At 71.2% G+C, this 228,417-nt stretch carries 203 protein-coding genes, 1 tRNA gene, 1 pseudogene and 1 riboswitch (2 of these 206 running past the window's edge); of the genes and pseudogenes, 65 read left to right on the top strand and 140 right to left on the bottom strand.

Annotated elements, in window-relative coordinates; translation table 11 throughout:
- The 4 genes from ACWDRB_RS05550 to ACWDRB_RS05535 form a co-directional block, all read right to left on the bottom strand.
- Nucleotides 1-204, bottom strand: the 5' end (the start) of a protein-coding gene (locus ACWDRB_RS05550; protein ID WP_350726412.1) for a ParA family protein. It extends 738 nt beyond the left edge of the window; 204 of the gene's 942 nt are visible here — the first part of the coding sequence; its start codon is at nt 202-204; its stop codon lies beyond the left edge, outside the window.
- Nucleotides 205-322: 118 nt separating this feature from the next.
- Nucleotides 323-1,228: a site-specific tyrosine recombinase XerD gene (locus ACWDRB_RS05545; RefSeq protein WP_355191936.1), complete on the bottom strand. Its 906-nt coding sequence runs from the start codon at nt 1,226-1,228 to the stop codon at nt 323-325.
- A 15-nt stretch (nt 1,229-1,243) separates the two neighbouring features.
- A complete protein-coding gene (locus ACWDRB_RS05540; protein ID WP_350726408.1) occupies nt 1,244-1,846 on the bottom strand; it encodes an NUDIX hydrolase in 603 nt (200 codons plus the stop codon).
- Entirely contained in the window at nt 1,843-3,507 is a 1,665-nt protein-coding gene (locus ACWDRB_RS05535; protein ID WP_350726406.1) for a CTP synthase, read from the bottom strand. Before ACWDRB_RS05535 ends, ACWDRB_RS05540 begins: the two co-directional genes overlap by 4 nt.
- A 110-nt stretch (nt 3,508-3,617) precedes the next feature.
- Here ACWDRB_RS05535 and ACWDRB_RS05530 point away from each other — a divergent pair, with 110 nt between their 5' ends.
- Both ACWDRB_RS05530 and ACWDRB_RS05525 read left to right on the top strand, forming a co-directional pair.
- Complete coding sequence (locus tag ACWDRB_RS05530) at nt 3,618-4,301, top strand: acyltransferase (protein ID WP_449891955.1); 684 nt, start codon at nt 3,618-3,620, stop codon at nt 4,299-4,301.
- A 9-nt stretch (nt 4,302-4,310) separates the two neighbouring features.
- The gene (locus ACWDRB_RS05525; RefSeq protein WP_350726402.1) at nt 4,311-5,441 is read left to right on the top strand and encodes an NAD(P)H-dependent flavin oxidoreductase; all 1,131 of its coding nucleotides are present in this window, start codon (nt 4,311-4,313) and stop codon (nt 5,439-5,441) included.
- Here the strand turns inward: ACWDRB_RS05525 and ACWDRB_RS05520 are convergent.
- Genes ACWDRB_RS05520 through ACWDRB_RS05510 form a run of 3 tightly spaced genes read right to left on the bottom strand, consistent with a single transcriptional unit; the run spans nt 5,386 to nt 9,427 of the window.
- Nucleotides 5,386-6,378, bottom strand: coding sequence for an N-acetylglucosamine kinase (locus ACWDRB_RS05520; RefSeq protein ID WP_449891954.1), 993 nt, complete (start codon nt 6,376-6,378; stop codon nt 5,386-5,388). The two genes, ACWDRB_RS05525 and ACWDRB_RS05520, sit on opposite strands and share 56 nt — an antisense overlap.
- Nucleotides 6,375-7,277: an N-acetylmuramic acid 6-phosphate etherase gene (locus tag ACWDRB_RS05515; protein WP_449891953.1), complete on the bottom strand. Its 903-nt coding sequence runs from the start codon at nt 7,275-7,277 to the stop codon at nt 6,375-6,377. Before ACWDRB_RS05515 ends, ACWDRB_RS05520 begins: the two co-directional genes overlap by 4 nt.
- Before the next feature lie 8 nt (nt 7,278-7,285).
- Entirely contained in the window at nt 7,286-9,427 is a 2,142-nt protein-coding gene (locus ACWDRB_RS05510) for an alpha-N-acetylglucosaminidase TIM-barrel domain-containing protein (protein WP_449891952.1), read from the bottom strand.
- Nucleotides 9,428-9,512: 85 nt separating this feature from the next.
- Between ACWDRB_RS05510 and ACWDRB_RS05505 the strand changes: the two genes are divergently transcribed.
- From ACWDRB_RS05505 to ACWDRB_RS05485, 5 genes are all read left to right on the top strand, one after another.
- Nucleotides 9,513-10,778, top strand: a complete 1,266-nt coding sequence (locus ACWDRB_RS05505) for an ROK family protein (protein ID WP_449891951.1) — start codon at nt 9,513-9,515, stop codon at nt 10,776-10,778.
- A 73-nt stretch (nt 10,779-10,851) separates the two neighbouring features.
- Nucleotides 10,852-12,162, top strand: a complete 1,311-nt coding sequence (locus ACWDRB_RS05500; protein ID WP_397366146.1) for an ABC transporter substrate-binding protein — start codon at nt 10,852-10,854, stop codon at nt 12,160-12,162.
- Nucleotides 12,152-13,114, top strand: coding sequence for a carbohydrate ABC transporter permease (locus ACWDRB_RS05495; protein ID WP_397366145.1), 963 nt, complete (start codon nt 12,152-12,154; stop codon nt 13,112-13,114). Before ACWDRB_RS05500 ends, ACWDRB_RS05495 begins: the two co-directional genes overlap by 11 nt.
- Nucleotides 13,115-13,167: 53 nt before the next feature.
- Nucleotides 13,168-13,932, top strand: a complete 765-nt coding sequence (locus tag ACWDRB_RS05490; RefSeq protein ID WP_350726905.1) for a carbohydrate ABC transporter permease — start codon at nt 13,168-13,170, stop codon at nt 13,930-13,932.
- A gap of 121 nt (nt 13,933-14,053) precedes the next feature.
- On the top strand, nt 14,054-14,812 hold the full coding sequence (locus ACWDRB_RS05485; RefSeq protein ID WP_449891950.1) for a GntR family transcriptional regulator: 759 nt from the start codon (nt 14,054-14,056) through the stop codon (nt 14,810-14,812).
- Here the strand turns inward: ACWDRB_RS05485 and ACWDRB_RS05480 are convergent.
- Nucleotides 14,790-17,147: a GcvT family protein gene (locus ACWDRB_RS05480; protein WP_449891949.1), complete on the bottom strand. Its 2,358-nt coding sequence runs from the start codon at nt 17,145-17,147 to the stop codon at nt 14,790-14,792. The two genes, ACWDRB_RS05485 and ACWDRB_RS05480, sit on opposite strands and share 23 nt — an antisense overlap.
- Nucleotides 17,148-17,217: 70 nt before the next feature.
- Here ACWDRB_RS05480 and ACWDRB_RS05475 point away from each other — a divergent pair, with 70 nt between their 5' ends.
- Together ACWDRB_RS05475 and ACWDRB_RS05470 are read left to right on the top strand one after the other, a co-directional pair.
- Nucleotides 17,218-18,123 (top strand): phosphotransferase, encoded by a 906-nt coding sequence (locus tag ACWDRB_RS05475; protein ID WP_449891948.1) that lies wholly within the window; start codon nt 17,218-17,220, stop codon nt 18,121-18,123.
- Nucleotides 18,124-18,127: 4 nt separating this feature from the next.
- Nucleotides 18,128-18,727: a DUF4126 domain-containing protein gene (locus ACWDRB_RS05470; RefSeq protein ID WP_350726383.1), complete on the top strand. Its 600-nt coding sequence runs from the start codon at nt 18,128-18,130 to the stop codon at nt 18,725-18,727.
- Between the two features lie 7 nt (nt 18,728-18,734).
- Here the strand turns inward: ACWDRB_RS05470 and ACWDRB_RS05465 are convergent, their stop codons facing one another.
- Complete coding sequence (locus ACWDRB_RS05465) at nt 18,735-19,529, bottom strand: alpha/beta fold hydrolase (RefSeq protein ID WP_449891947.1); 795 nt, start codon at nt 19,527-19,529, stop codon at nt 18,735-18,737.
- Nucleotides 19,530-20,294: a glucose 1-dehydrogenase gene (locus ACWDRB_RS05460; protein WP_449891946.1), complete on the bottom strand. Its 765-nt coding sequence runs from the start codon at nt 20,292-20,294 to the stop codon at nt 19,530-19,532.
- A 134-nt stretch (nt 20,295-20,428) separates the two neighbouring features.
- Here ACWDRB_RS05460 and ACWDRB_RS05455 point away from each other — a divergent pair, with 134 nt between their 5' ends.
- On the top strand, nt 20,429-21,034 hold the full coding sequence (locus ACWDRB_RS05455) for a hypothetical protein (protein WP_350726378.1): 606 nt from the start codon (nt 20,429-20,431) through the stop codon (nt 21,032-21,034).
- A gap of 545 nt (nt 21,035-21,579) precedes the next feature.
- Here ACWDRB_RS05455 and ACWDRB_RS05450 read toward each other — a convergent pair.
- From ACWDRB_RS05450 to ACWDRB_RS05440, 3 genes are all read right to left on the bottom strand, one after another.
- Nucleotides 21,580-22,140 (bottom strand): hypothetical protein, encoded by a 561-nt coding sequence (locus ACWDRB_RS05450; protein WP_449891945.1) that lies wholly within the window; start codon nt 22,138-22,140, stop codon nt 21,580-21,582.
- A gap of 240 nt (nt 22,141-22,380) precedes the next feature.
- Nucleotides 22,381-22,710: a hypothetical protein gene (locus tag ACWDRB_RS05445; protein WP_449891944.1), complete on the bottom strand. Its 330-nt coding sequence runs from the start codon at nt 22,708-22,710 to the stop codon at nt 22,381-22,383.
- A 37-nt stretch (nt 22,711-22,747) separates the two neighbouring features.
- Nucleotides 22,748-23,422: a helix-turn-helix domain-containing protein gene (locus ACWDRB_RS05440; protein WP_397366130.1), complete on the bottom strand. Its 675-nt coding sequence runs from the start codon at nt 23,420-23,422 to the stop codon at nt 22,748-22,750.
- Nucleotides 23,423-23,567: 145 nt separating this feature from the next.
- Here ACWDRB_RS05440 and ACWDRB_RS05435 point away from each other — a divergent pair, with 145 nt between their 5' ends.
- The 5 genes from ACWDRB_RS05435 (at nt 23,568) to ACWDRB_RS05415 (ending at nt 29,042) form a co-directional block, all read left to right on the top strand.
- Nucleotides 23,568-24,776 carry a cytochrome P450 gene (locus tag ACWDRB_RS05435; RefSeq protein ID WP_449891943.1) on the top strand — a complete coding sequence of 403 codons (1,209 nt, stop codon included), beginning with the start codon at nt 23,568-23,570 and terminating at the stop codon, nt 24,774-24,776.
- A gap of 5 nt (nt 24,777-24,781) precedes the next feature.
- Nucleotides 24,782-25,720 (top strand): ATP-binding cassette domain-containing protein, encoded by a 939-nt coding sequence (locus ACWDRB_RS05430; RefSeq protein WP_449891942.1) that lies wholly within the window; start codon nt 24,782-24,784, stop codon nt 25,718-25,720.
- A complete protein-coding gene (locus ACWDRB_RS05425) occupies nt 25,717-26,475 on the top strand; it encodes an ABC transporter permease (protein WP_449891941.1) in 759 nt (252 codons plus the stop codon). The genes ACWDRB_RS05430 and ACWDRB_RS05425 overlap by 4 nt, the downstream gene beginning before the upstream one ends.
- A 439-nt stretch (nt 26,476-26,914) precedes the next feature.
- Nucleotides 26,915-27,790: a serine protein kinase RIO gene (locus ACWDRB_RS05420; protein WP_449891939.1), complete on the top strand. Its 876-nt coding sequence runs from the start codon at nt 26,915-26,917 to the stop codon at nt 27,788-27,790.
- Nucleotides 27,791-28,280: 490 nt separating this feature from the next.
- Nucleotides 28,281-29,042: an alpha/beta fold hydrolase gene (locus ACWDRB_RS05415; RefSeq protein WP_449891938.1), complete on the top strand. Its 762-nt coding sequence runs from the start codon at nt 28,281-28,283 to the stop codon at nt 29,040-29,042.
- A gap of 141 nt (nt 29,043-29,183) precedes the next feature.
- Here ACWDRB_RS05415 and uvrB read toward each other — a convergent pair whose 3' ends face one another.
- The 4 genes from uvrB to ACWDRB_RS05395 form a co-directional block, all read right to left on the bottom strand.
- Entirely contained in the window at nt 29,184-31,292 is a 2,109-nt protein-coding gene (gene uvrB / locus ACWDRB_RS05410; RefSeq protein WP_350726360.1) for an excinuclease ABC subunit UvrB, read from the bottom strand.
- Between the two features lie 87 nt (nt 31,293-31,379).
- A complete protein-coding gene (locus tag ACWDRB_RS05405) occupies nt 31,380-32,153 on the bottom strand; it encodes a sporulation protein (RefSeq protein WP_449891937.1) in 774 nt (257 codons plus the stop codon).
- A gap of 9 nt (nt 32,154-32,162) precedes the next feature.
- Entirely contained in the window at nt 32,163-33,398 is a 1,236-nt protein-coding gene (locus tag ACWDRB_RS05400) for an SPFH domain-containing protein (RefSeq protein ID WP_355191881.1), read from the bottom strand.
- A gap of 1 nt (nt 33,399) precedes the next feature.
- Entirely contained in the window at nt 33,400-35,004 is a 1,605-nt protein-coding gene (locus ACWDRB_RS05395; protein ID WP_397366120.1) for an SPFH domain-containing protein, read from the bottom strand.
- 139 nt (nt 35,005-35,143) lie between these two features.
- Between ACWDRB_RS05395 and ACWDRB_RS05390 the strand changes: the two genes are divergently transcribed.
- Nucleotides 35,144-35,641, top strand: a complete 498-nt coding sequence (locus ACWDRB_RS05390; RefSeq protein WP_449891936.1) for an ABC transporter permease — start codon at nt 35,144-35,146, stop codon at nt 35,639-35,641.
- A gap of 14 nt (nt 35,642-35,655) precedes the next feature.
- Nucleotides 35,656-35,889, top strand: a complete 234-nt coding sequence (locus tag ACWDRB_RS05385) for a helix-turn-helix transcriptional regulator (protein WP_355191877.1) — start codon at nt 35,656-35,658, stop codon at nt 35,887-35,889.
- Nucleotides 35,890-35,908: 19 nt separating this feature from the next.
- Here the strand turns inward: ACWDRB_RS05385 and ACWDRB_RS05380 are convergent, their stop codons facing one another.
- On the bottom strand, nt 35,909-36,694 hold the full coding sequence (locus ACWDRB_RS05380; RefSeq protein ID WP_449891935.1) for a class I SAM-dependent methyltransferase: 786 nt from the start codon (nt 36,692-36,694) through the stop codon (nt 35,909-35,911).
- A 137-nt stretch (nt 36,695-36,831) separates the two neighbouring features.
- Between ACWDRB_RS05380 and ACWDRB_RS05375 the strand changes: the two genes are divergently transcribed.
- The 4 genes from ACWDRB_RS05375 (at nt 36,832) to ACWDRB_RS05360 (ending at nt 39,672) form a co-directional block, all read left to right on the top strand.
- Nucleotides 36,832-37,884, top strand: coding sequence for a hypothetical protein (locus ACWDRB_RS05375; RefSeq protein ID WP_449891934.1), 1,053 nt, complete (start codon nt 36,832-36,834; stop codon nt 37,882-37,884).
- Nucleotides 37,884-38,501 carry a hypothetical protein gene (locus ACWDRB_RS05370; RefSeq protein ID WP_350726344.1) on the top strand — a complete coding sequence of 206 codons (618 nt, stop codon included), beginning with the start codon at nt 37,884-37,886 and terminating at the stop codon, nt 38,499-38,501. Before ACWDRB_RS05375 ends, ACWDRB_RS05370 begins: the two co-directional genes overlap by 1 nt.
- A 10-nt stretch (nt 38,502-38,511) precedes the next feature.
- Nucleotides 38,512-39,333: an inositol monophosphatase family protein gene (locus ACWDRB_RS05365; RefSeq protein WP_449891933.1), complete on the top strand. Its 822-nt coding sequence runs from the start codon at nt 38,512-38,514 to the stop codon at nt 39,331-39,333.
- Nucleotides 39,334-39,429: 96 nt separating this feature from the next.
- Nucleotides 39,430-39,672, top strand: a complete 243-nt coding sequence (locus ACWDRB_RS05360; protein ID WP_350726341.1) for a hypothetical protein — start codon at nt 39,430-39,432, stop codon at nt 39,670-39,672.
- Here the strand turns inward: ACWDRB_RS05360 and ACWDRB_RS05355 are convergent, their stop codons facing one another.
- Nucleotides 39,673-40,845, bottom strand: a complete 1,173-nt coding sequence (locus ACWDRB_RS05355; protein WP_449891932.1) for an SLC13 family permease — start codon at nt 40,843-40,845, stop codon at nt 39,673-39,675.
- Between the two features lie 55 nt (nt 40,846-40,900).
- Between ACWDRB_RS05355 and ACWDRB_RS05350 the strand changes: the two genes are divergently transcribed.
- Entirely contained in the window at nt 40,901-46,468 is a 5,568-nt protein-coding gene (locus ACWDRB_RS05350) for a WD40 domain-containing protein (protein WP_449891931.1), read from the top strand.
- 7 nt (nt 46,469-46,475) lie between these two features.
- Here the strand turns inward: ACWDRB_RS05350 and coaE are convergent, their stop codons facing one another.
- Nucleotides 46,476-47,078, bottom strand: a complete 603-nt coding sequence (gene coaE / locus ACWDRB_RS05345) for a dephospho-CoA kinase (RefSeq protein WP_449891930.1) — start codon at nt 47,076-47,078, stop codon at nt 46,476-46,478.
- 32 nt (nt 47,079-47,110) lie between these two features.
- On the opposite strand from coaE, the gene ACWDRB_RS05340 reads away from it, so the two are divergent.
- Entirely contained in the window at nt 47,111-47,716 is a 606-nt protein-coding gene (locus tag ACWDRB_RS05340) for a Clp protease N-terminal domain-containing protein (protein ID WP_449891929.1), read from the top strand.
- On the opposite strand, the gene ACWDRB_RS05335 is transcribed toward ACWDRB_RS05340, so the two are convergent.
- The 5 genes from ACWDRB_RS05335 to polA all read right to left on the bottom strand — a co-directional run bounded on the left by ACWDRB_RS05335 (nt 47,707) and on the right by polA (nt 55,921).
- On the bottom strand, nt 47,707-48,177 hold the full coding sequence (locus ACWDRB_RS05335) for a GNAT family N-acetyltransferase (RefSeq protein WP_449892305.1): 471 nt from the start codon (nt 48,175-48,177) through the stop codon (nt 47,707-47,709). The two genes, ACWDRB_RS05340 and ACWDRB_RS05335, sit on opposite strands and share 10 nt — an antisense overlap.
- A 27-nt stretch (nt 48,178-48,204) precedes the next feature.
- Nucleotides 48,205-49,743 (bottom strand): alpha/beta fold hydrolase, encoded by a 1,539-nt coding sequence (locus ACWDRB_RS05330; protein WP_449891928.1) that lies wholly within the window; start codon nt 49,741-49,743, stop codon nt 48,205-48,207.
- Between the two features lie 653 nt (nt 49,744-50,396).
- Nucleotides 50,397-51,887 carry a 30S ribosomal protein S1 gene (rpsA, locus tag ACWDRB_RS05325; protein ID WP_363963826.1) on the bottom strand — a complete coding sequence of 497 codons (1,491 nt, stop codon included), beginning with the start codon at nt 51,885-51,887 and terminating at the stop codon, nt 50,397-50,399.
- 192 nt (nt 51,888-52,079) lie between these two features.
- Nucleotides 52,080-53,174 carry a polysaccharide deacetylase family protein gene (locus ACWDRB_RS05320; protein WP_397366108.1) on the bottom strand — a complete coding sequence of 365 codons (1,095 nt, stop codon included), beginning with the start codon at nt 53,172-53,174 and terminating at the stop codon, nt 52,080-52,082.
- 56 nt (nt 53,175-53,230) lie between these two features.
- On the bottom strand, nt 53,231-55,921 hold the full coding sequence (polA, locus tag ACWDRB_RS05315) for a DNA polymerase I (RefSeq protein WP_449891927.1): 2,691 nt from the start codon (nt 55,919-55,921) through the stop codon (nt 53,231-53,233).
- Between the two features lie 131 nt (nt 55,922-56,052).
- Between polA and ACWDRB_RS05310 the strand changes: the two genes are divergently transcribed.
- From ACWDRB_RS05310 to ACWDRB_RS05285, 6 genes are all read left to right on the top strand, one after another.
- Nucleotides 56,053-56,397, top strand: coding sequence for a PaaI family thioesterase (locus ACWDRB_RS05310; RefSeq protein WP_192794325.1), 345 nt, complete (start codon nt 56,053-56,055; stop codon nt 56,395-56,397).
- A gap of 385 nt (nt 56,398-56,782) precedes the next feature.
- Nucleotides 56,783-58,069: a branched-chain amino acid ABC transporter permease gene (locus tag ACWDRB_RS05305; RefSeq protein ID WP_449891926.1), complete on the top strand. Its 1,287-nt coding sequence runs from the start codon at nt 56,783-56,785 to the stop codon at nt 58,067-58,069.
- A 16-nt stretch (nt 58,070-58,085) separates the two neighbouring features.
- On the top strand, nt 58,086-59,084 hold the full coding sequence (locus tag ACWDRB_RS05300) for a branched-chain amino acid ABC transporter permease (protein ID WP_355191854.1): 999 nt from the start codon (nt 58,086-58,088) through the stop codon (nt 59,082-59,084).
- On the top strand, nt 59,074-60,012 hold the full coding sequence (locus ACWDRB_RS05295; protein WP_449891925.1) for an ABC transporter ATP-binding protein: 939 nt from the start codon (nt 59,074-59,076) through the stop codon (nt 60,010-60,012). The genes ACWDRB_RS05300 and ACWDRB_RS05295 overlap by 11 nt, the downstream gene beginning before the upstream one ends.
- Complete coding sequence (locus ACWDRB_RS05290; protein ID WP_387831325.1) at nt 60,009-60,800, top strand: ABC transporter ATP-binding protein; 792 nt, start codon at nt 60,009-60,011, stop codon at nt 60,798-60,800. Before ACWDRB_RS05295 ends, ACWDRB_RS05290 begins: the two co-directional genes overlap by 4 nt.
- 87 nt (nt 60,801-60,887) lie before the next feature.
- A complete protein-coding gene (locus tag ACWDRB_RS05285; RefSeq protein WP_355191850.1) occupies nt 60,888-61,262 on the top strand; it encodes a hypothetical protein in 375 nt (124 codons plus the stop codon).
- Nucleotides 61,263-61,316: 54 nt separating this feature from the next.
- Here ACWDRB_RS05285 and ACWDRB_RS05280 read toward each other — a convergent pair whose 3' ends face one another.
- The gene (locus tag ACWDRB_RS05280; RefSeq protein ID WP_449891924.1) at nt 61,317-62,618 is read right to left on the bottom strand and encodes an ABC transporter substrate-binding protein; all 1,302 of its coding nucleotides are present in this window, start codon (nt 62,616-62,618) and stop codon (nt 61,317-61,319) included.
- Nucleotides 62,619-62,806: 188 nt separating this feature from the next.
- Here ACWDRB_RS05280 and ACWDRB_RS05275 point away from each other — a divergent pair, with 188 nt between their 5' ends.
- Entirely contained in the window at nt 62,807-63,649 is an 843-nt protein-coding gene (locus tag ACWDRB_RS05275; protein WP_449891923.1) for a hypothetical protein, read from the top strand.
- 3 nt (nt 63,650-63,652) lie between these two features.
- Here ACWDRB_RS05275 and ACWDRB_RS05270 read toward each other — a convergent pair whose 3' ends face one another.
- From ACWDRB_RS05270 to ACWDRB_RS05260, 3 genes are all read right to left on the bottom strand, one after another.
- Nucleotides 63,653-64,957: an ABC transporter substrate-binding protein gene (locus tag ACWDRB_RS05270; RefSeq protein ID WP_364263982.1), complete on the bottom strand. Its 1,305-nt coding sequence runs from the start codon at nt 64,955-64,957 to the stop codon at nt 63,653-63,655.
- 228 nt (nt 64,958-65,185) lie between these two features.
- Nucleotides 65,186-66,526, bottom strand: a complete 1,341-nt coding sequence (locus tag ACWDRB_RS05265; protein ID WP_449891922.1) for an ABC transporter substrate-binding protein — start codon at nt 66,524-66,526, stop codon at nt 65,186-65,188.
- Between the two features lie 153 nt (nt 66,527-66,679).
- Entirely contained in the window at nt 66,680-67,264 is a 585-nt protein-coding gene (locus ACWDRB_RS05260; protein ID WP_363963804.1) for an ANTAR domain-containing response regulator, read from the bottom strand.
- A 95-nt stretch (nt 67,265-67,359) separates the two neighbouring features.
- On the opposite strand from ACWDRB_RS05260, the gene ACWDRB_RS05255 reads away from it, so the two are divergent.
- Nucleotides 67,360-67,432: transfer RNA gene (locus ACWDRB_RS05255), tRNA-Leu, on the top strand.
- 64 nt (nt 67,433-67,496) lie between these two features.
- Entirely contained in the window at nt 67,497-68,267 is a 771-nt protein-coding gene (locus tag ACWDRB_RS05250) for a helix-turn-helix domain-containing protein (RefSeq protein WP_449891921.1), read from the top strand.
- A 4-nt stretch (nt 68,268-68,271) separates the two neighbouring features.
- Here the strand turns inward: ACWDRB_RS05250 and ACWDRB_RS05245 are convergent, their stop codons facing one another.
- Nucleotides 68,272-69,000 (bottom strand): SDR family oxidoreductase, encoded by a 729-nt coding sequence (locus tag ACWDRB_RS05245; protein ID WP_449891920.1) that lies wholly within the window; start codon nt 68,998-69,000, stop codon nt 68,272-68,274.
- 71 nt (nt 69,001-69,071) lie between these two features.
- On the opposite strand from ACWDRB_RS05245, the gene ACWDRB_RS05240 reads away from it, so the two are divergent.
- From ACWDRB_RS05240 to dapD, 3 genes are read left to right on the top strand one after another with little or no spacing between them, the layout of a single operon-like run.
- Complete coding sequence (locus ACWDRB_RS05240) at nt 69,072-70,076, top strand: LysR family transcriptional regulator (RefSeq protein WP_449891919.1); 1,005 nt, start codon at nt 69,072-69,074, stop codon at nt 70,074-70,076.
- On the top strand, nt 70,000-70,422 hold the full coding sequence (locus tag ACWDRB_RS05235; RefSeq protein WP_350726301.1) for a pyridoxamine 5'-phosphate oxidase family protein: 423 nt from the start codon (nt 70,000-70,002) through the stop codon (nt 70,420-70,422). Before ACWDRB_RS05240 ends, ACWDRB_RS05235 begins: the two co-directional genes overlap by 77 nt.
- A 24-nt stretch (nt 70,423-70,446) precedes the next feature.
- Entirely contained in the window at nt 70,447-71,409 is a 963-nt protein-coding gene (gene dapD / locus ACWDRB_RS05230; RefSeq protein WP_350726299.1) for a 2,3,4,5-tetrahydropyridine-2,6-dicarboxylate N-succinyltransferase, read from the top strand.
- Nucleotides 71,410-71,735: 326 nt separating this feature from the next.
- Here the strand turns inward: dapD and pyk are convergent, their stop codons facing one another.
- The 6 genes from pyk to ACWDRB_RS05200 all read right to left on the bottom strand — a co-directional run bounded on the left by pyk (nt 71,736) and on the right by ACWDRB_RS05200 (nt 78,710).
- Entirely contained in the window at nt 71,736-73,166 is a 1,431-nt protein-coding gene (gene pyk / locus ACWDRB_RS05225) for a pyruvate kinase (RefSeq protein WP_355191838.1), read from the bottom strand.
- Nucleotides 73,167-73,201: 35 nt separating this feature from the next.
- Nucleotides 73,202-73,552: a DUF2784 domain-containing protein gene (locus ACWDRB_RS05220; RefSeq protein ID WP_449891918.1), complete on the bottom strand. Its 351-nt coding sequence runs from the start codon at nt 73,550-73,552 to the stop codon at nt 73,202-73,204.
- Entirely contained in the window at nt 73,549-75,183 is a 1,635-nt protein-coding gene (locus tag ACWDRB_RS05215) for a S8 family peptidase (RefSeq protein ID WP_449892303.1), read from the bottom strand. Before ACWDRB_RS05215 ends, ACWDRB_RS05220 begins: the two co-directional genes overlap by 4 nt.
- Nucleotides 75,184-75,355: 172 nt before the next feature.
- Nucleotides 75,356-76,870 (bottom strand): MDR family MFS transporter, encoded by a 1,515-nt coding sequence (locus tag ACWDRB_RS05210; protein ID WP_449891917.1) that lies wholly within the window; start codon nt 76,868-76,870, stop codon nt 75,356-75,358.
- A gap of 85 nt (nt 76,871-76,955) precedes the next feature.
- Nucleotides 76,956-77,537 (bottom strand): TetR/AcrR family transcriptional regulator, encoded by a 582-nt coding sequence (locus ACWDRB_RS05205; protein ID WP_449891916.1) that lies wholly within the window; start codon nt 77,535-77,537, stop codon nt 76,956-76,958.
- Between the two features lie 111 nt (nt 77,538-77,648).
- Nucleotides 77,649-78,710: an aldo/keto reductase gene (locus ACWDRB_RS05200; protein WP_449891915.1), complete on the bottom strand. Its 1,062-nt coding sequence runs from the start codon at nt 78,708-78,710 to the stop codon at nt 77,649-77,651.
- 93 nt (nt 78,711-78,803) lie between these two features.
- Between ACWDRB_RS05200 and ACWDRB_RS05195 the strand changes: the two genes are divergently transcribed.
- Complete coding sequence (locus ACWDRB_RS05195) at nt 78,804-79,634, top strand: helix-turn-helix domain-containing protein (RefSeq protein ID WP_449891914.1); 831 nt, start codon at nt 78,804-78,806, stop codon at nt 79,632-79,634.
- Nucleotides 79,635-79,674: 40 nt separating this feature from the next.
- Here ACWDRB_RS05195 and ACWDRB_RS05190 read toward each other — a convergent pair whose 3' ends face one another.
- Both ACWDRB_RS05190 and gltB read right to left on the bottom strand, forming a co-directional pair.
- Nucleotides 79,675-81,153, bottom strand: a complete 1,479-nt coding sequence (locus tag ACWDRB_RS05190) for a glutamate synthase subunit beta (RefSeq protein WP_449891913.1) — start codon at nt 81,151-81,153, stop codon at nt 79,675-79,677.
- A 16-nt stretch (nt 81,154-81,169) separates the two neighbouring features.
- Nucleotides 81,170-85,675 (bottom strand): glutamate synthase large subunit, encoded by a 4,506-nt coding sequence (gene gltB / locus ACWDRB_RS05185; protein ID WP_449891912.1) that lies wholly within the window; start codon nt 85,673-85,675, stop codon nt 81,170-81,172.
- Between the two features lie 943 nt (nt 85,676-86,618).
- Here gltB and ACWDRB_RS05180 point away from each other — a divergent pair.
- Nucleotides 86,619-88,163: a bis-aminopropyl spermidine synthase family protein gene (locus tag ACWDRB_RS05180; RefSeq protein ID WP_449891911.1), complete on the top strand. Its 1,545-nt coding sequence runs from the start codon at nt 86,619-86,621 to the stop codon at nt 88,161-88,163.
- A 289-nt stretch (nt 88,164-88,452) separates the two neighbouring features.
- Here ACWDRB_RS05180 and ACWDRB_RS05175 read toward each other — a convergent pair whose 3' ends face one another.
- From ACWDRB_RS05175 to ACWDRB_RS05145, 7 genes are all read right to left on the bottom strand, one after another.
- Nucleotides 88,453-88,614 carry a hypothetical protein gene (locus tag ACWDRB_RS05175; protein ID WP_449891910.1) on the bottom strand — a complete coding sequence of 54 codons (162 nt, stop codon included), beginning with the start codon at nt 88,612-88,614 and terminating at the stop codon, nt 88,453-88,455.
- Nucleotides 88,615-88,873: 259 nt separating this feature from the next.
- Nucleotides 88,874-89,461, bottom strand: a complete 588-nt coding sequence (locus ACWDRB_RS05170) for a hypothetical protein (protein WP_449891909.1) — start codon at nt 89,459-89,461, stop codon at nt 88,874-88,876.
- 166 nt (nt 89,462-89,627) lie between these two features.
- Complete coding sequence (locus ACWDRB_RS05165) at nt 89,628-90,368, bottom strand: hypothetical protein (protein WP_449891908.1); 741 nt, start codon at nt 90,366-90,368, stop codon at nt 89,628-89,630.
- A 1,919-nt stretch (nt 90,369-92,287) separates the two neighbouring features.
- Nucleotides 92,288-92,992 (bottom strand): VIT1/CCC1 transporter family protein, encoded by a 705-nt coding sequence (locus ACWDRB_RS05160; protein ID WP_449891907.1) that lies wholly within the window; start codon nt 92,990-92,992, stop codon nt 92,288-92,290.
- Nucleotides 92,989-94,101: a prolipoprotein diacylglyceryl transferase gene (gene lgt / locus ACWDRB_RS05155; RefSeq protein ID WP_449891906.1), complete on the bottom strand. Its 1,113-nt coding sequence runs from the start codon at nt 94,099-94,101 to the stop codon at nt 92,989-92,991. Before lgt ends, ACWDRB_RS05160 begins: the two co-directional genes overlap by 4 nt.
- A 110-nt stretch (nt 94,102-94,211) precedes the next feature.
- Complete coding sequence (locus ACWDRB_RS05150; protein WP_364263930.1) at nt 94,212-94,970, bottom strand: DsbA family protein; 759 nt, start codon at nt 94,968-94,970, stop codon at nt 94,212-94,214.
- The gene (locus ACWDRB_RS05145; protein ID WP_192792298.1) at nt 94,957-95,442 is read right to left on the bottom strand and encodes a MauE/DoxX family redox-associated membrane protein; all 486 of its coding nucleotides are present in this window, start codon (nt 95,440-95,442) and stop codon (nt 94,957-94,959) included. Before ACWDRB_RS05145 ends, ACWDRB_RS05150 begins: the two co-directional genes overlap by 14 nt.
- Before the next feature lie 217 nt (nt 95,443-95,659).
- On the opposite strand from ACWDRB_RS05145, the gene ACWDRB_RS05140 reads away from it, so the two are divergent.
- On the top strand, nt 95,660-96,187 hold the full coding sequence (locus ACWDRB_RS05140; protein ID WP_449891905.1) for a TetR family transcriptional regulator: 528 nt from the start codon (nt 95,660-95,662) through the stop codon (nt 96,185-96,187).
- Between the two features lie 9 nt (nt 96,188-96,196).
- Here ACWDRB_RS05140 and ACWDRB_RS05135 read toward each other — a convergent pair whose 3' ends face one another.
- From ACWDRB_RS05135 to ACWDRB_RS05085, 11 genes are all read right to left on the bottom strand, one after another.
- Nucleotides 96,197-100,108 carry an endo-alpha-N-acetylgalactosaminidase family protein gene (locus ACWDRB_RS05135; RefSeq protein WP_449891903.1) on the bottom strand — a complete coding sequence of 1,304 codons (3,912 nt, stop codon included), beginning with the start codon at nt 100,106-100,108 and terminating at the stop codon, nt 96,197-96,199.
- A 136-nt stretch (nt 100,109-100,244) separates the two neighbouring features.
- The gene (trpA, locus tag ACWDRB_RS05130; RefSeq protein ID WP_350726265.1) at nt 100,245-101,039 is read right to left on the bottom strand and encodes a tryptophan synthase subunit alpha; all 795 of its coding nucleotides are present in this window, start codon (nt 101,037-101,039) and stop codon (nt 100,245-100,247) included.
- 73 nt (nt 101,040-101,112) lie between these two features.
- Nucleotides 101,113-102,318 (bottom strand): tryptophan synthase subunit beta, encoded by a 1,206-nt coding sequence (gene trpB, locus ACWDRB_RS05125; RefSeq protein ID WP_449892302.1) that lies wholly within the window; start codon nt 102,316-102,318, stop codon nt 101,113-101,115.
- A 38-nt stretch (nt 102,319-102,356) separates the two neighbouring features.
- A complete protein-coding gene (gene trpC, locus ACWDRB_RS05120) occupies nt 102,357-103,196 on the bottom strand; it encodes an indole-3-glycerol phosphate synthase TrpC (protein ID WP_192792295.1) in 840 nt (279 codons plus the stop codon).
- 130 nt (nt 103,197-103,326) lie between these two features.
- Nucleotides 103,327-103,758: a DUF2752 domain-containing protein gene (locus tag ACWDRB_RS05115; protein WP_449891901.1), complete on the bottom strand. Its 432-nt coding sequence runs from the start codon at nt 103,756-103,758 to the stop codon at nt 103,327-103,329.
- 23 nt (nt 103,759-103,781) lie between these two features.
- Nucleotides 103,782-104,345, bottom strand: coding sequence for a CD225/dispanin family protein (locus ACWDRB_RS05110; protein WP_355191799.1), 564 nt, complete (start codon nt 104,343-104,345; stop codon nt 103,782-103,784).
- A 160-nt stretch (nt 104,346-104,505) separates the two neighbouring features.
- Nucleotides 104,506-105,141 carry a DUF4190 domain-containing protein gene (locus ACWDRB_RS05105; RefSeq protein ID WP_449891900.1) on the bottom strand — a complete coding sequence of 212 codons (636 nt, stop codon included), beginning with the start codon at nt 105,139-105,141 and terminating at the stop codon, nt 104,506-104,508.
- 111 nt (nt 105,142-105,252) lie between these two features.
- Nucleotides 105,253-105,843, bottom strand: a complete 591-nt coding sequence (locus tag ACWDRB_RS05100; RefSeq protein WP_449891899.1) for a Trp biosynthesis-associated membrane protein — start codon at nt 105,841-105,843, stop codon at nt 105,253-105,255.
- 8 nt (nt 105,844-105,851) lie between these two features.
- The gene (gene hisI / locus ACWDRB_RS05095; protein WP_350726255.1) at nt 105,852-106,199 is read right to left on the bottom strand and encodes a phosphoribosyl-AMP cyclohydrolase; all 348 of its coding nucleotides are present in this window, start codon (nt 106,197-106,199) and stop codon (nt 105,852-105,854) included.
- Nucleotides 106,200-106,267: 68 nt separating this feature from the next.
- Nucleotides 106,268-108,049: an ABC transporter ATP-binding protein gene (locus ACWDRB_RS05090; RefSeq protein ID WP_449891898.1), complete on the bottom strand. Its 1,782-nt coding sequence runs from the start codon at nt 108,047-108,049 to the stop codon at nt 106,268-106,270.
- Nucleotides 108,046-109,848: an ABC transporter ATP-binding protein gene (locus ACWDRB_RS05085; protein ID WP_449892301.1), complete on the bottom strand. Its 1,803-nt coding sequence runs from the start codon at nt 109,846-109,848 to the stop codon at nt 108,046-108,048. Before ACWDRB_RS05085 ends, ACWDRB_RS05090 begins: the two co-directional genes overlap by 4 nt.
- A gap of 116 nt (nt 109,849-109,964) precedes the next feature.
- On the opposite strand from ACWDRB_RS05085, the gene ACWDRB_RS05080 reads away from it, so the two are divergent.
- The 3 genes from ACWDRB_RS05080 (at nt 109,965) to ACWDRB_RS05070 (ending at nt 112,362) form a co-directional block, all read left to right on the top strand.
- Complete coding sequence (locus ACWDRB_RS05080; RefSeq protein ID WP_350726251.1) at nt 109,965-110,594, top strand: TIGR03085 family metal-binding protein; 630 nt, start codon at nt 109,965-109,967, stop codon at nt 110,592-110,594.
- 128 nt (nt 110,595-110,722) lie between these two features.
- Nucleotides 110,723-110,938: a hypothetical protein gene (locus ACWDRB_RS05075; protein WP_185079467.1), complete on the top strand. Its 216-nt coding sequence runs from the start codon at nt 110,723-110,725 to the stop codon at nt 110,936-110,938.
- A 62-nt stretch (nt 110,939-111,000) separates the two neighbouring features.
- Complete coding sequence (locus tag ACWDRB_RS05070) at nt 111,001-112,362, top strand: glutamine synthetase family protein (RefSeq protein WP_363963756.1); 1,362 nt, start codon at nt 111,001-111,003, stop codon at nt 112,360-112,362.
- A gap of 60 nt (nt 112,363-112,422) precedes the next feature.
- On the opposite strand, the gene hisF is transcribed toward ACWDRB_RS05070, so the two are convergent.
- The 9 genes from hisF to hisD are packed head-to-tail and all read right to left on the bottom strand — an operon-like array spanning nt 112,423 to nt 118,448.
- A complete protein-coding gene (hisF, locus tag ACWDRB_RS05065) occupies nt 112,423-113,184 on the bottom strand; it encodes an imidazole glycerol phosphate synthase subunit HisF (protein WP_355191790.1) in 762 nt (253 codons plus the stop codon).
- A complete protein-coding gene (locus tag ACWDRB_RS05060; RefSeq protein WP_355191788.1) occupies nt 113,181-113,591 on the bottom strand; it encodes a Rid family hydrolase in 411 nt (136 codons plus the stop codon). The genes hisF and ACWDRB_RS05060 overlap by 4 nt, the downstream gene beginning before the upstream one ends.
- Nucleotides 113,592-113,612: 21 nt before the next feature.
- Entirely contained in the window at nt 113,613-114,335 is a 723-nt protein-coding gene (priA, locus tag ACWDRB_RS05055) for a bifunctional 1-(5-phosphoribosyl)-5-((5-phosphoribosylamino)methylideneamino)imidazole-4-carboxamide isomerase/phosphoribosylanthranilate isomerase PriA (protein ID WP_363963752.1), read from the bottom strand.
- Complete coding sequence (locus ACWDRB_RS05050; RefSeq protein ID WP_192792284.1) at nt 114,336-114,665, bottom strand: hypothetical protein; 330 nt, start codon at nt 114,663-114,665, stop codon at nt 114,336-114,338. It abuts the gene before it with no gap.
- Between the two features lie 28 nt (nt 114,666-114,693).
- Nucleotides 114,694-115,332, bottom strand: coding sequence for an imidazole glycerol phosphate synthase subunit HisH (gene hisH / locus ACWDRB_RS05045; protein WP_350726239.1), 639 nt, complete (start codon nt 115,330-115,332; stop codon nt 114,694-114,696).
- Nucleotides 115,323-115,478 carry a hypothetical protein gene (locus tag ACWDRB_RS05040; RefSeq protein WP_350726237.1) on the bottom strand — a complete coding sequence of 52 codons (156 nt, stop codon included), beginning with the start codon at nt 115,476-115,478 and terminating at the stop codon, nt 115,323-115,325. Before ACWDRB_RS05040 ends, hisH begins: the two co-directional genes overlap by 10 nt.
- Complete coding sequence (hisB, locus tag ACWDRB_RS05035; protein WP_350726235.1) at nt 115,475-116,068, bottom strand: imidazoleglycerol-phosphate dehydratase HisB; 594 nt, start codon at nt 116,066-116,068, stop codon at nt 115,475-115,477. The genes ACWDRB_RS05040 and hisB overlap by 4 nt, the downstream gene beginning before the upstream one ends.
- Nucleotides 116,065-117,135 carry a histidinol-phosphate transaminase gene (locus ACWDRB_RS05030; RefSeq protein WP_449891897.1) on the bottom strand — a complete coding sequence of 357 codons (1,071 nt, stop codon included), beginning with the start codon at nt 117,133-117,135 and terminating at the stop codon, nt 116,065-116,067. Before ACWDRB_RS05030 ends, hisB begins: the two co-directional genes overlap by 4 nt.
- Nucleotides 117,132-118,448, bottom strand: coding sequence for a histidinol dehydrogenase (hisD, locus tag ACWDRB_RS05025; RefSeq protein WP_449891896.1), 1,317 nt, complete (start codon nt 118,446-118,448; stop codon nt 117,132-117,134). Before hisD ends, ACWDRB_RS05030 begins: the two co-directional genes overlap by 4 nt.
- A 387-nt stretch (nt 118,449-118,835) precedes the next feature.
- Between hisD and ACWDRB_RS05020 the strand changes: the two genes are divergently transcribed.
- The 3 genes from ACWDRB_RS05020 (at nt 118,836) to ACWDRB_RS05010 (ending at nt 121,685) form a co-directional block, all read left to right on the top strand.
- Nucleotides 118,836-119,030, top strand: coding sequence for a hypothetical protein (locus ACWDRB_RS05020; RefSeq protein WP_350726229.1), 195 nt, complete (start codon nt 118,836-118,838; stop codon nt 119,028-119,030).
- A gap of 48 nt (nt 119,031-119,078) precedes the next feature.
- A complete protein-coding gene (gene ligD, locus ACWDRB_RS05015; protein ID WP_449891895.1) occupies nt 119,079-120,089 on the top strand; it encodes a non-homologous end-joining DNA ligase in 1,011 nt (336 codons plus the stop codon).
- A gap of 114 nt (nt 120,090-120,203) precedes the next feature.
- Complete coding sequence (locus tag ACWDRB_RS05010) at nt 120,204-121,685, top strand: trypsin-like serine peptidase (RefSeq protein ID WP_449891894.1); 1,482 nt, start codon at nt 120,204-120,206, stop codon at nt 121,683-121,685.
- Nucleotides 121,686-121,710: 25 nt separating this feature from the next.
- On the opposite strand, the gene ACWDRB_RS05005 is transcribed toward ACWDRB_RS05010, so the two are convergent.
- Nucleotides 121,711-122,835, bottom strand: coding sequence for an MFS transporter (locus tag ACWDRB_RS05005; protein ID WP_397366068.1), 1,125 nt, complete (start codon nt 122,833-122,835; stop codon nt 121,711-121,713).
- Nucleotides 122,836-122,888: 53 nt separating this feature from the next.
- On the opposite strand from ACWDRB_RS05005, the gene ACWDRB_RS05000 reads away from it, so the two are divergent.
- Complete coding sequence (locus ACWDRB_RS05000; protein WP_449891893.1) at nt 122,889-123,632, top strand: helix-turn-helix domain-containing protein; 744 nt, start codon at nt 122,889-122,891, stop codon at nt 123,630-123,632.
- Between the two features lie 59 nt (nt 123,633-123,691).
- Nucleotides 123,692-124,147, top strand: a complete 456-nt coding sequence (ybaK, locus tag ACWDRB_RS04995; RefSeq protein WP_350729233.1) for a Cys-tRNA(Pro) deacylase — start codon at nt 123,692-123,694, stop codon at nt 124,145-124,147.
- 6 nt (nt 124,148-124,153) lie between these two features.
- Here the strand turns inward: ybaK and ACWDRB_RS04990 are convergent, their stop codons facing one another.
- Nucleotides 124,154-126,382, bottom strand: coding sequence for a transglycosylase domain-containing protein (locus tag ACWDRB_RS04990; protein WP_449891892.1), 2,229 nt, complete (start codon nt 126,380-126,382; stop codon nt 124,154-124,156).
- Between the two features lie 53 nt (nt 126,383-126,435).
- Entirely contained in the window at nt 126,436-127,746 is a 1,311-nt protein-coding gene (gene murA, locus ACWDRB_RS04985) for a UDP-N-acetylglucosamine 1-carboxyvinyltransferase (RefSeq protein WP_363963734.1), read from the bottom strand.
- A gap of 63 nt (nt 127,747-127,809) precedes the next feature.
- On the opposite strand from murA, the gene ACWDRB_RS04980 reads away from it, so the two are divergent.
- On the top strand, nt 127,810-128,331 hold the full coding sequence (locus tag ACWDRB_RS04980) for a hypothetical protein (protein ID WP_355191768.1): 522 nt from the start codon (nt 127,810-127,812) through the stop codon (nt 128,329-128,331).
- Between the two features lie 16 nt (nt 128,332-128,347).
- Here the strand turns inward: ACWDRB_RS04980 and ACWDRB_RS04975 are convergent, their stop codons facing one another.
- Nucleotides 128,348-129,718: an amidase gene (locus tag ACWDRB_RS04975; RefSeq protein ID WP_449891891.1), complete on the bottom strand. Its 1,371-nt coding sequence runs from the start codon at nt 129,716-129,718 to the stop codon at nt 128,348-128,350.
- Nucleotides 129,719-129,803: 85 nt separating this feature from the next.
- Nucleotides 129,804-130,613, bottom strand: a complete 810-nt coding sequence (locus ACWDRB_RS04970) for a CPBP family intramembrane glutamic endopeptidase (RefSeq protein WP_449891890.1) — start codon at nt 130,611-130,613, stop codon at nt 129,804-129,806.
- A gap of 124 nt (nt 130,614-130,737) precedes the next feature.
- Between ACWDRB_RS04970 and ACWDRB_RS04965 the strand changes: the two genes are divergently transcribed.
- The 4 genes from ACWDRB_RS04965 to ACWDRB_RS04950 all read left to right on the top strand — a co-directional run bounded on the left by ACWDRB_RS04965 (nt 130,738) and on the right by ACWDRB_RS04950 (nt 135,383).
- A complete protein-coding gene (locus tag ACWDRB_RS04965) occupies nt 130,738-131,883 on the top strand; it encodes a sensor histidine kinase (protein ID WP_449891889.1) in 1,146 nt (381 codons plus the stop codon).
- 49 nt (nt 131,884-131,932) lie between these two features.
- On the top strand, nt 131,933-132,583 hold the full coding sequence (locus tag ACWDRB_RS04960; protein WP_449891888.1) for a response regulator: 651 nt from the start codon (nt 131,933-131,935) through the stop codon (nt 132,581-132,583).
- A 326-nt stretch (nt 132,584-132,909) separates the two neighbouring features.
- The gene (locus ACWDRB_RS04955) at nt 132,910-134,265 is read left to right on the top strand and encodes an amino acid permease (protein ID WP_449891887.1); all 1,356 of its coding nucleotides are present in this window, start codon (nt 132,910-132,912) and stop codon (nt 134,263-134,265) included.
- Between the two features lie 110 nt (nt 134,266-134,375).
- Complete coding sequence (locus ACWDRB_RS04950; RefSeq protein ID WP_449891886.1) at nt 134,376-135,383, top strand: SGNH/GDSL hydrolase family protein; 1,008 nt, start codon at nt 134,376-134,378, stop codon at nt 135,381-135,383.
- A 7-nt stretch (nt 135,384-135,390) separates the two neighbouring features.
- On the opposite strand, the gene ACWDRB_RS04945 is transcribed toward ACWDRB_RS04950, so the two are convergent.
- Nucleotides 135,391-136,392: a chorismate mutase gene (locus tag ACWDRB_RS04945; protein WP_449891885.1), complete on the bottom strand. Its 1,002-nt coding sequence runs from the start codon at nt 136,390-136,392 to the stop codon at nt 135,391-135,393.
- A 291-nt stretch (nt 136,393-136,683) separates the two neighbouring features.
- On the opposite strand from ACWDRB_RS04945, the gene ACWDRB_RS04940 reads away from it, so the two are divergent.
- The 6 genes from ACWDRB_RS04940 to ACWDRB_RS04915 are packed head-to-tail and all read left to right on the top strand — an operon-like array spanning nt 136,684 to nt 143,320.
- Complete coding sequence (locus ACWDRB_RS04940; RefSeq protein ID WP_449891884.1) at nt 136,684-138,567, top strand: serine/threonine-protein kinase; 1,884 nt, start codon at nt 136,684-136,686, stop codon at nt 138,565-138,567.
- 10 nt (nt 138,568-138,577) lie between these two features.
- On the top strand, nt 138,578-140,137 hold the full coding sequence (locus ACWDRB_RS04935; RefSeq protein WP_449891883.1) for a protein kinase domain-containing protein: 1,560 nt from the start codon (nt 138,578-138,580) through the stop codon (nt 140,135-140,137).
- The gene (locus tag ACWDRB_RS04930) at nt 140,134-140,976 is read left to right on the top strand and encodes an AraC family transcriptional regulator (RefSeq protein WP_363963716.1); all 843 of its coding nucleotides are present in this window, start codon (nt 140,134-140,136) and stop codon (nt 140,974-140,976) included. Before ACWDRB_RS04935 ends, ACWDRB_RS04930 begins: the two co-directional genes overlap by 4 nt.
- Before the next feature lie 11 nt (nt 140,977-140,987).
- Nucleotides 140,988-141,662: an AzlC family ABC transporter permease gene (locus tag ACWDRB_RS04925; protein WP_449891882.1), complete on the top strand. Its 675-nt coding sequence runs from the start codon at nt 140,988-140,990 to the stop codon at nt 141,660-141,662.
- Nucleotides 141,659-141,970, top strand: a complete 312-nt coding sequence (locus ACWDRB_RS04920; RefSeq protein ID WP_350729198.1) for an AzlD domain-containing protein — start codon at nt 141,659-141,661, stop codon at nt 141,968-141,970. Before ACWDRB_RS04925 ends, ACWDRB_RS04920 begins: the two co-directional genes overlap by 4 nt.
- 9 nt (nt 141,971-141,979) lie before the next feature.
- On the top strand, nt 141,980-143,320 hold the full coding sequence (locus tag ACWDRB_RS04915; protein ID WP_449891881.1) for a protein kinase domain-containing protein: 1,341 nt from the start codon (nt 141,980-141,982) through the stop codon (nt 143,318-143,320).
- A 6-nt stretch (nt 143,321-143,326) separates the two neighbouring features.
- On the opposite strand, the gene ACWDRB_RS04910 is transcribed toward ACWDRB_RS04915, so the two are convergent.
- From ACWDRB_RS04910 to ACWDRB_RS04900, 3 genes are read right to left on the bottom strand one after another with little or no spacing between them, the layout of a single operon-like run.
- A complete protein-coding gene (locus tag ACWDRB_RS04910) occupies nt 143,327-144,256 on the bottom strand; it encodes an RluA family pseudouridine synthase (protein ID WP_185073022.1) in 930 nt (309 codons plus the stop codon).
- The gene (lspA, locus tag ACWDRB_RS04905) at nt 144,249-144,776 is read right to left on the bottom strand and encodes a signal peptidase II (RefSeq protein ID WP_350729231.1); all 528 of its coding nucleotides are present in this window, start codon (nt 144,774-144,776) and stop codon (nt 144,249-144,251) included. Before lspA ends, ACWDRB_RS04910 begins: the two co-directional genes overlap by 8 nt.
- 35 nt (nt 144,777-144,811) lie before the next feature.
- Nucleotides 144,812-145,201, bottom strand: coding sequence for a TraR/DksA family transcriptional regulator (locus tag ACWDRB_RS04900; protein ID WP_364832566.1), 390 nt, complete (start codon nt 145,199-145,201; stop codon nt 144,812-144,814).
- 454 nt (nt 145,202-145,655) lie between these two features.
- Between ACWDRB_RS04900 and ileS the strand changes: the two genes are divergently transcribed.
- A complete protein-coding gene (gene ileS, locus ACWDRB_RS04895) occupies nt 145,656-148,802 on the top strand; it encodes an isoleucine--tRNA ligase (RefSeq protein ID WP_449892300.1) in 3,147 nt (1,048 codons plus the stop codon).
- Nucleotides 148,803-149,293: 491 nt separating this feature from the next.
- On the opposite strand, the gene ACWDRB_RS04890 is transcribed toward ileS, so the two are convergent.
- The 22 genes from ACWDRB_RS04890 to mraZ form a co-directional block, all read right to left on the bottom strand.
- Nucleotides 149,294-149,620 carry a DUF1048 domain-containing protein gene (locus ACWDRB_RS04890; RefSeq protein ID WP_449891880.1) on the bottom strand — a complete coding sequence of 109 codons (327 nt, stop codon included), beginning with the start codon at nt 149,618-149,620 and terminating at the stop codon, nt 149,294-149,296.
- Nucleotide 149,621: 1 nt separating this feature from the next.
- Nucleotides 149,622-149,978 carry a DUF1048 domain-containing protein gene (locus ACWDRB_RS04885; protein WP_363963699.1) on the bottom strand — a complete coding sequence of 119 codons (357 nt, stop codon included), beginning with the start codon at nt 149,976-149,978 and terminating at the stop codon, nt 149,622-149,624.
- Nucleotides 149,975-150,301 carry a PadR family transcriptional regulator gene (locus tag ACWDRB_RS04880; RefSeq protein WP_350729188.1) on the bottom strand — a complete coding sequence of 109 codons (327 nt, stop codon included), beginning with the start codon at nt 150,299-150,301 and terminating at the stop codon, nt 149,975-149,977. Before ACWDRB_RS04880 ends, ACWDRB_RS04885 begins: the two co-directional genes overlap by 4 nt.
- A gap of 363 nt (nt 150,302-150,664) precedes the next feature.
- On the bottom strand, nt 150,665-150,964 hold the full coding sequence (locus ACWDRB_RS04875) for a hypothetical protein (RefSeq protein WP_449891878.1): 300 nt from the start codon (nt 150,962-150,964) through the stop codon (nt 150,665-150,667).
- Nucleotides 150,965-151,083: 119 nt separating this feature from the next.
- The gene (locus tag ACWDRB_RS04870; protein ID WP_449891877.1) at nt 151,084-153,111 is read right to left on the bottom strand and encodes a hypothetical protein; all 2,028 of its coding nucleotides are present in this window, start codon (nt 153,109-153,111) and stop codon (nt 151,084-151,086) included.
- Nucleotides 153,112-153,152: 41 nt separating this feature from the next.
- Complete coding sequence (locus ACWDRB_RS04865; RefSeq protein WP_350729183.1) at nt 153,153-154,022, bottom strand: DivIVA domain-containing protein; 870 nt, start codon at nt 154,020-154,022, stop codon at nt 153,153-153,155.
- Nucleotides 154,023-154,128: 106 nt separating this feature from the next.
- Nucleotides 154,129-154,416, bottom strand: a complete 288-nt coding sequence (locus ACWDRB_RS04860) for a YggT family protein (protein ID WP_350729181.1) — start codon at nt 154,414-154,416, stop codon at nt 154,129-154,131.
- Nucleotides 154,417-154,496: 80 nt separating this feature from the next.
- Entirely contained in the window at nt 154,497-154,997 is a 501-nt protein-coding gene (locus ACWDRB_RS04855; RefSeq protein ID WP_350729179.1) for a cell division protein SepF, read from the bottom strand.
- A gap of 139 nt (nt 154,998-155,136) precedes the next feature.
- Nucleotides 155,137-155,829: a YggS family pyridoxal phosphate-dependent enzyme gene (locus ACWDRB_RS04850; RefSeq protein ID WP_363963690.1), complete on the bottom strand. Its 693-nt coding sequence runs from the start codon at nt 155,827-155,829 to the stop codon at nt 155,137-155,139.
- Between the two features lie 96 nt (nt 155,830-155,925).
- The gene (gene ftsZ / locus ACWDRB_RS04845; RefSeq protein WP_449891876.1) at nt 155,926-157,401 is read right to left on the bottom strand and encodes a cell division protein FtsZ; all 1,476 of its coding nucleotides are present in this window, start codon (nt 157,399-157,401) and stop codon (nt 155,926-155,928) included.
- A gap of 324 nt (nt 157,402-157,725) precedes the next feature.
- Complete coding sequence (locus ACWDRB_RS04840; RefSeq protein ID WP_350729174.1) at nt 157,726-158,391, bottom strand: cell division protein FtsQ/DivIB; 666 nt, start codon at nt 158,389-158,391, stop codon at nt 157,726-157,728.
- A 159-nt stretch (nt 158,392-158,550) separates the two neighbouring features.
- Nucleotides 158,551-159,948, bottom strand: coding sequence for a UDP-N-acetylmuramate--L-alanine ligase (murC, locus tag ACWDRB_RS04835; protein ID WP_449891875.1), 1,398 nt, complete (start codon nt 159,946-159,948; stop codon nt 158,551-158,553).
- Entirely contained in the window at nt 159,945-161,021 is a 1,077-nt protein-coding gene (gene murG, locus ACWDRB_RS04830; RefSeq protein ID WP_350729170.1) for an undecaprenyldiphospho-muramoylpentapeptide beta-N-acetylglucosaminyltransferase, read from the bottom strand. Before murG ends, murC begins: the two co-directional genes overlap by 4 nt.
- A 12-nt stretch (nt 161,022-161,033) precedes the next feature.
- Nucleotides 161,034-162,308 (bottom strand): putative lipid II flippase FtsW, encoded by a 1,275-nt coding sequence (gene ftsW, locus ACWDRB_RS04825; RefSeq protein WP_449891874.1) that lies wholly within the window; start codon nt 162,306-162,308, stop codon nt 161,034-161,036.
- Nucleotides 162,292-163,668, bottom strand: coding sequence for a UDP-N-acetylmuramoyl-L-alanine--D-glutamate ligase (gene murD, locus ACWDRB_RS04820; RefSeq protein WP_449891873.1), 1,377 nt, complete (start codon nt 163,666-163,668; stop codon nt 162,292-162,294). The genes ftsW and murD overlap by 17 nt, the downstream gene beginning before the upstream one ends.
- Entirely contained in the window at nt 163,665-164,723 is a 1,059-nt protein-coding gene (mraY, locus tag ACWDRB_RS04815) for a phospho-N-acetylmuramoyl-pentapeptide-transferase (protein ID WP_364251507.1), read from the bottom strand. The genes murD and mraY overlap by 4 nt, the downstream gene beginning before the upstream one ends.
- Nucleotides 164,720-166,546 (bottom strand): UDP-N-acetylmuramoyl-tripeptide--D-alanyl-D-alanine ligase, encoded by a 1,827-nt coding sequence (murF, locus tag ACWDRB_RS04810; protein ID WP_449891872.1) that lies wholly within the window; start codon nt 166,544-166,546, stop codon nt 164,720-164,722. Before murF ends, mraY begins: the two co-directional genes overlap by 4 nt.
- Entirely contained in the window at nt 166,546-168,084 is a 1,539-nt protein-coding gene (locus ACWDRB_RS04805) for a UDP-N-acetylmuramoyl-L-alanyl-D-glutamate--2,6-diaminopimelate ligase (protein ID WP_355191727.1), read from the bottom strand. Before ACWDRB_RS04805 ends, murF begins: the two co-directional genes overlap by 1 nt.
- 40 nt (nt 168,085-168,124) lie before the next feature.
- Entirely contained in the window at nt 168,125-169,855 is a 1,731-nt protein-coding gene (locus tag ACWDRB_RS04800) for a peptidoglycan D,D-transpeptidase FtsI family protein (protein ID WP_449892299.1), read from the bottom strand.
- A 998-nt stretch (nt 169,856-170,853) separates the two neighbouring features.
- Nucleotides 170,854-171,468: a hypothetical protein gene (locus ACWDRB_RS04795; protein WP_350729160.1), complete on the bottom strand. Its 615-nt coding sequence runs from the start codon at nt 171,466-171,468 to the stop codon at nt 170,854-170,856.
- Nucleotides 171,458-172,423, bottom strand: coding sequence for a 16S rRNA (cytosine(1402)-N(4))-methyltransferase RsmH (gene rsmH / locus ACWDRB_RS04790; protein ID WP_449891871.1), 966 nt, complete (start codon nt 172,421-172,423; stop codon nt 171,458-171,460). Before rsmH ends, ACWDRB_RS04795 begins: the two co-directional genes overlap by 11 nt.
- 219 nt (nt 172,424-172,642) lie before the next feature.
- Nucleotides 172,643-173,074, bottom strand: coding sequence for a division/cell wall cluster transcriptional repressor MraZ (gene mraZ / locus ACWDRB_RS04785; protein WP_090930667.1), 432 nt, complete (start codon nt 173,072-173,074; stop codon nt 172,643-172,645).
- 408 nt (nt 173,075-173,482) lie between these two features.
- Between mraZ and ACWDRB_RS04780 the strand changes: the two genes are divergently transcribed.
- From ACWDRB_RS04780 to ACWDRB_RS04770, 3 genes are read left to right on the top strand one after another with little or no spacing between them, the layout of a single operon-like run.
- The gene (locus tag ACWDRB_RS04780; protein ID WP_397366034.1) at nt 173,483-174,523 is read left to right on the top strand and encodes an AAA family ATPase; all 1,041 of its coding nucleotides are present in this window, start codon (nt 173,483-173,485) and stop codon (nt 174,521-174,523) included.
- A complete protein-coding gene (locus ACWDRB_RS04775) occupies nt 174,520-175,782 on the top strand; it encodes a DUF58 domain-containing protein (protein WP_350729155.1) in 1,263 nt (420 codons plus the stop codon). Before ACWDRB_RS04780 ends, ACWDRB_RS04775 begins: the two co-directional genes overlap by 4 nt.
- Nucleotides 175,779-178,208: a transglutaminase family protein gene (locus ACWDRB_RS04770; RefSeq protein WP_449891870.1), complete on the top strand. Its 2,430-nt coding sequence runs from the start codon at nt 175,779-175,781 to the stop codon at nt 178,206-178,208. Before ACWDRB_RS04775 ends, ACWDRB_RS04770 begins: the two co-directional genes overlap by 4 nt.
- Nucleotides 178,209-178,436: 228 nt before the next feature.
- On the opposite strand, the gene ACWDRB_RS04765 is transcribed toward ACWDRB_RS04770, so the two are convergent.
- From ACWDRB_RS04765 to ACWDRB_RS04715, 11 genes are all read right to left on the bottom strand, one after another.
- Nucleotides 178,437-178,844 carry a DUF3040 domain-containing protein gene (locus ACWDRB_RS04765; RefSeq protein WP_350729151.1) on the bottom strand — a complete coding sequence of 136 codons (408 nt, stop codon included), beginning with the start codon at nt 178,842-178,844 and terminating at the stop codon, nt 178,437-178,439.
- Between the two features lie 229 nt (nt 178,845-179,073).
- Nucleotides 179,074-180,315 carry a DNA polymerase IV gene (gene dinB, locus ACWDRB_RS04760; RefSeq protein ID WP_449891869.1) on the bottom strand — a complete coding sequence of 414 codons (1,242 nt, stop codon included), beginning with the start codon at nt 180,313-180,315 and terminating at the stop codon, nt 179,074-179,076.
- Nucleotides 180,316-180,362: 47 nt separating this feature from the next.
- Nucleotides 180,363-181,115 (bottom strand): methyltransferase domain-containing protein, encoded by a 753-nt coding sequence (locus ACWDRB_RS04755; protein ID WP_350729149.1) that lies wholly within the window; start codon nt 181,113-181,115, stop codon nt 180,363-180,365.
- Between the two features lie 226 nt (nt 181,116-181,341).
- Nucleotides 181,342-181,680 carry an MmcQ/YjbR family DNA-binding protein gene (locus ACWDRB_RS04750; RefSeq protein WP_449891868.1) on the bottom strand — a complete coding sequence of 113 codons (339 nt, stop codon included), beginning with the start codon at nt 181,678-181,680 and terminating at the stop codon, nt 181,342-181,344.
- 249 nt (nt 181,681-181,929) lie between these two features.
- On the bottom strand, nt 181,930-182,340 hold the full coding sequence (gene nusB / locus ACWDRB_RS04745; protein ID WP_350729145.1) for a transcription antitermination factor NusB: 411 nt from the start codon (nt 182,338-182,340) through the stop codon (nt 181,930-181,932).
- 1 nt (nt 182,341) lies between these two features.
- Nucleotides 182,342-182,902, bottom strand: coding sequence for an elongation factor P (efp, locus tag ACWDRB_RS04740; protein ID WP_350729143.1), 561 nt, complete (start codon nt 182,900-182,902; stop codon nt 182,342-182,344).
- 26 nt (nt 182,903-182,928) lie between these two features.
- Complete coding sequence (locus ACWDRB_RS04735) at nt 182,929-183,966, bottom strand: M24 family metallopeptidase (RefSeq protein ID WP_449891867.1); 1,038 nt, start codon at nt 183,964-183,966, stop codon at nt 182,929-182,931.
- Between the two features lie 70 nt (nt 183,967-184,036).
- On the bottom strand, nt 184,037-185,701 hold the full coding sequence (locus ACWDRB_RS04730) for a serine/threonine-protein kinase (protein ID WP_449891866.1): 1,665 nt from the start codon (nt 185,699-185,701) through the stop codon (nt 184,037-184,039).
- 124 nt (nt 185,702-185,825) lie between these two features.
- Nucleotides 185,826-187,115, bottom strand: coding sequence for a dicarboxylate/amino acid:cation symporter (locus ACWDRB_RS04725; RefSeq protein ID WP_449891865.1), 1,290 nt, complete (start codon nt 187,113-187,115; stop codon nt 185,826-185,828).
- Between the two features lie 91 nt (nt 187,116-187,206).
- Complete coding sequence (locus ACWDRB_RS04720; protein WP_350729229.1) at nt 187,207-187,269, bottom strand: putative leader peptide; 63 nt, start codon at nt 187,267-187,269, stop codon at nt 187,207-187,209.
- Nucleotides 187,270-187,341: 72 nt separating this feature from the next.
- Nucleotides 187,342-188,382, bottom strand: coding sequence for an LLM class F420-dependent oxidoreductase (locus tag ACWDRB_RS04715; RefSeq protein WP_397366024.1), 1,041 nt, complete (start codon nt 188,380-188,382; stop codon nt 187,342-187,344).
- Between the two features lie 94 nt (nt 188,383-188,476).
- On the opposite strand from ACWDRB_RS04715, the gene ACWDRB_RS04710 reads away from it, so the two are divergent.
- Nucleotides 188,477-189,364, top strand: coding sequence for an endonuclease/exonuclease/phosphatase family protein (locus ACWDRB_RS04710; protein WP_355191706.1), 888 nt, complete (start codon nt 188,477-188,479; stop codon nt 189,362-189,364).
- Here the strand turns inward: ACWDRB_RS04710 and ACWDRB_RS04705 are convergent.
- The 33 genes and pseudogenes from ACWDRB_RS04705 to pyrR all read right to left on the bottom strand — a co-directional run bounded on the left by ACWDRB_RS04705 (nt 189,350) and on the right by pyrR (nt 224,640).
- Complete coding sequence (locus tag ACWDRB_RS04705) at nt 189,350-189,928, bottom strand: nucleotidyltransferase family protein (protein ID WP_355191704.1); 579 nt, start codon at nt 189,926-189,928, stop codon at nt 189,350-189,352. The genes ACWDRB_RS04710 and ACWDRB_RS04705 overlap by 15 nt on opposite strands.
- Nucleotides 189,925-191,016, bottom strand: a complete 1,092-nt coding sequence (locus ACWDRB_RS04700; protein ID WP_363963658.1) for an XdhC/CoxI family protein — start codon at nt 191,014-191,016, stop codon at nt 189,925-189,927. The genes ACWDRB_RS04705 and ACWDRB_RS04700 overlap by 4 nt, the downstream gene beginning before the upstream one ends.
- Complete coding sequence (locus ACWDRB_RS04695) at nt 191,009-192,085, bottom strand: vWA domain-containing protein (protein WP_449891864.1); 1,077 nt, start codon at nt 192,083-192,085, stop codon at nt 191,009-191,011. Before ACWDRB_RS04695 ends, ACWDRB_RS04700 begins: the two co-directional genes overlap by 8 nt.
- The gene (locus tag ACWDRB_RS04690) at nt 192,078-192,944 is read right to left on the bottom strand and encodes an AAA family ATPase (protein ID WP_357728785.1); all 867 of its coding nucleotides are present in this window, start codon (nt 192,942-192,944) and stop codon (nt 192,078-192,080) included. The genes ACWDRB_RS04695 and ACWDRB_RS04690 overlap by 8 nt, the downstream gene beginning before the upstream one ends.
- Nucleotides 192,945-193,039: 95 nt before the next feature.
- Complete coding sequence (locus tag ACWDRB_RS04685; RefSeq protein ID WP_449891863.1) at nt 193,040-193,492, bottom strand: PH domain-containing protein; 453 nt, start codon at nt 193,490-193,492, stop codon at nt 193,040-193,042.
- 403 nt (nt 193,493-193,895) lie between these two features.
- Nucleotides 193,896-194,363 carry a 6,7-dimethyl-8-ribityllumazine synthase gene (gene ribH, locus ACWDRB_RS04680; protein WP_192792225.1) on the bottom strand — a complete coding sequence of 156 codons (468 nt, stop codon included), beginning with the start codon at nt 194,361-194,363 and terminating at the stop codon, nt 193,896-193,898.
- A 67-nt stretch (nt 194,364-194,430) separates the two neighbouring features.
- A complete protein-coding gene (locus ACWDRB_RS04675; protein WP_449891861.1) occupies nt 194,431-195,648 on the bottom strand; it encodes a bifunctional 3,4-dihydroxy-2-butanone-4-phosphate synthase/GTP cyclohydrolase II in 1,218 nt (405 codons plus the stop codon).
- The gene (locus tag ACWDRB_RS04670; protein ID WP_350729123.1) at nt 195,645-196,304 is read right to left on the bottom strand and encodes a nicotinamide mononucleotide transporter family protein; all 660 of its coding nucleotides are present in this window, start codon (nt 196,302-196,304) and stop codon (nt 195,645-195,647) included. The genes ACWDRB_RS04675 and ACWDRB_RS04670 overlap by 4 nt, the downstream gene beginning before the upstream one ends.
- On the bottom strand, nt 196,301-196,891 hold the full coding sequence (locus ACWDRB_RS04665) for a riboflavin synthase (protein ID WP_397366016.1): 591 nt from the start codon (nt 196,889-196,891) through the stop codon (nt 196,301-196,303). Before ACWDRB_RS04665 ends, ACWDRB_RS04670 begins: the two co-directional genes overlap by 4 nt.
- Entirely contained in the window at nt 196,891-198,102 is a 1,212-nt protein-coding gene (ribD, locus tag ACWDRB_RS04660) for a bifunctional diaminohydroxyphosphoribosylaminopyrimidine deaminase/5-amino-6-(5-phosphoribosylamino)uracil reductase RibD (protein WP_449891860.1), read from the bottom strand. The genes ACWDRB_RS04665 and ribD overlap by 1 nt, the downstream gene beginning before the upstream one ends.
- A 111-nt stretch (nt 198,103-198,213) precedes the next feature.
- A riboswitch (FMN riboswitch) is annotated at nt 198,214-198,344 on the bottom strand.
- A gap of 75 nt (nt 198,345-198,419) precedes the next feature.
- Nucleotides 198,420-199,229 (bottom strand): oxygenase MpaB family protein, encoded by an 810-nt coding sequence (locus tag ACWDRB_RS04655; RefSeq protein WP_449891858.1) that lies wholly within the window; start codon nt 199,227-199,229, stop codon nt 198,420-198,422.
- A gap of 30 nt (nt 199,230-199,259) precedes the next feature.
- Nucleotides 199,260-199,922: a ribulose-phosphate 3-epimerase gene (rpe, locus tag ACWDRB_RS04650; protein ID WP_355191686.1), complete on the bottom strand. Its 663-nt coding sequence runs from the start codon at nt 199,920-199,922 to the stop codon at nt 199,260-199,262.
- A gap of 19 nt (nt 199,923-199,941) precedes the next feature.
- A pseudogene (locus tag ACWDRB_RS04645) lies at nt 199,942-201,175 on the bottom strand (RNA-guided endonuclease InsQ/TnpB family protein).
- A gap of 200 nt (nt 201,176-201,375) precedes the next feature.
- Nucleotides 201,376-202,854: an RsmB/NOP family class I SAM-dependent RNA methyltransferase gene (locus ACWDRB_RS04640; RefSeq protein WP_449891857.1), complete on the bottom strand. Its 1,479-nt coding sequence runs from the start codon at nt 202,852-202,854 to the stop codon at nt 201,376-201,378.
- A 42-nt stretch (nt 202,855-202,896) separates the two neighbouring features.
- Entirely contained in the window at nt 202,897-203,823 is a 927-nt protein-coding gene (fmt, locus tag ACWDRB_RS04635) for a methionyl-tRNA formyltransferase (RefSeq protein WP_449891856.1), read from the bottom strand.
- Between the two features lie 4 nt (nt 203,824-203,827).
- Complete coding sequence (gene def, locus ACWDRB_RS04630) at nt 203,828-204,376, bottom strand: peptide deformylase (protein WP_350729109.1); 549 nt, start codon at nt 204,374-204,376, stop codon at nt 203,828-203,830.
- A 28-nt stretch (nt 204,377-204,404) separates the two neighbouring features.
- The gene (locus ACWDRB_RS04625) at nt 204,405-205,739 is read right to left on the bottom strand and encodes a hypothetical protein (RefSeq protein ID WP_449891855.1); all 1,335 of its coding nucleotides are present in this window, start codon (nt 205,737-205,739) and stop codon (nt 204,405-204,407) included.
- Between the two features lie 37 nt (nt 205,740-205,776).
- Nucleotides 205,777-207,210: a hypothetical protein gene (locus tag ACWDRB_RS04620; RefSeq protein ID WP_449891854.1), complete on the bottom strand. Its 1,434-nt coding sequence runs from the start codon at nt 207,208-207,210 to the stop codon at nt 205,777-205,779.
- A gap of 49 nt (nt 207,211-207,259) precedes the next feature.
- A complete protein-coding gene (locus ACWDRB_RS04615; RefSeq protein WP_449891853.1) occupies nt 207,260-209,383 on the bottom strand; it encodes a primosomal protein N' in 2,124 nt (707 codons plus the stop codon).
- 256 nt (nt 209,384-209,639) lie between these two features.
- Nucleotides 209,640-210,827 carry a methionine adenosyltransferase gene (gene metK / locus ACWDRB_RS04610; protein WP_350729101.1) on the bottom strand — a complete coding sequence of 396 codons (1,188 nt, stop codon included), beginning with the start codon at nt 210,825-210,827 and terminating at the stop codon, nt 209,640-209,642.
- Nucleotides 210,828-210,955: 128 nt separating this feature from the next.
- Nucleotides 210,956-211,279, bottom strand: a complete 324-nt coding sequence (locus ACWDRB_RS04605) for a hypothetical protein (protein ID WP_350729099.1) — start codon at nt 211,277-211,279, stop codon at nt 210,956-210,958.
- Between the two features lie 180 nt (nt 211,280-211,459).
- Nucleotides 211,460-212,761, bottom strand: coding sequence for a bifunctional phosphopantothenoylcysteine decarboxylase/phosphopantothenate--cysteine ligase CoaBC (gene coaBC / locus ACWDRB_RS04600; protein ID WP_449891852.1), 1,302 nt, complete (start codon nt 212,759-212,761; stop codon nt 211,460-211,462).
- Nucleotides 212,762-212,769: 8 nt separating this feature from the next.
- The gene (rpoZ, locus tag ACWDRB_RS04595; protein ID WP_043638590.1) at nt 212,770-213,039 is read right to left on the bottom strand and encodes a DNA-directed RNA polymerase subunit omega; all 270 of its coding nucleotides are present in this window, start codon (nt 213,037-213,039) and stop codon (nt 212,770-212,772) included.
- A 5-nt stretch (nt 213,040-213,044) separates the two neighbouring features.
- The gene (gene gmk / locus ACWDRB_RS04590) at nt 213,045-213,638 is read right to left on the bottom strand and encodes a guanylate kinase (protein ID WP_350729095.1); all 594 of its coding nucleotides are present in this window, start codon (nt 213,636-213,638) and stop codon (nt 213,045-213,047) included.
- Between the two features lie 116 nt (nt 213,639-213,754).
- Nucleotides 213,755-214,078: an integration host factor, actinobacterial type gene (gene mihF, locus ACWDRB_RS04585; protein ID WP_020541698.1), complete on the bottom strand. Its 324-nt coding sequence runs from the start codon at nt 214,076-214,078 to the stop codon at nt 213,755-213,757.
- 840 nt (nt 214,079-214,918) lie between these two features.
- Nucleotides 214,919-215,614 (bottom strand): orotidine-5'-phosphate decarboxylase, encoded by a 696-nt coding sequence (gene pyrF / locus ACWDRB_RS04580; RefSeq protein WP_397366291.1) that lies wholly within the window; start codon nt 215,612-215,614, stop codon nt 214,919-214,921.
- Nucleotides 215,615-215,663: 49 nt separating this feature from the next.
- A complete protein-coding gene (locus tag ACWDRB_RS04575; RefSeq protein WP_350729093.1) occupies nt 215,664-216,641 on the bottom strand; it encodes a dihydroorotate dehydrogenase in 978 nt (325 codons plus the stop codon).
- Nucleotides 216,631-217,482, bottom strand: coding sequence for a dihydroorotate dehydrogenase electron transfer subunit (locus ACWDRB_RS04570; RefSeq protein ID WP_350729091.1), 852 nt, complete (start codon nt 217,480-217,482; stop codon nt 216,631-216,633). Before ACWDRB_RS04570 ends, ACWDRB_RS04575 begins: the two co-directional genes overlap by 11 nt.
- A 38-nt stretch (nt 217,483-217,520) precedes the next feature.
- Nucleotides 217,521-220,808: a carbamoyl-phosphate synthase large subunit gene (gene carB, locus ACWDRB_RS04565; RefSeq protein WP_449891851.1), complete on the bottom strand. Its 3,288-nt coding sequence runs from the start codon at nt 220,806-220,808 to the stop codon at nt 217,521-217,523.
- The gene (gene carA, locus ACWDRB_RS04560) at nt 220,795-221,901 is read right to left on the bottom strand and encodes a glutamine-hydrolyzing carbamoyl-phosphate synthase small subunit (protein WP_449891850.1); all 1,107 of its coding nucleotides are present in this window, start codon (nt 221,899-221,901) and stop codon (nt 220,795-220,797) included. The genes carB and carA overlap by 14 nt, the downstream gene beginning before the upstream one ends.
- A complete protein-coding gene (locus ACWDRB_RS04555) occupies nt 221,898-223,184 on the bottom strand; it encodes a dihydroorotase (protein WP_449891849.1) in 1,287 nt (428 codons plus the stop codon). The genes carA and ACWDRB_RS04555 overlap by 4 nt, the downstream gene beginning before the upstream one ends.
- A complete protein-coding gene (locus ACWDRB_RS04550) occupies nt 223,181-224,098 on the bottom strand; it encodes an aspartate carbamoyltransferase catalytic subunit (RefSeq protein WP_350729083.1) in 918 nt (305 codons plus the stop codon). Before ACWDRB_RS04550 ends, ACWDRB_RS04555 begins: the two co-directional genes overlap by 4 nt.
- On the bottom strand, nt 224,095-224,640 hold the full coding sequence (gene pyrR, locus ACWDRB_RS04545) for a bifunctional pyr operon transcriptional regulator/uracil phosphoribosyltransferase PyrR (protein WP_185072969.1): 546 nt from the start codon (nt 224,638-224,640) through the stop codon (nt 224,095-224,097). The genes ACWDRB_RS04550 and pyrR overlap by 4 nt, the downstream gene beginning before the upstream one ends.
- A 205-nt stretch (nt 224,641-224,845) precedes the next feature.
- On the opposite strand from pyrR, the gene ACWDRB_RS04540 reads away from it, so the two are divergent.
- The 3 genes in view from ACWDRB_RS04540 to ACWDRB_RS04530 are tightly spaced (at most 11 nt apart) and all read left to right on the top strand, a layout consistent with a single transcriptional unit that may run on beyond the window.
- Nucleotides 224,846-226,090 (top strand): arginine deiminase, encoded by a 1,245-nt coding sequence (locus ACWDRB_RS04540; RefSeq protein WP_350729082.1) that lies wholly within the window; start codon nt 224,846-224,848, stop codon nt 226,088-226,090.
- A gap of 11 nt (nt 226,091-226,101) precedes the next feature.
- Complete coding sequence (gene arcC / locus ACWDRB_RS04535) at nt 226,102-227,037, top strand: carbamate kinase (protein ID WP_449891848.1); 936 nt, start codon at nt 226,102-226,104, stop codon at nt 227,035-227,037.
- A 10-nt stretch (nt 227,038-227,047) separates the two neighbouring features.
- On the top strand, nt 227,048-228,417 hold the 5' portion of the coding sequence (locus ACWDRB_RS04530) for an amino acid permease (RefSeq protein WP_449891847.1). 55 nt of this gene lie beyond the right edge of the window; 1,370 of the gene's 1,425 nt are visible here — the first part of the coding sequence; the start codon lies at nt 227,048-227,050; its stop codon lies off the right edge, out of view.

The raw sequence follows: 228,417 nt of genomic DNA, 5'->3' as shown, positions 1-228,417 counted from the left end.
CGTCTTGCCGACGCCACCCTTCTGGTTGACCATCGCGACCACGCGCGCCGGGCCGTGCACCGCGGGGGGCACCGGTTCGGGGAACACGGGCCTGGGCCGCTGCGTGGGCCCGAGATTGACGCCGTTGGAAGGCGTGTTGGTCTTCGTGTCGCCCCAGGGGTTGTCGGGGGTCCCCGGGGTCGAACCCTTGGTCGTCACAGTCACCAGCTCGAACCTCCCTGACGATCCCGAACCGGACCGTCCGGACGGACACTATGGGCTCGCCACTTTAGGCGGCAAGGCGGCACGCCGAGGGCTGCCGCACGTCGCAAAAGACTATAGATCACTGCCGGGCACGTGGATGCGCGGCGGCGTAGACCTCGCGAAGTTTGTCGACCGTCACCAGTGTGTAGACCTGTGTGGTCGTCACGGAGGCGTGGCCGAGCAATTCCTGGACCACCCTAACGTCAGCGCCGCCGTCTATCAGATGGGTTGCGAAGGAATGGCGAAGAACGTGGGGACTTATCCCGTCGAGCTCGGCGCGTTCGGCGGCGGCCTGGAGCACTTCCCACGCTCCCTGCCTGGTCAGCCGGCCTCCCCGGGCGTTCAGGAAGACGGCCGGGGTGCCGCGCCCGTGGGCGAGCAGGCCGGGGCGGGCCCGTACGAGGTAGGCGTCGAGCGCGGAGCGGGCGTAGCGGCCCAGGGGGACGACGCGCATGCGCTCGCCCTTGCCGCGCAGGCGCACCTGGTCGTCCTCGAGGTCGTCCACGGCCAGCCCGACGGCCTCGGAGATGCGGGCGCCGGTGCCGTACAGGACCTCGAGCAGGGCCCTGTTGCGCAAGGTCAGGGGCGCGCCGTCGGGGCCGGAGGCGGCGATGAGCCGCTCGACCTCGTCCACGCTGATGGCCTTGGGGAGCCTGCGCGGCTGGCGCGGCGGGCGTACCTCGTGGGCGGGGTCGTGGGCCGTGACGCCTTCGCGCAGAGCGAAACGGTGCAGCCCGCGCACGGCGGAGACGGCGCGGGCGGCCGAGCTGGCGACGAGCGCGGGGTGCTCGCCGTCGCCCTCGCGCAACGCGGCGAGGAAGGCCAGCACGTCGGCCTCCCCCACCTCGTCGAGCTCCGCCCGGCCGCGCGCGTGCAGGTGTTCGACGTATCGCCGCAGGTCACGACGGTAGGACGCGAGCGTGTTGGCAGCCAGGCTCCGCTCTACCGCCAGATGGGCGAGGTAGCTGGAGAGCACCGCCTCCACGAAAGGTCCTTCCGGTCACGCCTCTGGGGCGTCGGCGGGGCGCAACAGGGCGAATCCCTCAACCGAAGCCGCGTACGCGGCGAGGATACCGGCCACGGCCGGGGAATTGTGGATCATTCCCATGAGCGCCTTCTCGACCGCGTCGGGCAGCGGCACCCACTCGACCGGCATGTCGATCTCCTCGTGCCGGTGGACGAAGTCGGTCTCGATCTTGGTCAGGTCGCGGGCGAGGAAGACCCGGATCCGCTCGTCGGTCATGCCCGGGGAGGAGCGCAGGTCGACGAGGGTGTGCCAGGTGTCGGCCCGGTAGCCGGCCTCCTCGGCGAGCTCGCGGGCCGCCCCTTCGACGAGCGATTCGCCTTCGACGTCGCGGATCCCGGCGGGCAGCTCCCACATCAGCATGCGCGTGGGGTGGCGGTACTGCCTGATCATCAGGACCCGCTCCCGGTCGTCGAGCGCGAGCACGGCGACCGAGCCCGGATGCACCACGACGTCGCGCTCGGCCACCTCGTCGCGGGGCATCTTCACCGAGTCCGTGACCACCGTGATGACGTGGCCGCGGAAGCGTTCCTTGGAATCGACGACGTCCCACGCCTCGGGCGTGTCTTCCACTCTCACTGGGTCACCTTCGTGGAAACTCGCGCGTCGGCGTACGTCAGGGCCGCGGAGATGAGGCCCTTGAACATGGGGTTGGCCCGCGTGGGGCGCGAGCGGAACTCGGGGTGGGCCTGGGTGCCGACGAAGAACGGGTGGACGTCGGTGGGCAGCTCGGTGTACTCGACCAGGCGGCCGTCGGGCGACAGGCCGGAGAAGACCAGGCCGACCTTCTCGAGCTGCTCGCGGTAGGCGTTGTTGACCTCGTAGCGGTGGCGGTGGCGCTCGTCGGCCTTGGCCTTGCCGCTGTAGAGCTGCCTGGCCAGGGTGCCCTCGCCGAGCTTGGCGGTGTAGCTGCCGAGCCGCATGGTGCCGCCCATGTCGCGCTCGCCGGCGACGACGTCCTCCTGGTCGGCCATGGTGGAGATGACCGGGTGCTTGGTGTCGGGGTCGAACTCGGCGGAGTTGGCGTCCTCGATGCCGGCCATGTTGCGGGCGGCCTCGATGACCATGCCCTGCATGCCGAGGCAGATGCCGAGCAGCGGGATCTTGCCCTCGCGGGCGTGGCGGATCGCGCCGATCTTGCCCTCGATGCCGCGCACGCCGAACCCGCCGGGGATCAGCACGCCGTCGACGCCGTCGAGCTCGCGCTCGGCGCCCTCGGGGGTCTCGCAGTCGTCGCTCTTGACCCACCGGATGTTGACGCGGGCGTCGTTGGCGAACCCGCCGGCCCGCAGCGCCTCGGTGACCGACAGGTACGCGTCCGGCAGGTCGATGTACTTGCCGACCAGGGCGATCGTGACCTCCTTGGCCGGCCGGTGCACCCGGCGCAGGAGCTCCTCCCACTCCTTCCAGTCGACGTCGCGGAACGGCAGGCCGAGCCGGCGCACCACGTACGCGTCGAGCCCTTCGGAGTGGAGCACCTTGGGGATGTCGTAGATCGAGGCCGCGTCCACGGCGGAGACGACGGCGTCCTCGTCCACGTCGCACATCAGGCTGATCTTGCGCTTGATCGCCGTCTGCACGGGCCGGTCGGAGCGCAGCACGATCGCGTCCGGCTGGATGCCGATGCTGCGCAGCGCCGCCACGCTGTGCTGGGTCGGCTTGGTCTTGAGCTCGCCGGAGGGGCCGATGTACGGCAGCAGCGACACGTGCAGGAAGAACACGTTGTCGCGGCCGACCTCGTGCCTGATCTGGCGGACGGCCTCCAGGAACGGCAGCGACTCGATGTCGCCGACCGTGCCCCCCACCTCGGTGATGACCACGTCCACCTCAGGAGCGGCCATGCCCCTGATCCGGTCCTTGATCTCGTTGGTGATGTGCGGGATCACCTGGACGGTGTCGCCCAGGTATTCGCCCCGCCGCTCCTTGGCGATGACGTTGGAGTAGACCTGGCCGGTCGTCACGTTGGCCGAGCCGTGCAGGTCGGTGTCGAGGAAACGCTCGTAGTGGCCGACGTCGAGGTCGGTCTCGGCGCCGTCGTCGGTGACGAACACCTCGCCGTGCTGGAACGGGTTCATGGTCCCGGGGTCGACATTCAGGTACGGGTCGAGCTTCTGCATGGTGACCCGGAGACCGCGCGCCTTGAGCAGGCGACCGAGGCTGGATGCCGTGAGCCCCTTGCCGAGACTGGAGGCGACACCGCCGGTGACGAACAGATGCTTGGTTTGCGATGCGCTGCGCAAAGGGGCTCCCGTGGCTCGAGGTGTGGTCGAAGTGTCCACGGGCTCTCAGGATATCAAACAACGCCCCCGACATGCCCGAACGGCTTGACCTAGCGGTAACTTTGGTCCCTATGTCATTGGTACGGCGGGCAGTCGGCGCGCTGATTCACCGATCCTACGGGGCGATCCGGCGCGCGGGCGCGATCACTCCTGCCGCTCCGGCCGGCTACCGATTCGGCCGGATCGGCGACGGGGTCAGCATCGCCTTCCCCCCGGGCGCGATCTTCGGCGAGCGGTGGATCGAGATCGGCGACCACACGCTGGTCGGCGAGCGCGTGTCCCTGTCCTGCGGCATGGGCCCCGGGCTGGACCTGGGGCCGGAGTCCATCCTGCGCATCGGCGGCGGCTGCTCGATCGGCCGCGGCTCGCACATCGTGGCCCACCAGTCGATCGACATCGGCGACGACGTCTTCACCGGCCCGTACGTGTACATCACCGACCAGAACCACGTCTACGACGACCCCGACGTGCCGATCGGCCGGCAGTGGCCGCGTAACAGCCCGGTATCGATCGGCTCCGGCTCGTGGATCGGGGCGGGCGCGATCATCCTCCCGGGCACGAGGCTGGGCCGCCAGTGCGTGGTGGCGGGCGGGGCGGTGGTCCGCGGCGAGTTCCCTGACCACAGCGTGGTCGCCGGCGTACCGGCCAAGGTGGTCCGCGGCTACACCTCGGAGCTCGGCTGGCACGCTCCCGGCGGCCTCCTGAAGCACCCGGCCCGCCCCGGGGGATGGACCGAACAAGCTTCTGCCGGTTAGCGTCGAATCATGCGGACCCCCATCTGTGAGCGCCTGGGCATCGAGTTCCCGTTGTTCGCCTTCAGCCACTGCCGCGACGTCGTGGCCGCCGTCACGAACGCGGGCGGTTTCGGGGTCCTGGGTGCGATCGCGTACTCGCCGGAGCAGCTCGACACCGAGCTGACCTGGATCGACGGGCAGGTGGGCGGCCGGCCGTACGGCGTGGACGTGCTCGTGCCCGGCAAGGTCGACGCCTCCGCGCTCGACCGGCAGGCGCACCTCATGGACTTCGTCCCCGACCGGCACCGCGACTTCGTCACCCACCTGCTGTCCAAGTACGGCGTGAGCGCCCCCATGCAGCCGCTGACGGCGGCGGCGGACGAGTTCGGCAGGCGGGTCACGGCGGCCGGGGCGACGGGGCTGATCGACGTGGCGCTCAAGCACCCGATCGGGCTCATCGCCAGCGCCCTGGGGCCGCCTCCGCCCGAGATGGTCGCCAGGGCCAGGGAGGCGGGGGTGCCGGTGGCCGCGCTGGTCGGCACGGTCGAGCACGCCCGCAGGCAGGTGGCGGCGGGCGCGGACCTCATCGTGGCGCAGGGCACCGAGGCGGGCGGGCACACCGGCGACATCTCCACGATGGTGCTGGTCCCGCAGGTCGTGGACGCGGTCGCCCCGGTCCCCGTGCTGGCGGCGGGCGGGATCGCGTCCGGGCGGCAGATGGCGGCGGCCATGGCGCTCGGGGCCGAGGGGGTCTGGTGCGGCTCGGTCTGGCTGACCACGGAGGAGGCGGAGACGTCGCCCGCGGTCAAGCGCAAGTTCCTGGCCGCCTCGTCGCTGGACACGGTCAGGTCCAGGTCCCGTACGGGCAAGCCGGCCCGCCAGCTCAAGTCCGCCTGGACGGAGGAGTGGGACTCCGGCCAGGAGAGCCCCGGGCCGCTCGGCATGCCGCTGCAGCTGCTGGTGGCCGAGGGCGCGATGGCCCGCATCGGGGCGGCGGCGGAGAAGGGCGAGCCGGGGGCGGTGGAGCTGGTCAACTACTTCGTCGGCCAGGTCGTGGGCCAGCTCGACCAGGTGAGACCGGCCCGCGAGGTGGTCTACGACATGATCAGCGAGTTCGGGGAGGCGGTGGAGCGGCTGCGGCTCCTGACCGGCTCCGACTAGCCGCGTAGACGTACAGGTACGGGTGCCGCGGCCGGACCTCGCCGCCCGCCGCGGCCCTGGCCAGCGCGAGCGCGCCGTCGGCGGAGGTGCCGACGGGCGGCGTGAACCGGGCTTGCGGCAGCAGGTCGCGCACGGTGGCCTGGAACGGCTCCATCAGCAGGTCCGCGGCGTCGAAGATCCGGCCGCCCCAGGAGAAGACCGGGTCGAGCCCCGACGCGGCGGCGACGGCGGTCTGGCCGAGCTGCCGCCCCGCCTCGGTCCAGATCCCGCGCGCCACCGGGTCTCCCGCGCGGGCCGCGTCGGCCACGGACGGCGCGAACGACGCCAGGTGGTGCGCCGGCGAGCCCGACTCGTAGACGAGCGCCACCAGGTCCAGGGGGTGGCCGAAGCGGGCCGTCAGGTGTTCGAGCAGGGCGGGCGAGCCGCCGGCCCGGCCGTCGTGGGCGCGCAGGGCGGCCTGGAGGCCCTGCGCGCCGATCCAGGCGCCCCCGCCGTGGTCGCCGAGCAGGTGGCCCCATCCGTCGGACTGGTTCCAGACGCGGTCGAGGTCGGTGCCGAGCGTGATGACGCCGGTCCCGGCGGCGACCACGACTCCGGGCCGGAACCCGAGCGCGCCGACGTGCGTGGTCACCATGTCCCCCGCGACCGCGAGCGTGCCGAGCCCGAACCGCTCCCCCAGCGCCCGCCACAACGCCTCCGGCTCCCTGACCAGCCCCGGCAGCCCGGTCACGCCGACGGCCATCCCGTCCAGCCGCCCGGGGACGCGCGCCGCGTCCCCGACGACCGACGCGATCCGGAGGGCGAGCCGGTCGAGGTCCACCCGCCCCTCGGTACGGGGCACGGGCGCCGAGTCCTCGCCGTACGCGATCTCCCCGCCGCTCTCGATCCGTGTCCTGATGCCTCCGCCGCCGACGTCCACGCCCGCGAAGCCGCTCATCCGGCGTGCCCGCCCAGCGCGGCCACGGCCGCGCGGACGCCCGGATGGGCCGCGAGCGATTCCCGCGCCTGGCCGGGCGTGCAGCCCGTGAGCAGCCGTACGAGCGCCTCCGGGATCCGCCCGTCCGCCTCCGCCAGCGCGGCGGCGCAGGCCGCGGCGTCCTCCCCGGTCGCCTCCACGAGCAGGTTCACCGCCCGCTGCTCCAGCTTGGCGTTGGTGGCGACCAGCCCGACCATGAGGTTCGAGTACGTACGCCCCGACTTGATCATGAGCGCCGTCGAGAACGCGTTGAGCAGCACCTTGGTCGCCGTGCCCGCCTTGAGCCGGGTGGACCCGGTGAGCGCCTCGGGCCCGGTGTCCGCGACAACGAGGATCTCGGCCAGGTCGCGCAGCGGTGCGGCCGGGTTGCAGGTGATCAGCACGGTGCGCGCGCCCGCCGCCCGGGCCGCGCGCAGCGCCCCGGCCACGTACGGGGTGGCCCCGGACGCCGTGATCCCGATCGCCAGGTCGTTCTCGGCGAGCGCCCCGGCGTCGGCGGCTCCGAGCTCCTCGGCGTCCTCCCGGTCCACGGACGAGTCGGTGAGCGCGCCAGGACCTCCGGCGAAGTGCGCCGTGAACAGGCCCCGCGCCACCCCGAACGTCGGCGTGATCTCGGTGGCGTCCAGCACCGCCAGCCGCCCCGACGCGCCGGCGCCGAAGTAGTGCACGCGTCCACCCCGGCCCAGCCGGAGATACGCCTCGTCCACCGCCAGGGAGAGCGCCGTGGCGGCGGCGCGGGCGGCCGCGACCGCCGTGGCGTCCTCGTCCAGCAGCAACCGCAGGACGTCTGCTGACGCCAGCGTGTCGATGTCGGCGGTGCGCGGGTTGCGGCTTTCGGTCGGTGGTGCCACCGGGGGCATCGTGCTCCTCATCGATCGTGTTCGAACGGGCCGGTCCGGCCCGCGTAGGCGGTGAACAGCCGGCGTGACTCCGTGGCGAGGTCGCCCTGGTCCGGCGACACCGGCCCCGGGCCTTCCCGCAGGAAGAGCTCGACGCGTTCGCGGAGCCGTTCCCGCAGCTCCGTCTCGGCGCCGGGGTCGCCGGCGAGCGCGCGTCCGAGACCCCGCGCCCACAGCTCCCAGCGGTCGCGGTAGTAGCCGCCGACCAGTCCCGCCCAGTGCCGGGCCGCGTAGTCGTCCAGCAGCGGGCTGTCCGAGGTGCCCCACACCGTGAGGATGCGGCGGGCGTTGTCCCGCAGGACCGCGCGGTCGTCCGGATCGGCGGCCCACGACACGGCCTTGGCCTCCCAGTGCCGGAAGGTGTATTCGGGGCGGCAGGCCAGCATCCGGTCGAGGTCCTCGAAGACCCGGAGGAACCGGTCGACCTGCGCCGGGCCGCCCGCCGAGTCCAGGACGTCGAGGCAGAGGCGGTCGGCGACCCTGGCCATGTACGCGATGCCGGTCTCCACGAGGTCGTGCCCGAGCGGTCCCGCGGCCAGGCCGGGGTCGCGCTCGGCCACCTCGATCATCCGCTCCCAGGCCCCGGCGAGGACTTCCGGCCGGTACCACAGGAAAGCGGCGACGTCGGCGCGGAGCTCGGCCGGGTCGCGCTCGTACGAGGGCGCCGCGGTGATGACGCCTTCGAACGCCTGGGGGAGGATCGGCAGGCCCCGGGTGTCGTAGACGGTCTCCAGGAGCCCGTGCCAGGCCGCCCGCAGCTCTGCCGTCCACCGGGTGCCGTAGCGCCCGGTCACGAAGGCGTCGAGCCAGGCGTCGAGGTCGGGGACCTCGTTCCAGATCTGGTCGGCGACGAGCTCGAAGAAGACCGGGTTGTTGCGGGTGGCCTCCATGGACAGGCCGAGGCCGGCGGGCGGGCTCGGCGCCGCCAGGGCCGCGTCGATCCCGGCGGGCACGCCGCGCAGGCCGGCGCCCGGGTCGGTGCGGCCGCCGAAGTTCAGCAGCGCGCACCAGAGCCAGGGCTTCCCGGAGAACCCCTGGAAGCGGCCCCACAGCGGGTCGTGCTCCGCCCAGAGGTCCGCGACGAGCATCCGGCCGTCCGGGATCGCGTCGAGGAAGGCGTTGACGCGGTCCTCGGTCCAGAACTCCCGCTGGTAGGAGAACGGCCAGGCCTGCATGAGCCAGACCGCGTCCGGGTCGGCGGCCTGGAGGCCGGCCAGCGTCGCCGCCGCCACGGCCCCGGGGAAGGCCGGGTCGGCGTCGATGGGGATCATCTCGATGAACGGGTCGGCGGCGTACAGGTGATCGGTGCCGAAGAGCTTGATCTGCGCGCGGGCGATCTCGGCGCCGATCCGCTCGTACAGCGGGTCGGCCGGGTCGAGGACCCAGGTCTCGAACCCCTGCCAGAGGCGGCGACCGGCCCGCGCCGTCGACGCGAGCTCGGGCGGGACGTGTCCCGTGAAGGCCGGCAGGACGGGGGTCATGCCGAAGGCGCGCTCGCGGTCGAGGATGCGCGCGCCGAGCTCGCGGTGGCTCTCGATCCAGGACGACGAGAGCGGGCCGGCGAAGGTGTCCAGGCAACCCATGAACTGGAACGGCAGGTAGCCCGGCCCGCCCAGGAAGCCGCGGATCTGCCGGTCGTCGAGACCGAGCGCGGAGTAGGCGGCGTGCAGCGCAGCCTCGTGACCGGTGACGGCCAGCGGCATGGTGATGCCGTGCAGGGCCATCCAGTCGATCTCGCGTTCCCAGTCGGCCCAGTTCCAGTAGGGCATCGTGTAGCTGAAGGTGCAGAAGTTGAAGTAGTAGCCCTCCCGCACCCGCGCCGCGCCCTGGCGCGGCGGGGCGTCGGGCAGGGACGTCAGCCCCAGGGGCAGCACCGTGTCCCAGCCCACGGACGTGCCGCAGCGCTCCCGGAGATAGTGGTGGAGCGCGACCGAGGCGCTCACCCCGTCCGTCGCGGCGATGGCGAGCACGCCGCCCGCCGCCTCGTAGGCGTATTCGCGCCCGCCGCCGTCGCGGGCGGCGAACCGTACCGACTCGGCCACGGGCCCCAGCACGCGGCGGGCCAGACCGCGGACGGTTTCCGCCCAGGGCGGGCCCTCACCGGACAACACTGCAGCTCACACCCCTCGACGAATTAGTTCCGTACGGTCCATAATTAATTGCTAGCGTACCGGCAACCGATCGCAGGGAGAGAGCATGGAGCAGGTCGTCGCCGCCGGCACGCAGTTCATGCGCGAGGTCAACGCCGCCGCCGTCCTGCGCAAGCTGCGGGCCGCGCCGCCGAAGGAGGCCAGCATGAGCGTGTCCGTGCTGGCCAAGTCGGTGGGGCTCTCCCGCCAGGCGGTCACCCGCTCGCTCAACGCGCTGGTCGCCGAAGGGCTCGTCGAGTTCGGTCCCCTTGACCGCGACTCCACCCGGGCGGGCCGGCCGGCGCAGCTCGTACGGTTCCGCGCGGAGGCCGGCCACGTGCTGGGCCTGTCGATCAGCCCGCAGGACGTGCGCGTGGCGCTGGCGGACCTGGCCGGCACGGTCGTGGCCTCCGACGCGCAGCAGCTCGGCACCGGACCCGGCGGTGAGCAGGTGGTGGAGACGCTCCTGGCCACGGTGGAGCGGACGCTGCGCGCGACGGGCGTCACGACCGGCGACCTCTGGTTCGCCTCGGTGGGCACCCCCGGCATCGTCGACCCGGCGGCCGGGGTCATCAAGCTCATCCCGAGCATGCCCGGCCTGGCCGGCGACCTCCTCGTACGCCGGCTGACGGAGGCGCTCGGCTGCCCCGTCTACCTGGACAACGACGTCAAGCTGGCCACGCAGGGCGAGCGGTGGCGGGACGCGGAGCGGCGCGAGGACTCCCTGGTGATGATCCACTGGGGCGAGCGGGTCGGCGCCGGTATCGTGCTGAACGGCGAGCTCTACCGCGGCGCCTCCAATGACGCCGGCGACGTGGGCTTCCTCGACCTGTTCACCGAGGGCCCCTCGACACCCCGCCATCCGCAGGGCCATCCGCAGGGGCTGGGCCCGTTCGAGGACCGGGTCGGCGGCGCGGAGATCGTGCGCCAGGCCACGGCCGCGGCCGGACGCGCCGCCGACGGCGCTCTCGTGGCCCGGATCGAGGCCGCGGGAGAGCACGCGCTCGAGGCCGTGCTGGACGCCGTCGCCGGCGGCGAGCCGGCGGCGCTGGAGGCGATCGACGTGGTGGCCCGCCGCTTCGCCAAGGGGATCACCGTGATCCGGGCGATCCTCAACCCGCGGCTCGTCGTCATCGGCGGGCCGCTGGCCAGATGCGGCGAGCCGCTGCTCGCGGCGCTCCGGCGGCACCTTTCCGGCGAGCCGCTGGACCAGCCGGCGCTGGAGGTCTCGGCGCTCCAGGAGGACGCCGTCGTCCACGGGGCGCTGCTGCACTCGCTGGACGAGATCGAACGGACCAGATTCGGCCTGGTGCGACCAGGCTCCGCCGGATGAGAGCCGGCCGCCATGAGGGCCGTTGAAGACACGACGGACGCCACCCACCCGATTGAGGAGAGAGGTCACACGCATGACGAGACCAGCCCGGCGCGCGGCGGTCGCGGCGCTCAGCGTCACGACGGCGTTCGCGCTGACGGCCTGTGCGGGCACCAGCAGTTCGGGGGGTAATACGGCGACGAAGGTCAACGTATCGACCACCGTTCCGAACGACCCGGTGACCCTGACCCTGGCCTACACCAACGACCCGCCCACCAAGGCGCTCATCGACGGCTTCACCAAGAAGCACCCCAACGTCACCGTCAAGCCCCAGATGACGCCGTTCAACGACTACATCAAGTCCATCAAACTGGCGATGTCGTCCGACTCGGCGCCGGACATCGCCCAGTACAACCCGGGCGCGATGAACTCCCTGGTCCCGGCCGGTCTCATCCTCGACCTGAGCCCGTGGTCCAAGGCGTACGGCTGGACCACCAAGTTCCCGCCGGCCAGCCTCGAGGTCCTCAGCTCCGACAAGTCGGCCAAGCAGTTCGGGACCGGCAACCTGTACGCCGTGCCCGGCGGGCTCTCGGTGCTCGGCGTCTTCTACAACAAGAAGATCGTGAAGGAGGCGCCGAAGACGCTGGCCGACTTCGAGGCCGCGATGCAGAAGGCCAAGGACGCCGGCCAGACCCCGCTGAGCAACGGCGCACTCCAGGTCGGCGGGTTCCACCTGTGGAACGCGCTGCTCAACGTGACCGGCGACGTCAACGACTACCGGTCGTGGGTGTACGGCAAGCCGGGCGCGACGATCGAGAACCCGGCCGCGACGAAGGCCACCCAGACGCTGACCGACTGGGCGAAGAAGGGATACATCTCCGCCGGGGCCAGCGCCACGGGCGACGCCGACGCGCTGGCGAGCTTCGCCAAGGGCGGCAGCGCGTTCCTGATCACCGGCAACTGGGCGGCCTCCACCCTGGAGACCGAGATGAAGGACGACGTGGGCTTCTTCCTCATGCCCACGGCCTCGGGCGAGCCCGCGAAGGTCGCCTCGGGAGCCAGCGTCGCGTACGCCATCTCGTCGAAGTCGAAGAACCCGAACGTCGCCGCGGCCTTCCTCGACTACCTCGGCTCGCCGGAGGCGGCGAAGATCGAGTTCGACGGCGGGTTCATGCCGGTCGACACCAAGGCCGAGCTGGGCGCGACAGGGCTGCGCGGCGACATCGCGGGCGTCTTCGCGCCCGTGGCGCAGGGCAACGGGATCGTCCCGTTCCCCGACTTCGCCTCCCCCGGCATGATCGACAAGCTCACTCCCGGCATCCAGGGCCTGATCAGCGACAAGATGGCCCCCGACGCCTTCCTGAAGTCGCTGCAGGAGTCGTGGGACGCCCATCATGGCTCGTGAGCTGAGCCCGGCCGTCTCCCCGCCGCGGGCCGCTCCGGCCCGCGGCGGGGGGCGGGCGGCCGCCGGCGACACCCCGCCCCGGCGGCGGCTGGGGCGACGGGCGCGCGGCTGGCTGTACGTGCTGCCCGCGCTCGCCGTGTACCTGGGCTTCGCCATCTGGCCGGCGCTGAACACGCTTCGCCTGTCGCTCCTGACCTGGGACGGCATCCTGCCGCCGGTCTGGGCTGGTTTCTCCAACTACGTCAAGATTTTTCGTGATTCAGCGCTGTACGAGGCCATCCTGCACAGCCTCGCGCTGATCGTCTTCTTCTCGGTCATCCCCATCGGCGTCGGGCTGCTCATGACGGCGCTCCTGATGGGCAAGGTGCGCCGGGGCATGACGTTCTTCCGGATCGTCTTCTTCCTCCCCCAGGTGCTGCCGCTCGTCGCCGTCGGCATCACCTGGCGCTGGCTCTACGGCGAGTCCGGCGTGGTCAACCAGTTCCTCGACCTGGTGGGGCTGGGGTCGATCACCCGCGCCTGGCTGGGCGACTACGGCCTGGCGCTGATCGCGCTCGGCCTCATCGGCACGTGGGTGATGAGCGGGTTGTGCATGATGCTCTTCCTGGCCGGCGCCCAGAAGATCGACCCGTCCCTGTACGAGGCGGCCAAGCTCGACGGCGCTGGGGCGCTCCGGCAGTTCCGGCACGTCACCGTGCCCGGGGTGCGCAGGGAGATCACGGTCGCCGGCGTCATCACCACGATCGCCGCGCTGGCCAGCTTCGACCTCGTCTTCGTCACCACGAACGGCGGCCCGGCGGGGCAGACCAACGTGCCCGGCCTGCTCGTCTACCGGCTGGCCTTCAACGAGGGCGACATCGGCGGCGCCAGCGCGCTCGCGGTCGTGCTGACCGTGATCGTGGTCGCCGTCGTCAGCGCCGTCCGATACTTCACCAGGGATGATCAGAGTTGAGAACGCTCGGCGGAGTCAGTGTCCGGTACGGAGTGCTCGTCCTGCTGGCGGTGATGGTGCTGGTGCCCTTCGCCGGCATCGTCCTGGCCGCCCTGCACCCCTCGGGCGCGCAGCTCGACGGGCTGAGCATCCCGGACAGGTGGTCGTGGGAGACCTTCGCGCTCGCCTGGGAGCGCGGCAACTTCACCAACCTCATGCGTTCGAGCGTGCTGATCGCGGTCGTCGTGGTGCCGCTCGCGGTGGCGATGGCCACGCTCGCCGGGTACGGGCTGGCGATCCTCAAGGTGTGGGGGCACCGGACGTTGTCGTTCGGGTTCGTGATGGGGCTCACGCTGCCGATCGAGGTCATCGTGGTGGCGCTCTACTTCAACCTGCGCGAGGTCGGCCTCACCAACTCCTACGTCGGCGTCATCCTGGCCGAGGCGGCGCTGTTCATGCCGTTCGGGGTGTACTGGATGCAGACCCACTTCTCGAACGTGCCCGAGGAGCTCGTCGAGGCGGCGCGCATCGACGGCGCCCGGGACCTCGTGGTGCTGGCTCGGGTGCTGCTGCCCATCTCGTGGCCCGCGGTCACCACGCTGTCGGTCCTCTACTTCATGTGGTCGTGGAACCAGTTCATGCTGGTGCTGGTCATGATGCAGGATCCGGACCGGCGCACCGCGCCGAGCGGGCTGGGGCTCTTCGTCGGCCAGTACACGACGGACATCCCGTTGCTGGCGGCGGCCTGCCTGATCGTCATCGCCCCGATCGTCGTCGTGTACCTCGTCTTCCAGCGCAGCTTCGTCAACGGCATCACCCAGGGCGCCATCAAGGGCTGACCCCCTTCGGCCGCCGGCCGCATCCCACCCCACCGACCGCGCCCAAGGGACCCCGGCCCCGGATGGTGGGCAAGTGGCCCACATTTGGCATTCACGCCGAAACCCATGTCAAGATGCGCGTGTGGTCGGGACACCGCCGGAGCTGGAGCGTGGCACGGGAGTCCCCGCGCACGTGCAGATCGAGCGGTGGCTGCTCGAGTCGATCTCCAGCGGCGAGATGGAGCCGGGCGACCGGCTGCCCGGCGAGCGGGAGCTGGCCGGGCGGCTGGGCGTGAGCAGGATGACGCTCAGGCAGGCGCTGGCCACCCTGGAGCGCGACGGCGTGCTGATCAGGGTGCCCGGCAGGTCGGGCGGCGCGTTCGTGGCCGAGCCGCGCATCGAGTGCGACCTGACGGGGCTGGCCGGGTTCACCGAGCAGATGCGGCGGGCCCATCTGCGGGCCGAGGCGCGGGTCCTGGCGGCGGTGACCGTGCCCGCCCCACGGTCGGTGGCCGCGGCGCTGGAGGTGGAGGAGGGCTCGCCGGTGCACGAGGTGGCCAGGGTGCGCTCGGCCGGGCTGTCGCCGGTGGCGCTGGAGCGCTCCTGGTTCCCGCCCCTGCCCGGCTTCCTCGACCAGGACCTCACCGGCTCCCTCTACGTTCTGCTGGCCGCCCGCTACGACCTGGAGCCGCGTACGGCGGTCGAGCACCTGGCCCCGGTGATCGCCCGATCTGCCGAGGCCGCCGAGCTGGGCATCGCCCCCGGCGCGCCGCTCATGCTCATCGAGCGCACCGCCTACGCGGGCGACGGCACGCCGGTGGAGTTCGCCCGGGACCTGTTCCGCCCCGACCGGGTCCGGATCTCGGTACGCAGCGGCGTCACGGAACCAAGGGGGTCCTGACCACGACGCCCGGCACCCAGGCGCCCTCGACCTCGATCTCGACCTTGGCGCCTGGGCCGACCGGCAGGTAGGCGTAGGCGATCGACTCCTTCGCGGTGTAGCCGTACCCGCCCGAGGTGACCCGGGCCACGACCTGCCCGTCCAGCCGTACGGGCTCGTTGCCGAGCGCGACGGCTCTCGGGTCGCGCAGCGTCACGCACCGCAGCCGCCGCTCGGGCGCCGGGTCCAGGGCGTCCTTGCCGAGGAAGTCCTTGTCCGTCTTGACGCAGAACCCCAGCCCCGCCTCGTATGGCGTCGTCTCGGGCCCGATGTCCGCGCCCCACACCCGGTAGCCCTTCTCCAGCCGCAGGCTGTCGATGGCCCGGTAGCCGCCGGCCACCAGCCCGTACGGTTCCCCCGCCCGCCACAGCTCCTGCCACAGCCCCAGTCCGTACTCGGTGGAGCAGTACAGCTCCCAGCCCATCTCCCCCACGAACGTGACCCGCAGCGCCAGCACCGGCACGTCCCCCACGGTGATCTCCCGCGACGACATGAACGGGAAGTCCATCGGGTCCGGCGTGAGCCCGGCGATGATCTCGGGGGCGCGTGGGCCCCACAGGGCGAAGCACGCGTACTGGCCGGTGACGTCGGCGATCCTGGCCGTCGCGCCGGTGCGCGCGGCCTGCTTGCGCAGCCAGCCCAGGTCGTGCGAGCCGAACGCGGTGCCGGTGACGATCAGGAACTCCTGCTCGCCCCGCCTGGTCACGGTGAAGTCGCACTCGATGCCGCCGCGCCGGTTGAGCGCCTGGGTGTAGGTGACGGCGCCGACCTCGCGGGCGACCCGGTTGTCGCACACCCATTCCAGCAGGTCCGCCGCGTCCGGGCCGGAGACCTCGATCTTCGCGAACGAGCTCTCGTCGAACAGGCCCGCCGTGGTGCGCGTGGCACGGTGCTCGACGCCGATCGCGGGCGACCAGAGCCGCCCGGCCCACCCGCCGGGCCGCTCCCCCTCGTCCGTCGCGTTCGCGTCGTAGTAGTTGACCCGTTCCCAGCCGGACTTCTCGCCGAAGGCGGCGCCGTGGGCGGCGTGCCAGCCGTACGCGGGCGAGAGCCGCAGGGGCCGCCCCGCCGAGCGCTCGTGGCCCGGGTAGCGGATGTCGTAGTACGTCTCGTAGTTCTCGACGGCCCGCTTGATCGTGTACGACGGCGAGCGGTACTGGCGGCCGAAGCGGCGGATGTCCATGTGCCAGAGGTCCATGCTGGGCTCGCCCTCGACGATCCACTCGGCCATCACCTTGCCGATGCCGCCCGCGCCCGCGATGCCGTGCGCGCAGAACCCGGCCGCCACGAAGAACCCGCCGACCTCCGTCTCCCCCAGGCAGAACTCGTTGTCGGGGGTGAACGCCTCGGGGCCGTTGATCAGCTTGCGGATGCCGACGTCGGCCATCGCAGGCACCCGAATCCGGGAATTATCCGAAATTTCCTCAAATCTCGGCCAATCTTCGGACAGGAGGCGGCCGTTGAAGTCCGCGGGGACGGCGTCGAAGGAGTTCGGGCCGGCCGTCCAGGGCGCGCAGGTGCGCTCGTACCCGCCCATGACCAGCCCCTGCACCTCCTGCCGGTAGTAGACGAGCAGGTCGGGGTCGCGCAACGTGGGCAGCCCCGTGTGGTCGTGGCAGGCGTCGGTCACCACGTACTGGTGCGACATCGGCACGATCGGGATCCGCGCCCCGGCCATGCGGCCGATCTCGGCCGCGAACATGCCGCCGCAGTTGACCACGATCTCGCAGTCGATGTCCCCCTGGTCGGTGCGCACGCCGGTGACGCGGCCGTTCGCCGTCGTGACACCGAGCACCCTGGTGTGGGTACGGATGACCGCCCCGCCCTCGCGGGCCCGCTGGGCCAGGGCGTAACAGAGCTGCGAGGGGTCGATCTGCCCGTCCGTGGGCAGGTACGCGGCGCCCACGACGCCCTCGGGGTCCATGAGGGGGAACAGCTCGACGGCCTCGGCCACCGAGATCTCCTCCAGCGGCAGCCCGAACGTCCGCGCCCAGCCGATCTGCCGGCGGATCTCCGCCATCCGCTCGGGCGTGGAGGCCAGCTTGATGCCGCCGCACTCCGTCCATCCGGCGTCGAGGGTGCGGTAGAGCTCGACGGAGTACTGGTTCATGCGGGTCAGGGTGGGATCGGCGCGCAGCTGGCCGACCAGGCCCGCCGAGTGGAAGGTGGAGCCGCTGGTGAGCTCGTCCCGCTCCAGCAGGACGACGTCGCGTTCGCCGAGTTGGGTGAGGTGGTAGGCGACGGACGCGCCGCCCACCCCGCCACCGATGATCACGATGCGGGCCGAGTCGCTCATGCTGGCGAGGCTAACCTTCGGACCGGTAAAAGGTCTAGACCGTTTAGCGCCGTCCGTCCTAGCATCGAGCATGGCCGTGCCCGAGGTGCTCGATCGCATTCCTCTGCTGTCCGGCGTGCCGCGCTCCGTCGAGGAGTTGCCCGGAGGGCTGACCAACCACAACTACAAGGTCACGACCCCGGGCGGGTCGTACGTGGCGCGCGTGTGGGCCAGCGACTCCTCGCTGCTGGGGATCGACAGGGACGCCGAGCACGCGTGCTCGCTGGCCGCCGCCGCGGCCGGGGTGGGGGCGCCGGTGCACGCGTACCTGCCCGAGCTGGGGGTGCTGGTGGTGGGGTTCCTGCCGGGGCGGACGTTCACCGAGGCCGACCTCCGCGACCCGGCGAACCTGCCCCGGGTGGCGCAGGCGTGCCGTCGCCTGCACGCGGGGCCGCGGTTCGTACGGGACTTCGACATGTTCGAGATCCAGCGGCACTATCTGGGGATCGTGCGGGAGCGGGGCTACCGGCTTCCCGCGGACTACCTCGGCTTCATGCCCGCCGTCGAAGACATCCGGAAATGTCTGCGAATAAGGGCGGAAGGCACCGTCCCCTGCAACAACGACCTCCTGCCCGGCAACATCCTCGACGACGGGCAACGCCTCTGGCTGATCGACTACGAGTACGCCGGCAACAACGACGCCTGCTTCGAGCTCGGCAACATCTGGAGCGAGTCCGACCTGCCGCTCGGCCACCTGGAGGAGCTCGTCACCGCGTACTACGGCCGCCGCCTGCGCCACAAGATCGCCCGCGCCCGGCTGCTCGGCCTCATGTCCAAGTACGGCTGGACGCTCTGGGCCTCCATCCAGGACGGCGCGAACGAGAGCATCGACTTCGACTTCTGGTCGTGGGGCATGGAGAAGTACGAGCGGGCGGTGGCCGAATTCGCCGGATCTGACCTTGCGCACCTCATGGACGAGGCCGCGCGGGCAGACTAGGGGCATGTTCGCCGCACTGACCGGTCTCGGCCTGTCCACGGCCGCCGGGCTGAACGCCTACATCCCGCTCCTCGTCGTGGGCGTCCTGGCCAACTTCACGGACGCCGTGAAGCTCCCCGACGGCTACTCCTGGCTGTCCAACTGGGGCGTGCTCGCGGTGATCGCCGTCCTGCTGGTGGCCGAGTTCGTCCTGGACAAGGTGCCCGCCGTCGACAGCGTCAACGACACCATCCAGACCGTGGTGCGCCCGGCGTCGGGCGGCGTGGTCTTCTCGGCCACGCAGGCGGCGGCCGAGGTGGACCACTCCACCTGGATGGCCGAGCACCCGTGGGCCGGCTGGCTGCTGGGCATCGTGATGGCGCTGGCCGTGCACGCGGTAAAGGCCACCGCCCGGCCCGTGATCAACGCCGGGACGGCCGGGGTGGGCGCCCCGGTGGTGAGCACGGCGGAGGACGCGGGCTCGCTCGGCATGAGCCTGGTCGCCGTCTTCGCCCCCGTGCTGGTGATCGTCGCGCTGCTGGTGATGGCCGTGCTCGCGTGGTGGCTGATCAGGAAGGTACGGCGCATGCGCGCGCGCAGGAGAGCGGCCCGCGGCCTGCCCTGACCCGAGGTTATTCCTGGGCTTGCAGCCACTCCTCCACGAGATCCACGAACTCGGCCGGGCGCTCCTCGTGCAGCCGGTGACTGGCGCCCTCCCAGCACACGACCCTGGACGCCGGGTCCTTGAGCAGCCCCGACTCCCAGCTCGCCCGTTCCGGATCCGCCCAGATCGACAGCACCGGGCAGCGCCGGCGGGCCAGGTAGTCGTCGCTGGCCGGGCGCACCCCGATGGCGTCCGGGGCCGTGAACATGGCCTCGAACGCCTGGACCAGCACGTGCGGCGGCATGCCGTACAGCCTGCGCTTGTGCCAGCGCCTGATGACGGCGGGCGTGCCGGCGTTCGTGCACCACTCGTCGATCTTCTCGGCGGCGGCGTGCGGGTGTTCGCCGCGCAGGCCTTCGATCATCTTGGGGAAGCGCCGGGCGACCCGGTCGGTCATGCCGTAGCCGGGGTCGACGGCGACGAGCCCGCGTACCAGCTCGGGGTGTTCGACGGCGAGGATGGAGACCACCTGGCCGCCCATCGAGTGCCCGACGGCGACCACCTGCGGGATGCCCCGGCTTTCGAGGAGGGCACGCAGGTCGCCGGCCATCTCGCGCGGCGTGTTGCCGCTCTCGGGGACGGACGAGTAGCCGTGGCCGCGCAGGTCCACGGCGATCACCCGGTGGTTGGCCGCCAGCGCGTCGATGTGCCAGGACCACTGGTGGGAGTCGGTGCCCCACCCGTGGACGAGCAGCAGCGGAGGCCCGTCGCCGTCCTCCGTGTAGAAGAGCCTGATATTTCCGCCGACATCCGCGTATGGCATCTATTGACCCCCACCCTCCAGTCGGGACAGCAGCGCGCTCTCCCCTGCCGTCCACCCGCCGTCCACGGCCAGCTCCGCGCCCGTCACGTACGAGGCGGCGTCGGACAGCAGGAACGCGATGGCCTCCGCCACCTCCTCCGGCTCGCCCCAGCGCCCGGCGGCGGCCAGCGGGAAGGTCCCGTCCCCCGACACGGCCCCGAGCGGCTGCGTCATCGGGGTGACGATCATTCCGGGATGTACGGAGTTGACCCGGATGCGGTCCTTGCCGAACTCCAAGGCGGCGATCTTGGTCAGCCCGCGCACGCCCCATTTGGACGCGCCGTAGCCGCCCGTGCCGGGCAGGGCGGTGAGGCCCGCGACGGACGAGAGGTTCACGACGGCGCCGCCGCCGGACTCGCGCATGGCCTTGACCACCGATTTGAGGCCCAGGAAGACGCCGACCAGGTTCACCTGGAGCACGCGTTCGAAGGCCTCCAGCGACTGCTGCTCGATCGACTGCGTGAGGGCGATGCCCGCGTTGTTCACCAGCCCGTCGAGCCTGCCGTACGCCTCCAGGGTGGCGGCGACCACGTCGGTCCACTGGTCCTGACTTGTCACATCGTGGGGGAGAAATCGGGCACCCAGCTCCTTGGCGGTGGCCGTACCCTCCTCCACCAGCACATCGGTGATCACGACCTGAGCCCCGGCCGCGACGCAGCGCCGCGCGGTGGCCGCCCCCATCCCCCGGGCGCCACCGGTGATGATCACAACCTTGCCGTCGAGCACGTCACCCCGCCCTTCCAGCCGCTCTCCGAGAACTGAAGCACAGCCCCACCGTTCTGATCAAGTGCTTGCTTGGTTTCTCGGCCGCGCCGATCCCGCCCCGGCCGACTATCCTTCAATGCAGAGACCCACAGGAGGTGGCGGAGATCGGCGAGCTGCTTGTCGTCCTACTGGTGATCCTGGCGTTCTTCCTGCTGCTGGGCGGCGTGGGCGTCTTCCTCCTGGTCAAGCTGGGCAAGAAGGCCGCGGTCAAGGCCAAACAGGCCACGACCCGGCTCAGCACCCACGTCAACGCCATGGGCACGGGCGACGCCGCCGAGGTCGAACGCCTCCGCCTCGACCTGCGCCGCGAGGTCTCCCTCACCCGCCAGGCCGTCGACCACGCCCAGCGCCTGGGCTGGGGCCTCGGCGACCTCCCCCGGCTCATGGCCGACCTCACCGCGCAGGCGGACGTCCACGACGGCCAGCTCGGCATGTACGCCCAGCAGCGCCGCATGTCCCCGTACGTCGACCACGCCACCCTCGACCGGCTCAGGGAGCACCAGGCCAAGCTGACGGCGATGTGCGCCCGCATCCGCGCCGACCTCCTGGGCGACCAGGTGCACCACACGGCCGCCGGCATCGCCGACCTCGGCTCCCGCACCGACCTCGAGATCGAGGCCCGCCGCCACGCCCCCGACCCGCTGGACCAGATCGACGATCTCTACCGCCGCTCGATGGAGGAACGCAAAGACCGCCCCTGACGACTACTCCACGTGGCAAGATGAGCGCGCCGCGTGAAGTGTCCAGGAGGGCGACTGGTGACTGCGGATCTTCCTGAGTGGTTCTATCCCGGCCCTCCCGGCGGCTGGACCGCCGACATGCTCGATCACCTTCCCCCTGATGCGCCCCGGCACGTCGAATCGATCGATGGGTCGCTCATCTTCAGGCCGCCGCAGACCGGCTTCCATATGCTCACGCTCCGACTGTTCGAGCGATTGCTTCATCCGCCGCAGGAACTCATGGTCGTGCGCGAAATGACGGTGACCCTAGGACTTCGCCAGCGGCCAGAGCCGGATATCCTCCTGGTCAAAAGGTCAGCTTTCAGCACGAAAGGCACTTCGTTCAAGCCCGAACGGCGATCAAGGCCTACGTCCCCACCGGCATTCACCGCAAACGACTGCAGACCCACATCGGATTCGACGTCGACATCGATCTCACCTTGGAATCGCCACCGGTTTAGCGGTCAGTCCGCTCACGGCAACCGAAGGCGGCGAACAACCCGTCCGCACGACCAAGGGGTGGCGGCTCAGGCGTCGCCCCACTCCCGGTATATGAACGCCGCGAGCTCCGCCTCCGTGGCGCCGCCGTTGGCCAGGGCCTTGGTGGCCTGGGCCTGGGCTCGGGTGGGGAGCCGGCCCTCGATGAGGATGGGCAGCGACAGCCGCCGCAGCAGCACCTCGGACTCCGAGACCCCGGACGTCCGGCGCGTGACGGCCACGTTCACCCGCAGCCCGTGCTCGTTGCCGGGCGGGACGGCGGGGCGGTCTATCTCGATGGCGGAGTAGCGGAAACCGTTGGCCAGGTCGCAGGGGGCGCATCCGGCCGGGCCCCTGCTGAGCCGATCGCCGCACTCGGGGCAGGTCAGGCGGTCGTAGGCGGCGTCCACCACGCGCCACGGGTGCTTGTCGGGCTCGTCGGTGACCATCTCGGCGATGAGGCGCTCGTCCGGCGGCCGGGCGGTGCCGAACTCCTGTTCCAGGAACGCGCGCCAGCCCTCTTCCACGATCTCGTCGACCAGCCCGGCGCACCGGGCGCAGCCGGGGGCTCCGGCGGGCTCCCAGTGGTCGCATTCCGGGCAGCGTCGCATGCCCGCACCGTACAAGCCCGGCCGGATCCATCGCACCGCGCTTTTTGGCGAGATGACCCACGAGTTCGGTACCGCAGTACCTCGGCTTTCCTCCCGCCTCGAACCGCGCGCAGCACGTCGGATCCGTGCACGACCGGACGGGCCCGGTGCCGCGCCAGGCCTCCGGCCGCTCACCGCGGCCCGGCAGCTCACCACGGCCCGACAGCTCACCGCGGCCCAGCAGCTCATCGGCCCGGCAGCTCAGCCGGTCGTGGCGTAGCGCAGCAGGACGTTGCCGGAGCCGTCGAGGCGGCGGACCTCCGCGACGGTGAACCCGTCGACCGGTTGGGGGAAGATCGGCGTCCCCTCGCCGAGCGCCTTCGCTCCGACGACCAGGTGCAGCTCGTCGACGAGCCCGGCGCGGAGCAGGGCGTTCCACGTGATCCGGCTGCCGAAGGTGCTCTCATGGACCGGCACGGCGCACGTAGCCGCTTCCAGCTCGCACTGGAGCTGTCCCGAAGGCACTGATGTCCGCAGGTGGACGGCGGTGACGGGCTTGGCCGCGTCCGGCCCGGACGCAACGGCGCCCACCGGGTGAGCTCACCCGGCAGATCGTCCGCTGGGACGATCACGACAGGAGGTCGCGCCAGCGCCGGCCCGACTCCAGCGTGTCCAGGCCGATCCGCTCCAGGTATGCACCGCCCTTGGCCAGCCGGCGTCCCACGGGCGTGTCGAGGCCGAACGTCTCCCCCGCCGCCTTCGCCAGCTCCGCCGCCTCCAGCGTCTGCCGCGAGCTGGTCACGATCGACTGGTACCAGGAATTGTCGTCGACCGTGTAGATGTCGCGACGCCGCCGCGGATCGCGCTCGCGCCCGATCAGCCCCTGCTGGATCAGGTAGCCCACCGCCATGGAGACCGAGGCGGGGCTGACCTTCAGCCTGCGCGTCAGCTCGGCCGCGGTGAGTCGGCCGTCCTCGCTCAGCCACAGGCCGACGAGCACGCGCGCCATCATCTTCGGCAGCCCCATCCGGACCGCCATCTCGATGACCTCGTCCCCCAGCTCGCCGTCCGGCGGCCCGGCCGCGAACCGGAGAGCCGGCGTGCCGCGCCGCGCCCGCCGCTCCGTCGCCCGGTGCGCCTGCTCGGGCCGGTAACCGCCGGGGCCGCCGTTGCGGCCGACCTCCCGGCTGATCGTCGAGGTCGGCCGGTCCAGCCGCCTGGCGATCTCGGCGTAGGAACGCCCTTCGGCGAGGCCGGCCGCGATGCGCTGGCGGTCCCGCTGGGTCAACCTGCCTTGTGACATGACGCCATTGTTGCGTTCGCCGCCACTCAGTGCAACGAATCATTGCGTTCGAGCCCAGCGTCATTGCATCAATTTGCCCGCCCTCACCTGCAAATACGGATTCCATTGATTACAGCCCTTTTGAATGCAACGTAGCTTTCAGAGCATGTCGAACACGTACTATCGCGATGAGACGGCCAGTCCTTCCCTCGACCGCGCACCCGCCTGCCCCTTCGATCCCGCCCCCGAGGTCACCGCGCTGCGTGCCGAGCAGCCGATCGCCCGGCTGGCCGCGCCCGAGGGCGCCCCCGGCGTCTGGCTGGTCACCGGTTACGGGCTGGTCCGCCAGATCCTCGCCGACCCGCGTTTCAGCTCCCGCTACGAGACCCACTACTACCCGCAGATGGGCGGGTACCTGCCGCCCGCCCCCGCCGGCGACCTGACCGGCATGGACGCGCCCCAGCACACCCGCTTCCGCAAGCTGCTGGCGGGCAAGTTCACCGTCCGCAGGATGAACCTGCTCACCGAGCGGGTCACCGAGATCACCCGTGAGCGACTCGACGCGATGGAGCGGCAGGGGCCGCCCGCCGACCTCGTCGAGGTCTTCGCCCAGCCCGTCCCCGCGCTGATGATCTGCGAGCTGCTCGGCGTGCCGTACGACGACCGCGAGCAGTTCCAGACCGCCACGCGGACCCTCTCGGACGACGTAGAGCCCGAGGCGCAGTACAACGCCTTCATCGAGCTCGGCGACTACCTGCGGACGCTCGCGCTCGCCAAGCGCGCGAACCCGACCGACGACCTGCTCAGCGACCTGGCCACGGCCGGCGACCTGACCGACGAGGAGCTCGGCGGCGTGGCCGCCTTCCTGCTCGGCGCCGGCCTCGACACCACCGCCAACATGCTCGCGCTCGGCACCTTCGCCCTGCTGCGCGACCCGGCCCAGCTCGCCGCCCTGCGCAGCGACCCCGGCCTGGCCGCCGGTGCCGTGGAGGAGCTGCTGCGTCACCTGTCCATCGCCGCCATGGGCATGCGCGGCGTGCTGGAGGACCTCGAGCTCGGCGGCAGGCAGCTCAAGGCCGGCGACACGGTCATCATCGCGTTCAACGCCGCCAACAGGGACCCGGCCAAGTTCTCCGACCCCGACGTGCTCGACCTGCGCCGTTCGGCCACCGGGCACCTGGCCTTCGGCCACGGCGTCCACCAGTGCCTCGGCCAGCAGCTCGCCCGCGTCGAGATGCGCGTCGCCTTCCCCGCGCTGCTCACCCGGTTCCCGACGCTGCGGCTCGCCGTACCGGCGGAAGAGGTGCCGCTGCGCACCGACCCCTCGCAGATCTACGGCGTGCGCAGCCTGCCCGTCACCTGGGACCGAGGGTGACGACTGTGCGGACCATCGAACCTGCCATCTCGGTGGCGGGACTGCGCAAGTCGTACGGCTCGCACCGCGTACTGGACGGCATCGACCTCACCATCCCGCAGGGCACGATCTTCTCCCTGCTCGGCCCCAACGGCGCGGGCAAGACCACCATGGTGCAGATCCTGTCCACCCTGATCAGGGCCGACGCCGGCGAGATCCGGGTGGCCGGGCATGACCTGGCCGGAGAGCCCGACAAGGTGCGCGCCGCGATCGGCGTCACCGGCCAGTTCTCCGCCGTCGACAGCTTCCTCACCGGGGAGGAGAACCTGCGGCTCATGGCCGACCTGCTCCACCTCGGCCGCTCCAGGGGCCGCGAACGGGCCCGCGAACTGCTGGAGCGCTTCGACCTCACCGAGGCCGCGCGCAAGCCGGCGGTCTCCTACTCGGGCGGCATGCGGCGCCGGCTCGACCTCGCCATGACCATGGTCGGCACACCCAGGCTGATCTTCCTCGACGAGCCGACCACCGGCCTGGACCCGCGCAGCCGCCGCACCATGTGGCAGATCGTCAGGGACCTGGTCGAGCAGGACGGCGTGACCGTCTTCCTGACCACGCAGTACCTGGAGGAGGCCGACGAGCTCGCCGACCGCATCGCGCTGCTGAGCCAGGGCGAGCTGGTGGCCGAGGGCACCCCGGAGGAGCTCAAGCGGCTGGTCCCCGGCGGCCACATCGTCGTGCGCTTCGCCGACGCCGACGGCTACCGCAGGGCCGCCCCGCACGTCGGCGCCACCTCGCGCAACGACGCGGCGCTCACCGTCCAGATCCCCGACTCCGGCGGTGTCAGGACGCTGAAGAAGCTCCTGGAGTGGCTGGACACCCAGGCCATCGACGTCGCCGAGCTGTCGGTGCGCACGCCCGACCTGGACGACGTCTTCCTCTCCCTGACCAAGGAGCCCTCCCGATGAGAGCGATCACCGACTCGGCGACGATGCTGCGCCGCCAGGTCACGCACATCTGGCGCTACCCCTCGCTGATCTTCACGTTCGCCGCCGTCCCCGTGGTGTTCCTGCTGCTGTTCGTGTTCGTCTTGGGCGGCACCATGGGCGCGGGCATCGGCGGAGGCCGCGCCGCCTATGTCGGCTACCTCGCCCCCGGCATCATGATCACGACGATCGCCGGTGCCGCGCAGGGGACCGCGATCTCGGTGGCCACCGACATGACCGAGGGCATCATCGCCAGGTTCAAGACCATGGCCATCGCCCGCGTCTCGGTGCTCACCGGGCACGTGCTCGGGGCGATGGTGCAGACGTTCATCGCGATCGCGGCGGTGACCCTGGTGGCCGTGCTGATCGGCTTCCGCCCGTCGGCCTCCGCGCTGGACTGGCTCGGCGTGGTCGGCGTGCTGGCCATGTTCACCTTCGCCATCACCTGGCTGTCGGTCGCGCTCGCGCTGGTCTCCAAGAGCGTCACCACGGCCAGCAACCTGCCGATGCCGCTGATGCTGCTGCCGTTCCTCGGCAGCGGTTTCGTACCGACCGAGTCGATGCCGGCCGGGTTGCGCTGGTTCGCGGAGCACCAGCCGTTCACCCCCGTCATCGAGACGCTGCGGGCGCTGCTGGCCGGTCGCCCGGCCGCCGCCAGCTTCGCGGAGGCGGCTGCCTGGAGCGCGGTCATCGCCCTGGCCGGATATCTGTGGGCACGCAGGCTCTACAACCGCTGAGGTCCGCCCACAGGCATGCACGCCGACCTCGCTGTCACTCCGGCTGATCGATGGGGGCGGCTCCCAGCTCCAGGTGGCGGTCCGCATCGGGGTGCGGGTGGCGGTTCGCATCTGGGTGCGTCCGATGGTGCCGCCGACCCGGGTGGCGGGACTTGTCGGCCGTCCACGACGGCCCGCGCGCCGTCCCGTCGGTGACAAGGGTGGCGGCGGGGGCGTCATTTAATCGGTTGCGAGGGCGGTACGTGGACCGGGATACTCGGGACCGAGTTGATCGCTTGGCAGCGGCTTGACGATGATCGCCGCGCTGTGCCGCGAAGGGAGGGTGAGACCGTGATGATGACTGTTCGCGTGCCGTTTTCCGCGTCCTCAGACCTTCCCACCGCGCACTCGCTGACCTGATCGACGAGCCGGTGGGCCTCACACCTGGAGCAATCCCACCGTGCCCAAGCACTCGCAGCACCGCACCCGTGGCAAGTACGCCCTCGACGCCGACGACCTCGAATGGCTGGAGAGCAGTCCCGAGACCGACGACGGGCCGCCCGAGGGTGACCGCTGGTCCACCTGGGACCAGAGCACTCCCACGGAGAAGGGGCCCAAGCCGTACCCCGGCTGGCTCGTCACCGAGCTGGCCGCCGTCGACACCGAGCACGGCGTGCTCAAGACCGGCAAGGAAGCCGACGTCCATCTGATCTCGCGGGGGGTGCCCGGCACGGACCGGGTCTGCCTGCTGGCCGCCAAGCGCTACCGCTCCTCCGAGCACCGGCTGTTCCACCGCGACTCCGGCTACATGGAGGGCCGCAGGACCCGCGAGAGCCGCATGAACCGCGCCATGGCCAACCGCACCGCGTTCGGCAAGCAGGTGATCGCCGCCCAGTGGGCGGTCGCCGAGTTCGGGGCGTTGTGCCGGCTGTGGGAGCTCGGGGTTCCCGTGCCGTACCCGGTGCAGATCGTGGAGACGGAGATCCTGCAGGAGTTCATCGGGACCCGGGACGGGTACGCGGCGCCGCGGCTGGCGCAGGTGTCCGACGACCTGGACGGGCTGTGGGAGCAGCTCGTGGCGGCCATGGTCACGCTGGCCAGGGAGGGGCTGGCCCATGGGGACCTGTCGCCGTACAACCTGCTGGTCCATGACGGCAGGCTGGTGATCATCGACCTGCCGCAGATCGTGGACGTGATCGCCCACCCGACCGGCCCCTCGTTCCTGGACCGGGACGCCCACAACGTCGCCACCTGGTTCGCCGCCAAGGGCGTCCCGGCCGCCGACCCGGACTCCCTCGCCGCACTCCTCCGCAAAGAGGCCGGTCTGTCCCTGTGATCGCTCCGGCTCTCGTCCCGCAGCCCGACCTCCTGCACCGCGCCGCCGCGCGGATGGCACCGCAGGACGGCCGGATGGCGCCGCCGGATGGCCGCGAGGTGACGCAGGACGGCTGGACGGCGACGCATGAACTGCCGGATGGGGGGCGGGGCGGGGCGGCTGGAGGGTGCCGTGGACGCGGGGTCGCGGTCCCTCGGGTGCCAGGGTGGAGGTGGCAGCTCCCGGGGGATGGGTTACGGCGCCATACGCGGGTGCGGAGTGGCGCGCCGCCGCCAGCCGATGGGGCGCGGGATACCGCGGGCCTGTCGCTGGACCGCAGGGCTGCACACCACCGCAAGCCGCCGGATCGCGGAATGCCGCGTGGCAGGCGCCGGGGCGTGTGGGTTGTGTGTGTTGTCGGTGGCGGGGGTGACGTGCGGGGGCATCGGGTGCCGATCGTTTACGCAGGTCGTAGGTATATTGGCCCCGATATACGACGAGGAGGGCCGTCATGCACGATGCCGTCGTCCACCCCAGCGGCGCTCGCATCCGCTGGGTAGAGCTGCCGGGTGCGGAGCCGTCGCGGGTCTACGTCCACGGTCTCGGTGCGACCTCGGCCCCCTACTACGCCGAGGTCGCCGCACACCCCCTCCTGCCGCAACACCGTTCCCTGCTGATCGACCTGCTCGGGTTCGGGATCAGCGACCGTCCCCGGGACTTCGCCTACACGCTCGAGACCCATGCCGACGCCCTGGCCGAGGCGTTGCGCAAGGCGGGGGTCGCCGGGGCGTCGGTGATCGCCCACAGCATGGGCGGCGCGGTGGCGATCGTCCTCGCCTCGCGTCATCCGGAGCTGATCGCCAATCTGGTGCTCGTGGACGCCGACCTCGACCCCTATCCCCCGGCTTCCGTGCGGCCGGGTGGCAGCGGCATCGCGAGCTACACGGAGGAGGCGTTCGTGTCGCACGGGTGGAAGGAGGTGCGCGAGCGCGTGGGGCCGCACCGGTGGTCCGCCATGCGGCTGGCGGACCTGCGCGGGCTCCACCGTACGGCCGTCAGCCTGAGCGCGGGCACCACGCCCACCATGCGCCGGCTCCTGCAGGACCTCCCGATCCCCCGCGCCTTCCTGCACCCGGAGGGTGAGCCGCCGGAGGACGCCGACAGCCTGCGGGCCAGCGGCGTCCGGGTGGTCGGCATTCCCGAGTCGGGGGACAGCATCATGCTCGACAACCCCGAGGTCTTCGCCCGCACCCTGGCGGATTTCCTCCCCTAGCCCGACGCCCAACGCCCGACGGCCCTAGCCCGACGCCCAGCGCCCGGCGGGCGGCCGAAGTCGCGCGCCCGGCAGGCGGCCGATGGCATGCGTACGAAAGGCGCCTCTTCCTCCGTACGAGGAGGAGGCGCCTTACGGGCGTTACTTGATGCCAGCCTCGCGCATGTCGCGGAGCTCGCGCTTGAGCTCCTTGATCTCGTCGCGCAACCGAGCCGCCACCTCGAACTGCAGGTCGGCCGCCGACTGGTGCATCTGCTCGGTCAGCGACTCGATCAGCGACTCCATCTGCGCCCGCGGCATCTCGCCGGCGATGGCCTTGGCGTGCTGACCGGCCTGCCGCGCGCCGAAGCCGGGCACCGGGGCCTTGCCGCGCGACTGCTGCCGACCGCCGCCCAGGAGCCGGTCGGTGTCGGCGTCCTCGCGCTGCAGGGAGTCGAGGATGTCGGCGATCTTCTTGCGCAGCGGCTGCGGGTCGATGCCGTTGGCCTCGTTGTAGGCCATCTGCTTGGCCCGCCGCCGATTCGTCTCGTCGATCGCCCGCTCCATGGACGGCGTGATCTTGTCGGCGTACATGTGGACCTGGCCGGACACGTTACGGGCGGCGCGGCCGATGGTCTGGATCAGCGACGTCTCCGAGCGCAGGAAGCCCTCCTTGTCGGCGTCGAGGATGGCCACCAGCGACACCTCGGGCAGGTCGAGGCCCTCACGCAGCAGGTTGATGCCGACGAGCACGTCGAACTCGCCCGTGCGCAGCTCCCGCAGCAGCTCGATGCGCCGCAGCGTGTCGACCTCGCTGTGCAGGTAGCGCACGCGGATGCCGAGCTCCAGGAGGTAGTCGGTGAGGTCTTCGGACATCTTCTTCGTCAGCGTGGTGACCAGCACGCGCTCGTCGCGCTCGGCCCGCTGGCGGATCTCGTGGACCAGGTCGTCGATCTGGCCCTTGGTCGGCTTGACCACGATCTCGGGGTCGACCAGGCCGGTCGGGCGGATGACCTGCTCGACGACCTCGCCCTTGGCCCGCCCCAGCTCGTAGGGCCCCGGCGTGGCCGACAGGTAGACGGTCTGGCCGATGCGCTCCAGGAACTCCTCCCACTTCAGCGGCCGGTTGTCGAGCGCCGACGGCAGCCGGAACCCGTGCTCGACCAGCGTGCGCTTGCGGGAGGCGTCGCCTTCGTACATGGCGCCGATCTGCGGCACGGTCTGGTGGGACTCGTCGAGGACCAGCAGGAAGTCCTCGGGGAAGTAGTCGAGCAGCGTGTTGGGCGCGCTGCCGGCCTCGCGCCCGTCCATGTGACGCGAGTAGTTTTCGATGCCGGAGCAGGTGCCGATCTGCCGCATCATCTCGATGTCGTACGTCGTGCGCATCCGCAGCCGCTGCGCCTCCAGCAGCTTGCCCTGGCGCTCCAGCTCCTCCAGCCGCGCGGCCAGCTCCGCCTCGATGCCCCCCACGGCGGCGGCCATGCGCTGCTCGCCCGCGACGTAGTGGGAGGCGGGGAAGATGTAGAGCTCCTCGTCCTCCGTGATGACCTCGCCGGTCAGCGGGTGCATGGTCGAGAGCTTCTCGATCTCGTCGCCGAACATCTCGATGCGCACGGCCAGCTCTTCGTACTTCGGGATGATCTCGATCGTGTCGCCCCGGACCCGGAACGTGCCCCGGGTGAAGGCCAGGTCGTTGCGCGTGTACTGCATGTCGACCAGGCGGCGCAGGAGCTGGTCGCGGTCGACGTCCATGCCGACGCGGAGCCTGGCCATGCGGTCGACGTATTCCTGCGGCGTGCCCAGGCCGTAGATGCACGACACGGAGGCGACCACGATGGTGTCGCGGCGGGTGAGCAGCGAGTTGGTCGCCGAGTGGCGCAGCCGCTCGACCTCGTCGTTGATCGAGGAGTCCTTCTCGATGTACGTGTCGCTCTGCGGGACGTACGCCTCAGGCTGGTAATAATCGTAATAAGAAACGAAATATTCGACCGCGTTGTTGGGCAGCATCTCCCGCAGCTCGTTGGCGAACTGCGCGGCGAGGGTCTTGTTGGGCTGCATGACCAGCGCGGGCCGCTGCAGCCGCTCGATCAGCCAGGCGATGGTGGCGGTCTTGCCGGTGCCGGTGGCACCCAGCAGCACGTTGTCCTTCTCTCCGGCCTTGACGCGGCGCTCCAGCTCGGCGATGGCCGTGGGCTGGTCGCCGGAGGGAGTCATCTCGGTGACGACCTCGAAAGGCGCCACCTTCCGCTGCAAATCTGTGACCGGTCGCATGTTGCCACTGTAGGCGTCCCGACCGACAGAAACGGTTACACCCCCTCCGGCCGCCGCCGGGGTCCCCGGCGGCGGCCGCGTACCCGATCAGAACCAGCCGCGGTGGCGGGCCATCTGCTCCAGACCGCGCTGCAGCGCCCCGTCCGCCGAGTGCGCCGGGTCGTCGTAACGCACGGTGAAGCGGTTGTACGCGTCGTGGCTCGAGGTCAGGAAGCCGCCCCGCTTGTCGGCCTCCAGGATGACGTCCATCTGCCGCGCCCCGGCGATGAACGTCAGTTCGAGCTCGTTGAAGTGGCGCCGCCACTGCCCGCCCGCGTAGTACTCGATCTCCTGGAAGAACGGCATCGTCGAGCCGTACAGCGTGCCGCGCTCCAGGTCGGCCTTCTTGAACTGGAAGCCCAGCCGGTCGAGCGCGGCGATGACGTGGTCCTGCGCGGGCAGCGGGCTCACGTACAGCGGGTCGAGGTCGCCCTTGTCGAGCGCGCCCGCCAGCGCCAGCTCCGTCTGGACGCCCAGCTTCATGCCGTGCAGCGGATGCCCGGCGATGGCGCTGATCGGCGTCTCCCAGGGGACCTGGATCTCGAAGGGCTGCTGGTGCTGCGCGCCCGCGGCGAGCTGGAACGTCCCGGCGACCTGCTGGCGCAGGAAGCTGTAGGTCGTCTTGTACTCGTTGTCGCCCGACTCGACCTCGACCACCGCGGTCAGGTCGATGTGGATGCCCTCGACCTTGTAGTCGGAGTTGCCGCCACGGAAGTGGACGACGCCGCGCAGGATCTCGCCGGGACGCACGCCCGTGTTGGTCAACACCGTGTCTACCTCGACGCCCGCACCGAACGCGGCCATCAATTTGCGGAACACCATGGGGTTCTCCTAAGCGGAAGGTGTCTGGCCGTTCACTTGACCCGTGCCCGAGATGCGGGGGAGCAACTGGGCAAGGAGGAGGGTGGAGAGCGCGGAGTCCGACTGGCCCTGCTGGGTGCGTACGACCAGCGGCTGGGGGGCGTTCTCCGCGAGTTTGGCGCCCACGTCGAGGCGCCTGCGGGCCAGCTCGTACTGCAGCACGGCCCGGTTGTCCCGGTACGACTCGGCCAGCCGGCGCAACGCCTTGGCCTCGTTCTCGGCGGCGGTCAGCTCGGCCCGGCCGCGCGCCTCGATCTCCCATGTCACGCGCTGCGCCTCGGTCTCCTGCTCCTCCAGCATGCGCGCCACGTCCTTGCGCGCCGTGTTGTGGGCGGCCTTGACCTCGACGACGCGGGCGTCACGGGTCTTCTTGGAGCGCTCGATCTCCATCAGCAGGGTGTCGATGCGGCGCTTGCGGGTCAGCTCCCACTCGCGCTCGTAGGCCGAGAGCTCCTTGGCCACCTTCTCGCGGGTGGCCAGGTGCTGCTGGTACTGGTCGGGCAGCTGGACGTCGGGGATGTTGGCGCCCGTGATGCGCACGCCGTACCGGCCGAGCTGGCGGTTGAGCGCGTCCTGCATGTCGCCGACGTCGGAGCCGCGCAGGTCGTACGCGCGCTCGGTGTTGACGCGGCGGCTGCGCTGCCTGATCGCGTCCTGCACCGCGCTGGAGAGCACCAGGTCGAAGTTGCCCGCGCCGATCGTGCGGACGAACGCGACGGGGTCCACGATGCGGAACTTGAGGAAGAACTCGATCGACTTCAGCGGCACGTTCTCGGCCGTGGGGCAGGCCACGATCGGCGCCGAGTACGGGATCTCCGTGGAGGTGTCGACGACCGCGTCCACCCGGTCCCACGGCAGCCACAGGTAGTGGCGGCCCGGCGGGAGGGTGCCGGTGATGGCGCCCCAGCGGCTGCGTACGCCGGTGGTGCCCTCCTCGATCTCGATGATCGCCTTGCGCCACATCGTGACCATGGCCACGACCAGGAAGAACAGCGCCAGCAGCGCGGCGATCAGGGTGAGGTCGGTCAGGACCGCCATCCCGGCGAAGTACAGCCCCAGGAACACCAGCGCCATCCAGGCGAAGCCGCGCCGGTCCTTGGGGATCACGACGGGGACGAGCTGGCCCTGCTCGCCGCCGCGCAGGAGCTGGCGGATGTCGCCCCAGGAGGCCAGCGACTCCTTGATCTTCGAGAATTCGCGGCTCATCTCAGATCTCCCCCTTCCCGGGCAGCAGGCGTTCGACGGTGCGCTCCAGTTCCGCGTCGGGCTCCGGCGCCGCCTGGGGCTCGGTCACGTCGGCGGTGGCCTTCTTGAGCAGGGCGGCGATCTCGGCCTCGCGGCTCTGCACGCGGGAACCGATCTCGTCGAGCCTGGACCGGATGGCGGCCATGTCCTCGGCCGAGAACAGCGCCGCGTCCTTGCCGCCCACCAACTGCTGGGCCAGGGCCAGGAAGTCGATGTCGGTCTGCTCGCCCACCTGCACGACCTGCGGCAGCCTGGTGGCGACGGACTCCAGCTTGTTCAGCAGGTCCTGCTGGAAGCGGTAGTCGAGGATCTCGGGCGCCTCCGCGGCCGACAGCGCCCTGATGTCCAGCGCCTGCGCCTCCAGGAGCGCGGCGTTGGCGTTGGCCGTGGACTCGGCCTCGACCAGGCGCTGCCTGGCCTGCGCGGTGGCCTGGTGGCTGGCGCGTTCGAGGGCGGTGTCCATGCGGGCCTGGTAACCGGCGATCTCCGCCTGGATGGCGCTCAGCGTCTCCTGCAGCCCGGCCAGCTCCTTGACCAGGTCGCCCTCGTTCTGCTCCTTGCGCAACTGCAGCTCGTACTCGTAGGTGTAGGCCTCCTTGGCGACCCGGACCATCTCGGGGGCGGCCAGGTCCATCCGGTATTCCTGGCTGGACGGCTCGGCGTGCGTGATGTTCACGTCGGTGAGCCGTACGGCGGGCAGGAACTGCTGGTTGAGGCTCTCCAGCATGCCCAGCGTGCTCTCGCCCACCAGGTCGTAGATCTCCTCGGCCCGCTGGGCGTAGATGAGGGAGCGGGTGACCTCGCTGATGGCGTTCTGGAGCTTGGACTGGAAGCCGCTGACCGAGCCGAGCACGAAGATGAACTCCGCCGGGTTCTCGATCCTGAACTGCAGGAACAGGTCCACGCTGGCCTTGACGCCCTGCTGCGTCGGCGCCTCGCTGATCGGCGCGTTGAACGGGTACTCGCGGGTGGTGTTGACGATGTAGCTGACCCGCTTCCACGGGTTGAACAGCGTCACCCGGCCCGGGTCCGCGATGTGCACCAGCTTGCCGAACTGGGTGATCAGGGCCTTGCAGCCCTCGGGCACCATCACCACGCTGCGCCGCCACCACAGGAACGCGGCCGCCAGGACCAGCACCACCCAGTAGTGCGGGCCGAAGAACAGATCGGTGTTCGGGATGACGTTGCCGAGCGCGCCGATCAGGCCGAGCACCACCAGGATGCCCAGCGGCACGATCACCTTCGCGGTGCTCCCCTTGGGGATCACCACCGGGGAGATGACGTGCATGCCGTTCTCGGTGAAGCTGCGGTTGACGATCTCGCCGGCCTCGTTCAGCGAGGCCGACCTGGCCTCGATGGCCGTGCCGATCGACGCGCCGCCGTCGCGGGCCGCGGCGAAGTCGTGGGGGTTCAGCGCGAAACCCCGGGCCTGGCCCGCGAACTGCCCCGCCTGGTCGACGACCTGGCCCATGGCCTGCCCCATCGCCTGCCGCATGTCACCCCCTTGGGCAACCGCTTGGGCTATGCCCTGACCTGCCTGGATCAGTGCCTCTCTGGGTCGTGACATCGAACCTTCCTTTTCCGCTACAGGCGAATCCGACCGTATCGGGTGCGACTTACTGTTCGCTTGCAATGGATGTCATATGTCTATTGCGTCCCGTAGCAGGTGTGCTATCTATGTAGTAGCCCTACTACCTGGAGAATTGATGGATGCGGCAAGAGAGCTCGCAGGCGGTCTCGACCTGGGCCAGACCGCCGCCGTCATCGAGGTCCACGGCCTGCACATGGCGTACGGGCACAAGGAGGTCCTCCGGGGCGTCGACCCGCTCGGTGCGATCATCGGTTCCCTGGTCGGCAGCCCGCAGGGCGCGGGGGCGCTGTCCATGATCGCCATCGGCGGTCTCACCGCCATTTCGGGGATCTTCTACCCGATCACGGCGCTCGCCGGGTGGCTGCAGGGCCTCGCCCACGTCTTCCCGCTCTACTGGCTCGGCCTGGGCATGCGCTCGGCGCTGCTGCCCGACTCGGCCGCCGCCGCGGAGATCGGCAGCTCGTGGCGGCCGGTGGAGACCACGCTCGTGCTGCTCGCCTGGGCCGTGGCGGGGCTGGTGCTGGCTCCCCCGATCCTGCGCCGGGTGGCCAGGCGCGAGTCGGGCTCGCTGATGGAGGCCCGCCGTCACCAGGCGATGCAGCGGCTGACCTGAGAAGATATGCGCTGATGAGCGAGACCGTCTACAACCGCATCGCGCTGCTGCGCGCAGAGCGGAACGTGACCCGCAGGCAGCTGGCCGACGCCCTGGGGGTCCACTACCAGACCGTCGGCTACCTGGAACGGGGGGAATACAGCCCGAGCCTCTTCCTGGCGCTGCGGATCGCCGAATACTTCGAGGTGCCGGTGGAGGTGGTCTTCTCGACCAGCCCGTTCCCCCGGATCGGGGAGCGGACCGCCTGACCGCGGCCGGGGCGCGCGGTCAGGCGGTCGCCACGGCCAGGAGATGGCCGCTGACCCCCAGGAGCGACGGCTCCGACTCCAGCCTGCGGGCGGCGTCGAGCAGCAGCTCGCGCCGCTCGTCGTCGTCCAGCCAGTCGTCCACGTCGCCGTACAGCCAGAAGGCGCCCTCCAGGCCGTACCGGTCCGGCCGCGGCAGCCCGGCGTCGGCGAACTCGTCCAGGATCTCCTCGAGCCCGTGGAGGTAACCGCGGAACCCGCGCGGCCTGGGCGAGATCATCACCCCCGTCTCCAGGCCCCGGTAGTCGGCCGTCCGGTACTCCTCGTTTACGAAGCCGCCGCGGTATACGCCGTCGTGCACGCTCGCGTACCGGCTGATGAAGGCCGCCACCACGGAGCCGCCCGGGCGCACCGCGCGCTTGGCCTCGGCCAGGGCGCGGACGCGGTCGGCCCGTTCGGGCAGGTGGTAGAGCGGGCCGAGCAGCAGCGCCGCGTCGGCCCGGCCGGAGGGGACGGGCAGGTCGCGGGCGTCGCCCAGGCGGGCGCTCACCCCGGGCAGCGCGGACGCCTCCTGTACGTGCAGCGGCACCGGGTCGATCAGCTCGACCTCGTAACCGTCGGCGGCCAGCCACTCGGCGTGCGCGCCGGTGCCCCCGCCCACGTCGAGCACCCGCGCGGGCGCCGGCGGCAGGACGCGGCGCAGCACGTCACGCGTGCGCCAGTACTCCAGCCGGTTGCGCCCCCGCCGCAGCCTGGTCAGCTCGCCGCCCTGCTCGTAGTAGCCCATCACCTCGGGATCCATGATCATGCGAGCCGATGCTACCCACGGGAGCCGTTCGGGTTCGAGGCAATAAAGCTCCCTGGCTCTGGGTGTACTGGTGGTCGCTTGGCGCGGTCGTTACCATGACCTCGGGACTGAATGATCGTCGAACGGCGGGGCGAGCGATGACACGGTTCGTGGCGGCGGTGAAGCAGGTCGCCCCATGGGCTGCGCAGAACGCCGACGGGGCCATCGCGCTGGTGCTCGCGATCGTGATCGGCGTCGTGGGCGTCCTGCCCAACGAGATCGTGCCCGACGAGGTGCAGTCCCAGCTGGTCAACGCCGCGACCCTGGTCATCATGGCGCTGGTGGCCACCGCGCTGCTGCGCGACCGCGCGCGCCAGGCCCCGGTCGAGGAGACGATCACCTCGGGCGCGCTGGCCGAGCTGCCCGCGCGCCTGGCCCGCCTGCAGGAGATCGAGTCGCTGGTCGGCAGCACCCGCAAGGCCCTCGACGCGCTCCAGCTCGTACGGGTGCTGGGCAGCAGCCAGGAGATCGCCCAGTCCCACGCGGAGGCACGCAAGGACACCCACCGGTGGAGCTTCAAGGGCGGCACCGGCACCTACCTGCGCGCGGTCACCCTGCCCGAGTGCGTCGCGGCGGCCCGCAGGGACAAGCGCCACCTCACGGTCAGGGTCGAGGTGATCGACCCGTCCAACCTGGAGGTGTGCGAGACGTACGCCCACTACCGCCGCTCGCTGTCGGACGCCCCCGACGGCACCGGCGAGACGTGGACGACCGACCGGGCCAGGAAGGAGTCGTACGCGACGATCCTGGCCGCCTTCTGGCACCGCCAGCGCTACGGCCTGCTCGACATCGCGGTGGGCCTGTCCTCGACGATGACCACGTTCCGCTGGGACGTGTCGGCCACCCGCCTGATCATGACGGTCGAGGACCCCAACAAGGCGATGACCGCGCTGGCCGGCACGTTCTACTACGAGAACTGCGACACCGAGCTGCGGCTCAGCTTCGAGCAGGCGCGGCGGGTGCCGCTGGAGATGTACAAGAAGGTGCCGTTGAGCGACGAGCCCACCATCGAGGAGGTTCAGGAGCTGTTCGAACGCGTCGGGATCCCGCTGCCCAAGGCGTACAACGGCCGTGACGTCGTCGACATCGCCCGCAAGGCGTTGCGGGCGATGGACCCCTACGGTGAGCCGCATGATCGAGCTGGTGCGTGATGAGCCATCACGGCGTCCACCAGCGGGTCATCGGGGGCGAGGCCAGGGCCTGGGCGCTGGAGACGCTCTCGTCCGGCGGCCTGACGGCGGTGCGCCACCCGCTCGGGTTCGTGTGCCTGCCGCTGGAGCGCGACGGCGGCGAAGGGGTGTGCGTCCACCTGTGGTCCGACTCGTTCGCGCACGCCGAGAGCACCACCTCGCAGATCCACTGCCACAGCTGGGACCTGGTCAGCCACGTCCTCTACGGCCAGGTGCGCAACGTGCACGCGGTGGTCACCGACGCCGGCCGGGACGCCACGCACCGGGTCTTCGAGGTGGTCAGCGGGGCCGACGGCGACCGCATCTCGCCCACCGGGCGCACCGTGCGGCACGCGACGGGCCTGGTGGAGGTGTTCGGCCCCGGCGACACGTACACGCTGGCCGCCGATCGCTTCCACAGCAGCGTCGTGCCGGAGGGCGGCGAGGCGGCCACGATCGCGCTGGGGCGGGGCCGGCCCGGCAGCCGCGACCTGTCGCTCGGCCCGCTGGGCGGCGGGCCGCACCACGTGGCCAGGCAGCCGCTGGACGCCCGCGAGACCGAGCTGGCCGTACGTCTGATCACCGCTCACCTGACCTGAGAGGCATCCGATGGACCTGGATCACGCCCGCACGGTCGCCGTCGAAGCCGCCGAGGCCGCGGGGGCGCTGCTCCGGGAAGGCATGAGCGGCGTGGTCGGCGTCCGGGCCAAGGGCGAGGCGGGCGACGTGGTGACCGACCTCGACCTGGCCTCGGAGAAGCTGCTGCTGGAGCGCATCCTGACGGCGTACCCGTCGCACACGGTGATCGCCGAGGAGTCGGGGCTGGTGGGGGCCGCGGGCGGCGAGTGGACGTGGCTGGTCGACCCGCTCGACGGCACCAACAACGTGGCGATCGGCCTGCCCGCCTACGTGGTGGGCGTGGCGCTGTGCCGGGGCGGGCGTCCCGTGCTGGGCGTGGTGCACGATCCCGTCTCCGACCAGACGTGGTCGGCCGTCCGCGGGCGGGGGGCGCTGTCCGCTCCGGCGGGATCGTCCTCGGGGGTACGCCTCGCGCCCCCGTACGCGCCGAGCCCGCACGGGCCGCTGCTGGCCTGGACCCAGGGATACGGCGTGACCAGGGACGACGCGACCGCACGCGCGCTGCGCACGGCGCTGGAGCTCAACGCGCGGCGGGTGCTGCAGCTGTGGGCGCCGCTGCTGGCGTGGGCGATGCTGGCGCGCGGCGACATCGACGGCATCGTGGGCTACCGGGCCGAGGCGGTCGACCTGCCCGCGGGGGCGCTGCTCGCCCGGGAGGCCGGCATCGAGATCAGGGCGCTGGACGGCGGCCCGTTCGAGGAGTGCATCGACGGCACGGCCGACGACCGCAGCTTCGTCGCCGCCCATCCCCGGGCCGTCCCCGGGCTGCTCGCCCTCCTCGGGCCCGAATGAGGAAAAGTCCGCAGAACATGTGTGTCCTTCGCCGATGAGTTCCGCTCCCGTTCGAGGTCTATTGAGAGAGAACGGAACAAGGGAGAGGGGCTCGACATGATGACCACGACCGAGCTGGCGCAGGTGCTCTTCGCGACCGCTCTGCAGCCGTCCGACCGGCTGTCCCCGTTCCAGATCCGCGAGGCCGTGGACGAGCGGCTGTGCCGGTGCGGCGGCGACGCAGCCCGGTGCGCGGCGTACGTGGCGCAGGAGGCGGGCGACCACCCCGAGACGTACGTCGTGCGGATGCGCTGGGCGCTGGACGCGGTCGCCGGCGCCTACGCGCTGGCCGCCGCCTGATCAGCTGAACCGCACCAGGGTCCACACGGTGGCGAGCAGCCCGGCCACGGCCAGGCCCGTGCCGGTCAGCAGGAAGCGGCGCATCGGGACCTTGACCTCGTGGCGGCGGCACGACTCGAACCACAGCAGCGTGGCCAGCGACGCCCATGGCGTGATGACCGGGGCCACGTTGGTGCCGGCCAGCAGGGCCAGCAGCTGGTCCTGGTCGGCGGCCGGGATGACGGTCTCGACGGCCTTGTAGGCGGGCAGGTTGTTGATGGTGTTGGAGAGCCCGGCCCCGACGGCGGCCGTGCGGTAGGGGTCGCCCTCCGTGCCGACCATCCAGGTCATCAGGTCGGACAGGCCGTGCCTGCTGAGCGTGGGAACCACCAGGAACAGCCCCGTCACGAAGATCACGAGCTGAAACGGGACGAGGCTCCAGGTCAGGCGGTCGCGGGCGCGTACCAGGAAGGCCGCCACGACGATCGCGGCCGCCGCGGTGGCGGCGATGGCCACGTGCGTCTTGAGCAGCAGCATCGCGATGAACAGCAGGCAGCCGGCCGCCGCGGCGCCGAACAGCACGCGGTCGGCCACCGGCTCCAGCAGCGGCGGGGTGTAGCGCAGGTCGCGCCGCTCGCCGCGGCGCCAGTAGAACACCCACAGGAACACCATCGTCACCGCGATCGAGGCGAGCTGCGGGGCCCACATGCGCGCGGCGAACTCCTGGGCGTCCAGGCCGATCTTCTCCATGCCCAGGAGGTTGGTCAGGTTGGAGACGGGGAGCAGCAGGCTCGCGGTGTTGGCCAGCCAGATCGTGGTCATGGCCAGGGGGAGGGCGGCGATGCGGGCCCTGGGGGCGAGGGCGAGCATGACGGGGGTGAGCAGGACCGCCGTCGTGTCCAGATTCAGAAATATCGTGATAAATGACGCGAAGGCGGTGCAAAGAAAGAAAAGGGCGGCGTAGTTGCCGCGTCCGAGCACCGCCATCCTCGCCGCGATGGCGTCGAAGACCTGGGCTTCCTTGGTGAGCTCGGCCAGCACGATGATCGCGACCAGGAAGATCAGCAGGGGCCCGATCTCATCCAGGCTGGCGAGCGCGTCCTCCCAGGGCAGCAACCCGGTCGGCACGAACGCTATGCCGAGACCGAGCAGCCCGATCCTGACCCGGTCGAGCACTCCAAGACGCCGCCACACCCGTAGATGATCCCACAAGCTGAAAACCCGCGGCCGCACAGGGGATACTGAGCTCATGGCGCGTGACGGCAGGCCGACCGAGATCTTCGTCAGCTACTCCCCGGCCGACACGGCGTGGGCCACCTGGATAGCCTGGGAGCTCGAGGCGGCCGGCTACAAGACCATGATCCAGGAGTGGGACTTCGTACCGGGCACCAACTTCATCGACTTCATGGACCGCGGGGTCAGCGAAGCGCAGGTGGTCGTGGCCGTGCTCTCGCGCAACTACCTGACCTCCCGCTACGGCCGGATGGAGTGGCAGGCCGCGCTGCGGGCCGACCCCGACAACCCCTCCAACAAGCTCGTCACGATCAGGCTGGAGGACGTCCGGCTCGAGGGCCTGCTGTCCACGATCACCTGGGTCGACCTGCTGGGCGTCACCGACCCCGGGCAGGCCAGGGCGCTGCTGCTGGGCCGGGTGCGGGAGGCGATGGCGGGCCGGGCCAAGCCGGCGGCGGCGCCTGCGTTCCCCGACGGCTCCAGGGTGCCGGTGCCCGTCCCGACGCTGCCGCCGCCGGGCGACCGGGCCAGGGCCCGGCGCACGCCGGTGGCGGCGCCGAAGTTCCCCCCGACGGTGAGCGCCGACCGGGCGCGCGAGTCGATCAGCGTGCTGCACATCGGCGGCCCCAGGTTCGGCCGGGCGCTGCCCGATCCGGGCGAGCCGTTCACGCCCGAGGACATGCAGGCGCGCATCTGGGCGGACCTGACCGCCATGTACGACCGGGGCATGCCGCGTCCCGACCTCATGCTGGTCACCGGCGATCTGACCGAGTCGGGCAGTCTGGGGCAGTTCGGGCAGGCGACGCGGTTCGTGACCGATTTGCGGCTGCTGATCGGGCTGGAGCAGCACCGGCTGATCCTGCTGCCCGGGCCGCGTGACGTGACCAAGGCCGCCGCCAGCGCGTACTTCATGACCTGCGAGGCCGACGACGTGAGCCCGCAGCCGCCCTACTGGCCCAAGTGGCGGCACTTCGCCGGGCTGTTCGGCGAGGTGTACCAGGGGCTGGACGACCGGGTGTTCGACGGCGGGCAGCCGTGGACGCTGTTCGAGGTGCCCGATCTGAAGGTGGTCGTGGCGGGGCTCAACTCGACGATGGCGATGAGCCACCTCGAACGCGACGCGTACGCGCAGCTCGGGGAGGCGCAGGCGGCCTGGTTCGCCGAGCGGCTGCGGCCGTACGAGGAGGGCGCGTGGCTGCGGCTGGGCGCGATCGGGCATCCGCCGGGCGAGCTGCGGGACGCGCCCACGTTCGAGCGCCTGCTGACCCACCGGCTCAACCTGCTCTTCCACGGCGGGTCCGCCCACCGGGCCGAGGGCGTGATCGCCGCGCCGCGCTCCGGGCGGCACCAGGTGGTCGAGATCACCCCTGACGGCCTGCGGATCTGGCTGCCCGACGCGGGCGAGCCCGAGCCGGTCCCGTACCGGTGGAAGGCCGTGCGGGCCACCTTCACCGGCGAGAGCCCGGCCCCCGAGCCGCCCGCGCCCAAGCCGGACGAGCGCGCGCCGAGCCCGGTCGAGCTGCTGCTCGACCGGATCGCCGAGGTCTGCGAGGCCAGGCACGAGCGGGCCAGGATCCGCCGGTTCGACGCGCACCTCGTGGTCACCCACCCGGAGGACGGTTTCGTCCGCCAGGCGATGATCGGCGCGCACGTCGGCGAGCTGACCGAGAGCACCGCCGACGGCTTCGTCCGCCAGGCGCACGCCACCGGCCTGGCCGCCGAACTGGTCTACCAGGGCCCGCCCGCCTCCCGGGCGGTCCGCGACGACCTGATGCGCAAGGGGGTGCGGCTGCGCACCTTCACCGAGTTCCAGGGGCTGCTCGACCTGACCGGCTACGTCGCCGAGCAGACGGCCAGGCTGATGGCCGACCGCCGCTACCCGCCCGACCTGTACGTGCCGCAGCGCTACCGCGAGCTCGACCGCCAGGGCGGCCAGATCAAGCACGGCCTGACCGACGAGCTGATGCGGTTGCTGGCCACCGACCACGGCAGGTTCCTGCTGCTGCTCGGCGACTTCGGCCACGGCAAGACGTTCGCGCTGCGCGAGCTGGCCCGGCGCATCCCGGTCGAGCTGCCGCACCTGACGCCGATCCTGATCGAACTGCGCGCCCTGGACAAGGCGCACTCCGTGGACGCGCTGGTGGCGGCCCATCTGGCCGGGCACGGCGAGGAGTTCATCGATCTCAAGGCGTTCCGCTACCTGCTCAGGCAGGGGCGCATCGTGCTGCTGTTCGACGGGTTCGACGAGCTGGTGACCCGGCTGACGTTCGACCGGGCGGCCGATCACCTGGCCACGCTGCTGGCGGCGGCCGAGGACAAGGCCAAGATCGTGGTCGCCAGCCGTACGCAGCACTTCAAGTCGCACAGCCAGGTGCTGACCTCGCTCGGCGAGATGGTGGGGGTGCTGCCGCAGCGGCGGGTGCTCAGCGTGGAGGACTTCACGCACGACCAGATCCGCTCCTACCTGGCCAACCGGTTCGACGACGGCGACGAGGCCGGCGCGCGCATGTCGCTGATGGGCGAGATCAAGGACCTGCTGGCGCTGGCCCAGAACCCGCGCATGCTGACCTTCATCGCCGACCTCGACGCCGACCGGCTGCGTACGGTGGCGGGCGCCCGCCACACGATCAGCCCCGCGCTGCTGTACGACGAGATCCTCAGCTCCTGGCTGGCCTTCGAGGAGCGGCGGGCCAGGATCCCCGGCTCGGCCACGGCGTTGACCGTCGACGAGCTGTGGCAGGCGGTGACGGCGCTGGCGATGCGGCTGTGGGACACCGGCGAGTCGCTGCTGGGCGTGGACGAGCTGACCGAGATCGGCGAGACGCTCACGGATCTGTCCGACGGGCAGCTGTCGGCGGCGCACGCGGCCTACCGGATGGGGTCGGGCAGCCTGCTGGTGCGGACCGAGGACGGGATGTTCGGGTTCATCCACGCGTCCGTGATGGAGTGGCTGATCGCCCGCCACATCGCCCTCGACAACTTCGCGCTGCTGTCGCGCCGGCCGCTGTCGGCGCTGACCGTGGAGTTCCTGTGCGACCTGGCCGACGTACGGGCCCTGCACGCGTGGGCGGCCGACCCGCCGGGCGACGACGTGTCCAGGGCGAACGCGGTCAAGATCTCGGCCAGGCTGCGCACCCCGGCCCGGGCCGACCTGCGCGGCGCGAACCTCAAGGGCGAGGACCTGTCGGCCAGGGACCTGAGCGACGTCGACCTCACCGGCGCCGACCTGTCCGAGGCCACCCTGGCGGGCACCAACCTGTCCAGGGCCACCCTGCGCGAGGCCAGGCTGACCGGGGCGCGGCTCGACGGCGCCGCGCTGACCGGGGCCGACCTGACCGGCGCCGACCTGTCGGGGGCGCGGCTGGCGCGGGTGGACCTGAGCGACGCGGCGGTCGAGGGCGCCCGCTGGCACCGGGCCTCGCTGATCAACGTGACCGGCACGCTGCCCCACCTGCCCGGCGCGGCGGTGGTGCCGGGCCGGCCGGTGGAGGTCGAGTTCGCCCCGGCCGGCATCGGCGTCCCGTACGGCTACCACTTCCAGACCAGCCGCCTGCCCGAGCCCATCGCCTACAGCCCCGACGGCTCCACGATCGCGATCGGCAACGAGGACGGCGGCGTGCTGCTCTGCGTCGGCGGTGCCCCCGTGCGCACGCTGCAGGGGCACCGGGGCCGCGTCTACGCGGTCACGTTCGCCCGCACCCGCGACCTGCTGGCCACGGGCGCGAGCGACGGAGCCGTCCTGCTCTGGGACTCCCTCACCGGCGAGTGCCTGCACGCGCTCAAGGGCCACGCCGACGGCGTCTGGCCGGTACGCCTCAGCCCGGCCGGCGATCTGGTGGCGGCCGGGGGCGGCGACGGCATCGTACGCGTGTGGGAGACGGCCACCGGGCGGCTCGCGCACGCGCTCGAAGGGCACCAGGCGCCGATCTACACGGCGTCGTTCGGCCACTCGGTGCTGGTGACGGGCGACGCGGCCGGTGTCGTACGCGTCTGGGACCTGACGTCCGGGCAGGTGAAGGAGACGCTCGACGGCCATCGCGGCAGCGTCTACCGCGCCGTGCACAGCTCGGACCGCCGCCTGCTGGCCACCGGCGACGAGGCGGGCACCGTCAGGCTGTGGGACACCGCCACGTGGCGGCCGCTGCACGTGCTGGGCGGGCACGCGGGCAGCATCTACTGTGTGGCGTTCTCGCCGGACGGCTCGCTGCTGGCCACCGGCGACACGGCGGGAGCCGTACGCCTGTGGGAGCCGTCGGGCGAGTCCCGTGGCGTGCACACCACGCACGCGGCGGCCGTCTACCAGGTGACCTTCAGCCCCGACGGGCAGGCGCTGGCCAGCGGCGACTCGGGCGGCGTGCTCCGGCTGCAGCCGGTCGGCGGCGGCCAGCGGGTCGAGCTGACGGGCCACCGGAGCTCGGTCTGGCCGTTCGCGTTCCGGCCCGACGGCCAGCAGATCGCCACCAGCAGCAACGACGGCACCGTGCGCCTGTGGGACCCGGGCTCGGGCAAGTGCCAGCGGGTGCTGCGCGGCCACGGGCGGCGCATCTCGTCCGTCAGGTTCAGCGCCGACGGCTCGATGCTGGCGACCAGCGGCAACGACGGCGTCGTACGCGTGTGGGAGCCGCGTACGGGACGGCGGCTGCGGGAGTTCACCGGCACGGCCGACCGGCTCATCTCGGCCCTGTTCTCCCCGGCCGGGCCCGTGCTGGCCACCTCCAGCAACGACGGCGGCGTGCACTTCTGGAACGCCGTCACCGGCGACTACGAGCGCGAGCTGAGCGCCGAGACCGACCACGTCTGGGCCGAGGCGTTCAGCCCTGACGGCCTCCTGCTGGCCACGGCCAACGACGACGACAGCGTCAAGATCTGGTACCGCCCGACCGGACGGCTGGCGGGCCACCTGTCCGACCACCGCGGGCGGGTGCGCTCGATCGCGTTCAGCCCCGACGGCGAGTACGTGGCCACGGGCTGCGACGACCGGCTCGTGCGCCTGTGGCACGTGGCCTCCGGCGGCCGGGTCGCCACGCTCAAGGGCCACACCGACCGGGTCTACTCGGTGGTCTTCTCCCCCGACGGCCGCCACCTGGCCAGCGCCGGCAACGACGGCCGGGCCATGGTGTGGGAGCTGCGCCCGGGACAGCCGTGGCAGCCGCGGCTGGTGCACGAGCTCTGGCACGAGGGGCGGCTGTGGAGCCTGGCGTTCGACGCGACGGGCGAGCGCCTGGCCACGGGCGGCGACGACCTGGTGGTGCGGGTCTGGGACACCGCGACCGGGCGGCCGCGGCACACGCTGGCCGGGCACGCCCGCCGGGTGTGGTCGGTGGCCTTCAGCCCGGTCACCGACCTGCTGGCCAGCGCGGGCGACGACGGCGTGGTGATCCTCTGGGAGGGCGGCGAGCGGCGGGCCACCCTGCTCGGGCTGGCCGAGGGGTGGGCGGCGCTGGCGCCCGACGGGCGCTACAAGGTCCACGGCGAGCCGGCCGGGCAGTTCTGGCACGTGATCGGGATGTCCCGGTTCGAGCTGGGTGAGCTCGACCCCTACCTGCCGGGCGTGCGGCAGGTGCCGCTCGACTCGCCCTTCTGAGCACGGGTCAGCCGCGGCCCGCGCGCCTCGTCAGCTCCTCCCAGACCTCGTCCACCCGGGTGTCCAGCTCGACCAGCGAGCCCTCGTTGGGGATCACGATGTCGGCCACCGCCAGCCGGTCCTCGCGGGAGGCCTGGGCGGCGATGCGGGACTTGGCGTCGGCCTCCGGCATGCCCCGGTGCTCTGCCAGGCGCCGGATGCGGGTCCCGTCGGCCGCGTCGACGACGATGACCACGTCGTACATGGGGGCCAGGTGGTTCTCCGCCAGCAGCGGCACGTCGTAGACGGTGATCGCGTCGTCGGCCGCCCGGCTCTGCAGCTCCGCCACCCGCTCCCCCACCAGCGGGTGGACGATCGCGTTGAGCGCGGCGAGCCGCTCGGGGTCGGCGAAGACGATGGAGCCGAGCTTCTCCCTGTCGAGCGAGCCGTCGGGGCGCAGCACGCCCTCCCCGAACGCGGCCACCACCCTGGCCAGCCCCGGCGTGTCCGGCTCGACCACCTCGCGGGCGATCCTGTCGGCGTCGATCACGACGGCGCCCTTGGCCGCCAGCCGCTTCGACACCTCGCTCTTGCCCGATCCGATACCGCCTGTGAGCCCAGTCTTCAACACGGGAAAAAGCCTACGGGGTCATCATCGTAGACATGAAGACGACGATCGTACGGGCCGCGCACGAGCAGGCCGCGGCCGTCGGGGACGACTGGGTGGGGCCGCAACACGTCGTGCTCGCCCTGCTGGCCGGCGAGTCCCTGGCCGCGCGGGTGCTGGCCGAGGCGGGGCTGGACCGCGCGCACGCGCTCGAATGCCTGCCGCACCACGCCAGGCCCGCGCACGGGGCGGGCGGCTTCGCCAACCCCGCCTTCTACAAGCTGTACGGCTTGAAGCGCTCCCCACGGATGAATCCGGGAGATTCCAGCCGTCCCAACCGTGCGGCTATGCGCATGGCCACGACGCTGTTGCTTGGCGGTTCACCTCCCGGCCCCGCTTTCGCGGGTTTCCACGCCCCAGCTCGCGATCCCGTTCTGGGTGACGCGAGCTCCGCCCTTCCGGCGGTGAGTAGGTACTGCCCTGGCCTCACTCGTGAGCTTGATTGTCACTCACATGCTCGACCGCGACTCACCATACCCGGGCTGAGTGCCCTGCCGCAGCTTGTTCCCGTCCATGCACGCTCCCGCCCTGGCGGGCTCGGAGTGGCGCTGGGGGTGGAACTGGGTGGACGACGACCTGGGCCGCGTCATGATCACGGCTGAGGAAGGGATCGATCTGGCCGCATACGCAGGTGGATCAGCGTCAGATGATCGTCCATCCGCTCCCGGCTCGTCTCCCGGTAGCCCAGACGGCGGTAGAGCTTGAGGTTGACCCCTGACAGGTGCCCCGTGAACAGGTCGAACGCCTCCGCCTCCGGCACCGCCTCGTGCAGGGCCGTCAGCAGCGCCGTGCCGATGCCCCGGCCCTGGCGGTCGGGCGCCACGACCAGGCGGCCGACCAGGCAGGTCGTGCCGGACACCTGCCCGCGCACCGCGCCGATCACGCGGCCGGCGTCGAGCGCCTTGAGCACGACGGCGCCCTCGATGACCTTGCGGATCTGCTCCAGCGACTCGATGAGCGGCGGGATGTACGGGTCGCCGTACAGCTGGGCCTCGCTCACGTAGGCCGCCCGCTGCAAGGTGAGGATCTCGCCCGCGTCCGCCGTGGTCGCCCGTTCGATCAGCACGCGCAGCACCCTACCGTCCGCTCCTCACGGATACATGCCCGCCGTGAGCTCGCCGGGGCACTCGGTGCCCTCCTGCGGCAGCGTCCCGTTGACGAGGTAGTCGTGCACGTGCGTGCGCAGGCAGGTGGCGCGGAGCCTGCTGACCCCTTGGAGCAGGTACGCGTCGGGCCCGTCGCCGTGCGACAGCACGACCGCCCCGGGGATGTGCCCCACGGGCCGGGCACCGGTGTCCAGCCGGCCGATCCCGACCAGGACCGTGGGGCCGTGACGGGGGTCCGGCACGTTCGGGGGCCAGCTCGGGGCGCCCTTGCGCGGCATGCCGAGGCATCGCGCGACCTCGTACCGGCCGCTCACCCATCCCACGCGCGGCGCCACCTCGCGCAGATGCGTCTCCATCGTGAGGAAGCGCCGGTAGGCGGGCACGGCGGGCATGAAGTCGTGGCACCACATGGCTCCCGACACGGTCGCGGGCGGCGCCGACGCGCTCACGGCGTCCGGCTTGGCTGCCTCGGAGGCCTGCTTGGCTGCCTCGGCGTCCGGCTTGATCGCCTCGGAGGCCTGCTTGGTCGCCTCGGACGCCCGCTTGGTCGCCTCGGAGGCCAACGCCGCCAGCCTGGTCGCGTCGCCCTCCCTGGCCTCGGACATGGCCCGGGCCAGCTCCGGCCAGCGCCCCGGCGCCAGCCCGGCGTGGACGGCCACCGCGAGGCGCCGGGAGTTCACCGTACGCCCGGGGCCCGCGTGCAGGGGCGTGCGGCGGGTCAGGGCGTCGTAGACCTCCACGGCGTCGGTGTCGGCGTCGCCGAGCGGGCACCCCAGGTGCCTGCGGCACCAGTCGCGGAAGGAGAACAGCTGCCGCTCGGCCGCCCGTGCCCGGTCGGCCAGCCGCTGCGCCAGGTCGGGCTCGGTGTGGTCGGGCCCGCCTTCGAGGTACATCCTCCCGGTCCGGTGCGGGAACAGCTCCATGTACGCCTGCCCGTACACGGCCCCGTAGGAGGAGCCGAAGTACCGCAGCCGGGGCTCCCCCAGCTCGGCGCGCAGGGCGTCGAGGTCGTGGGCGACCTGCCAGGACGTGAGCCCGTCGTAGGCGGGTCCGGCGGCGGCCCGGCAACTCCGGTCGTAGGCGGCGTTGTCGCGGGCGTAGGCGCGCCACCCGGCCCGTCCGGGGGCGAGGACGAGGCGCAGCGGGTCGGGCTGCGCCACCGCGCACTGAACGGCGGCCGCGCTCCCCCGGTCGCCGATCCCGCGCGGCTCGACCAGCACCACGTCGAACCACCTGGTCAGCTCGCTCACACCCTCCGGCCGGGCGCGCACGGCCTGGACGGTGGAGGCCGGGCCGGTGTTCACCACCAGGAAGCCGCGGCTGTGCTGCGGGTCCTGCGCGGGCATCCTCGCCAGGTCGATCTCGGTACGGGGGCCGTGCGGCCTGGCCCAGTCGACGGGCACGGACAGCTTGGCGCACTGCAACCCGTCGCCGCAGTCCTGCCACTGGGGAACGGCCGCGCCCTTCACCGCCGGCGAAGCGGCGGCCGCGGCCGCCAGCGCGGCTGCGGCAAGGATGATCACCCGCTGAACCATGCCCAACGCGTCGCCCCTGGGAATCGATCGTGGTGTCAACAGCGCAGGTCAGTCTGTCAGCGCCGATCGCCGCGGGCGGCGGGCTCGCCAACACCCAAGGTAAAATCTGCGACCCCCTCAACACCTCGCCCGAAACCCCCACGCCACACCCCCACGAGCCTCACCCATGACGCTGCCGGCCGACGGCACCGCATCGCACCACGCGCCCACCGTCGGCACCGCACACCAACAGCACGGCTGTGACGCCCCCGTGCGGGCCTCTGTGGCACGGTGCGAGCGGAGCGCCACGGTCCCGGTGTTCATCCACCGCCCTGGGTGCCGCGACGCGCACAGTGGCACTCACGGTGTCTCTCGCCCGGCGCCCAGATGCCCAGCGCCTCCCGCCCCGGCCCCGGAGGCCGGGCGCACGGACAGGCAGGCGCACGGACAAGCGGGCCCACCGGACAGCCGGGCGCGCGGAAGGCGGAATCCCCAACAGCGGGAGGTCGTGGTGCCGGGGGTGCGCGATGGCGAGGAGCGGGCACTGGGGCGGCGGCCGTCCCAAACCCCCCGGCGGTGGGGGCAGGCGTGCGGAAGGCCCCGCACCGCGAACGGTACGGGGCCTTCCGGAGTTAAGGCTGTGCCTCAGCCGGACCCGAAGGTCAGCTCTGGCCGCCCGCGAGCTTCTCGCGCAGAGCCGCGAGCGCCTCGTCCGAGGCGAGCGCGCCGCTGGCCGGAGCCGACGACGAGGAGGAGGAGCCGCCGGCCGGAGCCTGCGTCTCGCCGCTGTAGGACGAGGGAGCGGCCTCGCCGGCCTCCGCCTCGGCCTTGCGGGCCTCCTCGATCTGCTTCCGGTGAGCCTCGAAACGCGTCTGGGCCTCGGCGTACTGCCGCTCCCACTCCTCACGCTGCTTGTCGAAGCCCTCGAGCCACTCCCCGGTCTCCGGGTCGAAGCCCTCGGGGTAGATGTAGTTGCCCTGGTCGTCGTACGTGGCCGCCATGCCGTACAGGGTCGGGTCGAACTCGACCTCGGTCCCGACGCCCTCGTTGGCCTGCTTCAGCGAGAGGCTGATGCGGCGACGGTCGAGGTCGATGTCGATGATCTTGACAAAGATCTCGTCGCCGACCTGGACGACCTGCTCCGGGATCTCCACGTGGCGCTCGGCCAGCTCGGAGATGTGGACCAGGCCCTCGATGCCCTCCTCGACCCGGACGAACGCGCCGAACGGCACCAGCTTGGTGACGCGGCCCGGCACGACCTGGCCGATCTGGTGGGTGCGGGCGAACTGCTGCCACGGGTCTTCCTGGGTCGCCTTGAGCGACAGGGAGACGCGCTCGCGCTCCATGTCGACGTCGAGGACCTCGACCGTGACCTCCTGGCCGACCTCGACAACCTCGGAGGGGTGGTCGATGTGCTTCCAGGACAGCTCGGACACGTGGACCAGACCGTCGACCCCACCGAGGTCGACGAAGGCGCCGAAGTTGACGATCGAGGAGACGACGCCCTTGCGGACCTGACCCTTCTGGAGGGTGTTGAGGAACGTCTGGCGAACCTCGGACTGCGTCTGCTCGAGCCAGGCGCGGCGCGACAGAACCACGTTGTTGCGGTTCTTGTCGAGCTCGATGATCTTGGCTTCGAGCTCGCGGCCGACGTACGGCTGCAGGTCGCGGACGCGGCGCATCTCCACGAGGGACGCCGGCAGGAAGCCACGCAGGCCGATGTCGAGGATGAGACCACCCTTGACGACCTCGATGACGGTGCCGGTGACGATGCCGTCCTCGTCCTTGATCTTCTCGATCGTGCCCCAGGCGCGCTCGTACTGCGCGCGCTTCTTGGACAGGATCAGGCGGCCCTCTTTGTCCTCCTTCTGAAGGACCAGGGCTTCGACGTGCTCTCCAACTTCCACGACGTCAGCTGGGTCGACATCGTGCTTGATGGAAAGCTCGCGCGAGGGGATGACACCCTCGGTCTTGTAGCCGATATCGAGAAGAACCTCGTCTCGATCGACCTTGACGACGGTGCCCTCGACGATGTCGCCGTCGTTGAAGTACTTGATGGTCTCGTCGATCGCCGCGAGGAAGGCTTCCTCGGACCCGATGTCGTTGACCGCTACCTGCGGGGTGCTCGAGGTGGCCTCAGTGCTGGACGTCATGTGTGGAATTGCTCCGAACGCGGACAGGATGTCGATGTGGCGGATGCGCGGCAGGCCCTCTTCCGCATCAAGCCGAGGAATTACGACATCGACGTGACCGAGCGCGAGCCCGCTCCGTCTGAGGCGCGCGCGAGCCCACAGCGCAGCGATCAGCATATGAGACCATCGCCACGGGGTCAATCCGGGGAGCAATCAATACGCGTTGACCTGCAGTCCGCGCTTGGCGTCGATTTTACCTCGCAGTTTCTCCGGTATGGAGATGCGGGCCGGGTCGCCGTCGGAGACATAGCGCTCGCCGGGGTGCTTGTTCAGCCATTCCAGCCAGTACTGCGAGCACCACTTGCGGCACTCGCCCTTCTTGCCGTTGCTCTGGATGCGCTGGATGGCTCCCCGGTCGAATTTTTTCGCGTAGGGCGAAAGCGACGGCTCCGCGCCGGCGAGGAACACGCCGGCGAAATCATACCGGGTGCCGTCCCAAGACCCGGTACGGGCGAGCTTCTTCGGCCGGGGCATCGACCCGAACGGCAGGGCCATCGTCCGCGACTCCGGCACGCCGAGCTTCTTGAGCAGGCGTTCGAGCCGGACGATCTGCTCGCGGACCTTCTTCTTGCGCATCACGCGCAGGTTGGGGTGGTTCCAGGTGTGGTTGGCCACCTCGTACCCGTGGTCGACCAGCCACTTGACGGCGACCGCCTGGGACTCCCGGTCGGTCAGCCCGAACGGCTCCCTGTTGATCCAGAAGGTGGCGACCGGCCGGAACCCCGGGTATTTCCCGGCCACCTCCTGGAGGACGGCCACGGCCGTGCCGGCCTTGGGGTTGCCGTTCGCGTCGAGCGCGAAGTGGCTCGGGTGCCCGTCGTCGAACGTCAGCACGACCGGGAACTTCCCCGCCGGCACCTTGATGTCGCCGGTGACGAAGTCTCTGGCGGTGATCGGCACGTAGCCCTGCTTGGCCAGCTTCTCCAGCTCTTTCCTGAGCTGGTCGGGCGTCCTGTCGATCGAGGCCAGCCGCTTGGGGAGGATCCGGTGGTACATCAGGACCGGCACCAGCCCGGCCTCGTTGGCGTGCACCTGCCGGGCGAACTCGGGTGTGGCCACGACCCCGGGCGGCTCGCCCACCGGCGTCTGGCTCGGCGGTGCGACGCTGCCCTGGACCTTGGCCACGTCTTTCGGCTTGGCGTGCGGGCGCTGCTCGGACGGTAAGAGGCTCAGGCCGACGACGGCCACCGTTACCACCACCACGTTGGCGATGCCGATGGTCCGCGTGAGGGACGCTGAAATCCGCACAGAGCTCCTCGCCGCCTGGTGAAATTTCCTCCAGGTTAGTCGAAAAAGATGATCAGTCAGTGCCCGGCGTCCTCCCACGTACGCCCGACGCCGACGGAGACCTCCAGCGGGACGCGCAGGTGGTAGGCGGCGTTCATCTGGTCGCGCACGAGTTGCTTGAGCTGCTCCAGCTCCCCTGGCGCGACCTCGAAGACCAGCTCGTCGTGGACCTGCAGCAGCATCCTGGAGGCCAGCTTCTCCTCGCGGACGGCCTGGTGGACGTTGAGCATGGCGACCTTGATGATGTCGGCGGCCGAGCCCTGGATGGGGGCGTTGAGCGCCATCCGCTCGGCCATCTCGCGGCGCTGGCGGTTGTCGCTGGTGAGGTCGGGCAGGTAGCGGCGGCGACCCATGATCGTCTCGGTGTAGCCGTCGGTGCGCGCCTGCTGGACGATGGCCTGCAGGAAGTCGCGCACGCCGCCGAACTCGGTGAAGTATTCCTCCTTCAGCGCCCGCGCCTCCGCGACCGGGATGTTGAGCTGGCCGGACAGCCCGAAGTCGGACAGGCCGTAGGCCAGGCCGTAGTTCATGGCCTTGATGCGGGCCCGCAGCTCGCCGTCGATCTGCTCGGGCGGCAGGTTGAACACGCGCGCGGCGGTGGCCTGGTGGAAGTCGTGGCCCGACTCGAACGCCGCGATCAGCGACTCGTCGCCCGACAGGTGGGCCATGATGCGCAGCTCGATCTGGCTGTAGTCGGCCGTCAGCAGCGTCTCGTAGCCCTCGCCGACCACGAAGCCCTGCCGGATGCGGCGGCCCTCGGCGGTGCGGATCGGGATGTTCTGCAGGTTGGGCTTCTCGGAGGACAGGCGGCCGGTGGCGGCGATGATCTGGTTGAACGTGGTGTGGATGCGCCCGTCGTCGGAGATCTCCTTGATCAGGCCCTCGACGGTGGTGCGCAGCTTCTGCTGGTCGCGGTGGCGCAGCATGATCGTCGGCAGCTCGTGCTCGGTCTGCGTGGCCAGCCAGGCGAGCTGGTCGGCGTCGGTGCTGTAGCCGGTCTTGATCTTCTTCGTCTTGGGGAGGTTGAGCCGGACGAAGAGGATCTCCTGCAGCTGCTTGGGCGAGCCCAGGTTGAACTGCTCGCCGACGGAGCGGTGGGCCTCCTCCACGGCGTGCTTGACCGCGGCCCCGAACTCGGCCTCCAGGCCCGTGAAGTATTGGCCGTCGACGGCGATGCCCGCCCGCTCCAGCTCGGCCAGCACGGTCAGCAGGGGCAGCTCGACGTCGGCCAGGAGCTGGGTGCCGCCGCGCCCGGCCAGGAAGGTCTCCAGGGAGTCGGCCAGCTCTCGCACGGCGTGGGCGCGCAGCGCGAGGTCCTTGGCCGGGGCGTCCTCGTCGTCGCCGAACAGCGCGGCCTGCCCGTTGGACTCCTCCTCGGCCCGCAGGTCGCGGTGGAGGTAGCGCCTGGCGAGGTCCTCGAGCGCGAACGTGCGCTGCCCCGGCATCGCCAGGTAGGCCGCCAGCGCGGTGTCGCAGCTCAGGCCGCGCAGGTCCAGGCCCTGCGCCCAGAGCGCCAGGATGGGCCCCTTGGCGTCGTGGACGGCCTTGGGGCGGCTCTCGTCGCCCAGCCAGGCCCGCAGGGCCGCCTCGTCGGCCTCGGTGAGCTTGACGGGGTCGATGTGGGCGGCGGTGCCGTCGGGCGAGGCGACGGCGATGGCGTCGATGCGGCCGGTGCCGCTGCCGTAGGCGCCCTTGAAGGCCAGCCCGGCCCGGCCCGCGGGCATCGCCGACAGCCAGCCGGCCACCCGATCGGGGCCGAGCAGCACGGTCTCGACCTCGAAGCCCTGCTCGGGCTCCTGCTCGCCGCTGCCGAGCACCTTGAAGACGCGCTCGCGCAGCTCGCCGCGGATCTGCAGGGAGTCGAACAGCTTGTTGATCTCCTCGCGGTCCCACGCGCCCTGCGTGAGGTCGCCGAGGTCGACGTCGAGCGAGACGTCGCGCAGCAGCTCGGTGAGGCGCCGGTTCATCAGCACCTGGGCGACGTGCTCGCGCAGCTTGTCGCCGACCTTGCCCTTGACCTCGTCGACCCGGTCGACCAGCGCGGTCAGCGAGCCGAACTCGCGCACCCACTTGGCGGCGGTCTTCTCGCCCACGCTCGGGATGCTCAGGAGGTTGTCGCTGGGGTCGCCGCGCAGGGCGGCGAAGTCGGGGTACTGCTCCGGCGTCAGGCCGTACTTCTCGACCACGGCATCCGGGGTGAACCTGGTCATGTCGCTGATGCCGCGCCGGGTCATCAGGACGGTGACGTGCTCGTCGACCAGCTGCAGCGCGTCGCGGTCGCCGGTGACGATCAGCACGTCCATGCCCTCCCCGGCCGCGCGGGTGGCGAGCGTGGCGATGAGGTCGTCGGCCTCGAAGCCCGCCTTGGACAGGTGCGGGATGCGCAGGATGTCGAGCAGCTCGTAGATGAGCTGCATCTGACCGCGGAAGTCCTCCGGCGTCTCGCTCCGGTTGGCCTTGTACTCGGAGTAGGCCTCGTGGCGGAACGTCGGCTCCGACCTGTCGAAGGCCACCGCCACGTGGGTCGGCTGCTCGTCGCGCAGGACGTTGGTCAGCATCGAGGTGAACCCGTAGACCGCCTCGGTGTGCTGACCATCGGTGGTCATCAGGTTGGCGTCCTTGAGCGCGTAAAAAGCGCGGTAGGCCAGGGAATGCCCGTCAAGCAGCAACAGGCGCGGGCGGCTGGGGGTCACTTCACTCTTCGGCACACACGCAGCCTAGTCTGCGTCTGCGACAGAAAACCTGAGCTCGGAAGAGTGGAGACGTCCCTTTGACGCAGACCAACCCCCTGGACTTCTCGGTGCTCGGCGCCGTGCACGAGGGCACGCTGGCCGACCGCATGGGCATCGAGTTCCTCGAGGCCGGCCCCGAGCGGGTCGTGGGCCGCATGCCGGTCGCGGGCAACACCCAGCCCTACGGTCTGCTGCACGGCGGGGCCTCGGCGGTGCTGGCCGAGACGCTGGGCTCGGTGGCCGCCGCCATCCACGCGGGCCCCGAACGCATCGCCGTGGGCATCGAGATCAACGCCACCCACCACCGCTCGGCGACCGCCGGGCACGTCACAGGCGTGGCGACCAGGCTGCACGGCGGCCGGACGCTGGCGACGTACGGCATCGAGATCACCGACGAGCAGGGAAAACTCGTGTGCACCTCTCGTCTCACGTGCATGTTGCGCGACAGGTGAAACTCCTGTCCCTTTGCGCGCCGCGCCCGTAGGTCGATACGGTGGTCCGAACGCGAGCCCGCGGGGTGGCCCAGTAGAAAACGTGTGCGGCCGGGGAAGCCCTACACGGTCCCAAAGGCCGCCCGCGCGGGCTCGTCCACGTTTACGGCGATCGTTACGGATTCGTTCGCCGACCCGCCAGGCGTCTACTGCGATTTAGCCCCTGACCTGGCTTGTTGTTTGCTCACATCAGCGACACACACATGTCACTAATTGGTGACGAACGATACTGAACCGGGCGTCACCAGAATAAGCTCCCGCCACAGCATCCCAGTTGTGCCTGCGATGCGCGCGTGTCGAGATGGAGGGGTTACAACCCCGCCTTGACCTACTTGAGGGAGCACCATTGCGCAGAGCCGTGATCGCGTTCACGGCCTTCCTGGGTGGACTCGTCTTCCTGCTGGCCAGCCCCGCTCACGCGGGGCCCGCCGATTGCCAGGGACTGAGGGGAACACTCAAACTCCAAGGCCAGCCAGTGAACGGCGCCAAAATCGCCGTGACCACCGAGAGCGGACAACCCGTTAAGGAGGTCACGAGCAACGCACAAGGCACTTGGGACGTTCCGGTCGACAAGCCCGGTAAGTACAAGGTCACCTTGGATGTCAGCAGTCTTCCGCAGAACGCGGAGGTGCGCGGCGGCAACAATGTCCGCACGCCGACCGTCTTCGAGGGCAACTGCTCGACCGTCCTGTTCGCCCTCCAGGCCAAGGGCGCTCCCGGGCAGCAGCAGGAGAGCGGCGGCGAGAGCTCGTTCTGGACGACGGCCGCGCAGCTGACCTTCGAGGGCCTGAACCTCGGCCTGATCATCGCCCTGGCGGCGCTCGGTCTGTCGCTCATCTACGGCACGACCGGCCTGACCAACTTCGCCCACGGCGAGCTGGTCACGCTCGGCGCGATCCTCGCCTACGCGTTCAACGTGGGCTTCGGGCTGCATATCATCCCGGCCGCCATCATCGCGGTCGTGGTCGGCGGCATGCTCGGTTACCTACAGGACCGCCTGTTCTGGGGCCAGCTGCGCAGGCGCGGCACCGGCACCATCGCCATGATGATCATCTCGATCGGCGTGGCGCTCTTCCTGCGGTACGTGTTCCTGATCTTCTTCGGCGGCCAGAACGAGGCCTTCGCCCAGTACACGGCCCAGCCCGGCATCCAGGTCGGCCCCATCACGGCCGCGCCCAAGAACTTCGTCGCCATGGGCATCGAGCTCGCGGTCCTGATCATCGTCGGCCTGGCCCTGATGCGCACCCGCACCGGCAAGGCGGCCCGCGCCGTGGCCGACAACCCCGCGCTCGCGGCCTCGTCCGGCATCAACGTCGACCAGGTCATCCGGATCATCTGGACCACGGGCGGCGCCATCGCCGCGCTGGCGGGCATCATGCTCGGCCTGTCGCAGAGCCTCAAATACACCATGGGCCAGGACATCCTGCTGCTCATCTTCGCCGGTGTGACGCTCGGCGGGCTCGGCACCGCGTTCGGCGCGCTGGTCGGCTCCTTGGTGGTGGGCCTGTTCATCCAGGTCTCCACCCTGTGGGTGCCGCCGGAGCTCAAGAGCGTCGGCGCGCTGGGCGTACTCATCATCGTGCTCCTCGTCCGGCCACAGGGCATCCTGGGCCGCCGCGAGCGGATCGGCTGATCGGGGGAGGATCAGAATGGACTGGATCACGATCATCAGCACCACCCTCAAGTCCGCCATCGGCGTGGACACGGTGCTGTACGCCCTCGCGGCCATCGGCATCAACATCCACTTCGGCTACACGGGCCTGCTCAACTTCGGTCAGGCCGCGTTCATGGGCGTGGCCGGCTACGGCCTGGCGGTCACCGTCACCGTCATGGGCCTGCCGTTCTGGATCGGCATCATCGTCGGCCTCGCCGCCGCCGTGCTGCTGGCGATCCTCATGGGCATCCCGACGCTGCAGCTGCGCGCCGACTATCTGGCCATCGTCACCATCGCGGCGGCCGAGATCATCAGGCTCGTCTTCCGCTCGGTGGCCTTCAAGTCGGTCTTCGGCGGCTCCGACGGCCAGCGCGGCTTCTCCGACGGCTTCTACGCCCTCAACCCGTTCTCCGAGGGGGACTACGGCTTCAACCTCGGCCCGGTGCCGATCTTCTTCAACAACCGGGTCCTGTGGGTGATGGTCGTCGGCTGGGCGCTGATCGCCATCTGCTGCGGCATCGTCTACCTGCTCATGAAGAGCCCGTGGGGCCGCGTGCTCAAGGCCATCCGCGAGGACGAGGACGCCGTGCGCAGCCTCGGCAAGAGCGTCTTCTCGTACAAGATGCAGTCGCTCATCCTGGGCGGCGTCATCGGCTCGCTCGGCGGCTTCATCTACGGCCTGGCCTTCGCCTCCGTGCAGCCGGACGTCTTCGGCACCGAGACGACCTTCTACGTCTACACCATGGTCATCCTCGGCGGCGCGGCCCGGGTGCTCGGCCCGGTCGTCGGCTCGATGATCTTCTGGGTGCTGCTGGTCTTCATCTACGGTGTGCTCACCGAGGCGGTCGGCGCCGGGTACATCACCTTCATGGACACCAACCAGGTGGGCGCTTTCCGCTACATCATCGTGGGTCTTGGCCTCATCCTGTTGCTCGTCTTCCGGCCACAGGGCGTCTTCGGTGACAAGAGGGAGATAGCAATCGATGCACGCTGAAACCACTACCACCGAGCGCAAGGCGGCCGCCCTGGCGGCGTTCAAGGACCTGGCGCGCGATCCCGGCGTGCCCAAGCCCGACCCCATCCTCGTGGTGGACAACGTCGTGCGCCGCTTCGGCGGCCTGACCGCGGTCGAGGTCGGCCACGTCGAGATCCAGCGCGGTTCCATCACCGCGCTGATCGGCCCCAACGGCGCCGGCAAGACCACGTTCTTCAACCAGCTCACCGGGTTCGACACGGCCGACTCCGGCTCGTGGACGTTCAACGGGAAGTCCATGAACGGCGTGCCCGCGCACAAGGTGGCCCGCGCCGGCATGGTGCGCACGTTCCAGCTCACCAAGGCGCTGTCCCGGCTGACGGTCATGGAGAACATGCGCCTGGGCGCCCAGCAGCAGAAGGGGGAGAGCTTCTTCCGCGCGCTCATCCCGAGCCTGTGGCGCGGCCAGGAGGACGAGATCACGGTACGGGCCGAGGACCTGCTGGAGCGGTTCAAGCTCGACGCCAAGCGCGAGGACTTCGCCGGATCCCTGTCGGGCGGCCAGCGCAAGCTGCTGGAGATGGCCCGCGCGCTCATGGTCCAGCCCGAGCTGGTCATGCTCGACGAGCCCATGGCCGGGGTCAACCCGGCGCTGACGCAGTCGCTGCTCGGCCACGTCAAGGACCTGCGCGAGCAGGGCATGACGGTGCTGTTCGTGGAGCACGACATGGACATGGTCCGCGACATCAGCGACTGGGTGATCGTCATGGCGCAGGGCGCGGTCATCGCCGAGGGCCCGCCCTCGACGATCATGTCCGACGAGCGCGTGATCGACGCCTACCTGGGCGCCCACCACGACGCGCCGCTCTCGGAGACCGAGCTGGAGGCCCAGCTTCACGAGGCCGAGGCGGCGCTGGAGGCCGAGATCGAAGAGGAGACGCAGAAGTGACCGTCCCTGAGCCGGCCCAGTCGAAGGCGGCCGTCACCGACCGCGGCGACCACCTGGCAGGCGCCGAGGACGCCGTGCTGAGGTGCGACGAGCTGATCGCCGGCTACCTGCCGGGCGTCAACATCCTCAACGGCTCCGACCTCTACGTCAAAGAGGGCGAGCTGATCGGCATCATCGGCCCCAACGGCGCCGGCAAGTCGACCCTGCTCAAGGCCATGTTCGGGCTGGTCACCATCCGCAGCGGCACCGTGCTGCTCAAGGGTGAGGACATCACGAACATGAAGGCGCACTCGCTGGTCGCCCGCGGCGTCGGCTACGTGCCGCAGACCAACAACGTCTTCCCCAGCCTCACCATCGAGGAGAACCTCGAGATGGGCGCCTTCCAGGTGCCGGGGAAGTTCAAGGAGCGCTTCGAGTTCGTGGCCGAGCTGTTCCCCGCGCTCAAGGAGCGGCGCAAGCAGCGCGCCGGCTCCCTGTCCGGCGGTGAGCGGCAGATGGTCGCGATGGCCAGGGCCCTCATGACGGAGCCGTCCGTGCTCCTGCTCGACGAGCCGTCGGCGGGCCTGTCTCCGAAGCTGCAGGACCTGGTGTTCATCCAGGCCCAGCAGATCAACAAGGCGGGCGTGACGGTGATCATGGTGGAGCAGAACGCGCGGCGCTGCCTGCAGATCTGCCACCGCGGCTACGTCCTCGACCAGGGCCGCAACGCCTACACCGGCACCGGGCGGCAGCTCGCCAACGACCCCAAGGTCATCGAGCTGTACCTCGGCACGCTGGCCAAGGCGTAAGACGATCGAGAACGGCGAAGGGGCTCCCATGGGCCCCTTCGCCGTTCTTTAATGTGCGTTGTGAAACGTTTAGCGACAGTCGCGCTCATGCTTCCCGTCCTGCTCGTCGGCTGCCAGGGCAACGCCTCGTCCGCGTCCAAATACAGCACCGGCGGCGATCCCACCGACAGCCCCTGCGCCCGCGTGGTCTCGGCCATCGGGTACGCCAACCTCATGCTGAAGCCGAAGGGTCAGGAGGACCGGCAATATTTCGAGGACGCCGTGATCGGCCGCCTGGCGGAGCTGCGCGGGATCACGCTGGAGTTCGGCGACCGGCTGCCCGACTCGCTGAAGGGCGCCGTACAGACGATCAAGACCACGACCGCCGGGCTGTCCAGGAACGACGTGCCCCGGGAGCGGCAGGTGGCGCTGCTCAAGCAGTACCGCGTGGCCGCCGACCAGATCGTGGCGGGCTGCAAGTAACGACGAGAAGGGCCCGGCCATGACGGCCGGGCCCTTCCGTGTGAGGCGGCGTTACTAGCCGGCGATGTTGCCGGTGCGGTACTCGAGTGCCTTGGTGGCGTACTTGTTGTTGGCGCCGTACTGGTAGATGCCGATGGTGGCCACGGACGGGTCACCGGCCTCGTTGAACTCGACCGGGCCGCTGACGCCCTCGTAGTCGATGTCCTTGCCGGCCTTCAGCAGGTCCACGCACTCCTTGAAGCTCTTGCACTTCTCGCCGCCCTTGCTCACCTCGGCGAGCTTGGCCGCGATGTCCGTGCCGGCGTCGCTCTTGGCGGCCTCGGCGGCCAGCGCGATCAGGTTGGCGGCGTCGTAGGACTCGGGGGCGTAGCTGAAGTCCTGGAGCTTGGGGTCGACGGCCAGGAGCTTCTTCTCGAACTCCTCGGGGGCCGCGGCACCCGGGATCGTGCCCTTGACGCCGTCGAGCGTGCCCTTGGGCATCTTCACGTAGTTCGTGTTGGACGTGTTGCCGTCCACCATGTACCACTTGTGTTTGCTGGCGGGCAGGCCCTGCTTGACCAGCTCGGCCACGACCTTCGCGGTCTCCTCGAACCCGATCAGCACGATGCCCTTGGGGTTCTTGGCCTTGATCTTGGCCACGTCGGCGGAGAAGTCGGCCGCCTTCGGGTCGTAGTCGACGCGCTCGACGACCTCGCCACCGCCGTCGGTGACGGTCTTCTGGACCTGGTCGGCCAGACCCGTGCCGTAGGAGTCCTGCATGGCCAGGATGCCCACCGTGTCGTTGCCGTCGGCCACCACGAGGTCACCCAGCACGCGCCCCTGCAGCTTGTCGGGCGGCGAGGTACGGAAGTACAGGCCCTTGTCGTTGATCGTGGTGAACTTGTCCGAGGTGTTGGCCGGCGAGAAGTGCACCACGCCCGCACCCGTGATCTTGTCGATCACCGACTCCGAAACCGACGACGACGCGGCGCCGATGATGGCGTCGGCCTTCTGCGCCAGCAGCTTGTCCACCGACTGCGAGGCGATGTTGGTGGTGGTGTCACCCGAGTCGGTGTCGTACTTGGTGATCGGCTTGCCGAGCACGCCACCGGCCTCGTTGATCTCCTTGACGGCGGCGTCGACTCCCGCGATCTCGGGCGGGCCGAGGAAGGCCAGCGAACCGGTCTGGGGCAGCAGGGTGCCGATGGTGAGAGTGCCATCGCCCTTCGCCGCGGCGGGCGCCGACGACGACGGCGCGGCGGCAGACTCTGACGTCTGCGTGGCGGTGTTGCCGCCGCCACCGCCGCAGGCTGTCAGGGCGAGGCTGGTGGCAGCCACGACAGCCAGCGCCCGCCCCACGGGAGCAATGCGGATCATGAAGTGTCTCCTTCATTTCCAGGCCGGGATCGGTCAGCACCGCCGAGCGTTCCCGAACGAATGCAGGAAACGTATAAAACTGCTGCGTGCTCCAACCAGATGCACTGGGGAACTGTCGGCACTTGGATGCGGAGTCGTAATCAGTCCTCAACTTACGGACCTGGGCAAGCGCGCTTAATCTGCATCGAGTGAAGCGCTTTACGGTTCCCCTCGCCATGGTGCTCCTCCTCGCCGGTTGCGCCGCCTCCGAACGGCCTTCGCCGCCGCCCGCGACGCCCCCGGCGGGCGTGTCCGTCTCACTGGCGCAATGGCGTTCGGACGAGCCCGTGCACGCGCTGGAAGTGGCCGTCCGCAATACCACGGACACACCGGTCTATTTCGCCGACGTCCAGCTGGTCACGCCGTCATTCAGAACCCTGCCGGCGCAACGGACCGACGCCACCCTCAAGAAGACCGAGCGGACGGACCTGCGCATCACGTACGGGCCCGCCAACTGCCTCCCCCAGGGGCTGCCCGAGGTCCAGCCGGCCACGGTCGTGGCGCACGTCAGCACCGGCTCCGAGCAGCCGCGCAAGGTGGTCTTCAACGTCCCCCACCCCGACCCGCTGCTGGCCAGGCTGCTGCGCGACGAGTGCTCGGAGTTCCTGATCAAGGAGGCGGCGGACATCGAGTTCGGCCCCGAGTGGAAGGACGCCGACAAGGCCATGCGGGGCAACCTGGTGATCACCCGGCGCGGGAACGGCGCCGTCACCGTCAACGACATGGGCGGGACCACCCACTTCATCGTCACGCCCGAGCACCGGCCCCTGGGCGTGCTGGCCGCCGGTCGGCAGCGGCTGGAGGTGCCGATCGCGCTCACCCCCGGCCGCTGCGACCCCCACGCGTTCGCCGAGGCCAAGAAGGCCTTCCTGTTCCCCGTGCGGGCCAGCATCGACGGGGGTCAGGAGCGCGTGGTCATCGTGGTGCCGCCCAAGCCGCTGCAGGACCGCCTCATCCCCTGGGCGATGAAGACGTGCGGCCTGGGCGGCTGAGGGTCAGCCCTCGATCTTGCCGGTGCGGTACTCCAGCGCCTTGCCGGGGTACTTGTTGTCGTCCCCGTACTGGTAGACGCCGATCGTGGCCACCGCCGGGTCACCGGCGTCGTTGAACTCGACCGGGCCGCTGAGGCCGTCGTAGTCGATGTCCTTGCCGGCCTTGAGCAGGTCGACGCACTCCTTGAAGCTCTTGCACTTCTCGCCGCCCTTGCTCACCTCGGGCAGCTTGGCGGCGATGGACGCGCCGGAGTCGTCCTTGGCCGCCTCGGCGGCGAGGGCGATCAGGTTCGCCGCGTCGTACGACTCGGCCGCGTACGTGAAGTCGCTCAGCTTGGGGCTGAGCTCGACGAGCTTCTTCCTGAACTCCTCGGGCGCCTCGGCGCCCGGGATGGTGCCCTTGACGCCCTTGAGCGTGCCCTTGGGCATCTTCTGGTAGTTGGTGTTCGACATGTTGCCGTCCACCATGTACCACTTGTACTTGTCCGTCGTCAGGCCCTGCTTGACCAGCTCGGCCACGACCTTGGCGCCCTCCTCGAAGCCGATCAGCACGATCGCCTTCGGGTTCTTCGCCTTGATCTTGGCCACGTCGGCGGAGAAGTCGGCCGCCTTCGGGTCGTAGTCGACCCGCTCCACGACGCTGGCGCCGGCCTCCTCGGCGGTCTTGGTGACCTGGTCGGCCAGGCCGGAGCCGTAGGAGTCCTGCATGGCCAGGATGCCGATGGTGTCGTTGCCGTCGGCGGCGATCAGGTCGCCGAGCACGCGACCCTGGAGCTTGTCCGGCGGCGCCGTACGGAAGTACAGGCCCTTGTCGCTGATCGTGGTGAACTTGTCGGAGGTGTTGGCCGGCGAGAACTGCACCACGCCCGCACCCGTGATCTTGTCGATGATCGACTCCGACACCGACGACGACGCGGCGCCGATGATGGCGTCGGCCTTCTGGGCCAGCAGCTTGTCCACCGACTGCGAGGCGATGTTCGTGCTCGTGTCACCCGAGTCCGTGTGGACCTTGGTGATCGGCTTGCCGAGCACGCCGCCGGCCTCGTTGATCTCCTTGACGGCCTGGTCCACGCCGGCGAACTCGGGCGGGCCGAGGAACGCGAGCGAGCCCGTCTGCGGCAGCACGGTGCCGAGGGTCAGCGTGCCGTCGCCCTTCGCCGCGGGCGCCGAGGAGGCCGCCGTGGACGGGGCCGCCGACTCGGACTGCTTCGCGGCCGTGTCGCCGCCGCCACCGCCACAGGCCGTCAGAGCCAGGCTCGCCGCGGCCGCGACGGCCAGCACGCGCCCCGTTGGAGCAATGCGGATCATAAAAGAGACTCCCCCTATCTCAACGAAGGAACGATCACCTTCGCTGGGTTTTCCGAGCTCAGCATGCCTGTTCGAACAGGTGATGGGGAGTTCTTACGCGGCTTTTATGCGGATTCGTAATGTCACAAACACTGATGGTAATGATGTGTTTCGTGTGAGTTACGGTCCTGTCAGACACGACACACCCCAGATCCGGAAATTTCCGGATCTGGGGTGTCATGGGCGCTCTCAGCCCGCGATGTTGCCCTGGCGATATTCGACCGCCTTCGCCGCGTCGAACTTGTTGTCCGCCCCGTACTGGTAGACCCCGATCGTCGCCACCGACGGGTCGCCCACCTCGTTGAAGTCGACCGGCCCGCTGACACCCTCGTAGTCGATGTCCTTACCGGCCTTCAGCAGGTCCACGCACTCCTTGAAACCGGTGCACTTCTCGCCGGACTTGCTCACGGCCACCAGGTTCGCCGCGATGGCCGCCCCCGAGTCGTCCTTGGCCACCTCGGCCGCCAGCGCGATCAGCATCACCGCGTCGTACGACTCCGCCGCGTACGTGAACTCGGTCAGCTTGGGATTGACCGCCAGCAGCTTCTTCTGGAACGCCTCGGGCGCAGCCGCGCCGGGCAGCGTGCCCTTGACGTCCTTGAGCGTGCCCTTCGGAGCCCTGACGAAGTTGGTGTTCGACATGTTGCCGTCCACCATGTACCACTTGTGCCTGTCCGCCGTCAGGCCCTGCTTGACCAGCTCCGCCACGACCTTCGCGGTCTCCTCGAACCCGATCAGCACGATGCCCTTCGGATTCTTCGCCTTGATCCTCGCCACGTCCGCGGAGAAGTCGGCCGCCTTCGGGTCGTAGTCCACCCGCTCCACGACCTCGCCACCGCCATCGGTGATCGTCTTCTGCACCTGATCCGCCAGACCCGTGCCGTACGAGTCCTGCATGGCCAGGATGCCCACCGTGTCGTTGCCGTCGCCCACCACCAGGTCACCCAGCACCCGGCCCTGCAGCTTGTCCGGCGGCGCCGTACGGAAATAGAGCCCCCGGTCGTTGATCGTGGTGAACTTGTCCGACGTGTTCGCCGGCGAGAACTGCACGACCCCCGCCCGGGTGATCTTGTCGATGATCGACTCCGACACCGACGACGACGCCGCACCCACGATCGCGTCCACCTTCTGCGTCAGCAGCTTGTCGGCCGACTGCGAGGCGATGTTCGTGGTGGTGTCACCCGAGTCCGTGTCGTACTTGGTGACCGGCTTGCCGAGCACCCCGCCCGCCTCGTTCACCTCCTTGAGCGCCAGGTTCGCACCCGTGAACATGGGCGGGCCCAGATACGCGAGCGAACCCGTCTGCGGCAGCACCGTGCCGATCGTCAGCGTGCCGTCCCCCTTCTTCGCGGCCCCGGCCGAGGAGGACGAAGCCGAGGCGGACCCGGCGGGGGCGGCGGACGTGCCTCCGCCCGAACACGCGACCAGCACCAGACACGCCGCCGCGACGGCGACCGGCAAGCGGGCGGCGACGAGCACGGGTACGCGGATCGCTGTGGCGGCGACCGGCGCGCGGGAAATACGGATCATCGAAAGCGTCTCCGTTCGAGATGAGCGGACCTTCCGTCCGCCCATCAGTTACGCGCCGGGACACCTCCCACGAAAAGCACTCGAAGCCGGTTGGATGCCCACTCGTGACCACACCACAACCCACCGGCCCAAAAGACTTGATATAGGCCTTTTTCAGCCCCGCTCGGCCGCGTCATCTATAACGATCTGAGCAACCTCACGCATGCTCAACCGCCGATCCATCGACGCCTTCTGGATCCACCTGAACGCCTGCGGCTCACTCCAGCCGTGCTGCGTCATCAGCTGACCCTTGGCCCGCTCCACCAGCTTCCTGGTCTCCAGCCGCTCCGACAGGCTCGACACCTCGGACGCCAGCGCCACCATCTCCTCGTGCCTGCTGACCGCCATCTCGATCGCCGGCACCAGATCCGCCTTCGTGAACGGCTTGACCAGATAGGCCATCGCCCCCGCGTCCCTGGCCCGCTCGACCAGGTCACGCTGGGAGAACGCGGTCAGGATCAGGCACGGGGCGATCCGCTCGGCCGCGATCCGCTCGGCCGCCGAGATGCCGTCGAGCACGGGCATCTTCACGTCCAGGATCACGAGGTCCGGCCTCAGCTCGGCGGCCAGCCGGATCGCCTGCTCACCGTCCCCGGCCTCGCCCACGACGACGTAGCCGTCCTCCTGGAGCATCTCCTTGAGGTCGAGGCGGATCAGGGCCTCGTCTTCCGCGATCACTACTCGCCGCTGCGTACTCACGAGCAGAAGAGTACCGATGTCCGGTACATTAGAGCCACGCTGGCGGTCGGCAGGCGATCTAGCTCGGCGCTAGGATGCACCATAAATCCGGAAATGCCCCGGTATTCCAACGGCAGAGAAGATGGCCTCAAAATCCATTCAGTGTGGGTTCGAATCCCACCCGGGGCACTGACCAACCGCTCGGTTCTCTCCGCCGGGCGGTTTTGTCGTGCCTGGATGCAACACTCTCCGCATGTACGATCTCGCCATCCGTGACGAAGCGCTCCGTTTGCTCGCATCAGGGCTCAGCATTGGCGAGGCGAGCCGCCAGACTGGCCTCGCTCGGACCACCATCAGCCGGTGGCGCAATCGGCCTACCCTCGACTCCCCCATGACCGGCACGTGCCCCCGCTGCGCGTCGCAGCCCCATCCTCCCTCTCCTGCAGGCAGTTATGCCTACCTGCTGGGCCTCTATCTCGGCGACGGCTGCATCTGCTGGGTCGGCGACCGGGGCAAGCACGTGTGGGCCTTGCGGATCATGTGCGCGGACAGCTGGCCTGGCCTCGTCCAGGAATGTATCGAGGCGCTCCAAGCCGTCCGCCCGACCAACAAGGTGCGCGTGGTGCAGAGGCAAGGGTGCAGCGACGTGAACTCCTACTCCAAGCACTGGCCGCATCTGTTCCCGCAGCACGGCCCCGGCAAGAAGCACAACCGTGCGATCGTGCTCGACCCGTGGCAGCAGGAGATCGTCACGGCGCATCCCGGGCAGTTCGTGCGAGGCCTCATGCATTCAGACGGCTACCGAGGGATGAATCGCGTCCGCCGCGTCCTCCCCAGCGGCGTCCGCTGGTACGAGTATCCGCGTTACCTGTTCAAGAACGAGTCCCTCGACATTCTGGCACTCTGCGGTGACGCGCTGGATCTGCTCGGGGTCGCCTGGCGCTTCAACAAACGCAACGAGCTCTCGGTCGCCCGCAGGGAGGCGGTGGAGCTGCTTGACCTTCACGTCGGCCCGAAATACTGACCGGTCACCAGGGCATGACCCCGGCGTCGTCGTAGAAGCCGCCGGTCGGGCCGTCGGGGCCGAGGGTGGCCAGCCGGATGACGACGGCGGCCCCGTCCGCAGCCGTGCGGGTGGGTTTGTACGGCAGGTCCTTGGTGAGGTCGGTGGCGCAGGCGCCCGGGGCGGCGGCGTTGACGAGGATGCCTTCCTCGCGCAGTTCCTTGGCGTACTGGACGGTCAGGGAGTTGAGCGCGGTCTTGGACACGGGATAGGTGGCCGAGGGCGGCAGGGCGGACATGTAGTGGCCGGGGTCGGTGTGGTGGGCGAGGGAGCCGACGCCGCTGGAGACGTTCACGATGCGGGCCGCCGGTGAGCGTCTGAGCAGGGGGAGCATGGCGTTGGTGACCATGAGGACGCCGACGACGTTCGTCTCGAGCACCTCCTGGAGGGTTCGCGGGGACATCGCGCTGGGCGGGTCGCCCATGGGGCCCGCGATGCCGGCGTTGTTGACCAGCACGTCGAGGCGGGTCAGCGTGGCGGCGGCGGCGTCGATCGTGGCCGGGTCGGTGACGTCCAGCAGGACGGGGCGCACGTCGCCGCCCTCGGCGCGGAGCCGGGCGGCGGCCTCCTCCCCGCGCGCCCGGTCGCGGGAGCCGAGCAGCACCGTCATGCCCGTGCGCGCGAGTCCGGCGGCGACCTCGTATCCGATGCCCTTGTTCGCCCCGGTCACCAGGGCGGTGGTCTTGTCGGTCATGTCGGGAAGCACATCATCGCCAGCGGTTCGGGGGCCAACACCGGGTGGGTCATGGGCCATACCCTGAGGGTATGGAAACGCGCGAGCTGGCCTATTTCGCCGCCGTCGCGGAGGAGCTGCACTTCGGGCGGGCGGCCGAGCGGCTGGGCATGGCGCAGCCGCCGTTGTCGAGGGCGATCCAGAAGCTGGAGCGGCGGCTCGGGGTGACGTTGTTCGACCGGTCGGGACGGCGGATCTCGCTGACTCCGGCGGGCGAGGTGCTGGCCAGGGAAGCGGCCAAGGTCCTCGACGCGGTGGCCGCCGCGACCGTGCGCACGCAGCGGGCGGGGCGCGCCGTGCCCCGGCTGGTGGTGGCGATGAAGGCGGGCGGCGACGGCGGCCTGCTGCCGGAGATCCTCGCCGCCTATCGCGCCCATCCGGACGCCGTCGAGGTGGATCTGGTCCTGTGCGCGGTGACGGAGCGGGCGCGGATGCTGCGTGACGGCACGGCCGACGTGGCGTTCCTGCACAGCCCGTACGAGGATCTGACGGGTTTCGACAGCGAGCCGCTCCGGGAGGAGGGCAGCGTGGCGATCGTGCAGCCCGGGCACCGGCTGGCGGGGCGGCCTTTCGTGCGCCTGGCCGAGTTGGAGGAGGACCCGACTCCGTGCTGGCCGGGTCAGCGTCCGGAGCTGCACGATCCGTCCATGTTGATGCAACTGGTGGCGTTGGGGCGGTTGATCGCGGTGGTGCCGGAGTCGGTGCGGGATCATCTGCGGCGGGATCTGGTGTGTGTTCCGGTGCTCGGCGGCGCTCCGACGACGGTGGTGCTGGCCTGGCCGGAGGGGGTCCGGTCGCGGGCGCTGGCGGGGTTCGTGCACACGGCGACGACGGTCGCGGCCCGGAATCTGGCCGCCGCAGATGGGGATCACCTGGGCAAAACCGCGATCGAAGAGCTTTCGGGATCGCTCCCATCGGGAATATCGGTCTCAAGATCGATGAAGACGGGGGTGGGGCGGCATGCCGTTGAGCGTGGCGGCGAGGGAGGCGTTCCTGGCGGAGCCGCACATCGCGAGCCTGGCGGTGGAGACGGGTGACGGGCGCGCGCCGCTGATCGTGCCCGTCTGGTACGACTACGTCCCCGGCGGTGAGATCCGCTTCCTGACGGACGGCGGCTCGCGCAAGGCCAAGCTGATCGCGAAGGCGACCAGGTTCTCGATGCTGGTGCAGCGGGTCAGCCCGACCTACCGGTACGTGTCCGTCGAGGGGCCCGTCGTGCGCTCCGGGCCCACAACGCTGGAGGACCTGACACGCATCTCCTCCCGCTACCTGCCGCCCGACGCGGTGGAGGGATACGTGCAGGGCTCGGACCTGCACGTGCTCATGACGTTCCGGATGCGACCCGAGCATTGGCTCTCCGCCGACCTGGGCGCTCTCGGCTGACCCGGAAACGGTATTTTTGGGCCCGTGACTGCTATCGATCCCACCTCGACCGGCGCGTTCGGCGTCGGCCTCGCGACCATCGCCGCCGACGGCACCGTACTCGACACCTGGTTCCCCGCCCCCGAGCTGGGCGACGCGCCCGCGACGGGCACCGAGCGGCTCTCCGCCGGCGAGGCCGGTGAGCTGGCCGAGCTGACGGGTCCCGACGCGGCGCGGGGCGTGGAGGTGGTGGCGGTGCGCACCGGCATCGCCAAGCTCTCCGAGGCGCCCGTGGACGCCCACGACGTCTACCTGCGGCTGCACCTGCTGTCCGCGCGCCTGGTCAGGCCGCACGGGGTCAACCTCGACGGCGTCTTCGGCCTGCTCGCCAACGTCGCGTGGACCAATTTCGGTCCCTGCCCGGTGCCGGACTTCGAGCGGACGCGCCTGCGGCTGCGGGCGAGGGGCGCGGTGACGGTGTACGGGGTGGACAAGTTCCCGCGGATGGTGGACTACGTGCTGCCTTCCGGCGTGCGGATCGCCGACGCGGACCGGGTGCGCCTGGGCGCCCACCTGGCGAGCGGCACCACGGTCATGCACGAGGGCTTCGTCAACTTCAACGCCGGCACCCTGGGCGCCTCCATGGTCGAGGGCCGCATCTCGGCCGGCGTGGTCGTCGGCGACGGCTCCGACGTGGGCGGCGGCGCCTCGATCATGGGGACGCTGTCCGGCGGCGGCAAGCAGGTCATCTCGATCGGCGAGCGCTGCCTGCTCGGCGCCAACGCGGGCATCGGCATCTCGCTGGGGGACGACTGCGTGGTGGAGGCCGGGCTGTACGTGACGGCGGGCACGAAGGTCGCGCTCCCGGACGGCACGGTGGTGAAGGCCGCCGAGCTGTCGGGCTCGAACGGGGTCCTGCTGCGCCGCAACTCGCAGTCGGGCGCGGTGGAGGCGGTGCCGCGCACGGGCGGCGGCATCGAGCTGAACGCCGCCCTGCACGCCAACTGACCCCCTGACCGCCCCTACGGGCGGCGCCCGGCCACCGGCGCCGCCCGCGCTGGGGCCGCATGGTGGTGGGGCCGCATGGTGGTGGGGCCGTCCGTCAGGCGGGAGCAGGCGCCCCATGTCCTTGGCTCGCGGTCAAGCCGGAGCGCGCAGGCACCGTGAGCGCGCCGCACCTCGCCTGGCGCGCCGGTCAAGCGAAACCCATGGAGATGGCCCACGGCGCGCCGTTGCGGCGGCGCGCCGGTGAGGCGGGTAAGCGTCTCCCTGGAGGGCCCTCAGCCACGGTCGGCGGGTGGCGCCGACCGTGCGCAGCCGTGAAAACTGAAGGTTCAGTGCGTGTGGGAGACGGCCGAACCGACGGTGTGGACGCGCAGGGCGTTGGTGGAGCCCGGGGTGCCGGGAGGCGAGCCGGCCACGATGACCACCTTGTCCCCCTTCTCCAGCCGCCCGGACGACAGCAGCGAAGCCTCCACCTGCCGCACCATGTCATCGGTGTGGTGCACGAACGGCACGTGGAACGTCTCCACCCCCCACGTCAACGACAGCTGCCCCCGCACGTGCGGCGACGACGTGAAGGCCAGCAGCGGGATCGGCGAGCGGTAGCGGGCCAGGCGGCGCGCCGTCTCCCCCGACATCGTGAACGCCACCAGCGCCTTGGCCCCCACGATGGCCCCCACCTCGGCCGCCGCCCGCGCGATGGCGCCGCCGGTGGTCTCCGGCATGCGCTCCAGCGTGTGCGTGGCGTGCAGGGACGTCTCCTCGGCGGCGCAGGCGATGCGGTCCATCGTGGAGACGGACTCGATCGGGTAGTTGCCGACCGACGTCTCGCCCGACAGCATGACCGCGTCGGCGCCGTCCATGACCGCGTAGGCCACGTCGGAGGCCTCGGCCCGGGTGGGGCGCGGGGCGTTCATCATCGAGTCGAGCATCTGGGTGGCGACGATGACCGGGTGGGCCTTCTCGCGGCACAGCTCGATGATGCGCCGCTGCACGATCGGCACCTGCTCCAACGGCAGCTCGACGCCCAGGTCGCCGCGGGCGACCATGATGCCGTCGAAGGCCTCGACGATCTCGGGGAGGCGGTCGACGGCCTGCGGCTTCTCGATCTTGGCGAGCAGCGGCAGGCGTACGGCCTCCTGCTCCATGATGTTGCGCACCACGTCGGCGTCGGACGGGCGGCGGACGAAGGACAGGGCGATCATGTCGAAGCCGGTGCGCAGCGCCCAGCGCAGGTCGGCCTCGTCCTTGTCGGTCAGGGCGGGGGCGCTGACGTTGACGCCGGGCAGGTTGAGGCCCTTGTTGTCGGAGATCATGCCGCCGATGACGACACGGGTGGTGATGCGCTCACCGTCGACGCGGGTGGCCTCGAGCACGAGGCGGCCGTCGTCGACGAGGATCGTGTCACCGGGGCGCACGTCGTTCGGCAGCCCCTTGTAGGTGGTGGAGACCTGCTCGCGGTCGCCCGGGACGTCTTCGGTGGTGATGGTGAAGACGTCGCCGAAGCCCAGCCTGACGGGGCCCTCCTCGAACGTGCCAACGCGGATCTTGGGGCCCTGCAGGTCGGCGAGCATGCCTACGCCGCGGCCGAGGTCGGCCGCCACCTCCCTGACCCGGTCGTAGACCTCTCTGTGCATGTCATGAGTGCCATGGCTGAGGTTGAACCGTGCCACGTCCATGCCTGCGGCGATCAGCTCGCGGAGGCGTTCTTTGGAGGAGGTGGCGGGGCCTAGGGTGCAGACGATTTTCGCGCGACGAGTCACGAGTCCTACCTTAATTGGTACAGACCACTTGGCAGTCACTGACGACGGAGAACGTAGCCTACGTAAGAGAACAGAACGAGAACGGCGACCCCCAGACGTACCAAGTTCGTGTACTGCTCCGGGTAGATCACGCCCTCGATGTAGTTGTCGATGAATCCACCGCGGGGCAGCTCGGGCAGCCCCGCGTTCCGGCGTCCCCAGTCCTCGATCGCGGTGAGCGGGCACTCGACGCCGGTCACGAGCGAGAGCAGGCCCCAGCCGACCACGGCCAGGTGCGCCCAGATCGTACGCCGCCAGCGCCACGCGAGGAACCCGCCCACGGCCAGGTAGGCCAGGAACGCGAAGTGCACCATCATCGCGGCGTCCGCGATGATGCGATACATCATGGTTCGACGGTAGCCGCTTTCCATGCGTCCACGACACCGTGCCCGAAGAAGCCGTTGTCCGCCTGGTCTCCCTCGCAGACCTGCGTGACGTCCTGGCCGTAGGCTTTGTACACATATTGGCGGGGCGTGGGGCAGGCCTTGGGGATGGCGGTCTTGTACAGCAGGTCCTCGACGGTGGCCGGGGCCAGTTCGAGGCCGCCCTTGCCGGGTTTGCCGAAGCGGCTGATGAGGATGGCGGCGACTCCCGTGGCGTGCGGGGCGGCCATGGAGGTGCCGTCGAGGTACTGGTAGTAGGCGCAGGTGCCGCCCTTGCAGTCCTTGACGACGTCGACGCCCTTGGGCTCGCCCTTCGCGTCGATCCGCCCGGCGGCCCGCAGCACGTGCTCGGGCGCGGCGCCCAGGATCGAGCGGGTGGCCTTGGCGCCCGTGCCGTCCAGCGCGTCGCCGCCGGGCGCGGACACGTCGGCCTGCTCGACGCCGTAGTCGCTGTAGATCGCCTTGCGGCCGGAGGGGCCGAGCCCGGCGACGGAGATGACGCCGGAGGACTCGGCGGGCACGTTGACGCAGGAGTTGTCGACCTGGCGCTCCTTCTTCTCGCCCACCGGGTAGCCGGGGCTCTCCTTGTCGACCTTGGGGTGGCCGAGGTCGGTGGAGCCGTTGCCGAGGGCGGAGATGAGGGTGACGCCGCGCTGGCGGGCGTAGTCGAGTGCCCGCTGCATGCCGGTGATGATGGCCGCCTGTTCGAGCTGTTGCTTCCTGGAGTCGGCCTTGTTGTTCGTGCAGTTGAACAGCCAGGGGTCGACGTAGTAGCTCATGTTCACGACGTCCACGCCGATGTCGCCGGCGTAGGTGAGCGCGTCGAGGCTGGGCTTGAGGAAGAAGAAGCCGGAGTCCTGGCCGGCTCTGATGTTCACGATCTGCACGCCGGGGGCGACGCCGGCGATGCCGATGCCGTTGATCGGGGCGGCGATCGTGCTGGCGACGTGGGTGCCGTGGCCGTCGTCGTCCTCGTCCACGGGGTCCTTGCAGCTGCTGACCTCGCAGGGGCCGTCGAGCGTCTCGCCGTCCTCGTCCTTGGGCTTGTCGGTGACGAAGTTGCGGCTGAGCTCGCGGTTGAAGTTGGGGGCGATGTCGGGGTGCTTGCCGTCCACGCCGGTGTCGATGACGCCGACCAGCACCTGCCTGCTGCCGGGCACCTTGGCGTTGGCGCGGTCGGCGCCGATCATCCGCATGTCCCACTGGCGGCCGGCGAGCGGCTCTCCCGAGCCGCTCTTGGTGAACGACCGCGCGTCGGGGAAGGCCGCCGTCCGGCCCTTGGCTCCTCCGGTACGGCGGGTGGCGGCGCGGGCGGCGCCGGCTTCGGCGAAGCCGATGCTGCGGTCCGGGGAAACCCCGACGACGGATCCGTCGGCGCCCACGTTTTCGGCGAACCTGCCGCCGCCGCCCGTGGCCGTCAGGTAGCCGAGTTTGGCGTCGTTCGCGAGCGTGGTGCCGCCGGCGCTTTCGACGGCCTGCTGCGCCTGTTGTTGCCCGCCTTGGGTGTAGAAGACGAGGTATTCGGGGCCTCGGGGGGTGGCGGCGCGGGGCGGGACCTGCGATGCGCCGGGCGAGCAGGCGGCCATCGCGACCACGGTGGCCAACGCTGTCAAGCCAGACGCGACCCGCCGCATTGTTCCCCCATCCACCCAGTGCCCCAGATTCTGCATCTTCCCGACGCTTACCAGGTGATGCAACTAATTGACGAAATTTCAGCCTAAAGGTAGCTAAGCGGACCCCGGGTACGGGATCCGCTCAGCCCTGGGCTCAGGCCCGTACGCCGGGCTCCGGGGCGGGTTCCTGCGCGACCGGCTCGGACGGGGCCTGGTCGGCCAGGCGTACGTTCCTCAGGAACGCCAGCAGCAACGCGGCGGCCAGCAGGATCGGCCCCACCCACGCGAACACCCCGCTGATGGCGTCGGAGAAGGCGAGCTGCGTGGCGTGCCGCGCGGCCTCGGGCAGCGCCTGGATGGCCTCGGGCGTGAGCGAGGCCTGTCCCAGCGCGAGCCTGCCGCTGAAGACGCCGCCCAGCACCGCCACGCCCACCGCGCCGCCGACGCCCCGGGCGAACGTGACGGCCGAGGTCGCCGCGCCCCGGTCCGCCGCCGCGGTGGTGGTCTGCACGACCAGCAGCACGTTCTGCATGACCATGCCGAGCCCGGCCCCGAAGAGCGCCATGTACGCGCCGGAGACGAACCCGCTGGTCCCGAGGTCCATGGTGGAGAACAGGAGCCCGGCGACCCCGGCGAGCGCCGTCCCCGTGACCATGAACCACTTGAACCGGCCGAACCGGTGCACGAGCTGCCCCGTCAGCGTCGACGAGACGACCATCCCGGCCATCATCGGGAGCAGCAGCAGCCCCGAGTCCGCCGCGCTCGCCCCAGTGGCCAGCTGCAGGAACACGGGCAGGAACGTGGCCGCGCCGAGCATCGCGGTGGCCATGAGCACGACGGACGCCACCGGGATCGTGAACGTCCGGTCGCGGAACAGCCGCAGCGGCAGCACCGGCTCGGCCGCCGTCCGCTCCACCAGCACGAACAGCACGGCCAGCAGCACCGCGCCGCCGCCGAGCCCGATGACGACCGGCGAGGACCAGGCGTAGAGGGTGCCGCCCCAGGAGGCGAACAGCGTCAGGCAGGTCAGCAGCCCGGAGATGAGCACGGCGCCGAGCCAGTCGATGCGGTGCGGGGAGACGCGCTTGGGCAGCTTCAGCACGGCGAACGCCACGGCCAGCGCCACCACACCGAGCGGCAGGTTGATATAGAAGATCCAGCGCCAGGAGACGTGCTGGGTGAGGTAGCCGCCGAGGATCGGCCCCGCGATCGAGGCCAGCGTGAAGACCGCGCCGAAGATGCCCTGGTACCTGGCCCGTTCGCGGGGCGTGACCAGGTCGCCGACGATGGTCATGGTCAGCACCATGAGACCGCCCGCCCCGATGCCCTGGAAGGCCCGGAAGGCGATGAGCTGGCCCATCGACTGCGCGAGCCCGCACAGGGCCGAGCCGAGGACGAACAGGACGATGGCCGACAGGTAGAGGTTCTTGCGGCCGTACATGTCGCTGAGCTTGCCGTAGAGGGGCGTGGCGATGCCGGAGGTCAGCGCGAACGCGGTGACCAGCCACGACAGGCTCTCCAGGCCGTTCAGCTCGCCCACGATGGTCGGCATGGCGGTCGCCACGACGGTCTGGTCGACGGCGGCCAGGAACATGGTGAGCATGAGTGAGCCCATGCTCACCCAGAGTGAGCGCCGAGGTGCGGCCTCGGGCGTGGTTGTGGATAGCATTGGTCGTCTCCTTGCTTCTTTCGCGAGGGCAGGAGTGATCCGCGGCGATCGGGGGTGCCACCCCGGTCGCCGCTTTCCTATGGGGTCAGAGTCCGTTCTCCAGCAGCGTGAACGCCTCTTCGAGCAGGTCCTCCACCGAGCCGCCGTCGGCCGTCGCCTCCTGGATCGCCGAGATGGCGGCGCCGAACGACGCGACGATGAGCAGCCTGGCGTGGATGGGGCCGGTGACGCCCGGACGGCTCCTGACGGCGTCGAAGATCGTGTCCATGATCTTCGTCTCGTCCGCGACCCTGGACTTGGCGGCCAGTTCGGGGTGGCGCTTGCGCAGCTCCATGAACGGCTGCATGTCCGTCCAGATCCGCTGGCTCCGGACGGCGAAGGTCCGCATCACCGTTTTCAGCGACTGGAAGGCGGGCTCGTCGGCGGGCCTTTCCGCGAGCATGCCGACGAGCTCCTCGGGGTGCCAGAGCGGCTCCATGACGAGCGCCTCCTCCTTGGAGGCGAAGTAGTTGAAGAAGGTGCGCGGCGAGATGTCGGCCGCCGCGCTGATCGCCTCCACGGTCGCGGCCTCGATCCCCTCGTCGAGCGCGATCTTCACCGCGGCGACCCTGATGGCCTGCCGCTTCTCGGCCCGCCGACGGTCTCGACGCTGCTGCGGACTCTCCATGTCTTGCACTGTACGCAACTCTTGCACACTCTGCAAGACTTGCAGAGTATGCAATTCCCTGGACATGCCGAAGGCGCCCGCCGTACGGGCGGGCGCCTCGGGACACGGGGGTCAGCGGGTGAGGTCGAGCTTGACGCCGCCCAGCATGACCTGGCGCGGCATCGGCCGGGCCAGGAACTCGTGCGGGAACCCGAGATCCACCCGGCCGGCCTCCTCCAGCGCGGCCAGCTGGCCGTCGCCGAAGCGCACGTCCAGCGCTCCCAGGTTGTCCTCCAGCTGCGCCGTCGTGCGCGCTCCCACGATGGGCGCCGTGACGCCGGGGTTGAGCGTCGTCCAGGCCAGCGCGACCTGCGACGGCTTGACCCCGAGCTCGCCGGCAACCTGCTTGACCACGTCGGCGATGTCCAGGGCGCGCTCGGTCAGCGACCCGTTGGCCGCTGCCACGTTCTTGCGCGTGCCGGACGGGTCGGCGGAGACCTCCTGGGCGAGGTCGTCCCGGCCGTACTTGCCGGTCAGCACCCCGCCGGCCAGCGGCGACCACGGGACGACGCCGAGCCCCATCTCCCGCGCCATCGGGATGAGGTCCCGCTCGACGGTCCGCTCGACCAGGCTGTACTCGATCTGGAGGGCGATCAGCGGCGCCCACCCGCGCAGGTCGGCGATGGCCTGCATGCGCGACACCTGCCAGGCGGGCGCGTCGGAGATGCCCACGTAGAGCACCTTGCCCGCCCTGACCAGGTCGTCCATGGCCCGCAGGATCTCCTCCACCGGGGTGGTGAAGTCCCAGGCGTGCAGGTAGAGCAGGTCGATGAAGTCGGTGTTCAACCGGCGCAGGCTCGCCTCGACCGACTGCACCATGCTCTTGCGGTGGTTGCCGCCGGAGTTCGGGTCGCCGGGCCGCCTGGCCATGGTGTACTTCGTGGCCAGCACCAGCTCCTCGCGCCGCCCCGACGCGAACTCGCCGACCAGCGTCTCCGCGGTGCCCTCCGTGTACTGGCTGGCGGTGTCGATGAAGTTGCCGCCCCGGTCCACGTACGTGTCGAAGATCCGCCGCGACTCGTCCTTGTCCGAGCCCCAGCCCCAGTCCGTGCCGAACGTCATGGTCCCCAGCGCGAGCGGCGAGACGCGCAGTCCCGAGCGGCCGAGCAGGCGGTAGGTGTCAAGAGTCGTCATGCCATCCAGGCTGCTCGGGCCCGGATCCGGAGGGAAGGGAAGGCCCTTCCTGGGACGGGCCTTCCCAGGCAGGCGGGTCGTAGGATCCAAGGGATGAACACCGTGGACCAGACCCGCGAGCTCGCCGCCTTCCTGCGCACCCGCCGCGAGCGCCTGGATCCGGGCGACGTCGCCCTACCCGCCCGTCGCGCCCCGCGGCGCACGCCGGGCCTGCGCAGGGAGGAGGTCGCCGAGCTCGCGGGCGTCAGCGTCGACTACGTGATCCGCCTGGAGCAGGGCCGCGGGCTGCGTCCGTCGGCCGAGGTGCTGGAGGCGCTGGCAGACGCGCTGCGGCTGAGCGAGGACGAGCGGGCCTACCTGTTCGAGCTGGCCCGCCAGCGCCCCAACCGGCAGGCGCCCACGGCGGAGGAGGCGGGCCCGCTGGCGCGGCTGGTGCTCGACCTGTCGCCGCTGCCCGCCATGCTGCTCAACCACCGCTTCGACATCCTCGCGTGGAACCCGGAGATGGCGGGGCTGATGCTGGACTTCGGCACGCTGCCGCCGGCGCGGCGCAACAGCCTGTGGCTGTGCATGCTCCACCCGGGCCTGCGCGACTTCTTCCGCGACAGGGAGCGCACGCTGCGCGAGGGCATCGCCGACCTGCGGGCCTCGTGGGCGGCCCATCCCGATGACAAGGCGCTGACGGAGCTGGTCGACGAGCTCACCGCCGGCAGCGAGGAGGTCGCCCGCCTGTGGGCGCTGCGCGACGTCCGGGTCAACGGCCGGGGCCAGAAGCGGCTGCGGCACGCCGTCAAGGGCCCGCTGACCGTCGACTACGAGGTGCTGGCCCCGATCCAGGCCCCCGGCCAGCGGCTGGTCATCTACCGCGCCGCCGACGCCGGCTCGCAGCGCGTCCTCGACGCCATCGCCCGCGAATGCGCGTGAAAAAGCCGGGACCGCGCTGAGCGATCCCGGCCTCTTTGAGTTACACCAGCGGCCGCGCGGTCGGCAGGATCGGGTACGGCAGCGCCGTCTCCCCGGTCAGATACCGGTCCACGCCCGAGGCGGCGGCCCGCCCCTCGGCGATGGCCCACACGATGAGCGACTGCCCGCGGCCCATGTCGCCGGCCACGAAGACGCCGTCCACCTTGGACATGTACGTCTTGTCACGCGAGACGTTGCCCCGCGCGTCGTAGAAGCCGTCACCGCCGACCTCGGCCAGGTCCTGCAGCAGCGAGCCCTTCTCCGGGCCGAGGAAGCCCATCGACAGCGTCACCAGCTCGGCCGGGATCTCGCGCTCGGTGCCCGGGACCGGCTTGAACCCGCCCTGCGGCCCCTCGACCTCGACCAGCCGCAGCGCCCGCACGTTGCCGTCGGCGTCACCGACGAACTCGGTCGTGGAGACCGCGTAGACCCGCTCTCCCCCGCCGTCGGCCAGCTCCTCGTGGGCGCTCTCCATCTTGAACAGGATCGGGAACGTCGGCCACGGCTGGCTGCCGGGCCTGTTCGCCGGCGGCTGCGGCATGATCTCGAGCTGGGTGACGGACGCGGCGCCCTGCCGGATCGCCGTGCCGATGCAGTCGGCGCCGGTGTCACCGCCGCCGATCACCACGACGTGCTTGCCCTCGGCCGAGACGGGCGCGGTCTCGAAGTCGCCCTCCTGGACCTTGTTGGACAGCGGCAGGTACTCCATCGCCTGGTAGACGCCCTTGAGCTCGCGCCCGGTCACCGACAGGTCGCGCCACTGGGTGGCCCCGCCCGACAGCACCACGGCGTCGAACTGCTCGCGCAGCTCGGCGGCGGTGATGTCGACGCCGACGTTCACGCCGGTGCGGAACTCGGTGCCCTCGGCCCGCATCTGCTCCAGGCGGCGCTCGATGTGCCGCTTCTCCATCTTGAACTCGGGGATGCCGTACCGCAGCAGGCCGCCGATCCGGTCGGCCCGCTCGAACACGACCACGTCATGCCCGGCCCTGGTGAGCTGCTGCGCGGCGGCCAGGCCCGCAGGGCCCGAGCCGACGACCGCCACCCGCTTGCCGGTCTTGACGGCCGGGGGCTGCGGGGTCACCCAGCCCTCGGCGAACGCCCGGTCGATGATCTCGACCTCGACCCGCTTGATCGCCACGGGGTCGGAGTTGATGCCGAGCACGCACGCCGCCTCGCACGGGGCCGGGCAGAGCCGGCCCGTGAACTCGGGGAAGTTGTTCGTGGCGTGCAGCCGCTCGATCGCCTCGCGCCAGTCGGTGCGGTAGACGAGGTCGTTCCACTCGGGGATGAGGTTCCCGAGCGGGCAGCCGTTGTGGCAGAACGGGATGCCGCAGTCCATGCAGCGGGCCGCCTGCTTGGTCAGCTTCTCCTGCGAGAAGTCCTGGTAGACCTCGCGCCAGTCGCTGATGCGGACGTCCACGGGGCGGCGCGCCGGCAGCTCCCGGTCGTGCGTGAGAAAACCCTTCGGGTCAGCCATTCGGTTACGCCTCCCTTTAGCTTTGAACCGCGGCCGCCATGACGGCCTCGTCGATGTCCCTGCCTTCGATGCGGGCGGCCTCGGCGGCGGCCAGCACCCGCTTGTAGTCGGTCGGCATGATCTTGCCGAACCGGCCCAGCGCCGCGTTCCAGTCGGCCAGCAGCTCCTTGGCGACCGGCGAGCCGGTCTCCGCGAAGTGCTTCTCGACGGTCTCCTTGAGGAACTCGCCGTCCTCCTCGGTGAGCGTCTCGATGGCGACCATCTCGCGGTTGACCCGCTCCGACCTGAGGTCGAGCAGGTAGGCGATGCCCCCCGACATGCCGGCCGCGAAGTTGCGCCCGGTCGGGCCGAGGACGACGGCCCGGCCGCCGGTCATGTACTCGCAGCCGTGGTCGCCCACGCCCTCGACGACCGCCGTGGCGCCGGAGTTACGCACGCAGAACCGCTCGCCCACGACGCCGCGGATGAACACCTCGCCGGACGTGGCGCCGTACAGGGCGACGTTGCCGGAGATGATGTGGCCGTCGAGCGGGGCCTCCTCGTGCGGCCGGACGGTGATCCGCCCGCCGGACAGGCCCTTGCCGAGGTAGTCGTTGGCGTCGCCGGTCAGCCTCAGCGTGACCCCGCGCGGCACGAACGCGCCGAGCGAGTTGCCCGCCGAGCCGGTGAACGAGATGTCGATCGTGTTGTCGGGCAGGCCCTGGCCGCCGTACCGCTTGGTCACCTGGTAGCCGAGCATGGTGCCGACCGTGCGGTTGACGTTGCGGATGGGCAGCTCCAGCGTGACCGGGGTGCCCTCGTTGAGCGCGCCCTCGGCGAGCTGGATCAGCGTGTTGTCCAGCGCGTGCTGCAGACCGTGGTCCTGCTCGACGACCCTGCGCAACACGGTGCCCGTGGGCAGCTCGGGCCGGTGCAGGATCGGCGCCAGGTCGAGGCCGCTGGCCTTCCAGTGGTCCTCGGCCGCCGACATGTCGAGCATCTCGACGTGCCCGATCGCCTCGTCGAGCGTGCGGAAGCCCAGCTCGGCCAGGTATTCGCGGATCTCCTCGGCGATGAACTCGAAGAAGTTGACCACGAACTCCGGCTTGCCGCTGAAGCGCTTGCGCAGCTCCGGGTTCTGCGTGGCGACACCCACGGGGCAGGTGTCGAGGTGGCAGACCCGCATCATGACGCAGCCGCTGACGACGAGGGGCGCGGTGGCGAAGCCGTACTCCTCGGCGCCGAGGAGCGCGGCGATGACGACGTCGCGGCCGGTCTTGAGCTGGCCGTCGACCTGGACGACGATGCGGTCGCGCAGGTCGTTCAGCAGGAGCGTCTGCTGGGTCTCGGCCAGGCCGAGCTCCCACGGCGCGCCCGCGTGCTTGAGCGACGTGAGCGGCGAGGCGCCGGTGCCGCCGTCGTGCCCGGAGATGAGCACCACGTCGGCGTGCGCCTTCGACACACCCGCGGCGACCGTGCCGACGCCGACCTCGGCGACCAGCTTCACGTGGACCCTGGCCTCCGGGTTGGAGTTCTTCAGGTCGTGGATGAGCTGGGCCAGGTCCTCGATCGAGTAGATGTCGTGGTGCGGCGGCGGCGAGATGAGGCCGACGCCCGGCGTGGAGTGCCTGGTCTTGGCGATCCACGGGTAGACCTTGTGGCCGGGCAGCTGGCCGCCCTCGCCGGGCTTGGCGCCCTGGGCCATCTTGATCTGCAGGTCGGCCGCGTTCACCAGGTATTCGCTGGTGACGCCGAACCGGCCGGAGGCGACCTGCTTGATCGCGGACCTGCGGGTGGCGTCGTAGAGCCGCTCGGGGTCCTCGCCGCCCTCGCCGGTGTTGGACTTGCCGCCGAGCCGGTTCATCGCGATGGCGAGCGTCTCGTGCGCCTCCATGGAGATGGAGCCGTACGACATCGCGCCCGTCGAGAACCGCTTGACGATCTCCGAGGCCGGCTCGACCTCCTCGATCGGGATCGGGGCGCCCTTGCGCAGCTTGAACAGGCCGCGCAGGGTCATCAGCCGCTCCGCCTGGGAGTCCACGAGGTTCGTGTACTCCTTGAAGATCTCGTAGCGGCGGGTCCTGGTGGCGTGCTGCAGCTTGAAGACGGTCTCGGGGTTGAACAGGTGCGGCTCGCCCTCGCGCCGCCACTGGTACTCGCCGCCGACCTGGAGCCTGCGGTGGGCGTTCTCCGCGCGCGGGTAGGCGTGGCGGTGCCGCTGCGCGACCTCCTCGGCCAGCACGTCGAAGCCGACGCCGCCCAGGCGGGAGGTGGTGCCGGTGAAGCAGGAGTCGATGACCTGCTGGCTCAGGCCGAGCGCCTCGAAGATCTGCGCGCCGGTGTAGGAGGCCACCGTGGACACGCCCATCTTGGACATGACCTTGATGACGCCCTTGCCGTACGCCTTGATCAGGTTGCGCACGGCCTTGCGCTTGTCCATCTGGAGGGCGCCGGTGTCGACCAGGTCCTCGATGGTCTCGATCGCGAGGTACGGGTTGATCGCGCCGGCGCCGTACCCGATGAGCAGCGCCATGTGGTGGCACTCTCGGGCCTCGGCGGTCTCGACCACGAGCCCGATCTTGGTGCGGGTCTTCTCCTGGATCAGGTGGTGGTGCACCGCGCCGGTCAGCAGCAGCGCCGGGATCGGCGCCAGCGTCTCCGACGAGCCGCGGTCGGACAGCACGATGATCCGCGCGCCGCCCGCGATCGCCTGGGACGCCTCGGCCCTGATCTCCTCCAGGCGGCTCAGCAGCGCCTCGCCGCCGCCGGCGACCTCGTACAGGCCGCTGATGACATACGGGTGGAAGCCCGGCAGGTCGTGCTCGTCGTTGATGTGGATGATCTTGGCGAGCTCGTCGTTGTCGATCACCGGGTATGGCAGCACGAGCTGGCGGCACGACGACGGACCCGGGTCGAGCAGGTTGCCCTCGGGACCGATGGTGCTGGCCAGCGACGTGACCAGCTCTTCACGGATGGCGTCCAGCGGCGGGTTCGTGACCTGCGCGAACAGCTGCGTGAAGTAGTCGAACAGGAGCCGCGGCTTCTCGCTCAGCACGGCCACGGGCGTGTCGGTGCCCATGGAGCCGATCGGCTCCTGGCCCGCCTTGGCCATCGGCGACAGGATGATGCGCAGCTCTTCCTCGGTGTAGCCGAAGGTCTGCTGCCGCTTGACGAGCGCCTCGTGCGTGGGGATCTCCCGCTGCCGCGCGGGCAGCTCCTCGAAGCGGACGAGCCCCGCGTGCAGCCAGTCCTCGTACGGGAGCTCGGCGGCCAGCTCGGCCTTGATCTCGTCGTCCTCGATGATCTTGCCGCGGGCGGTGTCGATGAGGAACATGCGGCCCGGCTGCAGGCGGCCCTTCCTGACCACGTCCTCGGGCTTGAAGTCCAGCACGCCGGCCTCGGAGGCCAGCACGACCAGGCCGTCGGCGGTCACCCAGAAGCGTCCGGGGCGCAGGCCGTTGCGGTCGAGCACGGCGCCGGCCAGCGTGCCGTCGGTGAACGTGATCGACGCGGGGCCGTCCCAGGCCTCCATCATCGAGGAGTGGAACTCGTAGAAGGCCCGGCGCGCGGGATCCATCTCGGTGTGGTTCTCCCACGCCTCCGGGATCATCATCAGCACGGCGTGGGGCAGGCTCCGGCCGCCGATGTGCAGGAGCTCCAGGGCCTCGTCGAAGCTGGCGGTGTCGCTGCCATCTGGGTCGCAGATGGGGAAAAGTCGTGAAATATCGCCCGGGATGTGGGCGGACTCCAGCATCGCCTCGCGGGCCCGCATCCAGTTGCGGTTGCCCTTGACCGTGTTGATCTCGCCGTTGTGGGCGATGTAGCGGTACGGGTGGGCGAGCGGCCAGCTCGGGAACGTGTTGGTGGAGAAGCGCGAGTGCACCAGCGCGATCGCCGTCTCGTAACGCTCGTCGCTCAGGTCGGGGAAGAAGGGCTCGACCTGGTCGGGCGTGAGCATGCCCTTGTAGACGATCGTCCTGGCGGACAACGAGGGGAAGTAGACGTCCGCCTCGTGCTCGGCCCTCTTGCGCAGGCAGAACGCCAGCCGGTCGAGCTCCAGCCCCTCCCGGCCCTCAGGGTCGGTCACGAACAGCTGGGCGAAGTGCGGCATGACGGCCCTGGCGCTGGGCCCGGGCAGCTCGCGGTCGACCGGCAGCTCGCGCCAGCCGAGCACGGTGAGGCCCTCCTCGGCCGCGATCTCCTCGATCAGGCCGGTGGCGATGCCTCTGGCCTGCTCGGCGAACGGCAGGAAGGCGATGCCGGTCGCGTACGCGCCGGCCGGGGGAAGCGCGAACGGCACGCTCGCGCGGTAGAACCCATCGGGAATCTGCGTCAGGATCCCGGCTCCGTCGCCGGTGTCCGGCTCGCTACCCTTGGCCCCCCGATGATCAAGATTGCACAGAGCCGTCAACGCCTTGACCACGATCCCGTGCCCACGGCGTCCAGCGACGTCGGCAACCATGGCGACACCGCAGGCATCATGCTCGTTGGCGGGGTGGTACAGGCCCTGGGGCTCGGGGAACCCGAGGTGGGCAGCAGGCATTTAATCCCTCCCGTCGTCATCGTCTGTCTCTAACTGCGCTACAGGCGGGGACGACGTTGGCCCTGCTGCATATCGTGGGTAGAGGTTACCGCACGCTGCCGGAATGGTGCCCGGCACGTCCGCATTGCGAACATTGGGGCCTATCCCAGCATCCGAACTCCCTATCCCAAACCCCGGACGTAGGCAAAGAAATTCCCGCTACACGTCCACGATTTACGGCATGGGGAGCGATTCGTCCCCACTCCACCCCCCGCCCAAACCCCAACCCGACCAATCCGCCCGCACACCACCCCGCCCACCTCCAGATTTCACCCCCGCGCCGCCCCGATCACCCGCCCACCTCACCCACCCGCCACCACGACCACTCCACCACCCCACCCAAGCCCTGCCACACTCCCCCCACTGCTCACCCGACACACGGACGGGTGGCCGGGCCGGGGACACCGACGCCTCGCACGGACGCGCGCTCGGGCTGTCCACCCTCGCACCTCGATAGGGTTGCCCTCGTGACTCCTCCGCTCCTCGAAGGGAGCGGCTTCTCGCCAAGCCGCCTGCGCAGCGTCGCGAAGCTCGATCGACGCGCCGACATCGACATCGCCGTCGATATCGACGTGCGCACAGTGGGAGCGACGAGAACACACATGGGAGATACCGGCAGCCCCGTGCACAAGCACCGTCACCATCACCCCCCGACCCACGTCCAGGATCGATCCGCTCAATCTCGATCCAGACGTGCCGACGACGTCACACCCGGTCCGATCGATCACGCCGTACGCCTGCTCACCGGTGGGGCACAGCAGGAACGCGGACGATCCGTGCACCACCACCTCCCACCCTCAGTAACGAGACCATCACGCTATCGGCATGCGCCGACAAAATCTGGAGGGAGGGAGCGCGGACTCCTCCGCCGGCCGAGGCAGGCAGCGGAGTCCGCGCGGATCTGATGGAGCGTGACGGGGTGGAGCGCCTGCTCGCGGAGGCAGGGCCGGACAGCAGGCGGTTGCGGCACGCCCTGACCCTCCTGTGCGACGCCCAATGGTGGACGCTGGCCGACCTGGTCAGGGAGACCGCCACCTCCAGGCGTACCGTCGAGGCCCTCCTGCGCGAGCTCCCCCTGGAGCGGAAGGGCGACGCGTTCCGGATCCCGCTGACCCACACCAACGACTACCAGGACCTCCTCGCGCTGGCCCCGCCGCCGGAGGATCCGGTGGCCCACCTGCTCCCCCACTACGCTTCCGAGCTCGCCCGCCTCAAAGACCTCGTGGCCCGGGCTCCGCGCGCCCGCCACGTGCTCGACCATGTCTCGGCCACCCCCGAAACGATCCTGAGGCGGGCGCTGCTGCTCGGCGCCCGCTTCTGGCTCCCCGGCACGCGCCTGCTGTGCGTCGGCGACCACGACCTGACCTCGCTGGCTGTCAAGCTGATCCATCCGGAGACCGACGTCACGGTGGTCGACATCGACGAGCGCATCCTGGCGTACATCGACGCCCAGCGCCTGGGGGTCCGCACCCGCTGGGCCGACCTGCGCCTCGGCCTGCCCGCGTCCGCCCGGGACCACGACCTCGCGCTCACCGACCCGCCGTACACGCCGGAGGGCACGGGCCTGTTCGTGGCGCGCGCCGCTGAGGCGCTGACGGACAACGGCCGCATCCTGCTCGCGTACGGCGCCAGCGAACGTACCCCGATGCTGGCCTTCAAGGTCCAGCAGGCCCTGGCGGACCTCAACCTCGCCTACGAAGCCATCTATCCCGACTTCAACCGATATTTCGGGGCAGAAGCCATCGGCTCGGCCGCCGACATGTACATCCTCCGCCCCACCACCAAGACGCGCCCGGCCGTGACGTCCCGCCTGAGCCGCCAAACCACCACTATCTACACCCAAGGCCCACAATCGGTCGAAAGCGCCCATAACGCCCTCTCAGCCCCGCAGGAGGCCATCCAGGGCTTCGACCCCGACCTGCTGGTGGGCGAGTGGCCCAAGGATCTCACCGAGCCCCGGGTCCGGCTCTCGACCTGGCTCTCCAAGCCGTACGCCGCCACCCTGGACCGCGTGGCCGTGACCCTGCCCCCGGGCCTGGAGGCCGCCCTCCCCCGCATCCTCCTGGCGACCCGCGCCTCCCACGTACGCGTCGTGGGCGCCGACCTCCCGCCGCTGCCTGACGTGCTGTCCACCGTCTACAAGCTGAGCGCCGGCGGCGACGTCCTGGACGCCGTACGCCTGCCACAACCGCCCGGCGACGCGGCCTCGGTACTGCGCAGGATCCTGGACAACGGGCACGCCAAGCTGGCCAACACATGGCGCGAGGCCCTCATCGCGGTGGCCCGTACCCAAGGCTCGACCCTGACCAAAAACGAGGCCCGCACTCTCATCGCCGAAGCCGCCCCCTGGTCGGAAGCCCTAACCCCCCTGGACGCCCCCCTCCACCGCCTGTCCGCCCTCCCCGAAGCAGTCACCACAACCATCTCCGCCCTGACCACAACCACCTGAACCCACCCCGAAAACCCCGCCCTCCGAGGGGTCCGGACGTCCAGTCACTGCCAAAGCCAGGCCGATGCGCCACGGCCAAGTCCAGCCGAGGCCGGGTCCAGTTAGGCGGAGTCCAGCCAGGCGGAGTCCAGTGGAGGTCGAGGCCAGCAGCAGGCCGATGCCACAAGTCGCCCTGATCGCCGCCGCAGTCGCGGGTCCCGGTCACCATCGCGGGTGGCCGTCGCCGCTCCGGTCACCATCCCGGGACGCGGGTTGCGGTCGCTGTCCCAGTCACCGTGGCGGGTCACCGTCACGGTCGCCTGTAGCGATCGCCGTCCTGATCATCGTGGCGGTCCCCATCGCAGTCGCTGGTCCTGGCCACCGTCGCGGGCTGCCGCCGTGTCGCCGGCCCGGCCACCGTCGCGGTCCTGGTCATCGTCGCGGTCCTGGTCATCGTCGCGGTCCTGGTCATCGTCGCGGTCCTGGTCATCGTCGCGCTCGCGGATCGCCGACGCAGTCCCGGCCCCGGTCGCCGTTGCGAGTCATGGGCCCGGCCACGGTCGCGGTCTCGGGTCCCGGCCACCATCGCAGTCGCGAGACCTGGTCACCGTCGCACTCAGGGGTCGCCATCGCAGTCGCGGCCTCCGCCCCTCTCAGGGATTGCCATCGAGGGGCGGCCGCTGCCCCGAGTCGCCGATTCGCTGTCGAGGGGCGGGTGGGTGGCGGTGGCTTCAGGTTGCGGCGACGATGCGGCCCTGGACCACGCGCCCCAAACCGTCCAGTGCCACGAGGGCGGCCACCAGGTCCTGGGCGGGCGCCGATCCTCCGGCCCAGCTCACGGTCACGTAGTGGCCCATCGCCCGCGCCTGGGCACGGCTGCCGACCGGCTCGAACGCGATGTCCTGCCGTACGAACCCGTCCTTGCCCAGCGCTGACACCAGCGCGTCAGCCGCCCGCCCGTCGCTCAGGTTGAAGATGACGAACTGGCCCGCCACCGCACCCCCCTTGTACGTGGCCTGGAGCACCTGCGTGCAGCCCGTGGCCGAGACCCCCCAGAGAACCTCGTCACAGTCGCTGAACTGCTGCGTGGCGTCCAGACGCATGGCGCCCAGGGTCTGGGTGGCCGGGGTGAAGACCTCGTTCAGGGTGAGAGGCGCGGTGTCGTTCTGGCGTTTGTCGATGGCGGAATAGAAGGCGGAGGTGGGCTCGGCGTGGAAGCCGGCGGGCCTGGGATCCTCGCGCCGCAGCCACAGCCAACCGGCCACCGCGACGACCGCCACGACGGCGAGCCCCAAGGGGATGACAACACGACGCGACATCAGCAGGCCACCTCCGCAATCGCGACGACATCCCGAGGCCTCAGGCGGCCGCCCTCCACCATCACGGCAACTCCCCCAGGCCTCAGCCGACCGCCCTCAGCGATCGTGATGACGTCGCGGGAGTGGTGCCAGGGGCGGGTGTTGTTCGGGGGTAGGTGGTTCTGCATCAAGAGGACGGTCCGGTGATCGTGACGACGCGGCGGTAGACGGCCTTCTCCGCGCCGCGCAGCGCCAGAGTGAGTGAGACGAAGTCGTCCTTGGGGCCGGGATCCGCGCCGTCGGTCTTCCCCAGCCACACCAGGCCGACGTAGTGGCCGAGGGCGTAGCCGCCCGCCTCGGAGTAGCCGCCGGCGGGGAAGGCGGCCTTGGCAGATTCCAGGGGACGCGTCCAACCGCCCCGGTAGAGCGTCTTCAAGGACTCCACCAGGTCGGCGGCCGACTTGCCGTCCTTGAGGTTGATCAGCGTGTACTGGCCGATGTACCGGCCGTCGGAGCTCGCGTAGAGGCCGCGGGCGACTTGGGTGCATCCGGCGTCCGACACCAGTTCGAGGAGGTTCGCGCCCCACAGCGCCGCCGAGCAGTCGGCATCGAGTTTCTTGGTGACCAGCTTGAGCTTGAGTTTCTTGGACACGGCGAGCTCGCTCTGCCCGAACACCTCCTTCTCGGTCAGGGCCCGCTGGTCCTTGGCCCTGTCCGTGACGGGGTCGAACAGCTTGGGCGAACCCCACCCTCGGAAGACGTGCGGGAGTGCCGTGTCCGGCGCGATCATGGAGGAGCCGGCCTGCCGCTGCGGGGTGTAGCCGCCGATGGAGTTGATGGCGACCACCAGCCCGGCCCCGCCCGCCAGCACGCCGACGATCGTGGCGATGATGACGATCAGCCGCTGGTGCTTGGGCTGCAAGCCCATGTGGGTGAGCAGCGGGAGCTGCCAGTCAGAAGGCGGCGGACGCCGTCGCGTACGCGAGAACTTCCCCGGCCGCCCGTCACCATCGGCCTTCCCGTCGCGAGTCTCGGAAGTCGCAAATCCACCGTCGGCCCCGAAGTCCAATGGACCGTCGTCGGCCCCGAGCACTGACCAACCGCCATCGGCGCCGGCCACCAATCGGCCGCCTTCGGCACCTGCTGCCGAGCGGCCACCTTCCGCCCCAGCCACGGAGCGACCGCCGTCGGCCTCAGCCGCCGAGCGACCGCCTTGGGCCTCGACCGCCGAACGACGACCGCGCCCTCCGGATGCCGAACGACCTCCATCGGTCTCAGCCGCTGAACGTCGGCCGCCGGATCTGCGGGGTCGGGTCCCCTCGGTGACGGACCGCATACCGCTGACCGCCCAGTCACCGCCGACCGCATCGGCCGCGGGCTCGTCGCCGCCGGCCGCCCAGTTTCCAAGGTCGCCGTCGGCCGCCCAGTTTCCGCGGTCGCCGCCGCTCGCCGACTGGTCATCCGCGCCGTGGCTCGCCTTCGCCCGCCTGCGCCCGGAACGCCTTTCACCGCTCTTACCGGACGGCAACCGCCCGCCGCCGGTCGCCTCGGCCAACAGCTGGCCATCGTCGCCCTGGCCTCCGGCAGTCCAGCCACCGCCGCCGGCTCCAGCCCCGCCAGCACCCACCCCGCCAGCGGCACCAGGACCAGTGCCATGCCCGGCAGCGGCACCGGCGCTGGGCCTACCCTCGTCGCCAGCGTGCCGGCCACCTGCACCCGGCGTCGGCTGGCCGTCGCCGCTCGGCTGCCAGCCACCGTCCGCGCCTGCCGCCGGCCAGCCGCCAACTGCTTGGCCTCCACCGTCCGGGTCTACGGACGGCCGGGCGTGACCGGCCCGCCCCGAGTCGGCCGCGCCCGCCGACCGGCGCCCACCGGCACGGCGGCTGCCTCGCCCCTCCGACGCGGGCCGACCGCCACCGCCGGTACGGCCGGTGTCATCCGAGCCTGATGCCCGGCGACCCCCGGCACCGCCAGTGTCCTGCGCCTCTCGAGCGGGCCAGCTGCCACTGGCGTCCTGGACATCCCGAGCAGGCCAACTACCACTCGCGTCCCGCAGGTTCCGCGCAGGCCAACTGCCGCCCGCGTCCTGCACGTCACGGGCCGGCCAGGTACCACCAGCGTCTGGAACATCCCGTGCCGACCGACTACCGCCGGCGTCCTGCACATCACGCGCCGGCCAGCTACCGCCGGCATCTGGAACATCACGCGCCGGCCAACTGCCACCGGCGTCTTGAACGTCTCGCGCGGGCCAACTGCCACCAGCCTGGCCGGCGCCATCCGAACCCGACGCCCGACGACCACCAGCACGGCCGGCATCCCGCGCAGGCCAACTCCCGCTCGTGTCCTGCACATCACGGGCCGGCCAGCTACCACCCGCGTCCTGCACCTCTCGCGCGGGCCAACTGGCACCAGCCGGGCCGGCACCATCGGCACCCGACGCCCGGCGACCACCAGCATGACCGGCATCCTGCACATCCCGCGCGGGCCAGCTACCGCCGGCGTCCTGGACATCCCGAGCAGGCCAACTGCCACCAGCCTGGCCGGCGCCATCCGAACCCGACGCCCGACGACCACCAGCACGGCCGCCATCCCGCGCAGGCCAACTCCCGCTCGTGTCCTGCACATCACGGGCCGGCCAACTACCACCCGCGTCCTGCACATCACGCGCAGGCCAACTGCCGCCGGCCCGGCCGGCGGCGGCGTTCGGGTCTGGGGTCGGCTGGCCGGAGGCGGGGGTGGGATTGTCCTGGTCTCTGCCGGGCGAGCGGCCGCCGCGGGTGCGGCCCGTGCCGTCCTGGCCGGAGGAGGATCTGCCGTGACCGCCCGAACCGGCTCTCCTGCGGGCCATCACAGGCCCGCCGCCCCGATCAGGTTGCCGAGGCCGAACGTGACCGCCGCGGCGATCACGCCCACCACGAGCTGGCGCAGCCCTGAGAACCACCAGCTGCGCGCCGTCACCGCCGAGACCAGCGCGCCCGCCGCGAAGAGGGCGACGCAGGACACCGCGGCCGACAGCGCCAGGTCCCTGGCACCGAGCAGGTACGGCAGCAGGGGCAGCACCGCCCCCAAGCTGAACGACAGGAACGACGACACCGCGGCCACCACCGGTGAGGGAAGGTCGCCGGGGGCGACGCCCAGTTCGTTCTGGGCGTGGACCTCCAGCGCGCGGTCCGGGTTGCGGGAGATCTGCCTGGACACCTCGGCGGCCAGGCCGGGCTCCACGCCCTTGTCGACGAACGTCTGTGCCAGCTCCGCCTGCTCGTCGTCAGGGTGGCGGGCGAGCTCGCGCCGTTCCACGGCGATCTCGGCCTGGGCCAGCTCGCGCTGGCTGGCGACCGAGACGTACTCGCCGCCCGCCATGGACAGCGCGCCGGCGGCGAGCCCGGCGACGCCTCCGAGGGCGATGACCTTCGTGTTGGTCGTCCCGCCCGCGACACCCGCGATGAGCGCGAAGTTCGACACCAGGCCGTCCATCGCGCCGAACACCGAGGGCCGCAACCAGCCTCCGGTGACGTCGCGATGCTGGTGGTGGATCTCCGCGCGACCACTCATCGCGAGTTCTTCTCCTTCGTCACGACTTCGGCGTCAGATGCCTCTACCCCGTCGGCGGGGGTCACATCATCCGCCGGCGGCGGGGCATCCTTCGCTCCGTCGTCCTCGGCCTGCTCGGCCTGCTCAGGCTTCTCGGCCTTTTCGGCTGCCGGCGCCGGAGCGTCCGTGACTTCTGTGACTTCTGTGGCTTCCGCGTCCGTGGTCTTGTCGGTCTCCGGAGCCGGGTCGTCCGTGGCTTCGGGGTCCTTGGACGTATCGGCCGATGGTCGAGGGCTCGGAGCGTCCTCTCCGTCGTCGGCCGAGGTGGGCTCCTGCGTGTCCTCGGAGTCGGCGTCCGCCTGGTCGGCGGGGTGAGCCGGGTCGGCCGGGGCCACGATCTCCACGCTGTCCCGGTTCCTGGACAGCCAGAAGTACGCCAGCGCCGCCACGAACAGCACGATCGACGTCCACTGGTTGATCCGCAGCCCGAGGAACGTCACCGCGTGGTCCACGCCGCCGACCGGGTCGATGCGCAGCCCTTCGATCCAGAAGCGGCCCAGCGTGTAGCCGGCGACGTAGAGGGCGAACAGCCGCCCGTGGCGCAGGGCGAAGCGCCGGCCCGCGAAGAGGAGCACGAAACCGAGCGCCACGTCCCACAGCGACTCGTACAGGAAGGTCGGGTGGTAGAGCACCCCCGGCTCGCCCCCGTGGTCGGCGTCGATCTCCAGGCCCCACGGCAGCGTGGTCGGCGAGCCGTAGAGCTCCTGGTTGAACCAGTTGCCCCAGCGGCCGATGGCCTGGGCGAAGGCGATGCCGGGCGCGACCGTGTCGGCGACGGCGCTCATGGAGATGCCGCGTTTGCGCACGGCGAACCAGACGCCGAGCGCGCCGAGAGAGATCGCGCCCCAGATGCCGAGGCCGCCCTCCCAGATGAACAGCGCCTGGATGGGCTCCTTGATCGCGCGGCTGCCGAAGTAGGTCTGCCAGTCGGTGATGACGTGGTAGAGCCGGCCGCCGATCAGGCCGAAGATGACCGCGGGGACCGCGATGTCGACGATCGTCCCCTTCTGGCCACCGCGGGCCTGCCAGCGCCGCTCGCTCAGCCAGACGGCGACGATGACGCCGAGCACGATGCATAGCGCATAAGCCCGGATCGGGATGATTCCGAGATACCAGACCCCCTGGGAAGGGCTGGGAATCGAGGCAAGGGGCATGTCACGTGAGGGTAGCGGAAGAGAGGCTACTTGGCCGCCTTCGTAATCGCTTCGCGCAGATCTTGCGGGCTGAAGAGTACGGGATTGTCGATTTCCTTGCCGTTCAGTTTCACCGTCGGCGTATGGTCGATCTTCTGCGCATCGATGATCTTCTTGCTGTACGAGAGCTGCGCGTCGGCGTGCTTCTGCGTGGTGACGCACTGGTCGAAGTCCGGCGCGGTCACCCCGGCCTGCTTGCCCCAGTTCTTCAGCTGGTCGACCGTGAAGCCGGCCTCGGTCTCGGACGGCTGGTTCTGGTAGAGCAGGTCATGGAAGGCGACCCACTGCTTGCCGTCGGCGACACATCGGGCGGCACTGCCCGCGCGTACGGAGTTGGACTTGGTCGGCTCCTGGGAGAAGATCGTGATCGGGTGGTAGACGACCTTGGCCTTGCCCTCGGCGGCGAGGTTCTTGAAGGTCTGGCCGCTGACCCGCTCGAGCTCCTTGCAGGCGGGACACTGGAAGTCCTCGTAGATGTCGACCACGGGCGCGGCGACGCCCTGGTTGGCCATCACGACCGAGCCGTCGGGCTGCACCGTGACCGACGCGAGCGCTCCGGCGGCCTGCTCGGACTGCGAGTTGCTGGCCGCGTACCACCAGCCGAGCCCGACGGCGGCCACCGCGACCGCCCCGGCGGTCACGTACGTGGCGATGCGCCGGCGCCTTTCCCGTAGGCGTGCCTCGGCCTGCTGTTCCCTGATCTTCTCGCGCGCGCTCTTCGTCTTGGTGCGCTCAGCCTTGCTCATCGTCGTCATCCCCTTCAATACGATTGTCGCCCCCCAGTCCAAGGGCGCCGTCGAGCGCGAAACGGCCCGGCGGGAAACGCACCGCCCAGGCGCCGAGCAGCACGAGCCCGAAGTCGCGCAGGATGTCGAGCAAGTACGTCGGCTCCTCCCCTACCCCCAGCTGGCCGCCGCCACCGAAGCAGCCGCAGTCGATCCGCAGACCGTGCGCCCAGGCCCAGGCGATGCCGAACACGAAGGCGAACATGAGCAGCCCGGCGATCACCGCGGCCACCCTGGTCAGCAGACCGACGACCAGCAGCAGGCCGACGACGATCTCCAGGATCGGCAGGGCGTAGCCCACCGTGACGGCGATCGATTCGGGCAGCAGCTGGTAAGCCTTGACCGCCACGACGGAGTCGGCCGGGTTGCCGATCTTGAGCCCACCCGCCGCGATCAGCACCCCGCCCAGCACCAGCCGGGCGACGGTCGTCACCCAGGGTATCGCCGAGAACTCTCTGCGTGACGATAGTGACGCGTCCACACGCCATCTCCTCTTTCTCTGCGCCGGGATGGGCACAGTATCGGGAATCCATATGACCACGCGGCGGATAAGCACCGGCTAAGCCGTGTTTCTTGCGGGAATTACGCAGTCAAGTAAAAATTTACTCATGCAAGTAACGGTCACGGGCTCCGCAAGACGAGCGCAGATCGTGACGGCGACCATCGCGACGATCGCCGAGCTCGGCTACCATCAGGCGTCGTTCGCCCGGATCGCCCGATCTGCCGGGCTCAGCAGCACGCGCCTGATCTCGTACCACTTCGCGGGCAAGGACGAGCTGATCGCTCAGGTGATCGCGACGATCCAGGGGCGGCTTGCGGCGTTCATGGCCGAGCGGGTGAGCACACAGCGCACGGCCGGCGCGGCGCTGGAGACGTACATCCGCTCCCTGGCGGAGTACGTCAGCGAGCACCGCGCCGAGATGCGCGCGGCCACGGAGATCCTCCTCAACTTCCGCCCCGAGGCCACCGGCCTGTCGGCTCTGTCCCACCTCGAGCGGTTACTGGTCTGGGGGCAGGAGAGCGGCGAGTTCGGGGCGTTCAACGTGCGGGTGACCGCGATGGCGGTCCAGCGAGCGCTGGACGGGCTCCCGTTCCTGCTGGAGGCCGACCCCGACGCCGACCCGGACGAGTACGCCGACGGGCTGGCCGCGCTGTTCGCCAGGGCGGTCCGGGCATGAGGGGCCCGCTCAGCCGCACGCGAACCTGGCCTCGCCCCAGTCGGCGTGGTCGTTGCCGTTCCCGTCGCCGCCGTCCCCGGCCACCAGGTCCACGTAACGGGCTCCGGTCAGGTCGGCGCTCAGCTCGTACGCCGCGTCGGCGGCCCGCAGGACCGGGCTGCGCGCCTTCTCCACCCCGTCCGCCACCACGGCGAACTGCACGGACCCCCGCGTGGCCTGCACGTCGTCGACCCCCACGAACGCCGTGAACCCCGTGCACGCGCCGCCCAGGTGGAAGCGAACCCTGGCCGGCGCGTGCGTGCCGAGCCCCTTGGCGAACGTCCGCCCGCCGATGACGATCGGCCCGCCGTCGGCCTCGCCGGTGTCGCCGTTGGACCGGTCGCGCTCCACCGGCCCCCAGCCGTTGTCCGCGGTGACCCACTCCAGGTCGCTGGCGTAGGCGTCCTCCGCGGGCGGCCGGGGCGGCGTGCGCACGGTCGCGGACGCGGTGAGCCGCTTCGCCACGCCGCCCACGGAGTAGCCGGCCGCGGCCCCGAGCTCGTAGCTCCCGAAGGCGTCCGCGGGCGGGGTGACCTGCCAGGTCGTGGTCAACTTGGCGCCCGGCTCCACGACGCCGGTCCCGTCGCCGGTGACCGTCCATCCGTCCGGTACGTCCAGCGTCACCCGCACGTCCTGCGCCGGCGCGTCCTCGAGGTTCGTGAACGTGGTGACGACCTCGTTGGCCCTCCCCTGCTCGAAGACGCCGGCGGGCGCCACCTCCAGCGACCCGCACGCCTGCGCGTCCGGCGCCGCGCCGAGGTCGGTCACGGAGAAGTCGTCGAGGACGAAGTCGGCCCCGGCCTGCTCGGCCTTGAGCGAGCGCAGCCCGACCCACACATCCCCGCACCCCGCCACCACCCGCTCCCTGAACGTCCCCGTGGTCCGCCGCTCGGGGATGGGCGTGCGCCGCGTCTCGACGCCGGCGCCGCCCTTGTCGTAGCCGGTCACCCACTGGTACGCGTCCGCCTGCGCGCTCTGGTAGGCGAAGAACACCTCGTACGCGTGCCCCGGCTCGAACCGGGCGGTCCACGGCAACGTGCGGTAGATGAGCCCCTGGCGCTCCTCGTGCGCCTTCAGCGACCAGTCGCCGTTCAGCACGTCGTCGATCGTCTTGCCGTTCCACCCGGCCTGCGTGTACGGCTCGTGCCGCTCGGACAGGTGCGTGCGCGCGTCGAACGACCCGCCCGCGTCCCCCTTCACGAACGGCCCCCAGCCGGGCTCGTTCGACTCGAACGTCTCCACGTCACCGGCCGGCTCCCGCTCGAACAGCCGTACGTCGTCCACCCGCACGTCCCCGTCCGCGGCGGCGGCCGTGATGCGCAGCGTGGCCGACGTGCCGGGCGCGGTGAAGGTCACCTTGACCCGCTGGAAGAAGGTGTCGTGCTTCTCGTCGGAGGCTATGTAGTTCCTGGCCGTGGACCGGCTGACGGTCACCGCCTGCCCGGCGACCTCCAGGGTGGTCTCGCGGGTCCTGCCCGGCTCGACCTCGACGAAGGCGGAGGCGGTGTAGGTGCGGCCGGGCCGCAGGCCCGTCAGCCGCTGCTCCAGCCGCGCCCGCGCCCCGCCGCCGAGCAACGCCACCCGCTGGCCCAGGTCGCTCTCGCGGACGCTCACGGGGCCCGTGACGGTCCATCCGGCGAGCCGGTCGCCGTTGAAGCCGGGGTCGCGCACGCCGCCGCCCTGCCCCCAGTCCGGGTCCGGCTGCCGGGGCGCCTTGCCGGGGTAGAGCACGTACGGCACGCCCGCCTCCGCCCGCAACGTGATCTTCCCGTGCTCCGGGGTGACCGTGCCGACGGCCACGCGGCCCTGGCCGGTGAGCCGGTAGACGGTCATCGGCCGGTCGGCGTCCCAGGTCGTGACCCCTCCCGCCGGGTTGTAGTGGTAGTACCTGCCCTGCCACGGCAGCAGGTAGGTGCCCCCGTCGAGCACCTTGTGCCCGCCGGCGAACAGTTCGCGCCTCCCGTCCCGGTACGTGCCGCGCACGCCGCCGGAGAAGACGATCTCGTCCGCGTTCCAGTCCATGATCTTGTAGTGCTGCAGGAACTTGACCGGCAGGTTGTGCTCCCAGATGTTGCGGTAGAACGCGGTGAAGTCGTTCTTCGCCTGCCAGCCCTCGAACTCGACGATGCGGGCGTTGCCGAGGATCGGGTGGGCGTTCCAGACGTCCTTCTCGTCGTTGCGGATGAACCGGATGATCTGGGAGTTCAGCCCCTTGTTGGTGACCCCGCCGTAGTTGAGGTCGTTGGCCCAGTGGGACCACAGGGACGCGCGTTCGAGCTTGTCCGACCACTCCGTGGTCACCTGCCAGCCCTGCTCGCGCAGCTCGGCCAGCGTCCGGTCGGCGACCCAGCCGAACGGCCTGAACACGTCCACGTACAGCACCGCGAGGTTGCGGTCGGTCTCGGCGCGCAGCTGCGCGAAGCGCCCGGCCAGGGTGCCTCTGGTGAGGTCGCCGCGCTGGTCGATCAGGTACGCCTGGTCGAGCCAGTTCCAGCCCTTGGCGGCCTTGTCGACGAGCTGCTCGCTGAAATTCCTGGCCTCGGGGTAGGACTCGGTGGCGTTGACGTGCACGCCGAACGTGGCGTTCCAGCCCTTGCCGGCCTTGAGCAGCGTGTTCAGGTCCTTCAGCCCGCCCGCGCGCCGGTTGTAGTTGCCGCCGTAGTCGGGGTGCGCCGCGTCGTGGCCCTCCGACTGGTACCCCTTGAGCAGCGCGAGCTGCCCGAGGCCGTCGGTGGCCAGCGAGATGCGCTTGACGTCGTCCAGGGTGCGCAGGAACGGGTGCGTGGCCTGGCTGGAGAAGTTGAACGGGATGTGCGTGACCACGCGGTCCCTGGTCCGCTCGGCGCCGGCCGCCTTGACGGCGATGGCCCTGAACGCCACCGCGCCGTCCTGCCAGTCGAGCGTCCCGTCGCCGTTGGCGTCGGGCGTGACCACGACCTTGGCCCAGGGCGGCTCCTCGGCGAACGGCGAGCCGGTCGCGCGGTGCGTCCACTGGCCGCTCCACACGCCCACGGTGACGGTGCCGCCGGCGTCCTTCCTGGCCTGGTGCCAGAGCCTGGCGGCGTCCCGGTCGGTGACGCCCGAGGGGCGGTCGTAGGTGGAGTTCGTCTCGATCCCGGCGGCCAGCCGGTCGGTGTTCACGATCGCGTACGTGGCCCCGACCGGGCCGTCGTCGGGCGCGGTGCCCGGCGTGATCTGGGCGAAGACGTCGGCGGTGCGGGTGGAGTTGGGGTCCAGCCGAGTGAACGCGGTCGCCGCGCCCGGCTGCGCGCTCGACACCGACACCAGGTCATGGCCGGGCAGGTCGATGGTGTTGACGCGGAACGCCTCGGTGTCGGCCACCGAGTCGATCCGGAACGTCGTCACCCGGCCCTTGACGCCGATGCTCGCCCCGAGTGCGACGCCGCCGAGATCGGGGAAGGTCAGCCGGTAGCGGGCGGTCGCGCCGTCGTTCCCGGTCAGTGCCACGGTGGCGGCTCGCGCCTGGCCGTTGAGGACGACGGCGGGCACGCCCGTGCTGCCGCCGAGCGTGGCGCCGCCGGCCCGGTCGGTATAGCTCAGGACGCGCGGGAAGTCCGGGTCGAGCTCAACGCGCAGCGCCGCGGACGAGATCGCGATCGGCCGGGCCACCCGCGCGGGCCTGGGCGGCTCGTTCTGCGCGGTGGGGCTGGGCGGGGGCGTCCCGGTGGGCGGCGTCTCCGGGGACGGCAACTCGTACGTCGGGGCGGGCTCGGGGCCTGCGGACGCCGGTTCGGGGCCTGCCGACACCGGGGCAGGACCGACGGACGCCGGGACGAGATCGGCGGACGCCGGGGCGGTCATGGCCGTGACCGCGAGTGCGAGTGCGAGTGCCGCTGCGAACGTGAGGGGGCTGGGACGCATCGGTGTCCTTTCGGGGTCGTGCGTCACACCGCTTCGGGGCCCCGATCATCACCCGCCCCGGACCGCACGCCAAGGACCTACGCGCCAAATCCTTGCAGCAATCCCGAAATTTCGTCACATAGGCGGTAAAGCGCCCTTACCGGCGGACCCCCTGGGCCATGTCCCTGGCCAGGGCTCCGATGGAGGCCCGGCCCTCGGCCTCGTCGGACGCGTCGAGGATGCGGCGGATGAACGCCGACCCCACGATCACCCCGTCGGCGTAGGTCGCCACCTCGGCCGCCTGCGCGCCCGTGCCCACGCCGAGGCCCACGCACACCGGCAGGTCCGTGTGCGCCCGGGTCCGCTCGACCAGGCCCTCGGCGGCGACGTTGACGCTCTCCCTGGCGCCGGTGACGCCCATCAGCGAGGCCGCGTACACGAAGCCCGTGCAGCAGTCGACGACGGCCTTGATGCGCTGCTCGGTCGAGCTCGGCGCCACCAGGAACACCGTGTCGATGCCCGCGGACGCGGACGCCGCCCGCCACGGCTCCGACTCCTCGGGCGTCAGGTCGGGCGTGATCGTGCCCACGCCGCCCGCGTTGGCGAGGTCGCGGGCGAACCGCTCGGCGCCGTACTTGTCGATGGGGTTCCAGTAGGTCATGACGAGCGTGGCGGCACCGGTGGCGGCGACGCCCTCGACCGTGCGCAGCACGTCGGCGATGCGCGTGCCGTTGACCAGCGAGCGGTGCACCGCGTCCTGGATCGTCGGCCCGTCCATGAGCGGGTCGGAGTAGGGCAGGCCGATCTCGATGACGTCGCAGCCGGCCTCGACCAGGGCCGCTGCCGCGGCGACGTCGCCGCCCTTGGAGGGGAAGCCCGCGGGCAGGTAGCCGACGAGCGCGGCCCGGTTGTCCGCCTTCGCCTTGGCGAAAACCGTCTGAAGAGTCGTCATGTCTGTCCGTTTCGAAGGTCGAGTCCCACCAGTTATCCCCCGGCGCGGGACCCCACGCCGGGGTGGCGGCTCGTCAGAGGTTGAAGTATTTCATCGCCGTGCCCATGTCTTTGTCGCCGCGGCCGGAGAGGTTGACCAGGATGGTCGCCTCGGGGCCGAGCTCGCGGCCCAGCTCCAGCGCGCCCGCCAGGGCGTGGGAGGACTCGATGGCCGGGATGATGCCCTCGGTCCTGGCCAGCAGCGAGAACGCGGCCATCGCCGCGTCGTCGGTGACGCCGTGGTAGGTGGCACGGCCCGAGTCCTTCAGCCAGGCGTGCTCGGGGCCGACGCCCGGGTAGTCGAGCCCGGCCGAGATCGAGTGGGACTCGATGGTCTGGCCCTCGTCGTCCTGCAGCACGTACGTGCGCGAGCCGTGCAGCACGCCGATCGAGCCGGCGGTGAGCGTGAGCGCGTGCTCGCCGGACTCCAGGCCGCGCCCGGCGGCCTCGTAGCCGTGCAGCTGGACGCCCTCGTCACCGAGGAAGGCGTGGAAGATGCCGATCGCGTTGCTGCCGCCGCCGACCGCCGCGCACACCGCGTCGGGCAGGCCGCCGGTCAGCTCCTGGATCTGGCGGCGGGCCTCGACGCCGATGATGCGCGCGAAGTCGCGGACGATCTCGGGGAACGGGTGCGGCCCCGCGATCGTGCCGAACAGGTAGTGGGTGGAGTCGACGTTGGTCACCCAGTCGCGGAACGCCTCGTTGATGGCGTCCTTCAGCGTCTGGGAGCCGTTGATCACCGGCACCACGGTGGCGCCGAGCAGCTTCATCCTGGCGACGTTGAGCGCCTGGCGCTCGCAGTCGACCGCGCCCATGTAGATCACGCACTCCAGGCCGAGCAGGGCGGCCGCGGTGGCGGTGGCCACGCCGTGCTGGCCCGCGCCGGTCTCGGCGATCACGCGCTTCTTGCCCAGCCGCTTGGTCAGCAGGGCCTGGCCGAGCACGTTGTTGATCTTGTGAGCGCCGGTGTGGGTGAGGTCCTCACGCTTGAGCACGATCCTGGCGCCGCCGGCGTGCTCGCTGAAGCGCGGCACGTCGGTCAGCGTGGTCGGCCGGCCCGCGTACGTGCGCAGCAGATGGTCGAACTCCCGCAGGAACTCCGGGTCGTTCTTGGCCTTCTCGTAGACCGCGGCCACCTCGTCGAGCGCCGGGATGAGCGCCTCGGGGACGAACCGGCCGCCGAAGATGCCGAACTTGCCGTGCACGTCTGGGTCGTCGCCGAGCGGGCCGTTGCCCGTCAGGTCGGCGGCGGTCAGGATGGAGCCTTCGTGTGCCACTGCTATCCCTCTGCTGAGTGGTCGGGGCGCGTCGCTGGATGGGCGCCGGCGGTCACCAGGGCCTCCACTGCCTTGCGCGGGTCCTTGCCGGTGACCAGGCTCTCCCCGACCAGGACGGCGTCGGCGCCGGCCCTGGCATAGGCGAGCAGGTCGTGCGGGCCGCGCACGCCCGACTCGGCAATCTTGATCACATTATCGGGGATCTTGGGCGCCAGCTTCGTGAAGACCTCGCGATCGACTTCGAGTGTCTTGAGGTTGCGCGCGTTGATCCCGATGACCCGGGCACCGGCGGCGACCGCCCGCTCGAGCTCCTCCTCGGTGTGCACCTCGACCAGCGGGGTGAGCCCGATCGACTCGGCCCGCTCGATCAGCGACACCAGCGCCTCCTGCTCCAGGCAGACGACCATCAGCAGCGCCAGGTCGGCACCGTGGGCCCGGGCCTCCCAGAGCTGGTAGGAGGTCAGGATGAAGTCTTTGCGCAGGATCGGGATGTCGACCCGGGCGCGAACCGCCGCCAGGTCTTCGAGGCTGCCGCCGAACTTGCGCCGCTCGGTCAGCACGCTGATGACGTGGGCGCCGCCCTCTTCGTAGTCGGCCGCCAGCGCGGCCGGGTCGGCGATGGCGGCCAGCGCGCCCTTGGACGGGCTCGACCGCTTGACCTCGGCGATCACCGAGATCCTGTCGCCCCCGAGCGCGGCCATGGCGTCTCTGGGCGCGTGGGCCCGCTCGGCCCGCCGCTTGAGCTCGTCAATGGACACGGCCTGCTGACGTGCGGCGAGGTCGGCGCGCACCCCGTCGAGGATGTCGTCGAGGACACTCGGCCCTTCCGTCCGCTCACTCACGCGCTTGAGGTCCCTCCGGTCGACTGTGGGGGCGGCGGAGAGTTCGCGTCGCGTCCGCTCTCTGCCTTGTCCTGCGATGGTATCGGCCCGCACGGGGTCACCTCACCACAGGCCCCCCGGCTGGGAGTCCCTACGGAGCGAGGAACGCCCCGAACGGCAGGTTACGGACGACCCAGTAGACCACGACGATGGCGAGGAACGCCCACAGCCACGCCGGATGGGCGAGCGTGGTGCGTCTCGGCCTGCCCTGCCAGGCGCGTACGACCCATCTCCCCCACCAGAACAGCAGGAACGGCATCATGGCCACGGCGAGAGGGTTCATCCCGAGCGCGGTGGCCGGGTCGAGATGGGCGAGCGCGTGGATGGTCCGCAGCGTGCCGCAGCCCGGGCAGTAGAGGTGGGTGAGCCACAGGAACGGGCAGGTCGGGTAGTGGCCCGGCTGATTGGGGTCCACCATCCCGACGAACGCGAACACGGCGCCCGTCGCGCCCGCAACACCGAGCGGCGCGAGCAGGCCCTTGAGGCGTGCCGCGCCGCGCCGCTCGGTTGTTGCGATGCTCATGCTCTCAGTATCCGCCTTCCGGCTCAGTAGCTCGAGCTCGGGACACTGGCGGCCAGGAGGACGAACACCACCACGTAGAAGAGGATGACCAGCACCCACCAGATGATGCCCGCGATCAACGACCGCTTCCACCAGGTCTTGGCCTCCTCGCTCGCCAGCGCGGCACCCTGGAAGTCGCCGATCTGCCACTTCGAGTTGACCTGCGAAGACTTGACGATCGACACGATGCCCAGGGGAAGGCAGCAGAACAGGGTGGTCAGGATGGCCGCGACCAGGTGGTTGTCCGGCGGGTTCCCACCGGCCGGGGGCTGCTGGCCGTAACCGCCGCCGTAGCCACCGCCGCTCGGGGGCTGCTGGCCGTAGCCGCCACCGCTGGGGGGCTGCTGGCCGTAGCCACCGCCGCCGCTCGGGGGCTGCTGGCCGTAACCACCGCCGTAGCCGCCGCCACTCGGGGGCTGCTGGCCGTAGCCACCGCCGCCGCTCGGAGGCTGCTGGCCGTAGCCGCCACCGCTCGGGGGCTGCTGGCCATAACCGCCGCCGGGCGGCTGCGAGCCGTAGCCGCCGTCGCCCTGATTGCCGTAACTCATGAAGGACCTCTCATGTTGTCATCCGTGGCAAGTTGCGCGCGGCAGCCTAGCGAGGATACGCCCCCTACGTGGAAGAACGTCCATTTTGCGGACAATTCGTAATCGGACCGCAAGCGGCTCGTCACGGTCCGGCCACACTCGCGGAGGGTTACCGACCGGTTCAGTAGTCGTACGAGGACGACGTGGCGGCGGCGCTGAGCCCGATCATCGACAGGATGAGCCCGCCGAAGATGAGCCAGCACAGCACCCAGATCACGACGGTGATGTAGGACGTGACCAGACCGCCGACGGCCATGCCCGAGCCCTCCTCGCCGGTCTTCTTGATCCGGTTGAGGGCGATGTGGCCGAGGATCACGCCCGGGATGCTGGTGATCCCGCAGAAGATCAGGCCGATGATGCCCAGGACGAGCGAGGCCACCGCCATGCCGTTGGTCGACCTGGGCTGCTGGGGCGGCGCGCCGTAGCCATAGCCCTGCTGGCCGTAACCCTGCTGGCCGTAGCTGGGGGGCTGCTGGCCGTAGCCGCCGGCGCTCGGGGGCTGCTGGCCGTAGCCGAGCGGCTCCTGCGGATAGCTGGGCGGCTGCTCCCCGTACCCGCCCTGGCCGTACCCGCCCGAGCTCGGGGGCTGCTGCCCGTAACCGCCACCCCCGGTCGGGGGCTGCTGACCGTAACCACCCCCGTAGCTGGGCGGCTGCTGGCCGTAACCGCCGCCCCCGCTGGGGGGCTGCTGACCGTACCCACCGCCGGGCTGCTGCGCGCCGTAGCCGCCGCCGCTGCCCTGATCCCCGTAGCTCATGCGCCTGGCTCCTAAGTGTTCGTGGCGAGTTGCAACGGCAGCTTATTGAGGAAACGTTTGCCAAGCAGACAGAGGTTCAGAACAGTAAAGAAATCGTCATAGCGCGGAGAGTCAGCGGGAGTCGGTGGGGTCGTCGCCGCGGTCGAGCGCGTCCCACAGCGCCCGGTCGTCCTTGACCTCGGCGCGGGCCTTGCCGGCGCCCCCATTGGCGCCCCCATTGGCGCCCGTCTCAGCGCCCCTGTCGTAGCGCGCCGACATGCCCGCCCACCTGCCGCCGCGCACGATCGCGACGATCCCGCCGGCGATCACCAGGACCGCTCCGGCGGCCGTGACCGCCGGCCAGAGCGGGGCGACCTCCCAGGGGAATTCGGCGGCGCCGCGCAGGACGTTCTGCTCGCGCAGCAAGCCGGTGACCGTGTCGCCGCCGAGCGCCGTCCACGTCCCGGCCGCCGCGCCCGCCCCGCACAGGGCGACCAGCGCCCCGACGACGCGGCGCCCCGCGCCCTTGGTGGCCAGCACGGCCACCACCCCGGCCAGCGCGGCCAGGGCGACGGGGGTCAGGACGGGGCTGAGCTCGGCTCCGGTGGGCGCGGCCACGCCCGGCTCCAGGATCCGCACCCAGGCCCGGCTCGCGCCGAACAGCACGAGCACGCATCCGAGGACGGTCGCCCCCAGCCAGCTCCACAGCTCTCTGTGCCCCATGCGGCCTGCTATCCGAGCGGGATCTCGAGCTGGTCGGCGTCGAAGCACGTGCGGTCTCCGGTGTGGCACGCGCCGTCGACCTGGTCGACCTTGACGAGGACGGCGTCGCCGTCGCAGTCGAGGGCCACCGCCTTGACGTGCTGGACGTGGCCGGAGGTGCCGCCCTTGACCCAGAGCTCGGCGCGGCTGCGGGACCAGTAGGTGGCCCGGCCGGTGGTGAGCGTCCGATGCAGCGCCTCGTCGTTCATCCAGGCCAGCATGAGCACCTCGCCGGTGTCGTACTGCTGGGCGATGGCGGCGACCAGGCCGTCGGCGTCGCGCTTCAACCGCGCGGCGATCTTGGGGTCAAGGGACATGCGTCCATTCAACCAGCCTGCCCGCGTGCCCGGTCTATCGGGCACGCGGGCAGGGACGTCACGTCCGGTCAGGAGCGGGCCGCGGAGATCCACGACGCGTGCAGGTCGGCGTACACGCCCGGCTCCCCCACCAGCTCGGCGTGCGGGCCGCGCTGCACCAGGCGGCCCGCGTCGAAGACCAGGACCTCGTCGGCGTTCTCCGCCGTCGACAGGCGGTGCGCGATCGAGACGGCCGTACGGCCCCGCGTCACGCCCTCCAGCGCCCGCGCCAGCCGTACCTCCGTGGCCGGGTCCACCGCCGAGGTGGCCTCGTCGAGCAGGAGCAGGTCGGGGTCGGCCAGGTACGCCCGCGCCAGGGCGACGAGCTGCCGCTCGCCCGCGGAGAGTGACTCGCCGCGCTGGCCCACGGGGGTGTCCAACCCGGCGGGCAGGCCCTCCAGCCAGTCGGCCAGGCCCAGCTCGGTCATCGCGAGCCGGATCTCCTCGGTGGTGGCCGAGGGCTTGCCGTAGCGGACGTTCTCCTCCAGCGTCCCGTCGAACAGGAAGCCGTCCTGCGGCACCATGACGATCCGCTCGCGCAGCGAGGAGAAGCGGACGTCGCGCAGGTCGTGGCCGTCCACCGTGACGCGGCCCGCGGCCGGGTCCATGAGGCGGGTCAGGAGCTTGGCGAACGTGGTCTTGCCCGACCCCGTCTCCCCCACCACCGCGACCCGCGAGCGCGGCGGGATGTCCACCGTGACCTCGCGCAGCACGGGCACGCCGCCGGGATAGGAGAAGTGCACGTTCTCGAAGGCGACCGAGATGGGGCCGCGGGGCAGCGTCACGCCCTGGTCGCCGGGGTCGGCCACGTCGGCCGGCGTGTCGAGCACGCCCAGGATGCGGCGCCAGCCGGCGATGGCGTTCTGGGCCTCGTTCAGCACCTCGGTGGCCGTCTGCAGCGGCGAGACGAACAGGGTCACCAGGAACAGGAACGCCACCAGCTGCCCCTGCGTGATGTCGCCCGACAGGCCGAGCCGCACGCCGAGCAGCACGATCGCGCCGATGGCGACGGCGGCCACGATCTCGGTCAGGGGGAAGACGAAGCCGACGATGGTCTGCGCCCTGATCTGGGCGCGGCGGTTGGCGTTCACGGCGGTGTCGATGCGCTCGGCGGTGCGGCGCTCGGAGGCGTACGCCCTGATGACGGTGGCCCCGACGACGGACTCGCTGACCGCCGCCAGCATGTCGCCGGTGCGCTCGCGCACGATCGTGTACGCCCGCGACAGCAGCCGCTGGAAGCGCGGCAGCGCGATCATCAGCGGGATGAAGCACGCCCAGACGAGCAGGGTGAGCTGCCAGGAGTAGACGAACATGAGCACGGTCGCCACGAACAGCTGCCCGAACGCCACGATGATCATCAGCCCGCCCCACTGCATGAACGCGCTGATCTGGTCGATGTCGTTGGTGACGCGCGAGACCAGGGAGCCGCGCCGCTCGGTGTTCTGGGTGAGCACCGACAGGTCGTGCACGTGGCGGAAGCCGCGCACGCGCAGGGTCGCCAGGGACGACTCGGTGGCCTTGTAGAGGCGGACGTTCATGATGTACGCGGCCAGGGCCGTGAGCAGCACCGCGGCCGCGCAGATAAGAACAGCCTTGGTGATGTACGGAAGGTCCGGCGAGCCGCCCTTGAGCCCCGTGTCGATCGTCTGCTGGACCGCGATCGGCACGATGATCTTGCCGATGGTCGCGATGACGGCCAGCGCCAGCGTGCCCGCCAGCCCCTTGCGGAACTCGGGCGTGAGCGAGAGCCCATGCCGGATCGTGGCCAGCGCGGAACGTTCAGAGTTGCCCTGGATGCTCTGCGCCGTCATGCGCTGACCCCTTCTTCCTCTTCTGCCTGCAGGTCGATGGCGGCGCGCTCGGCTTCCTCGCGCTCGTAGGCGGTCACCAGGTTGCGGTAGCCCTCGCAGCGCTCCAGCAGCTCCTCGTGCGAGCCCCGGTCCACGACCCGGCCGTGGTCGAGGAAGACCACCTCGTCTGCCAGGGCGATCGTGGCCATCCGGTAGGCGACGACCACGACGGTCGAGGACTCGGCCGCGTCCCGCAGCCCGTACAGGATCCTGGCCTCGACCTGCGGGTCCACGCTGGAGGTGGCGTCGTCGAGGATGAGCAGGCGGGGCCGGCGCACGACCGCGCGGGCCAGCGCGAGGCGCTGGCGCTGGCCGCCGGACAGCGTCGCGCCGCGCTCGCCGACCCGCGTGTCGAGCCCGTCGGCGAGCCTGGCCACGAACCCGTCGGCCTGGGCCAGCCGCAGGGCGGCCCACACGTCCTCGTCGCCCGCCTCCAGCCCGAGCGCGATGTTGCCGCGCACGCTGTCGTCGAACAGGAACGTCTGCTGCGGCACCAGCGCCACCGACTCGGCGATGCCGCCGTAGGCCAGCTCGCGCAGGTCCACGCCGTCGAGCAGCACCTGTCCCGTGCCGGGGTCCACGAGCCGGACGAGCAGCTGCACGAGCGTGGACTTGCCCGAGCCGGTGGGCCCGACCAGCGCGACGGTACGGCCGGCGGGCACGTCGAAGGTGACGTCGTGGAGCACCTGGGCCTCGCCGTAGGCGTACGAGACGCCGGAGATCTCCAGCGCGGCGGGGGTGGAGGCGGTCGTGGCGGCGGTCGTGGCGGCGACGCCGCCGTACTCCATGGAGCCGGTGGCCTCCAGCACGGCCTGCACCCGCTGCCAGCCGACGACGCTGCGCGGCAGCTCGGCCAGCACCCAGCCGAGCGCCCTGATCGGGAAGGACAGCAGCGTGAACAGGTACGCCACCTGCACCAGGTCGCCGGAGTCGATCGCACCGGCGGACAGCCGCGCCGCGCCGACGGCGAGCACCGCGAGCACGCCGATCGTGGGCAGCGCCTCCAGCAGCGGGTCGAACAGCCCGCGCACGCGCCCGACCGCGATGTTGGCGTCGCGCAGCTCGTGGGCGCGCCGCCGGAACCGGTCGGTCTCCAGCTCCTCCCGGCCGAGCGTCTTGACGACGAGCGCGCCGTCGAAGCTCTCGTGCGCGATCTCGCTGACCTCGGCGCGCAGCTGCTGCGCGCGGGTGGCCAGCGGGCTGAGCTTGCGCTGATAAATCAGGTTAAGTACGGCGATCGCCGGAAAAATCAAGAAACCCACCAGCGCGAGCACGAGATCCGTGAACAGCATCGCGATCGCCGCGGTGAACAGCATGACGATCACGCCCACGGCCATCGGCAGCGGCGCGAGCGGCGCCCAGGCGGCCTCGGCGTCGGCGCTGGCGTTCGACAGGAGCTGCCCGGTCGGGTGCCGGTGGTGCCAGGACAGCGGCAGCCTCAGGTACTGCTTGGTCACGTCCCTGCGCGACCTGGCCTGCATGCGGTACTGCATGACCCCCGCCAGGATGCGGCGCCCGGCCACGCCGACCGACTTGAGCAGCGCCGTCCCGACGATGAGGAGCGCTCCCGTCCAGAGCGCCCCCGAAGCGATGCGGCCCGACCCGAAGGCCGGCAGCACCACGTTCTGCGTCGCCCAGCCCAGCGCCCACGCGGACGCGACGGTCATGCCGCCGTAGAGCGCGCTGGCCACTACCGCCAGCGCGAACACCGCCTTCTCCGTCTGAATGGCCACCCCAAGGACACGCAGCCCTTGACGCATCACGGCCGAGGTGACCTTGGTCGCCACGCGGCACGTTCCCCTTCCAATCCGACATATCTGCTTAAGTCACTATCACTTCAGATATGCACGTTATTCCCACCGGTAGGGTTGACCACGTGACGTACGCTCGCGACGAACGCTCCGCGCTCTGCGACCTGTTCGACCGCCTCGGCCCCGACGCCCCCACGCTCTGCACGGGCTGGACGACCTATGACCTGGCCGCCCACCTCGCGCTGCGCGAGCGCAGGCCCGACGCGATGGGCGGCATCGCGCTCAAGCCCCTCGCCGGCTACACCGCCTCGGTGCAGAACGGCCTCAAGGCCAAGCACCCCTTCCCCGAGCTGGTCGGCCTGGTGCGCGAGCCGGGCGGCGTCTACGGGCTGCTGCCCTTCCTCGACGACGCCGTCAACACGCTGGAGTTCTTCGTCCACCACGAGGACGTCCGCCGCGCCCAGCCGTCATGGGAGCCCCGCGAGCTGTCCGACGACCTCGAACGGCTCATCTGGAAGCGGGTCGCCAGCGGGGCCCGGCTGATGCTGCGCAAGGCGCCGGTCGGCGTGGTGCTGCACCGGCTCGGCGGCGGCGTGGCGCTGGGCGGCCCCCGCGGAGGCGCGCGGGTCGAGGTCACCGGCCGGGCGGCCGAGCTGCTCATGTTCTGCTTCGGGCGGCAGCGGCACACCAGGGTGGAGCTGACCGGCGACCCGGAGGACGTCGAACGACTGCGCGACGCCTCCCTCGGCGTCTGAGCGATCCGGACGACCTATCACGGAAATCCCGGTGAACAAGGGGTTCACGCCAGACCTTCTGCGCTTACCATTGGCTCAGTAAGGAAGCCCCCCGGTTAGGATCATGTACATCTTCACAGAAGATGCCGATGATCGCCCAGATCCGGGTATATACGGCTGGGAATGGACTGCAGGAGGCCCCCATGCAGGTCAAGAAGGTGATCACCTACGTGGCTGTCGCGTTCGTGGTGTTCTACCTGTTCACCAAGCCGACCCAGGCTGCGGCGGCGGTCAACGGAGTGTTTGAAGGAATCCTTCACGGAGCAGACCAATTGGCTGTGTTCTTCACAAATGTTCTGACCTGACGCGAGGCTTCTGTCTGCGCCAGATGCTTCCCCGCGCTGCCGGATCGTGTTACGCAGGCAGGATGAGAGATCGCCCGAGCGGCACAAAGATCAATCAGCTCGATCCCAACGCGCGGCGGATCCTCGAGCGAACCGAGCTCGAGGGAATCGAGCTGATCCGTTTTCTGTACGCCGACCACGGTGGCGTGATCCGGGGCAAGGCCGCGTCCCGGTCGAGGTTGGCGGAACGGCTCAGCACGGGCATCGGGCACACGGTGGCCATGATGGCGATGAACATGCTCGACCAGCTCCAGGAGGTCGAGCACATGGGTCCGGTGGGCGAGGTACGCATTGTCCCCGACCCGGCCACCTACGTCCCGTTGCCCCATGCGCCGGGCGCGGCGGCGATGCTGTCCGACCTGCGCCTGCCGGACGGCTCGCCGTGGGGGGCCTGCGCGCGCACCTTCCTCAAGGAGGCCATCGCCGAGCTCGCCACCGAGGGCTACACGCTGGTCGCGGCGTTCGAGCCGGAGTTCACGCTCGGCCGCCGCCTGCCCGACCCGGCCGGCGGCCCCGACCGGCTGGTCCCGCTCGACGACTCGCTCTGCTACGCCAACGCCGGGTTCGACACGGCCCACGACTACACGATCAAGCTCATCCACGCCCTGGAGACGCAGGGGCTGCGGGTCGAGCACTACCATCCCGAGCTGGGGCCCGGCCAGCAGGAGCTGTCCGTGCGCCACGCGCCCGCGCTGCGCGCCGCCGACAACCACGTCCTCTACCGCGAGACCGTGCGCGGCACGGCGATGCGCATGCAGATGTGGGCCACGCTGGCCCCCAAGCCGCTGGCCGACCAGGCGGGCAACGGCGCGCACCTGCATCTGTCCCTGTGGAGCGACAACCGTAACGTCTTCGCCGAGGACGGCGAGGTGCGCGACGGGTTCATCGGCGGCCTGATGGCCCACCTGCCCGGCCTGACGGCGCTCACGTGCGGGAGCGTCAACAGCTTCCGGCGGCTGGCGCCCCGCACGTGGGCGAGCGCGTACGCCGTCCACGGGCCCGACAACCGTGAGGCCGCGGTCCGCGTGTGCTCCCCGCTCGGCGAGAGCGGCGAGCCCAACCTGGAGCTCAAACCCTCCGACTCCTCCGCCAACCCCTACCTGGCGCTCGGGGCCGTCATCCACGCCGGCCTGGACGGCATCCGGCGCAAGCTGGACCCGGGGCCCGCCGTGGACGTGGACCCGGACACCCGGCCCGGCCAGTACACCCGCCTGCCGGCGTCGCTGGACGAGGCGCTGGACGCGCTGGAGGCCGACGAGGTGCTCATGGAGGCGCTGGGGCCGCTGCGGCGCAGCGCGTACCTGGCGGTCAAGCGCTCGGAGGCGGCGGCGTTCGCCGCGAAGGACGTCGCGTACGAGCTGTTCCACCACCTGCGGGTCTTCTGACGGACGCGCGCAGGCGGGCCTCGCGACCCGCCCGCACGCGGTGACACCCGCCCCGGCGGGCTAGCGGACCGGGTGGCCCGCCATCCGGAGCGTGTCCTTGACCTCGGAGATCTTGAGCGTGCCGAAGTGGAACACCGACGCCGCGAGCACGGCGTCGGCGCCCGCCGCCACCGCCGGAGGGAAGTCCTCCAGCCGGCCGGCGCCGCCGCTGGCGATCACCGGCACCCGCACCGCGGCGCGGACCGCACGCAGCATCTCCAGGTCGTAGCCGTCGAGCGTGCCGTCACCGTCCATCGAGTTGAGCAGGATCTCCCCCACTCCGAGCTCCTCGCCGCGGGCCGCCCACTCCACCGCGTCGATCCCGGTGCCGCGGCGACCGCCGTGCGTGGTCACCTCGAACCCGCTGGGGGTGCCGGGCGCGCGGCGGGCGTCCACGGACAGCACGACGCACTGGGCGCCGAAGCGCCGGGACGCCTCCGTGAGCAGCTCGGGCCGGGCGATGGCCGCCGTGTTGAGCGACACCTTGTCGGCCCCGGCCCGCAGCAGGCGGTTGACGTCCTCGACCGAACGCACGCCGCCGCCGACGGTGAGCGGGATGAACACCTGCTCGGCGGTCCTGCGCACCACGTCGAGCATGGTCTCCCGCTCGCCGGACGACGCGGTGATGTCGAGGAAGGTCAGCTCGTCGGCGCCCTCCTCGTCATAGCGCCTGGCCAGCTCGACCGGGTCGCCCGCGTCGCGGAGGTTCTCGAAGTTGATGCCCTTGACCACGCGGCCGGCGTCCACGTCGAGACAGGGAATGACTCTTACGGCTACGGTCATGCTCGGTGTGCCTCGATTTCGATCTCGACCAGCATTCTCGGGTCGACCAGCCCGGCCACCCTCACTCCGGTGCAGGCGGGGCGCACCTTGCCGAAGACCTCGCCGATGGCCTGCCCGACGAGGTCGAAGTGGCGCTGCTCCACCACATAGTAACGGACCATGACCACGTCCTCGCTGGTCAGACCGCCCATCAGGACGGCCTCCAGCGCGATGTCGATCGCGGTCAGGCTCTGTCTGTAGGCGTCGCCGACATGGCGCACCTCTCCGTCGACCGTGGCGGTGCAGCCGGACACGATCACCCGGTCACCCGCCACGACGGCACGGGCATAGCCGTACCGCTCCTCCCAGATACCGCCGGAAAACACCCTGCGACCGGTGCTTTCCATACCAAAGATGCTGACGCTCATCTCGCCCCCTCCCGGCAAGAGCTACACACGTACTGCGGCTAGCGCGTTTTCCAGTGTGAACGCGTGAGCGTAGAGGGCCTTGCCCACGATGGCGCCCTCCAGCCCGTCGGGGACGAGGGACGCGAGCGCGACCAGGTCGTCGATGGAGGAGACGCCGCCGCTGGCCACGACCGGCCGGCCGGTGCGGGCCAGGATCCGGCGGTAGAGGTCGAGGTTGGGGCCCTTCAGCATGCCGTCCTTGGTCACGTCGGTGACGACGTAACGGGGGCAGCCGTCGGCCTCGAGGCGGTCGAGGACCTCCCACAGGTCACCGGCGTCCTCGGTCCAGCCGCGGGCGGCCAGCGTGGTGCCGCGCACGTCGAGCCCGACCGCGATCTTGTCGCCGTGCTCGGCGATGACCTTCCGGCACCACTCGGGATTCTCCAGGGCGGCGGTGCCGATGTTGACCCGGCGGCAGCCGGTGGCCAGCGCGGCGGCCAGGGAGTCGTCGTCGCGGATGCCGCCGGACAGCTCCACGTTCACGTCGAGCCGGCCGATGACGTCGGCGAGCAACTCCCGGTTGGTGCCCCGGCCGAACGCGGCGTCCAGGTCGACCAGATGGATCCACTCGGCGCCCGCCTCCTGCCAGGCCAGCGCGGCGGCCAGCGGCTCCCCGTAGCCGGTCTCGGTCCCGGCCTCGCCCTGCACCAGGCGTACGGCCTGGCCGTCGACGACGTCCACGGCGGGCAGCAATACGAGCGACATTCAGATCCTCCGGTCGAAAGCGAGGGTCACGACAACGGGTACCAGCAGCAGCGAGAAGACCAGGACGGCGAGGCTGAGCGGGAGCGAGCCCCACACCAGCCACACGATGGCCTGGACGAACAGGAAGCCCAGCGCGACCACGATGTTCTGGGCGCGGTGGCGGCGGGCGATCAGGCCGCCCTGGCGGTAGAACCGCACCGGGCGCGGGGTCAGCCGGGCCAGGAGGGCGCGGCGGCGGGCCCGGCGCGCCTGCCGCTCCTCGTTGGCCCGGATCGCGCGCGCCCGCTCCGCCTCCCGCTCGGCCCTGCGGCGCGCGCGTTCCTTGCTCATGAGAGCCTGGATCGGGTGATCGGCGCGCTCACAGCGTGCCGAGCCAGTTCTTCAGCAGTACGGCTCCGGCGTCGCCGGACTTCTCGGGGTGGAACTGGGTGGCCTTGAGCGGGCCGTTCTCGACGGCGGCCACGAACGGGACGCCGTGCTCGGCCCAGGTGACCAGCGGCTCGGCGAACCCCTCGCCGGCGTGCAGCTCCCACTCGCGCACCCCGTACGAGTGCACGAAGTAGAAGCGGGTCGCGGCGTCGAGCCCGGCGAACAGCACGCTGTCGGCGGGCGCCTTGACCGTGTTCCACCCCATGTGGGGCAGCACGGGCGCCTCCAGCCGCTCCACCGTGCCCGGCCACTCGGCGCAGCCCTCGGTCTCCACGCCGTGCTCGACGCCCCGGGCGAACAGGATCTGCATGCCCACGCAGATGCCCAGCACCGGACGCCCGCCGGACAGGCGCCGCCCGATGATCCGCTCGCCGCGCACGCTCTTGAGCCCGGTCATGCACGCCTCGAACGCGCCGACGCCCGGCACCACCAGCCCGTCGGCGTCCATGGCGGCGTCGAAGTCGGACGTGACGGTCACGTCGGCGCCGACCCTGGCCAGCGCCCGCTCGGCCGAGCGCAGGTTGCCCGACCCGTAGTCGAGCACCACGACCTTCTTGCCTACCACCACAGCACCCCCGCCGTGATCGCCATCGCCGCGCCCAGCGCGCAGACGGCCGCACCGATCTTCAGCCCCTGCTTGGCCAGCGAGAACACGCCGCCGATCAGGAACAGCCCGATGAACACCATCGCGATGGCGATGGTGTTCTCGGTCATAGGACGCCCTTGGTGCTCGGCACGCCCGTGGCGCGCGGGTCGAGCTCGGATGCCTCGCGCAGCGCCCTGGCCAGGGCCTTGAACTGGGCCTCCACGATGTGGTGGGCGTTGCGGCCGTAGGGCACGTGGACGTGCAGGCAGATCGCGGCCTGCGCGACGAGCGACTCCAGGATGTGGCGGGTCATCGTCGTGTCGTACTCGGGGCCGATCATCGGCGCCATGCCCTCGGGCTCGGAGTGCACGAGATAGGGGCGTCCGGACAGGTCGACGGTGACCTGGGCGAGCGACTCGTCCAGCGGGCACGACGCGCTGCCGAACCTCCTGATGCCCGACTTGTCGCCCAGCGCCTCGCGGAACGCCGCGCCCAGCGCGAGCGCGGTGTCCTCGATCGTGTGGTGGGAGTCGATGTGCAGGTCGCCCTCGGTCTTGACCGTCAGGTCGAACAGCCCGTGCTTGCCCAGCTGGGCCAGCATGTGGTCGAAGAAGCCGACCCCGGTGGCCACCTCGACCCGGCCGGTGCCGTCGAGGCCGACCTCCACCAGGACCGAGGTCTCCTTCGTAACGCGCTCGACGCGGCCTACGCGGCTCACAAGACTCCTTCCAGGGCGGCGCGGAAGGCCGCCATCTCCTCACCGGTGCCGATCGACACCCGCAGCCATTGTGGCGGGCCCACCTCGCGGATGAGCACCCCGCGCTCCAGCAGCCCCTCCCACACCTTGCGCCGGTCGGGGAAGCGCCCGAACAGCACGAAGTTGGCGTCGGAGTCGGCCACGGCCAGGCCCTTGGAGCGCAGCCACGCGACCGTGTCGTCGCGCTCGCGCCGCAGCGCGTCGACCGTGCCCAGCAGCTCGGCACGGTGCCGCAGCGCCACGCGCGCCGCCGTCTGGGTGAGCGTGGACAGGTGGTACGGCAGGCGCACCAGCAGCAGCGCCTCCACCACGGCCGGGTGGGCGGCGAGGTAGCCGAGCCGGGTGCCCGCCATGGCGAACGCCTTGGACATCGTCCTGGTGACGATCAGCCTGGGGTGCTCGGGCAGCAGGGTCAGCGCCGACGGCGTGCCCTCGCGGGCGAACTCCGCGTAGGCCTCGTCGACCACGACCATGCCCCGGGCGGCGGCCAGGACGGCCTTGATGGTCTCGAGCGGCTGGGCGGTGCCGGTCGGGTTGTTGGGCGAGGCCAGGAACACGATGTCGGGCTGGTGCTCCTCGATCGCCGCCGTCGCCTTGCCGGGGTCGATCGAGAAGTCGTCCTCGCGGCTGGCCGAGATCCACTCGGTGCTGGTGCCGCTGGTGATGATCGGGTGCATCGAGTACGAGGGCTCGAACCCGATGGCCGTGCGGCCGTGGCCGCCGAAGGCCTGCAGGATCTGCTGGAGCACCTCGTTGGAGCCGTTGGCGGCCCACACCTGCTCGGTGGTCAGGCCGTGGCCGAGGTAGCCGGCCAGGTCGGCGCGCAGGGCCGTGGCGTCCCTGTCGGGGTAGCGGTTGAGCTCTCCCGCGCTCTCCCGGACCGCCTCGGCCAGGTCGGCGACCAGCTCGGGCGAGGGCGGGTAGGGGTTTTCGTTGGTGTTGAGCCTGACGGGGACGTCGATCTGGGGCGCGCCGTACGGCGACTTACCCCGGAGGTCGTCTCGGATGGGCAGGTCGTCGAGGTTCACGCGGTCTCCGTGGGAATCTGCCAGTCGAATCGGGCGCGGATCGCGGCGCCGTGGGCCGGAAGGTCCTCGGCGTCCGCCAGGACCGACACGTGGGCCGCCGCGTCGGCGAGGGCGTCGCGGGTGTAGTCGACGACGTGGATGCCGCGCAGGAACGACTGCACCGACAGGCCGCTGGAGTGGCAGGCGCAGCCGCCCGTGGGCAGCACGTGGTTGGACCCGGCGAGGTAGTCGCCGAGCGACACGGGAGCGTACGGGCCCACGAAGATGGCCCCGGCGTTCCGGATTCTTCCGGCTATTTCCGCGGCGTTCGCGGTGTGGATCTCCAGGTGCTCGGCGGCGTACGCGTCCACGACCTTGATGCCGTCGTCGATCGAGCCGACCAGCACGATGCCCGACTGCCTGCCGCCCAGCGCCTCGGCGATGCGCTCGGAGTGCCTGGTCGCCGACACCTGGCCCGGCAGCTCCTTCTCGACCGCGTCGGCCAGCTCGACGCTGGTGGTGACCAGCACGGCGGCGGCGATCGGGTCGTGCTCGGCCTGGCTGATCAGGTCGGCGGCCACGTGGACCGGGTCGGCCGTCTCGTCGGCCAGGACGGCGATCTCGGTCGGGCCCGCCTCGGAGTCGATGCCGATGCGCCCCTTGAGCAGCCGCTTGGCCGCCGCCACCCAGATGTTGCCCGGACCGGTCACCATCGTGGCGGGCGGGCACTCCTCCGTGCCGTAGGCGAACATGGCCACCGCCTGCGCCCCGCCCACCGAGTAGACCTCGTCCACGCCGAGCAGCGCGCACGCGGCCAGGATGGTGGGGTGCGGCAGCCCGCCGTACTCCTTCTGCGGCGGGCTGGTCACGGCCAGCGAGCCGACGCCGGCCTCCTGCGCCGGGACGACGTTCATGACCACGCTGGAGGGGTAGACCGCGCGGCCGCCGGGGACGTAGAGGCCCACCCGGTCGACCGGCACCCACCGCTCGGTCACCGTGCCGCCGGGCACGACCTGGGTGGTGACGTCGGTGCGCCGCTGGTCGCGGTGGACCAGCCTGGCCCGCCTGATCGATTCCTCCAGCGCCGCCCTGACCTCGGGGGCGAGCTCGCGCAGGGCCTGGTCGATGGCCTCGGCGGAGACGCGGGCAGAGGCGATCTCGACGCCGTCGAACCTGGCGGTCAGCTCCCGTACGGCTGCCGCCCCGCGATGGCGCACGTCGTCGCAGATGGGCCGCACCTTCTCCAGGGCGGCCTCGACGTCGAGCTCGGCGCGGGGCAGCACGTCGCGCAGGTTCTCCGGAAGAGAACCACGCATGTCAATACGGGAAATCACCATCACAGTCTACGGAGTCCGGCCCCTTAATCAGGTTCTGTCCACCATCCGGGACGGCGTGCCGCCCCTCACCCGGCGGTGCGGAGGGCGGCCGCGGGCGACGCTCGCCGACGTCGCAGCCCGCGGCCGCCACAGCCCCGGACCGGGCCCGCCGGGGCATCGCCGTGGCCGTCGCGGGGGCATGGCCACGGCCGGGAAAGCCGAGAGCCGTCACCCCTGCCCGCCCCGAACCCCCCGATAACGCCGAACGCCCAAAAAGGCGCCAATTTCTCTTTACCCAAAGGTCGAGCGCCCATGTCCCGGAAAAGCCATCACCCCGCCCGACAAGGCCAGGTGCGTACTTTCCCATTACGTGTCCATTCTGTCCGCACCCCTACAGTTACCGGGGTGGGACAGTGGCGAGCCCCCGGCGGCATCCTGGTCGAGGCGATCATCTTGGACGATCGCCCGCTGCTGCGTGTCTCGCACCGGGTCAACGGCACGACGTACCTGCAGGGCTACTGCGCCACCGTCGCCGAGCTCACCGCCCACGGCGTGGACCTGGCCGAGCTCGTCGAGGACACCGCGCTTGACCATCTGTAGACCCCGGCCCACCACTGTCGATCAGCCCTCCGGGGTACGGCCTGCACCATGGTGCGGCTGCCGGCCTACGCGCCCATGCTGGCGCAGCTCGGCACCCTGACCTCCGTCCAGGGTGCGGACTGGGCCGTGGAGATGAAATGGGACGGCGTGCGCGCGCTCGCCTACCTCCAGGGCGGCGCCGTCCGCCTGATGTCGCGCAACGCCAAGGACATCACCCCCGCCTACCCCGAGCTCCAGCTCATGGCCGGCGCCACCGGCGGACACCCGGCCGTGATCGACGGGGAGATCGTGGCGTTCGACGAGACCGGGCGGCCCAGCTTCGAGGCGCTGCAGCCCCGGATGCACCAGCGCAACCCGGCGGCGGTGGCCGAACTGGCCAGGTCGGTGCCGGTGACGTTCATGGCGTTCGACATCCTGCACCTCGACGAGGACAGCACCGTCTCCCGCCCCTACAGCGCCCGCAGGGAACTGCTCGAGACCACGTTCACGCCCGGCTACCGCTGGGAGGTGCCCGTGTGGTTCGCCGACCACGCCGGGCTCGCGTTCGACTCCTCCCGGCAGCTCGGGCTCGAAGGGGTCGTGTGCAAGCGGATGGGCTCGCCGTACCGGCCCGGCCGGCGCAGCAGCGACTGGACGAAGGTCAAGAACGTCCGCACCGCCGAGGTCGTGATCGGCGGCTGGAAGCCGGGGGGCGGGCGGCGTTCGGGGATGATCGGGTCGCTGCTGCTGGGTGCCTTCGACCAGCGGGGGCGGCTGCGGTTCGTGGGGCACGTCGGGACCGGGTTCACCGAGGTCATGCTGCGCGACCTGGGCGAACGCCTGGCGTCCCTGGAACGCGCCGGCCCGCCGTTCGACGAGCCGGTGCCGCGCGAGCACGCCAGGGACGCGCGCTGGGTGGAGCCGCGCCTGGTCGGGGAGGTGCAGTACGCCGAGGTCACCGGTGACAGCCGCCTGCGCCACCCGTCGTGGCGCGGGCTGCGGCCCGATCGCGAGCCGTCGGAGACCAGTACCGCCGACTTCCTGCCCCCCGGCCGCACCGGCGACGCCGCGGCCGGCTGAAGCCCGGCTGAGCCCCGGGAAGCTATGGCGACACGGAGCGCCTAACTACGCTTCGTCTGTATTTCGTAACCTAGAGTGATCGAGACGTTGCCGATTTCACTCAAAGGGGACACCGTGCCGAAGGTCCTGGTCACCACGCTCACCACGCTGGCCGGCGTCGCGCTCGCGGTGCCCGCGACCGCCGGGCAGCAGCCCCCTTTGACGCCCGTCCAGGACCGCGCCTGGGGCGCCGCGTCGTCCCCGCTGATGCGCCCCGCCCGCGCCGTGCGTTACTGGACCGCGAGCAAGCAAGCCCAGGCCAACGCCACGGAGCTGCCCAAGAGCCTGAAAGCACGGGCCCAGGGCGTCATGGAGCTCCCGAAGAGCCTGGAGGCGCTGGGTCAGCTGCGCAGCGTGCCGGAGGGCAAACGGATCACCCCGGGCGGGGACGCCAACGGCTACGCCCCCATGCCCCGCCCCTACACCGCCGCCACCCAGAGCCGCGTCACCGGCCGGCTGTTCTACGTCAACTCCAGCGGGCTGGACGACTCCTGCAGCGCGTCCGTCGTGCGCTCGGCGGTCGGGCTGCTCATCGTCACCGCCGCCCACTGCGTGTACAGCGTGCCGCTGGGAGCGTCGGCCGGCCAGTGGCACACGAACTTCGCGTTCGTGCCCGCGTACGACGGGCAGGCCGCCGACGTGCGGGGCCGCGAGCCGTACGGGCGGTGGGGCGCCCGGCGGGCGTGGAAGCCCGACCCCTACACCGGCATGAGCGGCGGCGACTGGAACTCGCACTACGACATCGCCCTCATCGAGGTCGGCAGGAAGAGCCGCACGCTCCAGGACGCCGTCGGCGCCTTCACCCCGATCCGCAACCAGGGCGGCGCGTACACCGTCGCCACGACGGGCTACCCCGGCGTGGCCGGCAGGAAGCCGTACGACGGCCAGGAACAGCTCTGGTGCCTGGCCAAGACCGAGCCGGCCGGCGGCATCGCCGACACCGGCACCCTCTTCGCCTCCCGCATCACCGCCACGTCGGCCGGCGGACGCATGGAGACGCGCAACTGCCACCTGTTCAAGGGCCACAGCGGCGGCCCGTGGCTGCTCAGAGACACCGACGACCTGATGGGCGTGCTGTCGGCGGGCACGGAGGACGGCGGCGCGGACGGCTACTCCGTCGCGAACGCCCTCAACACCGAGAGCTACGGCGCGATCATCAAGCAGGCCGACCCGCAGGGGGTGTACGACGCGCTGTCCATCAGCACCTCCGGCCCGCGCCGCGCGGTCAGGCGCGGCGGCGGCACCGCGAACGTCAGGGCCACCGTGACCATGCGCGGGCTGATGGGCGCCGCCCAGGTGCCCGTCACGTTCAACCTCCCGGCCGGTACGAGCCTGTCCTCGGTGAACGGCGCCTCGTGCAAGCGCTCGGGCAGGCAGGCCACCTGCACGATCGCCGCCATCCACCCCGAGCGCCCGGTCCAGCTCACGGCCCGCGTCCGCGTGACCCGCCGGGCCGCCCGCTACCCGCGCGTCACCGCGCACGTGGACTCGAGCCGCCTCGACACGAACCAGGTCGACAACACCAGCACCGTCGCCCTGTCCACCTACCGCCGCTGACCGGCGCGTCCCGGGCCGCGGGAGGTCAGGCGGCGGGCTCCAGCACCGGCTCCTTCAGCGTCCTGGCCAGCAGCCAGGCCAGGGCCGGGAAGACGATCAGGCACGCCAGCGCCGTCCGCAACGTGGTGGCCTCGGCGAGCGCGCCCACCAGCGGGCTGGCCAGGCCGCCCACGCTCACCGCGAGCCCCAGGGTCACGCCGCCGGCCGTGCCCACCCGGGTGGGCAGGAAGTCCTGGCCCAGCGTGACATGCAGCGAGAACGGCGCATACAGGGCGATCGACGAGGCCGCGACGAAGACGTACGCGACAGGTCCCGGCGCCAGCACCACCCCCGCTACCGCCGGGACCGCCAGCGCGTAGGCCAGGCGCATCGTCCGCATCCGCCCCCACCGGGCGGCCAGCCTGCCACCCAGCACGGTCCCGACCGCCCCGCCCGCGAAGAGCACGAACAGCGCCACCGCGCCCGCCGCCCCGCCGCCCATGTAGAGGGCCACGAAGGCGCTCAGCCCGACGTACACGACCGAGCGGAAGACGATCACCAGCGTCAGCCTGACGAACGACGGCCAGTCGTCCCGGCCGGACACCGGGGCCGCGGCCCGCGCCGCCGGCCCTCCCCCGGCCAGCGCCCGGACCGCCGGGAGCGTCGCCACCGCCCCCAGCACCGCCGGCGCGGCCAGGAACGGCGAGGCGCCCAGCCCCCACCCCGCCAGCAACGGCGTCACCAGCACGGGAGCCGACGCGAACCCCAGCGTCCCGCCCAGCGAGAACCAGCTCATCCGCACGTGACTGCCCTCGCTCGCGATCCTGGCCAGCCGCGCGGACTCCGGATGGTAGGCCGCCACGCCGAGGCCGGACAGCGCCACGGCCAGCCAGGTCAGCACGTAAGAGTCCGTCACCCCGCCGAGCGCCACCCCGGCGCCCGCGACGAGTGTGCTCACCGGGATCAGCCACGGCATCCGCCACTTGTCCGTCAGCACCCCGAACACCGGCTGCACGACCGACGACAGCAGCGTCGCGGCCAGCACGATGCCGGACACGGCGACGTACCCGTAGCCGCGGCCGGCCACCAGGAAGGGCACGAGCGCGGGGACGGCACCCTGGTAGAAGTCCACGGCCGCGTGGCCGGCGGCGAGCATGGGGGTCCTGTTCACCCCCCGATCCTTTCCCGATGGCGGCTGGCCCGCTTCCGATAAAATGCCAATTCATGACGGCAATCCGCCATCTGCCCGAAGCGCCGACGGGGCGACGGCCGTTGGCCCCCGGTGCGGGCATCGACGCGCACCGGCACGACACCCACCAGATCGTCTACGCCTGCCGCGGCGTGCTCTCGGTCACCACCGGCGCGGGCACCTGGGTCGCCCCGGCCAACCGCGCAATCTGGATCCCGGCCGGCACCGTCCACGAACACCGCGCCCACGGCGACACCGACCTGCGCCTGGTGGGCCTCGCCGACAACCCCCTCGGCCTCGGCCACCCCACCGTCCTCGTCGTCGGCCCCCTGCTCCGCGAGCTGATCATCACCTACACCTCCGACGAGCGCTCCCCACCGGACGGCGGGGAGCGCGAGAGGTTGTGGGCCGTGCTCGTCGACCAGCTCAAGCGCGCCCCCGAGCAGCGGCTGCACCTGCCCACCGCCCGCGACCCCAGGCTGACCGCCGTCTGCGCGATCCTGCGCCGCGACCCCGCCGACAGCAGGACGCTGGCGCAGCTGGCCGTCCAGGCCGGCACCAGCGACCGTACGCTGGCCAGGCTGTGCCGGCGCGAGCTGGGCATGAGCTTCCCGCAGTGGCGCACCCAGCTCCGCCTGCACCACGCGCTGCTCCTGCTGGCCGACGGCGTCGCCGTGACCGCCGTCGCCCACCGGTGCGGGTGGGCCTCCGCGAGCGCGTTCATCGACGTGTTCGGGCGGGCGTTCGGGTACACCCCGGGCAAGGCCTTTACATTGTAGATTCGCTACAATGTGATCCTGTGAGCAAATCGAAAGGCAAGGGCGGGACCCCGGCCACCATGGCGCTGACCAAGGCCAAGGCCGAGTTCACGCTCCACCCGTACGAGCACGACGCCTCGGCCCAGGCCTACGGCGAGGAGGCCGCGGACGCGCTCGGCGTCCCGTACGAGCGGATCTTCAAGACGCTGGTGGCCGAGGTGGAGAGCGGGCTGGCGGTGGCGGTCGTGCCCGTGTCGGGCAAGCTCGACCTCAAGGCCCTGGCCGGCGCTCTCAACAGCAAGCGGGCCGCCATGGCCGACGCCGCCAAGGTGGAGCGCGTCACCGGCTACGTCGTGGGCGGCATCAGCCCCCTGGGCCAGCGTAAGCAGCTTCCGACGGTGGTCGACTCCTCGGCGCTCGACTTCGAGACGATCTACTTCTCGGCCGGGAAGCGCGGCCTCCAGATCGAGACCGCGCCCGACAACCTCATCACGCTCACCAGGGCCGTCACCGCCCCCATCGGCAAGTCCTCCTGACCGCGCTCATCGCCGCCGCCCGGGCTCCGAGCTCTCCAGGGGCGACTGGCCGACGAGCCATTCGAAGAGCCGCCGGCGCCCCCAGAAGAAGGGGTGGTCGCGGCGTCCCCGGCCGCCCTCCGCCTCGCGCCTCTTCCGCTCCTCCTCGGCGAGCGCCTGCTCCAGCCCCGGCGTGTTGCCGCCGCCGAAGCGGGCCATGTCCGGCCCGGAGAAGCCCTTGGGCTCGACGTCCCGCAGCGCTGACTCCATCGACTCCACCCAGATCGGCCCGGGCAGCGACGCCCCCTGCACCGCTCCGTAGTAGTCGTCCCCGATCTGCACCCCCTGCAACGGGAAGCGGTACGACCCGCGGATGTCCCCCACGCTGACCGCCGCCGCCAGCGCCGGCGTGTAACCGGCGAACCAGGCCGAGGTGTAGCCGTTGTTGGTGCCCGTCTTGCCGGCGGCCGGCCGCCCGATGCTCTGGCCCTGCATGGTGCCCTTGGAGAAGACGCCCTCCAGCACGTAGTTGACCGCGTCCGCGACCTCCTCCTCGATGGCGCGCTCGCACGCGGGCGGCACGTGGGTGCGCCGCCCGTCCCTGCCGACGATCTCGACGATCGCCAGCGGCCGGCAGTAGATCCCCCTGGCCCCGAACGCCGCGAACGCCGCCGCCACCGTCACCGGGTCCATCTCGTTCACGCCCAGCGTGAACGTGGGCACCTCCTTCAGCGGCTCCCCGTCCGCCCTGGCGATCCCGAGCGCCTTGGCCGTCCGCACCACGTTGCAGAGCCCGACCTTGCGCTCCAGCATCATGTAGAAGATGTTCACCGACTTCCAGGTGCCGGTCTCGATGCTGTGCGGGCCGCCGGAGCCCTCGCCGGTGGCGTTGAGTATGCGGGTGTCCGGGTCGTTCACGGCGTGGCCCGCGCAGTCGCGGTAACCCTGCCCGGGCACGAGTTCGCCCGGGGTGTTGAAGCCGTCGCCGAACCGCCACCCCTGCTGGAGCGCCGTGGCCAGCGTGAACACCTTGAACGTCGACCCGGCCTGGAACCCCTGACCGCCTCCGTGCGCCACGTCCGCGGCCAGGTTGAAGGTGGTCTTGGGGCCGTTCTTCCGGTTGCCGGGGTTGCGGCCGAAGCGTTTGCTGGCCGCTATCGCCCTGATCCGCCCGGTTCGCGGCTCGACCATGGCCTCGGCGGCCACCTCGGTGTCCTCCGGCCAGACGTGGCGGCGGATGGCCTGCTCGGCGGCGCTCTGCGCGATCGGGTCGAGGCTGGTCCTGATCGTCAGGCCGCCCCTGGCCATCCTGGTCCGCCGCTCGGCCTCGGTGTTGCCGAAGACGGGGTTCGACAGCAGCTCGCGCTGGACGTAGAGGCAGTAGAAGGGATAGGCGCTCTGCTCGCACCCGCCGGGCTCGGGCCTGAGCTTGATGGCCAGCGGCGCGGCCTTGGCGCTCGCCGCCTCCTGCGGGCTGATCAGCTTCAGCCCGGCCATGCGGTCGAGCACGAGGTCCCGCCGCGTCTTCAGGCGCTCACGATGGTCCCGGCCGAGCGAGGGGTCGGTCGAGTACGGCATGCGCACCGCGCCGGCCAGCGTGGCCGCCTGGCCCAGGGTCAGCCGGGAGGCCGACGTGGAGAAGAAGCGCCTGGCCGCCGCCTCCACGCCGTGGGCTCCGGCGCCGAAGTAGGCGATGTTGAGGTAGCGCTCCAGGATCTCGTCCTTGCGGTACTTCTTCTCCAGCGCCAGCGCGAGCCGCAGCTCGGTGATCTTGCGGGCCAGGTTCGGGGCGCGGGCGCGGTCGCGCTCGGCCTCGGTGCGGGCGGCCTCGATCAGGATGTTCTTGACGAGCTGCTGCGTCAGGGACGAGCCGCCCTGCTTGATGCCGCCGGCCTGCGTGTTGGTGAGCAGCGCCCGGAACGTGCCCCGGATGTCGAGGCCGCCGTGCTCGTAGAAGCGGGCGTCCTCGATCGCCACGATCGCCTTGCGCATCACCGGGGCCACGGCGCTCAGCTGCACGGCCGTCCGGTTGGCCTCGTAGAACTGGGCGAACGTCCTGCCGTCCTTGTCCAGCAGTCTGGTCACCTGGTCCAGGGGCTCTTCACGCGGGGCGGGAGGCAGGTCGACGAAGGTGCTCGCGACGTTCTTGGCGGCGATGCCGCCCCCGCTCACCACGGGCGCGGCCAGTGCCGCGGTCAGCACCCCTCCGAGCGCCCCCGCCAGCCCGAGCGCGCCGACGGATCTGAGTACGGTCACGTCACATGATCTGCGACGTCCGGATCCGCGCCAAACGCCCGCTTGTCACCTGTTTACCGTTGCCTGCGGATGTGCAGACCGAGCGAGGCGAACTGTTCGAACGGCCGGTGGTAACCGCGTTCGATGTGGTGCACGCCGCGCAGCGTGGACGGCCCGTCGGCGACGGCGGCCGCCAGCACGGCCGAGAACCCCGCCCGGATGTCGGGCAGCGTCACGTCGGCGCCCTTGAGCTTGGACACGCCGCGCACGACGGCCGAGTGCCTGGCGTTGGTGTCGTGGTACCGGCAGGCCGGCCCGCCCAGGCACTGGTCGAACACCTCGATCTCGCAGCCCATCTTCTGCAGCGCGGGCACGTACACCAGGCGGTTCTCGAAGACCGTCTCGTGCAGCACCGACATGCCCTGGCTCTGCGTGAACAGCACCATGAGCGGCGTCTGCCAGTCCGTCATGAACCCGGGGTGGGTGTCGGTCTGCACGGCCGCCGAGCGCAGCCCCTCGGGCGGCGCGGTGGCGCACAGGTACTCGTCGTTGATGTCGAACTGGGCGCCCATCCTGGCCAGCGTGGTGATCGCGGTGACCAGGCGGTCCTGCGGGCAGCCGTGCACCCGCACCTCTCCCCCGGTGACCAGGCCGGCCGCCAGGTACGAGAACGCCTCGATGCGGTCGCCGGTCAGCCAGGTGGAGGCGCCGCGCAGCCGTTCGACGCCCTCAATGACGATCCTGCGGTCGGGGGAGAGCTCGATCCTGGCTCCCATCCGCTGCAGGAACAGCGCCAGCTCCACCACCTCGGGCTCCATCGCGGCGTTCTTCAGCACCGTCTTGCCCTCGGCCAGGACCGCCGACATCAGCACCGTCTCCGTGGCGCCGACGCTCGGGTACGGCAGCTCGATCCGGGTGCCGTGGAGCCGGCCGGCCTTGGCGAAGATGCCGGTGTCGCCCACCTCCACCTCGGCGCCCATCGCGCGCAGGGCCTCCACGTGGAAGTTGACCGGCCGCCGCCCGATCGGGTCGCCTCCCACCAGCGGGACGAACGCCTCCCCCGCCAGGTGCAGGAGCGGGCCGAGCATGAGGATGGGGATGCGGTTCAGGCCGGTGAACGCGTCGGGCACCCTCGGCTCGATGGCCTGTCCCCGCGCGATCCTGATCTCCGTGCGGGAGATCTCGACATGGATGCCCAGCGCCCGCAGCATGGCGGCGGTGATCTCCACCTCGCCCACCTCCGGGGCGTTGTGGATGCTGCTCTCCCCGCCGCCCAGCATGGCGGCGACCATGTGCTTGGAGACTCCGTTCTTGGAGCCGCGTACTTCGACGTCCCCCCGGAGCGGGCCGGAGGGTTCTATCAACCAGACCTCTTCTGCAATCACGAGGCGAGCCTAGCCGGGGGATACCATCGAGCTGATTCGGACACACATGTAAGGGGGAGTGGCGTGACGAGGGAAGTGCGCGCTTTCGCGGTAACTGTCCTCGCACTTGCCACTCTCGGAGCGGCTGCCGGGCTGGTCTGGTCAGGGATCACGCCACGCGCGCCGTACCAGGTCACCGATCAGGGGACGGTGCTGGCCGACCCGTCCACGCAGGCGCTGATCGCGGCCGACGGGTGGTTCGCGGTGATCACCGGCGGGCTGGGGCTGCTGTGCGGCGGGGTCGCGTGGTTCGCGGCGCGGCGGTGGATGCTGCCGGTGCTGCTCGGGCTCTGCGCGGGCGGCGTCCTGGGGGCGATGTTGACGCTGTGGGTCGGGTCCACGTTCACGATCGGGGCGGTCGTCATCGAGGCCGCCGCCACGCCCGGGGTGAAGGTCGTCCCGGGCGCGCTGAAGCTGACGGCCTCCGGCGTGCTGGTGTCCTGGCCGCTGCTGGCGGTGGGGCTGTTCGGGTTCCTGGAGGGCATGCACGGGTACCGCGAGTCGCCACTGCGCCACCCGTACGGCGACCCGCCAGAACCCCTCTGACCCGCTCGTGCGGCGGCTACAGCGGTGGGCGGCGCTCGCCGTGCCGGGTCGCCTGCTCGAACGCGCGGGCCACGCGCAGGACCCTGGCGTCCTCGAACGGCCGGCCCACGATCTGCACCCCCACCGGAAGCCCGTCCGCCGTGAACCCGGCCGGCACGGACGCGGCCGGCGCATGCAGCACGCTGATCCAGTACGCGGAGCGCATCCAGGCGAGGTAGTCGGGCATCGGCTCCCCGTTGATCTCGCCGACGTGGGGCTGCTCGACCGGGAACGGCGGCACCTGGCTGACGGGCGCGATCAGCACGTCGTAGGTGTCGAAGAACGCGGCCATCCGCTGGTAGAGGCGGCTGCGGCCCCGCTCGGCCCGGGCCAGGTCGGCGCCGGTGACCTTGCGGCCCTGCTCGACGTTCCACGCGGTGTTGGGGCCGAGCCCGGTCAGGTCGCCGAAGGACAGCGCGTAGTTCCACGCCCGGTAGGTCCGGAACGCGTCCTCGGCCTCCGACAGGTCCAGCTCGACCTGCTCGACCAGGGCTCCCAGCCGCTCGAACACCTCCGGCGCCGTCGCGGTGACCGCCGCCGTCCTCGCGTCCACCGGCAGGCCGCCCAGGTCCGGGCTCCACGCCACGCGCAGCCCCCGCACGCCCTCCTCCGGCTCGGGGGCGAAGACCTCCTTGATCGAGTACGGGGAGCGCCGGTCGAACCCGGCGATCGCCCCGAACATCAGCGTCACGTCCTCGACCGTCCTGGCCATCGGCCCCTGCACGGACAGCGTGTACCAGGCGTTGGTGTCGGACGGGTCGGGGACGCGGCCCGGGGTCGGGCGCAGGCCGACGACGTTGCAGAAGGAGGCCGGGTTGCGCAGCGAGCCCCCCATGTCGGACCCGTCGGCCAGCGGGACCATGCCGGTGGCCAGGGCCGCGGCCGCGCCCCCGCTGCTGCCTCCGGCGGACCTGGACAGGTCGTAGGGGTTTCTCGTGGCGCCGAACACCTCGTTGACGGTGTGGGAGCCGGTGCCGAACTCCGGCGTGTTCGTCTTGCCCATGGTGATGGCCCCGGCGGCGCGCAGTCGCCGGACGATCAGGTCGTCCTGAGCCGGGACGTTGTCGGCGAAGAGCGGCGATCCGTACGTGGTGCGGATGCCGGCCGTGTCGACGAGGTCCTTGTGCGCGACGGGCAGGCCGTGCAGCGGACCGGCCGGCTCCCGCGCGTCGGCCGCCTTGGCCGCGTCGAGCGCCTGCTCGGCGACCAGGGTCACGATGGCGTTGACGCGCGGGTTGACCTGCTCGATGCGGTCGAGGTGGGCTTGGACGACCTCGACGGCGCTCACCTGCCTGGTCCTGATCAGGTGCGCCAGCTCGGTCGCGGTCGAGTAGTGCAGTTCGCTCACCCTTGGATCCTCCCCCACGGGCCGCGGCCCGACGACAGCGAGGGTTGCCCACCCCGGCCGCGACCGCTCGTCGGATCACCACCGCTCAGGAACTCTCCCGCACCAGCCCCCGTTTCAGTGGCGCGGTGTGGCCGTCCCTCCGTCTGGCCAGGATGAGCAGGCCGGTGACGGCGAGCGCGCAGGCCACGATGACGAGCTGCACGCCGTACTGGATGTCCTGGGTCGGGAGCACGATGTTGCCGGTATGGAAGCCGGTGTGCACGCCGACCGCCATCCACACCGCTCCGGTGCGCGCCCGCGCCGCCGCGCAGGCGAAGCCGATGCCGATCGCCTGGAGCACGTAGAGCAGGCGCTCGGCGGTCGTGTCCGCCGGGCTCCGGGAGAGGATGTGCAGCGCGCCGAAGCACACGGACACCACGATCAGCACGGCCCTCGGGGACAGCCGGCCCGACAGCGTGTCGAACAGGTGCCCCCGCCACAGCAGCTCCTCGGGGAACGCCTGGCCGAGCAGGACTATGGCGACGTAGAGCGGCAGGTAGGGGAGCTGGGCGCGCATCACGTCCCACGGCAGCCAGGTGGCCACGCCGAGCGCCACCGACAGAGCGTTGGAAGCGATCACCGCGGCCGCGCCGGCCAGCACGCCCGCCAGCAGGTGCGGCACGGCCCGCCATGACCTCGTGAGCCCCACGCCCCGCCACGACTGGCGGCCGAGGAAGCGGCGGATCAGGTAGACGAGCCCGAGCGAGGCCAGCGTGACTCCGATGACGCCCACCGGCTGATAGAGGGGGTCGCCCCGGTCGAAGAGCAGCATCGCGGGAAGGGAGCCGCCGTACACCTGCGCGAACATCGCGACGACGGCGATCAGCACGGCCCAGACGGGATGAGTGGCTTTCATGGACCGTCACGCTAGGCAGCCCTGCGCCGCCGCACATCGGCCCGCGGTCTGAACCCGCCATGACCTTCGTCATGGGTCCTCAAGGAGGATCACAACGCGCTCGCGGGAAACTATGGTCGAAGCCATGCAGCGTCCTCTGGCCCGGCTGCGCGTCCCCGACCGGCCCGTCCTGTTCACCGTCGTGTTCTGGGTGGTGCTCGCCGCCACCGGGGCCGTCGCGTACGCGGCCGAGCCCTCGACGCCGCCGTGGGCCGTGCCCTTCGGCGTCAACCTGGCGCTCGTGGCCGTGCTCTGGCTGCTGCTGCCCTGGCGGCGCTGCGAAGGGTGGCGGCGGCCTCTTCCGGTGGCGTTCCTGCTGGCGACGTTCGCCCTGGGACTCACGGGCTCGGCCGAGATCCACCAGTTGCTGACGCTCCTGGCGATCGCCAACGTGGCGTTCGTCCACGGCATGCGGACCGCGGCCGTCATCGTCGGCTGCCTGATGGGCGGGCTCTTCGTCACGACCGCGGTGGCCCACGGCATTCCGGAGGCCACCGTGCAGACGGTGGTCACCGTCGTCTTCGCCGCGTTCGTGCTGGGCATGACGTCGGCCGTGCTGGAGGCGAGGCGCAGGCGGGAGGAGGCGCGGCGGCTGCTGGCCCGGGTCAGGGAGCTGACGGTCGCCCAGGAGCGGGCGCGGATGGGCGCCGAGATGCACGACTCCATCGGCCACCACCTGACGGTGATCAAGCTGAGCCTGGAGAACGCCGAGCGGTTCCGCTCGCGCCGCCCAGAGGCCGCCTGGGACGAGGTGCGCCAGGCGAAGGGGCTGACCGTGGAGGCGCTGGCCGACGCCCGCCGATGGGTCCGCGCGCTGCGCCCGCTCGCGCTCGAGGGCCGCGTCGGCAGCGCGGCGCTGGAGCGGCTGGCGGCGTCGTTCGACGGCACGGGGCTGGCGGTGTCCTTCGAGGTGGCGGGCGGCGAGGTGCCCCTGGAGCCCGATGTGGAGCTGGTGCTCTACCGCGTGCTGCAGGAAGGGCTCACCAACGCGGTCCGGCACGCCGGGGCCCGCCACGTCGACGGCACGCTCACCTTCTCCGGCGAGGCCGTCGTCCTGGCGGTCGCCGACGACGGCAAGGGCCGCGACCGCGAGGGACGTGGCGGGTTCGGCCTGAGCTCGCTCGCCGAGCGCGCCCGCGCCGTGGGCGGCACCCTGGTCGCGGGCGACCGGCCGGGCGGCGGCTTCGAGGTACGGGCGGAGCTGCCCGTCCGGGCGAAGGTGGCGACGTGAGGGCGTTCAGGGTGCCGCTGGAGCTGCTCGTCCCTGTGAAGGTGGCGACGTGAGGGCGATCAAGGTGCTGCTGGTCGACGACCAGGAGCTGATGCGGCAGGGCCTGCGCAAGATGCTGGAGATCGAGGACGGCATCGAGGTGGCGGGCGAGGCCGCCGACGGCGAGGAGGCGCTGCTGGTGGCCGCCGAGTGCCGCCCGGACGTGGCGCTGGTGGATGCCAGGATGCCCAGGATGGACGGCGTCGAGCTCATCTCCCGCCTGTCGGCCCGGCAGCCCGGGGTGGCGTCGATCGTGCTCAGCACCTTCGACGAGGACGACTACATCTTCGGCGCGCTGCGCGGCGGCGCCGTCGGCTACCTGCTCAAGGACTGCACGCCGGAGGAGCTGATCGACTCCGTCCGCCGCGCCGGCCGCGGGGAGACGGTGCTCGCCTCACCGGTGGCCGCCCGCCTGGTCGCCGAGCTCCGGCGCACCCCGCCCGCGCCGCCCCCGCCAGCCCCGCCTCGGGACCGGTTGTCGGCCCGGGAGGCGCAGGTGGCCGCGCTGATCGCCGCGGGGGCCTCCAACCGCGAGATCGCGGCCCGGCTGCGCATCACCGAGGGCACGGTGAAGAACCACGTCTCCAGCCTCCTCCGCAAATACGCCCTCCGCGACCGCACCCGCCTCGCCCTCCACCTCAAGGACCTCCCACCCTCCTGACCTCCGCCACCCCATCACGCATGGGCCCGAACCGCGGACGACCACCATCCCACCCCAGGCGGATCCCAGCCCCTCCCGGAGACCGCTACGACCGCTGTCACGCCCCCAAGCGGATCGCACCCCCACCGGACACCACGACAGCCGCCGTCACGCTCCCAGACGGATCCCGGCCCCTCTCGGGTGGGGTTGTGCGCTCCGGCTCCAGCGGTCCGGACCGACATCCTGATGCCCGCGCCCGGCCCTCGTCCGGACCGGCGCGCCGGGACCCCCGTGGCCGGCAGCACCGATATCGTCGTATTCACTGTACGTAGTTGAGGAGACACTCGGTGCGCACGCAGACGGACGAAGGCTACCGGCACGCGCTCGGCAACCGCCAGGTCCAGATGATCGCGATCGGCGGGGCGATCGGGGTCGGCCTGTTCCTCGGTTCGGGCGGCCGGCTGGCCGCCGCGGGGCCCGCCCTGGTGATCTCGTACGCCACCGCCGGGGCGGCCGCGTTCTTCGTCATGCGGGCGCTCGGCGAGCTCGTGCTCTACCGCCCGGTGGCGGGGTCGTTCGTCGAGTACGCGGGCGAGTTCATCGGCCCGTGGGCGGCGTTCGCCAGCGGCTGGATGTACTGGATCAACTGGGCGTTCACCGGCATCGCCGAGCTGACCGCCATCGCCGCCTACATCCATTACTGGGCTCCGGCGTTCCCGCAGTGGCTGACGGCGCTCATCGCCCTGGGCTTCGTGCTGTCGGTCAACCTGGTGTCGGTCCGGCTGTTCGGCGAGCTGGAGTTCTGGTTCGCCATGCTGAAGGTGCTGGCGATCACGATCTTCCTGGTGGTCGGCCTGGTCCTGGTGGTCTTCGCGGTCGGCCAGGCGACCCCGCACAACCTCGTCTCCCACGGCGGCTTCTTCCCCAAGGGCTTCCCGATGGTGCTGATGAGCCTGCAGTCGGTGGTGTTCGCGTACGCGTCGATCGAGCTGGTCGGCATCACGGCGGGTGAGACGGCCAGGCCGCACCAGGTCATGCCGAAGGCGATCAACGGCGTGGTGTGGCGCATCGCGATCTTCTACGTGGGCTCGGTGGCGCTGCTGGCGATGGTCCTGCCGTGGACCGCGTACCACGCGGACACCTCGCCGTTCGTGACGGTCTTCGCGGGCCTCGGCGTCCCGTGGGCCGCCGACGCGATGAACCTCGTCGTGATCACCGCCGCGCTCTCGTCCTGCAACTCCGGCCTGTACGCCACGGGCCGCATCCTGCGCTCGATGGCCATGAAGCAGGAGGCGCCCGGGTTCACGGGCACGCTCAGCTCCAGGTTCGTCCCGATGGGCGGCATCCTGTTCACGGCGGCCATGTTCCTGGCCGGGGTGGCGCTGTTCTACTTCCTGCCCGAGCGAGCCTTCAACATCGCCACCGCCGTCGCCTCCCTGGGCGTGATCACGACCTGGGGCGTGCTCGTCTGGTGCCAGATGCGGCTGCGCCGGTCGGGCCACCTGTCGGTGTTCCCGATGCCCGGCGCGCCGTACACGAACTGGCTCACGCTGGCGTTCCTGGTGCTCGTCGTCCTGCTGATGCCCTTCGCCGACCCCGACCAGCGGGTGGCGTTCTTCCTCATCCCGGCGCTGGCCGCGGCCATCGCCCTCGGCTGGCGGGTGGTCAGCCGCCGCCGGATCGTCAACGGCGGCCGCCCCTGACTGAGTACTCTCGATGTGCCGGCACAGAGCCGCCGCACACGGGGGAGGCCGCACTGGACGAGGCGACACGACAGACGCCGAGGTGGACAAAGCGGGCGATAGTCCAGACCGTGGCGGCCGCCGCCGTCGGCGCCGCACTTGCCGTGGCATGCGCGCCCTTGGGCGTCTTACCGAGGCTGGCCTGTGCCGTGCTCGGCGCGGGCTGCCCGGCCGATCAGGAGCCGAACGGGAGGCTGCCGCAGGCCACCCGCCTGACGCCCGTGCAGGTGGCGCAGGGCGGCATGTACGTCGCGCTGGGCGACTCCTACTCCTCCGGCGAGGGCGTCTGGGACCTGGACCACGAGCCGATCAACGACGGCGCCGACCGCTGCCACCGGGCGACGGGCTCGTACGTGCCGCTGGTGGCGCAGACCTACCGCTTCGGGGGCGGCACCGCCTTCTACGCCTGCAGCGGCGCCACCACCACCCAGATCCTGTCGGGCCAGTACGGCCAGAAGCCCCAGATCACCCGGGTCGGCCCGAACGCCAGCCTGGTGACGCTGAGCATCGGCGGCAACGACGCCGGGTTCACGAAGGTGCTCACGGGCTGCATCGTCAAGCTGCCGTGGTCGTCGGCGTGCGTGGAGCAGGACGCCGCCGTCGCCCGCCGCATCGACGAGCTGCGCCCCAGCCTGACCAAGGTGCTGCGCGAGGTGCGGACGCGGGCGCCGAACGCCCGCATCATCGTCCTCGGCTACCCCAGGCCCTTCCCCAAGGACCCCGTGGCGACCGTCGACAACATGAGCGCCGAGGACCAGACCTGGCTGAACGGGATGACGCGCCGGCTCAACGACACGGTGGCCTCGGTGGTGTCCGACTTCGACCGCACGATCGCGGCGTTCGGCGTGCCGGGGAGCGTGGAGTACGTGGACGCGTACGAGGCGTTCACGGGACACGAGGTGGGCCGGCCGCAGCCGTACCTGAACGGGCTGAGCGTGAACATGGACGAACTCAAGGTCAACGCCCGCAGCTACCACCCGACGGGCGACGGCTACCGCCGCTTCGCCGAGCTCATCACCAAGCAGATCGCCGCCGGGCCGGGCCGCCCCATGAACAACGTCCGCCTCGACGCCCCCTGACGCCCGCTCACTCGGCCGAACGCTCCTCGGCCAGGTGGAGGCCCGCCTCGATGACGGCGTTCATGATGGGCGCGAGCCGGGCCTCCCCCAGCGACGGGGCGCGCAGCGCCATCCGCGACACGAGCGCGCGCTCCCGGGCCATGTCGCGCCCCGCGAACCCGCCGACCGGCTTGATCCGCTGCACGATGCCCGCCAGCGCCGCCCGCCGTTCGAGCAGCGTGGCCAGCGCCGCGTCCACCCGGTCGATCGCCTCGCGGCACTCCGGCAGCGTGGCGGGCGCCTCGGGCCGCACCAGGGCGCCCACGACCGTCACGGCCTCCTCGGCCGCGCGCAACACCGTCGCCGGGGAGAGCTCCTGACGGGCCTCGGCGAGGCTCCCGGGGCCCACGAACTCCAGCGCCCCGCTCCTGGAGGGCTCAGCCGTCCGGGCTCCCACATAGGTCCCGAGCTTGGCCGGCCCACCAACCGGCCCACCAACCGATGGGGTGCCCCGTTCGGCCGAGTCCACGACGAGCCCGTCGGCGCCCGCCGCCACCGCCGCCGCGGACAGCGCCGCGTCCCGCGAGACGTCGGCGAGCACGGGACGCCCCGAGACCGCGCGGGCCGCCCGCATCAGCCCCAGGTCCAGCCGGCCGCCCTCGCACAGGAGCACCCGCCCGTCCCCCTCCCGCGCGCAGTAGTCGGCCAGCTCCAGCCACTCCTCCAGCGAGGCGGCGGGCCGCCGCTCCACGACCACCGGCAGCCCGAGGCCGGCCGCCGAGCGCACCAGCGGGATGTCGCGCGTCCACGACGAACCCACCACGACCGCGTCCGCCCGCTCGGCGATGGCCGGCAGATCTGCGGCCGAGTACGGCTCCACCAGCGTGGCGTGCTCGCCCAGCACCTCGTACGCGTCGGCCTCCCCGCGGTGCGCCCGCAGGTCGACCCGGCCGCCGATCACCACGGCGGGCCCTTCGCCCACGAGCGTTCCGCCCACCGCCACGGCGCGCCGTTCCAAGGTCGATGACATCCTCGACTCCCCCAATTCGGGCCGGCCCCTGCGCAGCCGGCGGGAAAACCAAAAAGGCAGAGACGGGTCGTCTCTGCCTCGTGCCGGCTCCAGGTGGTCGCTAGCTGACGACCGGCTCTCCCGGAGCCGGCTCGATAAAGGCGTAGCGACAAGTCATGTCTGAAACACTACACCCATGGCTTCACCTGCTGGACGGTGCCACTCACATGACGGACTGTCCTTCAGGCGAGTCGCCGTTGATCCCTCTCTATGGGAGTATTTCTTGGCCTAGAGGAGGGTTTGAGGCCGTTGATGTCGGATCGCAAGCAGGAGGGACGCCGCATCGCCGGCCGCTACCAACTGCAGGAACCCATCGGCAGGGGCGGGATGGGTATCGTCTGGCGCGCGTACGACGAGCTCCTGGACCGCACGGTCGCGGTCAAGGAGGTCAGGTACGCGGCCGCCCTGGGCGAGGAAGTGCAGCTGCTGAACCGGCGCACCATGCGCGAGGCGAGGGCGGCGGCGAGGTTCGAGCATCCCAACGTGATCGTCGTTCACGACGTGATCGAGGAGGATGACCGGCCCTGGATCGTCATGCAGCTCGTCCAGTCGCGCTCGCTGGGCGCCGTGATCAAGCAGGACGGGCCGCTGGCACCCAAGCGGGTGGCCGAGATCGGCCTGGCCGTGCTGGACGCGCTGCACCGCGCCCACGAGGCCGGCGTGCTGCACCGCGACGTCAAACCCGAGAACGTGCTGCTGGCCGACGACGGCCGGGTCGTGCTCACCGACTTCGGCATCGCCACGCTGGAGACCGAGACGCAGCTCACCGTGACCGGGCTGGCCGGGACGCCGGCGTTCATCGCGCCCGAGCGGCTCAAGGGGCTACCCGCGCGGCGCGAGTCGGACCTGTGGTCGTTAGGGGCTACGCTGTACACGGCCGTGGAGGGCCGCTCCCCGCACGAGCGGGGGATGGCCCTGGCGACCATGCACGCCGTGCTGACCGACGAGCCCGATCCGGCTCCGCACACGGGCCCGCTCACCGACGTGATCCTGGGCCTGCTGAACAAGGAGCCGGTCCAGCGGCTCACGTACGAGGAAGCGCAGCGGATGCTGCGGCAGGTCATCGCCCAGGCGAGCCCGCCGCCGACCGCGCAGTTCCCCGCGGCGCAGACGATCCGCGTGCCGCGGCCCACCACGCCGCCACCGCCGCGCAAAGCCCCCGCCCCGGCCGAGCCGCCGTCGCAGAACGAGGCCTCCGCGCAGGGCAAGGCCGCCGTCCAGAACAGGTTCCGCGCCCTGGGCAAGCTGCGCCAGGCGCCGCCCGTCGAGGACGACACCCCGACCGACCCCAACCTGATCGCCTCCGCCGCTCCGGCCCCGTCGCCCGCCGTCCCCGAGACCGGGTCGCGGATCACGCCGTCGCCGACCGCGGCCCCGGCCGCCGCCACCGCCGAGTCCACGATGGACGCGGCCAGGACGGACCAGCGCCGGGCCGGGCCGGTCATCGCGGCGGCCGTGGCCGTCGTGCTCGTGGCCGTGATCGGCGGCTACCTCGGGCTGAGCTCGGCCCCCGACGAGCGCGACACGAAGAAGGGCTCGTCCCAGGCCACGGTCCCCACGGGCACCGCCTCGCAGGCGTCGCCCAGCGCGTCCACGTCGGGCTCCGCCGAGCCCAGTGCGTCCCAGCCGCCGTCACCGACGGCCACGACCCCGGCTCCCACTCCCGAGAAGGAGAAGGAGAACGCGCTGCCGGCCGGCTGGAAGATGTACAAGGACAAGAAGCTCGGCTTCTCCGTCGGCCTGCCCAAGGGCTGGGACGTGCTGACCCGCGACGGCAACCAGGTCAAATTCCGGGGCCCGGGCGCGGCCTCCAACGCGTACCTGATGATCGAGGACGGCGGGAAGTCCAGCAAGGACCCGTACAAGGACTGGAAGAAGCAGGAGCCGGTCCTCAAGAGACCCTTCGGCGGCTACAAGAAGCTCGACATCAAGCGGGTCGAGGGCTTCCAGAAGGCCGCCGCGGACTGGGACTTCACCTGGAACACCAACACCGGCAAGACGCGCGTGCGCAACCGGGGCTTCATCACCGACAACGGGCGGGGATACGCGATCTACTGGCACACGCTGAAGAGCCACTGGAAGGCCGACTACGACTTCTTTGAAGGGTTCTGCGCCACCTTCAAACCGGCCAAGTAGGCTTCACGGCGTGGAAAGGCAGGTCGGCAACCGGTATCGCCTCATCGAGCCGCTCGGCGAGGGCGGCATGGGCGTGGTCTGGCGTGCCTACGACGAGCTGCTCGACCGTACGGTGGCGATCAAGGAGGTCCGCTACACGGGCGTCGGCGACGCCAAGCGGGCCGAGCTCAACAGCCGGACCATCCGGGAGGCCAGGGCGGCCGGCCGCCTCGACCACCCGTCGGTGATCGTCATCCACGACGTCGTCGAGGAGGACGGCCGCCCGTGGATCGTGATGCAGCTCGTGCGCTCGCGCTCGCTGGCCGAGGTGGTGCGCGAGCGCGGGCCGCTCACGGTGGGGCAGGTCGCGGTGATCGGCGGGCGGGTGCTCGACGCGCTGCGCGCCGCGCACGCCACCGGGGTGCTCCACCGTGACGTGAAGCCCGAGAACGTGCTGCTGGCCGACGACGGCCGGGTGGTGCTGACCGACTTCGGCATCGCCTCGCTGGAGGCCGAGGCGGGGCTGACGGCGACCGGCGGGCTGGTGGGCACGCCCGCGTACATGCCGCCCGAGCGCCTCAACGGCGAGCCCGCGCGCCCCGAGTCGGACCTGTGGTCGCTGGGGGCGACCCTGTACGCGGCCGTCGAGGGCGAGCCGCCGTTCAAGCGCGACTCGTGGGCCGCGACGGTCGCGGCGGTGCTGCGCGACGCGCCGGAGCCGCCGGCGCGGGCCGGCGCGCTGCAGCCGGTCATCATGGGGCTGCTGCGCAGGAGCCCGGACGAGCGCCTGCCCGCCGCGGAGGCCGCGAGGCTGCTGTACGAGGCCGCCACGGGCCCCTCACCCCACCCGACGCCCCCCGGGGCATGGCGACCGACGGCCGGCGGCGCGAACACGGCCGAGGGCCCCACGCTCTCGACGCGGCCCAGGCGCGGCAGGGCGCTGTGGATCGGCCTGCCCGCCGCCGTGGCGGTGCTGGGCGCGGGCGGCTTCCTGGTCTCCAACCACTGGACGAGCACCGCCGCGACCCCGAGCCCCACACCGACGGGTCCCGCCCCCACCCCCACCGCCGAGCCGTCGAGCACTCCCACAGCCACGCCCGAGCCCACGCGTACGCCCACCACGACGACGCAGCCGGTGCCCGCGGGGTGGCGCGCGTTCAGGAGCGCGCAGGGCCGCTTCGGGGTCGCCGTCCCGGAGGGGTGGCGGGCCGTGAAGCACTCCACCAGGGACAGCATCACCTTCAAGGGCCCCGACAGCCCCGGCGCGATGATCGTGGAGTGGACCGTCCCCGACTTCGCCTGGACGGACCCGGCGAAGCAGTGGGCCAGCCTGGAGAAGGAGATCCGGGCGAAGGGCGAGTTCGAGGGATACAGCCGGATCGGCATCGTCTCGACCACCTACCTCGGCCGCAAGGCCGCCGACTGGGAGTTCACCAGGATCCGCGACGGGCAGCGGATCCACGTGATCAACCGCGGCTTCCGCACCGCCGACGGCCGCCCGTACGCCCTCTACTGGGAGACCACCGACGCCCGCTGGGCCTCGGACCGGCGCTACTTCGAGACGTTCGCGAAGACCTTCAGACCTCAATGAAAGAGCAGGCGCACTTCTGGCGGCATCCGGCGGTGCCGGGCACCGACCTGCTCAAGGCCCGCTACGTCACCCACCGCTTCACCCGGCACGTGCACGACGGCTACGCCATCGGCGTGATCGTCAGGGGTGTGGAGGAGTTCGACTACCGCGGCACCCTGCACCGGGCGGGCGCGGGCGAGGTGGTGCTGGTCAACCCCGAGTCGGTGCACACCGGCCAGGCGGGCACGCCGGACGGCTGGTCGTACCGCATGCTCTACCCGTCGATCGACACGCTGGCGGGGATCGCCGCCGAGCTGGGCGTGCCGTACGCGACGCCGCACTTCCCCAGGCAGGTCGTGCGTGACGAGGAGGTGGCGCTGCTGCTCGGCCGGGCTCACCAGGCGGCCGAGCGCGGCGACGCGCTGGCCGCCTCCACGCTGAGCCGCACGCTGTTCGCGCGGCTGGTGACCCGCCACGCCACGCCCAGACCGGCGGCGATCCTGCCCGCCGAGGGCCGGCGGGCCGTGCGGGACGCGCTCGACCTGCTGCACGGCAGCCTCGTCGACCCTCCGACGCTGGACGACCTGGCCGACGCGGTGGGCGCGCGGCCGTTCGCGCTGCTGCGGGCGTTCAAGGCCGAGACGGGCCTGCCGCCGCACGCCTACCTCACCTCGCTGCGGGTGCGCCAGGCGCGCCGCCTCCTGCAGTCCGGGGTACGCCCGGCGCAGGTGGCCGCCGAGGTGGGCTTCACGGACCAGGCCCACCTCAACCGGCATTTCAAGCGCATCGTGGGCGTGCCGCCCGCGGCGTACCAGCGTGCTGCAGGAACGTACAAGACCGGCGGTTCCCCCACCTCCTAGCCTCTTGCGGCATGGAACAGACAACTCACCGTTCCGCCGCCGTGCGGGACGGCCTCGGCGTGGGCGTGGCCGTGGGGCTGTCGGGGATCGCCTTCGGCGCCGCCGCGATCACCGCGGGCCTGAGCGTGCCGCAGGCGTGCGTGCTGAGCCTGCTGGCCTTCACCGGTGCCTCGCAGTTCGCGCTGACCGGCGCGGTGGGCGCGGGCGGCGACCTGGTGACCGCCACCCTGGGCGCGCTGCTGCTGGGCGGCCGCAACACGCTCTACGGCCTGCGCCTGGCCGACCTGCTCCGGGTACGCTGGCAGCACCGACTCCTGGGCAGGCTGCTGGCCGCGCAAGGGGTGATCGACGAGACGACGGCCGTCACGCTGGCCCAGCCGACCCCGGAGGCGGCCCGTACGGGCTTCGTCACCACGTTCGCCAGCCTCTACCTCACCTGGAACCTGACCACCCTGGCGGGCGCCTACGGCGCGTCGTTCCTGGGCGACCCCGGCGTGCTGGGGCTGGACGTGGTGGGCCCGGCGGCGTTCCTGGCCATCCTGTGGCCGCGCCTGACGGCCAGCGCCGAGCTGCGCCGGCTGGCCGGCGCGGCGGCGGCGATCGCCCTGTGCGCCACCCCGTTCCTGCCGCCCGGCGTGCCCGTGCTGCTGTCGGCGGCCGCCGTGCTGGTGGTGATGGCGCGATGACGCTGTGGTGGGCCATCGCCGCGGTCTGCGCGGGCTGTTACGTGCTCAAGCTGGCCGGACTGGCGGCGCCGCGCCGGGTGCTGGAGCATCCGGCGATCCGCAGGTTCGCCGAACTGGTGCCGGTGGCGCTGCTGGCGGCCCTGATCGCGGTGCAGGTGTTCACGGAGGAGGGCGGGCTGAGCTTCGACCCGGCGCGCACGGCCGGGCTGGGCGCCGCGGTCGTCGGGCTGCTGCTGCGGGCGCCGTTCCTGGTCATCCTGGCCGCGGCGGCCCTCGTCACCGCGCTTGTCCGGTTCTTTCTTGGGTAGTCGCCGTGCATGTCCGATGCAACAGAGATGGTCGGTGGGCGTTACCGGCTGCTCAGGACGATCGGCCGGGGCGGGATGGGCACGGTGTGGCAGGCTCATGACGAGGTGCTGGGCCGGGACGTGGCGGTCAAGGAGATCCTGCCGCCGCCCGACCTGACGGATCCCGAGCGCGAGGTCTTCGCCGTACGCACGTTCAGGGAGGCCAGGGCCGCCGGCCGGGTGGCGCATCCGGGTGTGGCCACCGTGTACGACGTCCTGGAGGAGAACGGTCACCCGTGGATCGTCATGCAGCTCGTCGACTCCCGCACCTTGGGCGAGCTGATCCGCGAGGACGGCCCCATGTCCCCGCCGGCGGCCGCGGACATCGGGCTGCAGCTCCTCGAGGCGCTGCGCGCGGCGCACGCGGCGGGCGTGCTGCACCGGGACGTCAAACCGGACAACGTGCTGCTGGCCGAGGACGGCCGGGCGGTGCTCACCGACTTCGGCATCGCCACGACGGAGGACGAGGCTCCCGTGACGAGCACGGGCGAGCTGCTCGGCACCCCCGCGTTCATGGCGCCGGAACGCGCGGCGGGCAGCCAGGCCATGCCCTCCTCCGACCTGTGGTCGCTGGGCGTGACGCTCTACATGGCCGTCGAGGGGCACTCGCCCTTCCAGCGGGACAACCCCCTGGCCACGCTGGGCGCGGTCCTGCACGCCGAGCCGGAGCCGCTGGCCCGCGCGGGCATGCTCGGTCCCGTACTGCTCGGGCTGCTGCGCAAGAACCCGGCCGAGCGCATGTCGCTGGAGGAGGCCGAGCAGCGGCTGGCCGCGATCCTGACCGGCGGCGCCCCCGAGCGGACGGGCCCCGTCACCGAGCCGGGCCCGGCCGGGCCCGGCGCGATCAAGCCAAGTGCGACCGGGCCGGGCGGGGCTTCCCCGCGGCGGCGGCGCAGGCTGCCGCTGGCCGTGATCGCGGGAGGCGCGCTGGTCGTCGCGGCGGTCACGGGCGGCGCTGCCTGGTGGTCCGGCCGGACGCGGGACCTGCCCCGGAGCCCGGGCCCCGCCCCCGCCGTCGTGACCGCCGGGCCCTCCACCGACGATCCGACCACCGGCGCTCCGCAGCTCGCCCCGACGCCCTCCACACCCGAAAGCTCCCCGCCGGCCGTCGAGGACCGGCACAGGACGCCTACCGGCGAGCGGAAGGACCCCACCCGGGAGCCCACGCCGACCGGTGAGCGGAAGAACCCCGACCGGACGCCGACGCCGAGCGCGAGCGGCAAGAAGGACCGGGACAACACCACCCCTTCCCGGACCCCGGACTCGGTCGAGCCGTCGGAGCCGGGCGGCGAGGACGCCGACCAGCCGTAGGGGCGGTCAGGATTCGGCGCGGACGATGTCCAGCGCCTTCTGCAGGTCCTGCGGATAGTCCGTGCTGAACGACATCCAGTCGCCCGTGGTGGGGTGCTCGAACCCGAGCGCCACCGCGTGCAGCCACTGGCGCGTGACCCCCAGCCGGGCCGCCAGCGTCGGATCCGCCCCGTAGAGCAGGTCCCCGACGCAGGGGTGCCGCAGCGCCGCCATGTGCACCCTGATCTGGTGCGTGCGCCCGGTCTCCAGCTTGATGTCCAGCAGCGAGGCCGCGCGGAACGCCTCGACGGTGTCGTAGTGGGTGACCGACGGCTTCCCCCCGGCCACCACCGCGAAACGCCCGTCCCCGGACGGGTGGCGGTCGATGGGCGCGTCCACCGTGCCCCTGAACGGGTCGGGATGCCCCTGCACCAGCGCGTGGTAGCGCTTGTCGACCGTGCGCTCCTTGAAGGCCCGCTTGAGCCGCGAGTACGCGACCTCGCTCTTGGCCACCACCATCGCCCCCGTGGTGTTGGCGTCGAGGCGGTGCACGATGCCCTGGCGCTCGGCGGCCCCGCTGGTGGCGATCGTGTGACCGGCCCCGAGCAGCCCGCCGATCACGGTCGGCCCCGTCCAGCCGACGGTCGGGTGGGCGGCCACGCCGATCGGCTTGTTGATCACGATGACGTCGTCGTCCTCGTACACGACCGTCATGCCCGGCACCGGCTCGGCGACCGGCATCGGCGTGGTGACCGGCGGCGGCATCGTCACGTCGAGCCACGCGCCCGCGTGCACGCGGTCGGACTTGGCCGGCTGCCGCCCGTCCACCAGCACCTCGCCCGCGCCGATCAGCTCGGCCGCGCGGGTGCGGGAGAAGCCAAACAGCCGCGAGAGCGCGGCGTCGAGCCGCTCGCCCTCCAGCCCGTCGGGTACGGGCAGGCTCCGCTGCTCACTCACCCTTCTCGGCCCCCTTGGTCTCCGGGGTCTCCCGGGACCCGTCGATCTGCACGTTGCGCCAGGCCAGCAGCACCGCCAGGATGCCGCCGCAGACGATGGCCGAGTCGGCGATGTTGAACACGGGGAAGTAGTCGATGACGGGGAAATGCCCGGGGAGCACCTCGATGAAGTCGACGACGTGCCCCTGCAGCTGCGTGGAGCGCCCGATCCCCGAGGGATAGCGCAGCAGCCGGTCGGTGAGGTTGCCGAGCGCGCCGCCGAGCAGCAGCCCCAGCGTGACCGCCCAGGCCCGGCTGCCGAGCTTGCGGGCGGTGCGCACGATGGCGACGACCACGCCCGCGGCGATGAAGGTGAAGACGAAGGTCATTCCGGTGCCGAGGCTGAACGCGGCACCGGAATTGAAGATCACCCGGAACTGCAGCACGTCCTGGAGGACGACGAGCGGCGCCTGACCCTCGAGCGTGCGAAGCACCACCGTCTTGGTGATGAGGTCGGCCGCGTAGACCACGGCCGCCAGCACGACGAGGACGGCGACCAGACGCCCGCGGGGGCGGCCTACCGGCGCTCCTCCTTCTGCTTGCAGGCCACGCACAGCGTCGCCCTCGGGAACGCCTGAAGGCGTTCCTTGCCGATCGGCTTGTGGCACGATTCGCACACTCCATAGGTCCCGGCGTCGATCCTGGCGATCGCACGTTCGTTCTGCGCGACCAGATCGCGCGCATTCAGGGTAAGGGCGATCTCGCGTTCGCGCTCGTACGTCTTCGCGCCGGCGTCCGCCTGGTCGTCGCCCGCCCCCTGAGTGACGTCTCCAGAGGCTATCTCCGTCTCGTGGCGGTGGATGTCCGCGTTGAGCTGGTCGATCTCGCTCTGGAGCATGCCGCGTACCTCGGCCAGCTCCTCTTCCGACCACATCGAAGGTGTAGCGGTCTGCGTGACTGCCGCCATGGCTGCCTCCATTGCTGATCAAGGCCGTAAATGGTGCGGGCAGCTTAGGGATCCACATAACGGAACGGCAAACGACCCGCCGGACGGTTTACCTCCCCCGTACTATCCCGCCTCGCGCATTAAACTCCTCCACAGGGGCGTCCATTCCCGCAACTTTGTCGGTTGCGTACCGACGGCCCCTCGGGCGGCTCGCCCTGGGAAACCAGGAAGCCTTCGGCCCCACTCTGCGTTATGGTTTGAGACTGCAAGGCGTTGATGGGGCCCGACTGTGAGGGATATCACCCCGGAGCCGCCGGAAGAACGGCTCGCGAGAGCTCATTAGACCCGGCCGCAGATCAAACGAAGAGGGCCTCGCCCGCGTGCGGGGTCAAGAAGGGTGGTACCGCGGGGCCGCATGGCTTCGTCCCTTCACGCTCGCCCTACCGGCCGATCAAGCGTGGAGGTCACACCCGAAATGTCTTCGCCATCTTTCCGCTCTCTTCCCGCGCAGGTCGACCTGCCCGCGCTCGAGCGCGAGGTCCTCGACCGCTGGCGGGACGGGAAGATCTTCGAGCGCTCCGTGGAGCAGAACTCCGGAAACCCGGCCTGGGTCTTCTACGAGGGCCCGCCCACCGCGAACGGCCTGCCCGGCGTGCACCACGTCGAGGCGCGGGTGTTCAAGGACCTGTTCCCGCGCTACAAGTCCATGCGCGGATTCAGCGTCCCGCGTAAGGCCGGATGGGACTGCCACGGCCTGCCCGTCGAGGTCGGCGTGGAGCGCGAGCTGGGGCTGACCGGCAAGAAGGACATCGAGGAATACGGCATCGCCGAGTTCAACGCCAAGTGCCGCGAGTCGGTGCTGCGCCACGTCGACGCCTTCGAGCAGCTGACCGAGCGCATGGGCTACTGGATCGACCTGTCCCAGGCGTACCGGACCATGGACCCGTCCTACATCGAGTCGGTCTGGTGGTCGCTGAAGGTCATCTGGGACAAGGGGCTGCTGTTCCGCGACTTCCGCATCACGCCGTACTGCCCGCGCTGCGGCACCGGGCTGTCCGACCACGAGCTGGGCCAGCCCGGCGGCTACGAGACCGTCTCCAGCCCGTCGGTCTACGTCCGCATGCCGGTGACCGCCGGGCCGCTGGCCGAGCTGGGCGCCGCGCTCCTGGTGTGGACGACCACGCCGTGGACCCTCGTGTCCAACACGGCCGTCGCCGTGCACCCCGACGTGACGTACGTCGCGGCCCGCACCGCGGACGGCGAGGTCCTGGTGGTCGCCGAGCCGCTGCTGTCGGTCCTCGGCGAGGGCGCGACCGAGGTGGCCCGCTACACGGGCCGCGAGCTGGAGCACACCGCGTACTCCCGCCCGTTCGACCTGGTCGACATCCCCGGCGCCCACTACGTCGTGCTCGGCGAGTACGTCACGGTCGAGGACGGCACCGGCCTGGTCCACCAGGCCCCGGCCTTCGGCGCCGACGACATGGCCGTGATCAGGCAGTACGACATGCCCGTCGTCAACCCGATCGGCCCCGACGGCCGCTTCCTCGACGACGTGCCCATGGTCGGCGGCCGGTTCTTCAAGGACGCCGACGAGGAGCTGACCGAGGACCTGCGCGCCCGCGAGCTGCTCTACCGCGGCGGCCACTTCGAGCACAGCTACCCGCACTGCTGGCGCTGCCACACCCCGCTGCTCTACTACGCGCTCCCGTCCTGGTACATCCGCACCACCGCGGTCAAGGACAAAATGCTGTCCGAGAACGCCGGCACCAACTGGTACCCCGAGACGATCAAGTGGGGCCGGTTCGGCGAGTGGCTGCGCAACAACGTCGACTGGTCGCTGTCGCGTTCGCGCTACTGGGGCACGCCGCTGCCGCTGTGGGTGTGCTCGGCGGACGAGTCCCACGTGACGTGCGTCGGCTCGCTGGAGGAGCTGGGCGGGCTGGCGGGGCAGGACATCTCGGCGCTCGACCCGCACCGCCCGTTCGTGGACGACGTGACCTTCGACTGCCCGTCGTGCGGCGCCCTCGCGCGCCGCGTGCCGGACGTCATCGACGCCTGGTACGACTCCGGCTCCATGCCGTTCGCCCAGTGGGGCGAGCGCGGCAAGCCGGAGGGCGTCTACCCGGCGCAGTTCATCTGCGAGGCCACCGACCAGACGCGCGGCTGGTTCTACTCGCTGATGGCCGTCGGCACGCTGGTCTTCGGCCAGTCCTCCTACGAGAACGTGCTCTGCCTCGGCCTCATCCTGGCCGAGGACGGCCGCAAGATGAGCAAGCACCTGGGCAACATCCTCGAGCCGATCCCGCTCATGGACCAGCACGGGGCCGACGCGCTGCGGTGGTTCATGGCCTGCTCGGGCTCGCCGTGGGCGTCGCGCCGGGTGGGGCACAACACCCTCGAGGAGATCGTCCGCAAGGTCCTGCTGACGCTCTGGAACACCTCGTCGTTCTTCACCCTCTACGCCAACGCCGAGTCCTGGTCGCCGGCCATGCTCGCGCAGGCCACGCCCGCGGCCGAGCGCCCGCTGCTCGACCGCTGGGTGCTGGCCGAGCTGCACAGGACGGTGGCCGACGTCACGGCGTCGCTGGACGAGTACGACACCCAGCGCGCCGGGCGCCGGCTGGCGGACTTCCTCGACGACCTGTCCAACTGGTACGTGCGCCGCTCGCGCCGCCGGTTCTGGCAGGGGTCGCCGGAGGCGTTCGCGACGCTCTACGAGTGCCTGGAGACGGTGACGCGGCTGATGGCCCCCGTCACGCCGTTCATCACCGACTACCTCTGGGACGTCCTGCGCTCCTCCGACGCGCCCTCCTCGGTGCACCTGGCCGACTGGCCGGAGGTGCGCGAGGACCTGCTGGACCCGGTGCTGTCCGACCAGATGGCCCTCGTACGCCGCCTGGTGGAGCTGGGCCGCTCGGCCCGCGCCTCGTCGGGCGTCAAGACCCGCCAGCCGCTCCGCCGCGCCCTGGTGGGGGCACACGGCTGGCCGTCGCTGCCCGGCGAGCTCCGGGGCCTGGTGGCGGACGAGCTGAACGTCCACACCCTCGAAGACATGTCCGGATTTAGCGCCGATCTCGTGACTTACTCGGTCAAGCCCAACTTCCGGGCCCTGGGCAAGCGCTTCGGCTCCCAGACCAAGCTCGTCGCGGCCGCCGTGGCCGCCGCCGACGCCACCCGCGTGGCCCGGGCCCTCCGCTCGGGATCCACGGTCATGGTGGAGGCGGACGAGCTGGGCGAGATCATGCTCGGCCCGGACGACGTGATCGTCAACGAGCAGCCCCGCTCGGGCTGGGCGGTGGAGACGGGCGCCATCGGCACCGGCACGGGCGAGACGGTGGCCCTGGACCTGGAGCTCACCGACGAGCTGCGCCGCGCCGGTCTCCTGCGCGAGGTCATCCGCCTGGTCCAGGACGCCCGCAAGTCGACCGGCCTGTCGATCACGGACCGCATCGACCTGTGGTGGACCACGTCCTCCCCCGAGCTCGCCGCGGCCCTGCGCACCGAGGGGCATGTGGTGGCGGAGGAGGTCCTGGCGACGACGGTCACGGAGGGCACGGCGACGGACCTCCCGTCCCACACGGACGAGGACCTGTCCCTGACCTTCCACCTCCGCCGCGCCTGACACGCACTACGGCGGTGGGGCGCACCCTCACAACCCGCCCCACCGCCACCCACCCCTGTGCTGCAACGCCCCTCCCCCTGACACCCACCCCCGATGAGCCGCCTCCTCACGGCCCACCGCCCTCCCCCGAAGCACGCCCCCGGCGCTGTCCGCGCGGGACCCGCAGCCGGGGCGTCGTTGCGCAGGATTGCACCGTGGTTGCCGGGGATCTTCGCGTGATCTTGATGTTCGGATTGCGCTCGACCACCTGAGTGAGGCCGGTCGACGACGATGTCGCCGCTGGGCGAGTTCACCCGGCAGGTCGCCGGCGGCCTCGCCGATTCGGGGTATCCGCCGGAGTTCATTGATGGCCCCGCAGGCGCCGGTGGAGATATCGACGGGCCGCGCCGGTGAGCGGGCTGATGAGGGGCCGGCGTTCAGATCGAAGATGATCGAGGCCGCGCTGGAGGCACCGACCGAGCAGCTCGTGTTCAAGGCCGGGTCGACGGATACTACTTCTCGGCCGTGCCGGATTCCCCGCTGATGGACTCCTGATAGATGTCCGCGAAGGTGCGCGAGTCCTTGACCAGGTCGTCGCAGAAGGCGGCGACGTCGTTGCCGATGAGTTCCAGGACTCCCTTGCCGGCCGCGACACCCTCCTCGAAGAAATCGACGATCCCTGAGAGCAGGGGACCCTCAAGCAAGTCGATCGGTCCGACCTTGAAGAAGTACCTCTGCATCTCCTTGTAGACGATCTGGTAGTCCGGCGGGAGCGCCTTGACCCGCGCCATGTGCGCCCGCCACTGCTTCTTGCCCTCGATGATGTCCTGGATGCCCACGTCAGCCTCCTAGCCGGCCCAGTTTCCTTGCGACGTTCCTGTTCAACTGCTCGCGCCACCTGTCGCGATAGCTCCGAGCCCCTTTTCCGCCTGCCAGCGCCGCGCAGAAGCCCCCGATGTCGTCCCCCAGCACCTCGTGAATGCTCCGCCCATCGGCCGCCGTCTCTTCGAGCAGCCCCAGAGCACCGTCGAGAATCGGCATCAGGTTTCGACCTGTGAAGTCCCCGTAGGGAAAAAGATGACCCTTGATCTCTTCCCACGCCGCCCGGTAGTCGGCCGGCAATGCCTCGGCCCGAGCTTCGAACGCCTTCCATTCCCTGGTGAGATCGCTGCCTGTCATGGTCTCCCAGAAGTTCATCTCCCGCCCTCCTTGAGCTTGTCGATCCGCGATGTGATGTACTCCCATTTCGCCCAGAACGTCGCGAGTTCTTCGCGCCCCGCGTCGTTGAGCTCATAGAACTTGCGCGGCGGGCCCAGCCCGGACGGTCGTTTCGTCACCTGGACGAGCCCGTTCTTCTCCAGTCGCAACAGAATGGTGTAAACCGTCCCCTCGACGACGTCGGCGAAGCCCAGCTCGTTCAGCCGACGCGTGATGGCGTACCCGTAGGTCTCCTCGCTGCCGATGATCTCCAGCACGCAGCCCTCAAGCGTGCCCTTCAGCATCTCTGTCAGGCCGTCCATCGTGGGTCCTCTTCCGCCTTTCCCTTGGTACTCGGTGCTACCGAGTACCAGTACACGGTACCACGGAGTAGTGGACCAATGCCGTACAAACGACGAGCACGGACCACGGAGGCGACTCGAATCATCGGCGCCGCACTTACACGAGTGCTCGACCCCGCCGATGACCTTCCGGGAGCGCCTTGCAGGAGAAGGCGTCGGCGCAGGTGAGGGCGGTTTGCGCCGAAGGCGGTACGGACCGGCCAAGTTCGCGAAGGCGTCAGCGCGGCCGCGCCACGCCGAGGAGGAACTCCAACGTCCGACACGCCGCCCGGGGATGATCGGATGGGCTGCCGCCGGCAGCGGCGTCAAGAAGACCGCGCCGCTCTACAGCGGCACCATCAAGCCGTCGATGCCCGCGTGGCCGCAGGATTCGCGCCGGGCAAGGGTGAAACCCTGCTCCTGGACCCCGACGGCTGCGGCCCAGGAGGAATCCTGGAACGACCCCACGCTGAGCAGGATCACACCGCTTACCCGTCGTCGCGCAAGCTCGGCGACGTGCTCCCGGTCGACCTCCACATCGCCGTTGGACGTCGCCACGTTCACGCTCAGCTGGTGCCGGCGAGCCGCGTCGGTGAGCTGCTGGGTCAGTCCCGCGAAGGAGGACGGCGTGATCTCAGGCAACACCAGCCCGACCGAGTCGGTGCTGTCCGTCTTCCTGGCTCGCGCCGGTCACCGAGATCACGTCGAGCACCCGTTGCCGAGTAGCCGGTCCGACCTGACCAGGAACGTCGTTCAGCGGGCTCTCAGCTCACCGTCTCGCGGTCGTGCTGGCACACCGAGCAGCTCGTCAGTCCGGCCGCCTCCGCTGCGGCGAGCGTCATCGTCTCCACGCCCGACTCCCCCGCGCCCCTGATCAACGGGCACGCGGTGCTGTGGTAGCGGCGGGTGCCGATGATGACCTTCACCGTGCCGGAACGCTCGTCCTTGCCCTCAGCGCCGCCCGAGGAGCCGGTGGACTTGTCAGCGGCCTTGGCCGAGCCGGAGGCCTCAGGCTTGGTGGTCTTGGCGGTCGCAGCCGGGGTGCCGGGCTTGGGCGTCGAGCCGCTCCCCTCGCCCTTGAGGACGTCGGGCTTGGTGGAAGTGGCGTCGTCCTTGGAGCCCGAGCTGGCGGATCCGGGCGTCGAACCCGTCGCCGTGCCGGACTTCGCCCCCGAACCGGCGGGCCCGCCGGTGCCGGAGGTCCCGGGCTTCGGGCCAGCGCCGCCGGACGTGCCCGCCTTGGCCGGGCCACTCGCCGCAGAGGGCCGCCCAGACGCGGACGGGCGGTCAGAGGCAGATGGCCGATCCGAGGCCGACGGGCGGTCGGGGCCGGACTTTTCCGTTGTCGAAGGCTTGGTGGCCGGGCTCGGGCCGGAAGGGCGTCCGGCGCTCGCGCCGGGGCCTGGGGGCAGCGGGCCCTTGGGCTTGGCCTCCGACTCGGCGGAGGACGCGGGCCGCTCCGGCACCGTCGCGCTCTCTCCCGCCGTGGCAGGCGTCTTGGCGGCCCCAGAAGGACGCTGTGACGGCCCGGAGGCCCCACCCGAGGGCCCAGGGCGGACCGGCGTCCCGGAAGAGGTCACGCGCGGCTGCGGTGCCGTGGCGGGCCCCGCGGAATCGTCCTCGTCGGTCGCCTTCGAAGAGGGCCCACCGGCGGGCTGTCCCGGCCGGGCACCGGTCGATCCCGGCTTCGCGCCGGACGACGGACCACCGGTCGATCCCGGCTTCGACGACGGGCCGCCGGTCTGCCCCGGCTTGTCGCCAGGCCGGCCGGGCTGGGTGCCGGGCTGCTCGGGCGAGCCGGTGGACTGGCCGGGCTGGCCGGGCTGGGTGCCGGACGGACGGGGTGCGTCCGTGGGACGGCCGGGCTTGGGGCCGGGCTGTTCCGGCGAGCCGGTGCGCTGCGAAGGCTTGGCCGCGGGTGCTCCGGCCTTGCCGGGGGCTCCCGTGGCGGGACCTTCCGGAGTGGCGGAGGGCGAGCCGGGCCTGCGCGCGGAAGGCGGCGGCCGGAAATATGAAGTCTCCGCGTCCGCCTGATCGTCATCCGATTCGGCGGCGGAGGAGGTGGACGGGCGGCCGAACCACGCGGTGGCGCCTTCCTCGCGGGAGGCGGGCTCCGGGTCGGGGGTGGAAGCCTTCGCGGCAGGCTTCGGCGGGGCGACCGGCGGACGTACGTCGCGGGTCTCCGCGGAGTCTTCCGCCCGGCTCGCCGCCGTGACGGCGGTGCCGGGGGCGACGACGGGCTCGGGGTCGGCGGCAGGCGGCAGCTGCCGTCCGCCGAGCGCGGCGTCAGGCAGGCACGCCGTGCAGGGCGTGAAGCCCTCCTCGCGTGCCTCCTCGTACGTGAGCTCCTCGGTGTCCCGGCCGCTCAGTTGTCGGCAGCCGGACACGTGGTAGCGCTTGCGTCCGGGGATCACCAACACGATCGCATCCGGCGAGATGCCGCTCGCCGCGGGGCGGCGGGGTGCGGCGGCGGGAACGGTCGCCGTCCGCTGCGGCGTCTGCGGATGCGGATGGGGTCGCGGTGGGGCCTGGTGACCCATGGGGCCGGTCTGACTGTACGGCGTGCCGGGGCCCGGCGGCATGAGCCCTTTCGGGGGGGTGGCCGGCGCAGCGACCTGCCCACCACCGGGAAAAAGCTCGTTTCGCCGCAGGAACGCCCCGATCACGAGGAACAGCGCGGACAGCACGCTGACCACGATGGACCACATGATCAGGAACGGCTTAGCCAGTACGAAGCCCGCGATCAGCAACACGACCGCCGCGAGCACCAAACCAGCACTGATAAGGATCACAGGGGGCTCTTTCGAGTTACAGGTCCTAGTGACCCGCTACTTTACCGGCGGTCGTTGTGGGGACCGTCACCGCCGGGGAAGACACCCTGGGGAGCCTCGCCGCCGAACGGGCTGGGACCACCGGGAAGCGGCGGCTGGCCCTGCGACACGGCGTGCGACATCGCGGGGGCCTGACCCGCCGGACCACCGGACATCACCGGGAACCCACCGCTGCCCTCAGCGGAGACGTTGAGCTCGGCGAGCTGGTTTTCCAGGTAGAGCTTGAGCCTGCTGCGGTATTCGCGCTCGAAGCTGCGCAGCTCCTCGACCTTGCGCTCGAGCTCGTCGCGGGTCTGCACCAGCGAGCCCATCGCCTGGCGGTGGCGCTCCTGCGCGTCGCGCTCGAGCGTCTCGGCGCGGGCGCGGGCGTCGCCGATGACCTGCTCGGCCTGGCGGCGTGCCTTGGTGAGGATCTCGTCGGCCTCGCGGCGGGCGCGGGTGACCGTCTCGTCCGCCTCCCGGCGGGCGTCGGAGATCGCCTGGTCGGCGGTCTGCTGGGCGAGGGCGAGCACGCGGGCCGCCGTGTCCATGTTGTCCTCGGCGGGAGGCATGTTCATGACGGGGACCGGCTGCTGCACAGGCGGCGGCTCGGGGGCGCGCATGGGCTCCGGCTGGGGCGGCGGAGCCATCATCTCGGGCTTGGGCTGCTCCTGGACCGGGGCGGAGGCCATGGGCATGTTCATGCCGCCCGGCACCTTCCCCCGCAGGCACTCGGCCAGCTTGGCGCGGAGCTCTTCGTTCTCTTGGATCAGACGGTCGAGCTCAGCCTCCACCTCGTCGAGGAAGGCGTCGACCTCTTCCTCGTCGTAGCCCGGCCGCAGCCGGGTGGTACTGAACTGCTTGTTCCGCACATCAGCGGGCGTCAGCGGCATTTTTTGGTCTCCTTGGCGCGCTTTGGAGTCTGTCCGGAGGGACGGTAACCCGAATCACTTCAGCGCGGACACGAGTTGGATCACGACCTGCGCCACACCGCCCCCGTCATCGCAGCATCCCCACGATCTGGATCAGCAGCAGCACGGCGATGAACAGGACAGTGAAGCTTAGGTCAAAGGCCACCGTACCCAACCGGAGCGGGGGAATGAAACGGCGGAGGAACTTGAGAGGTGGGTCGGTTGCGGTGTAAGTGGCTTCGGCCAGCACCAGGACGATGCCGGAGGGGCGCCACTGACGGGCGAAAGCCTGCACCGTCTCGAAGATCATTCTGCCGATGAGCAGCACCAGGTAGAGAGACAGGACTACGACCAAGATCTGGCTTACGATCCCCACGGCCCGGCCGCGCCTCCACTCCCGATGTGCCCTCCCGGTCTCGGCGAGACCCGGTTGGGTGCGATAGACATACAGAGACTCTAACTCTGATTGAAGAACCCGCGTTCCGCGATTCGGGCCTTGTCCTCGGCGGTCACCTCGACATTGGCAGGGGACAACAGGAACACCTTGTTGGTAACACGTTCAATGCTGCCATGTAGGCCAAAGACCAGACCTGCCGCGAAATCGACTAGACGCTTGGCGTCGCTGTCAACCATCTCCGTCAGGTTCATGATGACCGGGGTGCCGTCTCGGAAGTGCTCTCCGATGGTACGCGCCTCGTTGTACGTCCGGGGGTGGAGTGTCGTGATGCGGGCCAGATCGGTCGTGCGGCGCTCCAGGATCGTCGTGGCGGGCCTGGGCGCGGGCACCCCCGCCTCGGGCTCCTCGTCGCGCTCCTGGACCGCTACGGGCCGCTCGTCGCCGGGCCGCTGCACCTCGTCCTCGTAGGCGTAGTCGTCCGGGTAGGTTTCGTACCTCTCGTAGCGGTCGTCCTCCACGAGACCGAGGTAGACCGCCATCTTGCGCATCGCGCCGGCCATCGCTACGTCGTCCTCCTGCTCACGGTCGCACTCGCTCGAGCCCGACACCGGATCCCGAGGCGGTAGCCGTACCCCCTTGGAGCTCACCGCTGATCGACCTCTACTTGATCATGGGCCTGAAGACCCACTTGAGGGGACATTACCTGACGAAGGGCTTGCGACGACCGAGCAACGCCGTACCGACCCGCACGTGTGTCGCGCCGTACGCGATGGCTTCGGCGAGGTCCTCGCTCATACCGGCCGAAATCATCGTGGCGCGCGGGTGCTGCTCCTCCAGGCGCGTGGCCACGTCACGCAACCTGGCGAACGCCTTGGCGGGCTCCTCCCCCAGCGGCGCCACGGCCATGATGCCGCCCAGCCACAGCCCCTCGGCCAGCGCCACCTCGTCGGCCAGCTCCAGCACGTCCGCGGCGCGGGCACCGCCCCTTTCGGGGTCGTCGTCGAGCGCGACCTGGATGAGACAGCCGACCCTGCGGCCCTGGCGGACCGCCTCCTTGCTGATCGCCTCCACCAGCCGGAGCCGGTCGACGGAGTGGATCACGTCGGCGTACGCGACGACCGAGCGGACCTTGTTCGTCTGGAGCTGGCCGACGAAATGCCAGGTCAGCGGCAGGTCCGCAAGCTCGTGCGCCTTGGGCGCGGCCTCCTGGTCCCGGTTCTCGCCGACGTCGCGCACGCCCAGCTCGGCCAGAATGCGCACGTCCTCGGCCGGGCGGGTCTTGGTGACGGCGATCAGCGTGACCTCGCCCCGGTCACGACCCACCGCGCGGCAGGCCGCCGCGATGCGCGTGTCGACCTCGGCGAGCCCGGCCGCGATCTCGTCCCTTCTCACGTGGCCCTCCCTTTCACTACACGCCCGTGCGGTACGCCTCGCGCACGACGGCGCCGCTCCCGGATCCCTGCCGGGGAGCGGCGTCAGGCTACCGGGCTATTTGAGGAAGTCGGGGACGTCGAGCTCCTCTTCCTGTTCCTCGAAGACCACCCGAGGACGTTTGGCGGGCTCCGACATGCGGGAGGTGATGGGCGTGGGCGGGTTGGCGGGCTCGGGCGTGGGCCGGGGGATGGAGACGGGGCCGGACGGCTCGTCGGCCGGCGGCTCGTCGTCGACGGACCCGGGGATCTGCGCCGACTCCACCGGGCGCACCGGCTCCGGGCGCGGCGGCTCGGGACGGGGCTCCGGGCGGGGATCCGCCCTGAACTCCGCGCGCGGCTCCGGCCGGGGGTCGGCCCTGAACTCGGCCCGCGGCTCCGGACGGAACTCGGCGCGCGGCTCGGGCCGGAAGTCCGTACGCGGCTCCGGACGTGCCTCAGCGCGCGGCTCAGGGCGCAGCCCGGGCTGCTCCGATTTCACACTGGGGGACGCGACGCTCGGCCGCACAGGGGACGACACGGGCGGCGCGGCCGGCGGGGCGGCGGGACGGCTCGCCGGGCGGGGCAGCGGCTTCTCCACCGGAGGCGGCACGTCGTCGAACCCGGCCGCGATCACCGTCACGCGGACCTCGTCGCCGAGCGCGTCGTCGATGACCGTACCGAAGATGATGTTGGCGTCCGGCGCGGCCGCCATGGACACGAGCTGCGCGGCCTCGTTGATCTCGAACAGACCGAGGTCGGAGCCGCCCGCGATCGACAGCAGCACGCCGTGGGCGCCGTCGATGCTGGCCTCCAGCAGCGGGCTGGAGACCGCCATCTCGGCCGCGGCCACCGAACGGTCGTCGCCGCGGGCGTGGCCGATGCCCATGAGGGCGGAACCGGCGCCCGACATGACCGACTTGACGTCGGCGAAGTCGAGGTTGATCAGACCAGGGGTGGTGATCAGGTCGGTGATGCCCTGGACACCGGACAGCAGCACCTGGTCCGCCGCCTTGAACGCGTCGAGCACGCTCACCTGCCGGTCGGAGATCGACAGCAGACGGTCGTTGGGGATCACGATCAGCGTGTCGACCTCGTCGCGCAGCGTCTCGATGCCGGCCTCGGCCTGCATGGCCCTGCGCCGTCCCTCGAAGCTGAACGGCCTGGTCACGACACCGATGGTGAGCGCGCCGAGCGACCGGGCGATGTTGGCCACGACGGGCGCGCCGCCCGTGCCGGTGCCACCACCCTCGCCGGCCGTGACGAAGACCATGTCGGCCCCCTTGAGGACCTCCTCGATCTCCTCGCGGTGGTCCTCGGCCGCCTTACGCCCCACGTCGGGGTTGGCGCCCGCGCCCAGTCCGCGCGTGAGCTCACGGCCCACGTCGAGTTTCACATCGGCGTCACTCATCAGCAGCGCCTGGGCGTCGGTGTTTATCGCGATGAACTCGACGCCCTTGAGTCCCTCCTCGATCATCCGGTTGACGGCGTTGACTCCGCCGCCGCCGATGCCGACGACCTTGATGACCGCGAGGTAGTTCTGCGGTGCTGCCACGACGAGGGGCCTTTCCGCTCGTTGACTTGCCATTTCGGTGCGGATTGTCTCCGCTTTTTGTCACTTCGGGTAACTCTCAACCTCAGGTTGAGATTTAGATTTATGTCAACCTGAGGATTGATACGGACAGTAGGAGTCCCCTACCTGGCGGGTCAACTAACCGCGCCGCAAGCACGTCCGGCGTGTCGCGGGCTGTCCGTTTCGCTCCGAAGTCGCGCCTGGTCGGGGGCTCCTGGCCCGACGTACGACTTAAGGCTCTCACGCCGCGACCCCCACCTCGCACAAGCTGGGCGATGCCGTTGCCGCGCACTTGCCCAGTCTTGATCACTTCAGCGTCACCACGTCCGGAGAGCTGACGTCGTACACCGTGGCTTTTTCTCGTTTGAGCAGTGATGTAAGAATGCGCGCCTTCTCCTTGGGACGGTCGGCGCCGCCCCAGATGACGGTGCGCCCGTCGGACAGCAGCAGGGTCACGCCCTCGGCCGTGCCCGCGCGGACCTCCCGGACCTTGGGCGCCAGCACGCCCGGGACCGCCTGAATGACCTGCAGCGCCGCCATCATGGCCGGGTCGCCGACGGCGGGGTTGTCGACCTTGAGCACCGGCAGCATGGGCGGTGCCGCGGACTTGACCTCGATCACCACGCCCTGCTTGTCGACGATCGCCACCTTGCCGCCCGCGGGGATCGCGGCGACGGGCTCGCGCTCGACCACTTCGATCTTGAGCGTGCCCGGCCAGATCCGGTCCACCTTCGCCTTGGCGAGCTGTCTGATGCCGAGCACGCGGGTCTCGACGTCGGCGAGGTTGACGGTGGCGAGGGGATGGAGGTCCGGCACGCCGGCCTGCTGTTTGATGCGCTCGCTCGGCACTGTGAGATTTCCCACGATCTCGATCGAGCGCACGCCCAGCACGGGTGAGAAGAACACCAGCCAGGCGGCCGTGCCCACCACTCCCGCCGTCAGCAGCCCCAGGAACGCGGTCCTCGCCTTCATCGCCCTCCCCATGTCGGCCCCCGGGGTTTCGGCCCCCGAGCGTCGGCACAGAACCTACGCCGACACGCCCCACGGCACCGCGCGCCACGCCCAAACGCCCCCCAACGGGACGCACCGCGCTCCCTTCGGTGCTCGCGCGCCGTCAGTCCGCAGGGGGTGTCAGGAGAGGCGGGCCACGATCTGGGGGCCGAGCTCCGTGACGTCGCCCGCGCCCATGGTGAGCACGATGTCGCCGGGCCGCGCCCGTTCGGCCACCATCGCGGGCACCAGGGCCCGGTCGGGCGCGTACGCGACCCGCTCCGGAGGCAGTGGCACCTTCCCGGCCACCATCGCGCCCGAGACGCCCGGCTCGGGATCCTCGCGGGCCCCGTAGACGTCGAGCACGATGGCCTCGTCGGCCAGCGCGAGCGCCGCGCCGAACTCGTCGGCGAAGAACCGGGTGCGCGAGTAGAGGTGCGGCTGGAAGATCGCGATGACCCGGCCGTGGCCGGAGTAGGAGGCGACCACGTCGCGGGCGGCCTTCAGGTCGGCGGTGAGCTCGGTCGGGTGGTGCGCGTAGCTGTCGAAGACCGCGATGCCGCCGGCCTCGCCCTTGGCCTCGAAGCGCCGCTTGGCCCCCGTGAAGGCCCCCAGCCCCTCTCTGATCTCCTCGAAGGGCAGCCCCAGCTCGTCGGCCACGGCGATCACCGCGGTGGCGTTGAGCGCGTTGTGCGCCCCGGGGACGGCCAGCCGGACCTCGCCCCTGCCCTCGATGCCGAAGACCGTGCCGAACCCGTCGGGCCTGATCCCGCTCACGCGGTAGTCCTCGCCCTCGGCCCCGTACGTCTTGACCCGCAACCCCCGCTCGCGCGCCCGGAGCGCCAGCTCGGCAGCGCCCGGGTCGTCGGCGCACGCGATCAGCAGCGAGCCCACCCGCTCGGCGAACCGGGCGAAGCTGGCGTGCACGGCCCCCGGGTCGCCGTAGTTGTCGAGGTGGTCGGCCTCGACGTTGGTCACCACGGCGATGTCGGGCGCGAGCATGAGGAAGGAGCCGTCGCTCTCGTCGGCCTCGGCCACGAACACCTGGCCCTGCCCCTCGTCGGCGCCGAGCCCGGTGGTGACGAGCTGCCCGCCCACGCAGTAGGACGGGTCGGCGCCGCACTTCTGCAGGGCCACGGTCAGCATCGAGCTGGTGGTGGTCTTGCCGTGGGTGCCCGCGATGGCCACGGCGGTGCGCCCGGCCATGACGGAGGCCAGCGCGGCGGCCCGCGGGATGATCCGCAGCCCCTGCTTGAGCGCCTCGCCCAGCTCGGGGTTGGAGTCGCGGATGGCGGTGGAGACGACCACGGTGTCGACGTCCTTGATGTGCGAGGCGGCGTGGCCGATGTGGACCGTGGCGCCCAGCTCGCGCAGCTCGGTGATCAGCTCGGAGCTGCGCGCGTCGCTGCCGGACACCCGTACGCCGCGCTTGAGGAGGATGCGGGCGATGCCCGACATGCCCGCGCCGCCGATGCCGATGAAGTGCACCCGCCCCAGATCCGCTACGGCAATGGGATCGACCAGCTTGACGAGACTCATCGGGCTATCTCCAACACTTTCCGGGCAAGCATGATATCGGCGTCCTTCCGGCCAAGTCTGGAGGCGGCCTCCGACATGGCCGCGACCCGCTCGGGGTCACGGAGGATGGGCAGCACGTTGTGGATGATCCATTCGGGTGTCAGTTGGGCGTCGTCGACCATCAGGCCGCCGCCGCCCCGGGCGATGCGCCCGGCGTTGATGGCCTGCTCGCCGTTGCCGTGCGGCAGCGGCACGTACGCGGCCGGCAGCCCCACCGCGGTCAGCTCCGCGCACGACAGCGCGCCGGCGCGGCACAGCGCGAAGTCGGCGGCCGCGTAGGCGACGTCCATGCGGTCGACGTAGGGCAGCAGCACGTACTGCGGGTCGCCCGGCGGCGGCTCGCGGTCGACGGTGTTGTTCGGGCCGAGCACGTGGAGCACCTGCACGCCCGCGCTGCGCAGCACGGGCGCGGCGGCGAGCGCGGCCTGGTTGAGCGACCTGGCGCCCTGCGAGCCACCGAAGACCAGCAGCGTCGGCCGGTCGTTCTCCAGCCCGAACCAGGAGCGCGCCTTGTCGCCCGCCGACAGCCGGTCGAGCGTGACGATCTCGCGGCGCAGCGGGGTGCCGATGTATTCGGCCTTGGGCATCGCGGCCTCGGGGAAGCCGGTGAAGACGTGCTCGGTGAGCCGGGCGCCCAGCCGGTTGGCCAGGCCGGGGCGCGGATTGGCCTCGTGCACGACGATCGGCACGCCGCGCCGCTTGGCCGCCAGGTAGGCGGGGGTCGCGACGTAGCCGCCGAAGCCCACGAGGACGTCGGCCTGGACCCGGTCGAGTATGCCGGCCGCGGCGTTGATCGCCCCGGCCAGCCGGCCCGGCACGGTGAGCAGGCTCGGAGTGATCGCCCTTGGCAGCGGCACGGCCGGCACCAGCGCCAGCTCGTAGCCCCTGGCGGGCACCAGCCTCGTCTCCAAACCGCGCTCGGTGCCCATGCAGGTGATGCCGACGCTCCGGTCAAGATGGCGCAGCGCGTCCGCAAGGGCGAGCGCGGGCTCGATGTGCCCGGCCGTCCCACCACCGGCGAGGACCACCCTCATCTCGGTCACTCCCTAACGTGTCGCTCGGCCTTTGGTCGTACCCCCCAGGCCAAGCCAGCTTAGGGCCCGGGCGGCCGGTCCGGGGCCACGAGCTTTCAAGGCCTCCCTCGCGCCGGGCTCGCGTTTGGCGAACGACAGCAGCATGCCGAGCGCGGCGAGCGTGGGCAGCAACGAGGAGCCGCCGTACGAGACCAGCGGCAGGGGGATGCCGGTGATCGGCAGGACGCCGAGCACGGCGCCCATGTTGACGGTCGCCTGCCCGACGATCCAGGCCACCATGGCGGCGGCGGCGAGCCTGGTGAAGGCGTCGTTGACGCGGACGGCGACGCGCAGCCCGGCATACCCGAGCAGCCCGAACAGCGCCACCACCATCAGCGTGCCCATCAGCCCGAGCTCCTCGCCGAGGATGGCGAAGATGAAGTCGCTCTCGCCGTGGGGCAGCCAGTTCCACTTCTGCCGGCTGCTGCCGAGCCCGAGCCCGAACCAGCTGCCCGAGCCCATCGCGATCTGACCCTGCACGGCCTGGTATCCGTCGCCCTGCGCGTCGGCCCACGGGTTGAGATAGGCCCCGATGCGCGCCATCCGGTACGGCTCCACCTTGATCATGATGACCGCGGCGAGCACCGCCAGCGACAGGATGCCGCCGAACAGCTTGATCGGCGCCCCCACCACCCACAGCAGCGCCAGGAAGATCATGAACAGCACCAGCGTGGTGCCCAGGTCGCGGCCCAGCATGACCATGACGGCCAGGATCGCGGTGCCGGGCATGAGCGGGATCAGCAGTTGCCGCCACTCGATGCGGCCCTGCCGCGCCCGCCTGGACAGCAGGTCGGCCCCCCACAGCACGAGCCCGAGCTTGGCCGGCTCGGACGGCTGGAGGGTGAACGGGCCGATGTAGATCCACCGCTGCGCGCCCAGCTCGGACGAGCCGATGAACAGCACCATGACCAGCGCCAGGATCGACAGCGCCATCATGGGATAGCCGGCCCAGCGGAAGAACTTGGCCGGCAACCGTGAGCAGGCCCACATCACCGGCAGGCCCACCGCGGCCGACAGCGACTGCTTGAAGAACCACGAGAACGGGCTGCCGGTCTTCTGCAGCGCCTCGACGCTGGAGGCCGACAGCACCATCATCAGGCCGAGCGCGAGCAGCAGCGCGCTGCACATGATGATCAGGTAGTACGTCGTCAGCGGCTTGTCGAGCAGCTCCTTCAGCGACCCGAGCTGCTCCCGCGCCCAGCCGCCCGGCCCCTCGACGGCGCGCGGCTCCTCAGCGCTCGCGCTCACGTCGCAGCCTCAGCTCGCGTACGGCGCGCGCGAAGGCCTCCCCCCGCGCCGGGTAGTTGGCGAACATGTCCAGCGAGGCCCCCGCCGGGGAGAGCAGCACGGTGTCCCCGGGCGAGGCCAGCCGGGCGGCTTCGGTGACGACTCTTTCCATCGCACCAGTGTCCCGATCAGCGATGTCCACGACGGGGACATTCGGCGCGTGTCGCGCGATGGCTTCGGCGATCCTGTCCCGATCTGCCCCGAGCAGCACCGCTCCGCGCAGTCTGGGGGCCGCCTGGCGCACCAGGTCGTCGACGTCCGCGCCCTTGAGCTGCCCGCCCGCGACCCACACGATCGAGGGGTACGAGGCCAGCGCCGCGGCGGCGGCGTGCGGGTTGGTCGCCTTGGAGTCGTCGATGTAGTCGACCTCGCCGACCCGGTCGACGTGGGCGAGGCGGTGGGGGTCGGGCACGAAGTCGCGCAGCCCCTGGCGCACCGCCTCCGACGGCACGCCGAGCGAGCGGGCCAGGGCGGCGGCGGCCAGCGCGTTGGCCACGTTGTGCGGCGCGAAGGGCCGTACGTCCTCCAGCGTCGCCAGCTCCTCGGCCGCCTCCACGGGATCGGCCACGAACGCCCGGTCGACCAGCAGGTCCTCCACGACGCCGATCTCGCCGCGCCTGGGCACCCGCAGCGTGAACCCGACCGCCCCCGGATAGGGCGCGGCCAGCCTCGTGGCCTCGGGATCGTCGGCGTTGTAGATCACGTGCGCGGCCCGCTCGAAGATGCGGCCCTTGGCGGCGGCGTACTCCTCCATGGAGCCGTGCCAGTCGAGGTGGTCGGGGGCCACGTTGAGGATGGCCGCGGCGTGCGGGGCCAGCGTGCTGGACCAGTGGAGCTGGAAGCTGGACAGCTCGACGGCCAGCGCGTCGTACGGCTCGGCGACGGCCCGCACCACGGGGACGCCCACGTTCCCGACGGCCAGGGCCTTGTGCCCGGCGGCCAGCAGGATCGAGGTCAGCATGCGCACCGCGGTGGTCTTGCCGTTGGTGCCGGTCAGCGCGAGCCACGGGGCCGCCTGCGCCGGACGCAGCCGCCAGGCCAGCTCCACCTCCCCCACGACCTCGACGCCCGCTTCGAGCGCGGCGGCGATCAGCGGGTGGTGCGGCGCCCAGCCGGTGGTGACCAGGCGGGTCACGCCCTCCGGGATCTCCATGGCGCCGAAGCGGGTCTCCACGCCGGCCGCGGCCAGCTCGGCGGCGGCGGCGAGCTGGCTCTCGCCCTCCACCGCCTCCACGACCACGACGCGCTCGCCGCGCTCGGCCAGCACCCGCGCCACGGCGGTGCCGGACACGCCGAGCCCGGCCACGCACGTGACACTCATGGCTTGGGCATCCACTCGACGTAGAACAGCCCGAGCCCGAGGGCCGAGCAGAGCATCGCGACCAGCCAGAACCTGACCACGATCGTGGTCTCGGCCCAGCCCTTCAGCTCGAAGTGATGCTGCAACGGCGCCATCCTGAACACCCGTTTCCCGGTCATCTTGAAGAACCCGACCTGGATGATGACCGACAGGGTGATGATCACGCACAGACCGGCCAGGATGATCAGCAGGAGCTGGGTGCGGGTGGCGATGGCCAGACCGGCCAGCACGCCGCCCAGGGCCAGCGAGCCGGTGTCGCCCATGAAGATGCGGGCGGGCGGCGCGTTCCACCACAGGAACCCGATCAGCGCCCCGAGCACGGCCGCGGCAACCACGGCCAGGTCGAGCGGGTCGCGCACCCAGTAGCAGTTGGGGCCGAGCTGGTCGATGCAGTTGTTGCGCAGCTGCCAGTTGCCGATCAGCACGTACGCGGCCAGCACGACGCCGGTCGCGCCACTGGCCAGGCCGTCGAGGCCGTCGGTGAGGTTCACCGCGTTGGAGAACCCGACGATCATGAAGAGCACCCAGATGGTGAACCCGACGATGCCGATCGACGGGCCGATGTCCCGCAGGAACGACACCCGGGTCTCGGCGGGGGTGATGCCGTAGATGTTCGGCTGGCGGACCACCAGGAACGCGAAGACCGCGCCGACGACGAGCTGGCCGAGCGCCTTGGCGCCGCTGCGGAGGCCGAGGCTGCGCTGCTTGTAGATCTTGATGAAGTCGTCGAGGAACCCGACCGCGCCGAGCCCCGTCATCAGGAACAGCACCAGCATGCCCGACACGGTGGGCGGGGCGAAGGTGGCCAGGTGGGAGGCGCCGTAGGCGAGCAGCGAGGCCAGCACGAACACGATGCCGCCCATCGTGGGGGTGCCCCGCTTGCCGAGGTGGGCCTGCACGCCGTCCTCACGGATCTCCTGGCCGTAGCCGCGCCGCGACAACAGCCGGATCGCCAGCGGGGTGCCCAGCATCGAGAGGATCAGGCCCACCGCACCGGCGATGATGATTTCGGTCACTGAGCGGCACCTCCGAGCACGAGCTCGGCCGTCCGTTCCAGACCCATGGCTCTCGGTCCCTTCACCAGCACCGCGTCACCCGGCCGCAGCCATCCGGCCAGCTCGGCCGCGGCCGCCTCGGCATCGGGCACGTGCACAATTCGCATCGCCTGCGCAGGATACGCGGCCCCGCCACCGGGTGGCGCCCCGGCCACCGGCCCGCCCGGGTGAGGCCCGCCCGCGGGCGGCCCGGCGGGAACGCCGCCGAAGGGAGCCGCGCCCATGGGAGGCCCGCCCACCGGCGGCTGTCCGGGCACAGGTCCACCCGCCGGAGGCGCCTGCCACCCCTGCGGCGGCACGCCACCGGCGTCCGGCGCCTGCCAGCCGGGCTGCGGGGCCCCCTGCTCGGGGGACGGCCCGTACCAGCCTTGGTCCTGAGCGGGTCCATGCCAGCCCTGGTCCTGGGCGGGTCCGTGCCAGCCCTGGTCGGGGGAAGGCCCGTGCCAGCCCTGAGGCGCTTCCTGGTGGGGGACGGGCGCCTGCGGGACCCCGGCCGCGGCGTGGGCCGCCGCCTGGGCGTCCAGGGCCGCCTGAGCGGCCGCCTGCGCCTCCGCCGCGGCGGAGGAGGCCCCTTCCAGCACCGGGCCCGCGTCGGGGCCGGCCACGATGAGCCCGGCCAGGCCGGAGCCGCCGGCCAGCCGGCCCAGCTCCGCGTTGAGCACGGGGCCCTCCTCACCCAGCTCGCGCAGCGCCGCGATGACGGCGAAGCGCCGCCGTCCCCGGCCCAGCACCTCGAACGCCGCGAACGCCGCCCGCATCGAGTCGGGATTGGCGTTGTACGCGTCGTTGACGACCGTCACCCCGTCGGCCCGGTCCGTGACCTCCATCCGCCACCGGCTGAGCGGCGTGGCCTGCGACAGCTCGGCGGCGATGGTCGCCACCGGCAGGCCCAGCTCGTAACCGGCCGCGGCGGCGGCCAGGGCGTTCTCGACGGCGTGCTCCCCGTACAGCTGGAGCGACACGGGCGCGGACCCCGAGGGCGTGCGCAGCGTGAAGGAGGCCCGCCCGCGGGCGTCGACCGTGACGCCCTCGGCCCGGATGGAGGCGGACTCGCCCCGGCCGAAGAACGTGACCCGCGCGTCCGTGCGCGAGGCCATGGCCCGCACCAGCGGGTCGTCGGCGTTCAGGACGGCCACGCCGGTGCGCGGCAGCGCCTCGACCAGCTCGCCCTTGGCCTTGGCGATGGCCTCCTTGCCGCCGAAGACGCCGAGGTGCGCGGTGCCGACGTTGAGCACCACGCCGATCTCCGGCGGCGCGATGCGGGTCAGGTCCTTGATGTGGCCGATGTTGCGCGCGGCCAGCTCCAGCACCATGAAGCGGGTGTCGAGGTCGGCCCGCAGCACGGTCAGCGGGTGTCCGAGCTCGTTGTTGAAGCTGCCGACGGGGGCGATCGTGGGCCCGACGCGGGCGGTGAGCCGCGCCAGCAGGTCCTTGGTGCTGGTCTTGCCCGCCGAGCCGGTCACGCCGATCACGGTGACCTTGGGCAGCGCGGCCGCCTGGGCGGTGGCCAGCTCGGCCAGCGCGGCGGCGGCGTCGGGCACGATCACCGCGGGTCCCTCGACCGGCCTGGTGGCCAGCACGGCGACGGCTCCGGCCCTGATCGCCTGCGCGGCGTAGTCGTGGCCGTCGACGCGCGCGCCCTTGATGGCCACGAACAGCGATCCCGGTTCTACGGCCCGCGAGTCGATCACGACGGGCCCGCGGACGACCGCGCGGGGATCGGCCATGCCCGTCAGGGCGCCCGAGGTTATCTCGGCGATCCTGGCCAGAGGCAAGGGGATCATCAGTGCTTCCTGCTTTCCGTGCTTTCCTCGCGTGCGGCGATCGCCTCCGCGACCACCTCACGGTCGTCGAAGGGGATCACTTCGCCTGAAATGTACTGACCCTGCTCATGACCCTTGCCGGCCACGACGATCACGTCGCCTTGCCCGGCCCGGGCGATCGCCAGGCCGATGGCGGCCGCGCGGTCGGGCTCAATGATCACATGAGCGCGGTCGTGCTGCGGAACGCGGAGCGCTCCCTCCATCATCGTCACGAGAATGGCCAACGGATCCTCCGAGCGCGGATTGTCGCTCGTGAAAATGGCCACATCCGCCAGCTGGGCGGCGAGCTCGCCCATGACGGGCCGTTTGCCCTTGTCGCGGTCGCCGCCGCAGCCGAGCACGATCGTCAGCGTGCCCGCCGTGACGGACCGCAGCGAGCGCAGCACCGACTCCACGGCGCCGGGTTTGTGGGAGTAGTCCACGACGGCCTGGAACTCGTCGCCCGCGGCCGTGATCCGCTGCATGCGCCCCGGAACCCCGGTGAGCGTGCCCACGCCGTGCACGGCGGTGTGCAGCGGCACCCCGGCCTCGACGAGCGTGACGATGGAGCCGAGCGCGTTGGCGACGTTGAACGGCCCCGGCAGCGCGATCTGCGCGTCCGCCTCGACCCCGCCGGGCCCCACGACCCTGAACGCGCTGCCGTCGGCGCCCAGCCGGGCGTCCAGCGCCCGCCACTCGGCCTCCGGGTCGCCCAGCGCCGAGTACGTGGTCATCGGCACCTTCGCCAGGTCGAGCAGCTCCCGCCCGTAGCGGTCGTCGATGTTGGTCACGCCGACCCGGCTCAGCTCCGGCTGGAACAGCCGCACCTTGGTCGCGAAGTAGTCCTCGAAGTCCTTGTGGAAGTCGAGGTGGTCCTGGGAGAGGTTGGTGAACAGGGCGACGTCGTAGAAGATCCCGTCGACCCGGCCGAGCGCCAGGGCGTGGCTGGAGACCTCCATGACGGCCGCGCTGACGCCTTCCTCGCGCATCAGGGCGAACAGGCCGTGCAGCTGCGGCGCCTCGGGCGTGGTGAGCGTGGGCTGGAAGCGCGCCTCGCCGGCGCGGATCTCGACGCCGCCCACCAGGCCGGCCCGGTGCCCGGCCGCCCGCAGGCCGGCCTCGATCATGAACGTGGTGGTGGACTTGCCGCTGGTGCCGGTGACTCCGAGGATCTGGATGTCGTGGGCCGGCTGCCCGTACACCCAGGAGGAGATCTGCCCGAGCAGGGCGCGCGGGTCGGGCACGATCAGCACCGGCAGCCCGGTCGCGACGGCCTCGTCGCGGCCGGCGCGGTCGGTGAGCACCGCCACCGCTCCCTTCGCCATCGCCTCGGCGGCGAAGGCGGCTCCGTGGGCCTGTTTGCCGGGCAACGCCACGTAGAGATCTCCGCGACTGACGTCGCGGGAGTCGATGGTGACGCCGGTCAGGGCGGCATGAGGCGACCGCGACGTGCCTGAGTCGGCGTCGAGCATGGTCGCGAGCCCGGTCAGCGGGCGGGGCGGGCTGGTCGTAGGACGCATAGACGACGGGGGACGCACGGCGAGAGCGTACCTTCCCTGGTCACTGTCCCGCGCGCATCCGCACCGGCGGCGCGGCGGAGCCTGTGGGAGGAATCTTCTTGCTCTTGATGGCGAACGTCATCACATCCTTGAACACGGGGGCCGCCAACTGCCCGCCGAAGTGGCCGTTCTTCGGGTTCTGCAGCACCGACAGCACCACCAGCCGGGGCTTGTCGGCGGGCGCGAACCCGACGAACGAGGCCGTGTAGCCCTCGTACCGGCCGAGCTTCGCATCGTAGCGGTTGGCCGTGCCCGTCTTGCCCGCCACCCGGTAGCCGGGGATGGCCGCGAGCTCTCCCGTGCCCTCCGCGCTCACCGCGGTCTCCAGCATCGTCGTGATCTCCTTCGCCGTCGTCGCGCTCACCACTCTGGTCTGCTTACCTGCGGGAGCGGGAACGAACCTGCCGGACGTGTCCGTCGTGCCGGCCACGATCCGCGGCTCGATCTTGACGCCGCCGTTGGCGATGGTCTGGTAGACGCTGGCCATCTGCAGCGCGGTCACCGAAACGCCCTGCCCGTAGGCGACGGTACAGCTCTGGCTGCCCGACCAGTTCTTGTAGTCGGGCAGCAGCCCGGCCTCCGCGCTCGGCACGCCGCCACCCGGCCGCGTGCCGAACCCGAACGCCTTCAGCATCCGGAAGAGGCTCTCGCTGCCGACCTTGCGCGCGGCCATGATCGTGGCCACGTTGCTGGACTCGGCCACGGCCTGGCGGAACGTCATCGACTCGGCCTTGTGCGGGTGCGCGTCGCGCAGCACCTGGTCGGCGCACTTGATCCGGTCGGGGACCTGGAACACCGTGTCGGGCGTCACCGCGCCGGCCTCGATCGCGGCGGCGGCCGTGATCACCTTGTTGGTGCTGCCGGGCTCGAACACGTCGGCGGCGGCCTTGTTGACGTACGCGGACGCGGGGGCCTTGCGCCAGTTGTTCAGGTCGAGCTCGGGGGCGTTGGCCATGGCGATGATCTGGGCGCTCTGCACGTCCATGACGATCACGGTGCCGCTGTCGGCGCCGGCCTTCTCGACCTGCTCGGCGATCGACTCCTGGGCGGCCCACTGGATGTCGCGGTCGATCGTCAGCCGCACGTCCTGGCCGTTGACGGGGGCGGTGTGCTGGCTGCTGGTCATCGGGATGCGCAGGCCGTCGCGGCCCGTCTCGACGCGCTGCTCGCCGTCCTGGCCGGCCAGCAGGGTGTTCCTGGCCTGCTCGATGCCGCCCAGCCCGGCGCCCTCGTCGCCGACGAACCCGATGAGGCTGCCCGCCAGGTCGCCCGCCGGGTAGAGCCTGCGGTAGGTCTTCTTCGCCGCCAGCGCGGGCACGCCGGCCTGCTGCAGGCGGGTGGCCACGACCGGGTCGACGTCCGTGGCCAGGCGCTGGTAGCGGGTGTTGGTCCTGGCCAGCTTGGCGGAGATCTCCTGCTCGCTCTTGCCGAGCTGCTGGGCCAGGAGGGCGGCCCACTTGGCCCGGGTCTGGGGGGTGACCTTGGACGGGTCGATGGACAGCTCGCGCGCCTCGACGGTGATGGCCAGGCCGTGGCCGTTGACGTCGGTGATCGAGCCGCGCTCGGCGGGGATCTGCTCGGTGTGCGTGCGCTGGCCCACCGCCGCAGCCTCGTACACCTTGGAGTCGAGGCCCTGCATCTGGATCAGCCGCCCGGCGAAGATCGACAGCACGAACGTCATGCCGATCAGGCCGATGTTGATGCGCCTGCGCGGGTTGCCGAGCCGCAGCACCAGCGGCGGCCTGGGCGGGCGCGGCGGCGGACGGCGCGGCCCTCTGGGCGGGGGCACCTCCCCGCCGCGGCGCGCCGCCACCCGCTCGCTGCCCCGGGCCGCCTCCGGCCTGGCGGCCTGCGGCCTCGGGCCGCCCGCCTGGGGACGCCGCAGCGCGCCGTCCTCCCTGGCCCGGCTCCGGAGGTCGTCCTCCTGCCGGCCGCGGCGCGGCGCGTCGTCCTCCTGCCGGCCGCGGGCTCGCTCGTCGCCTCCCTGGACGCGCCCGCGGAGCCGGTCGGCCTCGTCGCGCCCCTGGGGAGCGCGCCCTCTGGGCCGGTCGCCCTCGTCACGGCCCCGCCCCGCGCTGTTCCTCGGGCGGTCGTCGTCATCGCGGCTGCGCCCCGCGCCACTCCTGGAGCGGTCGTCCTCATCGCGGCCGCGTCCCGCGCCACCCCTCGGGCGGTCGTCCTCATCGCGGCCCCGCCCTGTACCGCTCCGGGGGCGGTCGTCCTCGTCGCGCGGGCGCCTGCGGGTGCCGTCCGCGGCGTCGCCGCGCGAGCGGCCGCGCCCCGAACCGCCCGAGCCGCCCGAACGGCCGCGGTCCGGGCCGCTCTGGCGGGTGCCGTCGCGGCGGGCACGGTCGGGGCCGCTCTGGCGGCCGCCGCCGGAGCGGGGACGGCCGGTCTCACCCGGGTCGGCGCGGTCGGCGTCGTCGCGGCGGGAACGGCCGCGCGGTTCGTCGCCGGACTCGCGCGGCGGACGGCCCCGTGGCGGGTCGCCCGGGCCGAACGGCAGGTCGAGCGGGTCCGGCGGGCGCTTGCGCGGCTGGCGTGGCGGGTTCTCCGGCGACGCCGGGCGGCCCGACCCGTCGGAACGGCCCCCGTCAGAACGTGCGGAGCCGCCCTGCCGCCCCGCCCGTCCCGGACCTCCCGGCGTACGACGAGCGGCGCCGGGCCCTCCTTGAGAGCCGGCGCCGCCAGCGCCGCGGCCGGGTCCCTGCCCCCTGCCGCCTGAGTTGCTCACCGTTCCCTGTCCGCCTGACCGCTCTGGCCGTCGGTGCCCGCGCCGCTCCAGCTGTCGACGTTGTCCCAGTTGCGGTGCTCGCCCTGGTTCTCGGCCATCGTGGCGAGGACGTCGGGCTGCGTCTTGAGCTGGTATTCCAGCTCGATCTTCTCCTTCTCCTGACGCGCCACCGCGATCTCGTCGCGCAGGTCGGCGTCGGTGATGGCGTCCTTGGCCAGCATGGTGTTGAGCAGCAGCAGGCTCACCAGGCCGCCGCAGAGCAGCCCGACGACGAGCAGCACGAACGGCGCGCGCTGGCTGCGCGCGGGCCGGCGCCGCGCCATCGGCCGCCTGATCTGCGCGCTCACCGAGGCGATCCGCTTGCCGGCGGTGCCTGCGCCCGTACGGGTGCCCGGACGCACGCGGGTGGCGCCGTCGGCGCGCTCCCGCTCGGCGCCGGGCCGCTTGCCGTCGAGGTCGAGGCGTGCCCGCTCGGCCGCCGACAGCTTGCTCTCGACGTCAGGACGGGGCCGCGGCTTGGACTGGTGCGGCGCCCCGAGCCGGCGCGTGCCCGTCTTGGGGGTCGCGCGGCGGACAGGCGCTCCCCGGCCGGTCTCCTGCTCAGTCGTCAACACGGATCCTCTCTGCCGCCCGTAGCCGGGCCGAGGCCGCCCGCGGGTTGCGGGCGAGCTCTTCTTCGCTTGGGAGCTCGGCTCCCCTCGTCAGGAGGCGGAACCTCGGCTGGTGAGCCGGCAGGGGGACGGGCAGCCCGGGGGGGCTGGTGTCCCTGGTTCGCGCCGTAAGGGCCTGCTTGGTGAGCCGGTCCTCGAGCGAGTGGTACGAGAGCACGACGACTCGCCCACCCAGCGCCAGCGCGTCGAGTGCCGCGGGCAACGCCGCCTCCAGGGCGGACAGCTCCGCGTTCACCTCGATGCGCAGCGCTTGGAAAGTCCTCTTGGCGGGGTTTCCCCCGGTGCGCCGGGTCGCGGCGGGAATCGCCTCACGCACGATGTCCGCAAGCCGCTTAGTCGAGGTTATGGCCTCTTTGGCCCGTTCCTTGATGATCAGGCCCGCGACACGCGGAGCGAATCGTTCTTCTCCGTAATCGCGCAGGATGCGGATCAGCTCCGGGGCGGAGTAGGTGTTGACCACCAGCTCCGCCGTCAGCTCCTGGTCGGTGTCCATCCGCATGTCGAGCGGCGCGTCGTAGGAATAGGCGAACCCGCGCTCCGCCTCGTCGAGCTGCGGCGAGGAGACGCCCAGGTCGAACAGGGCTCCGTTGACCGTGGTGCGCCCCGCGCGGGCGAGCACCTCGGCCAGGTCACCGGAGGAGGCGTGGACCAGGGTGGTCCGGTCCGCGTACGGGCTCAGCCGGCGGGTCGAGAAGTCGATCGCGAAAGGGTCGCGGTCGATCCCGATCAGATGAAGTGAAGGATAGGCGGCGAGCAGGGCCTCCGAGTGGCCACCGAGGCCGAGGTTGGCGTCGACGACGACCGGCTCGCTGCCGGTCAGCGAAGGCCCGAGCAGCTCCAGAACGCGCTCGAGCATCACCGGAACGTGACCGCCCGTGCCAGCGTTGTCCTGCATCTCCAACCCCCCTCTCGCGCCCTTGCCCGCGGATGACGCGTATAGATCGATCGTCGGCCACCTCTGAGTCCCCACCCGGCGCCGCCCGGCCAGGTCCCCATCCGCACCCTCTTCGTGGACGCCTGTCATCTGACACCGGGGAAGGTGCATCAGCTGACCGGCAGTGGTTGCGGGTGGAGACCTCGCCGAACGACAACACCGACGGATCGACCGTGGTCACTACAAGATCCCTGGCAGCACCTCCTCCGACAGATCGGCGAACGCCTGCTCCTGCGCGCTGAGATAGGTGTCCCAGGCCTGCGCGTCCCAGATCTCCAGCCGGGTGTTGGCCCCGATGACGACGCAGTCACGCTCCAAACCCGCGTACTGACGCAGGCTCTGCGGGATCGTGATACGCCCTTGCTTGTCTGGCTTCTCGTCGGACGCACTGGCGAAGAAGACGCGGCTGTAGTCGCGCACCGCCTTGGCGGTGACCGGGGCGGTGCTGAGAGCCTCGGTAATGCGCTGGAACTCCTCCACGGGAAAAACGTAGAGGCATCGCTCCTGGCCTTTGGTGATCACAAGACCCTCCGCCAGCTCCTCACGGTACTTAGCCGGCAGGAACAGCCGTCCCTTGTCGTCCAGACGCGGTTGATGGGTGCCGAGGAACACCGGCCCCACCTCCCGTGCCTCGTGAAGCGCTCAGCGCTGGTGCACCGGGCCCTCCACTGCGCACCACCATACTCCACTTCTCCCCACCGTCAACTGATTCGAACCGTCTTCATCATCGGTTTCCGTTGCGTTACCGCAGGTCAGAGCGATGGAGCGGGGTGGAGGGGGGTGACCGGGCGGTCAACCCTCATGGGCGTGTCGAGGGTTCAAAAGGCCGCGGAAATAGGGGCTCGGCTCGTTCGGGAAGCCCGCTGTGGAGGAAAGTGGAGCGCCCGGTGGGGTGTCGTGTCACGGGATTCGTACTGCTATGCGACAAGAACAGGAACATCACCGGTGTTCCCTGGAATATCCACAAATGTCGCCCGAGAACCCACAGCGTCGTAGGGTCGTACACACAATGGAAAAGGAATGGCATGGCTCCCGCAAAGGCACCCTACGGGACAGCCGTCGCACTTCTCTCATGGAGGCCCGGTGGCAGTAACCCATGATGTCCCTCCCCAGCTCGACGAGCTGGTCTCCACCGCGCATCGGATTCGGAACGCCATCGAATCGGTGATCGAGGGCAAGGGCGACGCCGTCCGCATCATGCTCACCGTCCTGCTCGCGGAGGGCCACCTCCTGATCGAGGACGTTCCAGGGGTCGGCAAGACCATGCTGGCCAAGGCGCTGGCGCGCTCCATCGACTGTCCGGTGCGCCGCGTGCAGTTCACTCCCGACCTGCTGCCCAGTGACATCACCGGGGTCAGCGCGTACAACCAGCAGACCCGGGAGTTCGAGTTCAAGCCCGGCCCGGTGTTCGCGAACATCGTGGTCGGCGACGAGATCAACCGCGCCTCTCCGAAGACGCAGTCCGCGCTGCTGGAGTGCATGGAAGAGCAGCAGGTGACGGTGGACGGCGAGACGTACCAGCTGGACACGCCGTTCATGGTGATCGCCACCCAGAACCCCATCGAGATGGAAGGCACCTATCCCCTTCCCGAGGCGCAGCGCGACCGGTTCACCGCGCGCATCGCGATGGGCTACCCCGAGCCGCACGCCGAGCTGGAGATGCTCGACGTGCACGGTCAGACCTCGCCGCTGGACAAGCTGGAGCCGGTGGCGACGACGGCCGAGGTGCGCGCCCTCATCGAGGCCGTACGCGGCGTCTACGTCTCGCAGGCGGTCAAGAAGTACGCCATCGACCTCGTCGTGGCCACCCGCCACTCCCCCGACCTGCGGCTGGGCGCATCGCCCCGATCCACACTGCAGCTCGTACGGGCCGCCAGGGCGCACGCCGCGCTGGCCGGTCGCGACTACGTCATCCCCGACGACCTGCAGGACCTGGCCATCCCCGTGCTGGCGCACCGGCTGCTGCCCAGCGTCGAGGCCCAGGGCCAGCGCCGCCTGCCGGAGCAGGTGGTGACCGATCTGATCAGGCGCGTACCGGTGCCGGAGGCCAGGGCGTCGTGAGGGCCGGACTGCGGGCGCTGACCTCCAGGGGCAGGTCGTTCCTCGCCTCCGGCATCGCGGCGCTGCTGATGGCCGTCATCCTGGGCGAGAACGACCTGTTCAGGATCGGCGTCCTGGTGACGGCGCTGCCGCTGCTGGCGGCCATGGTGGTGGCGCGCACGCGCTACCGGCTGAGCTGCGCCAGGCGCCTCGACCCGCCGCGGGCGGAGGTCGGCGGCGAGGCCACCGTGACCCTGCGGCTGGAGAACGTCACCAGGCTCCCGACCGGGCTGCTGCTCATCGAGGACACCGTTCCTTATGCGCTGGGCGTGCGGCCCCGGTTCGTGCTGGACCGGGTCGAGTCGCGGGGCGTGCGGGAGATCGACTACCGGGTGCGCTCGGACCTGCGCGGCCGTTACACGATCGGCCCGCTGTCGGTCCGCATCGCCGACCCGTTCGGGCTCGTCGAGCTGACCCGCTCGTTCACGATCAGCGACACGCTCGTGGTGACGCCGCACGTCGCGGCGCTGCCCCACGTGCGGCTGTCGGGTGAGTGGACGGGCGGCGGCGACAGCCGTACCAGGAGCGTGGCCGCGGCCGGCGACGACGACGTGGCGCCACGCGAATACCGGCAGGGCGACGACCTGCGCCGGGTGCACTGGCGCTCGACGGCCCGCCGCGGCGAGCTGATGGTGCGCCGCGAGGAGCAGCAGTGGCAGAGCCGCGGCGCGCTCCTGCTGGACACCCGCAGGTACGCGCACCGCGGCGAGGGCCCGCGCTCGTCGTTCGAGGTGGCGGTCTCGGCCGCGGCCTCGATCGGCGTGCACCTGGCCCGCGAGGGCCTCGGCCTGCGACTGGTGACCGACCAGGGCGCCGAGCACCTGACCGACACCGGACTGAGCTGGTCGCTGCTCGACACCCTCGCCGTGGTGCGCCACAGCCCGGCCCGCTCCCTGGAGATGGGCGTCTCGGCCCTGCGCCAGGGCGGGGGCGACGGGCTGATCGTGGCCGTGCTCGGCGACCTCGACCCGGAGGAGGCGAGAGAGCTGGCCAGGCTGAGGCACAGCGGCATCACCGCGGTGGCGGTGATGCTCGACGTGAGCACGTGGGACGGCGGGGACCGCGCGGCCGCCGAGAACCACCAGGCCGTGCAGACGGTCCTGGCCGGGTACGGCTGGCGCATCGTGCGCCTGCCCGCGGGCACCTCGATCGCCTCCGTCTGGCAGAACGCCGCCAACCGCGACAGATACGCGCTCAACCCCGCGGGAGGCGCGGCATGAGGCTGACCGTCGCCTCCGGTGTGGCCGCGTTCGCCGCGGCGTTCCTGCTCTACCCGCTCTTCCAGGGCGGCTCCTGGTTCTGGTCGTCGCTGGGCGCCGTGCTCGCCGTGATGGCCGCGGGCCTGCTGAGCAGCCGCCTGTCGCTGCCCGCGTGGGCGGCGCCGCTGGTCGCGCTGCTCGCGGTGTGGGTCTACCTGACCGCGGCGTTCGCCTCCGCCAAGGCGTGGGCGCTGGTGGTGCCGACCCGCGGGTCGGTGGTGGAACTGGGCAGGCTGCTGGGGGTCGGCTGGGCCGACATCCAGCGCTTCGCCGCTCCCGTGCCGGAGACCGAGGGCATCACGCTGCTGACCGCCGGCGGCGTGGCGCTGATCGCGATCGCCGTCGACCTGCTGGCCGCGCGGCTGCGCAAGGCGGCGCTGGCCGGGCTGCCGCTGCTGGCGCTGGCCACCGTGCCGGCGACGATCCTGCCCGACCCGATCAGCTGGCCGGCGTTCATCCTGGCCGCGCTCGGGTTCATCGGCCTGCTGATCGCCGACGGGCGCGAGCGGGTGGGCCACTGGGGCAGGGCGGTGCTGGTACGGCGGACGACCCGCGCCACGTCCTCCCGGCCCGAGGCCCGCACCTCGGCGGACACCAGCGGGCTGCGGCTGTCGGGCAAGCGCATCGGGTTCGCCGCGATCGTGCTGGCGGTGCTGGTGCCCGCCCTGCTGCCGGCCATGGAGCCGGTGTCGTTCTTCACGTTCGGCGTGGGCGGCAGCGGCTCGGGCCGGGGCAACTCGATCAGCATCCCCAACCCCATCGCGAACCTGAAGGGCCAGCTGGAGCTGCCGGAACGGCGCGTGGTCCTCACCTACGCCAACAACGACGACAAACCCCGCTATCTGCGGATCTTCGCGCTCGACACGTTCGACGGCCAGCAGTTCGGCATGACGGAGCCCAAGGGTGCCCCGCAGAACAGGACGGACAACGGCCCCCTCCCGGCGCCGCCCGGTCTCGGTCCCCAGCCGAAGGTCAAGACCGTGACCACGGACATCCGGATCAGCGACGAGATCACGAAGCTGCAGTTCCTGCCGCTGCCGTACCCGCCGCGACAGATCCAGATCGACGGCGACTGGCGGGCGGACGTGGACACGCTCATGGTCTTCTCCACCCGCGACGAGGCCGCCGGCGTCGAGTACGAGGTGACCACGAGCGAGCCGGAGCCCACGCCGGACCTGCTCGATTCGCTCGGCGGGACCCGGCCCAGCGTCGATCCCCGCTTCCTGAGGCTGCCGGACAACCTCCCGCCCGAGATCGCCGAGCTGGCGACCACGCTGACCGCGAACGCCAAGACGGACTACGAGGCGGCGGTGAAGCTGCAGCAGTTCTTCACCGGCGGCGACTTCACCTACAGCCTCAGCACGCAGGGGCACGGCAACTCGGCGCTGCGGGACTTCCTGCTGCGCGATCGTGCGGGCTACTGCGAGCAGTTCGCCGCATCGATGGCGGTGCTGGCCAGGCTGGTGGGCATCCCGTCGCGGGTGGCCATCGGCTATACGGGCGGCACGAAGGTCGGCGACCGGTGGCAGGTCGGCACGAACGACTCCCACTCCTGGCCCGAGCTGTATTTCGAGGGTGTGGGCTGGCTGCCGTTCGAGCCGACTCCCGCGGGCTCGGCCGGCCAGGGCAGCGCGCGGGTGCCCGAGTACACCCAGCCCCGGCCGGAGGCGACCGGGGAGGCGTCGACGCCGACGCCGGGTTCGACGAGTTCGTCCGCTGACGAGCCGGTCGACCCGCAGGCCCGGCGCAACCCTCGCGAACTGGACCGCGAGGGCGTGGTCGCCACCGGCGGGCTGCCGACGGACGACTCGATGCCGCTGATCGGCCAGATCGGCATCGGCGCGGCGGCGCTGCTGCTGGTGCTGCTGATCCCCGCGGGCCTGCGTCTGATCACCAGGAACCGGCGCGTGCGCACCCTGGGCTGGAAGGTCTCGGAGCCGTCAGACGATCTGACGGCCCGGATCGCGTCGAAGTCGGGGGGCGGCCATCCGTCGGTCGCCGCCGCGTGGGCGGAGCTGGACGACGTGCTGTACGACTACGGCATGGCCCGCCAGCTCAGCGAGACCCCGCGGGCGCTGGCACGGCGGCTGACCCAGCAGTACGAGTTCGACGCCGACTCGGCGGCGGCCATCACGGCCATCGCGTCCGCGGTGGAGCGGGTGCTGTTCGCCAGGGATCCGGGACAGATCGGGCCGCTGCGCAAGGACCTGCGTCAGGTGCGCCAGGCGCTGGCGGCCACGGTGTCACGCGGGCGCCGGCTGCGGGCGGTGCTGCTGCCGCCGTCCACGCTGCGGCGGCTGCGGGGGCTGGGCGAGCGCCTGCTCGACGGGTTCGACCTGCTGGAGAACATCAGGCTGCGGCGGACGTCCGCCCAGAAGGGCTCCTGACCGACCGACGCGACCGGCCGTTCCCCTCGTCGAGGGGGACGGCCGGTTTCGTTTTCGGCAGCGGGAACGCCGGCGCCTGGCCGGGCTCACCTTGGGGGCAGGGGACGGGCGGCCACCGGTTGCGCCGTCGCGCGCCTGGGCGGACGAGCGCACGACGGGACCCGGAAGGGCCGCCTCCCACACGAGGGCCGCCCGGACGCGTGTCCGGGCGGCTCCGCAGGTCAGCGGTCAGCGCTCATCGTTGCGGCGGCGCCAGCGCTCTTCCATGCGCTCCATGAACGTCCCCCGGCGCGGCCGACGGGCTTGCTTGCCCGGAGGAGGGGCCGAGCCCGAGGCGGGCGCGGAGTCACCGAACCCGTTCATGCGTTTCCAACTGGACAGGCCCCACAGACACGCGGCGAGCATGACCACGAAACCGCCGACGCCGAGAGGGATCAGGGCACTGCCACTCATCACCACGCCGACCATCATGATGACGACGCCGAGAGCAAAGCCGATGGAGGCCTTGATCAGACGACGCTTGTAATGGCTGCGCGGGTCACTGATCCTTACGGTGTTGGCCCACTTCGGGTCCTCGGCGTAGAGGGCCTGCTCGATCTGGTCGAGCAAGCGCTGCTCGTGCTCAGAGAGCGGCACGGCGCCTCCCAAGGACAGCCCCAGGACGGGGAAGACGGCAACGGACGACACGGGGTGTCCGAACCTCGCGGTCGGTTATCCCCAGAATACGAGGCTGTAGACGTAGGCGAAAGCAAACGTCCAACGCAGACCAAACCGGAGGTGTCGTCATGGCTCCATTGTGGCCCATCTCGCCCCCCTTCCCCCAAAATCGCGACACCGATACCCCATAAAAATCCGGACATCTGCGTCATGTCTCTACATCATCAAGCTTGCCACGTACGAGCGATGCTGGGAGCACCGCATCGGGACCGAATCGCCGGATCGCCTTGTCCATGGCCTGTTCGGCCTCGCGCCAGCCGGTCTCCCGCTCTCCGATGCCGAGTTGGTGGGTGGCCTCGCCCGCGGGGCGCAGGTTTTCCATCCTCACGCCGACCAGGCGCAGCCGCACGCGCTGGAGGCCGGCCGCCTCGAACAGCTCGCAGGCTGTGGCATAGATCACCTGGGCCACGTCGGTCGGCTCGCGCAGTGTGCGCGAGCGGTTGATCGTCGTGAAATCAGCGCGGCGGAGCTTCACACTTACAGTCCTTCCCACGTGTCCGCCCTTACGCATCCTGGCGGCCACCCGCTCGGAAAGACGCAGCAACTCCCGCTTGATCACCTCGGGATCGTCCACGTCGGCCGCGAACGTCTCCTCGTTGCCGATGCTCTTGTCGGGCACGTGGGCGCTCACCGCCCGCTCGTCACGGCCCCAGGCCAGCGCCGCCAGGTGGCCGCCCACGGCCTGCCCGAGCTCGCGCTGGAGGGTGGCGGGCGGCACCCTGGCCAGGTCGCCGACCGTGCGGATGCCGAGGCGTACGAGAGACTGCTCGGTGCGCTCGCCGACGCCCCACAGCGCCGAGACCGGCAGCGGGTGGAGGAAGTCGACGACCTGGTCGGCGGGCACCACCAGCAGCCCGTCGGGCTTGCACTGCTTGCTGGCCAGCTTCGCCACGAACTTGCTGCTCGCCACGCCGACCGAGCACGTGATGCCGTAACGGTCGAGGACCTGCTCCCTGATCATGGCGGCGATGACGGCGGGCGGGCCGAGCCGGCGCCTGGCGCCCCCGACGTCGAGGAACGCCTCGTCGGAAGCGATGGGCTCGACCATCGGGGTGATCGTGTGGAAGATCTCCATGACGCCCTTGGAGACCTCGGAGTATTTGCCGTGGCTGGGCGGGATGATCGTGGCCTGCGGGCAGAGCCGGCGCGCCCTGCTCATCGGCATGGCGGAGTGCACGCCGTGGGCCCTGGCCTCGTACGTGGCGCTGAGCACGACGCCGCGCCCCGCGGGCGAGCCCACGATCACCGGGCGGCCGCGCAGCTCGGGACGCTCGAGCAGCTCGACGCTGGCGAAGAAGGCGTCCATGTCGACGTGCAGGATCGGGCAGCCGCTGTCGTCGGCCCCGGTGCGTGGAGCGGGGCCGATGCCGGTGATCTGCTTGCGAGACACGCCGCCGATTCTATCCGAACATGCGTTCTATACCCAGTGCCGGCGCCTCATGACCTGTGCGCGAGCACGTGCAGCTGAGTAGCGATGTCGCGCAGCACGGGGTGGGTGGCGGCGACCTGCTCGAGGGCGACGAGCGCCTCGGCGGCGCCGGGCTCCCCGTCGACGAGCCTGCTCGGGACCAGGTCGGCGAAGACGCGCACGCCGTGGACGGCGCCGACGGCGAACCCGGTCGCGGCCAGCAGCTCGGAGAGCGTCTCGGCGCCGAAGCGCCTCGGGGTGGGGTCGCGGTCGCCCCAGGTGCCCCGCGGGTCGTCGAGAACGGCCCGCGCCTCGTCGAACTGCCCCGCGAGCGCCCGGTGGATCGCGCTGCCGACGGGGTTGGCGGTCAGCACGCTCACCGCGCCGCCCCTGCGCAGCACGCCCGCGACGGCGGTCAGCGCGCTGATCGGGTCTTCGACGTATTCGAGCACGCTGTGGCAGAGCACCAGGTCGGCGCTGTCGCGGCTGAGCAGCTCGCCCAGGTCGGCGGCGTCGCCCTGCAGGGACCGCACGCGCACGCCCTTCTCCTTGGCGCGGCGCTCGAGCGCGGCCAGCGAGTCGGGGCTCGGATCCACGACGGTCACGGCGTGACCCAGCGCCGCCAGCGGCACGGCGAACCCGCCGGTGCCGCCCCCGGCATCGACGATGTCGAGCCCCTCCCGGCCGGTCGCCGCCGTCCGTTCGGCCAGCGCGGACCGCAACGCGTCCCAGACGACGGCGGTCCGCACCGCCGGGGTCCTCGTGACGCCTTCAGCACGCAACGTCGGCTCGCCTCCCTCTCCCCTCGCGACGGCCCGCGCTCCGGGCCCTCGCGATCGCGCACATCGTGAACTGCGCTTCTTCGCGGTCGGGCCCCAGCCTACGCCGTGCGCCGGTCCCCCGCTCGCCGTCACCGGCACCGCCCGCTCCCGGGTCGCGCACGCCGCCCGGGCGGGTCGCCGTCGATGCCGGGGTAGCGGGGTCAGGTGGCGGGGTCAGGTGGCGGGGTCAGGCGTCGAAGCCGGCGGCCGGCCGCTTGGGCGCCCGCAGCCGCCAGGCGTCGGTCAGCAGCTCGCCCATCTCCTCGGCGTCCACGGCCCCGAGCCGCACCAGCACGGCGGCGGACCCGTCGTAGTGCGGGGTCGCGAAGAACGCGGCCGGTTCGGCCGCGATCAGCCCCGCCTTCTCCTCCTCGGAGCCCACCGGCAGCACCAGCACGTCGCCCTCCTCACGCACCCGGGCGAACCACTTGCCGCGGACGTAGAAGGCGGGCGTGCCGTACATGGTCTTCTCGACGGTCCCGGGCAGCGCCAGGGCGAGCCGGCGTACGTCGTCCTCGGTCACCATGCCCACACGATACGCACCGCCGGACGAGCGGCAAGGGGCGCGTCGCGGCTGGTGACGCGCCACTTGTCCGCACGCCCCCTGGCCACACGTCAGGCTTGCGCGCATAGGCGCCCGGCCGTGTGACAACGCACGGCCCTCGTCTCGGCGAGCCGTGCGGGCAGGCGTCGTGTTGTGTCTTCGGACCCTGTGTTTTGGAAGGTACGCCTTATTTCTTTGGAACGTACCCCGAACTCCCCCTTTTGACGGTGTCTAAAGGGTGAGGCTTGGCTTGAGCTGCTTGAAGCGGGCCAGCAGCCCGTTCACGAACTGCGGCGACTCGTCCGTGGACAGCTCAGCCGCCAGGTGCACCCACTCGCTGATCACCACGCCCTCGGGCACGCCGGGCATCCAGAGCAGCTCGTACGTGCCCCCGCGCAGCAGGTTGCGGTCGACGGCGGGCATCCGGTCGAGGGTCCAGCCCTCGGCGTAGGTGGTGATCAGCTCGTCGATGCGCGCGTGGTGTCTGGCGACGCCCTCGACGATGGTCGAGGTGTATTCGTTCACCGGGGGCTCCTGCCGCTCCACGCGTTCGGCGAGGATCTTCAGCGGATCCTCGCTGCGCAGCTCGGCCTCGAAGAGGATGTCAAGCGCCCGCCGGCGTGCTTTGCCGCGTGCCGACACCTCAGGCCCGGCCGAGGTAATCGCCGCTGCGGGTGTCGACCTTGACCTTCTCGCCGGTGGTGATGAACAGCGGCACCTTGATCTCGGCGCCGGTCTCCAGCGTGGCGGGCTTGGTGCCGCCGGTGGAGCGGTCGCCCTGCAGGCCGGGCTCGGTTTCGGCGATGGTCAGCTCGACCGCGGCGGGCAGGTCGACGTAGAGGGCCGAGCCCTCGTTGAACGCGACCGTGGCCAGAGTGTTCTCCAGCATGTAGTTGGCGGCGGTGCCGACGGTGTTGTTGGGCACGTTGACCATGTCGTAGGTCTCGGTGTCCATGAACACGAAGTCGTCGCCGTCCTTGTACGAGTACTGCATCTCGCGCTTGTCGACGTTGGCCACGTCGACCTTCACGCCGGCGTTGAAGGTCTTGTCGACGACCTTGCCGGAGAGGACGTTCTTGAGCTTGGTGCGCACGAACGCGCCACCCTTGCCCGGCTTGACGTGCTGGAACTCGACCACGGCCCAGAGCTCACCGCCCTCGAGCTTCAGCACCATGCCGTTCTTGAGGTCGTTGGTCGTCGCCACTCGTTCTTCTCCCGCGTGCGGCCGCTCTAAAGGACGAGCAGCTCCTTGGTCGTCTTCGTGAAAAGTTCCGGCCCGCCCTCACGTGTCACCAGGGTGTCCTCGATGCGAACCCCGCCCCGGCCCGGGAGATAGACCCCGGGCTCGACGGTGATCGGAACTCGATCCTCTAGTCTACCGGTCCGCGAGGGGCCGAGGAACGGCTCCTCATGGATCTCCAGGCCGACTCCGTGTCCCAGCCCGTGCCGGAAGCGGCGCCCGTACCCCGCGTCCTCGATGACGGTACGGGCCGCCGCGTCCACCTCCCTGGCCCCCGCGCCCGGCGCGAGCGCGTGCCTGCCGGCCCGCTGCGCCTCGGCGACCAGGTCGTAGATCTCGCGCTGCCAGTCCGTCGGCGGGCCCAGGCAGACCGTCCTGGTCATGTCGGCGTGGTAGCCCTGGTAGCGGGCGCCGAAGTCGATGGTGACCAGGTCGCCGGCGCGCAGCTCCCTGCCGGAGGGGGCGTGGTGCGGGATCGCGCCGTTCTCGCCTGCGGCCACGATCGTGTCGAACGCGGGCTTGTCGGCGCCCAGCTCGGTCATGCGGTTGTCGAGGAGGCGGGCGAGGTCGCGCTCGGTGATCCCCGGGACGATTTTCCCTGAAATATCGGCAAATGCCTGGTCGGTGATCTCGCAGGCCGTACGGAGGAGCTCCAGCTCGCCGTCGTCCTTGACCGCCCGCAGCAGCTCCACCACCGGCTCCAGCGGCACCAGCCCCCCGCCCAGGCGCCGGTACGTGGCCACGCTCATCCACGCCGCCTCGATCCCGGCCCCCGGCTCCGCCAGCGCGCTCTCCACGTCGTACGCCTCGATCGACGGCACGTCCAGCGTGCGGGCCACCTCGATGTAGCGGTTGTCGGTGGCCAGCAGCGCGGTGCCGCCGGCCCTGACCAGGACGGCGGCGTTCGAGCTGACCAGCCCGGTGAGGTAGCGGACGTTCACGGGCGAGGTGACGAGCAGGGCGGTCACCTCACGGGCGGGCAGCAACCCGGCGAGCCGGGCCCGGCGTGCCACGTAGTCGACGCTCATGGCGCCAATGTACGTGTTCCGCCCCTGACGTCACTATCGCCCGCCACCCGGCCGAGCCCGCCTTGAGCTCCTAGTCGTCGGGCAGCCGCCAGTCGTTCAGGACCTGAGCCGCCGGCCCGGACCCGCCCATGTCGCCCTTCTCCTGCGCCCGCCTCAGGTCGTGGTAAACGCCGGCGACCTGGTCGATCCCCGCGTCGATGCGGCCCTCCTCGAACTTCCTGGCGGCCTTCCTGATCTTGTCGCGGGCCTTGCCGGCGACCTTGGGGTCGATCGCGCCCATGGCCTGCTGGGCCATCAGCGCCTCGTCGAACTCCGACAGCCACTTGCGCCAGCCGCCCGGCGGCATCGCCTCGCCCAGGGTGGCCTTGGGCTGGACCGTCTCGCGCAGCGAGGTCGGTCCCAGGGTGCTCACCAGGCCGGGCGTGGCGTCCGGCGTGGGCTCCTCGGTGGGGAGCGTGGTAGGCAGTGTGCTCGGCAGCGTGGTCGGTTCGGCGGTCGGGGTGGAGGCGGTCAGCGGCTCCTCCTTCCTCGCGCCCGCCCACATCACCATGACGACGGTCACCACCGCGATGACCACCACGGCGGCGCCGAGCTGGAGGATGAGCTTGCGGTTCGACGCCGGGGCGGGCTCGAGGTCGCCCGCCTGGTAGACGGCGGTGTCACCGGCCCTCGGAGGAGGCCCGCCGTGCCCGGGGACCTGGAAGACCTCGGTCGATCCGTCGCCCCCGAACGTCCCGGCCCCGGGCGCGCCGCCCGGCCCACTGGACGGCACGCCGCCGTCCCGGAAGGAAACGCCCGTCACAGGCATGGCCGCCCCGGGCGGAGGCGACCCGGCGGGAGCCGCCCCAGGATGGGGCGCCCCAGGGTGAAGCGACCCGGGGGGAGCCTGCCCGGGCCCGGGCGGCATGGGTGGCGCCGCGGCGGGCGGCGCGGCCGGGTTGGCGCGCGGCCGCGCGATGGCGGCCAGCGCCCGCCGGATCGCCTCACCGCTGCCGGGCCGCTGCGCGGGATCCTCGGCGATCATGGCCAGCACGAGCCGATCCAGCTCCGCGGACACCTCGGCCCTCGACGCGCTCGGCGGAGCGGGCACACCCCGCCCGGAAGCGCCGCCGGAATCATCCCCCGCCTCGTCGCCGAAGGGCGGGCGGCCGCACAGGAGCTCGTAGCAGACGCACCCCAGCGCGTACAGGTCCCCGGCGGCCGCGGCCTCCTGCCCCGCCGCCCGTTCGGGCGCCACGTACCGCGGGTCCCCCGGCACCCGGTCGTCCATCCCGAACCCGACGACCTTCAGCACCCCGCTCCCTGCCATCCGGAAGCTGTGCGGGGCGACGTGCCCGTGCACGACCCCCGCCCGGTGCGCGGCGTCGAGCCCGGCCGCGGCCTGCCCGATGAGGTCGCACACCTCGACGATCGGCAGCGGACCGCGCGCGGCCAGCTCCTCACCCAGGCTGGGGCCGGTGAGGAACTCCATCACCAGGAACGGCGCCCCGTCGTGGTCGCCGACGTCCAGCACCATGGCCACGTTCGGATGGATGACCCGGGCCACGGCCTGGGCGTGCTGCCTGAGCACCTCCCGGGTCGCGCCCCCCGCCACCCGGGCGCCGAGCACCTTCACGGCCACGACCCAGTCAGCCCGCGTGTCGTACCCTCGCCACACCTCACCCATCGGCCCGCTGCTGATGCGCTCGTCAAGCCGATACCGGTCAGCGACCAAGGACGGCGTCGCGTCGGACATATCCCCGCCAATTACTCGAAAATCAGGATTTCCGACCACCATAGGGCCCCGCAGACACTGCCGCCCCATCATCCCGCCGGGCGGGATGATGGGGCGGGATGATGGGGCGGGCCGGGCGGCGAGGTCAGGCCGCCGCGGGCTGCGGCACGCGGCCCACCGGCGCGGCGACGTCCAGCGGCTGGGGCGGCGCGTTGAAGACGGCCTCGTCCAGACGGCCCTCCGAGCGCGCCACCAGGACGGGGACGACGAGCTGCCCCGCGACGTTGGTCGCGGTGCGGATCATGTCGAGGATCGGGTCGATGGCCAGCAGCAGGCCGACGCCCTCAAGGGGCAGCCCCAGCGTGCTGAGCGTGAGCGTGAGCATGACGGTCGCGCCGGTCAGGCCCGCCGTGGCGGCCGAGCCGACCACCGACACGAACGCGATCAGCAGGTAGTCGCCGAACCCGAGGGGCACGCCGAACACCTGGGCCACGAAGATCGCGGCCAGCGCCGGGTAGACCGAGGCGCACCCGTCCATCTTGGTGGTGGCGCCGAACGGCACGGCGAAGGAGGCGTAGTCGCGGTCCACGCCGTTGCGCTCGACGGTGACCCGCTGCGTCAGCGGCAGCGTGCCGACGGACGAGCGGGAGACGAAGGCCAGCTCGATCGCGGGCCACGCGTTGCGGAAGAACTGGACGGGGTTGACCTTGCCCCACACGGCCAGCACCGTCGGGTAGACGGCCAGCAGCACGATGAAGCAGCCGATGTACACCCCGGCGCTGAACTTGGCCAGCGGCGCCAGCAGGTCCCACCCGTACGTGGACACGGCCTTGCCGATCAGGCCCGCGGTGCCGAGGGGTGCCAGGCGGATGACCCACCACAGCGCCTTCTGCACCAGCTCCAGGACGGAGCGGGCGAGGTTCAGGAACGGTTCGGCCTTCTCGCCGACCGCCAGGGCCGCCGCGCCGAGCACGACCCCCAGGAAGACGATCTGCAGGACCTTCACCTCGGTGAAGGCGGTGACGATGTTGGTGGGCAGGATGCCGGTGACGAAGTCGAGCCAGGTGCCCGCGCCCTCGGTGTCCACGGCCTTGGCGGCGGCGGTGTCGAGGGTGACGCCCTGGCCGGGGTTGATGAGCAGGCCGAGGCCGATCGCGAGCGCCACCGAGACGAACGCGGTGACGAGGAACCACAGCAGCGTCTTGGAGGCGAGCCTGGCCGCGCCGTTGACGTTGCGCAGGTTGGCCACGCTGACCAGCACGGCGGTGAAGACCAGGGGCGGCACAGCGAGCTTGAGTAGCTGGACGAAGATCTGCCCGATCCGGGTCAGCGTCTCGGCCAGCCAGGCCACGTCCCAGATCTTGGCGGCGAAGCCCAGCGCGATGCCGGCCGCGAGGCCGGCCAGCAGTTGCAGGGAGAAGGAGAATCTCTTCATGGGTGGGGGAAGCTCCCGGGGAAAGGGCATGCCGGCCCGCCGCGCGAGCGGGCATGCCAGGTGAGGAAGGGGTGATCGAGGCTGACGCGGTTCAGCGACAGAGCGATCCGTGCAACCGGCACAGATCGATGTGCAGCCGCTCGACGAGCCACACGAACACCAGGGAGAACCTCACGAGCTCCCACAACACCCGTTAAAACGGACGTATTCCACTAAAGGGTGTGACTCACCCCACAATGTCCTTGATCAGCTCAATCAGCCGGACCCGCTCCTCGTGCGTCCTGCCGAGCGGCGCCACGTTCAACGTGGTCACCCCGGACTCCTTCATCGCCTGGACGCGGTCGCGCACGAACCCCTCGCTGCCGATCAGCGACATGCTCTCCAGCAGCTCGCCGGGCACCAGGGCGGCCGCCTCGTCCTTCTTGCCCTCGAGGTAGAGGTCCTGGATCCGCTCGGCCTCCTTCTCGTAGCCGTAGCGCCTGGCCAGGTCGTTGTAGAAGTTGCGGCCCTTGGCGCCCATGCCGCCGATGTAGAGGGCCGCCATCGGCCGCCCGAACTCCAGCAGCCCGGCCACGTCGTCGCCGACAGCCAGGGACGCCTGCGCGATCACGTCCAGCTCGCCCAACTCGGGGTCGCGCTTCTCCTTGCCGGCGGCCAGCGACCGGCCCCACACGTCGGCGGCCTTCTCGGGCACGTAGAAGATCGGCTCCCAGCCCTCGGCCAGCTCGGCGGCGAGCTCGACGTTCTTGGGCCCGATGGCGGCGATCACGATCGGGATGCGGGGCCGTACCGGGTGGTTGATGAGCTTCAGCGCCTTGCCCAGGCCCGTGCCCTGGTCGGGCGGGAGCGGCAGCGTGTAGTGCTTGCCCTCGTGCACCAGGCGCTCGCGCCGCCACACCTGGCGGCAGATCTCGATGACCTCCCTGGTACGCCCGAGCGGCGCCGTGTACGGCACCCCGTGGAAGCCCTCGATCACCTGCGGCCCCGACGCGCCGAGGCCGAGCGTGAAGCGCCCGTCGGAGACGTAGTCCAGGCCCGCGGCCGTCATGGCCAGCAGCGTCGGCGTGCGGGAGTAGATCGGCAGGATGCCGGAGGCGATCTCCAGCCGCTCGGTCCTGGCCGCGATGTACCCCATCTGGCTGACGGCGTCGAAGCTGTAGGCCTCGGCCACGAAGACGATGTCGAGCCCGGCCTTCTCGTAGTCCGCCAGCTCGGCCACCGTCTCCTTGAAGCCGCCCGAGTAGTTGAGTGCCATACCGATGCGCATGCCGGGCTCCCGATGAAACCGAATGATATTCCGTTGCGACGCGAACAGGCTATCGCGTCGGCGTGGCGGGCAGGGAGCCACTAGCCTGGATCAGGTGCTGAGTCGGCTGGTCGTCATCGTGTCCGCCGTGGTCGCCGTGGCCATGGCCGGACACCAGCTGATTCCTGCGCTCGGCGGATTCACGCCGGTGATGGAGAGCCTGCTGCCCTGGCTGGGGGTGACCGTCCCGCTGCTGCTCCTGGCCGCCGCGCTGGCACGCTCCAGGGCGGCCGTGATCGCGGCGCTGGTGCCCGGGGTGGTGTGGGCGGCGATGTTCGGCTCCACGCTGCTGCGCACGCCGCCGGGCGGCCCGAGCGACCTGGCCGTCGGCACGGTCAACGTGGGCGTGACCAACAACGCCTCGGGCGAGGCCGTCCGCATGATCGCCAAGGACCTCGACCTGCTGGCCGCCCAGGAGCTGACCAGCGGCGGCCCCGCGGCCAAGCAGCTCAACAAGATGTTCAAGTACCACTATCCGGTCAGCACGGTCGGCCTGTGGAGCCGCTACCCGATCAGCGAGACCAAGCCGCTCGACATCGGCCTGGGCTGGCCGCGGGCGCTGCGCGCGGTGGTCGCCACCCCCAAGGGCAAGGTGACCGTCTACGTCATGCACCTGGCCTCGGCCCGCCCCGGGGAGACCGCCTCGCGCGACGTCTCTCTCGCGCACGCGCGACGGCTCATCGACGACGACCCGAGCAAGCGCATCCTGCTGCTCGGCGACCTCAACACCGCCACCACCGACCGCGGCATGCGGGGGCTGACCCCGCCGCTGAGCGACGCGCAGATCGTGGCAGGCGACGGGTTCGGGTTCACCTGGCCGTCCGAGTTCCCGATCACCCGGCCCGACCACATCCTGTTCAAGGGCATGACGGCGACCAAGGCGGGCGTCGCCCCCGCGACCGGCAGCGACCACCGCGCCGCCATCGCCTCACTGCGACTCTAGGTGCGGCTCCAGCAGCCGCAGGTCCTGGGGCGTGTCGATGTCGGCCGGGTCCCCGTGCTCGTCGCACGGCACCTCGGTGACCAGCTCGGGGTGCGCCTTCATGAACGGCCGCGCCCCCACGTCCCCCACGGCCAGCTCCGCCACCTCGGCGAAGTGCTCGCGGGCGATCAGCACCGGGTTCCTGCGCCTCCCCTCGTAGGTGGCGACCGCCAGCCCGGCGCCCGAGGCGATCAGCGCCCGTACCGCGCCCGGGCCGATGAACGGCTGGTCGACCAGCGCGATCACCACGGACTCGGCCTCCTGCGGCAGCGCGGCGAGCCCGACCCGCAGGGACGAGCCCATGCCGGACGCCCAGTCCGGGTTGCGCACGGTCACCGCGCCGCGCACCTGCACGGTGGCCGCGCCGAGCACGACCACGACGGGATGGCAGCCGCCCTCCTCCAGCAGCCGAACGCCGCGGTCGACCAGGCGCTCGCCCGCGTACTCGACCAGCGCCTTGGGCGTGCCCAGCCGGGCGCCCTCCCCCGCGGCCAGCAGCAGCCCGGCCACCTTCGCGCTCTTCATGCGCCCTCGTGGTGAATGCGGCCCTCGGTGCTGGACAGCGGGCGGCCCGAGCCGCCCCAGCGGAGCTGGATCAGCTCGGCGGCGATCGACACGGCCGTCTCCTCGGGGGTGCGCGCGCCGAGGTCGAGCCCGATGGGCGAGCGCAGCCTGGCCAGCTCGGCGTCGGTGAGCCCGGACTCGCGCAGCCGGGCGAGCCGGTCCTCGTGGGTGCGGCGCGAGCCCATGGCGCCCACGTACCCGGCGTCGGTGCGCAGGGCCACCTCCAGCAGCGGCACGTCGAACTTGGGGTCGTGGGTGAGCACGCAGATCACCGTGCGCTGGTCCACCTGGACGGAGGACAGGTAGTCGTGGGGCCACTTGACCACGACCTCGTCGGCGTCGGGGAAGCGCTTGGCGGTGGCGAAGATCGGGCGCGCGTCGCAGACCGTGACGTGGTAGCCGAGGAACTTGCCCACCCTGGCCACCGCCGCCGCGAAGTCGATCGCCCCGAACACCAGCATGCGCGGCGGCGGCGCGAACGACTGCACGAACACCGCCAGGTCGTCCAGGCGCCGCTCCCCCTCGCCGCCGTAGTGCCTGATGCCGGTCAGGCCTTGGGCGAGCATGCCGCGCGCGTCGTCGTCCACGGCCTCGTCGAGCCGGTCGAGCCCGAGCGTGCCGGACGAGCGGTCCGGCCAGATGACCCGGCGGGCGCCGATCTGCCCGGGGCCGGAGACGATGGTGGCGACGGCCACCGGCTCGTGCGCGTCCACGGACATCGCGATCTCCCCCAGCTCGGGGAAGGTCTCGATCGAGATCGGCTCGACGAGGATGTCGATGATGCCGCCGCAGGTGAGCCCGACCGCGAACGCGTCGTCGTCGCTCACGCCGTACCGCTGCAGGACGGCCTCGTCGACCTCGGCGGCCAGCTCGAACACCGCGCCCTCGACGCACCCGCCGGACACGCTGCCGACCACCTCGTCGCCGCGCACCGCCATGGCCGCGCCCGGCGGCCTGGGCGCGCTGCTGAACGTGCTCACCACCGTCGCCAGCCCGAACTTGAGCCCCGACCTCCACCACCTCATGATCTCCGGCAGCACGTCACGCATGGGCCAGCCTTTCGCTGAGTCGCTCGTAGGCGGCCAGGCTGTGCCCGGCCACCAGGTCGTCCACGTACGGCAGGGCGGCCCGCATACCGCCCGTGAGCGGCTGGTAGTCCTCATACCCCTTGTGCGGGTTGACCCAGATCACCCGGTGCGCCTGCCTGGCCAGCCTGGCCATCTGCGCCCCCAGCAGAGCGGGGTCGCCGCGCTCCCACCCGTCCGAGGCGATCACGGCGGTCGCCCCGCGCGCGCTGTAGCGGGACAGGTACTCCTTGAGCTCGTCGCCCAGCCGGGTCCCGCCGCTCCAGTCGGGGATGGCCTTGGAGACCTCGTTCAGGGCGGTGCCGGGGTCGCGGTGGCGCAGCTCGGCGGTGATCGGGGTGAGCCTGGTGCCGACCGAGTAGACCTTGGTGGCCCGGGGCTCGCTCCTGACCAGCGCGTGGGCGAAGCGCAGCAGGGTCTCGGCGTACGGGGCCATAGAGCCGCTGACGTCCACGAACAGGACGACGGTGCGCGGACGGGTGGTGTGCCTCTTGTGCCGGAGCCGGGCGATGTCGCCCTTCCTGAGCGCGTCGCGGATGGTGCGGCGCGGGTCGAGCACGCCCCGGTGGGCGCCCTCGAAGCGGCGCGAGCGCCGTCGCTCGCGGCCGCACCTCAGCATGGCCAGCATCCGGTGCACCTCGGCCCGCTCGGCCTCGGTCAGCCGGGCCACGTCGCGGTGCCGCAGCACCTCGGCCCGGCTCGCCGTCGCGGGCGCGGCCGTCCCCTCGTCGCCGCCGTCCGTCTCTCCGCGCGTCTCGGCCGCCAGGTGCCTGGTGACGCTGGTCGTGCTCGTACGGGCCACACTCGCCCGTACCCCGCCGAAATACGCGGCGAAGCACCGGTCGTAGCGGGGCAGGTCGTCGGGCGTGGCGCAGAGCGTGAGCCGCCCGGCCCAGTAGACCTCGCCGGAGTCGGCCACGTCGAGGTGGTCGAGCGCCCTGAGCATGTTCTGGGTCCGCTCGTGGTCGGCGGCGACCCCGGCCGCACGCAGCGTCCTGGCGAACGCCGTCATCGTGGCGACCAGCTCATCCATGGGGCAGCAGCCCGTTGCCGAGCACGTTCGAGACGTCCTCCCGGTATTTCAGGGCCGCCCCCAGGGTCGCCGCGGCCAAGGCGGGATCGAGCTCCTTGGCCCCCAGCGTCAGCAGCGCCTCGGTCCAGTCGAGCGTCTCGGCCACGCCCGGCGGCTTGACCAGGTCCGCCTGCCGCAGCCGCTCGGCCGCCCGCGCCACCTGCACGGCCAGCGTCTCGGTGCAGTCGGGCAGCCGGCGCAGCAGGATGGCGACCTCGCGGTCGAAGCTGGGGTGTTCGAGCCAGTGGTAGAGGCAGCGCCGCTTGAGCGCGTCGTGCACCTCGCGCGTCCTGTTGGAGGTGACCACGACCACCGGCGGCTTCGTGGCCTTGACGGTCCCGAGCTCGGGGATGGAGATCGTGAAGTCGGAGAGCACTTCGAGCAGGAACGCCTCGAACTCGTCGTCGGCCCGGTCGATCTCGTCCACGAGCAGCACGCTCGGCTGCGTCTCGATGGCCTTGAGCAGGGGCCGCGCGATCAGGAACCGCCTGTCGTAGATCTCCCCCTCCAGCCGGCCCACGTCGGTGACGCCCGCGGCCTCCGCGGCCTTCAGGTGGAGCAGCTGGCGCGCGAAGTCCCAGTCGTACAGCGCCTGGGCGGCGTCCAGCCCCTCGTAGCACTGGAGCCTGATGAGCGGCGCCTTGAGCAGCGTCGCCAGCGTCTTGGCGAGCTCGGTCTTGCCGACTCCCGCCTCTCCTTCGAGGAAGAGCGGCCGGCCCATCCTCAGCGCCAGGAAGGCCGCCGTGGCCAGCCCTTCGTCGGCCAGGTAGGCGTGCCGGTCGAGGAGCTCGATGAGCTTGGCCGGCGACTCGATGTCCATTGCCCTGATTGTCCGCCGCAGCACTCCTTCAGGCTACGTCGACACCCGGTCCGGCGATATTCGCCCGCCGACCATGACACGGGGTCGTCGACCGGCTACTTCTCGCGAGCCTCGCCGCGCTCCCGGATCAGGGCCTCCAGCTCGGCCGTGGCCCGGACGGCGCGGGCCTTCTCCGAGCCCTGGATGCCCATGGCCCCGATGGTGCGCCCGTCGGAGGTGTCGATCTTCGGCCAGGGGTCACCCACCAGCAGCGTGACCTCCAGGATCTCCGGCCACGAGTAGCGGTGGGTGCGGGCGGCGTTGACGATGGTGACACCCTCGTCGTCCGCCTCCACCCGCACCCGCCCCAGCATGTGCAGCACGAACGCCACCGCGCACCCGAACGCCACGATCGCCAGCCGGTCCGGCAGCTTGAACGGCTCGGCGATGAAGACCGCCATGATCACCGACCCGAGCACGATCACGGCGGCGGAGCTGTACGCGACGATCCGCGGTCTGCTGGGACGCCAGGTGACGGGCAGGGGCGGTGGAGTGATCGGCTCGGGCATGAAGGAAACCTACCGCAGGGTATGAACGTTACTGGCGCTCGCCATTCGAGCCTCCGGTTGCCCAAATAACTGCGACTGGTTTCTCAGGGCCGATCGGTTGCGACCGAGAGTAAGCGAGTAGTAATGTTCAGTCACATTCGGGTGCCCGACTGGCGCCCGGCCCCCGCCCTCATTGGTGTCAGCACCAACGGGACAGCGTCCGGCGGGGCGGTGGCCCAAGAGCCGCACTCCATCCAGGAATGCGGAATCAGGCCCCGATAACGCGGTTCTCAGCCACGGTCCGCCCGGTTCTCCGGACGGACGCGGAATCGGCTTCCACCGGATCGCTTCCCGGCTCGGTCGGCATGCGACGAGGCTACGCTGCTGTCCGTTTTACTTAGGCAAACACAGAGAGCCGAAGACGCTAGTGGAGGTCCCGCAGGAGGAGGGCGGTCTCCAGCGCGGCGACGGCCGACTCGTATCCCTTGTCCTCCTTGCTGCCCGGCAGGCCCGACCGATCGAGGGCCTGGTCCAGGGTCTCGCACGTGAGGACGCCGTTGCCGACGGGCGTCTCCTCGTCCAGCGAGATCCGGGTCAGGCCCGCGGTCACCGAGTCGCAGACGTAGTCGAAATGGGCGGTCTCACCCTTGATGACCGCGCCCAGCGCCACCACCGCGTCGCAGCGGCGGGCCAGCGCCTGGGCGACCACCGGGATCTCCAGCGAGCCCGGCACCCGCACCACGGTCGCCGTGGCGCCGCTGTCGTCGCAGGCCTGCAGGGCCCGCGCCACCAGCTGATCGGTGATCTTGGCGTGCCAGCTGGCCGCCACCACCCCCACGCTCAGCCCCGAGGCGTCGGGCGCCGCGACGCCCGGCCTGCCTTCGCCGCTCATGCGGCCTCCTCCGTCGGCCGCATGAGCGGCACCCGGCTGTGTCTGATTGGTCGCTCGCTACGCTCGCTCACGATGCCTCCGAGATGTGATGGCCGAGGCGGTCGCGCTTGGCCGTGAGGTAACGCTCGTTGTGCGGGTTCATGGCCACGGGCAGGGGCTCGCGGCCGAGGACCTTGATGCCGTACCCGTCCATGCCCTTGAGCTTGGCCGGGTTGTTGGTGAGCAGCCGCACCGACCTGACGCCGAGGTCGGCCAGGATCTGCCCCGCGTTGGAGAACTCCCGCGCGTCCACCGGCAGCCCCAACTCCACGTTGGCGTCGACGGTGTCGCTGCCGTTGTCCTGCAGGTTGTACGCCTTGAGCTTGGCCAGCAGGCCGATGCCCCGGCCCTCGTGGCCGCGCAGGTAGACGACCACGCCGCGGCCCTCCTGGGCGATGGCCGACATCGCGTTGCCGAGCTGCACCCCGCAGTCGCAGCGCAGCGAGCCGAACACGTCGCCGGTCAGGCACTCGGAGTGGGCCCGGACCAGGATGTTCTCGCCGTCGGACAGGTCGCCGAAGACGAGCGCCATGTGCTCGCCGCCGTCGAGCGCGCTGGCGTAGCCGTAGACCCGCCACATCCCGTACGCGTTCGGCAGCCGCGTCTCGGCCACCCGCGTGACCATGCTCTCGGCCCGGCGGCGGTAGTCGACGAGATCCTCGATGGAGACCAGCGCCAGGTCGTGCTCGTCGGCGAAGCGGCGCAGCTCGGGCAGCCTGGCCATGGTGCCGTCGTCGTTGACCACCTCGGCCAGCGCGCCCGCGGCCGACAGGCCGGCGAGCCGGGCCAGGTCCACGGCCGCCTCGGTGTGGCCGCGCCTGGCCAGCACGCCGCCCTCGTGGTAGCGCAGCGGGAAGACGTGCCCGGGGCGCACCAGTTCGTTGGGCTCGGTCGCGGAGTCGGCGAGCGTGCGGATGGTCTGCGCCCGGTCGGCCGCGGAGATGCCCGTGGTGACGCCGTCGCGGGCGTCCACGGTGATCGTGTACGCCGTGCGCATGCGCTCCTTGTTGTGCACCACCATGAGGGGCAGCCCGAGCCGGTCGAGCTCCTTGCCCTCCATGGCCACGCAGATCATCCCGCTGGTGTGCCTGATCGTGAACGTGCACAGGTCCACCGTGGCCTTGGCCGCGGCGAAGATGAGGTCGCCCTCGTTCTCCCTGCTCTCGTCGTCGACCACGACGACGGGCCGGCCGTTGCGGATGTCGTCGATGGCCCGCTCGATGGGGTCCAGCTTGATGTCGCTCATCGCGCCACCGCCACGCCGACCTCGGCCGCCCGGTATTCACGCAGCCACTTCACGAACCCGATCACCACCAGAACGAAGAAGATCCCGTACACCCACCCGGAGACCACCAGCCCCGAGCTGAACGCCAGCGGCACGCCCACCAGGTCGACGGCCACCCACACGATCCAGAAGTCCACCAGCGCCCGGCCCTGCGCCCAGGTGGCCATCGCGCTGCCGACGAAGATGTAGGCGTCGGCGGCCACCAGGAAGGCGCCCTTCGGCAGCGGCACCTGCGCGCCCCACGACAGGCCGGTGACGAAGAACAGCAGGCCGACCAGGGCCGTGCCCAGCAGCATCCCGCCGATCAGCAGCGACCGCTCCCACCACGCGGCGGGGCGGACGCGCAACTGCTTGCCGTCCTGCGTGCCGCGCCGCCACGCCCACCAGCCGTAGACCGCCAGGCCCGCGAACAGGGCCTGCTTGAGCGCGTTCCCGGTGATGTGCGCGTTGATCGAGGCGATGAACAACAGCACCGAACCGGCGAACTGCACCGGCCAGGTCCACATCGACTTGCGCATGGCGAGCAGGACCGTCGACAGGGCGGCGATGTTGCCGATCAGGTCCGTCCAGAGCACATGGGTGCCGAATACATCGAATCCGGCGTCGGCCCAGTTCACTGCCTGACCACCAGCCTTTCCACATACTTCGCGATCACGTCGACCTCGATGTTCACGGTGTCGCCCACCTGGCGCTCGCCCATGGTCGTGAGCTTGAGCGTGGTGGGGATGAGGCTCACACCGAAGCTGTCGTCGTCAACCGTGGTCACCGTCAGGCTGATTCCGTCGATCGCGATCGAGCCCTTCTCCGCCACGTACGGGCTCAGCGCCTCGGGGAGCGAGAACCGCACGTCGTCCCAGCTCTCGCCGGGTTCCCTGGACAGCAGCACGGCGGTGCCGTCCACGTGGCCCTGCACGATGTGGCCGCCGAGGCGCTGGTCGGCGCGTACGGCCCGCTCCAGGTTCACGGGGGAGCCCTGCTTCAGCCCGCCGAGGGAGCTGCGGTCGAGCGACTCCCTCATCACGTCCACGGTGAACACGCCGTCCTCGACCTCGACGACGGTGAGGCACACGCCGTTGACCGCGATCGAGTCGCCGTGCTTGGCGTCGGAGGTGACGACCGGGCCGCGCACCGACAGCACGGCCCCGCCGCCCGCCTGGTCGATGGCCACCACTTCGCCCTTTTCCTCAATGATTCCGGTGAACATCACTGCTCCCTGCCTGGTTGGGTGGCAGGCCGGGCGATCAACCGCACATCCGGCCCTATGGGGGAAATTTCGTCAAAAGTCAGGCGGTGCATCTCGCCGATCGTCCCCACCCCGGCCGCGCCGAGCGCGGCCCGCCCGGAGCCGAGCAACACGGGGGCCAGGTACGCGACCACGCGATCCACCAGGCCCCGCCGCAGGAACTCCCCGGCGAGCGTGGGGCCGCCCTCCAGGAACACGCTGACGACCTCGCGCGCGGCCAGCTCCTTGAGGAGGGCTTCGAGGTCGAGGCCGCGGCCGTCGCGGGGCAGGCGGAGGAGGTCGGCCTTGAGCCCGGTGTCGGCGTCCTCGGCGACGGCGACGAGCGTGGGGGCGCTGTCGTCGAGCACCCGGGCGTCCTGCGGCGTCCTGCCCCGCGTGTCGACCACGACCCGCAACGGCCGCCGCCTGCCCGCTTCCCCACCTCCCGCCCCGCCGCCGGGACGCGTCTCCGATACGGGGGCCACCCGGCCGACGCGCGCCTCCGACTCACGACCGACCGACGCGGGACCTGCCGAGGTGGGGTCGTTCGGGGGGCCGGGGCGGGCCGTGAGATGGGGGTCGTCGGCGAGGACGGTGCCGACCCCGGCGACGATCGCGTCCGCGGCGGCCCGCAGCCGGTGCACGTCCGCCCTGGCCGCGGCTGAGGTGATCCACTGGCTGGTCCCGTCCTCGGCCGCCGACCGCCCGTCGAGCGTGGCCGCGAACTTCCAGGTCACGTGCGATCTCCCGAGCCGCGCGTACGTCAGCCACTCCTCGTTGACCCGCTCCGCCTCGGCGCCCAGCACCCCGGACGTCACCGAGATCCCGTGCGCCCGCAGCCGGGCAGCGCCGCCGGCCGCCTTGGGGTTGGGGTCCGGCACCGCGACCACCACCCGCGCGACCCCCGCCGCCAGCAGCGCCAGGCTGCACGGCCCCGTCCGGCCGGTGTGGTCGCAGGGCTCGAGGGTCACGTACGCGGTGCCGCCCCGCGCCCGCTCCCCCGCCTGAGCCAGCGCCACGACCTCGGCGTGCGGCCCGCCCGCGTACGCGTGGAAGCCCTCGCCCGCCACCTGGCCGCCGGCGTCGAGCACGACGCAGCCCACGACGGGGTTGGGGCTGGTGGTGCCGTGTCCGTGCCCGGCCAGTTCGACGGCGCGCGCCATATGCGCGGCGTCCTGCGCGGGTATCTCCACCCCGGGGTACTCCTACTCGCCAGTAGCTCCAAGCCACGGCGGGCCCCGGGGGATTTCGGCCCTGATCCTGCTGTGCATCAGGGCAGGCGCCCGGCTGGGACACCGGACACCTCGCGCGCTTCCTCCCATCCGGACTTTAACCGTCGGTCCCGGAATTTCACCAGGTCAACCGGCCGATGGCATCGGCCGGGTCGCGGACTATAACCGCCGGTTCGGAATTACACCGACCCCGGAGCACGCTAGCTCTCTTGGCTACCAGTGTGCCATGCCCGAATTGCCCTGCGCGACCGGCCCGGCATATTTGACCAAGCGCTAGGTCAAGCAGCCATGAGCCGGCGCGCCCGCCGGGCGGCGGGGCTGTAGAGGACGTCCCCCGGGACCAGGCCGATCCCGGTCTGCAGGGTGCGCAGGGTCGCCGTGGCCCACAGGTCGCCGACCGGAGTGGCGGGCAGCCCGTACAGCCGTCTCGCCCAGCGCGGCAGCGTGGCGAACGACAGCAGCGTCAGCGCGGGCAGCGCGGGCTTGAGCGGGATCAGCATGCGCGGGAGCGGGGCGTTCAGCGACAGGCGCAGCGGGTGGGCCGCCTCGGGGACGAACCGCAGCCCGGGCCGCGCGGCGTCGATGTAGTCGCGCAACTCGGCCACCGACCCCGGAACGTCCTCCGCCTTCAGTCCCACCACCTCGGCCGCCCGCCGCCACTCCGCGACGAACGCGTCGGCCTCGGCGTCCGTCAGCCGCACCCCGGCCCGCCGCGCGACCGACAGGTAGGAGTCGACCTCGCCGACGTGGACCCAGCGCAGGGCGTCCGGCTCGTCCAGGTGGAAGGTGACGCCGGTGTCGGGGTCGTAGGCGGTCAGGTTGGTATGGATCTTGCGGACGCGCCGCCCCGCCCGTTCGACCTCGGCATCGGTCCCGTACGTGCGCACGCGTACGAACTCGGTGGTCCGCACGAACCGCGACCAGGCCTCATGCGGATCCATGAGCGCGGAGTTCTGCAGCACCCCGCGCATCGCCCGCGGATGCAGACCCTGCATCAGCAGCGCCCGGATGCCGCCCACCAGCAGGATCGGCTCGCCCATCACCCGCCACGTCACCGAGCGGGGCCCGAAGATCCCATGATCGCCCATAAGTGAATGGTTACCCAGGCGATGGGTGATTTATGCGCTTTTGAGGGTGGCGGCGGCCCGGAGAGCGTCAACGGCGGCGCTCGGGTCGGAGGCGCCGTAGACGGCGCTGCCTGCCACGAACACGTCGGCGCCCGCGTCCGCGCACCGCTCGATCGTGCCCGCGTCGACTCCCCCGTCGACCTGCAGCCAGACCCGCCCGCCGTGCCGCTCGATCAGCTGCCGCGCCCGCCGGACCTTGGACAGCACCCCGTCGAGGAACTTCTGCCCGCCGAACCCCGGCTCCACGGTCATCAGCAGCAGCATGTCGACCTCGGCCAGCAGGTCTTCGTACGGCTCGACGGGCGTGGCCGGGTTGAGCGCGAGACCGGCCCTGGCGCCGAGCGAGCGGATCTCGCGCAGCGTCCTGATCGGCCCCTTGGCCGCCTCGGCGTGGATGGTCACGCTGCCCGCCCCCGCCTCCGCGTACTGCGGCGCCCAGCGGTCGGGGTCGTCGATCATGAGATGGCAGTCGAGCGGCGTCGGGGTCGCCTTGCGCAACGCCTCGACCACGGGCAACCCGATGGTGAGGTTGGGCACGAAGTGGTAGTCCATGACGTCGACGTGCAGCCAGTCGGCATTGGGCACGGCGGCGGCCTCGTCGGCGAGCCTGGCGAAGTCGGCGGCGAGGATGCTGGGCGAGATCTGTACGGCCATGATTGGCCAAGTCTATTGACTACTCCCGGCGCCGAAGCACGGGGATTCCAGCGGTCGCCCGCTGTGGTTCCTGCTTCACCGGCGGTTGCACCCCGGAGGACCCGGCGTGTCTGACACCACCTTCACAGGCAGACACGGCAAGACCCGCCGCCAGGATGTTCTTGGCCGCGTTGATGTCCCGATCGTGCCGGGAGCGGCAGCCCGGGCACGTCCAGTGCCGGGTGGAAAGGCTCAGCTCCTCGAGCACATACCCGCGGCCCGAGCATGTCTTGGTCGAGGGGTACCAGCGGTCGACTGCCATCAGATGGCGGCCGTACCGGGCCGCTTTGTACTCCAGCATGCGGCGGAACTCACCCCAACCGCAATCGGAGATCGCCTTGGCCAGGCTCCGGTTGCGGATCATGTTCTTGACGGCAAGGTCCTCGATCACGATCACGTCGTTGTCGCGGACCAGCCGTGTGGAAGTCCGGTGCAGAAAATCGGCGCGGGCGTTGCGCACCTTGCGGTGGGCGCGGGCGATCTTGGTCTTGGCCTTGGCCCGGTTATTCGACCCACGCTGATTGCGGGCCATCCGGCGCTGATAGCGAGCCAGGCTACGGGCCTTGCGTTCCAGGAAGCGCGGGTTTGCGATCCGGTCCCCATCACTGGTTACGACGAAGTCCTTCACACCCATGTCGACGCCCACCGCGTGCAGGGGTGGTGGGAACTGCTCGCCATCGCCTCTCGTACTGTCGTCACTTCGGGTGTCGGCGGCGACGGAGACGTACCAGCGGCCGTCCGGGTCTCGAGAGACGGTCACCGTGGTCGGATTGATCGCGACGGGGTCGATGTGCGGCCAGGACCACACGAACTCCAGCGGACCGTCCATCTTGCCCAGGTGCAATCGCCCATCGCGCCAGCGGAACGCTGAGCGGGTGTAAGTGGCCGACTGCTTACCCGACCGGGACTTGAACCGTGGGTAGCGGGCACGTCCGGCGAAGAAGTTCACGAACGCCGCGTACTGATGCCTGAGCACCTGCTGCAACGGCACCGACGACACCTCGTAGAGGAAGCCGTGCTCAGCGTCGCGCTTGAGCTCGGTCAGGTATCGATCGGTCTGGGCGTAGGAGGTCTTCCGGCCTTCGGTGTGGTAACGCGCCTGGCGCCAGGTCAAGACCTTGTTCCATACCAGGCGCACGCAACCGAACGTGCGGGTCAGCACTGCGGCCTGTTCGGGGGGTGGGATAAGCCCGCACCTTGTAGGCCGTGCGCACGCTCGCATCTTATTTCGGATCAGGCCGATCCGTAGGCGAACGGAGAGGTCTGCATGCGCTTTACGCGGGAGATCGGTCCCGGCTTCGCTCACTTTGCTGGAGACACTCGCTCGAAGCAATGAGCCCCCTGCTCTGCCACAGGCAGGGGGCCACGTCGTGGCTCGGCCCGCATCCGGGCGGAGTCCCGCCCGGCGATCGGATCACGCCTGGGGCCGCTTGCGGAGCAGGGCCAGGAACATGGCGTCGGTGCCGTGCCGGTGCGGCCAGAACTGGACGTACGGGCCGTCGCCCAGGTCGTCGGCCTCGGGCAGGTAGGCGCGGGCGTCGAGCTGTTCGACGTCGCCCCGGCGCGCCACCACGTCCCCCACCACGACCCGGGTCTCGGCCAGGTGCGGGGAGCATGTGACGTACGCGACGACACCCCCGGGGCGTACGGCGTCCAGCGCGGTGCCGAGCAGCCGCCGCTGCAGCTTGCCCAGCTCGGCGATCCCGTGCGGATCCCGCCGCCAGCGCGCCTCCGGCCGCCGCCGCAGCGCTCCCAGACCGGTGCAGGGGGCGTCGAGCATCACGCGGTCGAACACCCCGGGCCGCCACGCGGGCTCGGTGCCGTCCGCCGTGAGCACGGTCGCGTCCCTGGTCGTCTGCCAGACCAGCCGCGCCCGGTGCTGCTGCAGGTCGGCCGCCACCAGCCGGGCGCCCCCGGGGAAGGCCGTCGGGCCGGTGCCGGCGGCCGGGGCGTGGGCGCGGTCCCTGGCCTCCTTGCTCAGTCCTGCGAGGTCCCCATGGGTGGCGATGGCGTCGAGCAGGCCCGCCTTGCCGCCGGGGCCCGCGCACATGTCGAGCCACAGCTCGTCGCCGTCCCCCTCCAGGGGGACGCGGGTCAGGGCGAGCGCCACCAGCTGGCTGGCCTCGTCCTGGACGGCGGCGCGGGTCTCGGCCACGGCCTCGATCTGGCCGGGATCGCCCTCGCGCAGGTAGGCCGCGTACGGCGAATAGCGGGCGGGGAGGGCGCCCACGGCCTCGAGCTCCTCCACCGAGCTGCGCCCTGGCCGCGCCACCAGCGTCACCAGGGGGCGGGCGTTGTCGGCGTCGAGCAGGTCGGGCATCTCGTCGGGCCCGCCGAGCGCGTCGCGGAAGGCGGAGACGATCCAGCGGGGGTGGCCGTAGGCGATCGCCAGATGGCCGACCGGGTCGTCGGCCGGGTCGGGCGCGACGATGGGCACCCACTCTTCGAGCGTCCTGGAGCCGATCTTGCGGAGCACCGCGTTGACGAACTTGGCCGCCCCGGCGCCGATACGCAGGCGTACGAGATCGACGGTGGTGCCGACGGCCGCGTGCGGCGGGACGCGCATGCGCAGCAGCTGGTGCGCGCCCAGCCGCAGCGCGTCGCGCACGTCCGGGTCGGGCACGCGGTCGCTGCACATCTCGATGACGGCGTCGTAGGTGCCGAGCCCGCGCAGCGTCCCGTAGGCGAGCTCGGTCGCCAGCGCCGCGTCGCGCCCCCTGATGCCACGATCGCGCAGGAGCCGTGGCAGCAGCAGGTTGGCGTACGCGTCGCGCTCGTCGACCGCGCGTACGACGTCGAAGGCCGCGTTGCGGGCGTGGTCGCGCGTCGGCCTCGGCGGCCTGCGCGTCCCGCCGCCCCTGCCTCCGGCGCCCTGGTCCCCCCTCGTCCTCATCCCCTCAGACTTCCTTCACGCCTCGTGCGCCGGCCCGCCGGATCACTTGAAGATCTCTTTACTCTCCGGGCGAACCCCGCGGGCCCACTCCACGGCCCCCATGAGCCGCTTGCCCTGCGGCTGCACCTCACCCAGCTCCACCGCGTCGGTGGCCGTCCCGACCAGCACCCTCGCCTTGGAGGCGGCGATCTCGCCCTCGGGCAGCCGCTCGCCGGGCACCATCCGCACGGGCCCCAGCTTCACCCGCTGCCCCCGGAACTCGCTCCACGCCCCGGGCGCCGGGCTGCAGGCCCGGATCCGGCGGTCGACGTGCATGGCGGGCTTGGTCCAGTCGATCCGGGCGTCGACCACAGTGATCTTGGGGGCGATGGTCACGCCTTCGGCGGGCTGCGGCCGGGCCTCCAGGCTGCCGTCCTCGACGCCGTCGAGGGTGGCGGCCAGCAGCCCCGCCCCCGACACCGACAGCCGCTCCAGCAGCGACCCGCTGGTGTCGTCCGGGCGGATCTCCTCGGTCACCACGCCGTAGACGGGCCCGGCGTCCAGCTCCTTGACGATCTGGAACGTCGTGGCCCCGCCGATCTCGTCGCCGTGCAGGATCGAGTGCTGCACGGGGGCGGCCCCGCGCCAGGCGGGCAGGATCGAGAAGTGCAGGTTGATCCACCCTTGGCGAGGGATGTCCAGCGCCGACTGCGGCAGCAGGGCCCCGTACGCGACCACCGGGCAGCAGTCGGGCTCCAGCACGCGCAGCCGGTCCAGGAACTCCGGGTCGCCGGCCTTGGCCGGGCGGAGCACCTCGATGCCCGCCTCCTCCGCGAGCTCGGCCACCGGCGAGGGGTGGACCTTGCGCCCGCGCCCGGACTGGGCGTCGGGGCGGGTGACGACCGCGACGACCTCGTGGCGCGGCGAGTCGATCAGGGCGCGCAGCGACGGCAGCGCCGTCTCCGGTGTGCCCGCGAAGACGAGACGCATGCTCTCAGAGCGCCCTTCCGCCGGTGGCGTGCGGCGAGACCTTGATCACAGGGGCGGACAGGCCGCTCCACTCGGCCTCGCGCACGGCCTTCATGGCCAGCTTGCGCTGCTTGGGGTCCATGCGGTCGATGAACAGGATGCCGTCGAGGTGATCGGTCTCGTGCTGGAAGCAGCGGGCCATCAGGTCGGTGCCCTCCAGCGTGACGGGCTCGCCGTGCATGTTGAAGCCCTTGGCGACGGCGCGGATGGCGCGCGGCGTCGGGTAGGACAGGCCGGGGAAGGACAGGCAGCCCTCCTCGCCCTCCTCGTCCAGCTCCGAGGACAGGTCGAGGTCGGGGTTGATCACGTGGCCGAGCTGCTCGTCCACGTAGTAGGTGAACACCCGCAGCCCGACCCCGATCTGCGGGGCCGCCAGGCCGGCGCCCGGCGCGTCCATCATCGTGTCGGTGAGGTCTTTGACCAGCTTGCGGAGCTCCTTGTCGAAGTCGACGACCGGGGCCGCCGGGGTGCGCAGCACCGGGTCTCCGAACAGCCGGATCGACTGGATCGCCAAGGGGGTTACTCCGTTTCTCGTCTGTGGATCAACCCAGTTTAGTGCTCTCCAGGGAGCGCGCCTTCATCGCCGCCTTGCGCGCCGCCTTGACCACGGCCTGGTCGTCGTGGGCGGAGGCCAGCATGTCGAGCACGGCGATCGTGTCGGGGTGGTCCACCGCGGTCATCTCGCCGACCAGCTTGATCAGGTCCTCACCCGGCTCGGGCGTGTCGAGCCGGCCCGCGGCCGGGCCCGACAGGTGCATGAGGGCGGCCAGGGAGTCGACCGCGATCCAGGTGTGGTCCTCGGGGCTGAGCGTGGGCGCCTCGAGGTCGCGGATGTGCAGCCAGGAGGCGGCGTAGCGGCGCATCAGCGGATTTCCGAGCGCCTGCCTGACGGGCCCCTCGGCCTCCGGTCCCAGCTCCTCGAGGATGGCGCCGACCGCGCCGCGCTGCCCGGCGGTGCCGGACGCGGCGATCTCGATCAGGTCGCGGGCCGCGGACTCCGGCTCGCGGCGCTCCAGCCACCCGGCGACGGCGCTCTGCGTGGCCGAACCCTTGACCAGCTCCGCCACCAGCTCGGCCGCCGACAGGTCGGCGAACACCTCCACCTCGGCCGCCGTCGGCGCGTCGTGGCCCTCGCGCAGCAGGTCGCGGCGGATGGCCCAGACGCCGAGCGGGGTGAGCGCGGTGCGGCCGGCCGCGGTCTGCTCGACGAGCCCGCAGTACGTCAGCAGCGACAGCGCCTCCAACAGCTCAGCGGGCAGCGCTGCGGCCAGCCGGCGCATCTCGACCGGGCCGGGCGCGCAGGCGACCTCGTGGGACTGGAGGATGCCCCTGGCGAGGTTGGCGGTCGCCACGCCGGAGCGCACGGAGTAGATCGTGGCGAGCATCTCGGCCAGGTGGCCGTCGACCACGGCGGAGCCCGTCAGGCCCTCGTCGGCGCGGTCGAGCACGTCCATGACCACGCCGTCCCAGAACTCCAGGATGGCCTCCACCGTGAGCTGCATCGACAGCGGCCCTCGCGAAACGCGGCCGCCGAGGATCTGCAGCAGCCCGGTGTTGACGGCGACGATCCAGATCAGGCGCAGCCGGGCGGCGGGCAGGCCGAGCTCCCGGGCGGCGGCCTCGGCGTCCGCCTCGCTCAGGTGCCCCTGCGGGGTGGCCTGGCGACTGCCCGTCCACGTGGTGAGCCTGATGGCGTCGGCGACGATCGGCACCCCGGGCACCGCCGCGGCCAGCTCGGCGTCGGGCGCGAGCAGGACCGGCGGGAACGTCAGCGCTTCGTGCTCCACGGGAGTCTCCTCAGGAGGCCGTGGGGGCACGGCGGCCTGCTCATCGATCAGCTTGCGCAGCTCGGCGAGGTCGAAGACGTTGTTTGCCACCCACGAAACTTACTGCACAGGAGTCACATGGGCGTACTCAACGGATGGCGCGGGACCGGGCTTTGAAGGCCGCCTTGCGTGCCGCCTTCGCGACCGTGCCGTCGGGGATGGAGCGTCCCAGCAGCTCCAGGACCTCGACGACGTCGGGGTGGTCGACCCGCCACATCTCCTCGATCATATGGGCGGGCGGGCCCGAGGCGGCCATGTTCTCGGCGAAGATCTCGGGATCCTCCTCGGCCGCGGGCATCGCGAGCGCCAGCATGTCGACGCTGACCCAGAGCAGCTCCTCCTGGGTGAGCTGGGGCGCGGGCAGCCCTCTGGCGGCCAGCCAGTGGATGGCGTGCGGGCGCAGCTCCTGGTCGTCGAGGTGGTCGCGGACCTGGCTCTCGGCCTCGGCGCCCAGCTGGTCGACGATGGTGATCGCGATGCCGCGGGCCACGGCGGGCGCGCCGGAGGCGGCGGCCAGCAGCTCGGCGGCGGCCTCGCCGGAGGCCCGGCCGCTCAGCCAGCGGCTGATGTCCTGCTCGGCGAGCTCGGCGGGAACGCCGTCGAGCAGCCCTTCGATGAGCCCGAGCGCGTCGGCCTCGGCCAGGTCGGGGGCCTCGGGCGCGTCGAGGTCGAGCGACAGGTAGTGCTCGCGCAGCCCCCAGACGGCCAGCGGGGTGAGCTCCGCGGTGTCGTCCGTGACCTGGATCATGCCGCACCACGACAGCCGGTCGAGCGTGCCGGCCAGGTCGGCCTCGCCGTCCTCGGCGATCTCGTCGAGGTAGTCGCCGATCACGGTGACGGGCACCCGCACCTGGAGCCGGTAGAGCATGTCGAACAGGTCGTAATGGCCCTCGTGCCGCTCGACCAGGTCGGCGACGCGCGCCGCCCAGCTCTCCAGCGGGTCGCCGGTGCCGGGCAGCGGGTCCTCGGCCAGCAGGGGCACGCTCTCCAGCGCCGCGACGAGGTCCTCCCGCGCGGCCAGCCGGGCCGCGGGCAGCGGGGTGCACCCGGGACAGTCACAGGGCGCCTCGCCCAGGTCGGGCACCTCGCCGGAGGGGATGGCGACCGCCTGCTCGAGCGACTCGGGGCCGATGGAGCTGAAGAGGCTCTTGGCCATGCCGAAGTTCGCGGGGTCGGCGAGGGCCTCGGGCATGCGCGACGCGATGTCGTCGAGCCTGTCGCGCATGAGCACCGCCGTCGACTCGGGGACCGCGCCCGCCTCGCTGAGGTAGTCGACGAAGGTGCGGGCGGCGGCGACGGTCTCCGGAGCGCTCTCCGGCGGGGCGATGACCTTGCGCGGGTAGATGGACAGCAGCAGCTCGTCGAAGGTCTCCGGGCTGAAGTCGCCCAGTTCGTTGACGTTGAGATAGTCGCTGGCGTAGTCGCAGAGCAGGCGGACCTCGTCCGCGTCCACCTCGACTTCCCGCGCGTGCCCCCAAGCGCGCAGGTCGTCGATGGCCTGGTTCACCCATTCGATCGACACATGGGCACGCTAACGGCTGGCCTTCAGATGAGCGAATCGGGGAAATGGTCTAAATCAGGTCGAGCGGGTCGACACTCACCTTCACGACATCGGGCGTCTTACGCGCCGCACGCACCCCACTGGCCCCTTTGAGCGCGGCTGCCAGGGCCGCCCCGCCGGACCTCCGTACCCGGATCATGGCGCGTTCCTGGCCGGCCTCGTCCACGGGGACGGGGCCGAGCACCTCGGCGTCGGGAGGCAGGCGTACCTCGTCGAGCATCTGCCTGACCGCGCTCGCCACGCCGGTGAGCGTGGCCATCCGCACCGCCGGCGGGAAGCCCAGCTCGGCGCGGTCGCCCAGCTCGCGCTCGGCGTGGGTGACGGGGTCCCACCTCAGCAGGGCCTGAACGGCGGGCAGCGCGGCGTCGCCGAGCACCACCAGCTCGGCGGCGGGGCGGAGCAGGGCGGCGGCGTTCATCCACCTGCGCACCGCCTCCTCGCCCGCCCTCAGATCGGCCCTGCCCAGGAGCGCCCAGCCGTCGAGCAGCACGGCCGCCGCGTAGCCGCCCTCCGCCACGGGCTCGGCGCCCGGGGTGGCGACGACCAGCGCGCGGGTGGCGGGGACGGTGGCCAGGACGCCGTCGCGGCCCGACGTGCGCACCGGCACGGAGGGGAAGGCCCTGCCGAGCTCCTCCGCGGTGCGCCGGGCGCCGGTGACCACGGCGCGGAGCCTGGGGCTGCCGCAGGACGAGCAGCGCCAGTCGGCGTCCACCCGGCCGCACCAGCGGCAGTAGGGGGCCGCGTGGCCGCCCCGGAGGGCGAGCGGCCCGTGGCACAGGTGACCGGCCTCCGCCGGGGCCTCCGGCATCGGGAAGGCCGTGCCGGCGTGCGGGTCCGACGGCACCGCCGCGCTCCGCGTGGGGGGCCGTGTGGGGGGCAGGGCGCAACGGGCGGGAGTACGGCAGTGCCGGCAGGCCAGGGCGGGCAGGTAGCCGCGCCTGGGCACCTGCACCAGCACGGGCCCGCTGTCCAGGCCGTGGCGCAGGGCCCGCCAGGCGAGGCTGGGCAGCCTGGCCTGGCGGGCCGCCTGGTCCTTGGCCAGCTCGGCGTCCTCGCCCGCGGGGCGCACCCGGGGGCCCAGGCCCCTGATCATCGTGCGGGCGGCCACGATCGGCCTGGCCCAGCCGGAGGCGACGAGCTGGGTGGCCTCGGCGGTGCGCGCGTATCCGCCGATGAGCATCGCGGCGCCGGTCCTGTGGGCGCGCAGGCCGAGAACCTCGCGGGCGTGCGGATACGGCGCCAGGCGCTCGGCGTGAAGGTCGTCACCGTCGTCCCAGATGGCCACCAGGCCGAGATCGGCGACGGGGGCGAACATCGCGGCCCTGGTGCCGACGACGGCCCGCACCTGGCCTCTCAGCACCTTCAGCCACCGGCGGTAGCGCTCGGCCGGGCCGAGGTCGGCGGTGAGCGCCACGTGCCTGCCCGGCCCCAGCACCCGGGCGAACTCGCCGTCGGCCAGCGCCACGTCCTTCCCGTCGGGCACCACGACGACCGCTCCCCTGCCACCGTCCAGCGTCGCCCGCACGGCCTCGGCCGTCGCCCCCGCCCATCCCCTGGCGCCCGGCAGGGCGGACCACACGGCGCGGGGCGCGCGCCCGTCGCGCAGCGCGCCGAGGAAGGAGGGGCCGGTCGGGTACGCGTTCCATGCGCTTTCGGTCTGGGACGGCTCCGCGGGCGGCAGGTCCTGCTTGGCGGGCTCCTCCGACTCGGCCTTGGCGTGGCGGGGCGGGACGGCCAGGCGGAGCACGTCGGTCAGGGTGCCCGCGTACCGGTCGGCGACCGCCCTGGCCAGCCCGGCGATCTCGGGGGTGAGCACGCGTTCGGGGGACACCACGCGTTCGAGCGGCATGAGCCTGCCGTCGTGGTCGCTCTCGTCCGCCCGTTCCAGCAGGAACCCGTCGACCAGCTTGCCCGCGAACCGCACCCGCACCCGCACGCCCGGACCGGCCGTCTCATGCATGGAGTCGGGCACCAGGTAGTCGAAGGGGCGGTCGAGGTGCGGCAGCGGGCTGTCCACCACGACCCTCGCCACGGGGCGCTCAGGGGCGGGCGCGGGGGCCCCTTTGGTGTCCTTCGACGACGCTGGGGGCCGCACGGCGTCGAGCGGCAGAAGGGCGTCGTCGGAGTCGGTCACGCATAACGTCTACCAGACCGTTCGCCGTGACTGAGCGAGAGCGGAACGGTTGCCGGGGCCACGCGTCCCCAGCGGTTACGGGCACGCCGGAAGGCCGCGTCAACCCAGATGGGCCGGTCGTCGAGCACGGCGCGCGTCCCCGGACCTCAAGGCCGCGGGTGCCGCCTTCCGGAGCCGCGCCGACTCCGGGGCGCGCCTGACACGCCCAGAGGCGCCGCACACCAAGGCGGCGCCCCTTGAGCTCGGACGGCGTGGGTCAGAGGCCGGCGGCGGTGCGCAGGGCCTCGGCGCGGTCCGTGGACTCCCAGGAGAAGCCCTCACGGCCGAAGTGGCCGTAGGCGGCGGTCTCCGAGTAGATCGGGCGCAGCAGGTCGAGGTCGCGGATGATGGCGGCCGGGCGCAGGTCGAAGACCTGGAGGACGGCGTCCTGGATCTTCTCGACCGGCAGCTTCTCGGTGCCGAAGCACTCCACGAACAGACCCACCGGCTGCGCCTTGCCGATCGCGTACGCGACCTGGACCTCGCACCGGTCGGCCAGGCCGGCGGCGACGACGTTCTTGGCCACCCAGCGCATGGCGTAGGCCGCCGAGCGGTCGACCTTGGACGGGTCCTTGCCGGAGAAGGCGCCGCCACCGTGGCGGGCCATGCCGCCGTAGGTGTCGATGATGATCTTGCGGCCGGTCAGGCCGGCGTCGCCCATCGGGCCGCCGATCTCGAAGCGGCCGGTCGGGTTGACCAGCAGGCGGTAGCCCTCGGTGTCGAGGTCGAGGCCGGCCAGCACGGGGTCGACCACGTGCTCCTTGATGTCCGGCGTCAGCATCTCCTTCAGGTCGATCTCCGCCGCGTGCTGCGTGGAGACCACCACGGTGTCGAGGCGGACGGGCGTGTCGCCGTCGTACTCGATCGTCACCTGCGTCTTGCCGTCGGGACGGAGGTAGGGCACCGTGCCGCTCTTGCGCACCTCCGACAGCCGCTGCGCCAGCCGGTGAGCCAGGGTGATCGGCAGCGGCATGAGCTCGGGGGTCTCGCGGCAGGCATAGCCGAACATGAGGCCCTGGTCGCCCGCGCCCTGGCGGTCCAGCTCGTCCTCGGCCTGGTCGACCCGGCTCTCGTAGGCGTCGTTGACGCCCTGGGCGATGTCGGGGGACTGGGCGCCGATGGACACCGACACGCCGCACGAAGCGCCGTCGAAGCCCTTGTGGGAGGCGTCGTAGCCGATCTCGAGGATCTTCTCCCGGATGAGGGCCGGGATGTCGATGTAGGTCTCGGTGGTGACCTCGCCTGCGACATGGACCTGGCCGGTAGTGATCAGCGTCTCGACCGCGACCCGGCTCTTGGGGTCGTCCTTGAGCATGGCGTCGAGAATCGCGTCACTGATCTGGTCAGCGATCTTGTCCGGGTGGCCTTCGGTGACCGACTCGGAGGTGAACAGGCGACGTGACAACTCAGTGGCTCCTCATGCAGCGGCTGCTGACGGATTTAAGGCCCGGGACGCATGGGCATACCTGGGCCTCGCCGAAGTCTAGCCCCACCCGGCGCCAGGGCGCGAAACCGTCCGCGCTCCTGTTTCCGTCACAGCTCGGGCAGGGGGTCGGGCGGCAGGGTCTCCGGCGCGAAGATCTCCGCGTCGGCGGCCGCCACCACCGCGGCGTACTCCTCATCGAACTCGAACACCATGGAGTCCAGCTCGATGACCGGTCCAGGCAGGATGGGGCCGAGCCTGGTGTGTCGCGGGAACTCCGCGAACACCGCGACCGGCCGATCGCTCCTGAGCGTCCTGGTGGCCAGCACCGATATCGAGGAAGCGGTGACCACGATCAGGAAATTCCCCGTCCCGCCCGGTCCCGCCGACACCGCCGGAAAGACGTAGCGGATCTCCCCCTGGTCGCCGAGCAATGTTCTACAACGGTCTCTGACAGCAGAACCCACCGGCATTCCATCCCCCTTCGCCCCAAGTATCCGCAGGCGATAGGGGTGTAGCAATAGGTGATCGGGTAATCGCTCTTGCACGATTTGAACGGTCCAACGCCGGGTACGAGCACCGGATACGCACATCCCGGAAGGGCCGGGGCCACGCTAGGGAAGACGGGCCGCCACGAGGTCCCACACGACGTCGGCGAGGGCCTCCTTGGGCCCGAACGGCACCTCGACCGGGTCGCCGCCCGCCACCAGCACGGTGGCCGCGTTGTCGGGCGTGCCGAACGCCAGCCCCTCCCCCACCTGGTTGACGACCAGCAGGTCGCACCCCTTGCGGGCGAGTTTGGCCTGACCGTTGGCGAGCACGTCGTGCGTCTCGGCGGCGAACCCGACGATCACCTCGGGGTACGCCCCACGCTCCCGGCGCGGCACGACACCACCCGGCTCAAGCCCGGCAGCGGCGGGATCCGCGGCGGCCGGGAGGGGCTGGGCCGCGGCCGCGTGGCGCGTTTGCGCGGTGCGGGCCTCGCGGCGGAGGGTGCCGAGCTCGGCGAGGATGTCGGGATTCTTGGCCAGGAAGATCGGCTCCGGCTCGCCGTCCGTCTTCTTGATCTTCGCCTCGTGCCGCGTGGCGGGCCGGAAGTCGGCCACCGCGGCGGCCATGACCACCGCGTCGGCGTCGGCCGCGGCGGCGAGCACCGCATCGCGCAGCTCGGACGCCGACTCCACCCGCACGACCTTGGCACCGGCGGGGTCAGGCAGCGTGACGTTCGCCGCCACCAGCGTCACCTCGGCCCCCCGGGCGACGGCCGTGCGCGCCAGCGCGTAGCCCTGCCGCCCCGAGGAGCGGTTGCCGAGGTAGCGGACCGGGTCGATCGCCTCCCGCGTGCCTCCGGCGGAGACGACGACCTTGCGCCCGGCCAGGTCGCGGGGCCGGCCGCGCAGCACCCGCAGGCAGACCTCGAAGATCTCCGCGGGGTCGGGCAGGCGCCCGGGGCCGGTGTCGGCGCCGGTGAGGCGCCCGACGGCGGGGTCGATCACGACGGCGCCCCGCTCGCGCAGCGTCTCGACGTTGGCGCGGGTGGCGGGGTGCTGCCACATCTCGGTGTGCATCGCGGGCGCGAACACGACCGGGCAGGTGGCCGTCAGCAGCGTGTTGGTGAGCAGGTCGCCGGCCAGCCCGTGGGCCGCCCTGGCGAGCACGTCGGCGGTCGCGGGCGCCACCACGACGAGATCGGCCTGCTTGCCGATCCGCACGTGGGGCACCTCGTGAACGTCGTCCCAGACCTCGGCGGACACGGGGTTGCCGGACAGGGCGGCCCAGGTGGGCGCGCCCACGAACTTCAGCGCCTCGCGGGTCGGCACGACCCGCACCTCGTGCCCCGACTCGGTGAACAGGCGCAGCAGCTCGCAAGCCTTGTACGCGGCGATGCCGCCGCTGACGCCCAGGACGACCTTCATCGAAGGAGTCAGACCGCGCCTTCGATGGGCTCGGCGTTGAGCAGGCCCTCGGAGACCTCGCGCAGCGCGATGGACAGCGGCTTCTCCTGCGCGTGCGTCTCGACCAGCGGGCCGACGTACTCCAGCAGGCCCTCGCCGAGCTGGGAGTAGTAAGCGTTGATCTGGCGGGCGCGCTTGGCGCCCATGATCACCAGGGAGTACTTGCTGTCGACGATGTCGAGCAGCGCGTCGATCGGCGGGTTGGTGATGCCCTCCGCGGCCGGGGTGGTGCCTGCCACGATTGTCAGACCTCTCGGTTGGTGGTTGTCGTGACCCCCTGAGGGTCAGTCATCAAGGCTATCAGCCGGCGGCACACGTCTTGGACGCTTGTGTTCACGAGTGTCAAGTCGAACTCCTGCTCCGCGGCCATCTCGACCCGCCCCGCCTCCAGGCGGCGCGCGATGACGTCCTCGGGCTCGGTGCCGCGGCCACGCAGCCGCTTCTCCAGCTCCTCCCAGGTGGGCGGGGCCAGGAACACCAGCAGGGCCTCGGGCATGCTCCCGCGCACCTGCCTGGCGCCTTCGAGGTCGATCTCGAGCAGGGTGGGGACCCCGTCGGCGAGCTTCTTCAGCACCGGCTCGCGCGGCGTGCCGTAGCGGTTTCCCGCGAACTCCGCCCACTCGAGCAGCTCCCCGGCCGTCACCAGCCGGTCGAACTCCTCGCCGTCGACGAAGTAGTAGTGGACCCCGTTCACCTCACCGGGACGGGGTCTCCTGGTGGTCACCGAGACCGACAGCCACACCGCGGGGTGTGCCCGCCGGAGCTCGGCGACGACCGTGGACTTTCCGACGCCCGACGGCCCTGAAAGGACCGTCAGCCGCCGTTCGCTCAAGGGCAAGAATCCGACCTCCGCGCCGGGCCCGAATGCCTCGTAGGCACTGACTTCGCCGGACCAGGACCTGTCGGTCACTTTCCTACCCCCCGTTGAACCTGCGCTTTCTTGTGGAACAGAGATTAGCTCTCGTTGCCACCGAACTCGCGCTCGAGGGAGGCCCTCTGGTTCGCGCCGAGACCCCGCACGCGGCGGGACTCGGCGATGGCAAGCCGCTCCATGAGCTGCTTGGCGCGGACCTTGCCGACGCCGGGGAGCGATTCCAACAGAGCCGACACCTTCATCTTGCCGATGACGTCGTCGGTCTGCCCATCCTTGAGCACCTCAGCCAGAGAAACCGCGCCATGCTTGAGCCGGTTCTTGACCTCGGCACGCTCTTTACGGGCCTTGGCAGCCTTCTCCAGGGCTGCGGCGCGCTGCTCAGGGGTCAGTGGAGGAAGAGCCACGCCGGGTCACCTCGAATTTCTGTCGATGTACTCGGACGGGAAGGGAAACTAGCTGGTCATCGCCCCCTAAGCAACGTCAAGCGCCGTTTCTCTCCTCACAAAATCCACTTCATCACTCTGCGTGATCGTAAAATCACATTGTGCTGATCAAATCGCCCTCACTTCCCGGTTCGCGCGTCGGCCCGCGACGGTGTCGCGAAACGCAACGATGATCGCATTCCAGCCACCCACCGATGTCCGAAATCCCGCCCAGACCAGGGCCGAAACCCATTTCGAAGATCGCGTGCGCAGGCCCCCGCGGATGCATTACGATCTTGCCAGGCACCCCGGAACGGCATGATCCACAATCCCCGCCGCCCACCCCACGGACGGCACCCCCGCGCCAAGGGACCCACCACCCCGATCCGAGCCTGCGGATCACCCGCGTCGCGGACCCGGCCGCGCCACGTTGAGCACCGTGACGGTGAGCCTGAAGGGCGATCAGCCCCCAGTCGGGGCTGGGAGGCCGGCGGGCGATCGACTGCCGGCCGGGGCTGAGAGGCCGGGCTGGGCCAAGCTGAGAGGCTGGGCTGAGGGACCGGTCGCCCACCCGATCGGGGCGATCGCTCAGGTGGGCGGAACGACAGGCGTCGGTCGGCGAGAGGGCCGGCTAGCTGAGGGTGCGGGCGCGATGGGCCGGCGTTTCGCCACGGAGCCGGTCAAAAGTGCGCGTCGTCACGGCGACCGGCCCGTGAGCCTTCACGACCGGCCATGACGGACGGCCACGGGCGTCGGCGCGTGCGGCCCACCGTGCGCAGCCGTAAAAGATGGGCTTGAACGGCGCGCAGCCGCAGAAGTGGGTTAAGAGGCGCGGCGGAGAGAAGAGGCTATCGCGGCGGCGGCTGCGCCCGGGTCGGGGGAGGCGGTGATGGGGCGGCCGATGACGAGGAGGTCGGCGCCGTCGGCGAGGGCCTGTTCGGGCGTGGCGACCCGTGCCTGGTCCTGCGTGTCGGCCCCCGCGGGCCGCACCCCCGGCGTGATGAGCGTGATCCCCTCCCCCACCTCCGCCCGCACCGCGGACACCTCGTTGGGCGAGCACACCAGCCCCTTGGCGCCCGACTCCACCGACAGGGCGGCCAGGCGGCGCACGGCGTCGTCGGCGGGCCCCACGAGCCCGATGCGCGCCAGGTCGGCCTCCGACAGCGAGGTGAGGATCGTCACCGCGGCGATCTGGGTCTGCGGGTCGGCGGCCTCCACGGCGGCGCGGATCATGGCAGGGCCCCCGGCGGCGTGCACGGTGAGGATGGCCGGGCGCAGCCGGGAGACGGCGCGGGAGGCGCCGGCGACGGTGTTGGGGATGTCGTGGAGCTTGAGGTCGAGGAAGACCTGCACGCCGCTGGCCCCCCGCACCGAGGCGATCACGTCGGGGCCGTAGCGGAGGTAGAGCTCCAGGCCCACCTTGACCGTGCTGACGTGCGGCGTCACCAGGGCCGCCCACTGGGCGGCGGTCTCCAGGTCCGGGGCGTCCAGGGCGACGGCGATGGGCGCGGGAGTCAGGAGCGGGGCGGGACTCAAGACGGACTCTCCTCGATACGGCAGCTGATGATCATGGTGTGCTCTCTTCGGAGTCGACGAGCAGGTGGCGGGGGGCGCTCCCCGGCGGGCGGTGGGCGAGGCCGACGGCGTCGGCCAGGCGCTGGAAGCCGCGGGCCCTCAGAAGGTCCTCAAGCTCGCGTTCGATGCGCAGGCAGGCGTAGGGGTCGTGGAACAGCGCCGTGCCCACTCCGACCACACAGGCGCCCGCCAGGACCAGCTGGAAGGCGTCCCTGCCGCTCATCACGCCGCCGATGCCGATGAGGGGCACCCCGGGCAGGGCGGCGTGGACCTGCCACACGCACCGTACGGCGAGCGGCAGGATCGCGGGCCCCGACAGCCCTCCGGTCACGGCGGCGAGCGAGGGCCGCAGCGCCTCGGTGTCGATGGCCATGCCCAGCGGGTTGTTGATCATGGACAGCGCGTCGGCCCCCGCGTCCACGCAGGCCCGCGCGACCGACACGATGTCGGCCACGTCGGGGGCCAGCTTGGCCACGACCGGCACGTCATAGCGCATGATCGAGCGGACCGAGGCGATCACCTCGGCCGCGGCGCTGCCCTCGCGGGCGAAGACGCGGCCGCGGTCCTCCATGTTCGGGCAGGAGAGATTGACCTCGAGAGCGGTGACCCCGGGCGCGTCGGCGAGCCTGCGGGCCAGCTCGGAGTATTCGGCGACGGTGCCGCCGCCGATCGAGACGATGGTCTTGATGCCCCGCTGCGCGAGCCAGGGCAGCTCGCGCTCCAGGAACGCGTCGATGCCCGGCCCCTGCAGGCCGACCGCGTTGAGCATGCCCGAGGGCGTCTCGGCCATGCGCGGCGTGGGCCGCCCGGCGCGCGGGGCCATGGTGATCGAGCGGGTGGTCAGCGCCCCGAGCCGGTGCAGGTCGAAGAACTGGGCCAGCTCCCGCCCGGACGCGGCACATCCGGCGGCCGTGGTGATCGGGTTCGCGAGCTCCACATGCGCCAGAAATGTCCGCATATCAACTGACATGTCGTGCACCGCCTCCGGGGGCGCCGAGCGCGTCGAACGGGATCGTTCCCACGTCCTCGAAGCGCACCCGCTCTCCCCGGAACACCGGTCCTTCCGCGCATGCCCGCACCATCCTGGTCACCCCGTCATCCCCGATGACGGGCAGCACGCACGTCATGCACACCCCGATGCCGCAGGCCATCGACTCCTCGACGGCCACCTGCACCGGGATGTCGAACTCCATCGACACCGCCGTCACGGCCCGCAGCGTCTCCATCGGAGCGCAGGCGTAGACCGCGTCGGCCCGCGTGTCGGCGATCACCGAGGGTAGCGCGTCGGTGACCTTGCCGCGAAGCCCGAGCGAGCCGTCCTCGGTGGTCAGCGTGGTGGTCTCGGCGATGCGGCGGGCCCGCATGGCGCCGAACACCCGCTCGGCCCCGGCCCCGCCCAGCACGAAGTCGACCCGGCAGCCCCGCGCCAGCAGCGCGTCGGCCAGCGGGAACAGCAACGCGGAGCCGTACTCGGCGCCGACCAGCACGCAGTGCACCGGGTCGCGCGGCAGCGGAAAGGGCCGGCCGAGCGGCCCGACCAGGTCGAGCGTGTCGCGGGCGCGCCGCTCGGCCAGCCAGGCCGTGCCGGGGCCACGGGCGGTGAAGACCAGCTCGACCGTGCCGCCGTAGTCGGACTTGACGTCATGGATGGACAGCGCGCGGCGCGTCACCATCGACGTCTGGCCCCCGCCGACCGCGACGGAGACGAAGTGACCGGGGCGGTAGCGCTCGGCTATGCCGGGCGCCACCACCGTCAGCGCATGGTAGGCGTCGACCCGGCGCGTGGTCAGCACCGTGCCCGTCACCTGCACCGGAGTGCCGGCCAGTCGTCTTCACCTCCCGTGCGGGGTCAGCCCCGGAGTGCCTGTGCGTGCTCCTGGAGCGACCGTACGCCGACATCGCCGCGCACGATCGCCTGGATGCCCGCCGCCGCCGCGGCGAGTCCCGAGACCGTGGTGATGCACGGGATGCCGCGCAGCACCGCGGCGGTGCGGATGTCGTAGCCGTCGAGCCGCGGCCCCGACTGCCCGGGGCTGCCGAACGGCGTGTTGACGATCAGGTCGACCTCGCCGTCGAGAATGGCCTGCACGCTCGTGCGCTCACCTCCGGGACCAGGACCCTCGCTCTGCTTGCGCACGATCTTGGCATGGACGCCGTTGCGGCGCAGCACCTCGGCGGTCCCCTCGGTGGCCAGGATCTCGAATCCGAGATCCGCGAGCGCCTTCACAGGGAAGATCATGGCACGCTTGTCCCGGTTGGCCACCGACACGAACGCGCGTCCCTTGGTCGGCAGCTCGCCGTAGGCGCCCGCCTGGGACTTGGCGTACGCGATCCCGAAGAACTCGTCGATGCCCATGACCTCGCCCGTGGAGCGCATCTCGGGCCCCAGCACGGTGTCCACGCCCCGGAAGCGGTTGAACGGCAGCACCGCCTCCTTGACCGCGATCGACGCGTCCAGTGGCAGCGTCCCGCCGTCGCCGGTCGCGGGCAGCATGCCCTCCTCGCGCAGCGAGGCGATCGACGCGCCGAGCATCACCCGGGCCGCCGCCTTGGCCAGCGGCGCCGCCGTGGCCTTGGACACGAACGGCACGGTGCGGCTGGCCCGCGGATTGGCCTCCAGGACGTAGAGGACGCCGGCCGACATCGCGTACTGGACGTTCAGCAGGCCGCGCACGCCCACCCCGGCGGCGATGGCCTCGGTGGCGGCGCGGATGCGCTTGATGTCGTGGCTGCCGAGCGTGATGGGCGGCAGCGCGCACGCCGAGTCGCCGGAGTGGATCCCGGCCTCCTCGATGTGCTCCATGACGCCGCCGAGATAGAGCTCCGAGCCGTCGTAGAGGGCGTCGACGTCGATCTCGATGGCCTCGTCCAGGAACTTGTCCACCAGCACCGGGTGGCCGCCCTCCTGGGCCGCCATGTACGTCGTCAGCGTCTCGTCGTCGTACACGATGGCCATGCCGGCGCCGCCGAGCACGTACGACGGCCGGACGAGCACGGGGTAGCCGATCTCCTCGGCGATCTCCCGGGCCTCGGCGACGGTGAGCGCGGTGCCGTGCTTGGGCGCGGGCAGCCCCGCCTCGGCCAGCACCCGCCCGAACGCGCCGCGCTCCTCGGCCAGGTGGATCGACTCCGGCGAGGTGCCGACCACGGGCACGCCCGCGTCCTTGAGCGCCTGCGCCAGCCCCAGCGGCGTCTGGCCGCCGAGCTGCACGATCACGCCCGCGACCGGGCCGGTCTGCTGCTCGGCGTGGACGACCTCCAGCACGTCCTCCAGGGTGAGCGGCTCGAAGTAGAGCCGGTCGGAGGTGTCGTAGTCGGTCGAGACGGTCTCCGGGTTGCAGTTGACCATGACGGTCTCGAACCCGGCCCTGGACAGCTCGAACGAGGCGTGCACGCACGCGTAGTCGAACTCGATGCCCTGCCCGATGCGGTTGGGCCCGGAGCCGAGGATGATGACCTTCTCGCGCTCGCCGTAGGGGACCTCGTTCTCCTCGTCGTAGGTGGAGTAGAGGTACGGCGTCCTCGCGGCGAACTCGGCGGCGCAGGTGTCGACGGTGTTGTAGACCGGGCGCAGCCCCAGCGCGTGGCGCAGGTCGCGCACCCGGGCCTCGTCGATGCCGCGGATCTCGCCGATCTGCGCGTCGCTGAACCCGTGCCGCTTGGCCCGCTCGAGCACCTCGGAGGTCAGCTCGGCGGCGGCGGCGACCTCCCCGGCCTCCTCGTGGAGCAGGAAGAGCTGGTCGACGAACCACGGGTCCACGCTGGTCGCCTCGAACACCTCCTCGGGCGTGGCGCCCGCCCTGATGGCCTGCTGCATCGTGCGCAGCCGCCCGTCGTGCGGGGTGCGGCAGCGCTCGAGCAGCTCGGCCTTGTCGCCGCTCTCGCCCGCCCAGGTGAAGGCGGACTCCTTCTTCTCCAGCGACCGCAGCGCCTTCTGCAGCGCCTCGGGGAAGGAGCGGCCGATGGCCATGGCCTCGCCCACGGACTTCATGTGCGTGGTGAGCGTCTGGTCGGCGCCCTTGAACTTCTCGAACGCGAACCTCGGCACCTTCACCACGATGTAGTCGAGCGTCGGCTCGAAGGAGGCCGGGGTCTCCTTGGTGATGTCGTTGGGGATCTCGTCGAGGGTGTAGCCGATGGCGAGCTTGGCCGCGATCTTCGCGATCGGGAACCCGGTGGCCTTGGAGGCCAGGGCGCTCGATCGGGACACGCGCGGGTTCATCTCGATGACGATCATGCGGCCGGTGCGCGGGTCGACCGCGAACTGGATGTTGCAGCCGCCGGTGTCGACGCCGACCTCGCGGATGACGGCGATGGCGACGTCGCGCATGTTCTGGTATTCGCGGTCGGTCAGGGTCAGCGCGGGCGCGACGGTGACGCTGTCGCCGGTGTGGACGCCCATCGGGTCGATGTTCTCGATGGAGCAGACGATGACGACGTTGTCGTGCTTGTCGCGCATGACCTCCAGCTCGTACTCCTTCCAGCCGAGGATCGACTCCTCCAGGAGCACCTCGGTGGTCGGAGAGGCGTCGAGCCCGGCGCCGCCGATGCGGCGCAGGTCGGTCTCGTCGTAGGCGAAGCCGGAGCCGGCCCCGCCCATGGTGAACGACGGCCTGACCACGACCGGGTAGCCCAGCTCGGCCGCGGCGGCCAGGCACTCCTCCATCGTGTGGCAGATGGCCGACCTGGCCGACTCGGCGTTGAGCCCGCGCTCGCGGGCCACCTTGGCGACGATCTCCTTGAACCGCTCGCGGTTCTCCCCCGCCTGGATCGCGTCGAAGTCGGCGCCGATCAGCTCGACGCCGTACTTCTCCAGCACGCCCGACTCGTGCAGCGCGACCGCGGTGTTGAGCGCGGTCTGCCCGCCCAGGGTCGGCAGCAGCGCGTCGGGCCGCTCCTTGGCGATGATCTTCTCGACGAACTCGGGGGTGATCGGCTCGACGTACGTGGCGTCGGCGAACTCGGGGTCCGTCATGATCGTCGCCGGGTTGCTGTTGACCAGGACGACGCGGAACCCCTCGGCCCGCAGCACGCGGCACGCCTGGGTGCCGGAGTAGTCGAACTCGCACGCCTGGCCGATCACGATCGGCCCCGAGCCGATCACCAGGACGGACCTGATGTCCTCACGCTTGGGCACGGCTCATGACCTCACTGAACTCGTCGAAAAGGTAGGCGGCGTCGTGGGGGCCCGCGGCGGCCTCCGGGTGGTACTGGACGCTGAAGGCCCGCCCGTCGAGCAGGCGCAGCCCCTCCACGCAGCGGTCGTTGAGGTTGACGTGGCTGACCTCGGCCTGACCGTACGGGGTCTCGAACGGCGCGTCGAGCGGCGCCCGCACGGCGAACCCGTGGTTGTGCGCCGAGATCTCGACCTTGCCGGTGCGCACGTCCTGGACGGGCTGGTTGACGCCCCGGTGCCCGTAACGCAGCTTGTAGGTGGAAAGGCCCAGGGCCCGCCCGAAGAGCTGGTTGCCGAAGCAGATCCCGAAGAACGGGACCCTGGCCTCCAGGACCCCCCGCAGCGCGCTCACGTCCGCCGTGGCGGGGTCGCCGGGCCCGTTGGAGAAGAAGACCCCGTCCGGCTCGACCGCCATGATCTGCTCGTACGTGGCCGTCGCGGGCAGCACGTGCACCTCGCAGCCGCGCTCGGCCATCCGGTGCGGCGTCATGCCCTTGATGCCGAGGTCGACGGCCGCGACCGTGAACCTCTTCTCGCCGATCGCCGGCACGACGTACGGCTCGGCGGTGGCCACCTCGGCGGCCAGGTCGGCGCCCTCCATGCGGGGCGACTGCCGCACGCGCTCGACCAGCTCCTCGACCGGCACGGCGGGCGCGGTGAAGATGCCGGCGCGCATGGCGCCGCGCTCGCGCAGGTGGCGGGTGAGCGCGCGGGTGCCGGAGATGGCGATCCCGACGACGCCCTGCTCCTTGAGGTAGTCGTCGAGCGAGCGGTTGGCCCGCCAGTTGGAGACGACCCTGGACGGCTCGCGCACGACGTAGCCGGCGACCCAGACGCGCCCGGACTCGGGGTCCTCGTCGTTGACGCCGGTGTTGCCGATGTGGGGCGCCGTCATGGCGACGATCTGCCGATGGTAGGACGGGTCCGTGAGGGTCTCCTGGTAGCCGGTCATGCCGGTGTTGAAGACCATTTCGCCGAACGTCTCGCCCTCGGCGCCGTACGGACGTCCCTGGAAGACGCGGCCGTCTTCCAGGACGAGCACCGATGTGTTCAAACCAGCTTCCCTTCGAGAACGGTCGCCCTGCCGCGCAGGAACGTGGCCACCACCCGGCCGGGCAGCGTCATCCCCTCGTACGGGGTGTTCCTGCTCTTCGACGCGAATGCGGACGGATCCACCTCGGTGCGCACGGACGGGTCGTACAGCGTGATGTTGGCCGGGGCGCCCACTTCCAGCGGCTGCCCCTGGCCCCCGAGCCGGCCGATGCGGGCCGGGACGAGGGACATGCGCTGGGCGACGCCCGCCCAGTCGAGCAGCCCGGTCTCGACCATGGCCTCCTGGACCACGCTGAGCGCCGTCTCCAGGCCCACCATGCCCATGGCCGCGGCCGACCACTCGGTCTCCTTGTCCTCGACCGGGTGGGGGGCGTGGTCGGTGGCGACGATGTCGATCGTGCCGTCGGCCAGCGCGGCCCGCAGCGCCTCGACGTCGGCGCGGGTGCGCAGCGGCGGGTTGACCTTGTAGATCGGGTTGTACGCGCCCACCGGGGACTCCTCGACCAGGTCGTCGGTGAGCAGGAGGTGGTGCGGGGTGACCTCGCAGGTGACGTTCCAGCCCTTGGACTTGGCCCAGCGGATGATCTCGACCGAGCCGGCCGTGGAGACGTGGCAGATGTGCAACCTGGAGCCGACGTGGGCGGCCAGGAGGCAGTCGCGGGCGATGATCGCCTCTTCGGCGACCGCGGGCCAGCCGGTCAGGCCGAGCCTGCCGGAGATCACGCCCTCGTTCATCTGGGCCCCGGAGGTGAGCCTGGGCTCCTGGGCGTGCTGGGCGATGACGCCGTCGAACGCCTTGACGTACTCCAGGGCACGGCGCATCAGCACGGCGTCGTCCACGCACTTGCCGTCGTCGGAGAAGACCCGCACGCGGGCGGCCGAGTCGGCCATCGCGCCCAGCTCGGCGAGCTGCTTGCCCTCCAGGCCGACGGTGACGGCGCCGACGGGGTGGACGTCGCAGTGCGCGAACTCGCGCCCGAGCCGCCACACCTGCTCGACGACCCCCGCGGTGTCGGCGACCGGCGAGGTGTTGGCCATGGCGTGCACGGCGGTGTAACCGCCCCGGGCGGCCGACTGGGTGCCGGTCTGCACGGTCTCGGCGTCCTCGCGGCCGGGCTCGCGCAGGTGGGTGTGCAGGTCCACGAGGCCGGGCAGCGCGATCGCGCCGCCGCCGTCGACGGTCTCGGGCCCCTCCAGGCCCGGCCCGATCTCGGCGATCATCCCGTCGGCGACACGGATGTCGACGGGCTCCCCACCCAGAATCCTGACATTACGAATAATCACGCGCTCTCTCCCCCCAGCAGCAGGTACAGCACCGCCATGCGAATGGTCACACCGTTGGCGACCTGCTCCACGATCGTGGAGCGCGCCGAGTCGGCCACCTCCGCGGCGATCTCCATGCCCCGGTTCATCGGCCCGGGGTGCATCACGATGGCGTCCTCGGGCATCTTGGCGAACCGGTCCCGGTCCAGGCCGTACCGGCGTGAGTACTCCCGCTCGCTGGGGAAGTAGGCGGCGTTCATCCGCTCCTTCTGCACCCGCAGCATCATCACCACGTCCGACTTCGGCAGCACCGCGTCCAGGTCGTAGGAGACCTCGCACGGCCAGGAGCCGACGGAGACGGGCAGCAGTGTCGGCGGCGCCACCAGCGTGACGTCGGCGCCGAGCGTGTCGAGCAGCAGCACGTTGGAGCGGGCGACCCGGCTGTGCAGCACGTCGCCGACGATCGTGACCTTGCGCCCTTCGAGGCTGCCCAGACGGCGGCGCATCGAGAAGGCGTCGAGCAGCGCCTGCGTGGGGTGCTCGTGGGTGCCGTCGCCGGCGTTGACGACGCTGCCGCGCACCCAGTTGGCCAGGCGGTGCGGCGCGCCGGAGGCGCCGTGGCGGATGACGACCGCGTCGGCGCCCATGGCCTCGAGGGTGAGCGCGGTGTCCTTGAGCGACTCGCCCTTGGAGACGCTCGACCCCTTGGCCGAGAAGTTGATCACGTCGGCGGACAGCCGCTTGGCCGCCGCCTCGAACGAGATGCGCGTGCGGGTGGAGTCCTCGAAGAACAGGTTGACCACGGTGCGCCCGCGCAGCGTGGGCAGCTTCTTGATGGAACGTTCCGAGACCCTCGCCAGCTCCTCGGCGGTGTCGAGGATGAGGAGCGCGTCGTCCTTGGTGAGGTCGCCCGCGGAGATCAGGTGGCGGTTCACTTGGCGTCCCCCTTCATGAGGAGCACGGCGTCGCGGCCGTCGATCTCCTGCAGGTAGACCTTGACCTTCTCGCTCTTGGCCGTCGGGAGGTTCTTGCCGACGTAGTCGGCGCGGATGGGCAGCTCGCGGTGGCCGCGGTCGACCAGCGTGGCCAGCTGCACCGCGGTGGGCCGGCCAAGGTCGTTGAGCGCGTCGAGCGCGGCGCGCACGGTGCGGCCGGAGTAGAGGACGTCGTCCACGAGCACGACGACCCTGCCGTCGATGCCGTCCGGCGGCAGCTCGGTGCGGCCGAGCGGCCTGGCGGGCTTGAGCCGCAGGTCGTCGCGGTACATCGTGATGTCGATGGAGCCGACCGGGATCTTGACGCCTTCGAACTGCTCGATGCGGTCGCCGAGCCTGCGGGCCAGCGTGGCGCCGCGGGTCGGGATGCCGAGGAGCACGACGTCGTCGGCGCCTTTGGTGCGCTCGAGGATCTCGTGCGCTATGCGGGTAAGCGCCCGGTGGATGTCAGGGGCCTCGAGGACAGCCCTGGAATCGGACATGGCGAATCTCACCACCTTTCCCGCCTCACGGGACGGGTCTTAAAAGGGTGTTGGTCGGCACACACAGTACCAGGGGCTACCAGGAACAACGCGAGAGGGCTCCCGTGGCGTCACGAAGCTTCATCGGGGTACGGATGGCGTACCGGCTTCCTCGGGGAGACGCTGATACTGCCCGGGGAAGCCGCCAGGAGGGGATGCTGCGAAGATGGCCTTTCACGTCGATTCCGAGGTCGGACGCCTGCGCCAGGTGCTCGTTCACGGGCCGGACCGGGCGCTCAGACGGCTGACCCCGTCCAACAAGGACGCGTTCCTCTTCGACGACGTGCTGTGGGTCCAGCGCGCGATGGAGGAGCACGAGGAGTTCCAGCGGGTGCTGACCGGCCGCGGCATCACGGTCCACCTGCTGGCCGACCTGCTCAGGGAGACCGTCGACATCCCCGAGGCGCGCAAGCACATCCTCGACGCCGTCGTCGACGAGCGCTGGCTCGGCCCCGGCGCCACCGACGACGTCCGCAACATCCTCGACGGGATGGACTCCGCGACGCTGCAGGTCTACCTGACCGGCGGCATCACCAAGGGCGAGCTGCTCGAGAGGGGCTGCGGCCCCGGCTCCGTGACCTTCCACACCATGCGCGACGACGACTTCATCCTGCCGCCGCTGCCCAACCACCTCTTCACCCGCGACACGTCCTGCTGGATCTACGACGGCGTGTCGATCAACGCGATGAAGAAGAAGGCCCGCATGCGCGAGACGGTCAACATGGAGGCCGTCTACATGTACCACCCGACGTTCGCCGACGGCTTCAACCGGCCCGGGCAGGGCGGCTTCCACTGCTGGATGCCGGGCCAGCCGGTCGCGCCGGCGACCATCGAGGGCGGCGACGTGCTGGTCCTCGGCAGGGGCGCGGTGCTGATCGGCATGAGCGAGCGCACCCAGCCGCAGGCGGTGGAGATGCTGGCGCAGCGGCTGTTCGCGGCCGGCTCCGCGCGGAGGATCGTGGCGCTCGACATGCCGAAGGCGCGGGCGTTCATGCACCTCGACACCGTGATGACGATGCTGGACGTGGGCGTGTTCACCCAGTACGCGGGTCTCGGGATGCTGCCCGCGTACACCATCGAGCCCGGCGAGACGCGCAAGGAGCTCAAGGTCACCGACCACCCGCCGCAGGACATGCACCGGGCCATCGCCCACGCCATCGACCTGCCCGCCATCACGGTCCTGACGCCCACGCAGGACCTCCACGCGGCCGAACGGGAGCAGTGGGACGACGGCTGCAACGGGCTGGCGCTGGAGCCCGGCGTGGTCGTCGCCTACGAGCGCAACACCACCACCAACGCCTACCTGCGCGACAACGGCATCGAGGTCATCACGATCAGGGGCAGCGAGCTCGGCCGGGGGCGCGGTGGCCCGCGCTGCATGAGCTGCCCGCTCGAACGCGACGGAGTCTGAGGAGGGGCCGGATGCGGGTCATCGTCGCTCTGGGCGGCAACGCGGTGCTCAGGCGCGGCCAGGCGCCGGACGCGGACGTCCAGCGGGCCAACGTCCGCGCGGCCGTCAAGACGCTCGCCCGGCTCGCCGACCGGCACGAGCTGGTCATCACCCACGGGAACGGCCCGCAGGTCGGCCTGCTGGCCCTGGAGAGCGCCGCGGACCCCAACCTGACCAGGCCGTACCCGTTCGACACGCTCGGCGCGCAGACGCAGGGCATGATCGGCTACTGGATGCAGCAGGCCCTGCAGAACGCCCTGCCCGGCCGTCAGGTCCTGGCCATGGTCACGCAGACGCTGGTGACGGCCGTCGACCCCGCGTTCGAGCACCCGACCAAGTTCGTCGGCCAGGTCTACGAGCGCGAGGAGGCCGAGAAGCTGGCCGCCGAGTACGGCTGGACGGTCCGGCGGGACGGCGACCAATGGCGGCGCGTCGTGCCGTCGCCGACCCCGCGCCGCATCGTCGAGACCCGGCTGATCCACCAGATGATCCGCGAGGGCGTCATCGTGGTGTGCGCGGGCGGAGGCGGCATCCCGGTCGTCCGCGACGAGCGCGGCCGGCTGACCGGCGTGGAGGCGGTCATCGACAAGGACCTCACCGCCTCGATGCTGGCCGAGGCCCTGGAGTGCGACGCGTTCCTCATCCTCACCGACGTGCCGCGCGTCATGCGGGGCTTCGGCACGCCGCACCAGACGGAGATCGCCCACACCACGCCGCACGAGCTGCGCGCCCTGGAGTTCCCCGCGGGGTCGATGGGGCCGAAGGTGGAGGCGGTGTGCCGGTTCGTGGAGACGACCGGCGACATGGCCGCGATCGGGAAACTCGACGAGGCCGAGCGCATACTCGACGGCACAGCGGGAACGATCGTGACACCCAACGGCAGGTGGCCGCTGACGAGCACGCTGTAGGGGGTGTCCCGTGACACTGGCCCAACGGCTCTTCCGCACCAAGCCCACGGAGCGCATCATCGCGGAGGGCGGTCACGGCGAGGGGGGCGAGCTGCGGCGCACCATGTCGCTCTGGCAGCTGACGCTGTTCAGCGTGGGCGCCACGCTCGGCACCGGCATCTTCGTCATCCTGGGGCAAGCGGTGCCCAAGGCGGGGCCGGCGGTGGTGGTGTCGTTCGTGCTGGCGGCGATCACGGCGCTGTTCTCGGCCCTGTCGTACGCCGAGCTGGCCGGGACGATCCCGGTGTCCGGCTCGTCCTACTCCTACGCGTACGCGACGCTGGGCGAGCTCGTGGCGTGGATCTGCGGCTGGTGCCTCATGCTGGAGTACGCCGTGTCCGTGGCGGCGGTGGCCGTGGGCTGGGGCCAATACCTCAACTCGTTCCTGCGCTCCCTGTTCGGCTTCACGCTGCCCGCGGCGATCACCCGCTCCCCCGGCCAGGACGGCGGCGTGATCAACGTCACCGCGATCGTCATCGTCCTGCTCGCCACGTGGCTGCTGCTGTACGGGGCCTCGGAGAGCGCCACGGCGAACGCGATCTTCGTGATGATCAAGGTCGTGGTGCTGCTCTTCTTCTGCGTGGTGGCGTTCACCGCCTTCCAGGCCAAGAACTTCACGCCCTTCGCCCCCCTGGGGGTGGCCGGCATCACCGCGGCGGCCTCGCAGGTGTTCTTCTCCTACATCGGCTTCGACGCCGCCTCCACCGCGGGCGAGGAGGCCAAGAACCCCAAGCGCGACCTGCCCCTGGCGATCCTCCTGTCACTGGTCATCGTGACGGCCATCTACGTGCTCGTCGCGATGGCCGCCATCGGCGCGCTGCCGTGGACGCAGTTCGACGACAAGCACACCGAGGCGAGCCTGTCCTACATCGCCGACCTGGCCGTCGGCGCCACCTGGCCGGGCCTCATCGTCTCGTTCGGGGCGGTCATCGCCATCGCCAGCGTCGTGCTCACCGTCATCTTCGGCCAGACCCGCATCCTGTTCGCCATGTCCCGCGACGGGCTGATCCCGCGCGTCTTCCAGCGGGTCGACATGCGCCACCAGGTCCCCGTCGCGAACACCCTCATCGTCGCCGCGTTCATCTCCGTGCTGGCCGGCCTGGTGCCGCTCGGCCAGCTCGCCGAGGCGACCAGCATCGGCACCCTGTTCGCCTTCGCCATCGTGAACGTCGGCGTGCTCGTCCTGCGCTACCGCAGCCCCGAGCTGCCGCGCACCTTCCGCACGCCGCTGTTCCCCGCCACGCCGGTGCTCGGCGCCGTCTTCTGCCTCATCGTGATGGCGGGCCTGGCCGGGGTCACCTGGGTGGCGTTCGGGCTGTGGATGCTGGTGGGGCTGATCTG

This window comes from Nonomuraea sp. NPDC003707 (assembly GCF_053587055.1).
The sequence above is the reverse complement of the archived record's forward strand: the minus strand, read 5'-3'. Positions and strand labels throughout refer to the sequence as shown.

What these genes read in the sequence shown, in the direction of transcription:
- ACWDRB_RS05060 (WP_355191788.1), bottom strand. Translation starts at nt 113,591, where the DNA reads ATGAGCGTCAGCATCTTTGGTATGGAAAGCACCGGTCGCAGGGTGTTT.
- ACWDRB_RS04730 (WP_449891866.1), bottom strand. Translation starts at nt 185,701, where the DNA reads ATGTCCGACGCGACGCCGTCCTTGGTCGCTGACCGGTATCGGCTTGAC.
- ACWDRB_RS04690 (WP_357728785.1), bottom strand. Translation starts at nt 192,944, where the DNA reads ATGGACATCGAGTCGCCGGCCAAGCTCATCGAGCTCCTCGACCGGCAC.
- ACWDRB_RS04540 (WP_350729082.1), top strand. Translation starts at nt 224,846, where the DNA reads ATGGCCTTTCACGTCGATTCCGAGGTCGGACGCCTGCGCCAGGTGCTC.
- ACWDRB_RS04750 (WP_449891868.1), bottom strand. Translation starts at nt 181,680, where the DNA reads ATGGTGACCGAGGACGACGTACGCCGGCTCGCCCTGGCGCTGCCCGGG.
- ACWDRB_RS05200 (WP_449891915.1), bottom strand. Translation starts at nt 78,710, where the DNA reads ATGACGACTCTTGACACCTACCGCCTGCTCGGCCGCTCGGGACTGCGC.
- rpe (WP_355191686.1), bottom strand. Translation starts at nt 199,922, where the DNA reads ATGGCCGTACAGATCTCGCCCAGCATCCTCGCCGCCGACTTCGCCAGG.
- ACWDRB_RS05495 (WP_397366145.1), top strand. Translation starts at nt 12,152, where the DNA reads ATGGCTCGTGAGCTGAGCCCGGCCGTCTCCCCGCCGCGGGCCGCTCCG.
- ACWDRB_RS04640 (WP_449891857.1), bottom strand. Translation starts at nt 202,854, where the DNA reads ATGAGGACGAGGGGGGACCAGGGCGCCGGAGGCAGGGGCGGCGGGACG.
- ACWDRB_RS05270 (WP_364263982.1), bottom strand. Translation starts at nt 64,957, where the DNA reads ATGATCCGCATTGCTCCAACGGGGCGCGTGCTGGCCGTCGCGGCCGCG.
- ACWDRB_RS05515 (WP_449891953.1), bottom strand. Translation starts at nt 7,277, where the DNA reads ATGCCCCCGGTGGCACCACCGACCGAAAGCCGCAACCCGCGCACCGCC.
- ACWDRB_RS04665 (WP_397366016.1), bottom strand. Translation starts at nt 196,891, where the DNA reads ATGTTCACCGGAATCATTGAGGAAAAGGGCGAAGTGGTGGCCATCGAC.
- ACWDRB_RS05505 (WP_449891951.1), top strand. Translation starts at nt 9,513, where the DNA reads ATGGAGCAGGTCGTCGCCGCCGGCACGCAGTTCATGCGCGAGGTCAAC.
- ACWDRB_RS04780 (WP_397366034.1), top strand. Translation starts at nt 173,483, where the DNA reads ATGGCATGGCTCCCGCAAAGGCACCCTACGGGACAGCCGTCGCACTTC.
- ACWDRB_RS05285 (WP_355191850.1), top strand. Translation starts at nt 60,888, where the DNA reads ATGCTTCCCGTCCTGCTCGTCGGCTGCCAGGGCAACGCCTCGTCCGCG.
- ACWDRB_RS05405 (WP_449891937.1), bottom strand. Translation starts at nt 32,153, where the DNA reads ATGGTGTTCCGCAAATTGATGGCCGCGTTCGGTGCGGGCGTCGAGGTA.
- ACWDRB_RS04705 (WP_355191704.1), bottom strand. Translation starts at nt 189,928, where the DNA reads ATGAAGAGCGCGAAGGTGGCCGGGCTGCTGCTGGCCGCGGGGGAGGGC.
- ACWDRB_RS04655 (WP_449891858.1), bottom strand. Translation starts at nt 199,229, where the DNA reads ATGGGCGATCATGGGATCTTCGGGCCCCGCTCGGTGACGTGGCGGGTG.
- ACWDRB_RS05365 (WP_449891933.1), top strand. Translation starts at nt 38,512, where the DNA reads ATGGACCTGGATCACGCCCGCACGGTCGCCGTCGAAGCCGCCGAGGCC.
- rpsA (WP_363963826.1), bottom strand. Translation starts at nt 51,887, where the DNA reads ATGACGTCCAGCACTGAGGCCACCTCGAGCACCCCGCAGGTAGCGGTC.
- ACWDRB_RS05340 (WP_449891929.1), top strand. Translation starts at nt 47,111, where the DNA reads ATGAAGACGACGATCGTACGGGCCGCGCACGAGCAGGCCGCGGCCGTC.
- ACWDRB_RS05435 (WP_449891943.1), top strand. Translation starts at nt 23,568, where the DNA reads ATGTCGAACACGTACTATCGCGATGAGACGGCCAGTCCTTCCCTCGAC.
- ACWDRB_RS05240 (WP_449891919.1), top strand. Translation starts at nt 69,072, where the DNA reads ATGGAAACGCGCGAGCTGGCCTATTTCGCCGCCGTCGCGGAGGAGCTG.
- fmt (WP_449891856.1), bottom strand. Translation starts at nt 203,823, where the DNA reads ATGCGTCTCGTCTTCGCGGGCACACCGGAGACGGCGCTGCCGTCGCTG.
- ACWDRB_RS05205 (WP_449891916.1), bottom strand. Translation starts at nt 77,537, where the DNA reads ATGGAGAGTCCGCAGCAGCGTCGAGACCGTCGGCGGGCCGAGAAGCGG.
- ACWDRB_RS05235 (WP_350726301.1), top strand. Translation starts at nt 70,000, where the DNA reads ATGCCGTTGAGCGTGGCGGCGAGGGAGGCGTTCCTGGCGGAGCCGCAC.
- ACWDRB_RS04805 (WP_355191727.1), bottom strand. Translation starts at nt 168,084, where the DNA reads ATGCGTCCTACGACCAGCCCGCCCCGCCCGCTGACCGGGCTCGCGACC.
- ACWDRB_RS04840 (WP_350729174.1), bottom strand. Translation starts at nt 158,391, where the DNA reads ATGAAGGCGAGGACCGCGTTCCTGGGGCTGCTGACGGCGGGAGTGGTG.
- ACWDRB_RS05280 (WP_449891924.1), bottom strand. Translation starts at nt 62,618, where the DNA reads ATGATCCGCATTGCTCCCGTGGGGCGGGCGCTGGCTGTCGTGGCTGCC.
- ACWDRB_RS04575 (WP_350729093.1), bottom strand. Translation starts at nt 216,641, where the DNA reads ATGTCAGTTGATATGCGGACATTTCTGGCGCATGTGGAGCTCGCGAAC.
- pyrR (WP_185072969.1), bottom strand. Translation starts at nt 224,640, where the DNA reads ATGTCCGATTCCAGGGCTGTCCTCGAGGCCCCTGACATCCACCGGGCG.
- ACWDRB_RS05245 (WP_449891920.1), bottom strand. Translation starts at nt 69,000, where the DNA reads ATGACCGACAAGACCACCGCCCTGGTGACCGGGGCGAACAAGGGCATC.
- ACWDRB_RS05450 (WP_449891945.1), bottom strand. Translation starts at nt 22,140, where the DNA reads ATGCGACGCTGCCCGGAATGCGACCACTGGGAGCCCGCCGGAGCCCCC.
- ACWDRB_RS04885 (WP_363963699.1), bottom strand. Translation starts at nt 149,978, where the DNA reads ATGAACTTCTGGGAGACCATGACAGGCAGCGATCTCACCAGGGAATGG.
- ACWDRB_RS05310 (WP_192794325.1), top strand. Translation starts at nt 56,053, where the DNA reads ATGGGCATCGAGTTCCTCGAGGCCGGCCCCGAGCGGGTCGTGGGCCGC.
- ACWDRB_RS05360 (WP_350726341.1), top strand. Translation starts at nt 39,430, where the DNA reads ATGATGACCACGACCGAGCTGGCGCAGGTGCTCTTCGCGACCGCTCTG.
- ACWDRB_RS05295 (WP_449891925.1), top strand. Translation starts at nt 59,074, where the DNA reads ATGCACGCTGAAACCACTACCACCGAGCGCAAGGCGGCCGCCCTGGCG.
- ACWDRB_RS05400 (WP_355191881.1), bottom strand. Translation starts at nt 33,398, where the DNA reads ATGAGCCGCGAATTCTCGAAGATCAAGGAGTCGCTGGCCTCCTGGGGC.
- ACWDRB_RS05195 (WP_449891914.1), top strand. Translation starts at nt 78,804, where the DNA reads ATGAACACCGTGGACCAGACCCGCGAGCTCGCCGCCTTCCTGCGCACC.
- ACWDRB_RS04865 (WP_350729183.1), bottom strand. Translation starts at nt 154,022, where the DNA reads ATGCCGCTGACGCCCGCTGATGTGCGGAACAAGCAGTTCAGTACCACC.
- ACWDRB_RS05090 (WP_449891898.1), bottom strand. Translation starts at nt 108,049, where the DNA reads ATGACGGCGCAGAGCATCCAGGGCAACTCTGAACGTTCCGCGCTGGCC.
- ACWDRB_RS04735 (WP_449891867.1), bottom strand. Translation starts at nt 183,966, where the DNA reads ATGAGCGTCGACTACGTGGCACGCCGGGCCCGGCTCGCCGGGTTGCTG.
- ACWDRB_RS04965 (WP_449891889.1), top strand. Translation starts at nt 130,738, where the DNA reads ATGCAGCGTCCTCTGGCCCGGCTGCGCGTCCCCGACCGGCCCGTCCTG.
- rsmH (WP_449891871.1), bottom strand. Translation starts at nt 172,423, where the DNA reads ATGCAGGACAACGCTGGCACGGGCGGTCACGTTCCGGTGATGCTCGAG.
- ACWDRB_RS05040 (WP_350726237.1), bottom strand. Translation starts at nt 115,478, where the DNA reads ATGACCGAGAACACCATCGCCATCGCGATGGTGTTCATCGGGCTGTTC.
- murF (WP_449891872.1), bottom strand. Translation starts at nt 166,546, where the DNA reads ATGATCCCCTTGCCTCTGGCCAGGATCGCCGAGATAACCTCGGGCGCC.
- coaBC (WP_449891852.1), bottom strand. Translation starts at nt 212,761, where the DNA reads ATGAAGGTCGTCCTGGGCGTCAGCGGCGGCATCGCCGCGTACAAGGCT.
- ribH (WP_192792225.1), bottom strand. Translation starts at nt 194,363, where the DNA reads ATGAGCGGCGAAGGCAGGCCGGGCGTCGCGGCGCCCGACGCCTCGGGG.
- ACWDRB_RS04685 (WP_449891863.1), bottom strand. Translation starts at nt 193,492, where the DNA reads ATGCCCGAGCCGATCACTCCACCGCCCCTGCCCGTCACCTGGCGTCCC.
- ACWDRB_RS05265 (WP_449891922.1), bottom strand. Translation starts at nt 66,526, where the DNA reads ATGATCCGTATTTCCCGCGCGCCGGTCGCCGCCACAGCGATCCGCGTA.
- ACWDRB_RS05110 (WP_355191799.1), bottom strand. Translation starts at nt 104,345, where the DNA reads ATGAGTTACGGCAATCAGGGCGACGGCGGCTACGGCTCGCAGCCGCCC.
- ACWDRB_RS05075 (WP_185079467.1), top strand. Translation starts at nt 110,723, where the DNA reads ATGATCGCCCAGATCCGGGTATATACGGCTGGGAATGGACTGCAGGAG.
- ACWDRB_RS04920 (WP_350729198.1), top strand. Translation starts at nt 141,659, where the DNA reads ATGACGCTGTGGTGGGCCATCGCCGCGGTCTGCGCGGGCTGTTACGTG.
- ACWDRB_RS04695 (WP_449891864.1), bottom strand. Translation starts at nt 192,085, where the DNA reads ATGGATGAGCTGGTCGCCACGATGACGGCGTTCGCCAGGACGCTGCGT.
- ACWDRB_RS05475 (WP_449891948.1), top strand. Translation starts at nt 17,218, where the DNA reads ATGGCCGTGCCCGAGGTGCTCGATCGCATTCCTCTGCTGTCCGGCGTG.
- ACWDRB_RS05375 (WP_449891934.1), top strand. Translation starts at nt 36,832, where the DNA reads ATGACACGGTTCGTGGCGGCGGTGAAGCAGGTCGCCCCATGGGCTGCG.
- ACWDRB_RS05180 (WP_449891911.1), top strand. Translation starts at nt 86,619, where the DNA reads ATGGAGCGTGACGGGGTGGAGCGCCTGCTCGCGGAGGCAGGGCCGGAC.
- ACWDRB_RS05150 (WP_364263930.1), bottom strand. Translation starts at nt 94,970, where the DNA reads ATGAGCAAGGCTGAGCGCACCAAGACGAAGAGCGCGCGCGAGAAGATC.
- ACWDRB_RS05170 (WP_449891909.1), bottom strand. Translation starts at nt 89,461, where the DNA reads ATGTCGCGTCGTGTTGTCATCCCCTTGGGGCTCGCCGTCGTGGCGGTC.
- ACWDRB_RS05380 (WP_449891935.1), bottom strand. Translation starts at nt 36,694, where the DNA reads ATGATCATGGATCCCGAGGTGATGGGCTACTACGAGCAGGGCGGCGAG.
- ACWDRB_RS05350 (WP_449891931.1), top strand. Translation starts at nt 40,901, where the DNA reads ATGGCGCGTGACGGCAGGCCGACCGAGATCTTCGTCAGCTACTCCCCG.
- ACWDRB_RS05100 (WP_449891899.1), bottom strand. Translation starts at nt 105,843, where the DNA reads ATGGGGCACAGAGAGCTGTGGAGCTGGCTGGGGGCGACCGTCCTCGGA.
- trpA (WP_350726265.1), bottom strand. Translation starts at nt 101,039, where the DNA reads ATGACGACTCTTCAGACGGTTTTCGCCAAGGCGAAGGCGGACAACCGG.
- ACWDRB_RS05070 (WP_363963756.1), top strand. Translation starts at nt 111,001, where the DNA reads ATGAGAGATCGCCCGAGCGGCACAAAGATCAATCAGCTCGATCCCAAC.
- hisF (WP_355191790.1), bottom strand. Translation starts at nt 113,184, where the DNA reads ATGACCGTAGCCGTAAGAGTCATTCCCTGTCTCGACGTGGACGCCGGC.
- ybaK (WP_350729233.1), top strand. Translation starts at nt 123,692, where the DNA reads ATGGCGCTGACCAAGGCCAAGGCCGAGTTCACGCTCCACCCGTACGAG.
- ACWDRB_RS04970 (WP_449891890.1), bottom strand. Translation starts at nt 130,613, where the DNA reads ATGAAAGCCACTCATCCCGTCTGGGCCGTGCTGATCGCCGTCGTCGCG.
- ACWDRB_RS04880 (WP_350729188.1), bottom strand. Translation starts at nt 150,301, where the DNA reads ATGGACGGCCTGACAGAGATGCTGAAGGGCACGCTTGAGGGCTGCGTG.
- ligD (WP_449891895.1), top strand. Translation starts at nt 119,079, where the DNA reads ATGGTGCGGCTGCCGGCCTACGCGCCCATGCTGGCGCAGCTCGGCACC.
- ACWDRB_RS05530 (WP_449891955.1), top strand. Translation starts at nt 3,618, where the DNA reads ATGTCATTGGTACGGCGGGCAGTCGGCGCGCTGATTCACCGATCCTAC.
- ACWDRB_RS04945 (WP_449891885.1), bottom strand. Translation starts at nt 136,392, where the DNA reads ATGTCATCGACCTTGGAACGGCGCGCCGTGGCGGTGGGCGGAACGCTC.
- ACWDRB_RS05490 (WP_350726905.1), top strand. Translation starts at nt 13,168, where the DNA reads ATGGTGCTGGTGCCCTTCGCCGGCATCGTCCTGGCCGCCCTGCACCCC.
- ACWDRB_RS04930 (WP_363963716.1), top strand. Translation starts at nt 140,134, where the DNA reads ATGAAAGAGCAGGCGCACTTCTGGCGGCATCCGGCGGTGCCGGGCACC.
- ACWDRB_RS05165 (WP_449891908.1), bottom strand. Translation starts at nt 90,368, where the DNA reads ATGGGCTTGCAGCCCAAGCACCAGCGGCTGATCGTCATCATCGCCACG.
- murC (WP_449891875.1), bottom strand. Translation starts at nt 159,948, where the DNA reads ATGAGTCTCGTCAAGCTGGTCGATCCCATTGCCGTAGCGGATCTGGGG.
- ACWDRB_RS05115 (WP_449891901.1), bottom strand. Translation starts at nt 103,758, where the DNA reads ATGAGCATCGCAACAACCGAGCGGCGCGGCGCGGCACGCCTCAAGGGC.
- ACWDRB_RS05390 (WP_449891936.1), top strand. Translation starts at nt 35,144, where the DNA reads ATGGATGCGGCAAGAGAGCTCGCAGGCGGTCTCGACCTGGGCCAGACC.
- ACWDRB_RS04675 (WP_449891861.1), bottom strand. Translation starts at nt 195,648, where the DNA reads ATGAGCGACATCAAGCTGGACCCCATCGAGCGGGCCATCGACGACATC.
- ACWDRB_RS05370 (WP_350726344.1), top strand. Translation starts at nt 37,884, where the DNA reads ATGAGCCATCACGGCGTCCACCAGCGGGTCATCGGGGGCGAGGCCAGG.
- murG (WP_350729170.1), bottom strand. Translation starts at nt 161,021, where the DNA reads ATGAGGGTGGTCCTCGCCGGTGGTGGGACGGCCGGGCACATCGAGCCC.
- hisI (WP_350726255.1), bottom strand. Translation starts at nt 106,199, where the DNA reads ATGTCCCTTGACCCCAAGATCGCCGCGCGGTTGAAGCGCGACGCCGAC.
- ACWDRB_RS05210 (WP_449891917.1), bottom strand. Translation starts at nt 76,870, where the DNA reads ATGCTATCCACAACCACGCCCGAGGCCGCACCTCGGCGCTCACTCTGG.
- ACWDRB_RS05105 (WP_449891900.1), bottom strand. Translation starts at nt 105,141, where the DNA reads ATGAGCTACGGGGATCAGGGCAGCGGCGGCGGCTACGGCGCGCAGCAG.
- ileS (WP_449892300.1), top strand. Translation starts at nt 145,656, where the DNA reads ATGTCTTCGCCATCTTTCCGCTCTCTTCCCGCGCAGGTCGACCTGCCC.
- ACWDRB_RS05000 (WP_449891893.1), top strand. Translation starts at nt 122,889, where the DNA reads ATGACGGCAATCCGCCATCTGCCCGAAGCGCCGACGGGGCGACGGCCG.
- ACWDRB_RS05175 (WP_449891910.1), bottom strand. Translation starts at nt 88,614, where the DNA reads ATGACCAGGACCGCGACGATGACCAGGACCGCGACGATGACCAGGACC.
- ACWDRB_RS04940 (WP_449891884.1), top strand. Translation starts at nt 136,684, where the DNA reads ATGTCGGATCGCAAGCAGGAGGGACGCCGCATCGCCGGCCGCTACCAA.
- ACWDRB_RS05135 (WP_449891903.1), bottom strand. Translation starts at nt 100,108, where the DNA reads ATGCGTCCCAGCCCCCTCACGTTCGCAGCGGCACTCGCACTCGCACTC.
- ACWDRB_RS05525 (WP_350726402.1), top strand. Translation starts at nt 4,311, where the DNA reads ATGCGGACCCCCATCTGTGAGCGCCTGGGCATCGAGTTCCCGTTGTTC.
- ACWDRB_RS05250 (WP_449891921.1), top strand. Translation starts at nt 67,497, where the DNA reads ATGTACGATCTCGCCATCCGTGACGAAGCGCTCCGTTTGCTCGCATCA.
- ACWDRB_RS05190 (WP_449891913.1), bottom strand. Translation starts at nt 81,153, where the DNA reads ATGGCTGACCCGAAGGGTTTTCTCACGCACGACCGGGAGCTGCCGGCG.
- ACWDRB_RS05415 (WP_449891938.1), top strand. Translation starts at nt 28,281, where the DNA reads ATGCACGATGCCGTCGTCCACCCCAGCGGCGCTCGCATCCGCTGGGTA.
- arcC (WP_449891848.1), top strand. Translation starts at nt 226,102, where the DNA reads ATGCGGGTCATCGTCGCTCTGGGCGGCAACGCGGTGCTCAGGCGCGGC.
- ACWDRB_RS05160 (WP_449891907.1), bottom strand. Translation starts at nt 92,992, where the DNA reads ATGAGTGGTCGCGCGGAGATCCACCACCAGCATCGCGACGTCACCGGA.
- ACWDRB_RS04925 (WP_449891882.1), top strand. Translation starts at nt 140,988, where the DNA reads ATGGAACAGACAACTCACCGTTCCGCCGCCGTGCGGGACGGCCTCGGC.
- gltB (WP_449891912.1), bottom strand. Translation starts at nt 85,675, where the DNA reads ATGCCTGCTGCCCACCTCGGGTTCCCCGAGCCCCAGGGCCTGTACCAC.
- ACWDRB_RS04725 (WP_449891865.1), bottom strand. Translation starts at nt 187,115, where the DNA reads ATGAAGAGATTCTCCTTCTCCCTGCAACTGCTGGCCGGCCTCGCGGCC.
- ACWDRB_RS05050 (WP_192792284.1), bottom strand. Translation starts at nt 114,665, where the DNA reads ATGAGCAAGGAACGCGCGCGCCGCAGGGCCGAGCGGGAGGCGGAGCGG.
- ACWDRB_RS05470 (WP_350726383.1), top strand. Translation starts at nt 18,128, where the DNA reads ATGTTCGCCGCACTGACCGGTCTCGGCCTGTCCACGGCCGCCGGGCTG.
- ACWDRB_RS05300 (WP_355191854.1), top strand. Translation starts at nt 58,086, where the DNA reads ATGGACTGGATCACGATCATCAGCACCACCCTCAAGTCCGCCATCGGC.
- ACWDRB_RS04915 (WP_449891881.1), top strand. Translation starts at nt 141,980, where the DNA reads ATGTCCGATGCAACAGAGATGGTCGGTGGGCGTTACCGGCTGCTCAGG.
- ACWDRB_RS05220 (WP_449891918.1), bottom strand. Translation starts at nt 73,552, where the DNA reads ATGATGTATCGCATCATCGCGGACGCCGCGATGATGGTGCACTTCGCG.
- ACWDRB_RS05500 (WP_397366146.1), top strand. Translation starts at nt 10,852, where the DNA reads ATGACGAGACCAGCCCGGCGCGCGGCGGTCGCGGCGCTCAGCGTCACG.
- ACWDRB_RS05395 (WP_397366120.1), bottom strand. Translation starts at nt 35,004, where the DNA reads ATGTCACGACCCAGAGAGGCACTGATCCAGGCAGGTCAGGGCATAGCC.
- ACWDRB_RS05480 (WP_449891949.1), bottom strand. Translation starts at nt 17,147, where the DNA reads ATGAGCGACTCGGCCCGCATCGTGATCATCGGTGGCGGGGTGGGCGGC.
- murD (WP_449891873.1), bottom strand. Translation starts at nt 163,668, where the DNA reads ATGAGTGTCACGTGCGTGGCCGGGCTCGGCGTGTCCGGCACCGCCGTG.
- ACWDRB_RS04855 (WP_350729179.1), bottom strand. Translation starts at nt 154,997, where the DNA reads ATGGCCGGCGCGATGCGCAAGATGGCGGTCTACCTCGGTCTCGTGGAG.
- ACWDRB_RS04900 (WP_364832566.1), bottom strand. Translation starts at nt 145,201, where the DNA reads ATGGCGGCAGTCACGCAGACCGCTACACCTTCGATGTGGTCGGAAGAG.
- ACWDRB_RS05085 (WP_449892301.1), bottom strand. Translation starts at nt 109,848, where the DNA reads ATGCGTCAAGGGCTGCGTGTCCTTGGGGTGGCCATTCAGACGGAGAAG.
- ACWDRB_RS05425 (WP_449891941.1), top strand. Translation starts at nt 25,717, where the DNA reads ATGAGAGCGATCACCGACTCGGCGACGATGCTGCGCCGCCAGGTCACG.
- ACWDRB_RS05465 (WP_449891947.1), bottom strand. Translation starts at nt 19,529, where the DNA reads ATGCCATACGCGGATGTCGGCGGAAATATCAGGCTCTTCTACACGGAG.
- priA (WP_363963752.1), bottom strand. Translation starts at nt 114,335, where the DNA reads ATGTCGCTCGTATTGCTGCCCGCCGTGGACGTCGTCGACGGCCAGGCC.
- ACWDRB_RS05385 (WP_355191877.1), top strand. Translation starts at nt 35,656, where the DNA reads ATGAGCGAGACCGTCTACAACCGCATCGCGCTGCTGCGCGCAGAGCGG.
- ACWDRB_RS04715 (WP_397366024.1), bottom strand. Translation starts at nt 188,382, where the DNA reads ATGCGCATCGGTATGGCACTCAACTACTCGGGCGGCTTCAAGGAGACG.
- ACWDRB_RS05440 (WP_397366130.1), bottom strand. Translation starts at nt 23,422, where the DNA reads ATGTCACAAGGCAGGTTGACCCAGCGGGACCGCCAGCGCATCGCGGCC.
- ACWDRB_RS04770 (WP_449891870.1), top strand. Translation starts at nt 175,779, where the DNA reads ATGAGGCTGACCGTCGCCTCCGGTGTGGCCGCGTTCGCCGCGGCGTTC.
- uvrB (WP_350726360.1), bottom strand. Translation starts at nt 31,292, where the DNA reads ATGCGACCGGTCACAGATTTGCAGCGGAAGGTGGCGCCTTTCGAGGTC.
- ACWDRB_RS05520 (WP_449891954.1), bottom strand. Translation starts at nt 6,378, where the DNA reads ATGAGCGGCTTCGCGGGCGTGGACGTCGGCGGCGGAGGCATCAGGACA.
- ACWDRB_RS04700 (WP_363963658.1), bottom strand. Translation starts at nt 191,016, where the DNA reads ATGCGTGACGTGCTGCCGGAGATCATGAGGTGGTGGAGGTCGGGGCTC.